Annotated in this window: 216 protein-coding genes, 1 tRNA gene, 4 pseudogenes and 2 riboswitches (1 of these 223 running past the window's edge); of the genes and pseudogenes, 112 read left to right on the top strand and 109 right to left on the bottom strand. The window is 68.1% G+C overall.

Annotation, left to right across the window (positions count from 1 at the left end; genetic code table 11):
- Positions 1-501: 501 nt before the first annotated feature.
- The 4 genes and pseudogenes from folE to folK form a co-directional block, all read left to right on the top strand.
- Positions 502-846 (top strand): annotated as a pseudogene (gene folE / locus ACLJRL_RS10295) (GTP cyclohydrolase I); the annotation flags it as partial.
- A complete protein-coding gene (gene folP / locus ACLJRL_RS10290) occupies positions 843-1685 on the top strand; it encodes a dihydropteroate synthase (RefSeq protein WP_410655855.1) in 843 nt (280 codons plus the stop codon). The pseudogene folE and the gene folP, both read left to right, overlap by 4 nt.
- Positions 1678-2037: a dihydroneopterin aldolase gene (folB, locus tag ACLJRL_RS10285; RefSeq protein ID WP_410655854.1), complete on the top strand. Its 360-nt coding sequence runs from the start codon at positions 1678-1680 to the stop codon at positions 2035-2037. Before folP ends, folB begins: the two co-directional genes overlap by 8 nt.
- Positions 2034-2525 carry a 2-amino-4-hydroxy-6-hydroxymethyldihydropteridine diphosphokinase gene (gene folK / locus ACLJRL_RS10280; RefSeq protein WP_410655853.1) on the top strand — a complete coding sequence of 164 codons (492 nt, stop codon included), beginning with the start codon at positions 2034-2036 and terminating at the stop codon, positions 2523-2525. The genes folB and folK overlap by 4 nt, the downstream gene beginning before the upstream one ends.
- A gap of 79 nt (positions 2526-2604) precedes the next feature.
- Here the strand turns inward: folK and ACLJRL_RS10275 are convergent, their stop codons facing one another.
- Positions 2605-3546, bottom strand: coding sequence for a MerR family transcriptional regulator (locus tag ACLJRL_RS10275; RefSeq protein WP_410655852.1), 942 nt, complete (start codon positions 3544-3546; stop codon positions 2605-2607).
- Positions 3547-3606: 60 nt separating this feature from the next.
- On the opposite strand from ACLJRL_RS10275, the gene ACLJRL_RS10270 reads away from it, so the two are divergent.
- The 7 genes from ACLJRL_RS10270 (at position 3607) to ACLJRL_RS10240 (ending at position 10753) form a co-directional block, all read left to right on the top strand.
- Positions 3607-4068 (top strand): DUF3180 domain-containing protein, encoded by a 462-nt coding sequence (locus tag ACLJRL_RS10270; protein WP_410655851.1) that lies wholly within the window; start codon positions 3607-3609, stop codon positions 4066-4068.
- Between the two features lie 69 nt (positions 4069-4137).
- Positions 4138-6279: a DUF6779 domain-containing protein gene (locus ACLJRL_RS10265; protein WP_410655850.1), complete on the top strand. Its 2142-nt coding sequence runs from the start codon at positions 4138-4140 to the stop codon at positions 6277-6279.
- Positions 6280-6307: 28 nt separating this feature from the next.
- Positions 6308-7477 (top strand): PrsW family intramembrane metalloprotease, encoded by a 1170-nt coding sequence (locus ACLJRL_RS10260; RefSeq protein ID WP_410655849.1) that lies wholly within the window; start codon positions 6308-6310, stop codon positions 7475-7477.
- 135 nt (positions 7478-7612) lie between these two features.
- The gene (locus ACLJRL_RS10255; protein WP_410656164.1) at positions 7613-8548 is read left to right on the top strand and encodes a Rossmann-like and DUF2520 domain-containing protein; all 936 of its coding nucleotides are present in this window, start codon (positions 7613-7615) and stop codon (positions 8546-8548) included.
- Positions 8545-9453, top strand: a complete 909-nt coding sequence (panC, locus tag ACLJRL_RS10250; protein WP_410655848.1) for a pantoate--beta-alanine ligase — start codon at positions 8545-8547, stop codon at positions 9451-9453. Before ACLJRL_RS10255 ends, panC begins: the two co-directional genes overlap by 4 nt.
- 12 nt (positions 9454-9465) lie before the next feature.
- Positions 9466-9960, top strand: a complete 495-nt coding sequence (gene panD / locus ACLJRL_RS10245; protein WP_410655847.1) for an aspartate 1-decarboxylase — start codon at positions 9466-9468, stop codon at positions 9958-9960.
- Positions 9961-9964: 4 nt separating this feature from the next.
- Entirely contained in the window at positions 9965-10753 is a 789-nt protein-coding gene (locus ACLJRL_RS10240; RefSeq protein ID WP_410655846.1) for a type III pantothenate kinase, read from the top strand.
- A gap of 20 nt (positions 10754-10773) precedes the next feature.
- Here ACLJRL_RS10240 and ACLJRL_RS10235 read toward each other — a convergent pair whose 3' ends face one another.
- Together ACLJRL_RS10235 and ACLJRL_RS10230 are read right to left on the bottom strand one after the other, a co-directional pair.
- The gene (locus ACLJRL_RS10235) at positions 10774-11538 is read right to left on the bottom strand and encodes a class I SAM-dependent methyltransferase (RefSeq protein ID WP_410655845.1); all 765 of its coding nucleotides are present in this window, start codon (positions 11536-11538) and stop codon (positions 10774-10776) included.
- The gene (locus tag ACLJRL_RS10230; RefSeq protein WP_410655844.1) at positions 11535-12308 is read right to left on the bottom strand and encodes a methyltransferase domain-containing protein; all 774 of its coding nucleotides are present in this window, start codon (positions 12306-12308) and stop codon (positions 11535-11537) included. Before ACLJRL_RS10230 ends, ACLJRL_RS10235 begins: the two co-directional genes overlap by 4 nt.
- A 96-nt stretch (positions 12309-12404) precedes the next feature.
- Here ACLJRL_RS10230 and lysS point away from each other — a divergent pair, with 96 nt between their 5' ends.
- Positions 12405-13916, top strand: coding sequence for a lysine--tRNA ligase (lysS, locus tag ACLJRL_RS10225; protein ID WP_410655843.1), 1512 nt, complete (start codon positions 12405-12407; stop codon positions 13914-13916).
- 151 nt (positions 13917-14067) lie between these two features.
- Positions 14068-14421, top strand: coding sequence for a histone-like nucleoid-structuring protein Lsr2 (locus ACLJRL_RS10220; protein ID WP_410655842.1), 354 nt, complete (start codon positions 14068-14070; stop codon positions 14419-14421).
- Between the two features lie 7 nt (positions 14422-14428).
- On the opposite strand, the pseudogene ACLJRL_RS10215 reads toward ACLJRL_RS10220, so the two are convergent.
- A pseudogene (locus tag ACLJRL_RS10215) lies at positions 14429-15273 on the bottom strand (helix-turn-helix domain-containing protein).
- A gap of 66 nt (positions 15274-15339) precedes the next feature.
- On the opposite strand from ACLJRL_RS10215, the gene ACLJRL_RS10210 reads away from it, so the two are divergent.
- Positions 15340-15921 carry a TIGR03086 family metal-binding protein gene (locus tag ACLJRL_RS10210; protein ID WP_410655841.1) on the top strand — a complete coding sequence of 194 codons (582 nt, stop codon included), beginning with the start codon at positions 15340-15342 and terminating at the stop codon, positions 15919-15921.
- On the opposite strand, the gene ACLJRL_RS10205 is transcribed toward ACLJRL_RS10210, so the two are convergent.
- Positions 15918-16754 carry a (2Fe-2S)-binding protein gene (locus tag ACLJRL_RS10205; RefSeq protein WP_410655840.1) on the bottom strand — a complete coding sequence of 279 codons (837 nt, stop codon included), beginning with the start codon at positions 16752-16754 and terminating at the stop codon, positions 15918-15920. The genes ACLJRL_RS10210 and ACLJRL_RS10205 overlap by 4 nt on opposite strands.
- Positions 16755-17110: 356 nt before the next feature.
- Here ACLJRL_RS10205 and ACLJRL_RS10200 point away from each other — a divergent pair, with 356 nt between their 5' ends.
- From ACLJRL_RS10200 to ACLJRL_RS10190, 3 genes are all read left to right on the top strand, one after another.
- Positions 17111-19669 carry an ATP-dependent Clp protease ATP-binding subunit gene (locus tag ACLJRL_RS10200; RefSeq protein WP_410655839.1) on the top strand — a complete coding sequence of 853 codons (2559 nt, stop codon included), beginning with the start codon at positions 17111-17113 and terminating at the stop codon, positions 19667-19669.
- A gap of 239 nt (positions 19670-19908) precedes the next feature.
- The gene (locus ACLJRL_RS10195) at positions 19909-21711 is read left to right on the top strand and encodes an Hsp70 family protein (RefSeq protein WP_410655838.1); all 1803 of its coding nucleotides are present in this window, start codon (positions 19909-19911) and stop codon (positions 21709-21711) included.
- A gap of 18 nt (positions 21712-21729) precedes the next feature.
- A complete protein-coding gene (locus ACLJRL_RS10190) occupies positions 21730-22737 on the top strand; it encodes a pyridoxamine 5'-phosphate oxidase family protein (protein WP_410655837.1) in 1008 nt (335 codons plus the stop codon).
- Position 22738: 1 nt separating this feature from the next.
- On the opposite strand, the gene pcp is transcribed toward ACLJRL_RS10190, so the two are convergent.
- Together pcp and ACLJRL_RS10180 are read right to left on the bottom strand one after the other, a co-directional pair.
- Positions 22739-23374, bottom strand: coding sequence for a pyroglutamyl-peptidase I (pcp, locus tag ACLJRL_RS10185; protein ID WP_410655836.1), 636 nt, complete (start codon positions 23372-23374; stop codon positions 22739-22741).
- A 27-nt stretch (positions 23375-23401) separates the two neighbouring features.
- Positions 23402-24817 (bottom strand): M1 family metallopeptidase, encoded by a 1416-nt coding sequence (locus tag ACLJRL_RS10180; RefSeq protein WP_410656163.1) that lies wholly within the window; start codon positions 24815-24817, stop codon positions 23402-23404.
- A 167-nt stretch (positions 24818-24984) separates the two neighbouring features.
- On the opposite strand from ACLJRL_RS10180, the gene ACLJRL_RS10175 reads away from it, so the two are divergent.
- Positions 24985-28170, top strand: a complete 3186-nt coding sequence (locus ACLJRL_RS10175; protein ID WP_410655835.1) for a BTAD domain-containing putative transcriptional regulator — start codon at positions 24985-24987, stop codon at positions 28168-28170.
- 64 nt (positions 28171-28234) lie between these two features.
- On the opposite strand, the gene ACLJRL_RS10170 is transcribed toward ACLJRL_RS10175, so the two are convergent.
- The gene (locus ACLJRL_RS10170) at positions 28235-29032 is read right to left on the bottom strand and encodes an ABC transporter permease (RefSeq protein ID WP_410655834.1); all 798 of its coding nucleotides are present in this window, start codon (positions 29030-29032) and stop codon (positions 28235-28237) included.
- Positions 29029-30006 (bottom strand): ATP-binding cassette domain-containing protein, encoded by a 978-nt coding sequence (locus tag ACLJRL_RS10165; protein ID WP_410655833.1) that lies wholly within the window; start codon positions 30004-30006, stop codon positions 29029-29031. The genes ACLJRL_RS10170 and ACLJRL_RS10165 overlap by 4 nt, the downstream gene beginning before the upstream one ends.
- Before the next feature lie 125 nt (positions 30007-30131).
- Here ACLJRL_RS10165 and ACLJRL_RS10160 point away from each other — a divergent pair, with 125 nt between their 5' ends.
- The gene (locus ACLJRL_RS10160) at positions 30132-31160 is read left to right on the top strand and encodes an endonuclease/exonuclease/phosphatase family protein (RefSeq protein WP_410655832.1); all 1029 of its coding nucleotides are present in this window, start codon (positions 30132-30134) and stop codon (positions 31158-31160) included.
- Here the strand turns inward: ACLJRL_RS10160 and ACLJRL_RS10155 are convergent.
- The 3 genes from ACLJRL_RS10155 to ACLJRL_RS10145 form a co-directional block, all read right to left on the bottom strand.
- Positions 31157-31969, bottom strand: a complete 813-nt coding sequence (locus ACLJRL_RS10155; protein WP_410655831.1) for an SIR2 family NAD-dependent protein deacylase — start codon at positions 31967-31969, stop codon at positions 31157-31159. The two genes, ACLJRL_RS10160 and ACLJRL_RS10155, sit on opposite strands and share 4 nt — an antisense overlap.
- Complete coding sequence (locus ACLJRL_RS10150; protein ID WP_410655830.1) at positions 31962-32270, bottom strand: antibiotic biosynthesis monooxygenase family protein; 309 nt, start codon at positions 32268-32270, stop codon at positions 31962-31964. The genes ACLJRL_RS10155 and ACLJRL_RS10150 overlap by 8 nt, the downstream gene beginning before the upstream one ends.
- 358 nt (positions 32271-32628) lie before the next feature.
- Complete coding sequence (locus tag ACLJRL_RS10145; RefSeq protein ID WP_410655829.1) at positions 32629-34071, bottom strand: M1 family metallopeptidase; 1443 nt, start codon at positions 34069-34071, stop codon at positions 32629-32631.
- Between ACLJRL_RS10145 and ACLJRL_RS10140 the strand changes: the two genes are divergently transcribed.
- Positions 34070-34852, top strand: coding sequence for an alpha/beta fold hydrolase (locus tag ACLJRL_RS10140; protein WP_410655828.1), 783 nt, complete (start codon positions 34070-34072; stop codon positions 34850-34852). The genes ACLJRL_RS10145 and ACLJRL_RS10140 overlap by 2 nt on opposite strands.
- Before the next feature lie 56 nt (positions 34853-34908).
- Here the strand turns inward: ACLJRL_RS10140 and ACLJRL_RS10135 are convergent, their stop codons facing one another.
- From ACLJRL_RS10135 to ACLJRL_RS10120, 4 genes are all read right to left on the bottom strand, one after another.
- Entirely contained in the window at positions 34909-35871 is a 963-nt protein-coding gene (locus ACLJRL_RS10135; protein WP_410655827.1) for an N-acetylmuramoyl-L-alanine amidase, read from the bottom strand.
- An 88-nt stretch (positions 35872-35959) separates the two neighbouring features.
- On the bottom strand, positions 35960-36835 hold the full coding sequence (locus tag ACLJRL_RS10130) for an A/G-specific adenine glycosylase (protein ID WP_410655826.1): 876 nt from the start codon (positions 36833-36835) through the stop codon (positions 35960-35962).
- An 18-nt stretch (positions 36836-36853) separates the two neighbouring features.
- Positions 36854-37345: a beta-class carbonic anhydrase gene (locus tag ACLJRL_RS10125; RefSeq protein WP_410655825.1), complete on the bottom strand. Its 492-nt coding sequence runs from the start codon at positions 37343-37345 to the stop codon at positions 36854-36856.
- A gap of 52 nt (positions 37346-37397) precedes the next feature.
- A complete protein-coding gene (locus tag ACLJRL_RS10120) occupies positions 37398-38498 on the bottom strand; it encodes a LacI family DNA-binding transcriptional regulator (protein WP_410655824.1) in 1101 nt (366 codons plus the stop codon).
- A 200-nt stretch (positions 38499-38698) separates the two neighbouring features.
- On the opposite strand from ACLJRL_RS10120, the gene ACLJRL_RS10115 reads away from it, so the two are divergent.
- From ACLJRL_RS10115 to ACLJRL_RS10105, 3 genes are read left to right on the top strand one after another with little or no spacing between them, the layout of a single operon-like run.
- Positions 38699-39631, top strand: a complete 933-nt coding sequence (locus ACLJRL_RS10115) for a metal ABC transporter solute-binding protein, Zn/Mn family (protein ID WP_410655823.1) — start codon at positions 38699-38701, stop codon at positions 39629-39631.
- Positions 39631-40464, top strand: coding sequence for a metal ABC transporter ATP-binding protein (locus ACLJRL_RS10110; RefSeq protein ID WP_410655822.1), 834 nt, complete (start codon positions 39631-39633; stop codon positions 40462-40464). The genes ACLJRL_RS10115 and ACLJRL_RS10110 overlap by 1 nt, the downstream gene beginning before the upstream one ends.
- A gap of 4 nt (positions 40465-40468) precedes the next feature.
- Entirely contained in the window at positions 40469-41353 is an 885-nt protein-coding gene (locus ACLJRL_RS10105; RefSeq protein ID WP_410655821.1) for a metal ABC transporter permease, read from the top strand.
- On the opposite strand, the gene ACLJRL_RS10100 is transcribed toward ACLJRL_RS10105, so the two are convergent.
- From ACLJRL_RS10100 to ACLJRL_RS10085, 4 genes are all read right to left on the bottom strand, one after another.
- The gene (locus tag ACLJRL_RS10100; RefSeq protein ID WP_410655820.1) at positions 41354-42667 is read right to left on the bottom strand and encodes an alginate O-acetyltransferase AlgX-related protein; all 1314 of its coding nucleotides are present in this window, start codon (positions 42665-42667) and stop codon (positions 41354-41356) included.
- 147 nt (positions 42668-42814) lie between these two features.
- The gene (locus tag ACLJRL_RS10095) at positions 42815-44038 is read right to left on the bottom strand and encodes a DUF445 domain-containing protein (RefSeq protein ID WP_410655819.1); all 1224 of its coding nucleotides are present in this window, start codon (positions 44036-44038) and stop codon (positions 42815-42817) included.
- 45 nt (positions 44039-44083) lie between these two features.
- Entirely contained in the window at positions 44084-45310 is a 1227-nt protein-coding gene (locus ACLJRL_RS10090) for a DUF445 domain-containing protein (protein ID WP_410655818.1), read from the bottom strand.
- Positions 45311-45358: 48 nt separating this feature from the next.
- Positions 45359-46588: a DUF445 domain-containing protein gene (locus tag ACLJRL_RS10085; protein ID WP_410655817.1), complete on the bottom strand. Its 1230-nt coding sequence runs from the start codon at positions 46586-46588 to the stop codon at positions 45359-45361.
- Positions 46589-46711: 123 nt separating this feature from the next.
- Here ACLJRL_RS10085 and ACLJRL_RS10080 point away from each other — a divergent pair, with 123 nt between their 5' ends.
- Positions 46712-47686: a hypothetical protein gene (locus ACLJRL_RS10080; protein WP_410655816.1), complete on the top strand. Its 975-nt coding sequence runs from the start codon at positions 46712-46714 to the stop codon at positions 47684-47686.
- A 17-nt stretch (positions 47687-47703) separates the two neighbouring features.
- Here the strand turns inward: ACLJRL_RS10080 and ACLJRL_RS10075 are convergent, their stop codons facing one another.
- Positions 47704-47856 (bottom strand): hypothetical protein, encoded by a 153-nt coding sequence (locus tag ACLJRL_RS10075; RefSeq protein ID WP_410655815.1) that lies wholly within the window; start codon positions 47854-47856, stop codon positions 47704-47706.
- Between the two features lie 142 nt (positions 47857-47998).
- On the opposite strand from ACLJRL_RS10075, the gene ACLJRL_RS10070 reads away from it, so the two are divergent.
- Positions 47999-48655, top strand: coding sequence for a class II aldolase/adducin family protein (locus ACLJRL_RS10070; protein WP_410656162.1), 657 nt, complete (start codon positions 47999-48001; stop codon positions 48653-48655).
- Between the two features lie 12 nt (positions 48656-48667).
- On the opposite strand, the gene ACLJRL_RS10065 is transcribed toward ACLJRL_RS10070, so the two are convergent.
- From ACLJRL_RS10065 to ACLJRL_RS10045, 5 genes are all read right to left on the bottom strand, one after another.
- Complete coding sequence (locus ACLJRL_RS10065) at positions 48668-49354, bottom strand: HD family phosphohydrolase (RefSeq protein ID WP_410655814.1); 687 nt, start codon at positions 49352-49354, stop codon at positions 48668-48670.
- Between the two features lie 67 nt (positions 49355-49421).
- The gene (locus tag ACLJRL_RS10060; RefSeq protein WP_410655813.1) at positions 49422-50060 is read right to left on the bottom strand and encodes a hypothetical protein; all 639 of its coding nucleotides are present in this window, start codon (positions 50058-50060) and stop codon (positions 49422-49424) included.
- A 40-nt stretch (positions 50061-50100) separates the two neighbouring features.
- Positions 50101-51147, bottom strand: a complete 1047-nt coding sequence (locus ACLJRL_RS10055; protein WP_410655812.1) for a hypothetical protein — start codon at positions 51145-51147, stop codon at positions 50101-50103.
- Positions 51148-51296: 149 nt separating this feature from the next.
- Positions 51297-51884: a transglutaminase-like domain-containing protein gene (locus ACLJRL_RS10050; RefSeq protein ID WP_410655811.1), complete on the bottom strand. Its 588-nt coding sequence runs from the start codon at positions 51882-51884 to the stop codon at positions 51297-51299.
- Positions 51881-52441, bottom strand: a complete 561-nt coding sequence (locus ACLJRL_RS10045) for a TetR/AcrR family transcriptional regulator (protein WP_410655810.1) — start codon at positions 52439-52441, stop codon at positions 51881-51883. Before ACLJRL_RS10045 ends, ACLJRL_RS10050 begins: the two co-directional genes overlap by 4 nt.
- 86 nt (positions 52442-52527) lie before the next feature.
- Here ACLJRL_RS10045 and ACLJRL_RS10040 point away from each other — a divergent pair, with 86 nt between their 5' ends.
- Positions 52528-53211, top strand: a complete 684-nt coding sequence (locus ACLJRL_RS10040) for an alpha/beta fold hydrolase (protein ID WP_410655809.1) — start codon at positions 52528-52530, stop codon at positions 53209-53211.
- Here the strand turns inward: ACLJRL_RS10040 and ACLJRL_RS10035 are convergent.
- The 10 genes from ACLJRL_RS10035 to ACLJRL_RS09990 form a co-directional block, all read right to left on the bottom strand.
- A complete protein-coding gene (locus ACLJRL_RS10035) occupies positions 53208-53561 on the bottom strand; it encodes a hypothetical protein (protein WP_410655808.1) in 354 nt (117 codons plus the stop codon). The genes ACLJRL_RS10040 and ACLJRL_RS10035 overlap by 4 nt on opposite strands.
- 13 nt (positions 53562-53574) lie before the next feature.
- The gene (locus tag ACLJRL_RS10030) at positions 53575-55008 is read right to left on the bottom strand and encodes an MBOAT family O-acyltransferase (protein WP_410655807.1); all 1434 of its coding nucleotides are present in this window, start codon (positions 55006-55008) and stop codon (positions 53575-53577) included.
- A 101-nt stretch (positions 55009-55109) separates the two neighbouring features.
- On the bottom strand, positions 55110-56066 hold the full coding sequence (gene rlmB, locus ACLJRL_RS10025) for a 23S rRNA (guanosine(2251)-2'-O)-methyltransferase RlmB (protein WP_410655806.1): 957 nt from the start codon (positions 56064-56066) through the stop codon (positions 55110-55112).
- A gap of 36 nt (positions 56067-56102) precedes the next feature.
- Positions 56103-57494 (bottom strand): cysteine--tRNA ligase, encoded by a 1392-nt coding sequence (gene cysS / locus ACLJRL_RS10020; protein ID WP_410655805.1) that lies wholly within the window; start codon positions 57492-57494, stop codon positions 56103-56105.
- Between the two features lie 46 nt (positions 57495-57540).
- Complete coding sequence (locus ACLJRL_RS10015) at positions 57541-58227, bottom strand: HAD family hydrolase (protein WP_410655804.1); 687 nt, start codon at positions 58225-58227, stop codon at positions 57541-57543.
- Positions 58228-58335: 108 nt separating this feature from the next.
- A complete protein-coding gene (locus ACLJRL_RS10010) occupies positions 58336-58731 on the bottom strand; it encodes a PPOX class F420-dependent oxidoreductase (protein ID WP_410655803.1) in 396 nt (131 codons plus the stop codon).
- 179 nt (positions 58732-58910) lie between these two features.
- Positions 58911-59306, bottom strand: a complete 396-nt coding sequence (locus ACLJRL_RS10005; protein ID WP_410655802.1) for a PPOX class F420-dependent oxidoreductase — start codon at positions 59304-59306, stop codon at positions 58911-58913.
- A 28-nt stretch (positions 59307-59334) separates the two neighbouring features.
- A complete protein-coding gene (ispF, locus tag ACLJRL_RS10000) occupies positions 59335-59805 on the bottom strand; it encodes a 2-C-methyl-D-erythritol 2,4-cyclodiphosphate synthase (RefSeq protein WP_020631990.1) in 471 nt (156 codons plus the stop codon).
- 169 nt (positions 59806-59974) lie between these two features.
- On the bottom strand, positions 59975-60625 hold the full coding sequence (locus ACLJRL_RS09995) for a 2-C-methyl-D-erythritol 4-phosphate cytidylyltransferase (RefSeq protein ID WP_410655801.1): 651 nt from the start codon (positions 60623-60625) through the stop codon (positions 59975-59977).
- Positions 60626-60684: 59 nt separating this feature from the next.
- On the bottom strand, positions 60685-61176 hold the full coding sequence (locus tag ACLJRL_RS09990) for a CarD family transcriptional regulator (protein ID WP_005165253.1): 492 nt from the start codon (positions 61174-61176) through the stop codon (positions 60685-60687).
- Positions 61177-61474: 298 nt separating this feature from the next.
- On the opposite strand from ACLJRL_RS09990, the gene ACLJRL_RS09985 reads away from it, so the two are divergent.
- The gene (locus ACLJRL_RS09985) at positions 61475-62182 is read left to right on the top strand and encodes a hypothetical protein (RefSeq protein ID WP_410655800.1); all 708 of its coding nucleotides are present in this window, start codon (positions 61475-61477) and stop codon (positions 62180-62182) included.
- 122 nt (positions 62183-62304) lie between these two features.
- Positions 62305-63663 (top strand): DNA repair protein RadA, encoded by a 1359-nt coding sequence (gene radA, locus ACLJRL_RS09980; protein WP_410655799.1) that lies wholly within the window; start codon positions 62305-62307, stop codon positions 63661-63663.
- On the opposite strand, the gene ACLJRL_RS09975 is transcribed toward radA, so the two are convergent.
- Both ACLJRL_RS09975 and ACLJRL_RS09970 read right to left on the bottom strand, forming a co-directional pair.
- On the bottom strand, positions 63660-64877 hold the full coding sequence (locus tag ACLJRL_RS09975) for a hypothetical protein (RefSeq protein ID WP_410655798.1): 1218 nt from the start codon (positions 64875-64877) through the stop codon (positions 63660-63662). The two genes, radA and ACLJRL_RS09975, sit on opposite strands and share 4 nt — an antisense overlap.
- The gene (locus tag ACLJRL_RS09970; protein WP_410655797.1) at positions 64864-65505 is read right to left on the bottom strand and encodes an RNA polymerase sigma factor; all 642 of its coding nucleotides are present in this window, start codon (positions 65503-65505) and stop codon (positions 64864-64866) included. The genes ACLJRL_RS09975 and ACLJRL_RS09970 overlap by 14 nt, the downstream gene beginning before the upstream one ends.
- Before the next feature lie 164 nt (positions 65506-65669).
- Between ACLJRL_RS09970 and ACLJRL_RS09965 the strand changes: the two genes are divergently transcribed.
- The 4 genes from ACLJRL_RS09965 to ACLJRL_RS09950 all read left to right on the top strand — a co-directional run bounded on the left by ACLJRL_RS09965 (position 65670) and on the right by ACLJRL_RS09950 (position 68953).
- A complete protein-coding gene (locus tag ACLJRL_RS09965) occupies positions 65670-66341 on the top strand; it encodes a C39 family peptidase (RefSeq protein ID WP_410655796.1) in 672 nt (223 codons plus the stop codon).
- Between the two features lie 168 nt (positions 66342-66509).
- The gene (locus tag ACLJRL_RS09960) at positions 66510-67466 is read left to right on the top strand and encodes a glycoside hydrolase family 6 protein (RefSeq protein ID WP_410655795.1); all 957 of its coding nucleotides are present in this window, start codon (positions 66510-66512) and stop codon (positions 67464-67466) included.
- 161 nt (positions 67467-67627) lie between these two features.
- Complete coding sequence (locus ACLJRL_RS09955) at positions 67628-68680, top strand: WD40/YVTN/BNR-like repeat-containing protein (protein WP_410655794.1); 1053 nt, start codon at positions 67628-67630, stop codon at positions 68678-68680.
- Positions 68681-68953: a MoaD/ThiS family protein gene (locus ACLJRL_RS09950; RefSeq protein WP_410655793.1), complete on the top strand. Its 273-nt coding sequence runs from the start codon at positions 68681-68683 to the stop codon at positions 68951-68953.
- A gap of 66 nt (positions 68954-69019) precedes the next feature.
- Here ACLJRL_RS09950 and otsB read toward each other — a convergent pair whose 3' ends face one another.
- From otsB to ACLJRL_RS09935, 3 genes are all read right to left on the bottom strand, one after another.
- A complete protein-coding gene (gene otsB / locus ACLJRL_RS09945) occupies positions 69020-71548 on the bottom strand; it encodes a trehalose-phosphatase (RefSeq protein ID WP_410655792.1) in 2529 nt (842 codons plus the stop codon).
- 80 nt (positions 71549-71628) lie between these two features.
- The gene (locus tag ACLJRL_RS09940) at positions 71629-73080 is read right to left on the bottom strand and encodes a trehalose-6-phosphate synthase (protein ID WP_410655791.1); all 1452 of its coding nucleotides are present in this window, start codon (positions 73078-73080) and stop codon (positions 71629-71631) included.
- Positions 73081-73160: 80 nt separating this feature from the next.
- Positions 73161-74726 carry a threonine/serine exporter ThrE family protein gene (locus ACLJRL_RS09935; protein WP_410655790.1) on the bottom strand — a complete coding sequence of 522 codons (1566 nt, stop codon included), beginning with the start codon at positions 74724-74726 and terminating at the stop codon, positions 73161-73163.
- A 138-nt stretch (positions 74727-74864) separates the two neighbouring features.
- Between ACLJRL_RS09935 and ACLJRL_RS09930 the strand changes: the two genes are divergently transcribed.
- Positions 74865-76442, top strand: coding sequence for an alkaline phosphatase D family protein (locus ACLJRL_RS09930; RefSeq protein WP_410655789.1), 1578 nt, complete (start codon positions 74865-74867; stop codon positions 76440-76442).
- 45 nt (positions 76443-76487) lie between these two features.
- Positions 76488-76560: transfer RNA gene (locus tag ACLJRL_RS09925), tRNA-Thr, on the top strand.
- Between the two features lie 131 nt (positions 76561-76691).
- Here ACLJRL_RS09925 and ACLJRL_RS09920 read toward each other — a convergent pair.
- The 3 genes from ACLJRL_RS09920 to ACLJRL_RS09910 are packed head-to-tail and all read right to left on the bottom strand — an operon-like array spanning position 76692 to position 80092.
- Complete coding sequence (locus ACLJRL_RS09920) at positions 76692-77975, bottom strand: NAD(P)/FAD-dependent oxidoreductase (protein WP_410655788.1); 1284 nt, start codon at positions 77973-77975, stop codon at positions 76692-76694.
- Positions 77976-78014: 39 nt separating this feature from the next.
- The gene (locus tag ACLJRL_RS09915) at positions 78015-78869 is read right to left on the bottom strand and encodes an alpha/beta hydrolase (protein ID WP_410655787.1); all 855 of its coding nucleotides are present in this window, start codon (positions 78867-78869) and stop codon (positions 78015-78017) included.
- The gene (locus tag ACLJRL_RS09910; protein WP_410655786.1) at positions 78866-80092 is read right to left on the bottom strand and encodes an amidohydrolase family protein; all 1227 of its coding nucleotides are present in this window, start codon (positions 80090-80092) and stop codon (positions 78866-78868) included. Before ACLJRL_RS09910 ends, ACLJRL_RS09915 begins: the two co-directional genes overlap by 4 nt.
- 94 nt (positions 80093-80186) lie before the next feature.
- Here ACLJRL_RS09910 and ACLJRL_RS09905 point away from each other — a divergent pair, with 94 nt between their 5' ends.
- Positions 80187-80768: a TetR/AcrR family transcriptional regulator gene (locus ACLJRL_RS09905; protein WP_410655785.1), complete on the top strand. Its 582-nt coding sequence runs from the start codon at positions 80187-80189 to the stop codon at positions 80766-80768.
- A 180-nt stretch (positions 80769-80948) separates the two neighbouring features.
- Here the strand turns inward: ACLJRL_RS09905 and ACLJRL_RS09900 are convergent, their stop codons facing one another.
- From ACLJRL_RS09900 to ACLJRL_RS09890, 3 genes are read right to left on the bottom strand one after another with little or no spacing between them, the layout of a single operon-like run.
- A complete protein-coding gene (locus ACLJRL_RS09900; protein WP_410655784.1) occupies positions 80949-81365 on the bottom strand; it encodes a Dabb family protein in 417 nt (138 codons plus the stop codon).
- Positions 81366-81377: 12 nt separating this feature from the next.
- Positions 81378-82244, bottom strand: a complete 867-nt coding sequence (locus ACLJRL_RS09895) for an SDR family oxidoreductase (RefSeq protein WP_410655783.1) — start codon at positions 82242-82244, stop codon at positions 81378-81380.
- A gap of 26 nt (positions 82245-82270) precedes the next feature.
- Positions 82271-83689 carry an MFS transporter gene (locus ACLJRL_RS09890; protein ID WP_410655782.1) on the bottom strand — a complete coding sequence of 473 codons (1419 nt, stop codon included), beginning with the start codon at positions 83687-83689 and terminating at the stop codon, positions 82271-82273.
- A 132-nt stretch (positions 83690-83821) separates the two neighbouring features.
- Here ACLJRL_RS09890 and ACLJRL_RS09885 point away from each other — a divergent pair, with 132 nt between their 5' ends.
- A complete protein-coding gene (locus tag ACLJRL_RS09885) occupies positions 83822-86497 on the top strand; it encodes an AAA family ATPase (protein WP_410655781.1) in 2676 nt (891 codons plus the stop codon).
- A 99-nt stretch (positions 86498-86596) separates the two neighbouring features.
- Positions 86597-87037: an SRPBCC family protein gene (locus tag ACLJRL_RS09880; protein ID WP_410655780.1), complete on the top strand. Its 441-nt coding sequence runs from the start codon at positions 86597-86599 to the stop codon at positions 87035-87037.
- Positions 87038-87126: 89 nt separating this feature from the next.
- Here the strand turns inward: ACLJRL_RS09880 and ACLJRL_RS09875 are convergent, their stop codons facing one another.
- From ACLJRL_RS09875 to ACLJRL_RS09860, 4 genes are all read right to left on the bottom strand, one after another.
- Positions 87127-87561 carry a GNAT family N-acetyltransferase gene (locus tag ACLJRL_RS09875; protein ID WP_410655779.1) on the bottom strand — a complete coding sequence of 145 codons (435 nt, stop codon included), beginning with the start codon at positions 87559-87561 and terminating at the stop codon, positions 87127-87129.
- A 607-nt stretch (positions 87562-88168) separates the two neighbouring features.
- The gene (locus ACLJRL_RS09870; protein ID WP_410655778.1) at positions 88169-89017 is read right to left on the bottom strand and encodes a hypothetical protein; all 849 of its coding nucleotides are present in this window, start codon (positions 89015-89017) and stop codon (positions 88169-88171) included.
- Positions 89018-89073: 56 nt separating this feature from the next.
- The gene (locus tag ACLJRL_RS09865; RefSeq protein WP_410655777.1) at positions 89074-89916 is read right to left on the bottom strand and encodes a hypothetical protein; all 843 of its coding nucleotides are present in this window, start codon (positions 89914-89916) and stop codon (positions 89074-89076) included.
- A gap of 734 nt (positions 89917-90650) precedes the next feature.
- Complete coding sequence (locus ACLJRL_RS09860) at positions 90651-90845, bottom strand: hypothetical protein (RefSeq protein WP_410655776.1); 195 nt, start codon at positions 90843-90845, stop codon at positions 90651-90653.
- Between the two features lie 291 nt (positions 90846-91136).
- Here ACLJRL_RS09860 and ACLJRL_RS09855 point away from each other — a divergent pair, with 291 nt between their 5' ends.
- The 8 genes from ACLJRL_RS09855 (at position 91137) to ACLJRL_RS09820 (ending at position 97776) form a co-directional block, all read left to right on the top strand.
- Positions 91137-91694, top strand: coding sequence for an STAS domain-containing protein (locus ACLJRL_RS09855; protein ID WP_410655775.1), 558 nt, complete (start codon positions 91137-91139; stop codon positions 91692-91694).
- Positions 91691-92704, top strand: coding sequence for an acyl-CoA desaturase (locus tag ACLJRL_RS09850; RefSeq protein WP_410655774.1), 1014 nt, complete (start codon positions 91691-91693; stop codon positions 92702-92704). The genes ACLJRL_RS09855 and ACLJRL_RS09850 overlap by 4 nt, the downstream gene beginning before the upstream one ends.
- Positions 92701-92973: a hypothetical protein gene (locus ACLJRL_RS09845; RefSeq protein ID WP_410655773.1), complete on the top strand. Its 273-nt coding sequence runs from the start codon at positions 92701-92703 to the stop codon at positions 92971-92973. Before ACLJRL_RS09850 ends, ACLJRL_RS09845 begins: the two co-directional genes overlap by 4 nt.
- Before the next feature lie 9 nt (positions 92974-92982).
- Positions 92983-93189 (top strand): hypothetical protein, encoded by a 207-nt coding sequence (locus ACLJRL_RS09840; protein WP_410655772.1) that lies wholly within the window; start codon positions 92983-92985, stop codon positions 93187-93189.
- A gap of 310 nt (positions 93190-93499) precedes the next feature.
- Positions 93500-93781, top strand: coding sequence for a WhiB family transcriptional regulator (locus ACLJRL_RS09835; protein WP_410655771.1), 282 nt, complete (start codon positions 93500-93502; stop codon positions 93779-93781).
- A 56-nt stretch (positions 93782-93837) separates the two neighbouring features.
- Positions 93838-94542, top strand: a complete 705-nt coding sequence (locus ACLJRL_RS09830) for a GAF and ANTAR domain-containing protein (protein ID WP_410655770.1) — start codon at positions 93838-93840, stop codon at positions 94540-94542.
- Positions 94543-94546: 4 nt separating this feature from the next.
- Complete coding sequence (locus ACLJRL_RS09825; RefSeq protein ID WP_410655769.1) at positions 94547-95329, top strand: GAF and ANTAR domain-containing protein; 783 nt, start codon at positions 94547-94549, stop codon at positions 95327-95329.
- Between the two features lie 515 nt (positions 95330-95844).
- Entirely contained in the window at positions 95845-97776 is a 1932-nt protein-coding gene (locus tag ACLJRL_RS09820; protein ID WP_410655768.1) for an NB-ARC domain-containing protein, read from the top strand.
- Here ACLJRL_RS09820 and ACLJRL_RS09815 read toward each other — a convergent pair.
- Together ACLJRL_RS09815 and ACLJRL_RS09810 are read right to left on the bottom strand one after the other, a co-directional pair.
- On the bottom strand, positions 97747-100779 hold the full coding sequence (locus tag ACLJRL_RS09815; protein WP_410655767.1) for a glycosyltransferase family 4 protein: 3033 nt from the start codon (positions 100777-100779) through the stop codon (positions 97747-97749). The genes ACLJRL_RS09820 and ACLJRL_RS09815 overlap by 30 nt on opposite strands.
- Positions 100776-101711 (bottom strand): pentapeptide repeat-containing protein, encoded by a 936-nt coding sequence (locus ACLJRL_RS09810; protein WP_410655766.1) that lies wholly within the window; start codon positions 101709-101711, stop codon positions 100776-100778. Before ACLJRL_RS09810 ends, ACLJRL_RS09815 begins: the two co-directional genes overlap by 4 nt.
- Positions 101712-102313: 602 nt before the next feature.
- Here ACLJRL_RS09810 and ACLJRL_RS09805 point away from each other — a divergent pair.
- A complete protein-coding gene (locus ACLJRL_RS09805; protein WP_410655765.1) occupies positions 102314-104317 on the top strand; it encodes a tetratricopeptide repeat protein in 2004 nt (667 codons plus the stop codon).
- Here ACLJRL_RS09805 and ACLJRL_RS09800 read toward each other — a convergent pair.
- The 4 genes and pseudogenes from ACLJRL_RS09800 to ACLJRL_RS09785 all read right to left on the bottom strand — a co-directional run bounded on the left by ACLJRL_RS09800 (position 104286) and on the right by ACLJRL_RS09785 (position 108053).
- Positions 104286-105971: a hypothetical protein gene (locus tag ACLJRL_RS09800; RefSeq protein WP_410655764.1), complete on the bottom strand. Its 1686-nt coding sequence runs from the start codon at positions 105969-105971 to the stop codon at positions 104286-104288. The two genes, ACLJRL_RS09805 and ACLJRL_RS09800, sit on opposite strands and share 32 nt — an antisense overlap.
- 6 nt (positions 105972-105977) lie before the next feature.
- Positions 105978-106366, bottom strand: a pseudogene (locus ACLJRL_RS09795) (LuxR C-terminal-related transcriptional regulator); the annotation flags it as partial.
- 169 nt (positions 106367-106535) lie between these two features.
- The gene (locus ACLJRL_RS09790; protein ID WP_410655763.1) at positions 106536-107351 is read right to left on the bottom strand and encodes an alpha/beta fold hydrolase; all 816 of its coding nucleotides are present in this window, start codon (positions 107349-107351) and stop codon (positions 106536-106538) included.
- A gap of 36 nt (positions 107352-107387) precedes the next feature.
- The gene (locus ACLJRL_RS09785) at positions 107388-108053 is read right to left on the bottom strand and encodes a DUF4097 family beta strand repeat-containing protein (RefSeq protein ID WP_410655762.1); all 666 of its coding nucleotides are present in this window, start codon (positions 108051-108053) and stop codon (positions 107388-107390) included.
- A 233-nt stretch (positions 108054-108286) separates the two neighbouring features.
- On the opposite strand from ACLJRL_RS09785, the gene ACLJRL_RS09780 reads away from it, so the two are divergent.
- On the top strand, positions 108287-109042 hold the full coding sequence (locus tag ACLJRL_RS09780; protein ID WP_410655761.1) for a MarR family transcriptional regulator: 756 nt from the start codon (positions 108287-108289) through the stop codon (positions 109040-109042).
- 63 nt (positions 109043-109105) lie between these two features.
- Here the strand turns inward: ACLJRL_RS09780 and ACLJRL_RS09775 are convergent, their stop codons facing one another.
- Positions 109106-109516: an anti-sigma factor antagonist gene (locus ACLJRL_RS09775; protein WP_410655760.1), complete on the bottom strand. Its 411-nt coding sequence runs from the start codon at positions 109514-109516 to the stop codon at positions 109106-109108.
- A gap of 80 nt (positions 109517-109596) precedes the next feature.
- Positions 109597-110013 (bottom strand): ATP-binding protein, encoded by a 417-nt coding sequence (locus ACLJRL_RS09770; protein WP_410655759.1) that lies wholly within the window; start codon positions 110011-110013, stop codon positions 109597-109599.
- 434 nt (positions 110014-110447) lie between these two features.
- Between ACLJRL_RS09770 and ACLJRL_RS09765 the strand changes: the two genes are divergently transcribed.
- The 6 genes from ACLJRL_RS09765 to ACLJRL_RS09740 are packed head-to-tail and all read left to right on the top strand — an operon-like array spanning position 110448 to position 113049.
- Positions 110448-110918, top strand: coding sequence for an Asp23/Gls24 family envelope stress response protein (locus ACLJRL_RS09765; RefSeq protein WP_410655758.1), 471 nt, complete (start codon positions 110448-110450; stop codon positions 110916-110918).
- Complete coding sequence (locus ACLJRL_RS09760) at positions 110915-111259, top strand: hypothetical protein (RefSeq protein WP_410655757.1); 345 nt, start codon at positions 110915-110917, stop codon at positions 111257-111259. The genes ACLJRL_RS09765 and ACLJRL_RS09760 overlap by 4 nt, the downstream gene beginning before the upstream one ends.
- On the top strand, positions 111256-111432 hold the full coding sequence (locus ACLJRL_RS09755; protein WP_410655756.1) for a hypothetical protein: 177 nt from the start codon (positions 111256-111258) through the stop codon (positions 111430-111432). Before ACLJRL_RS09760 ends, ACLJRL_RS09755 begins: the two co-directional genes overlap by 4 nt.
- 5 nt (positions 111433-111437) lie before the next feature.
- Positions 111438-111842 (top strand): Asp23/Gls24 family envelope stress response protein, encoded by a 405-nt coding sequence (locus tag ACLJRL_RS09750; protein WP_410655755.1) that lies wholly within the window; start codon positions 111438-111440, stop codon positions 111840-111842.
- On the top strand, positions 111839-112366 hold the full coding sequence (locus tag ACLJRL_RS09745; protein ID WP_410655754.1) for a DUF6286 domain-containing protein: 528 nt from the start codon (positions 111839-111841) through the stop codon (positions 112364-112366). The genes ACLJRL_RS09750 and ACLJRL_RS09745 overlap by 4 nt, the downstream gene beginning before the upstream one ends.
- Positions 112363-113049, top strand: a complete 687-nt coding sequence (locus ACLJRL_RS09740; protein WP_410655753.1) for an alkaline shock response membrane anchor protein AmaP — start codon at positions 112363-112365, stop codon at positions 113047-113049. Before ACLJRL_RS09745 ends, ACLJRL_RS09740 begins: the two co-directional genes overlap by 4 nt.
- Here the strand turns inward: ACLJRL_RS09740 and ACLJRL_RS09735 are convergent.
- Positions 112982-113320, bottom strand: a complete 339-nt coding sequence (locus ACLJRL_RS09735) for a MerR family transcriptional regulator (protein ID WP_410655752.1) — start codon at positions 113318-113320, stop codon at positions 112982-112984. The genes ACLJRL_RS09740 and ACLJRL_RS09735 overlap by 68 nt on opposite strands.
- A 968-nt stretch (positions 113321-114288) precedes the next feature.
- On the opposite strand from ACLJRL_RS09735, the gene ACLJRL_RS09730 reads away from it, so the two are divergent.
- Both ACLJRL_RS09730 and ACLJRL_RS09725 read left to right on the top strand, forming a co-directional pair.
- Positions 114289-114708 carry a hypothetical protein gene (locus ACLJRL_RS09730; RefSeq protein ID WP_410655751.1) on the top strand — a complete coding sequence of 140 codons (420 nt, stop codon included), beginning with the start codon at positions 114289-114291 and terminating at the stop codon, positions 114706-114708.
- Positions 114680-115330, top strand: coding sequence for a hypothetical protein (locus ACLJRL_RS09725; RefSeq protein WP_410655750.1), 651 nt, complete (start codon positions 114680-114682; stop codon positions 115328-115330). Before ACLJRL_RS09730 ends, ACLJRL_RS09725 begins: the two co-directional genes overlap by 29 nt.
- A 563-nt stretch (positions 115331-115893) precedes the next feature.
- Here ACLJRL_RS09725 and ACLJRL_RS09720 read toward each other — a convergent pair.
- From ACLJRL_RS09720 to ACLJRL_RS09700, 5 genes are all read right to left on the bottom strand, one after another.
- Positions 115894-116784 carry a helix-turn-helix transcriptional regulator gene (locus ACLJRL_RS09720; RefSeq protein ID WP_410655749.1) on the bottom strand — a complete coding sequence of 297 codons (891 nt, stop codon included), beginning with the start codon at positions 116782-116784 and terminating at the stop codon, positions 115894-115896.
- 118 nt (positions 116785-116902) lie between these two features.
- On the bottom strand, positions 116903-117706 hold the full coding sequence (locus ACLJRL_RS09715; RefSeq protein ID WP_410655748.1) for an SDR family oxidoreductase: 804 nt from the start codon (positions 117704-117706) through the stop codon (positions 116903-116905).
- Between the two features lie 285 nt (positions 117707-117991).
- A complete protein-coding gene (locus ACLJRL_RS09710; RefSeq protein WP_410655747.1) occupies positions 117992-118126 on the bottom strand; it encodes a hypothetical protein in 135 nt (44 codons plus the stop codon).
- A gap of 205 nt (positions 118127-118331) precedes the next feature.
- Positions 118332-118982: a response regulator gene (locus ACLJRL_RS09705; protein ID WP_410655746.1), complete on the bottom strand. Its 651-nt coding sequence runs from the start codon at positions 118980-118982 to the stop codon at positions 118332-118334.
- Positions 118979-120097, bottom strand: a complete 1119-nt coding sequence (locus ACLJRL_RS09700) for a sensor histidine kinase (RefSeq protein ID WP_410655745.1) — start codon at positions 120095-120097, stop codon at positions 118979-118981. Before ACLJRL_RS09700 ends, ACLJRL_RS09705 begins: the two co-directional genes overlap by 4 nt.
- 217 nt (positions 120098-120314) lie before the next feature.
- Here ACLJRL_RS09700 and ACLJRL_RS09695 point away from each other — a divergent pair, with 217 nt between their 5' ends.
- A complete protein-coding gene (locus ACLJRL_RS09695) occupies positions 120315-120689 on the top strand; it encodes a DUF6223 family protein (protein ID WP_410655744.1) in 375 nt (124 codons plus the stop codon).
- 104 nt (positions 120690-120793) lie between these two features.
- On the opposite strand, the gene ACLJRL_RS09690 is transcribed toward ACLJRL_RS09695, so the two are convergent.
- Positions 120794-121429 carry a TetR/AcrR family transcriptional regulator gene (locus ACLJRL_RS09690; protein WP_410655743.1) on the bottom strand — a complete coding sequence of 212 codons (636 nt, stop codon included), beginning with the start codon at positions 121427-121429 and terminating at the stop codon, positions 120794-120796.
- 61 nt (positions 121430-121490) lie between these two features.
- Between ACLJRL_RS09690 and ACLJRL_RS09685 the strand changes: the two genes are divergently transcribed.
- Positions 121491-121784, top strand: a complete 294-nt coding sequence (locus ACLJRL_RS09685) for a hypothetical protein (protein ID WP_410655742.1) — start codon at positions 121491-121493, stop codon at positions 121782-121784.
- Here the strand turns inward: ACLJRL_RS09685 and ACLJRL_RS09680 are convergent.
- A complete protein-coding gene (locus tag ACLJRL_RS09680) occupies positions 121781-123067 on the bottom strand; it encodes an erythromycin esterase family protein (RefSeq protein WP_410655741.1) in 1287 nt (428 codons plus the stop codon). The genes ACLJRL_RS09685 and ACLJRL_RS09680 overlap by 4 nt on opposite strands.
- A gap of 55 nt (positions 123068-123122) precedes the next feature.
- Between ACLJRL_RS09680 and ACLJRL_RS09675 the strand changes: the two genes are divergently transcribed.
- A complete protein-coding gene (locus tag ACLJRL_RS09675; protein ID WP_410655740.1) occupies positions 123123-123710 on the top strand; it encodes a helix-turn-helix domain-containing protein in 588 nt (195 codons plus the stop codon).
- On the opposite strand, the gene ACLJRL_RS09670 is transcribed toward ACLJRL_RS09675, so the two are convergent.
- The gene (locus tag ACLJRL_RS09670) at positions 123656-124345 is read right to left on the bottom strand and encodes a hypothetical protein (RefSeq protein ID WP_410655739.1); all 690 of its coding nucleotides are present in this window, start codon (positions 124343-124345) and stop codon (positions 123656-123658) included. The two genes, ACLJRL_RS09675 and ACLJRL_RS09670, sit on opposite strands and share 55 nt — an antisense overlap.
- A gap of 101 nt (positions 124346-124446) precedes the next feature.
- On the bottom strand, positions 124447-125433 hold the full coding sequence (locus ACLJRL_RS09665; RefSeq protein WP_410655738.1) for a DNA-processing protein DprA: 987 nt from the start codon (positions 125431-125433) through the stop codon (positions 124447-124449).
- A 138-nt stretch (positions 125434-125571) separates the two neighbouring features.
- Between ACLJRL_RS09665 and ACLJRL_RS09660 the strand changes: the two genes are divergently transcribed.
- The 3 genes from ACLJRL_RS09660 to ACLJRL_RS09650 all read left to right on the top strand — a co-directional run bounded on the left by ACLJRL_RS09660 (position 125572) and on the right by ACLJRL_RS09650 (position 129434).
- Positions 125572-126363, top strand: a complete 792-nt coding sequence (locus ACLJRL_RS09660) for an ArsR/SmtB family transcription factor (RefSeq protein WP_410655737.1) — start codon at positions 125572-125574, stop codon at positions 126361-126363.
- Between the two features lie 41 nt (positions 126364-126404).
- Positions 126405-127175: a DUF3800 domain-containing protein gene (locus ACLJRL_RS09655; RefSeq protein ID WP_410655736.1), complete on the top strand. Its 771-nt coding sequence runs from the start codon at positions 126405-126407 to the stop codon at positions 127173-127175.
- Positions 127176-127298: 123 nt separating this feature from the next.
- Positions 127299-129434 (top strand): terpene synthase family protein, encoded by a 2136-nt coding sequence (locus tag ACLJRL_RS09650; protein ID WP_410655735.1) that lies wholly within the window; start codon positions 127299-127301, stop codon positions 129432-129434.
- A gap of 35 nt (positions 129435-129469) precedes the next feature.
- On the opposite strand, the gene ACLJRL_RS09645 is transcribed toward ACLJRL_RS09650, so the two are convergent.
- The gene (locus ACLJRL_RS09645) at positions 129470-130669 is read right to left on the bottom strand and encodes a glycoside hydrolase family 64 protein (protein ID WP_410655734.1); all 1200 of its coding nucleotides are present in this window, start codon (positions 130667-130669) and stop codon (positions 129470-129472) included.
- 345 nt (positions 130670-131014) lie between these two features.
- On the opposite strand from ACLJRL_RS09645, the gene ACLJRL_RS09640 reads away from it, so the two are divergent.
- Both ACLJRL_RS09640 and ACLJRL_RS09635 read left to right on the top strand, forming a co-directional pair.
- Positions 131015-131641 (top strand): sigma-70 family RNA polymerase sigma factor, encoded by a 627-nt coding sequence (locus ACLJRL_RS09640; RefSeq protein WP_410655733.1) that lies wholly within the window; start codon positions 131015-131017, stop codon positions 131639-131641.
- 336 nt (positions 131642-131977) lie between these two features.
- The gene (locus tag ACLJRL_RS09635) at positions 131978-132892 is read left to right on the top strand and encodes a LysR family transcriptional regulator (protein WP_410655732.1); all 915 of its coding nucleotides are present in this window, start codon (positions 131978-131980) and stop codon (positions 132890-132892) included.
- Here the strand turns inward: ACLJRL_RS09635 and ACLJRL_RS09630 are convergent.
- Entirely contained in the window at positions 132889-133878 is a 990-nt protein-coding gene (locus ACLJRL_RS09630; RefSeq protein WP_410655731.1) for a small ribosomal subunit Rsm22 family protein, read from the bottom strand. The two genes, ACLJRL_RS09635 and ACLJRL_RS09630, sit on opposite strands and share 4 nt — an antisense overlap.
- A 155-nt stretch (positions 133879-134033) precedes the next feature.
- On the opposite strand from ACLJRL_RS09630, the gene ACLJRL_RS09625 reads away from it, so the two are divergent.
- Positions 134034-134450 (top strand): YciI family protein, encoded by a 417-nt coding sequence (locus ACLJRL_RS09625; protein ID WP_410655730.1) that lies wholly within the window; start codon positions 134034-134036, stop codon positions 134448-134450.
- Between the two features lie 30 nt (positions 134451-134480).
- On the top strand, positions 134481-135749 hold the full coding sequence (locus ACLJRL_RS09620; RefSeq protein WP_410655729.1) for an RNA polymerase sigma factor: 1269 nt from the start codon (positions 134481-134483) through the stop codon (positions 135747-135749).
- Positions 135750-135859: 110 nt separating this feature from the next.
- On the opposite strand, the gene ACLJRL_RS09615 is transcribed toward ACLJRL_RS09620, so the two are convergent.
- The 6 genes from ACLJRL_RS09615 to ACLJRL_RS09590 form a co-directional block, all read right to left on the bottom strand.
- Positions 135860-136300 (bottom strand): sigma factor-like helix-turn-helix DNA-binding protein, encoded by a 441-nt coding sequence (locus ACLJRL_RS09615; RefSeq protein WP_410655728.1) that lies wholly within the window; start codon positions 136298-136300, stop codon positions 135860-135862.
- Between the two features lie 87 nt (positions 136301-136387).
- On the bottom strand, positions 136388-137260 hold the full coding sequence (locus ACLJRL_RS09610) for a nuclease (RefSeq protein WP_410655727.1): 873 nt from the start codon (positions 137258-137260) through the stop codon (positions 136388-136390).
- Between the two features lie 137 nt (positions 137261-137397).
- A complete protein-coding gene (locus ACLJRL_RS09605; protein ID WP_410655726.1) occupies positions 137398-139086 on the bottom strand; it encodes an L-lactate permease in 1689 nt (562 codons plus the stop codon).
- 4 nt (positions 139087-139090) lie between these two features.
- A complete protein-coding gene (locus tag ACLJRL_RS09600) occupies positions 139091-139873 on the bottom strand; it encodes an IclR family transcriptional regulator (protein ID WP_410655725.1) in 783 nt (260 codons plus the stop codon).
- A gap of 282 nt (positions 139874-140155) precedes the next feature.
- The gene (locus ACLJRL_RS09595; protein ID WP_410655724.1) at positions 140156-140563 is read right to left on the bottom strand and encodes a CoA-binding protein; all 408 of its coding nucleotides are present in this window, start codon (positions 140561-140563) and stop codon (positions 140156-140158) included.
- A 34-nt stretch (positions 140564-140597) separates the two neighbouring features.
- On the bottom strand, positions 140598-141170 hold the full coding sequence (locus tag ACLJRL_RS09590; RefSeq protein ID WP_410655723.1) for a hypothetical protein: 573 nt from the start codon (positions 141168-141170) through the stop codon (positions 140598-140600).
- A gap of 157 nt (positions 141171-141327) precedes the next feature.
- Between ACLJRL_RS09590 and ACLJRL_RS09585 the strand changes: the two genes are divergently transcribed.
- Positions 141328-142125 (top strand): 2-keto-4-pentenoate hydratase, encoded by a 798-nt coding sequence (locus ACLJRL_RS09585; protein WP_410655722.1) that lies wholly within the window; start codon positions 141328-141330, stop codon positions 142123-142125.
- Positions 142122-142880 carry a 2-keto-4-pentenoate hydratase gene (locus ACLJRL_RS09580; protein WP_410655721.1) on the top strand — a complete coding sequence of 253 codons (759 nt, stop codon included), beginning with the start codon at positions 142122-142124 and terminating at the stop codon, positions 142878-142880. Before ACLJRL_RS09585 ends, ACLJRL_RS09580 begins: the two co-directional genes overlap by 4 nt.
- On the opposite strand, the gene ACLJRL_RS09575 is transcribed toward ACLJRL_RS09580, so the two are convergent.
- Complete coding sequence (locus tag ACLJRL_RS09575; RefSeq protein WP_410655720.1) at positions 142864-143748, bottom strand: alpha/beta fold hydrolase; 885 nt, start codon at positions 143746-143748, stop codon at positions 142864-142866. The two genes, ACLJRL_RS09580 and ACLJRL_RS09575, sit on opposite strands and share 17 nt — an antisense overlap.
- A 13-nt stretch (positions 143749-143761) precedes the next feature.
- Complete coding sequence (locus ACLJRL_RS09570; protein ID WP_410655719.1) at positions 143762-145663, bottom strand: ABC transporter ATP-binding protein; 1902 nt, start codon at positions 145661-145663, stop codon at positions 143762-143764.
- Between the two features lie 170 nt (positions 145664-145833).
- Between ACLJRL_RS09570 and ACLJRL_RS09565 the strand changes: the two genes are divergently transcribed.
- The 4 genes from ACLJRL_RS09565 to ACLJRL_RS09550 are packed head-to-tail and all read left to right on the top strand — an operon-like array spanning position 145834 to position 150951.
- Positions 145834-146271: a hypothetical protein gene (locus ACLJRL_RS09565; protein ID WP_410655718.1), complete on the top strand. Its 438-nt coding sequence runs from the start codon at positions 145834-145836 to the stop codon at positions 146269-146271.
- A 32-nt stretch (positions 146272-146303) separates the two neighbouring features.
- Positions 146304-147896: a 2,3-epoxybenzoyl-CoA dihydrolase gene (boxC, locus tag ACLJRL_RS09560; RefSeq protein ID WP_410655717.1), complete on the top strand. Its 1593-nt coding sequence runs from the start codon at positions 146304-146306 to the stop codon at positions 147894-147896.
- Between the two features lie 3 nt (positions 147897-147899).
- Positions 147900-149321, top strand: a complete 1422-nt coding sequence (gene boxB / locus ACLJRL_RS09555; RefSeq protein ID WP_410655716.1) for a benzoyl-CoA 2,3-epoxidase subunit BoxB — start codon at positions 147900-147902, stop codon at positions 149319-149321.
- 19 nt (positions 149322-149340) lie between these two features.
- Positions 149341-150951 (top strand): benzoate-CoA ligase family protein, encoded by a 1611-nt coding sequence (locus ACLJRL_RS09550; protein ID WP_410655715.1) that lies wholly within the window; start codon positions 149341-149343, stop codon positions 150949-150951.
- A 28-nt stretch (positions 150952-150979) separates the two neighbouring features.
- On the opposite strand, the gene ACLJRL_RS09545 is transcribed toward ACLJRL_RS09550, so the two are convergent.
- Complete coding sequence (locus ACLJRL_RS09545; protein ID WP_410655714.1) at positions 150980-151444, bottom strand: MarR family winged helix-turn-helix transcriptional regulator; 465 nt, start codon at positions 151442-151444, stop codon at positions 150980-150982.
- Positions 151445-151543: 99 nt separating this feature from the next.
- Here ACLJRL_RS09545 and ACLJRL_RS09540 point away from each other — a divergent pair, with 99 nt between their 5' ends.
- From ACLJRL_RS09540 to ACLJRL_RS09525, 4 genes are read left to right on the top strand one after another with little or no spacing between them, the layout of a single operon-like run.
- Positions 151544-152509, top strand: a complete 966-nt coding sequence (locus ACLJRL_RS09540; protein WP_410655713.1) for a ring-cleaving dioxygenase — start codon at positions 151544-151546, stop codon at positions 152507-152509.
- Positions 152506-153111 (top strand): alpha/beta hydrolase, encoded by a 606-nt coding sequence (locus tag ACLJRL_RS09535; RefSeq protein WP_410655712.1) that lies wholly within the window; start codon positions 152506-152508, stop codon positions 153109-153111. The genes ACLJRL_RS09540 and ACLJRL_RS09535 overlap by 4 nt, the downstream gene beginning before the upstream one ends.
- A gap of 37 nt (positions 153112-153148) precedes the next feature.
- Positions 153149-154297 (top strand): dipeptidase, encoded by a 1149-nt coding sequence (locus tag ACLJRL_RS09530; protein ID WP_410655711.1) that lies wholly within the window; start codon positions 153149-153151, stop codon positions 154295-154297.
- Positions 154298-154335: 38 nt separating this feature from the next.
- Complete coding sequence (locus ACLJRL_RS09525) at positions 154336-154698, top strand: lipopolysaccharide assembly LapA domain-containing protein (RefSeq protein WP_410655710.1); 363 nt, start codon at positions 154336-154338, stop codon at positions 154696-154698.
- On the opposite strand, the gene ACLJRL_RS09520 is transcribed toward ACLJRL_RS09525, so the two are convergent.
- Positions 154695-155528 carry a maleylpyruvate isomerase family mycothiol-dependent enzyme gene (locus ACLJRL_RS09520; protein WP_410655709.1) on the bottom strand — a complete coding sequence of 278 codons (834 nt, stop codon included), beginning with the start codon at positions 155526-155528 and terminating at the stop codon, positions 154695-154697. The genes ACLJRL_RS09525 and ACLJRL_RS09520 overlap by 4 nt on opposite strands.
- A gap of 88 nt (positions 155529-155616) precedes the next feature.
- On the opposite strand from ACLJRL_RS09520, the gene ACLJRL_RS09515 reads away from it, so the two are divergent.
- From ACLJRL_RS09515 to ACLJRL_RS09475, 9 genes are all read left to right on the top strand, one after another.
- Entirely contained in the window at positions 155617-156399 is a 783-nt protein-coding gene (locus ACLJRL_RS09515; protein WP_410655708.1) for an Abi-alpha family protein, read from the top strand.
- An 8-nt stretch (positions 156400-156407) separates the two neighbouring features.
- Positions 156408-157652 carry a DUF445 domain-containing protein gene (locus ACLJRL_RS09510; RefSeq protein ID WP_410655707.1) on the top strand — a complete coding sequence of 415 codons (1245 nt, stop codon included), beginning with the start codon at positions 156408-156410 and terminating at the stop codon, positions 157650-157652.
- A gap of 495 nt (positions 157653-158147) precedes the next feature.
- Positions 158148-158459, top strand: a complete 312-nt coding sequence (locus tag ACLJRL_RS09505) for a zinc-binding dehydrogenase (protein ID WP_410655706.1) — start codon at positions 158148-158150, stop codon at positions 158457-158459.
- Between the two features lie 258 nt (positions 158460-158717).
- Complete coding sequence (locus ACLJRL_RS09500) at positions 158718-161675, top strand: patatin-like protein (RefSeq protein WP_410655705.1); 2958 nt, start codon at positions 158718-158720, stop codon at positions 161673-161675.
- Between the two features lie 256 nt (positions 161676-161931).
- Positions 161932-162423 carry a diaminobutyrate acetyltransferase gene (gene ectA, locus ACLJRL_RS09495; RefSeq protein ID WP_410655704.1) on the top strand — a complete coding sequence of 164 codons (492 nt, stop codon included), beginning with the start codon at positions 161932-161934 and terminating at the stop codon, positions 162421-162423.
- A gap of 37 nt (positions 162424-162460) precedes the next feature.
- Positions 162461-163711, top strand: coding sequence for a diaminobutyrate--2-oxoglutarate transaminase (ectB, locus tag ACLJRL_RS09490; protein ID WP_410655703.1), 1251 nt, complete (start codon positions 162461-162463; stop codon positions 163709-163711).
- Positions 163712-163747: 36 nt separating this feature from the next.
- Positions 163748-164137, top strand: a complete 390-nt coding sequence (locus ACLJRL_RS09485) for an ectoine synthase (protein WP_410655702.1) — start codon at positions 163748-163750, stop codon at positions 164135-164137.
- A gap of 22 nt (positions 164138-164159) precedes the next feature.
- Positions 164160-165059, top strand: coding sequence for an ectoine hydroxylase (gene thpD / locus ACLJRL_RS09480; RefSeq protein ID WP_410655701.1), 900 nt, complete (start codon positions 164160-164162; stop codon positions 165057-165059).
- Between the two features lie 376 nt (positions 165060-165435).
- Positions 165436-168231, top strand: coding sequence for an AfsR/SARP family transcriptional regulator (locus ACLJRL_RS09475; protein WP_410655700.1), 2796 nt, complete (start codon positions 165436-165438; stop codon positions 168229-168231).
- 252 nt (positions 168232-168483) lie between these two features.
- On the opposite strand, the gene ACLJRL_RS09470 is transcribed toward ACLJRL_RS09475, so the two are convergent.
- The 6 genes from ACLJRL_RS09470 to ACLJRL_RS09445 all read right to left on the bottom strand — a co-directional run bounded on the left by ACLJRL_RS09470 (position 168484) and on the right by ACLJRL_RS09445 (position 173087).
- On the bottom strand, positions 168484-169134 hold the full coding sequence (locus tag ACLJRL_RS09470) for a DUF4190 domain-containing protein (protein ID WP_410655699.1): 651 nt from the start codon (positions 169132-169134) through the stop codon (positions 168484-168486).
- Positions 169135-169295: 161 nt separating this feature from the next.
- The gene (locus ACLJRL_RS09465) at positions 169296-170180 is read right to left on the bottom strand and encodes a hypothetical protein (protein ID WP_410655698.1); all 885 of its coding nucleotides are present in this window, start codon (positions 170178-170180) and stop codon (positions 169296-169298) included.
- Positions 170177-170653, bottom strand: a complete 477-nt coding sequence (locus tag ACLJRL_RS09460; protein ID WP_410655697.1) for a DUF6932 family protein — start codon at positions 170651-170653, stop codon at positions 170177-170179. The genes ACLJRL_RS09465 and ACLJRL_RS09460 overlap by 4 nt, the downstream gene beginning before the upstream one ends.
- 92 nt (positions 170654-170745) lie before the next feature.
- Positions 170746-171183 carry a hypothetical protein gene (locus ACLJRL_RS09455; RefSeq protein WP_410655696.1) on the bottom strand — a complete coding sequence of 146 codons (438 nt, stop codon included), beginning with the start codon at positions 171181-171183 and terminating at the stop codon, positions 170746-170748.
- A 6-nt stretch (positions 171184-171189) separates the two neighbouring features.
- Complete coding sequence (locus tag ACLJRL_RS09450; RefSeq protein ID WP_410656161.1) at positions 171190-171888, bottom strand: OmpA family protein; 699 nt, start codon at positions 171886-171888, stop codon at positions 171190-171192.
- Positions 171889-172247: 359 nt separating this feature from the next.
- Complete coding sequence (locus ACLJRL_RS09445) at positions 172248-173087, bottom strand: SGNH/GDSL hydrolase family protein (protein WP_410655695.1); 840 nt, start codon at positions 173085-173087, stop codon at positions 172248-172250.
- Between the two features lie 272 nt (positions 173088-173359).
- Between ACLJRL_RS09445 and ACLJRL_RS09440 the strand changes: the two genes are divergently transcribed.
- Positions 173360-174088: a DUF3159 domain-containing protein gene (locus ACLJRL_RS09440; protein ID WP_410655694.1), complete on the top strand. Its 729-nt coding sequence runs from the start codon at positions 173360-173362 to the stop codon at positions 174086-174088.
- A gap of 107 nt (positions 174089-174195) precedes the next feature.
- Here the strand turns inward: ACLJRL_RS09440 and ACLJRL_RS09435 are convergent, their stop codons facing one another.
- Both ACLJRL_RS09435 and ACLJRL_RS09430 read right to left on the bottom strand, forming a co-directional pair.
- Complete coding sequence (locus ACLJRL_RS09435; RefSeq protein WP_410655693.1) at positions 174196-175161, bottom strand: N-acetylglucosamine kinase; 966 nt, start codon at positions 175159-175161, stop codon at positions 174196-174198.
- Complete coding sequence (locus ACLJRL_RS09430; protein WP_410655692.1) at positions 175158-176201, bottom strand: SIS domain-containing protein; 1044 nt, start codon at positions 176199-176201, stop codon at positions 175158-175160. Before ACLJRL_RS09430 ends, ACLJRL_RS09435 begins: the two co-directional genes overlap by 4 nt.
- Before the next feature lie 138 nt (positions 176202-176339).
- Between ACLJRL_RS09430 and ACLJRL_RS09425 the strand changes: the two genes are divergently transcribed.
- Together ACLJRL_RS09425 and ACLJRL_RS09420 are read left to right on the top strand one after the other, a co-directional pair.
- Positions 176340-177095: a GntR family transcriptional regulator gene (locus ACLJRL_RS09425; RefSeq protein WP_181772244.1), complete on the top strand. Its 756-nt coding sequence runs from the start codon at positions 176340-176342 to the stop codon at positions 177093-177095.
- Positions 177096-177234: 139 nt separating this feature from the next.
- Positions 177235-178749, top strand: a complete 1515-nt coding sequence (locus ACLJRL_RS09420) for an MFS transporter (RefSeq protein ID WP_410655691.1) — start codon at positions 177235-177237, stop codon at positions 178747-178749.
- On the opposite strand, the gene ACLJRL_RS09415 is transcribed toward ACLJRL_RS09420, so the two are convergent.
- Positions 178746-179702, bottom strand: coding sequence for a threonine/serine dehydratase (locus ACLJRL_RS09415; RefSeq protein WP_410655690.1), 957 nt, complete (start codon positions 179700-179702; stop codon positions 178746-178748). The genes ACLJRL_RS09420 and ACLJRL_RS09415 overlap by 4 nt on opposite strands.
- Positions 179703-179852: 150 nt before the next feature.
- On the opposite strand from ACLJRL_RS09415, the gene ACLJRL_RS09410 reads away from it, so the two are divergent.
- Positions 179853-180560 carry a hypothetical protein gene (locus ACLJRL_RS09410; RefSeq protein ID WP_410655689.1) on the top strand — a complete coding sequence of 236 codons (708 nt, stop codon included), beginning with the start codon at positions 179853-179855 and terminating at the stop codon, positions 180558-180560.
- A gap of 83 nt (positions 180561-180643) precedes the next feature.
- On the opposite strand, the gene thiE is transcribed toward ACLJRL_RS09410, so the two are convergent.
- A complete protein-coding gene (thiE, locus tag ACLJRL_RS09405; protein ID WP_410655688.1) occupies positions 180644-181303 on the bottom strand; it encodes a thiamine phosphate synthase in 660 nt (219 codons plus the stop codon).
- Between the two features lie 30 nt (positions 181304-181333).
- A riboswitch (TPP riboswitch) is annotated at positions 181334-181441 on the top strand.
- Here thiE and thiO point away from each other — a divergent pair.
- The 4 genes from thiO (at position 181435) to ACLJRL_RS09385 (ending at position 184007) form a co-directional block, all read left to right on the top strand.
- Positions 181435-182511 (top strand): glycine oxidase ThiO, encoded by a 1077-nt coding sequence (gene thiO / locus ACLJRL_RS09400; protein ID WP_410655687.1) that lies wholly within the window; start codon positions 181435-181437, stop codon positions 182509-182511. Its footprint overlaps the riboswitch before it by 7 nt.
- On the top strand, positions 182511-182711 hold the full coding sequence (gene thiS, locus ACLJRL_RS09395) for a sulfur carrier protein ThiS (protein WP_410655686.1): 201 nt from the start codon (positions 182511-182513) through the stop codon (positions 182709-182711). Before thiO ends, thiS begins: the two co-directional genes overlap by 1 nt.
- Positions 182712-182713: 2 nt before the next feature.
- On the top strand, positions 182714-183472 hold the full coding sequence (locus ACLJRL_RS09390; protein WP_410655685.1) for a thiazole synthase: 759 nt from the start codon (positions 182714-182716) through the stop codon (positions 183470-183472).
- A gap of 109 nt (positions 183473-183581) precedes the next feature.
- A complete protein-coding gene (locus ACLJRL_RS09385) occupies positions 183582-184007 on the top strand; it encodes a MarR family winged helix-turn-helix transcriptional regulator (protein WP_410655684.1) in 426 nt (141 codons plus the stop codon).
- A gap of 3 nt (positions 184008-184010) precedes the next feature.
- Here the strand turns inward: ACLJRL_RS09385 and ACLJRL_RS09380 are convergent, their stop codons facing one another.
- The gene (locus tag ACLJRL_RS09380; protein ID WP_410655683.1) at positions 184011-184811 is read right to left on the bottom strand and encodes an ion transporter; all 801 of its coding nucleotides are present in this window, start codon (positions 184809-184811) and stop codon (positions 184011-184013) included.
- A gap of 54 nt (positions 184812-184865) precedes the next feature.
- The gene (gene thiD, locus ACLJRL_RS09375) at positions 184866-185696 is read right to left on the bottom strand and encodes a bifunctional hydroxymethylpyrimidine kinase/phosphomethylpyrimidine kinase (RefSeq protein ID WP_410655682.1); all 831 of its coding nucleotides are present in this window, start codon (positions 185694-185696) and stop codon (positions 184866-184868) included.
- Between the two features lie 117 nt (positions 185697-185813).
- Between thiD (ACLJRL_RS09375) and ACLJRL_RS09370 the strand changes: the two genes are divergently transcribed.
- A complete protein-coding gene (locus tag ACLJRL_RS09370) occupies positions 185814-186833 on the top strand; it encodes a phosphatidylinositol-specific phospholipase C domain-containing protein (protein WP_410655681.1) in 1020 nt (339 codons plus the stop codon).
- Here the strand turns inward: ACLJRL_RS09370 and ACLJRL_RS09365 are convergent.
- The gene (locus ACLJRL_RS09365; protein ID WP_410655680.1) at positions 186830-187753 is read right to left on the bottom strand and encodes an NADP-dependent oxidoreductase; all 924 of its coding nucleotides are present in this window, start codon (positions 187751-187753) and stop codon (positions 186830-186832) included. The two genes, ACLJRL_RS09370 and ACLJRL_RS09365, sit on opposite strands and share 4 nt — an antisense overlap.
- 88 nt (positions 187754-187841) lie before the next feature.
- Between ACLJRL_RS09365 and ACLJRL_RS09360 the strand changes: the two genes are divergently transcribed.
- Positions 187842-188240 carry a winged helix-turn-helix transcriptional regulator gene (locus tag ACLJRL_RS09360; RefSeq protein WP_410655679.1) on the top strand — a complete coding sequence of 133 codons (399 nt, stop codon included), beginning with the start codon at positions 187842-187844 and terminating at the stop codon, positions 188238-188240.
- Positions 188241-188335: 95 nt separating this feature from the next.
- Positions 188336-189853, top strand: a complete 1518-nt coding sequence (locus ACLJRL_RS09355) for an alkaline phosphatase family protein (RefSeq protein ID WP_410655678.1) — start codon at positions 188336-188338, stop codon at positions 189851-189853.
- A gap of 68 nt (positions 189854-189921) precedes the next feature.
- Here ACLJRL_RS09355 and thiD (ACLJRL_RS09350) read toward each other — a convergent pair whose 3' ends face one another.
- Positions 189922-190743 (bottom strand): bifunctional hydroxymethylpyrimidine kinase/phosphomethylpyrimidine kinase, encoded by an 822-nt coding sequence (gene thiD, locus ACLJRL_RS09350; protein ID WP_410655677.1) that lies wholly within the window; start codon positions 190741-190743, stop codon positions 189922-189924.
- Entirely contained in the window at positions 190740-192383 is a 1644-nt protein-coding gene (gene thiC, locus ACLJRL_RS09345) for a phosphomethylpyrimidine synthase ThiC (protein WP_410655676.1), read from the bottom strand. Before thiC ends, thiD (ACLJRL_RS09350) begins: the two co-directional genes overlap by 4 nt.
- Positions 192377-192525: riboswitch (TPP riboswitch) on the bottom strand. (Overlaps the previous gene by 7 nt.)
- 242 nt (positions 192526-192767) lie before the next feature.
- On the opposite strand from thiC, the gene ACLJRL_RS09340 reads away from it, so the two are divergent.
- Positions 192768-194942 (top strand): glycoside hydrolase family 15 protein, encoded by a 2175-nt coding sequence (locus ACLJRL_RS09340; protein WP_410655675.1) that lies wholly within the window; start codon positions 192768-192770, stop codon positions 194940-194942.
- A gap of 90 nt (positions 194943-195032) precedes the next feature.
- Here the strand turns inward: ACLJRL_RS09340 and ACLJRL_RS09335 are convergent, their stop codons facing one another.
- Positions 195033-195605, bottom strand: a complete 573-nt coding sequence (locus tag ACLJRL_RS09335) for a peptide deformylase (protein WP_410655674.1) — start codon at positions 195603-195605, stop codon at positions 195033-195035.
- A gap of 158 nt (positions 195606-195763) precedes the next feature.
- Between ACLJRL_RS09335 and ACLJRL_RS09330 the strand changes: the two genes are divergently transcribed.
- Both ACLJRL_RS09330 and ACLJRL_RS09325 read left to right on the top strand, forming a co-directional pair.
- Entirely contained in the window at positions 195764-196075 is a 312-nt protein-coding gene (locus ACLJRL_RS09330) for a DUF3263 domain-containing protein (RefSeq protein WP_410655673.1), read from the top strand.
- Entirely contained in the window at positions 196072-196713 is a 642-nt protein-coding gene (locus tag ACLJRL_RS09325; protein ID WP_410655672.1) for a LytR C-terminal domain-containing protein, read from the top strand. The genes ACLJRL_RS09330 and ACLJRL_RS09325 overlap by 4 nt, the downstream gene beginning before the upstream one ends.
- Before the next feature lie 57 nt (positions 196714-196770).
- Here ACLJRL_RS09325 and ACLJRL_RS09320 read toward each other — a convergent pair whose 3' ends face one another.
- The 4 genes from ACLJRL_RS09320 to ACLJRL_RS09305 all read right to left on the bottom strand — a co-directional run bounded on the left by ACLJRL_RS09320 (position 196771) and on the right by ACLJRL_RS09305 (position 201554).
- Positions 196771-199050, bottom strand: coding sequence for an AAA family ATPase (locus tag ACLJRL_RS09320; RefSeq protein ID WP_410655671.1), 2280 nt, complete (start codon positions 199048-199050; stop codon positions 196771-196773).
- A gap of 29 nt (positions 199051-199079) precedes the next feature.
- Positions 199080-200051 carry a CDP-diacylglycerol--serine O-phosphatidyltransferase gene (gene pssA / locus ACLJRL_RS09315; RefSeq protein ID WP_410655670.1) on the bottom strand — a complete coding sequence of 324 codons (972 nt, stop codon included), beginning with the start codon at positions 200049-200051 and terminating at the stop codon, positions 199080-199082.
- Between the two features lie 3 nt (positions 200052-200054).
- Positions 200055-200783 (bottom strand): phosphatidylserine decarboxylase, encoded by a 729-nt coding sequence (locus ACLJRL_RS09310; protein ID WP_410655669.1) that lies wholly within the window; start codon positions 200781-200783, stop codon positions 200055-200057.
- Positions 200784-201260: 477 nt separating this feature from the next.
- Positions 201261-201554 (bottom strand): GlsB/YeaQ/YmgE family stress response membrane protein, encoded by a 294-nt coding sequence (locus ACLJRL_RS09305; protein WP_410655668.1) that lies wholly within the window; start codon positions 201552-201554, stop codon positions 201261-201263.
- 80 nt (positions 201555-201634) lie between these two features.
- On the opposite strand from ACLJRL_RS09305, the gene ACLJRL_RS09300 reads away from it, so the two are divergent.
- Both ACLJRL_RS09300 and ACLJRL_RS09295 read left to right on the top strand, forming a co-directional pair.
- Positions 201635-202198, top strand: coding sequence for an ArsR/SmtB family transcription factor (locus ACLJRL_RS09300; protein WP_410655667.1), 564 nt, complete (start codon positions 201635-201637; stop codon positions 202196-202198).
- Positions 202195-203448, top strand: coding sequence for an MFS transporter (locus ACLJRL_RS09295; protein WP_410655666.1), 1254 nt, complete (start codon positions 202195-202197; stop codon positions 203446-203448). Before ACLJRL_RS09300 ends, ACLJRL_RS09295 begins: the two co-directional genes overlap by 4 nt.
- Before the next feature lie 18 nt (positions 203449-203466).
- Here ACLJRL_RS09295 and glp read toward each other — a convergent pair whose 3' ends face one another.
- Positions 203467-204669, bottom strand: a complete 1203-nt coding sequence (glp, locus tag ACLJRL_RS09290) for a gephyrin-like molybdotransferase Glp (RefSeq protein ID WP_410655665.1) — start codon at positions 204667-204669, stop codon at positions 203467-203469.
- A gap of 74 nt (positions 204670-204743) precedes the next feature.
- Here glp and ACLJRL_RS09285 point away from each other — a divergent pair, with 74 nt between their 5' ends.
- From ACLJRL_RS09285 to groL, 5 genes are all read left to right on the top strand, one after another.
- Positions 204744-205421 carry a TIGR00266 family protein gene (locus ACLJRL_RS09285; protein WP_410655664.1) on the top strand — a complete coding sequence of 226 codons (678 nt, stop codon included), beginning with the start codon at positions 204744-204746 and terminating at the stop codon, positions 205419-205421.
- A 4-nt stretch (positions 205422-205425) separates the two neighbouring features.
- Positions 205426-206046: an AIM24 family protein gene (locus tag ACLJRL_RS09280; RefSeq protein WP_410655663.1), complete on the top strand. Its 621-nt coding sequence runs from the start codon at positions 205426-205428 to the stop codon at positions 206044-206046.
- Positions 206047-206162: 116 nt separating this feature from the next.
- The gene (locus ACLJRL_RS09275) at positions 206163-206369 is read left to right on the top strand and encodes a cold-shock protein (RefSeq protein WP_247058582.1); all 207 of its coding nucleotides are present in this window, start codon (positions 206163-206165) and stop codon (positions 206367-206369) included.
- 66 nt (positions 206370-206435) lie between these two features.
- Positions 206436-207890 (top strand): serine/threonine-protein kinase, encoded by a 1455-nt coding sequence (locus ACLJRL_RS09270; RefSeq protein WP_410655662.1) that lies wholly within the window; start codon positions 206436-206438, stop codon positions 207888-207890.
- Between the two features lie 247 nt (positions 207891-208137).
- The gene (gene groL, locus ACLJRL_RS09265; RefSeq protein WP_410655661.1) at positions 208138-209766 is read left to right on the top strand and encodes a chaperonin GroEL; all 1629 of its coding nucleotides are present in this window, start codon (positions 208138-208140) and stop codon (positions 209764-209766) included.
- A 197-nt stretch (positions 209767-209963) separates the two neighbouring features.
- On the opposite strand, the gene ACLJRL_RS09260 is transcribed toward groL, so the two are convergent.
- Positions 209964-210188 carry a PspC domain-containing protein gene (locus tag ACLJRL_RS09260; RefSeq protein ID WP_410655660.1) on the bottom strand — a complete coding sequence of 75 codons (225 nt, stop codon included), beginning with the start codon at positions 210186-210188 and terminating at the stop codon, positions 209964-209966.
- 96 nt (positions 210189-210284) lie between these two features.
- Between ACLJRL_RS09260 and ACLJRL_RS09255 the strand changes: the two genes are divergently transcribed.
- The 3 genes from ACLJRL_RS09255 to ACLJRL_RS09245 all read left to right on the top strand — a co-directional run bounded on the left by ACLJRL_RS09255 (position 210285) and on the right by ACLJRL_RS09245 (position 212935).
- Positions 210285-211079: a transporter substrate-binding domain-containing protein gene (locus tag ACLJRL_RS09255; protein ID WP_410655659.1), complete on the top strand. Its 795-nt coding sequence runs from the start codon at positions 210285-210287 to the stop codon at positions 211077-211079.
- 78 nt (positions 211080-211157) lie between these two features.
- Positions 211158-211829 carry a hypothetical protein gene (locus ACLJRL_RS09250; protein WP_410655658.1) on the top strand — a complete coding sequence of 224 codons (672 nt, stop codon included), beginning with the start codon at positions 211158-211160 and terminating at the stop codon, positions 211827-211829.
- A 197-nt stretch (positions 211830-212026) separates the two neighbouring features.
- On the top strand, positions 212027-212935 hold the full coding sequence (locus ACLJRL_RS09245; protein WP_410655657.1) for a M23 family metallopeptidase: 909 nt from the start codon (positions 212027-212029) through the stop codon (positions 212933-212935).
- Between the two features lie 59 nt (positions 212936-212994).
- On the opposite strand, the gene ACLJRL_RS09240 is transcribed toward ACLJRL_RS09245, so the two are convergent.
- Positions 212995-213939, bottom strand: coding sequence for an o-succinylbenzoate synthase (locus ACLJRL_RS09240; protein WP_410655656.1), 945 nt, complete (start codon positions 213937-213939; stop codon positions 212995-212997).
- 66 nt (positions 213940-214005) lie between these two features.
- Between ACLJRL_RS09240 and ACLJRL_RS09235 the strand changes: the two genes are divergently transcribed.
- Positions 214006-216837: a BTAD domain-containing putative transcriptional regulator gene (locus ACLJRL_RS09235; protein WP_410655655.1), complete on the top strand. Its 2832-nt coding sequence runs from the start codon at positions 214006-214008 to the stop codon at positions 216835-216837.
- Between the two features lie 101 nt (positions 216838-216938).
- On the opposite strand, the pseudogene ACLJRL_RS09230 reads toward ACLJRL_RS09235, so the two are convergent.
- The 3 genes and pseudogenes from ACLJRL_RS09230 to ACLJRL_RS09220 all read right to left on the bottom strand — a co-directional run bounded on the left by ACLJRL_RS09230 (position 216939) and on the right by ACLJRL_RS09220 (position 220414).
- Positions 216939-217759: pseudogene (locus ACLJRL_RS09230) on the bottom strand (DUF72 domain-containing protein).
- Positions 217760-217812: 53 nt separating this feature from the next.
- On the bottom strand, positions 217813-218568 hold the full coding sequence (locus tag ACLJRL_RS09225) for a DUF4253 domain-containing protein (protein WP_410655654.1): 756 nt from the start codon (positions 218566-218568) through the stop codon (positions 217813-217815).
- A gap of 199 nt (positions 218569-218767) precedes the next feature.
- Positions 218768-220414: a DNA repair helicase XPB gene (locus tag ACLJRL_RS09220; protein ID WP_410655653.1), complete on the bottom strand. Its 1647-nt coding sequence runs from the start codon at positions 220412-220414 to the stop codon at positions 218768-218770.
- Positions 220415-220499: 85 nt separating this feature from the next.
- On the opposite strand from ACLJRL_RS09220, the gene ACLJRL_RS09215 reads away from it, so the two are divergent.
- A complete protein-coding gene (locus tag ACLJRL_RS09215) occupies positions 220500-221147 on the top strand; it encodes a hypothetical protein (RefSeq protein ID WP_410655652.1) in 648 nt (215 codons plus the stop codon).
- Here ACLJRL_RS09215 and ACLJRL_RS09210 read toward each other — a convergent pair.
- Positions 221144-222100 (bottom strand): ABC transporter substrate-binding protein, encoded by a 957-nt coding sequence (locus ACLJRL_RS09210; RefSeq protein WP_410655651.1) that lies wholly within the window; start codon positions 222098-222100, stop codon positions 221144-221146. The genes ACLJRL_RS09215 and ACLJRL_RS09210 overlap by 4 nt on opposite strands.
- A gap of 192 nt (positions 222101-222292) precedes the next feature.
- Between ACLJRL_RS09210 and ACLJRL_RS09205 the strand changes: the two genes are divergently transcribed.
- Positions 222293-225016, top strand: coding sequence for a nitrate- and nitrite sensing domain-containing protein (locus tag ACLJRL_RS09205; RefSeq protein WP_410655650.1), 2724 nt, complete (start codon positions 222293-222295; stop codon positions 225014-225016).
- 16 nt (positions 225017-225032) lie between these two features.
- Positions 225033-225710, top strand: coding sequence for a copper homeostasis protein CutC (locus ACLJRL_RS09200; protein WP_410655649.1), 678 nt, complete (start codon positions 225033-225035; stop codon positions 225708-225710).
- Here ACLJRL_RS09200 and ACLJRL_RS09195 read toward each other — a convergent pair.
- Positions 225700-226120, bottom strand: partial view of an ESX secretion-associated protein EspG gene (locus ACLJRL_RS09195; protein ID WP_410655648.1) — the 3' portion only. 335 nt of this gene lie beyond the right edge of the window; the window shows 421 of its 756 coding nt (coding positions 336-756); the start codon falls outside the window, past its right edge; the stop codon is at positions 225700-225702. The genes ACLJRL_RS09200 and ACLJRL_RS09195 overlap by 11 nt on opposite strands.

Here is a 226120-nt window from a genome sequence, read left to right as displayed (position 1 = left end):
TCGGGCTACCTCGGGCGTGAGGCGCCTGGTTTCCGGGTACGGGTGGTCTCGTCGTTCCTCGCGGATCTGATGCGGCAGTACGTCGGTGGCGACGCGCATCACCAGCGGCAGCGCTTCCCCATGGTCGTGCTCAACGACCGGAGCACCTTCAATGGATTTCTCGATGGCTACATCGACGGGGACGGCTGCGACGACAAACGACACCCGGGTCGCCTGATTACCAGCGCGAACATTCCCTTTCTCGAAGACCTGGCAACGATCATCGGCGCGAGATTCACGCCGCGCAAGGCGCCTGCCTCAGTCCTCTACGTCGCTGATCGCTGGTTCGAGCGGCATGGCTTCCCCCAAGACGACTATACGACGGACCTGATCGAGTCGGACTACGTCGAGGTTGAATCCGTCCGACCGGTGAAGGCCACGGGAACCAAGCCCTACACGGTGTACAGCTTCAAATGCGAGCCCCACCCGACCTTCCTGATCGCCGGGCACCTGACGCACAACTGTGAACATCATTTGCTGTCAATCCACGGCGTAGCCCACGTCGGCTACATCCCCAACGAGCACGGCAAGGTCACCGGTCTGTCCAAACTGGCCCGTCTCGTCGACCTCTACGCCAAGCGCCCGCAGGTGCAGGAGCGGCTCACCTCGCAGGTCGCGGACGCGCTCATGCGCAAACTCGAGCCCCGCGGCGCGATCGTCGTGGTCGAAGCCGAGCACCTCTGCATGGCCATGCGCGGGATCCGCAAACCCGGCGCCCGGACCACGACGTCGGCTGTGCGCGGATCGTTGAAGACTTCGGCGTCGTCGCGGGCGGAAGCGCTGGACCTGATCAAGGGCCGTCGATGACCGTCCTGCCCCGGCCCGGCCGCTGCGCGGTGATGGGCATTCTCAACGTCACGCCGGACTCCTTTTCGGACGGTGGGCGCTACCTCGGTGTCGAGCAGGCGCTGGAGCACGCGCACGCGATGTGGGCGCGCGGCGCGGACCTGATCGACGTCGGCGGGGAGTCGACGCGGCCGGGGGCGTCCCGGGTGGACGCCGAGACCGAGATTTCCCGGATCATGCCGGTGATCCGTTCGCTCGCCGCCGACGGTGTCGCGATGTCGGTGGACACCACCCGTGCCGCGGTCGCGGCCGCCGCGATCGAGGCCGGGGCGTCGGTGATCAACGACGTCTCCGGCGGGCTGGCCGATCCGGACATGGCGAGGGTCGCCGCGCAGGCTGGGGTGCCGTGGGTGCTGATGCACTGGCGCGGGCACAGCAAGGACATGAACGCGCTGGCGTCCTATGAGGACGTGGTCGCGAACGTCCGTGACGAGCTGCTGTCCCGAGTGGACGAAGCGGTCACGGCCGGGGTGGACCCGAGCGCGATCGTGCTGGACCCGGGCATCGGCTTCGCGAAGAACGCCGAGCACGACTGGGCGCTGCTTCACGGTCTGGATTCCTTGCTTTCCCTGGGTTTCCCCGTTCTCGTCGGGGCTTCGCGCAAGCGGTTCCTCGGCCGGCTTTTGTCCGGAAAGGACGGAACGCCCGCCCCGCCGGACGGCCGGGAGAACGCGACGGCGGCGGTGTCCGCGCTCGCCGCGACGGCCGGCGCGTGGGGTGTCCGGGTACACGAGGTCGGCGCGAGCATCGACGCGGTGACCGTCGCGGCCGCTTGGCGGAAGGGGAGTCCTGGTGTCTGACCGGATCACGTTGACCGGACTGAGGGTCTTCGGCAGGCACGGGGTCTTCGATCACGAGAAGCGCGACGGGCAGGAGTTCGTCGTCGACATCGTGGTGTGGCTGGACCTCGGTCCGGCCGCCGCGTCCGACGACCTGACCAAGACCCTCCACTACGGCGAACTCGCCGAACTCGCGGCCGGGATCGTGGCCGGCGAACCGTACGACCTCATCGAGAGCGTCGCCGGGAAGATCGCCGACGAGGTCCTGCGTGACGAGCGGCTGACCGCCGTCGAGGTGACGGTGCACAAGCCGTCCGCGCCGATCCCGCTGAACTTCGACGACGTCGCCGTCACGGTGTCGCGCGAACGATGAGCCGCGCACTGCTCTCACTCGGTTCGAACCTGGGGGACCGGCTCGCGTTCCTGCAGCTGGCCGTCGACGCCGTGCGGCCCGCGCTGGTCGCGGTGTCGTCGGTGTACGAGACGAAGGCATGGGGCGTCGAGGACCAGCCGGACTTCCTCAACGCCGTCTGCCTCGTCGACGACCCGGCGCGCGATCACTGGGACTGGCTGCGCACCGGGCAGGCGGCCGAAGAGGCCTCCGGGCGGGTACGCGAACTTCGCTGGGGCCCGCGCACTCTGGATGTCGACATAGTGACCGTGGCCGGGGTTCGCTCCGACGACCCCCGGTTGCTGCTTCCCCATCCCGGCACGCCGGAGCGCGCGAGCGTGCTGATCCCCTGGCTGGAGATCGAGCCCGCCGCGGTGCTCCCCGGCCACGGCCCCGTCGCCGACCTCCTCGCCGCCCGCCCCCGGGACGACCGCGACTCGGTGCGGCTCACCCGCCTCACCCTCGCCTGAGCGCCCGCAAAACCCGCAATTAGTCCTCTAGTCGCGGTAGTTCGTGCCGCCAACTATCGCAACTAGAGGACGAAACGCGTCAGGTGAGAGTGGCGCGAAGGGCGGCGATGATCCACTCGCTCTGAGCCATCTGGCTCGGGAACGCCGGCCAGCCGTTCATCTTCCCCAGTAGGACCCAGTACCGCTCCGCCCGCGGGTCGGAGCTGATCGCCATCCCGTCGGCCAGCCGCTTGCGCCAGGCCGGGTCGGCGGCGTCCTGCCCGTTCCTCGACGACTGCGTGAAGATCGTCTCGGCCAGCTCCCGGCCCTCCGCCGAGTCCGGGCCGATCCCGGCCTCCAGCGCTTCCGACGCCTTCGCGCTCCAAGCAACCCACAGCTCCTGCTGCTTCTCGCCGAAGTCCGCCCCGTCCTGCTTCCGGAGCTTCGAGTGCCACTCGCTCATCCGGCGGATGGACGCGCGGAACTCGGGGTCCTGCACGAGTTCGGCGAACTCGATCCACGCCTCCAGCTGCTCGGGCGTCGGGTCGTCGGGTAGTTCCGGTTTCGCGGAGAGCATCCGCTCCATGAACTGCGGATCCAGGTCCAGCCCCTCGACCGTCTCCGCCCAGAACGTGTCGAGCAAACGCTTGCGGTCCTCGTCCGACATCGATGCGAGCTTGTTCATCAGTTCGACCTCCTCCAGTGGTGAATCACGTTTGGCCACCGCCCGCAGTACCGCCCGGCGCAGTTCCAGCCGCCGGATCTGCTCGTCCAGGGCCGCGACGTGCTGGACCGCGAGGTCCCCGATGGTCGCTTCCCTGGTCAGCGCCCGCTCCACGTCCGCGAGACCCAGCCCCAGCTCCCGCAGCGTCCGGACCAGCTCCAGACGCGCCATCGCGGTCGCGTCGTAGAGCCGGTAGCCGGAGCCCGTGCGGTCGGTCGGAGGCAGAAGCCCCTCATCGGAGTAGAAGCGGATGGTCTTCACCGGCAGGCCGGTGCGTTTGGCCAGTTCCCCGATGGTGAAGACGGCGGTGGTGCCCATGTGCTTCATGCTCGACTCTCCAGTTGGTGGAGAGTCAAGCCTGCCAGGTAGCGTTGGACCATGCACTTCACCCGGCCACGCGAGCTGGCGGTGGCCGCCCTCATCGGCTTGGTCTTGGCCTATCTGCTCTTCCAGGCCGCCTACGGCTCGTTCCCCGCGCTCCCGCTCTTCGCCGGAGTGACGCTGTTCGTCCTCGCGCTCTGTGAAGCCGTGCTCGCCTTCATCATCCGTTCGCGGATCAAGGAGGGCCGGGTTCTGGCCGCGATCTCCGTCGCCCGATCGGTGGCTCTCGGGAAGGCGTCATCTCTCGCCGGATCCGTCATGACGGGTGTCTGGCTGGCGGCCTTCGCGTATCTTTTTCCCCGACGTGACGAACTCCTCGCGGCGGCCGGTGATCTTCGGTCGGCGACGGTCGGGATCGTCAGCTCGGCGGCGCTGGTAGCTGCGGCTTTGTGGCTCGAACACTGCTGCCGGACCCCCGAGGGAAGTGATCGGGACCGCGATCCCGAGCCGACCGGTTAACGCTCGAGAAGCACCGCTCGAAGTACCGACTAGGTCTCGTTCGGATTACTAGAAGGTACGGTGTTGGGCATGACCGGGGTGGGTGACGACTCGCGTGGCCGCCTTGCGGGTAGGCCGTGGCTTGTCGTCGGCTTGATTCTCGCCGTCGGCGCGACGCTCGCATTGGTGCTTTCCGACGACCTTCGCTACTTGCGGCTGGGTATCGTCGCGGCGCTCTGGGCCGCTTTGATCGGGGCGTTCCTCGCGGTCCGTTCTCGCAAGCACGTGTCGCAGAGTGAGGAAGCCGTCGCCGAGGCGCAGGCCGTCTATGAGCTGGAGCTGGAACGCGAAATCGCCGCCCGCCGCGAGTTCGAGCTGGAGATGGAAGCGGAGAACCGGCAGGTCGCCGAGAACCGCTCCCACGACGAACTCGAAGCGCTCAGAGCCGAGGTGACCGCTCTTCGCGAGAGCCTCCAGTCGCTCTTCGGTGGTGGCGAGGTCCTCCTCGAACGTGTCGCGCTCACCGCGCAGGCCACCCGCATGCGGTCCCTCGACAACAAGCAGCTGATGAGCGCGGGTTCGGACAACGGCAACGGCAACGGAAAACCCAAGCCCCAGCTGATGGCGGCCACCAACACCACGATCGACGTCGACGACCGCGAACGTGAGCTGGAACGCCCGACCGAGATGATCGACCGCGTCCTCGAACCGGCGGCCGCGCGGGCCGGTACCCCGGCCGCCGCCCGCCGGAAGCCGGCGAACGGTCAGGTCAACGGCGGCGGGGGCAACGGTTCACACGGCTCCAACGGCTCTAATGGTTCACACGGTCCCAGCGGTTCACGCGGACCCCATGGCTCGCACGGCCCCAACGGCCCCAACGGCTACGGCCAGAGCAGCCAGGTCCAGCGGCCGAAGCCCGCCGACGAATCCACTCGCCGCAGCATGCGCAAGGCCGACGCCCGCGCCTCGAAGGCCGCCGAGGCGCTCGCCGCCGAAGCCGCCCGCCGCGAGCGGCTCGAGATGTCCAACCCGGGGATGTCGCCCGTCGAGATCTCCCGGCCGATGCCGAGGGTCGACGCCAAACGCAAGACCCCGCCGCCGGTGACCCCGGCCGAGGTGTCCCGCCCGTCCATGCCCGGTGTCTCGCGCGCCGAGGTCTCGCAGCCGTCGATGCCCACCGTCGCCCGGCAACCCCAGCGCAAGGAACCGCCGCGCCAACAGCAGCAGCCGTCGCTGCAGCAGCGGCTCGACGCCGGAACCGTGCAGCGCCCCCCGGCGCCGCGGCCCGAAGAGCAGACTCGTCAGCAGACGCCTCCGGTGAAGCCCGCCGTGCAGGCCAAACCCGTCAAGAAGGTCGAGCCCGACCGGCCGCGGCCGAACCGTGAGCTCGGCCTGACCAGGCCGGGGATGAAACCGGTCGAGCGGCCCCGTCCGGCCGGTGCCACGCCGCCGCCCGCCAACAAGCCCGCGCCGCAGGAAAAGCCGCTGGAGAGCACCGGCGAGTGGAAGCCGTCGTGGACGCAGGAGCGCCCGGTGGGCGACCTGAGCGCGGCGTTCCCCAAACGGGACGACTTCCAGGACAGGCTCCGCCCGGCCCAGCCCCCGGCACCCCAGCCTCAGATGCCCCAGCCCCAGCCGTCGAGTTCGCTGCCGCGTCCCGAGCCTCGTCGTGACCCGGAACCGCCGACGCCGCTTTCGCTCCCCATGTCCGAGCCTCCGCGGCGTCCGGAGCCTCAGCGTCGCGCCGAGCCCGTCCGGCCGCCGGAGCCGGCCATGCCGCCCGAGCCCGTGCGCCGTGCGGCCGCCGAGGCACCGTCGCGGCACAGCCCGCCCGTCGACGAGCCCGCGGTCAACCCGACGCTGCCCGAAGAGGTCCGCTTGATGCAGAACCGGCCCGGCGGACGTCGTCGCCGGGCGGCGGAGGAGTCGTCGACCTCGCTCACCCCGGCGCCGAACGTGGCCGAACCGACCGGAGGCGGCCGTCGCCGCCGTCCGGACGGGGAACCCCCGGCCTGGCAAGGCGGGGAGCCCGAGTCCTCGGGCGGCCGTCACGGCGGCAGGCGGTCGAGGCCGGAAGACGAGGCGCCGCCGTCCCGCAACGGGTCGTCGCACAGCCGCCCGGAGACCCCCGCGGCCGGCTCCCACGCGTCCGGTCGGTCGGTGATGGACCTGCTCGCCGCCAACGGTGCGAACGAGTCCACTCCGCGGCGCAGGCGCCGCGCCGAAGATTGAGTCCATACCGACGGTAGGGTGACCCGCTGTGAGCGAGCCTTCCTCCCCGGCGCCCGGTATCGACCGGGCACGCCGGTCTCGGTCGATCACCGTGCTGCTGCCGGTGCTCGGGCTGATCGCCGTCGCGCTGTGCGGGCTGTTCGTGTTCGGCACGGTGACCGAGAAGGTCGGCCTGCCGGCGGTGACGATCGGTGTGCTCGCCGCGCTGGTCCCGGTCGCCGTGGTGGTCACGGCGTTCCTCTGGGTCGACCGCTGGGAACCGGAACCGCCCAAACTCCTGCTGCTGGCCTTCGTCTGGGGCGCCTGTATCGCGACGATCATCGCGCTGCTGCTCAACAGCGGCGCCGAGGCCGTCGGTGACCTGCTGCTCGGCAGCGGTGGCGGTGGCAAGATCAGCGGCCTGGTCTCCGCGCCACTGGTCGAGGAGGCGGCGAAGGCCGCGTTCATCCTCCTGCTGTGGTGGCGCCGCCCGATCGAGTTCGACGGCGTCGTCGACGGCATCGTCTACGCCGGGTTCACCGCGGCCGGGTTCGCCTTCACCGAGAACATCTACTACTTCGGCCGGGCCTTCGCCGAATACGGTTTCGGCGACGGCACGAGCGCCGGCGTGCTCGCCGCGTTCTTCCTGCGCGGCGTGCTCTCCCCGTTCACGCATCCGCTGTTCGCGGTGATGACCGGAATCGGCCTCGGTATCGCGGCGAGCAGCAAGATCCGCTCAGCGCGGATCCTGGCGCCGATCGGCGGCTACATCGTCGCCGTGCTGCTGCACGCGCTGTGGAACGGCGCCGCGCTGCTCGGTGGGGCCAAGACCTTCCTGAACGTGTACTTCCTGATCATGGTGCCGCTGTTCATCGGTGTGTTCTCGTTGGTCGTCATGCAGCGGCGCCGCGAGCAGCGGATCGTCGCGGCCGCGCTGCCGATGATGGTGGACGCGCGCTGGATCGCCCCGACCGAAGTCCCGCTGCTCGCCAGCCTGTCCGGACGGCGGTCGTGGCGGAAACAGGCGCGGAAGCAGTCGGGACGCGACGCTGCGAAGGCCGTCGGCCGCTACCAGGCCAGCGTCACCGAACTGGCCTTCCTGCGGAGAGGCCGGAAGCTCACCGACGACGCGAAACTGCGTCAGCGGGAGTTGCTGCAGGTGCTCAAGTCTTCGCGCGCCGAGGCCGTGCGGCTGGCGGACGGCGCTCCGCGCGGGTGACCCGTAACAGGTGAAGCTGGTCACGAGGGCCGTTTCAGACACCGGCCGGAGGGTTACCCTCGCGCGGTCGTCTGGTACCCGCGACCGCAGAGCGGGACTGGAACGAATTGAGGAGTCTTAGACCATGAGCGTCCACTGGCGCACGCCATGATGAGGCCCGCTCGCCTGGCGGTGGGTGTCGTCTCCGCAGGCCGGGTAGGCAGCGTCGTCGGCGCGGCGCTGGCGAGAGCCGGTCACGCCGTCGTCGGGGCTTCGGGCCTTTCCAACGCTTCGGTACGCCGGGCGGAGCAACTGCTCCCCGACGTGCCCCTCCTGCCGCCCGACGAGGTCGCCCGCAGCGCCGATCTCGTCCTGCTGGCCCTGCCCGACGACGCCCTGCCCGGGATGGTGCGCGGCCTGGTCGCCACCGGCTCGTTGCGGCCGGGGCAGATCGTCGTGCACACGTCGGGAGCGCACGGCATCGACGTCCTCGCGCCCGCGGTCGAGGTCGGGGCGCTGCCACTGGCCCTGCACCCCGTGATGACCTTCACCGGGCGCGCCGAGGATCTCGAGCGGCTGGCCGCCTGCAGCATCGGCGTCACGGCCACAGCGGGTGACGAAGCCGCCTGGAACGTCGGCGAAGCGCTGACCGTGGAGATGGGCGCCGAGCCCGTCCGGATCCCTGACGAAGCGCGTGCGCTCTATCACGCGGCGTTGGCACACGGGGCGAACCACCTGATGACACTGGTCGCCGACTGCGCGGAACTGTTGCGGGAAGCCGGAATCTCCCAGCCGGAACGCCTGGTGGCTCCGTTGTTGTCGGCGGCATTGGATAATGTTCTGCGGCACGGGGACCGGGCGCTGACCGGGCCGGTGGCCCGTGGTGATCTCGGTACCGTGCGTAAGCATCTCGCGGTGCTGGCCGAGCGGGCTCCCGACGTCGCTCCGAGCTATCGCGTGCTGGCCAAGCGCACGGTGGCGCGCAGCAACGCCGCAGGACTCCTGGACGCCTCGGCGGCCGCCGAACTCACCGAACTTCTCAGCGATCCCGCCGACCCCTCAGACCCCGCCGAAGGGCAGCAAATCCAGTGACCACACCCAAATTCGCCCGAGGCACGCTGCACACCTTCCAGCCGCCGGAGCAGGTGAGCCAGGTGACGCGTGCCCTGCACGGGGTCGGCCGCAAGGTCGCGCTGGTGCCCACCATGGGCGCCCTGCACGCCGGGCACCGCGAACTGATCCGCCGGGCGAAGCGGCTGCCGAACACGGTGGTCGCCACGTCCATCTTCGTGAACCCCCTGCAGTTCGGGGAAGGCGAGGACTTCGAGGCCTACCCGCGTCCGCTGGACAAGGACCTCGAGGTGCTGAAGGAGGACGGCGTCGAACTGGGCTTCCTGCCCAAGGCGTCGGACCTGTACCCGGAAGGCGCCACCGTCACGGTGCATCCCGGTGCGCTCGGCGACGAGCTCGAAGGAACGGTCCGGCCCGGGCATTTCGCCGGGGTGCTGACCGTGGTGGCGAAACTGTTCAACATCGTGCGGCCGGACTACGCCTTCTTCGGGGAGAAGGACTACCAGCAGCTGGTGCTGATCAAGAAGATGGTGCGGGACCTGAACTTCGACACCCGGGTCATCGGGGTGCCGACGGTCAGGGAACGTGACGGGCTGGCGTTGTCCTCGCGCAACGTCTACCTGACACCTGAACAGCGCGAGGACGCGATCGTGTTGTCGGCGGCGCTCACCGCGGGTGCCTTCGTCGGGCGCGACGGCGCGGACGCCGTGCTGGCGACCGCCCGGAAGACCCTCGCCGCGCGAGCGGGCGTCGAGGTCGATTATCTGGAGTTGAGGGGAACCGACCTCGGGCCCGCGCCCGTCGACGGTGAAGCGCGGTTGCTGATCGCCGCCCGGGTGGGGAGTACCCGGCTGATCGACAACGTCCCGGTGGTGCTCGGCGCGGCCGCGGACCATCCGGAATACGCGCTGGACGCAGGGGAATAGGGAGAGTCCACGATGTACCGCACGATGCTGAAATCGAAGATCCACCGGGCGACGGTCACCCAGGCCGATCTCCACTACGTCGGATCGGTGACCGTCGACGAGGACCTGATGGACGCGGCGGATCTGCTGCCGGGCGAACAGGTGTCCATTGTGGACGTCACCAACGGCGCGCGGCTCGAGACCTACGTGATCGCCGGCGAACGCGGCAGCGGGGTGCTCGGCATCAACGGCGCCGCGGCGCACCTGGTGCACCCCGGCGATCTGGTGATCCTGATTTCGTACGCGCAGATGGAGAACGCCGAGGCGGCCGCGTTCCGGCCGCGGGTCCTCTTCGTCGACGCGGACAACCGGATCGTCGAGAAGGGTGCCAACCCCGGGCACGCGCCGGAGGGATCCGGACTGATGAGCGGCACCGTGACGCTGGCCGACGACGACACGATGACCTTCCCGGTCGCCGAAACCGCCGACGCCCGCCGTCTCGACGCCCTGCTGCACGCCGAAAGCTGAGTCCTTGCTGCTCACGGTCGACGTCGGCAACACCAATATCGTGCTCGGGCTCTACTCCGGGCAACAGCTGGTGGGTGACTGGCGCATGCGCACCGACGCGCGGATCACCGCCGACGAGCTTGCGCTCACCATGCGCGGGCTCCTCGGCGCGCACGCGGACGCGGTCACCGGGATCAGCGCGCTGTCCACGGTTCCCGCCGTGCTGCGGGAGCTCCGGGTCATGCTTTCGCGGTATTACGGCAGGTTGCCGAAGATCGTCGTCGAACCCGGGGTGCGCACGGGTGTGCCGCTCCTGGTCGACAACCCCAAGGAGGTGGGCGCGGACAGGCTGGTGAACACCCTGGCCGCGCACCATCTGCACCCCACCGCCTGTGTGGTGGTGGACTTCGGGACTTCGACCAACGTGGACGCCATTTCTGCGAAGGGCGAATTCCTCGGCGGTGCGTTCGCGCCTGGTATCGAGATCTCCGTCGACGCCCTCGCCGCGCGCGCCGCGGCGCTGCGCAAGGTGGAGCTGGTGCCGCCGCGGTCGGTGATCGGGAAGAACACCGTGGAATGCCTGCAGTCGGGCATCCTCTACGGTTTCGCCGGCCAGGTCGACGGCCTGGTGAAGCGGATCAAACGCGAGCTTTCGCCCGGCGGCGCCGACCCGGTCGCGGTGATCGCGACCGGCGGGCTGGCGCCACTGGTGATCGGTGAATCGGAGACGATCACCGAACACGTGCCCGATCTGACCCTGCTGGGCCTGCGGCTGGTCTACGAACGTAACAACACCCCCGACTCCCGCAAGTAGTCCTCTAATGGCGGCGTTCTTCAGCGGCGCGAAGCGATCATCAGGACCCGCCGCGTCATCAGCTCCTGGTTCCGCAGGACCTGCTCCAGGCTCGCCCGCAGCTTCGACGGATCCTCGCCGGACTCCGCCGCCAGTTCTTCCACACGCTCCAGTGACAGCTCCATGGTCCGCTGCTGCCGCTCCCGCCAGCCGGGCGTCACCTCATAAGAGAGGACGTCGAACCCCGCGGCCTCCAGCAGCGGACGGTGGTCGTCCACCTGCGGCGGCCGGTTCGGGGGCTGGCCGTCGAAGTCCCAGGTCGTGACGAGCAGCCGCCCGCCGGGGACCAGGATCCGCGCGAACTCGGCGCAGGCGCGGGGCTTGTCCGGCGCGAAGAGCAGTGCGTCGACGCTCATCACCGCTTCGAACGCGGCGTCGTCCAGTTCGGTGTCCGTGAAGCTGCCGATCCGGAATTCGGTCGCTTCGACGTCCATGGCTTCCGCGCGACGCCGTGCCGAAGCCAGCGCGGTCTCCGCGATGTCGACACCGGTGAGCGTCGCGTACGTGCGCGCGGCGACCCACAGCCCGGGGCCGCCGCGGCCGCAGCCGATGTCGGCCAGCCGCCCGCCCGGGGCGAGCCGCGCTTCGGCGGCGACGCGGTGCAGGTCGGTCCGGGTCACGAAGCTGTAGGTGTCCAGCTCGGCCGGGTACTCGTCGCCGTACACCTCGGCCCAGATCCGCGCGGACACCGCGGACGCGGGTGCGCCGAACGTCGCGGTGAAGGTGGCCTTCCAGTCGGCGCTCATCGTTTACGCGCCCGGAAGACGGTGGTGCGAAGCGGCAGGTCGAATTCCCCGGAGGCGGTTTCCGGCGTGTTGTAGAGGAATTCCCGTGCCAGCCGCAGTTTCGCTTCTCGTTCCGCGGCCGGCGCCACCAGCATGTGCGAATGGGTGGCGAGCGTGGCCACCAGGGTTTCGGCCGTCCTGGGCTGTTTGTGGCCGAAGGTCTCCTTCTCGAACGGCTCGAAGGCGTCGTGTTCCGGCAGCGATTCGTAGTCGCTCAGCCAGCGCCTGCTCATCGAAGTCTTGATGAGCGCGTTGAAATCCACCAGCCAGCGCGCCGACTCGTCGTCGTGGTTCCACAGTGCGACAACGACTCCGCCCGGTTTCAGCACCCTGGCGATCTCCGGATAGGCCCGGTCGAGGTCGAACCAGTGGAAGGCCTGTCCGGCGACGACCGCGTCCACGGATTCGTCCGGTAGCGGGATCTCCTCGGCCGTTCCGCTCAGCGGTGTCACCGACGGCAGTGTCCTGGCGAGTTCTTCGAGCATTTTCGCGTCGGGTTCCACCGCGGTGACCGCGACGCCCAGTGCGAGCAGCCCCTCACTGGCCTTGCCGGTCCCCGCGGCCAGGTCCAGGACCTGTTCAGCCACTCTCCCGGCCCCGGCCAGCCCCCAGGCCAGCGCTTTTTCGGGATAGTCCGGCCGGTGCTCGGCATAGGCGGCGGCCTCCGCGCCGAACGAGGCGGCGCGGCGTGCGTGCAGTTCGGGTTCGATGCCGGGAGTGGATGAGTTCACGCGATCCAGGTTAATGGAGAGAAAACCACGCGCGCCGAACCCGGAAAAGGTAATCCGGTTGGCGTAGGGAAGTGGCGGGTTCGTACGCTAGGCGCCATGACTGAAATCCCCGCATCCGAGGGCGTGAGCCCCGACGAAGACCTGCCGGAACAGATGCGGGTGCGCCGGGACAAGCGCGACCGGATAATCGCGGAGGGTATCGATCCGTATCCGGTCGAGGTGCCCCGGACGCACTCGCTGGCCGAAGTGCGCGCGAAGCATTCCGACCTTCCGGTCGACACGGCCACCGGCGAGACAGTCGGTATCACCGGCCGGGTCATGTTCATGCGCAATACCGGCAAACTGTGTTTTGCAAGTCTCCGTGAGGGGGACGGCACCGAGTTGCAGGCCATGATCAGCTTGGCGAAGGTCGGTGCGGACGCACTCGCGGCGTGGAAGTCCGATGTCGATCTCGGTGATCACGTATTCGTCGAGGGCGAGGTCATCACCTCCAAGCGCGGTGAGCTTTCCGTGATGGCCGACTCCTGGCGTATCACGTCGAAAGCATTGCGCCCGTTGCCGGTCATGTACAAAGACCTGGCCGAGGAAACGCGGATCCGGCAGCGTTATGTCGACTTGATCGTGCGTCCCAAGGCTCGGGACGTGGTCCGTACTCGCGCCGGCGTGATGCGTTCGCTGCGTGAGTCGTTTCACGGGCGTGGATTCCTCGAGGTCGAGACCCCGATGCTGCAGACGCTGCACGGTGGCGCGGCGGCACGGCCATTCGCCACGCATTCGAATGCCTTCGACCTCGACCTCTACTTGAGGATCGCACCTGAGCTGTACCTCAAGCGCTGTGTGGTAGGCGGTATCGAGAAGGTCTTCGAGATCAACCGCAACTTCCGGAACGAGGGCAGCGACTCTTCGCACTCGCCGGAGTTCGCCATGCTGGAGTACTACGAAGCGTATGCGACCTATGACTCCAATGCGGTGATGACGCGGCAGCTCATCCAGGAAGCGGCGCAGAACGTTCTCGGCACTCAGGTGGTCACTCTGGCCGACGGTTCGGAGTACGACCTCTCCGGCGAGTGGACCACACTCGGAATGTACGAGTCGTTGTCCGAGGCGTTGTCGGAAGAGGTCACTCCCGAGACATCGGTGGACAAGCTCCGTTCCTATGCCGATGCGCGGGACCTTGAGTTCGACCCAAAGTTAGGCCACGGCAAACTCATCGAGGAACTGTGGGAACACCTCGTCGGAGATCATCTCCACGAACCCACTTTTGTCCGTGATTTTCCGGTCGAGACATCCCCGCTGACCAGGCAACACCGGAGCAAGCCCGGGGTGGCCGAGAAGTGGGATCTGTACGTGCGCGGATTCGAACTGGCCACCGGATACTCCGAGCTGGTCGATCCCGTGGTCGAGCGTCAGCGTCTGGTGGAACAGGCTCGGCTGGGTGCGCAGGGCGATAGTGAGGCCATGAACCTGGATGAGGATTTCCTCCGGGCACTCGAGTACGGAATGCCGCCGAGCGGTGGTGTCGGAATGGGGATCGACCGGTTGCTGATGGCGCTGACCGGCCTTGGTATCAGGGAGACCATCCTGTTCCCGCTCGTACGACCGGAATAACCCGTCCGCGTGACAGATACCTCGATCGTTCTCGTTAACAAGATTTGCGTTATGTCTCGGTAGCGGGTATTAATGTCGCTAGACAAAGTCTTCTGTCCGGGGCATGCCCCGTACCAGATCAATCGTGTAAGCCCCCAGCAGGAGGAAACAGATGGCACAGAAGGTGCTCGTCTCGCTCGTTGACGACCTCGACGGCAGCGAGGCGGAAGAGACCGTTGAGTTCGGACTCGACGGCGTGAGCTACCAGATCGACCTTTCCTCGGATAACGCGGAAGAGCTTCGCGACGCGCTGGCCCAGTTTGTGGAGCACGCCCGTCGTGCGGGTGGCCGTAAGCGCACCGCCATTCGTCCGGTCGCCGGCGTGAAGGCCGCAGCCCGCCCCGCGACCGTCGACCGCGAGCAGAACCAGGCCATTCGCGCCTGGGCCCGCAAGAACGGCTTCCAGGTTTCCGACCGTGGACGTATCCCGTCCGAGGTCGTGGAGGCCTACCACAAGAAGAACTGAAGGTCTTTCAGACCCTCGAGCCGCCGGGAACTATTCCCGGCGGCTTTCTTGTTCTTGTACACGGTTCAACCGGGCGTACTCCGTGGGCGGTCGTCCGGTCACGGAGCGGAAATCCCGGATGAAGTGTGCTTGGTCGCTATAGCCCAGCTCGGTCGCCAGTTCTGCGTAGTCCGGCTCTTCCCCGGTCGCGATCCGTGCCGCCGCTTCGTTCAACCGGTATACCTGAATCGCCCATTTGGGGGCGGCACCGACATGTTCGGCGAACAGGCGTTGCAGGCTTCGCTGAGACAAGCCCGTTCGGCTTGACAGCTCGCCGACCCTGGTAATGGCCGGATCGCCCGCGATTGTTTCCACCGCTTCGATGGCCGACCGCGCCGCGGCGGTGAGCTCGGGGTGATTCGCGAGGAGCAGTTCCTCCACCGCGCGGACCATTTCGAAGTCGTTCGTCGCATTGCGTACCGATTCCGTCACTCCCGCGGCGCCGGGGAAGAGATCGGTGAGCGGAACGGAACGGCCGGAGATCATCGTGACCGGTCCGGTGAGGAATGCCCGGAAAGCCCCGGGCCGGAATCGCACGCCGATACCTTGGTCCGCGCCTTCGACGACGTAGCGGAAAGGTCGTTTCCCCGGTCCGGAGGCCCCGGCCGCGTCCCGGAAGAACGTGACGTTCACCGCGAGGTTCGGCAGGACCACCTGTTCATGCGGCGGGCCGCCGGTCAGATCCCAGCGCAGCAGCCAATGGTGATCCACGAACGGCCGCAGTCCCGGCGCGGGCGAGTGCCGGGCGAGGCTGAACTTGGTGCTCGCCTCCCGCGCGTTGACGATCCCCGCCGGGATCCGGTGTCCGCTCACCCGCTCAACCTAACCGTGTCGCGTTTCTTCTAGACAGTGCGCCCGTGCCCGTGAATTCATGCCCTTATGTCCGAACACGCTGCCCTGATCGCACCCGCCGCCCGAGAGTTCACCGGAATCCTGCGCGGGATCGGCGAGGCCGACCTCGCCGCCCGTACCCCGTGTGCCGAGTACGACGTCCGCTCGCTGCTGAACCACCTTCTCTATTGGGGTCCCTGGCTCGAAGCCGCGGGGAGCAAGGCGCCGCCGCCCGCGGTGTCGACCGGCGAGGCGGAGGCGGGGCTCGTCGGCGAAGGCTGGCTCGGCGCCGTCGAGAAGCAGACCGCGAGGCTCGTCGAGATCTTCGGAGCGCCCGAAGCGTGGCAGGGCATGACGGCGCTCGGTACCGCGGAGATGCCCGCGTCGATCATCGGGGACATGGTGCTCGGCGAGTTCGTCTTCCACGGCTGGGATCTCGCCCGCGCGACCGGACGCTCGCTCGACGTCGCACCCGAAGCGGCCGAAGCCGTTCACGCGTCCGCCGAGGCGATGGGTGACCGGGCGCGTGCGATGAAGGTGTACGGCGAAGAGGTGGCCGTTGCGGACGGTGCAACGGCTTTCGCTCGCGCGTTGGGTGTTTCAGGACGGAACCCGGACTGGAACCCCTAACTCTTTCCGCGGATTCGCGGACAGCCGTCGCATTCCGATTCCGCGGGCAGCAGATAGGAGAAACAGCAGCTTTCGCGGTTTCTCGTCCACTCACGGTGTCCGTCGGGCCCAGGCGCCAGTCGCAGCTTCGACGCCGACGTCAGCGGCGGGAACCGTGCGTCGAGGACGAGCGCGGCGTCCGCGACCCCGGCGCCCTCGGCCTCCGGGGTCCCTCCCAGCCGCCCCGCCGACCACAGCGCGTTGTCGAGCGCGTCGGTGGCGGCCGCCCACGCCTGCCGGCGCCCGAGCCTCGTCATCGGCCCGTAAAGCCGGATGAACCTGCTCGCGTGCGCGAGGAACCGGGCGCGCAGGAGCGCCGCCAGGGCACGCTCGTCGCGGACGACGGTCGCCCCCGGATGCCCCGAACCCGGGTCGGTCGGCAGGCAGGAGAACTCCTCGCCGAGGACGGCGACCGACTCGGGATGCGGCCGGTCGTCGCCGATCCGGAACGCGAGCCCGGACGGCGTCAGCGCCGGCACGCGGCGTTCGTGGTGCAGGAGCATCGCGCCCGCGTATGCCGGGACGTGCAGGTACCAGGACAGGATCCAGCTCGCGGAGACGCGCTCGGGGATCCCGGCGGCCTCCGGGTACCGCCGGGCCAGCCAGCCGTCGAGCCGTTCACGCCATCGGGCGAGACGATCCGGTTCGTCGAGCAGGTCGCCGCAGCCGACCCAGCCGGGCTCGTCGCCCGGCACGTGGCCGCGGAGGCCGGCGTCGTCGTGGGTCCGCGTGATCCGCTGGAGTGAGGCGCGCAGGCCGTCGTCGACGTCGTGGGAGGACCGCTGAAGATGCACCCGGCTCCCATCATTAGGTTCGGCTAACCTTACATACGGTCCGTTACTACTCCGGACGGGTGTCCACCCTCTGGGCTGTCTCTTGTGAACCTGCATGTTCGCGCTCAGCGGACAAGGCACCTTCGGCGGAATCCGAGGGCGCATTCGCACGTTGGGCTTGACGTAAAGGTGCAGGGCAACCGGAAGATGAAGGAGCGCACGGCCGAAGAACGGCCAGGGCGCGAACGGGCCGCAATCAGCCGTAGTGGTACGCCAGCGCGACCGCGTGGCTACTAGAGTGGTCTCACGGTGCTGAATCCATCGCGGTGAAAGCACGATGGAAACGGGCCGCCGTCGCAGCAGTCGAGGGAGTGCACATGTTTGAGAGGTTCACCGACCGCGCGAGGCGGGTGGTCGTCCTGGCCCAAGAAGAAGCCAGGATGCTCAACCACAACTACATCGGCACCGAGCACATCCTCCTGGGTCTGATCCACGAGGGTGAAGGTGTCGCCGCCAAGGCGCTGGAATCGTTGGGCATCGCGTTGGAGGGCGTCCGCCAGCAGGTCGAGGAGATCATCGGCCAGGGGCAGCAGGCCCCGAGCGGGCACATCCCCTTCACCCCGCGGGCCAAGAAGGTGCTGGAGCTGTCACTGCGCGAAGCGCTGCAGCTCGGCCACAACTACATCGGCACCGAGCACATCCTGCTCGGGCTGATCCGCGAAGGAGAAGGCGTCGCCGCGCAGGTGCTCGTCAAGCTCGGCGCGGACCTCAACCGGGTGCGTCAGCAGGTGCTGCAGCTGCTCTCGGGCTACCAGGGTGGCAAGGAGTCGACCGAGACCGGCTCCGGACGCGGTGAAGGCACCCCGTCGTCGTCGCTGGTGCTCGACCAGTTCGGCCGCAACCTGACCGTGCAGGCCCGCGAAGGCAAGCTCGACCCGGTCATCGGCCGTGGCAAGGAAATCGAGCGGGTCATGCAGGTGCTGTCGCGGCGCACCAAGAACAACCCGGTCCTGATCGGTGAGCCCGGCGTCGGCAAGACCGCCGTCGTCGAAGGGCTCGCGCAGAACATCGTCAAGGGCGAGGTCCCGGAGACGCTGAAGGACAAGCAGCTCTACACCCTCGACCTCGGCTCCCTGGTCGCCGGCTCCCGGTACCGCGGTGACTTCGAAGAGCGCCTCAAGAAGGTGCTCAAGGAGATCAAGACCCGTGGCGACATCATCCTGTTCATCGACGAGCTGCACACGCTCGTCGGCGCGGGTGCCGCCGAGGGCGCGATCGACGCCGCGTCGATCCTGAAGCCGATGCTGGCCCGTGGTGAGCTGCAGACGATCGGCGCGACCACCCTCGAGGAGTACCGCAAGTACATCGAGAAGGACGCCGCGCTGGAACGACGCTTCCAGCCGATCCAGGTCGGCGAGCCGTCGCTCGAGCACACGATCGAGATCCTGAAGGGTCTGCGCGACCGGTACGAGGCGCACCACCGCGTCTCCATCACCGATTCGGCGCTGGTCGCCGCCGCCACCCTGGCCGACCGGTACATCAACGACCGCTTCCTGCCGGACAAGGCGATCGACCTGATCGACGAGGCCGGCGCCCGGATGCGCATCCGCCGGATGACCGCGCCGCCGGACCTGCGCGAGTTCGACGAGAAGATCGCCGACGTCCGCAGGGACAAGGAGTCCGCGATAGACGCGCAGGACTTCGAGCGCGCCGCCCGCCTCCGTGACGAGGAGAAGACCCTCCTCGGCCAGAAGGGTGAGCGGGAGAAGCAGTGGAAGGACGGCGACCTCGACGTCGTCGCCGAGGTCGACGAGGAGCAGATCGCCGAGGTCCTCGCCAACTGGACCGGTATCCCGGTGTTCAAGCTCACCGAGGAGGAGACCACGCGTCTGCTCCGCATGGAGGACGAGCTGCACAAGCGGATCATCGGCCAGGAGGACGCGGTCAAGGCCGTCTCCCAGGCGATCCGCCGTACCCGCGCCGGTCTGAAGGACCCGAAGCGCCCCTCCGGTTCGTTCATCTTCGCCGGCCCGTCCGGTGTCGGTAAGACCGAGCTGTCCAAGGCGCTGGCGGCGTTCCTCTTCGGCGAGGACGACGCGCTCATCCAGATCGACATGGGCGAGTTCCACGACCGCTACACCGCTTCGCGGCTCTTCGGTGCCCCTCCGGGCTACGTCGGCTACGAAGAGGGTGGCCAGCTGACCGAGAAGGTGCGGCGCAAGCCGTTCTCGGTGGTGCTGTTCGACGAGATCGAGAAGGCCCACCAGGAGATCTACAACACCCTCCTGCAGGTCCTCGAAGACGGTCGGCTCACCGACGGTCAGGGTCGTACGGTCGACTTCAAGAACACCGTGCTCATCTTCACCTCGAACCTCGGTACCTCGGACATCTCCAAGTCCGTCTCGCTCGGGTTCTCCCAGAGCGGCGATACCGCGAACCGGTACGAGAAGATGAAGCAAAAGGTCAACGAGGAAATGAAGAAGCATTTCCGGCCTGAGTTCCTGAACCGTATCGACGACATCATCGTCTTCCACCAGCTGACCAAGGATCAGATCATCCAGATGGTCGATCTGATGGCGGCACGGGTCGAGAAGCAGCTCAAGGCCAAGGACATGGACCTGGAGCTCACGCCTAAGGCCAAGGCACTGCTGGCCAAGCGCGGCTTCGACCCGGTGCTGGGCGCGCGGCCGCTGCGTCGCACGATCCAGCGCGAGATCGAGGACCAGCTGTCGGAGAAGATCCTGTTCGGCGAGATCCAGGCCGGCCAGATCATCCTGGTCGACGTCGAAGGCTGGAGCGACGAAGAGGGCGAGAAGGACGACAAGGCGCACTTCGTCTTCCGCGGCGAAGCACGTCCCTCGTCGGTCCCGGACGCCCCGCCGGTCAGCATCGGCGCCGGCTCCGTCGAAGAGAGCGGTGAAGCCGAGGCCGAGTAGGTCCCGGTAGTTCCGGAAGTGCCCGTCGCGGGTTTGCCGCGGCGGGCACTTTTGCGTGTTCGCCTTCCAATCACGCGAGTTACGTGTCCAGTCACGTGAGTTCGCCTTTCCCGCACAGAGAGCTCGCGTGCGTGGATGGCGAACACGTGTGATCAGACGGCGCTCTCGCGTGATCAGGCGCGTAACTCGCGTGATCGGTGGACGTGAGACGATGCCCACCGGGTCCGGGAGGGGGACAGGTGGACGTTCTGGCGATCGATTTCGGTACCTCAAGCACGGTCGGGGTGCTCTCGATCCAGGGCAGGGGGACGCAGGTCGTCGAGATCGACGGTTCGGTGACGATGTCGTCGGCGATCTACGTGGACAAGGACGACACGGTCTTCGTCGGCCGTGACGCCGAACGCCGGGCTCGGCTGGATCCGAGCCGGTTCGAGGCGAATCCCAAGCGGCGTATCGACGAGGGTGCGCTCCAGCTCGGTGACGTCACCCTCCCGATCGCCGACGCCTTCGCCGCGGTGTTGCGCCGTGTCGGCGAGGAGGCCGAGCTGCTTCTTCAACGCCCTCCCGCGCAGGTGCGCATTTCGCATCCGGCGGGCTGGGGCCCGGATCGCAAGCAGATCCTGCGCGACGCCGCCCTCAAGGCCGGTTTCGGTACCACGCTGCTGGTTCCGGAGCCTGTCGCCGCTGCCGCGCATTACGCCTCCCTCGACCACGGCCAGCGTCCGCCCGGCCCGATCGCGGTGTACGACCTCGGGGCGGGCACTTTCGATTGCGCCGTCGTCGGCGTCAGCAGCCAGGGGTTCGCGGTGCTCGCCGAGGACGGCCTGCCGGACCTCGGCAGTCTCGACATCGACCAGGCGCTGCTGGTGCACATCGGGCGTGAGGTGTCGCATTCCGATCCCGCGGTGTGGCAGCGGGTGCTGCGCCCGCAGTCGGTCGGGGACCGCCGGACGCGCCGCTCGTTGCTGCAGGATGTCCGTGACGCCAAGGAAAGCCTGTCCCGCCATCAGCAGACCGAGATCCCGATGCCGGAGCCGTTCGGCGACGTACGGGTGACGCGGACGGAACTCGAGGCGCTCGTCCGGCCGAGTTTCCTGCGCAGCGCGGAACTCCTGGCCGCCACCATTCACCGCGCCGGGCTGACCCCGGGCCATCTCGGCGGTGTCTACCTCGTCGGCGGGCCGAGCCGGATGCCGTTGCTGGCGAGCCTGCTGGCGAACCAGCTCAGGGTCACGCCGACGACGCAGGACCAGCCGGAGACGGCGGTCGCGTTCGGGCTGCATCACGTGCCGGCGGGCGGCGAGGACTCCCAGCTGACGGTGCCCGCGTTCGCCCCGGTCGCGCGGCCGGTCCAGCACCAGCCACAGCCCGTCCAACAGCAGTCCGTCCAACAGCAGCCCGCCCAGCCGCCCCGCAGGCCGCTGCCACCGCGCTGGACACCGCCCGCGTCGCCCCCGCCGGGCCGCGACTGGCGGAAACCGACGGCGTACGGCGTCATCGTGCTCGCCCTCGCCGCGATCGTCACGACGGTGGTCCTGCTGAGCGGTGGTGAGGAGGAGCCGGTCGCGGGCCCGAAGACGGCCGAGCCGGTCAAGCAGGTGTCCTGCGATCAGCCGGGGCCGAAGGACACGAACGGGTTCACGGACTGTCTCCGCCGCATCGCCGCCGTCATCCCGCAGAAGGCCGACTGCCAGGACGCGCCGAACGCGGCCGCCACGATGAGCGCTTCGTCGGCGGTCACCTGCGTGTTCAAGAACGACGAGGCGTCGAACGCGATCAACTACTACCAAGGTGTCGCGATGACCGGCCTGGAGGACGCGGCCCGGCGGCAGATGACCAAGGGCGACGTCGCGGAGGGCACTTGGGCGGCGGGAGGGCTGAACGGCCGCTATGTGGCCGGTGCGGGCAAGAAGAGCGGCATCGTGCTCTTCGGGACCGGCGACGCCCCGCTGAGCGCGATGCTCGTCTCCACGCGCCGCGACGGGACCGCGAGGACCACCGCGGAGATGGTCGACTTCTTCACCGCCCAGCTCAAGCCCTGATCGCGATAGCCTGTTTCCATGGAAGCCATCTGTGACCTGGCCGAACTGGAACGGGTCGTGGGGAGCAGACAGCTGCCGGTGATGATGAAATCCATCGACAGGCTCGACCCGCACTGTGTCGCGCTGCTCGGCCGCGCGCCGGTCGCCGTGCTCGGGTACGCCGGGGACGGGCCGAGGGCCGCGGTGATCGGCGGAGCCCCGGGCTTCGCGGTCCCGGAGACGCCGACGCGGTTGCGCCTGCCGATGCCGCCGGACGCGGTGAAGGGCACCGGCGCCGCGTTGCTGGTCCTGCTTCCGGGCTGGCGCGAGACGTTGCGGATCAACGGAACCGTGGACGACGGCGGCCTCGCCGTCGAGGAGGCGTTCCTGCACTGCGGCAAGGCGGTGATCCGGTCGAACGTCTGGGGTCCCGCCACCCCGTCCGGGAACGACGCCACCGAGACCACCGAAAAGGGGCTCGGGCCCGCCGCGGTCGCCTTCCTCGCCACCGCGCCGCTGACGGTGATCACCTCGCGCGACGCCGACGGCCAGGCCGACGCGAGCCCCAAGGGCGATCCGCCCGGGGTCATCCGGCCGATCGGGCCGTCGACCGTCGCGATCGCCGACCGGCCCGGCAACCGCCGCACCGACACCTTCCACAACGTCCTCGAACGTCCTGACGTGGCGATCGTGGCCGTCGCGCCCGGCGACGACCGCGTCCTCGAGATCACCGGCACCGCGAGCGTCAGTGCCGATCCCGCGCTGCGCGAGTCGATGGCCGAACGCGGCCGCACACCCAAGGCGGTCCTGCTGATCGAGGTGGCGCATACGCGGCTGACGGACAGCGCCGCGGTGCGCGACGCCCGTCTCTGGGACGCCGGACAGCACGTCGATCCCGAGGAACTGCCCAAGCCGGCCACGATCTGGACCGACCACGTCAAACTCAACGAGACCACGGGTGTCGCCGCGAAGCTCCTGCGGAAGATGGCGGGCGAGCGGATGATGCGCACCGCGCTCGCCGTGGACTACCGGCAGAACCTGTACTGAGTCAGTGCAGCGTGCCCGCCGACGTCGACAGATCCTCGGTGACCGAAAGCGCGGTGTCCACGATGATCCCCAGCGCCTCCGCCGCGCGATGCACCGCGAGGCTCGGCGACGTCGTCCGCGCGGCTTGCTCCGGCGTGTACGGCACATGCACGAAACCGCCGCGTACACCGGGGAAGTCGTTGTCCAGCAAGTGCATCAGGCCGTAGAAGACCTGGTTGCACACGTACGTCCCGGCCGTATGCGAGACCGACGCGGGAAGCCCGGCGTCCTTGATCCCCGCGACGCACGCTTTCACCGGCAGAGTGGTGAAGTACGCGCTCGGACCGCCGGGGATCACCGGGACGTCGACGGGCTGTGAGCCCGCGTTGTCCGGGATCCGCGCGTCGATCAGGTTGATCGCGACCCGCTCCGGGGTGACGTCGGCCCGGCCGCCCGCCTGCCCGACGCAGAGCACCAGTTCCGGCCGGTACTCGTCGATCGCGTCGCGCAAGGTGATCAGCGAGCGTGAGAACACGCACGGCAGCTCGACGGCCACCGCGTCCCGCCGCCGGCCGGTGAGCAGGGAAACCGCATGCCAAGACGGGTTCACCCGCTCACCGCCGAACGGTTCGAAACCGGTGAGGAGCACTGACGTCATGCCTCTCACCCTAACGTGTGAACCCGCTCAGGAGACCGGCTTGAGATCCCCCGGATACAGGAACTCGGGCGCCGGCTTGATGTTCCCGTAGAACCACGCGTCGAAGAAGCCCTGGAGGTTCTTGTGCGCGACGCGTTCGGCGAACTTCTGGAACTCCGGCAGGCTCGCGTTGCCGTCGCGGTGCAGCGCCGGCCACGTCCGCAGGATGCGGTCGAACGGCTCCTGGCCGATGTAGTTCTTCAGCGCGTGCAGCGCCACCGGTCCCTTCGAGTACACGTAGGTGAACTCGTTGCCGGGCCCCATGTCGTAGAGCTTTCCGGCCCAGAACCTGTCGGACGCCTTCTGCACCGCGGAGAGGTACCGCGCCTTGAGGTCCTGTCCCGACTTCGCCTCGGACCACAGCCATTCCGCGTAGGAGGCGAAGCATTCGTTGAGGCAGACGTCCTTCCACTTGTCGACGGCGACCGAGTCGCCCCACCACTGGTGGGCGTTCTCGTGCACGATCGTCGGGACGTTGCCCGCCGCGCCCGAGTAGATCGGACGGCTCAGCGTCTCCAGCGAGAAGCCGATCGGCTCGGCGAGGAAGATGCCGCCCGCGGCGTCCACCGGGTAGCGCCCGAACTTCGACGACAGGAAGTCGATGATCTCCGGCAGCCGCGCCTCGGCCTGCTTGGTCTCGGCGGGGGTGCCGGGGGCGTAGGCATTGACGACCGGGGTGCCGTCGGACAGCTTCGTCCGCTCGAACTCCCACTTGTCGATCGCGACCGTCGTCATGTACGGCACGGCGGGCGTTTCCTCGGCCCAGACGAACGTGGTGTCCTTGCCGCTCTTGAACTGCCCGCGCTCGCGGCCGTTGGAGATGACACTCCATTCGGACGGCACGGTGACCGCGAGGTGGAAGGTCGCCTTGTCCCGCGGGGTGTCGTTGACCGGGTACCAGGTCGTCGCGGATTTCGGCTCGCCCGCCACGAAGGCGCCGCCGGACTTCGCGTACTGCCAGCCGTTCTCGCCCAGCGCCGGATCCTCGATCGGCTGTGGGGAACCGTGGTAGGCGATCTCGGCGGCGAACCGCTCGCCGTTGCGCAGCGCGCGGGACGGGGTGATCACGAGTTCGTGGTCGCCGGTCCGGGCGAAGGTCGCCTTGCGGCCGTTGACCTTGACCGAGTCGACGGTCAGCCCGTGCAGGTCGAGGTTGAACGAACTCAGCGCCTGGGTCGCCCGGCCGGTGATCGTCTGCCGTCCGGTCAGCTGCTTGGTGGCCGGTTCGTAGCCGATCTTCAGGTTGTAGTCGGCGACGTCGTAACCGCCGTTGCCATCCTGCGGGTAGTAGCTGTCGCCCGCGCCGTCGGCACCGGGGCGGCCAGGTGCCGCGGTGGCGACGCCGGTGCCGAAGACACTCCCGGCCAGAACGGCGGCGATGACGACCGCACTCCGGTATTTCAAGCGCCGGTACCTCATTCACGCTCCCAGTCGATCGGCTGTTGCTTCTGGCCGAAACGTAGCCCGGGGACGCCGCCCGGCCGCCCGGAAAGCTCCTTCGTGCCCGGATAATCCCCACTTCCGTCGCCTGGTCGGGCTACTCGGTCGCGGGTTCTGGAAGGCTGGGGGGCGTGCGTGTGACGCTGCTGGGCCCGGTCGGGGTGGAAAGCGGTGACGGCACCCCGGTCGACATCGGCGGTGTCCGTCTCCGCATGCTGCTGGCCAGGCTCGCGCTCGATCCCGGCCGCCCGGTGCCGGCGGCCGCCCTGATCGACGGGCTCTGGGGCGTGGAACCGCCCGCCGACGCCTCGAACGCGCTGCAGTCGCTGGTCTCACGGCTGCGCAAGGTCCTACGCGCCGACGACGTCACGCTCGACTCCGGGCCGGGCGGTTACCGGCTGGACGTCGGCCGCGAAGACGTCGACGTGCTCCGTTTCGAGCGGCTGGCCGCGGAGGGCCGCGCCGAACTGGCGGCGGGCCGGGACTCCGGTGCGGCCGAGATCCTCGCCGAAGCGCTCGGGCTGTGGCGCGGCGACGCGCTGGCCGATGTGCTCGAAGCCCCCTTCGCGCAGGCCCCGGCGACCAGGCTGGAGGATCTGCGCCTCGAAGCCGTCGAAGACCGCTTCGAGGCGGAGATCCGGCTTGGTGGGCACGCCAGGGTCCTGCCCGACCTCAAGGAGGCGGCCGCGCGGAACCCGCTGCGGGAACGCCTCGCCGGGTTGTGGATCCGGGCGCTGTGCGCCGCGGACCGTCAGCCGGACGCCCTGGCCGTCTACGAGGACGTCCGTGCGGCGCTGGCCGATCAGCTGGGTGTCGATCCTTCGGCGGACCTGCGGGAGACCCACCTGGCCGCGTTGCGCGGCGAACTCGGCCCGCCGCCCGCGGCCGCCGATCATCTTCCGGTCCGGCTGACCAGTTTCGTCGGCCGTGACGACGAGCTGAAACTGATCGCCGAACTCCTCGCGGGAGCGCGGCTGGTGACGCTGGTCGGGCCCGGCGGCGCCGGGAAGACCCGGCTGGCCACCGAGGTCGCGACGCGGCATCCGGCGCACGCCCGCGGGCGGGTGTGGTTCGTGCCGCTCGCCGGTGTCCGCGACCCTGGAGACCTGCCGGGCGCGGTCTTCGCCGCGCTGGAGCTGTGGGACCTCGGCCTGTCGCACGGCGGTGACCCGATGCGGCGGCCGTCGGATGCGCTGGCCCGGGCCGTGGAGGCACTGGGCGCCGGTGAATCGGTGCTGGTGCTGGACAACTGCGAGCACCTGATCGACGCGGCCGCCGATCTGGCGAACACCCTGCTGCGGCGGGTACCGACCCTGCGGATGCTCGCGACCAGCCGTGAAGCGCTCGCGATCGACGGCGAGACGCTGTGCCCGCTCGGTCCGCTGTCCGTTCCGGAAGGGACACCGACCGTCTCGCAGGCGGCCGAAGCGGGCGCGATCCGGCTGTTCGTCGACAGGGCGATGGCGGTGCGCCCGGACTTCGTCCTCAACGAGTCCACTGTGGACGATGTGGCGCAGATCTGCCGACGGCTGGACGGGATGCCGCTGGCACTGGAACTGGCCGCCGCACGGCTGCGCTCGATGACCGTCGCGCAGATTTCCCAGCGCCTCGACGACCGGTTCCGCCTGCTCACCTCGGGCAGCCGGACGGCGTTGCCGAGACAGCGCACGCTGCGCGCCGTCGTCGAGTGGAGCTGGGATCTGCTCACCGACGCGGAACGCCTGCTCGCCAGGCGGCTTTCGGTGTTCGGGGCCGGAGCCGAGGTCGAAGCGGTCGAAAGCGTCTGCGCCGGAGAAGGCCTGCCGGCCGAAGACGTCCTGTACGTCCTCGGATCGCTCGTCGAGAAGTCCATTGTGGACGCCATGGCCGGAGAGGGCGGCGAGCCCCGCTACCGCATGCTGGAGACCATCCGCGCCTATGCGGCGGAACGTCTGGACGAGGCCGAAGAGCGCGAACAGCTGACGAAGGCGTATCACCGTTACTACGCCCAGCTCGCCGAGCGGCTGGAGCCGTTGCTGCGGACGGCGGATCAGCTCACCGCCATCTCGCGCTACGACGCCGAGCACGGCAATATCGTGACCGCACTCCGCCAGGCGATCGACGCCGACGACGTGGAGATGGCAGCGCACCTGTTCAGTGGCACGTTCTGGTACTGGATGATCAAGGGGGACAGCGACCGGGCCGAGTCGTTCGTCAACGAGATACTCACCTTCGGCGAACGCCTGGAGGAGGATTTCGCCGCCGCGTTCCGGGCGATCCGCGCGATGATGGCGATGGTGCCCGGCGTCGGGAGCGCCGAAGAAGGACTCGCGCTCATCGACCAGTGCGTGCGGACGAACGCCACCGAGCGGTTCGCCGGGCTGGCCCTCGGCTTGCCGATGCTCGCGTTCTTCTGCCAGGACCGGGAACTCGCCCTCCGCGAGGTGGAGCGGGTGCTGGCGAAACCGGACCCGTGGACCCGCGCCGCCGGTTCGTGGGCGCAGAGTTTCATCCTCGCCGACCAAGGGGACGTCGCGGGCGCGGAACGGGCTAGGGATCGGGCCTTCGAAGGGTTCTCGGCCGTGGGCGACCGCTGGGGTACCGCGATGGCGGTGGGTATGAAGGCCGGCGACATCTCGATGACGGGCGACCACGAGACCGCGCTTTCGCTGTACCGGCAAGGCCTCGACCTCGCGCTCGAACTGGGCTCGCAGGACGACGTGATCCAGCAGCGCTGGCGGATGGCGACGGAGTACGCGCGGGCGGGCGATCTCGAAACGGCGATGCGGGAGATGCGCGAGGCGGAGCGATACGCGCACGACACGGGCAACGACCAGCTGGCGGTGATGGTGCTGGTCGGCAAGGCCGATGTGCTGTGCCGCGCCGGTCGCGTGGACGAGGCCCGCGAGGTCGCCGCCCGGTTCCGGGAACTGATGGACAAGGTGCCGCTGCCGGGCATGTTCGGTACGGAGTTCGGCGGTCTGATCGACTCCGAGATCGCGCTGGCGGCCGGAGACCTGGAAGCGGCCGGGCGCGCCACCGCGCTCGTCGTGAGTTCCACCGCGGATCGCGGCGACATGCCCGACCTCGGGCGGGCGGTCGAGATCCTGGGGCTGATCCGGTTCCGGCAGGGGCGGCCCGGGTCCGCCGTCCGGCTGCTCGGCACGGCGAAGCTCCTCCGCGGCACGCTGGACGTCGGCGAGCCCGATATCCGGCAGCTGATCGACGACCTGCGCGAGCACTTCGGCGAGGAGCGCTACGAAGCGCTCCTCGTGGCCGATGCCGCCCTGTCCCGTGCCGAGCTGATTTCCTGGCTCAGGTTCGAAGCGAGCGCGTGAAGGCCCCCTTCCCTCGGCTCAACCGAGGGAAGGGGGCCTTCACGCGCGTTCCCCCTGACCCCCGTCAGACGCGCTTTCGGTAAGCCCAGGTGGCGAGCGGGAAGAAGACCGCGATCGCGGCCGCCATCCAGATCAGCGAGCCGGTCAGCGGCCCGGCGATCGGCCCGCCGTTCATCAGCCCACGCAGGACGTCGGACATCTGCGTCACCGGGCTGATGTCGGCCCACGCCTTCAGCCAGCCGGGCATGGTGCCGGTCGGGACGAACACGTTGCTGCCGAAGGTGAGCGGCATCAGCACCACGAACATCAGGCCCTGCACCGCGCCGGGGCTCTTCACCAGCATCCCGACGAACACCGACGCCCAGCAGAACGACAGCGCGAACGCGATGACCAGCAGGACGGCTAGCGCGAACTCCGCCGGTCCGGTCTGGATCCGGTAGCCCATGACCGTCGCGACGATCATCAGCACGGTGATGCACACCAGGTACCGCACGATATCGGCCAGCACGGCGCCGATCAGGGGTGCGGACCGCGAGATCGGCATCGCCCGGAACCGGTCGAACACGCCCTTGGTGACGTCGGTGTTGAGCGAGACGCCGACGGTCATGCTGGCCTGCAGGATGTTGAACACCATGATGCCGGGCACGATCATCTGAAGATAACCGTCGGTGCTGCCCATGATCGCGCCACCGAAGAGGTAGACGAACATGACCAGGAAGATGATCGGCGCGATGGTGACGTCGGCCAGCTGTTCCGGGTTCTTGCGGATCTTCAGGATGCCGCGCCAGGCAAGGGAAAGCCCGTGCTGGACGCCGCTGGACAGTGAAACGCGCCGTGGCGCGGGTGCTGCGATGGTGGTCATACCAGGCTCCCTTCCGGAGTCGTGTCCTTTGTGGACTCGTCGGCCCGCTTGCCGGTCAGTGCGAGGAACACCTCGTCGAGACTGGGCAGCCGCAGCGCCAGCTCGTCCGCGGTGATCCCGGCGTCGTCGAGCTTCCGGACCAAAGTGGACAGCAGGACCGGGTCGGACACGGGTGCGGTGAGCAGCCCGGTGTCGTTGTCCCGGTGCGGCCGGACGCCGGTGAGCCCGGCCAGGATGCGCTCGACGGCGTCGAGGTCGGCCGGCGCGGTCGGCCGGACCTGCAGGGTCTGCCCGCCGGTGCGCCGCTTGAGCTCGTCGGCCCGCCCGTTCGCCACGACGAGGCCGCGGTCGAACACGGTGATCGTGTCGGCGAGCTGATCGGCCTCTTCCAGGTACTGCGTGGTGAGCAGCACCGTCGTCCCGTCCCCGACCAGCCTCCGGATCACCGCCCAGACCTCGTTGCGGGCGTGCGGGTCGAGCCCGGTGGTCGGCTCGTCCAGGTAGAGCACCCGCGGGTTGCCGACCAGGCTCGCGGCCAGGTCGAGGCGCCGCCGCATACCGCCCGAGTAGGTCTTGATGGACCGCCCGGCGGCCTCGGTCAGCTCGAACCGCTCCAGCAGCTCGGCCGCCCGCTTCTTCGCGTCCACCCTGGACAGTTCCAGCAGCCTGCCGATCAGGACGAGGTTCTCCGTGCCGGAGAGGTCCTCGTCGACCGAGGCGTACTGCCCGGTCAGGCCGATCAGGCTGCGGACCGCCATCGGGTTCTTGACGACGTCGTAGCCGAACACGCTCGCGTGGCCGGAGTCCGGCCGGATCAAGGTGGCCAGGATCCGGACGGCGGTCGTCTTCCCCGCGCCGTTCGGCCCCAGCACCCCGACCACCTTGCCCGCCGGCACCTCCAGGTCGACCCCGTCGAGCGCCTTCGTCTCCCCATAGTGCTTGACCAGGCCCTCGGCCCTGATCGCGTGAGTCATGTTTCCTCCTGTGGATCTCGCCCCGGGGTCAAAGATGCGCCTGACGGCTGGCAGACCGCGCACAGCGCGCTGGCAGACGCTGATACGCGCTGGTAGGCGCGGCGTGAGGAGGTTGTGGAGGTGTTGTGGAGACCGACGGCACCCCGCCGGTGATCGGCATACTCGACGTCATGGTGATCGAAGAACGGCCGCCGGTGGCGGTCCGCCGGACACATGGGGGCGCCCGGGGGAAGCTGGTCGGCGGGCTGCTCATCGGGGCGGTCGTGCCGTTCGCGGTGCTGACGGCGCTGCGGCTGGTGGGGTACGACGGCAACACTTACACGATCGCGGCGCTGGCCCTGACGCCGTACGCCGGCATCGCGACGCTGGTGCTGGCGATGCTCGCGCTGGGCCTGCGCCGCTGGTGGACGGGGACGGTCGCGCTGGTGCTGACCTTCACGATCGCGGCTCTGGTGCTGCCCCGCGCGTTCGAAAACGAGCAGAAGGCGCTCGGCGGGAAGCACGTCCGGGTGATGGCGTCGAACATGCTCGGCGGGGGCGCCGACCCGGACAAGATCGTCGGCTACGTGAAGGAACACCAGGTCGACGTCCTGAGCCTGACCGAGATGACGCCGGAAGCGGTCACGGCGCTGGATCGCGCCGGGCTGTTCCAGCTTTTGCCGTTCCATGTCCTGCACCCGGGCGAGTGGGCGGTCGGCTCCGGACTGGTGTCGAAGTACCCGCTCACGCCGCTGAAGCTGAGCGGCGATTCGAACCGCAAGCAGCCGAGCGCGAGCGTCGACCTCGGCGGCGGCGTGCGGATCGAGGTCGTCGCGGTCCACCCCTCGGCGCCGATGTGGGACAGGCACGAGTGGGTCGCCGAGGCCAAGGACCTGCCCTACGCCGACGCCGAGCACGACATCCGGATCCTGGCGGGCGACTTCAACGCCACCTTCGACCACTCGCTCTTCCGCGAGCTGCTGACCAGGGGCTATGTCGATGCGGCCGATCAGAAGGGCAGCGCGCTTTCGGGGACCTGGACGAACGGGATCGTGCCGTCGGTGCCGATCGACCACGTCCTGGCGGACAAGCGGGCCGCCATCGCGGACTTCAAGGTGCTCGAAACGCCGGGCAGCGACCACGACGCCGTCTACGCCGAGATCGTCCTGCCCTAGCTGAGCAGGGCGTCCAGCGCCTTGAGGGTTTCGAGGCCGTTGCTCGCGAGGGAGACGCCGCGGTCGTGCCGGATCTGTGGCTCCCGCGGGTTGATCCGGATCAGCTTGCCGGTCGCGGCGCTGGCCAGTTCCGAGTAGCGCCGTACCGTCGGCACGGCCTGGCCGGCGCCGAGTTCCACCACGACGAGGTCGCGATGCGCGCGTCGCCACGCGGTGAGTTCGTCGAGCTGGGCCTGGCTGCGTCGTTCCTGCCAGTCGTAGTCGCCGAACATCAGGATGTTGGGCCGCGCGAGCCCGCCGCAGCGCGGGCACGACGGCAGCGGGGCCGTCGCGCGCATCGTGTCCTCGTCGAACGGGACGTCGACGTCGTCCGCTGCCCAGATGTCACCGCTACACCGGGCGAGGCACTGAAGATGGTGGATGGACCCGTGCGCCTCGGCCACGTGCGGGTAGCCCGCCTTCTGGAACTGTCCGTCCACATTGGACGTGAACGCGCGGACGCCGCCGGGCGTCCGCGAACCCCAGGACAGCAGGAGCCGGAACCCCTCGTGCGGGACGGTTTCGCGGTACAACGCGAGCCGGTGCCCGTAGAAACCCCAGGCCAGCCCGGGATCGTCGGCGAAATGCCGCGGGTCGGCGAGTTCGACGAAGCTGATGCCCAGCCGCTCGTACGGCGGATACGCCTTCCAGAAACCTTCGTCGCCCCGGAAATCGGGCAGGCCGGAGTCGACGCCCATACCGGCGCCGGCGCAGACGAGCAGCGCGCCGGCGCCGTCGATCAGCTCCGCGGCCCTGGCGAGATCACTCACCCGGCTTCGAAGCCTGGACGACCTCGAATTCCAGCAGGTTCGCCCCGCTGGAGACCGGCTTCGCGCGCTCGCCCGCGTGCGCCTCACGCGCCGGGCCCGACGCCCACGCCTGGTAGGCCTCTTCGGACTCCCACTTGGTGTAGACGAAGTAGCGCGTCTCCCCGGAGATCGGGCGGAGCAGCTCGAAGCCGAGGAAGCCGGGCTGGTTGTCGACGGCGTGCAGCCGCGCGGCGAACCGCTTCTCCAGCTCAGGGCCTGCGCCTTCGGGGACCTCGATCGCATTGATCTTCACGACTGCCATGCCGCCAGCCTACGGCGAAACTCTTTCGCGCCGCGATGTGATGCGCGGGACCTTGCGGCGACCCCCTAGCCGGACCGCCATTAGAGGACTACTTGCGTACTTGGAGCACACGCCATTAGAGGACTAAACGCGGCGACAGGTGGGCGGCGCCGGGTGAAGGGCGAGTTCCCTCGGCTGAGCCGCGTGAAGGGGGCCTTCACGCGGCACGGCGGTGATGGCTGAGGCCAGTGGGGTGGATGCGGCAGCGAGTCATGCCGTGAAGGACTCCTTGCCTACCCTCAAGGTAGTGAAGGGGGCCTTCACTACCTTGGACCGCACGCCATTAGAGGACTAAACGCGGCGGACCGGTGGGCGGCGCTCAGCCTCGCAGGGTGCCTGGCAGCAGTTCGGCGTCGGCCGGGATCGCCGTGCCGTGGAACCAGGCGTCGAAGAACGGCCGCAGGTCCTGTCCCGAAAGCTTGATCGTGAACGCCTCGAAGTCCGCCCACGACGCGTTGGCGTTCCGGTGCGCCGCCGGCCATTCCTTCATCAGCCGGGCGAAAGCCCCTTCGCCGATCTTCCGCCGCAATGCGTGGATCGCGAGGATCCCCTTGTCGTAGACACCGTGGAATTCCTTCCCGACGCCCATGTCGACCAGCTTCGGCGCCCAGAATTCGGCGCTGCCCCGCATGATCTCGAGCGCGGCGCGGTAGCGGTCGTCGAGGTTCTCACCGTCCCGCGATTCCTGCCACAGCCATTGCGCGTACGACGCGAGGCATTCGTTGAGGCAGATGTCGGACCACGAATTCAGCGTCACCGAATCGCCGAACCACTGGTGTGCGGTTTCGTGCACCACGGTGATCAGGTCGGCCCATTTCGCGTAGGTCGGCCGGGTCTGGGTCTCCAGCGAGAAGTGGATGTCCTCGTTCAGGTAGATACCGCCGGCCGCGTCCACCGGATACGGCCCGAATTTCGAGCTCAGGAAACTGATGATCTCCGGCAGCCGCCTGCCGCTGTCCCGCCTGTCCTCCGCGCCCGGCGCGTACGCGTTGACCAGCGGGGTGCCGTCCGGCAGCGACATCCGGTCGACGGTGAACTTGTCGATCGCCACCGTGGTCAGGTAGGCCGCCACGGGCGTCCGTTCCTGCCACGACGTCGTGGTCCAGCCGTTCGCCGAGGTCTTCTGGATCTCGCGGCCGTTCGAGATGACGGTCCAGCCGTCGGGGACGCGCGCGTTGAGGTTGAACATCGCCTTGTCGCGCGGGGTTTCGTTGACGGGATACCAGAAGGACGCCGAATGCGGCTCGCCGACGATGAACGCGCCGCCGGCCTTCGACTTCTGCCAGCCGTTCTCGCTGCCGCCCGCGCGCGGCGTCGTCGACGGGTCTCCGCCGTAGACGACCTTCGTGCGGAACGTCGTGCCGTTCCGGATCGGCTCGGCGGGCGTGATGACCAGCTCGAACTCGCCCTCGCGAGTGAACTTCGCCGGTTTTCCCTCCACTTCAACGAATTGGACCTCTAAGCCGCGTAAGTCCAAGTTGTACCGGTTGAGGTCCTGAGTGGCCTTCGCGGTGACCGTGGTGTCGCCGTCGAGGCGCCCTTTCGCCGGGTCGTAGGTGATCCCGACCTGGTATTCGACCGCGTCGTAACCGCCGTTGCCGTCCATCGGGTAGTAAGGGTCGCCCGCGCCGGAGGCGCCCGGCGCCGGGTTCATCGGCGGAGGCGGAGGGGGCGCTGCCGGAGGATCATCGGAGCTGCAACCGATAATCAGGGCGCCGACCACCCCGAGAACCAGACCGGCGGCGGGGACACGGCTGCGCATGGAGGGGAGCTTAGTGGTGATTCACCGCGACGGGTTGATCACTTTCGGCGGCGATGGACCACCGATCGTCCTCCTGCACGGGTTGATGGGCCGGGCGACGACGTGGTGGCGGGTCGCGCGGCGACTCGAACCGTACGGGCGGATCCACGGTCTCGACGCGCGCGGGCACGGCCGCGGGCCGCGCGGCGGGCCCTGGCGCACCGAGCGGTTCGCCGAGGACGTGGCCGCGGTGCTGCGCACGTTCGACGAGCCCGCGATCCTGATCGGACATTCGATGGGCGGCCTGCACGCCTGGGTCACCGCGGCGACGCATCCGGACCTGGTGCGTGCGGTGGTGTGCGAGGACTTCGCGCCCGACCAGCGCGGCCGGACCGTGGACGAGTGGCGCGGCTACTTCGACTCGTGGCCGGTCCCGTTCCGCTCCTTGGCACATGTGCGCGAGTTCTTCGGCGACACCGGCGACTACTTCGTGGAATGCGTCGAGGAGCGCGAAGACGGCTACCACCTGATCGCTTCGCTGCCGGACCTCTACGAAATCGCGGCGGAATGGGGTCGGCGGGATTTCTGGGAGTACGTCGAGCGCGTCAAGTGCCCGCTGCTCGCCATCGAAGGCGAGCGGACGGCGATGCCGCACGGGCAGCAGGCCGAACTGGCGGCCCGCGTACCCGGCGGCCTCGGCCGCCACATCGTCGTCGAGGACGCCGGGCACGTCGTGCACGAAGAAGCACCGGAGACCTACCTCGGTGCCGTCGAAGCGTTCCTCTCCGACGTCCTCGCCTAGCGCCCTGCCGCAATTCGTCCTCTAGTTGCGGTAGTACGCGCTACGAACTAGCGCAACTAGAGGACGAGTTGCGCCTTCAGGGCGTGCAGATCGGTGCCGGGCCGCACGATGAGCGGCCAGACGTCGGAGCCGAGGAACCCGGTCTCGTCGGTCGCGGCGGTCGCACCGCAGGCGTCGCGCATCAGCCCGTTCCGGGCCGCGACGGCGGCGACGGCGTCCTTTGTGGACGGACCGAACACGCCGTCGACCGGCACGGCGAAGCCGCGCTCCCGCAAGAACTCCTGCGCCATCCGCACCCGCGGTCCGGTGTCCCCGGGCTTGAGCAGTGGCCACTCCGTCAGATCCGCCCTGGACGACGCCGAGCCCAGCAGGGTCCCGACCGCGGTGCGCAGTTCCGGAAGCCGGTTGTACAGCACGGTGCCCGGGCATTCGGTCGAGTTGAAATCCCGGTGTCCCTTGATGAACTCCGGCGCGATCCCGTACTGCGACGCGATGTACGCGACCATCTTCACCAGCGAGTCCCACAACGCCGGTGTGACGTCCTCGGTGCTGTAGAGGCCCTCGTTCTCGATCCCGATGCAGGTGCTGTTGTTGTTGCCCACGTTCGCGCCCTGCACATGCCGAGTCCCGCCGCGCAGCACGTCCAGGCTGCGATGACGGCCTTCGGTGATGTGCCCGCCGCGGCTGTTCGTGAACTGCTGGCCGCTGTCCACCCAGCCGCGTGTGTCCATGTGGAAGTTCTGGATCGCCCGCGACGCCCAGAAGGCGTGTTCGAGCGTGTAGTCGGTGACGTTGCCCGGATCGACCGTGTGGTGCACGACGATGTACGTCGGCTTGTGGTTCTCCACCACGATCGATCCGTTCGGCGGCCGCGCACTCCATGCGGCCGTTCCGTGGATCTGCGGTTCTTGTACCGCGGGCGCCGCAGTCGCGGCGGAAACCATTTGTGTCCCCAGTAGCCCGACGGCGCTTACCGTCAGGCCGCCCTTGAGAGCGGTACGTCGGTCGAAGTCGGCCATGGGCGATGCTCCCGTCGTGCGCTTTGGCCGGAAAGCTAACCCGCCACCGCGCCGATGACAACCATTGACCAACTTTTGTCGTAATGCGTTAGTGTTCGCCAGGGAGGGCGAACAGGCCGTTCCCGGTCTGTTCGAGCAGGCCGTCGACCAGCAGTGAGTCGAGGCAGCGGTCGCGCTGCCCGGATTCGTGCCACACCAGATCGAGGCGCGCTTTCTCAACGGGCCCTTCGGTTCCCCGCAGAACGTCGAGCAGCAGCCCGCGCACCTGGCGGTCGGTCCCGGCGAACTTCTGCACCTGTTTCGCGGGCCCGGCGTAGGCCGGTTTGCCCGCGTGCTGCCATGCGCAATCGTTGTAGATCGGGCAGTCCGCGCACTGCGGCGAACGGGCGGTGCAGACCAGCGCGCCGAGTTCCATCAGTGCCGCCGAGAACCGGGCGGCCGGCGCGTCTTCGAGCGGCAGCAGGACCTCGACGTCGGCCATGTCGCGGGTGTTCGACGGCGGCCCGGCGTCACCCGCGCCGTGCACCGCCCTGGCCACCACTCGCCGGACGTTCGTGTCCACCACCGGCGCCCGTTTGCCGTAGGCGAAGGCCGCGATGGCGCGGGCGGTGTACGCGCCGATGCCCGGCAGCGCGAGCAGAGTGTCCACATCGGACGGTACGACGTCGCCGTGTTCGGCGGCGATGACGGCCGCCGCGGCGTGCAGCCGCAGCGCGCGGCGCGGGTAGCCGAGCTTGCCCCAAGCGCGTACGACCTCGCCCTGCGACGACGCCGCCAGCGCCGAAGGCACCGGCCAGCGCGCCATCCACTCGAGCCAGATCGGCTGGACGCGCACGACCGGCGTCTGCTGCAACATGATCTCGCTGACCAGCACACCCCAGGCGGTGCACTCCGGCTCACGCCAGGGCAGGTCGCGCCCTGCTTCGCCGAACCACTCGGTCAGTACATCCGCGTCGACGCCCACCCGGCCAGCTTAAAACCCCTACGCGACTTCGCTGAGGCGCCCCGTTTTGACGTCGTAGACGAAGCCTCGGACGTTGTCCGTGTGCGGGAGGAAGTCGCTGCGCCGCACGCGCTGTACCGAGCGGCGCACGCTGTCCTCGACCTCGCGGAACGCCTCGACAGCCCACGTCGGGCGCAGCCCGGTGGCGTCCTCGAGTTCGTCCTTGAAGTCGTCCTCGGTGACCATTGAAAGGCCGCATTCGGTGTGCTGGACGATCAGCACCTCACGCGTGCCCAGTTTCCGCTGGCTCAGCGCGAGCGAGCGGATCATGTCGTCGGTGACGACGCCGCCGGCGTTGCGCAGGACATGGGACTCGCCCTGGAGCAGCCCGAAGATCTCGAACACCCGGATCCGGGCGTCCATGCAGGTCAGGACCGCCACATGGAGTGATGGCCTCGGGGACGAGCGATCACCAGGAGCGACTTCGCCCAGCTCCTGGTTGCGCTTCAGCAGTACGTCGATGGAGGTCACAAGACCATTGGAACCGGTCGCCCTGGGTGAGAGCAACGGTTTACGGGCTACGTCACGGCCCGAACCAGCGTTCTTCGGCCGTTCGTGGCGGTGCCGACGTACGTCCGACGCGTAGTTCGGTGGTCAGGGTGATCACCTTCGGCCCGACCCGGTCACCCGCGCTGAGCAGCAGCTTTCCCGCCGCCTTGCCCTTCTCGAGCACCGGCTGGTGGACGGTGGTCAGCCCGGAACGTTCGGCCTCGGTGATGCCGTCGAACCCGGTGACCGTCAGATCCTGCGGCACCCGCAGCCCACGGCGTTCGGCTTCGGCGAGCGCACCGAGCGCGAGGATGTCCGAAGTGCAGATCACGGCGGTGACCTGCGGATACGCGTCGAGAAGCTGCCGCGCGGCCGACGCGCCGTCGTCCACGGTGTGGTCGAAGCGCTCGACCACCGGCACCGTCGCCCAGTCGACACCGGCCGCGGAGAACGCGGCGGCCAGCGCCTCCAGCCGGATCCGCTGGACGTGGAAGTGCGCGGCGCTCTGCCGCTGGATGGAGACGAAGTCGTCGTTGCGCTCGCGGGCGAGCCGCATACACAGCACGCCGATCTGCCGGTGGCCCAGCGAGATGAGGTGCTGAGCCATGGCGGTCACCGCGGCCGCGTCGTCCGGGCCGACCCGGTCGACGCCGTCCACCCGTGGCTGGTCGACGATCACCGTCGGCACCGGGCGTTCCAGCACGGCACCGAGGTGGGGATCGTCATCGGGCACCGAATAGACGACGAATCCGTCGACTCCGGCGCGATGCACGGCCGCGACGTCTTCACGGCCCGGGCTCGCCGGGACCAGGTGCAGGCCGACGCCCGCGTCCTCGCAGGCCAGCGCCAGCCCTTCGAGCACGCCGATGGCCGCGGGGTCGCGGAAGGCGTAGGAGAGGTTCTCTGTGAGCAAAAGACCGACAGCGCCGGCCTTACGTGTCCGCAGTGAACGGGCCACCGGGTCGGGACCCGGGTAGCCGAGGCGGCGCGCGGTCTCGAGGACACGACGGCGCAGTTCAGGAGACAGCTGGTCAGGTCGGTTGTAGGCGTTGGAGACGGTGGTCCTCGACACCCCGAGCTCTGCGGCCAGCGACGCCAGTGTCGCCTGCCTCCTGGTGCGGATAGGACGGCCCATCCGCAAACCGTAACGGTTCAGAACGTTTTGCAGAAGCATCACCCGGCGTGTGGCAGGTCTCGATTCAGAGTGACCCTGGGTACAGCTCGTGACAATCGATGGGGCGCCTTCAACCGTATGGGGTACAGTTGAATCTGACAACGGTTTCCATTACCCGGCCTCGCGAACCGTCGGCCCGGGCGCCCGCAGGAGTGTTGTAAATGAATTCCCGCCGTACCAGGAGTGTTTTCGCGGCCGTTTCGGCCTTGGCCGTGCTCGCCCTCGGCGCGACGGCCTGCGCCTCCAGCGACAAGGCGTCGACCGGGTCCGGGGCGCAGAACGCGTCCGCCGCGAACCCCGGAGCCGGCGAGAAGATCAAGGTCGTCGCCTCGACCGACGTCTGGGGCAGCGTCGTGACCGCCGTCGGCGGCGACAAGGTCGAGGTCACCTCGATCATCCACGACCCCTCGGCCGACCCGCACTCTTACGAGACCACCGCGAGCGACGCCATCGCCGCGAAGAACGCGAAGCTGACCCTGTCCAACGGTGGCGGGTACGACGAGTTCTTCTCGAAGCTCGCCGACCAGGCCGTCGACGCGCAGAAGTTGGTCGCTTACGACATCGCCGCGACCGGCAACGAGAACGAGCACGTCTGGTACAGCCTGCCCGGCGTCGAGAAGATCGCCGACCAGGTCGCCGCGAAACTCGGTGAGATCCAGCCCGCGTCGAAGGACGCCTTCACCGCCAACGCGACCGCGTTCAAGGGCAAGATCCAGGAACTGCTGACGAAGGTCGGCGGACTGGGCACCCCGGGCACCAAGGTCGTCGCGACCGAACCCGTCGCGCATTACCTGCTCGAGAGCGCGAAGCTCACCGACGCGACTCCGCACGCCTTCGCCGAGGCCGTCGAGGAAGAGCAGGACGTGCCCGCCGCCGCGCTCAACGAGGTCAAGCAGCTGATCTCGGGCAAGCAGGTCAAGGTCCTGATCAACAACGCGCAGACGACCACGCCGGTCACCCAGCAGGTCGTCGGCGATGCCAAGAACGCCGGGATCCCGGTCGTCGATGTCACCGAAACGCTTCCGGCGGGTGTGACCGACTACATTGCATGGATGACCAAGGATGTGGACGCCCTGGCGGGAGCGCTGAAGTAGTGACGTCCGTACCTGCCGAGGCGCGCCCCGCGGTCCGTGTCCGCGGGGCGAGTCTCGCGTTCGGAAACCGGACGCTCTGGTCCGGGCTCGATCTCGACGTCGAGCCCGGCGAGTTCCTGGCGATCCTGGGGCCGAACGGCTCCGGGAAGAGCAGCCTGCTCAAGGTGCTGCTCGGCCAGCAGAGCCTGCCCGAGGGCACGGTCGAGATCGCGGGGCGGCGCCCCGGCGGGCAGAACCGGCGGATCGGCTACATCCCGCAGCAGCGCGCCCTCGACGAGGCGCTGACGATGCGCGGGGTGGACCTGGTCGGCCTCGGGCTGGACGGGCACCGGTGGGGTACCGGTCTCCGCGGCCTCTCCGAACGACGTCGGCTGGTGGCACGGGCGATCGAGTCCGTCGGCGCCGAGGCGTATGCGAAACAGCCAGTGGGGCGGCTTTCCGGCGGCGAGCAGCAACGGCTGCGGGTCGCCCAGTCGCTGGTCGGCGACCCCGAGGTCCTGCTGTGCGACGAGCCGCTGCTCTCCCTCGACCTCGCCCACCAGCGCGCGGTCAGCGAACTGATCGACGAGCGGCGGGGTTCGGCGAACACCGCCGTCCTGTTCGTCACCCACGAGATCAACCCGATCCTGTCCTATGTGGACAGGATGCTGTATCTGGTGAACGGCCAGTTCCGGGTCGGCAAGCCGGACGAGGTGATGAACTCGGAGACGCTGTCCGAGCTGTACGGCACGCGGATCGAGGTGCTCAAGGTCGGCGGCCAGATCCACGTCGCCGGTGCACAGAGCTCGTTGTGCGAGGACGAACCCCACCACTTCGACGAACAGGCTTCGTAGCGCCGTGGACAAGATGTTCGATTTCGCCCTGACCGGCGAACTTCTCGGCCTCGACTTCGTGCAGACGGCGCTGCTCGCGGCCGCCGTACTGGGCCTGGTGGCCGGGGTACTCGGCCCGCTGGTGGTCATGCGGCGGATGTCGTTCGCCGTGCACGGCACCGCCGAACTGGCCTTCACCGGCGCGGCCGGCGCATTGCTGCTCGGCGTCGGCGTCGAACTCGGTGGCCTCGCGGGCGCGGTGATCGCCGCCCTGCTGATCGGCGTCCTCGGCGGCCGCGAGTCCGAACGCGACTCGGTGATCGGCGTGATCCTCGCCTTCGGGCTCGGCATGGGCGTGCTGCTGCTGTCCTTCTACGAGGGCCGCAGCGCCAACAAGTTCGGCATCCTCGTCGGCCAGATCATCACCATCGATTCGACGAACCTGACCCTGCTGGTCGGCGCCTCGGTCGTCGTCCTGGTGGTGCTCGCGGTGATCTACCGGCCGCTGCTGTTCGCCACCGTCGACCCCGCGGTCGCGACGGCGCGCGGCGTGCCGGTGCGGCTGCTTTCGCTGATCTTCGCGGTGCTGGTCGGGATTTCGAGCGCGCTGGGCGTGCAGATCGTCGGGGCGCTGCTCGTGGTCTCGCTGATGGTGACCCCGGCCGCGGCGGCCGCGCGGGTCACCGCCAGCCCGTGGAAGGCGACCGTGCTGTCGATCGTGTTCGCGGAGATCGCGGCGCTCGGCGGGATCATCCTCTCGCTCGCGCCGGGCAAACCGGTGAGCGCGTTCGTCACGACGATCTCGTTCGTGATCTACCTGGTGTGCCGGCTCATCGCCTGGCTGCGCGGGCGCAACTCGCGTGTCCGCGTCGAACCCACGGCCCCGCGACCCGCGCCCGCTCTGCGCTAGTCAGCGCACCGGGTGCTCGGCGAGCGCCTTCTTGACCGCGTTGAGGAAGCCGTCGTCGATGAACGCGAGCTGACCGCCGGCGACACTCCGCTCCACGGCTTCGAGGACCACGACGTTGGCGTTCACGAAAGCGTCGACGGCCTCGGTCTGTGACGTCTTCTGGGTGAAGTGCGCCAGCATCGTCAGGTTCGTGAACGCGCCCGACAGGTACCGCGAAGACGCCTTCGTGAACGAGTCCCCGTAGATCAGGACCTTCTCGTCGACGGTCCCGATCAGCGGGCTCGCGGTGCGGTACACCGGGCGGTCGATGTCGCCGTTGGTCTCGCCCGCGCGCTCGACCAGGCCGTCCGGGCGGAGGCTGTAGAGCGTGTTCGTCTTCGTGCCCTGCTTGTTGATCAGCGGCGGCAGGTCGGCGACCGCGTCGTACGGGCCCATGGGCACGCTCACCCAGCTCTGCGTGACGCCCGGTTTGAGCGCGTTCGCGATCGCCCGCGTCATCACGAGCGCGCCCTCGTCCGCCCAGTGGGTGTCGTTCGGCGGGTAGACCGGCCGCTGCACCCTGCCCTCGGACGCGCGCAGCTCCGGCCGCAGGTCGATCGCGCCGGCGTCGTTGATCATCCGGTGCCAGGTGCCCGCCTCGGCCGAACGCGAGCAGTCCTTCCCGGGATAGGTGTCGGGCAGGAACTGCGGGACCATCGTCGACTTGTCCGGCGCGACGACGAATTCGAACCGCCTGCCGGACTGCTCGACCGCGCGCCGCAGCTCGTTGATCTTGGAGATCGTTTCGGGGAGCGGCCGGGACGCGTCGCATTTCGCGTCGGCGTCGTAGCCGTAGTACAGCCAGCCGTCGCGGCCCTGCACGACACGGCGGTACCCGGAAGCGGCGTTCGGCGTCGGGCCCTGGGTGGGCGCCGTCTTGGGCGGCGTGGGCGCCGGCGGGGCCGGGATCGGGCCCGCCTGTTGCTGGGGTGGCGCCTGGTCGAGCGGCGCGTCCTCGCCGAAGAGACCGCGGCTGATCGCGTCGGCGGCGGCGATCGCGCCCGGCCGGAACGACAACTGGTCGATGGCCCAGGTCGGCATGCTGGTGAAGAAGGCCCAGCCCCGGTCGATCCCCGGGAAACCCGCGAGCTTGTGGTTCTCGATCTCGCCCGGCCGTACCCCGAACACCCACAGCAGCGCCGGGGTGGTGAAGAACAGAAGTGCGCTGATCAGCGCCGTCAGCTGCCTGCCGCCGTGGCGGGGACGGTGCAGCGCGTGCTCGCGCGGAAGCCACGCCTCGTGCACGGCTGGCAGTTGCTGGGGTTCGGGCGCCACCCCACCACCGTAATCACCCCGTGTCGCACGCACGTGAGAACGCCCCCACTTCGCGATTAGGGGGCGAAACGCAAGTGCCCACCGGATCGCGATTAGGGGGCGAAACGCAGGTGGGGCACGGATCGCGATATGGGGGCTAAACGCAGGTCAGTGGAGCATGAGGAGGACCTGGAGCTCGCCGACGAGGAAGCCGATGGCGCCACCGACGGCGATCAGCTTCCACTCGTCCTGCCGGAACGCCGGCCGCAGCAGCCCCTCGAATTCCAGCGGCGTCAGCCCGAGCATCCGCCGCTCGACGATCTTCGCGACGTCCATCGCCTCGGTCAGGTAGCCCTCGGCGTAGCGGATCGTCGGCGGCAGGCGTTCGAGCGCCTGCCGCGCGGCCGCCTGCTTGATCTCCCGCAGCCGCTGCCCGCCGACGGCCATCGCGACCATCGGTTTCGCGACCCTCGCCTGCTCGTCGACGGCGCCCGCCACGAGCCGTTCGACCAGCGCGTACAGCCGGTCCGACCGCGGCCCGCGCAGCACGGCGTCGAGCAGGTTCGGCACGGTGAGGATCTCGTTCGCGATCATCGCGCCGTACTGCCGCGCGACCTCGGCCCGCCGCCGCTGGAACTTGCCCTGCAGGATCACCCGGCCGACCCGCACCGGCTCGCGCGGCACGAAGATCAGCTTGATCGCGAGCCAGTCGGTGAACAGCCCGATGCAGCCGCCGAAGATCGGCAGCACGAGCGGCTCCTTCGTCAATGCCCAGGTGAACGCCTGCACGACACCGAGCCCGAAGCCGAAGTAGATCCCCGTGCGCGCGATGAACGCCATCTCCGGCCGCGACGTCTCACGGATCAGCCGGACGAGCAGCTTCTTGTCCCTGGTGAGCCGCTGCACGGTCATGTGCTGGAAGTCGAGCACCTCGTCGAGGTTCTCGGTCATCTCCTCCATGAACTCGCGCACCAGCCGCGGCGTGGACGCCTGGATCTGCTTGATCAGCAGTTCCTGCGCCATCGTCGGCATGACCTCCCACAGCCGGGGATGGTGCTTTTCGAGCACTTCGCGCGCGACCTCGTCGACGGCCCGCAGCAGCGGCTGCTCGATCTCGCGCGTGATGATCGCCGGGTCGATCCGGCGGAAGACCTCTTTGACGTCCAACAGGTTCGACGTCAGCAGCTCCGTCGCGACGGCGGCCATCCGCCCGCCGTGTTTGGGCACCACGCCCTGCCAGCCGAGGAACGGCTTGATCCCGACGAACTCCAGCGGTTTGAACATCATCTCGATGGCGACGCGTTTGGTGACGTAGCCGATCAGTGCGGCGATGAACGGGATCGCGGCGTAGAGCCACCAGTGCCGGGCGAGGTCGTCCAGGACGGCGTCCACTCCGACCTCCTCGCTCGTGGGATGGGAAACGGTATCCGGTGCGCGTCAGTGAAGCAGCAGAAGCACCTGAAGTTCACCGACAAGGCCGCCGATCACCGCTCCGACCGCGATCAGCTTCCACTCGTCCTGCTGGAACGCCGGCCGCAGCAACTGCTCGAACTCGAGCGGGTTGAGCCGGCGCATTCTGTCCACAATGGTGTTCCGGACGTCGAGCGCGTTGATCGCGTACCCCTCGGCGTGCCGGATCGTCTCCGGAATCCGGGTAGCCGCCTTCGCCGCCGCGGTCTGCTTCATCTCCTGGAAGCGCCTGCTCCCGACGGCCATCGCGACGAACGGCTTCACGACGCTGGCCTGCGCGTCGATGGTCCGCTGCACCTCGCGGGTGATCATCGTGAACAGCTTGTCCGACTTCGGCCCGCTCAGCACGGCTTCGAGCAGGTTCGGGATGGTGATGATCTCGCGCGCGATCATGTCGCCGTAGTCGGCGGACACCTGGTCCTTGCGCTTCTGGAACACGCCTTGCCAGGTGTAGAAGCCGAAGAACCGCTTCGGCTCGCGCGGCAGGAAGATCATCTTCAGGGCGATCCAGTCGGTGAACCAGCCGATGCCGACACCGAACAGCGGCAGCACGATCGGCGACTTCGTCAGCGCCCACACCAGCAGTTGCACGCAGCCGAGGGAGAAGCCGAACACGATCCCCGACCGCGCGATGAACCGCATCTCCGGCCGCGAGATGTCGCGGATCAGCCGGTTCAGCAAGTCCTTGTCGCGCACCAGGTTCGTCACGACCATGTGCTTGAGGTCGAGGACGTCCTCGATGTTTTCGGCGATCTCCCGCATGATCTTCTCGATCGCGCGCGGCGCCTCGGCCTGGACCCGTTTGAGCAGCAGTTGCTGGGCGGTGTTCGGCAGTATCTCCCACAACCTGGGCTGGTACTGCTCCATCACGTCGCGGGTGACGTCCTCGACGACCCGCAGCAGTGGCTGCTCGATCTCCTTCGCGACCTGGGCCGGGTCGAGCCTGGCGAAGATCTCCTTCGGGTCGACGAGGTTGTTCGTCAGCATCTCGGTGGCGGTGGCCGCCATCCGTTCGGCGTTCGCCGGCAGGACGCCCTGCCAGCCCAGGAACGGTTTGACGCCGACGAATTCCACCGGCTTGAACATCATCTCGATGGCGACGCGTTTGGTGACGTAGCCGATCAATGCCGCGATGAACGGCATGGTGACGTACACCTGCCAGTGCTCGCCGATGTCGGCGATGACGGCGTCCACGTTCAGCCCCTCCCGCGTCGCGCTTGAGGGGAACCTAGCCGCCTGTCCTTAATGGAGGAGGAGCAGGACCTGAAGTTCACCCACGAGTCCGCCGATCACCGCGCCGACCGCGATCAGCTTCCATTCGTCCTGCTGGAAGGCGGGTCGCAGGATCCCTTCGAACTCGAGCGGGGTCAGTTGCTGCATCTTCGCGACGATCGTGTTGCGGACGTCGAGCGCGTCAGTGGCGTAACTCTCCACATGTTTCACCGTTTCGGGGAGATACGCGATCGCCTTCGCCGCGGCGGCCTTCTTCATCTCCTGGTACTGCTTGCCGCCGACGGTCAGTGCCACCAACGGTTTCGCGATACTCGCCTGCGTGTCGATGGTCCGCTGCACCTCGCGGGTGATCATCCCGAACAGCTTGTCCGACTTCGGCCCGGTGAGCACGGCCTCCATCACGTTCCGCACGGTGAGGACCTCGTCCGCGATCAGCGCGCCGTAGTCGCGGGCGACCGCCTGACGGCGTTTCTGGAACATGCCCTGCCAGCTGAAGAACAGGAACCGGCGCTGCTCACGCGGGTAGAAGATCATCTTCAGGGCCAGCCAGTCCGTGACGAACCCCGTGACGAAACCGAAGATCGGCATGATCAGCGGCTGTTTCGTCAGCGCCCACGCGACGAACTGGATCAGGCCGATCACGAAGCCGAAGTAGATGCCGGACCGGGCGATGAAGCGGAGTTCCGGGGTCGCGACCTCCTTGATCAGGCGGCAGGTCAGCGATTTGTCGCGGACCATCGCGTTGATCAGCATGTCGTTGACGTCGAGGACCTCGTCGATGTTCGTCGACACCTCGCGCATCAGCCGCGCGACGACCTTCGGCGCCTGAGCCCGGACCTGGTCGACCAGCATCCGCTGCGCCCGCGTCGGCAGCAGTTCCCACAACCTGGGCTGGTACTGCTCCATGACCTCGCGGGTGACGTCCTCGACGGCCTTGAGGAGCGGCTCCTCCAGTTCCTTGACCACCTCGTCGGGGTCGAGCCGGGCGAAGATCTCCTGCGGGTCGACGAGGTTCTTGGTCAGCAGGTCGACCGCCGTGGTCGACATCCGGCGCGCGTTGGCCGGGATGACGCCCTGCCAGCCGAGGAACGGCTTGATCCCGACGAACTCCAACGGCCGGAACATCATCTCGATGGCGACGCGCTTGGTGATGTACCCGATGAGCGCGGCGATGAAGGGCATCGTGGCGTAGACGTGCCAGTGCTCGCCGATGTCGGCAAGGATCGCCGAGATGTCCAACCGGGCCCTCCCTGCTTACGACCTGTCAACAATGCAGGATGCCATGTGATCGGCCGGTCGCACGCCGAGTGCAGCCGTTTGGCGGTACTGCCTGACGGGTCCCCGCTCATTAAGGTGGCCGCCATGGTCGCTCCTGAGAAGTCGGCGCCTCAGGCGCCCTCAGCGAAATCGCCCCAGTTCGCGGGCGCTGTCCGTGGTTACGACAAGCGTCAGGTCGACGAGCGGCTCGCCGAACTGTCGACTGAACTCAAACAAGCCTCACGCAACCGCGACGAGGCCGTGGCGACCGCCGGTGATCTCACCAAGGCGCTCGGCCACGCCCAGAAGGAATTGGACGAGACCAAGGCCGCGCTCGTGCGGATGAGCTCGAGTCCGTCCGGCGCCGGCGCGATGGCCGAACGCGTCCGCATGATGATGCAGCTCGCCGAGGAGGAGATCGCCGACCTCAAGGCCGCCGCGGTGGCCGACGGCACGTCGACGCGTGCCGAGGCGGACAAGTACGCCCACGAGGCTCAGCGCGCGAGCGACAAGGCGGCCAAGGACGCGCAGGCCGAGCGCGAGAAGCTGATCGCGGACGCCAAGGCCGAGATCGAGCGGCTGAACGCCGAGGCGGCGCAGAAGCGCAAGGAACTGGACATGGAAAGTGTCCGGAACCGCGCTGCCGCGGACAAGAAGGCCGAAGAGGCTTCGGCGGCCAGGCGTTCCGAGGCCGAGAAGGCGTCTTCCGACAAGATCGCGGAAGCCGACCGGGCCTCCGCGAATAAGCGGTCCGAAGCCGAGCGGATCTCGGCAGAGAAGATCGCGAAGGCGGAGAAGTCTTCGGCGGAGGACGTCGCCGCGAAGCAGGAGCAGGTCGCGGAGGCGCTCACCGACGCGAAGACCCAGCAGGCCGAGGCTCAGCAGGCCCGGAAGCTCTCGCTGGAACTCCGGTCGAAGGTCGCCGAACGGCTCTCCGCCACGGACGTCGCCGTCCAGGAAGCCATCCGGCTGCTGGCTCCCGCCCCCGATGCCGCCGCTGCCGAGGCTCCCAAGGCCTCGGCTTCCTCCGCGCCGAAGCCGACGCCCAACAAGACCAATGGTGGCCCCCGTCCTTCTTGATCGCCGCTTTCTGGGACTCAGCGCTGGACGACGGCGAACAGTTCGTCGTCGATCCAGCCTCGGGTGTGCAGTTCGGTGCAGAACCGCTGGTAGGACTCGGTGAGCGCTTCGTGTTCGCGCTCGCCGGGTTCGACCAGCGTTCCCTCGTCTAGGTGGAGAGTTGAGGACAACCGAACCGGATTCAGGTGACCCGCGGCCCGTGAACGCCCGTCTACGACAGCCTGGACTGTCCACAAGGGACTCCAGCTTGAACCGCGGGACCCGTCGGGTAACCAGTAGCCGGCCGGGTAGCGGCCCGTGGCTGTGGAGGTTATGACGGTGATCCTGGCCGAAGAACGCGCCGCGGTCTGCGAATACGCCCGGCGGATGACCACTGACGGCCTGGTGGTCGGTACTTCCGGCAACGTCTCGGCGCGACAGGGAGACCTCGTGGCGGTCACCCCGACCGGAGTCGACTACGCCGGACTACGGCCGGAAGACGTGCCGGTGGTCGACCTCGACGGCGAGATCGTCGACGGCTCACTCAAGCCGACCAGCGAGCTCCCGATGCACCTCACCGTCTACCGGATGGCGGTGGATCCGGACGGCAAGGCGGTGGACGCGGTGGTGCACACGCATTCCGTGCACGCCACGGCCGTTTCCACTCTCGTCGACGAGGTTCCGCCGATCCACTACATGCTCGCCGCGATCGGCCCGACAGCGCGCGTCGCGTCCTACGCGACGTACGGCACCGAAGAACTCGCCAAAGCCATGCTCGAGGCTCTGGAAGGCCGACGGGGCTGCCTGCTGGCCAACCACGGCACGATCACCTTCGGCGACAACCTCGGCTCCGCCTACAGCCGGGCACAGCAACTCGAATGGGCCTGCCAGGTCTGGCTGACGGCGCGGGCGGCGGGAACGCCGAATCTGCTCCCGCCCGCCGAGATCGAGCATGTGGTGGAGAAACTCCGCGGCTACGGTCAGCGCTGATGTCCTGTGAACCTAGGAAGCCGCCGGTTCCATGTCCAGAGCGTCCACGGCGTGTACCGCGTCGAGGAGTTCGACGACGGTCGGATCGTCGACGGCTTCCTTGATGCATTGCCACAGTTGAAGGTTCGCCAACGCCCACCGTGAATAGGTCTCCGCGGCCTTCGGGTTGTAGAAGTAGTAGCCGCTGTCGTGGACATCGCGCTGCTCACCGACGATCTTGTGCGCCAGTTCGCGCAGGCTCAGGCCGTTCTCGCTCAGATACCGGTGCGCGAGTACCACCGGTGTCACCGGCAGCGCCTTGAACAGCGTGTCGGCGTCGCTCAACGCCTGGGCCTCCAGCGAGATGTGCCGGCCACGGGTGGCCATCTCGGCCTCGTCGACGATCTCGTCGATCCAGCGGGCCACGACGTCGTCGACGTCGCACTCCTGCAGGATGCCCATCCGGAGATCTCGCCCGGCGGCCGCGGGGGAGTTCCGGAGCACGATGTAGTTGACGTCGTGCACCAGGGCCGCCACCTCGACAACGGCACGATCCGCACCGTTGTGTTCGGCGAATCCCGCGGCCTTCGCCCGGACGAAACTCACGTGATGCCAGCCGTGGAACTGCAGCTTGTCGGCATAACGCCAACAAAGTTGCCGGACTCGCTGTTCGACGGCGTCGATGGTCTGGGAAGGAATCGTGCTCTTTCGCGCGCGCATACACCTCTCCGATCCCGTTTACAGACGGGTGGAGTAAAGGGTAAGCGCCACAGACGGCGGTGTGTAGTTAGATGCGCTGCGCCAGGTCCCCCAATCGGACCTCTACCGGAACGTGACGATGCCCGATTCCGGTCTTCGGGTCATAGGAAAGGCTGGACTCGCTTACGGGGCGTGATTTCACCAGAAATGTCATAGTCCCTTCGGTGGCCTCGGGAATCCGGTGGAACTCGTCCGCGTACATGACGCCTACCGACCCGGACTGACACAGCGTGCTACGTCGTAATCGAACTGATGTGATCAATCCGGAGTTCTGGTCTCGCAAGGTCGAGTAGCGCTCGTGGACGTAGTTGCCACGGAGGAGCGTGGTGCAGAAGTGATACCTGTGGTTGTGCACGGAATCGGCGTATCCCTCGCGCCAGTCCTTCGGTGACTTGTACTCGTGCAGCCAGACCGAGAACGGGTCCGTCGGGGAGTCGAGCAGGCACCAGGCGAAATGGGTGGTCGTCTCCCGGGAACGTCCGAGTACCGCGCTCGCCTCGTCCGGGCTCAGCGAATCCAGATGCCGCCGGAGGTCCGTTCGCAGATCAGGTCTCGACGTCCAGTCGCGAAAGATCTGGTCGACGATCTGCCAGTGCTGCGCGAGTGGCAGGTCGGTCGTGCGGAGCAAGGCGGACAGCTGGGTGAGGGGGGACAAGCGGGTGAGCAACTTCAGCTCCTCGGTTCTAGTGCTCTGCGGCGCCGAGAAATCAGGGGTTCAGCTCGGCGAGTTCGGTGAACTCCTTCCGGAAGGCGTGAAATTTCCCTTCCAGCTCCAGGAAGTTCTCTTCGGAAAGGGGAGAACCGGTGATCTTTTCGTACAACGCGAGGAAATCAGCTCTGGTCGTCGCGGTGGAGATGCGGAAGTGGCGTCCGCTGCGGGATTGGGACACGCGAAGGAACTCGGAACGTTCTTTGTTGTACAGGAAGGAACCTTCGCTGAACCGCAGCGTTCGTGGATACAGTGTGGTCGCGCCGCGGATGTCGCTGTACAAGGTCAGCCAAACGCTTTCGTCGAACACCTCGAGCCGGTCCAGTGGCGGGTCCGCGACCACGGTGATGTCCACCAGCGAACACCGGCTGCGGGCCAGGAACAGCCCGACCAGGCCGATACGGATCTCGTCGTCGAGCCGTTTCTGGATCATTTCGTAGTCCATGCCCGCTTCTTCGCTGCGCAGCAGGTAGCGCGCCCTACCGCTGATGGCGCCCGCGTCGCGCGGGTCGGCGATGACCACGCGAAGCTCCCTTTCAGTGCGGGACAACAGCAACCTGGACGCGGCGTGCCTGCCGGAGAAGCCGCGGAAGAAGTAGTGCCGGGTCACGTTGAGGTCTTCGGTCATGACCCGGTTGAACAACGGATCCGGGTCGGCGGTCGCTTCGAAGACGTGAGTGGGGAAGAATTCCTTGTTGAGCGAACGGTATTCGGCGCTGAGTGCTTCCAGCGCGCGGCGGCTCTCCTCGATCACCGGGGTCACCATCGCGCGCTGCGACGCGGTGGCGGTGATCAGGGTCTGGCCGAAGCCGACCACCGCGGAGATCAGGGTGCCCGTGCCCAGTGAAGTGAGCAGGGTCTTACCGGCGCCGGGATCCATCATGCTGGAGATCCACAGGCTCAGGCCCGCGATGACGACCAGTATGGTCAGCAGAAGACTTGTCCTGGTCCAGAAGATCTCTTGCAGTGGGGCACGGCGGAGCCGGTCGGCTTCCGCGGGCACGGGGTTCACCTCCTTGATAGCCACTCGAACGGACGAACGCACTGCGTATCTGTTCGAGCGCGGGGAGTTACTCTACGCGCCTCGTGACAATGCCGAAATAAGAAATTCGGGGGAAAGGTACCAACCCCGCGCGTGACGCTCGGCAATGCCGCTTTCGCGGCGGAGGTTTCGACAGGATACGAAAAAACCACTCACGGAGAGTGCGGAAGGATTCCTTCGTACCATGCCGGGCCGGGCTTCGCCGACGACAGGGATTCGATGACGGCCGGGGAGGGTGCGGTGTACACCGTGGGGAAATCGATCTCGCCCCGGGAGGGGTCCAGCGTCCAGGCGAGCCGCTCATTTTCCAGGGAAAATTGCGCGTCCGCACCATTTTTGTTGCCTCTCGGGTCGAGCCGGACCCATCGGTCCAGACCAGCGAGGTGCACCGCGGCGAGCCCGTGCAGGACGCCGATCCGTTGGTAGCAGAAGCCGGCCGGGATGTTCTGGCTGCGCAGCAAAGCGGCCAGCAGATGGGTCTTGGCGTAGCAGAGACCGACCCGTTCGCGCAGCACGTCGGACGCCATAAGGGTGACCCTGGAATCGGCGACGTCCACCACATGGTCGATGTCGTCGCGCACGTAGTGAAACATCGAACGAATCACGTCGATTTCGGTGCCGCCACGCGGTGACAGTCCGTAAGCCGTTTCGCGGATCAGCGGGTGATCGTGATCGATGACCTCGTCGGCCACTAGATAGTCTTCGAGCCGGTCCGATTCGATCTTCAACGCGATATTCATGCGGCACCGTTCAGTACTGTGTCGACGGCTTCTTCGAGGAATTTCGGATCGGCCTCGCCGCCGCGTAACAACAGGCGGAACCAGATCGCCCCGGCGAGCAGATCCATCACCAAGACCGGGTCGGCGTCCTTTCGCAGTTCGCCTCTGGCCAAGGCGCGTTCGAAGATCGGTTGTTCCTTGGTCATGCGGTCGGCGAAGAAGGTTCTCGAGACCTCGCCCAGTTCCGGCCGCCGCGGGCCGGCCGTGAGGGTCGCGGTGACGACCGGCGCGGTGTGCTCGGAAGTCAGCAGCCGGAAGACATGTGTCGCCACGGCAAGGAGATCGCCGCGGAGGCTGCCGGTGTCCGGCACGTCGAGGGCGAACAATCCTGAATCTCGTAGCGCCGCAGCCAGGAGTGCGTCCTTCGACGGCCACCACCGGTACAGCGTCGTCTTGTTGACGCCGGACCGGGCGGCGACGGCTTCGATGGCGAGTTTTTCGTAGCCGTGCTCGGCCAGGAGTTCGAGGGTGGCGGCGAAGATCGCCGCGGCCTTGCGGGGGCCGCTCTGCGTGCTCACCGGACGAGAGTACAACGCACCGTTGCGTTGTACGAGATACGCGGGTACTTTGCAACGCAACGGTGCGTTGCATTCAGGAGGTAATCATGGTCCCCGTCGTCTTCGTTCACGGCATCCGGCTCAGCGGCGCCGCTTGGGCCGAGCAGGTGGAGCGTCTGAGCCCTCACCGCGCCGCGGCGGTCGACCTGCCCGGTCACGGCACTCGCCGAGGCGAGCGGTTCACCCTGGACGCCGCGGCGGACGCCGTCGTGGAAGGCATCGAGGAGCCCGCTCTGGTCGTCGGGCACTCGCTCGGCGGCTACGTCGCGATCGCCGCCGCCGCACGGTATCCGGACCGCGTGGCCGGGCTTGCCGTCGCGAGTTCGACCTTCCTGCCCGGCCGGACGCTTGAGACGCCGTTCCGTCTCGCACACCGTCTCCTCATGCGGCTCCCGGATCGCGGCGAGAAGCTCAGCCGGCGCCAATTCCGGGCTCTGCTGCCGCCGGAACTCGCCGAAGCCGTGATCGACGGCGGCATCGCGACCGAGGTGATCCCGGACGTGGCCAAGGCCTTCGCCGAGTTCGACGTGCTCGCCGAACTCGGCACCTACCCGGGCCCGGCCTGGCTGATCAACGGCTCACGCGACCACTTCCGCCGCCACGAGCGCCGGTTCCTCGACGTCTGCGCCGACGGGCGGCTGGTCAACGTCCCGAACGCCGGGCACTACCTGCCGATGGTGCGCGGCGAGGAGTTCTCGAGGCTGGTACTCGACGCGGCCCGCAGCCTCTAGCCGACCGGGAGGAGTGAACCTTCGGCATTGGTGAACTGGGTCGCCAGCCGGACCGGTCCCGGATGCGGGCCTAAGACGATCGAAGCGAACGGGGTCGCCATCGACGAACTGCTCGAATAGTTGGTCTGCAGATGCACGCTGACGTGCACGTTCCGGTCGGCCGGAATCTCGAACGTGATGGCACCCCACGAGACCACGTATTGCCTCCCGTCGATACTCGCGAGAGGCACGAAGACCGCCGCCTGGCGGTGGCTGGATATGTCGATGGTGAGCAGCCGGCGTAGCCCGCTGTGGTTGTCCACGTAGGGGATCACGCCCGGCACTCCGGCCAGATCGGTCGGTTCGGTCATCCTTCGGGCTCCCTCAGAACTGGTAGTACAGGAACGGGCTGAACGTCCCGGTCGCGATCAGGATGGCCGCGTAGATGAGCCCCACGGTCATCACGCCGATCCGCAACGCCGTCGCCGGGCGGCTCCGTGACGACTCCAGCAGCGGCCCGGTCACCGGATGCGCGGGCAGGAAGATGATCGCCAGCGCGCACAGCAGGATGATCAGCCGCTGGTTGGTCACCGCGCCCTCGACGACGTCGCTGAGGCCGGTGAAGTCCGGCAGCAGCATGTGCCCGATCATCCCGAGCGCGTGCGGCAGGTCCTTGGCGCGGAAGAACACCCAGCCGAAGACCACGAGCACGAGCGTCAGCGCGCGGCGGCCGATGCGGGCGGCCTGGGTCTTCGGCGTGACGTCGTAGCCGAAAGCGCGTTCCACGATCAGCAGCGCGCCGTGGTAGATGCCCCAGATCAGGAACGTCCATTGGGCGCCGTGCCAGAACCCGGTCAGCACGAACACGATGCACAGGTTCCGGTACGTGTGCCCGGCGCCGGTGCGGTTGCCGCCCAGCGGGATGTAGACGTAGTCGCGGAACCAGCGCGAGAGCGACATGTGCCAGCGCCGCCAGAACTCCGTGATCGTCACCGACGAGTACGGCCGCGCGAAGTTCTCCGGGAGCCGGAAGCCGAGCATGCGGCCGAGCCCGATCGCCATGTCGGAGTACCCGGAGAAGTCGAAGAACAGCTGGAGCGTATAGCCGATCGCGCCGAGCCAGGCGATCGCGAAGGTCATCTGATCCGGTGGTGTGTTGAAGCACGCGTCCACCATCGGGCTGAGCGAGTCCGCGATGATCGTCTTCTTGCACAGCCCGAGCGCGAACCGGGGAAAGCCGGCGGCGACGTCGTCGAGGCGGTGCGATCGCTGCTGCGGCAGCTGGTCGGCGATCTCCCGGTACCGCACGATCGGCCCGGCCACCAGCTGCGGGAACATCGCGATGTACGCGGCGAACGACACCGGGTTGCGCAGCGCGCGGCGTTCCCCGCGGTAGATGTCCACCACGTAGGAGATGTGGTGGAACGTGTAGAACGAGATGCCGATCGGGATGACCAGTTCGGCCACCGGGAAGTCGCCGCCGAACCAGTGCGTCACGGCCGCGATCTGCTGCGTCGCGAAACCCGCGTACTTCCAGATCAGCAGCATGCCGACGTTGAGCCCGATGACGCCGAGCAGCAGCCGTTTGCGCCGGGTGTTGTGCACGTCCCACGCGTTCGGTTCCAGCGCGGGCCCGGCCAGGTAGTTGACGACCATGCAGCCGATCAGCACCAGCGTGTACGGCCCGGCGCCGGTGGCGTAGAAGATCAGGCTGCCGACCGCGACGATGCCGTTGCGCCAGCTGCGCGGGCACACCAGCACGGCGAGTAGGACCGCCGGCATGAAGTACCACAGGAACAGTGGCGAAATGAACGACATCGGTGCGGGGTCCCCCAGAGCGGTTACGCGTTATCCGCTGGTGACCTTAGCCTGAGGGCCCCGTCCGGTGTCGACGAACTACGGGTCGAGCGAGTGCGGGGTCAGACACGTCCTTCGAGGCGGCGGCGGCGGGCCACCTCGGCCAGCAGCACGCCGGCCGCGACCGACGCGTTGAGCGATTCGACACCGTGCGCCATCGGGATCGACACGGTCGCGTCGCAGGTCTCCTTGACCAGCCGGGAGAGCCCGCGGCCCTCCGAGCCGAGCACGATGACCAGCGGGTCCGCCGCGAGGTCCAGTTCGTCGATGTCGACCGAGCCGTCCGCGTCGAGGCCGACGACCATCATGCCGTCTTCCTTCCACGCCTTCAGCTGACGGGTGAGGTTGGTCGCGACGGCGATCGGCAGCTTGGCCGCGGTACCGGCGCTGGTGCGCCACGCGACCGCGGTCATGCCCGCGCTGCGCCGCTCCGGCAGCAGCACGCCGTGCGCGCCGAACGCGGCGGCCGAGCGGATCACGGCGCCGAGGTTGCGCGGGTCGGTGACGCCGTCGAGGGCGACGAACAGCGGCGTGTCGCCGGAGTCCTTCGCCGCCGTCATCAGGTCACCGGGGTGCGCGTACTCGAACGGCGGGACCTGCAGGCCGAGGCCCTGGTGCATGGCCCGGTTGGTCTTGCGGTCGAGTTCCTCGCGCGGGATCTCCAGGATCGAGATGCCCTTGTCGCCGGCGAGACGGACGGCGTCGTTGACGCGGTCGTCGATCTCGATGTTCACCGCGACGTACAGCGCGGTGGCCGGGACGTCGGCGCGCAGCGCCTCGACCACCGGGTTGCGCCCGGCGATCAGTTCCGGCTTGTCGGCCTTCTTCTGCCGCGCCTGTTCCTTGCGGTCACGCGCGCCTGCGACGCGGTACGCCTTGTGTCCGGGCCTGTCTTCGGCCCTGGGCGTCGGGCCCTTGCCTTCGAGGCCCTTCCGGCGCTGGCCGCCGGAACCGACGACCTGACCCTTCTTCGTGCCGGGCTTGCGAATAGCGCCCTGGCGCCGGGAGTTGCCTGCCATGAGTGAGAAGTCCTTGAGCTAGAAACCGAGTAAGTGTCAGACGTCCTTGACGGTCCACTGTGGACCGTTCGGGGTGTCCTCCACCACGATGCCCGCCTGCTGGAGGCGGTCACGCGCGGCGTCCGCGCGGGCGAAGTCCTTCTCGGCGCGGGCCTGCTGCCGTTCGGCGAGCAGCCCTTCCACGAGTTCGGTCAGCGCCTGTCGGGTGGGGGTATCCGAACCCCCCGCCTCGGACCAGCGCGCGGAGAGCGGGTCGAGGCCGAGCACATCGGTCATCGCGCGCACGGAGGCGGCGAATTCGAGTGCCTTGGAATTGTCGGCCTCGTCGAGGGCGGCGTTACCGTCGCGGACCGTGTTGTGCAGCACTGCGAACGCCTGAGGGGTGGCGAGGTCGTCGTCGAGCGCGGCGGCGAATTCCTTCGGGACTTCGCCGATGTGGACAACGCCGACGATGCCGGCGGTGCGCCGGAGGAACTGTTCGATCCTCCGGTAGCCCTGCGCGGCTTCGCCGAGTGCTCCGTCGGAGTACTCGATCGTCGACCGGTAGTGCGGTTGGACCAGGTAGTAGCGCAGTTCGGGCGCCCGGTAGTTGCGCAGCATCTCCGGGATGGACACCGTGTTGCCCAGCGACTTCGACATCTTCTCGCCGGACATGGTCACCCAGGCGTTGTGCAGCCAGTACCGCGCGAACGGGTCACCGGCCGCGTTGGACTGGGCGCGTTCGTTCTCGTGGTGCGGGAACACCAGGTCGACGCCGCCGCCGTGGATGTCGAACTCGCCACCGAGGTACGCCGTCGCCATCGCCGAGCATTCGAGGTGCCAGCCGGGACGGCCGGATCCCCAGGGCGTCGGCCATGACGGCTCGCCCGGCTTCGCGGTCTTCCACAGGGTGAAGTCGCGCGGGTCGCGTTTGCCCTCACCGAGACTCTCGCCCTGCTGGACCTCGTCGAGCTTCTGGCCGGACAGTTCGCCGTAGCCGTCGAACGCCTTGACCGAGAAGTAGACGTCGCCGCCCGAGGCGTACGCGTGCCCGCCGTCGATCAGGCGCTGCATCAGCTCGATCATCTGCGTGACATGCCCTGTCGCCCGCGGGGCGATCGAAGGCGGCAGGCAACCCAGCGATTCGTACGCCGACTCGAACGCGCGCTCATGGGTGAACGCCCACTCCCACCAGGGACGATCCGCGTCCGCGGCCTTGGTGAGGATCTTGTCGTCGATGTCTGTGACGTTGCGGACCATCAGCACGTCGAGTCCACTGTGGACGAGCCAGCGACGCAGGACGTCGTAGTTCAGCGCGCCGCGGACGTGGCCGATATGGGGGATGCCCTGCACGGTGGCGCCACACACGTACACGGATGCCGTTCCGCTACGGGCGGGGTGGAATTCCCGCACGCTTCGGGTCGCCGTGTCATAGAGGTGTAGTGCCACCCTAAAAGGGTACGGGGTCCGCGTGAGCGGCGTCGCAGTGACCGCGTTACAGCACGTTGTGCGCTCGCAGCGCCCCGAGAAGGGCGTCCGGCCGCTCGACCGTCGGCAGCGGTTCTACCAGCGCGAACGCGCAGCCGACGTCACGAGCGGCGCCGTCCGCCTCCTCGCTGTCGCCGATCATGAGCGTTTCCGCCGGGTCGATCCCGAGCCGCTCGATCGCCGCCTGGAAGATCTCCGGCTCCGGCTTCACCGCTCCGACCTCGAAGGACAGGATGAATTCGTCGACGAAGGCGTCCCAGCCACGGCTGCTGAAGGCGGGCCGGATGTCGAAGGCGATATTGCTCAGCACCCCGATCTTGACCCCCTTGCCGGCGACGCCCTTGAGGACGGCTTCGGTGTCCGGGTACGGCGTCCACTGGGTGGGATCGATCAGCCGCGTGTAGAGCGCGATGGCCTGATCGGCGTGCGGGACGCCGGAGTGCTTGAGGACCTCGAGGTACACCTTGCGGTGCAGGGCCGGGTCGCGGTCGCGGTTGTGCCAGGCGTGCAGGTGCTCCTCGTCGAGATCGACGACCTGGCCGACCGGCGCCGTCATCCGGCGCATCAGTTCGGTCTGGGCCTCGATGTCGAGCCGTTCCCCCACGTGGTCGGTGAGGTCGGCGAGCCAGGTCTCGTCCTGCTCGAGCCGGAAGACCGTGCCGGAGAAGTCGAACAACACAGCGCGAAAGGTCACGAGCCCCACAGTAGCCACGATCGTGGGGTTCGGCCCTCTTCCCCACGTGTGAGATGAACGGCCCGTTACTTGCAAAATTTGCAAGTAACGAGTCGTTCATGGCGCGTCTCAGGCGGCGTTGCCAGTGATCTTCGTGGGCGTGATCCGGACCAGCACCCGGATGACGTCCGCCGGCTCGTCGGGGTAGTCCTTGCCGAGGTATTTGTGCGAGAGCTCGTTGATCAGCTCGCGCCCGCCCTCGTCGGTCATCTCCACGGTGCCGCGGATCTCGACGTAGTCGTACGGGTTCTCCTGGTCGAAGACCGAGACGGACACCCGCGGGTCCTTGGCCATGTTCCGTTCCTTGAGACGGCCGCGCACGGTCGCGAAGATCACCGTGTCGCCGTCCCGCTTCGCCCACAGCACGGACGTCTGCGCGGAACCGTCGGCGTTGATCGTGGCGAGGACGGGGAAGTTGTTCCCGTCGAGGAGTTTCTTGGTCGCGTCGTTGAAGGTCACACCCATGGGCGCGAGCCTAGGCGCTGCCGGAGTAAGTCTGCTCGCGGTCTTCGCGCCCAGGTGGTCCCTGACGGCACGGGCGGATGCGCCCGAGTACGACCCGGTACGAGGGCGATCCGCCCGCACCGTCAGGAACCACCTGGATCACGAAGCCCATCGAGCAGACTTACTCCGACAGCGCCTAATCAACGGACGTTCCCGGCGATCCGCTCGACATGCAGCCGGACGATCACCCGCTCGGCTTCCGGGCCCTCCGGCGGCGGGTCCTCGCCGAGGTACTTGTGGCTCAGCGTCTTCGGGAGTTCCTTGCCGGGGTCCGGGGTGATCGTCACCGTGCCGCGCAGTTGCGTGTGCCGGTACGGGTTCTCCGCGTCGGTGATCGACACGCTCGCGCGCGGGTCGCGGCGGAGGTTTCGCACTTTCAGTCTGTCTTCGGTGGCGCTGAAGACCAGATCGCCGCCGTCGACGCCCACCCAGATGACCGAGGTCTGCGGGCCGCCGTCGGCGTCCAGCGTGGCCACGGTCGCGAAGTTCTTGCCGTCCACCAGTTCGCGGACCGGTTCGGGAAGTGTGACTGCCATGACAGGCCGAACCAGGGCCTGGCGCCGACTATTCCTGCGAGGGCAGGAGCAAAGCTGTCGCGAACGCCGCGATCCCCTCGCCGCGACCGGTCAGGCCGAGCCCGTCGGTGGTCGTCCCGGAGACGCTCACCGGTCCGCCGACGGCCTCGCTCAGTACCTGCTGCGCCTCTTCACGGCGCTTGCCGACCCGCGGCGCGTTACCGACGATCTGGACGGTCGCGTTCCCGACGGTCCAGCCGCCCGCCTCGACCAGCCGACGCGCTTCGGCGAGGAACTCGACACCGTGTTTGCCCGCCCAGCGCGGGTCGCCGGTGCCGAACACCGCGCCGAGATCGCCGAGCCCGGCCGCGGACAGCAGCGCGTCGCACAGCGCGTGCGCCGCGACATCGCCGTCGGAATGTCCCGCGCAGCCGTCGACCCCGGGCCACAGCAGGCCGGCGATCCAGCACTCGCGGCCGGCTTCGATGGGGTGGACGTCGACACCGTTCCCGATCCTCACAACGTTTCCTCTTTTCCCGCGAGTTTGCGCGCGACCGCGATCGCGTCGCCAGGGCGCACGTTAGCGACGCACGGGCCGTCTCCGAGGAGGCGCCCTGCCGCCGCGATAGCGGGGCCTGCCGGCCGGACGCGCGCCTTGCGGTCGACTGGGGAGACGCGGCTCAAGTCGCTCACAAGGCCCCTTCCCCTTTTCCCGCGACCGCGATCGCTTCGGCCAGTTTCAGTTCGAAAGAACTCGTGACGCGCATCGCATCGGGGTGCCCGGCGACCGTGTGCGCGCCTTCGAGAGACGGTTTGTCGACATACGAGAGAAAAGTCTCACGAGTGAAGCCGAGGGGGGTCTGTGCGGTGCGCAGATGTGCGCGGTCTTCTGTGCCTGTGATCACCTTCGCCGCGTCGGTCACCTTTACGGTGTCCGCCATCGGTAGTACGGGGACCACCGAAGGCGACCCGGCACGGACAGCGTCGATCACGGCACGCACCGTGTCCGCGGGAGTGAAAGCGCGCAAGACGTCGTGCACGAGGAAAGCGGCGTTTCCGGCGATCTCTCTTTCGACGGTGTCGAAAGCATCTTTGAGCGACGGGCCGGGTACTATCCGGCAACGCTCCGGAAAGCCGCTCACGGCGGCCGAAAACAAAAGAGCACACCGCTCGGGGGCCACCACGACCACCAGATCGAGATCCGGCACTTCGAGTAGCCCCCGCACGGTGTGCGTGAGTAGCGCTTCACCATTCACCGGCGCGAGAGCGTGCTCCGCGTCGGAGGCATGGTGATCTACGACAGTAACGAACACGACAGTGCGCATATGGACGTTGCTCATATGTGCACGATCGTAGAGGTATCCCTCGCAGCCTCACCTGGCGTGGGACACCCGCTGGTTCAGACTGCCGCGGTTTCCAGAACTTCGTCGAGGAGGACTTCAGCCTTGTCCTCGTCGGTGCCCTCCGCGAGCGCGAGCTCGCTGACCAGAATTTGCCGCGCCTTCGCCAGCATGCGCTTCTCGCCGGCTGAAAGTCCGCGGTCCTTCTCTCGTCGCCAGAGGTCGCGCACCACTTCGGCTACCTTGTTCACATCGCCGGAGGCGAGTTTCTCGAGGTTGGCCTTGTACCGGCGAGACCAGTTAGTGGGCTCTTCGGTGTGCGGAGCACGCAGAACGTCGAAAACCTTGTCCAGTCCTTCTTGCCCGACGACATCACGAACACCGACGATCTCGGCGTTGTCAGCAGGCACGCGAACCGTAAGATCCCCTTGCGCGACTTTGAGGACGAGGTACTTCTTCTCCTCGCCCTTGATCACGCGGGTTTCGATGGCTTCGATGAGTGCGGCACCGTGGTGCGGGTAGACGACGGTCTCTCCGACCTTGAAAACCATGTGTCCTCTGCCCCTTTCGCTGAATTCATCTTAGCACGTGCCGACGAGGCCCACCTAGCGCCCCACGATCGTCGTCGCAGGTCAGCGGCCTGACGGTGGTCCGCCCGGGGGTTGACAAACTCAATTCGCCCATGCTCATGCAGGTGAGAAGCGAACGGTTTGGAAATCCATTGTGGACGGTTGATCTTGGGCACGTCACCGCATTGGTGGCGTGTCAACACACACCGGGTTCTTCGGCCGCGGAGACGCCCGGCTAGTCTTCGCGGTGACTTAGGCCGTGAGATGGAAGGACTGCGACGTGAGGCTGCAGAATGGTCGCGTGTTCGGCGCAGGTGTGCTGGCGCTCGGCGCCGCGCTCGTGCTCGCCGGCTGCAGTGCTGGTCAGATCACTCAGACCGACTCGCAGCAGCCCGCGGTCAACGGGACGTACGCACAGGTGAAGGACCTGGTGCTACGAAACGCGGCACTCGAGTTCCCCACCGAGGGCCAGGCGTACCCGGAGAAGGCCGCGGCGCCGCTGACGCTGACCATCGTGAACCAGGGCAAGCAGGACGACGAGCTCGTCTCGGTCTCGTCCGACGCCGCCACCGGTGACGCCAAGATCTCCGGCTCCAAGATCGTCGTCGCGAGCCACGCGCTCGTGATCGGCCCCTCCGACTCGGTCGAGTCGACCAGCGAGGTCGCTCCGACGAGCGCGCCCTCCTCCTCGGGTGCCCCGTCCTCCTCGGGTGCTCCGTCTTCGAGTGAGTCCAAGTCGTCCGGGGCGCCGTCCTCCAGCGTCGCCGGCACGGTGACGCCGTCGGTCGGGCCGGAGCCGGTGGGCAAGGCCACGGTCGTACTCCAGGGACTGACGCGCCCGGTGTGGGCCGGCCAGACGATCAAGGTCACCTTCGTATTCAAGAACGCCGGTGCGATCACCGTGGACCTGCCGATCGCGGCGCCGTCGCACCCGGGAAGCCGGGAGCCCGCGCCCGAGAAGGCCGAAGGCAAGGGCGGCGGCCACTAGCTTTCGCAGAACTACAGGAAGGCCCCCTTCCTTGCGCTGGGCGCAAGGAAGGGGGCCTTTCATGTACTTGGGCGGGTCCGTCGCTCCCGGGGTTTGTCGGTGGTGGCGGCTAGCCTCGCGGAGTGGTCAAGAAAGGCAGCACCTACCGCTGCGGAGAATGCGGGTACGCGGCGCCGAAGTGGGTCGGCCGCTGCCCTGAATGCCAGGCCTGGGGAACGATCGAGGAGCGCGGCGACGCGCGTCCCGCCATCGCCAGGGTCGCCGCCGGAGCGCCCAGCGCCCCGGCCCGGCCGATCGGCGAGGTCGACGTCGAGACGGCCCGTGCCAAACCCACCGGCGTCTCCGAACTGGACCGGGTGCTCGGCGGCGGGTTCGTGCCGGGCGCGGTCATCCTGCTCGCCGGCGAGCCCGGCGTAGGCAAGTCGACACTGCTGCTGGAGGTCGCCTACCAGTGGGCGGCTTCGGCGGGCCGCTCGCTGTACGTGACCGGTGAGGAGTCCGCGGGGCAGGTGCGGCTGCGCGCCGAGCGCACCGGCAACGTCCATGACGAGATGTTCCTCGCGGCCGAAAGCGACCTCTCCTCGATCCTCGGCCACGTCGACGCGGTCAAGCCGGGGGTGATGATCGTCGACTCGGTCCAGACCATGGCCTCGCCGCAGGTGGAGGGTTCGCCGGGCGGGGTCACCCAGGTCCGCGCGGTCACCTCGGGGCTGGTCGCGCTGGCCAAGGAGCGCGGGCTGCCGATCGTGCTGGTCGGCCACGTGACGAAGGACGGCTCGGTCGCCGGGCCGCGGGTGCTTGAGCACCTGGTCGACGTCGTCCTGCAGTTCGAGGGCGACAAGCATTCGACGCTGCGGATGCTGCGCGGGATCAAGAACCGCTTCGGCGCCGCCGACGAGATCGGCTGCTTCGAACTGGTGGAGGAAGGCATCGTCGGCGTCCCCGACCCGTCGGGCCTGTTCCTCAGTCACACCGCCGAGCCCGTCTCAGGCACGGCGGTCACGGTGACGATGGAGGGCAAGCGGCCGTTGCTGGGCGAGGTGCAGGCGCTCGTGTCGGCGACGCAGGCACCGCAGCCCCGGCGCGCGGTGAGCGGCCTCGACTCGGCGCGGGTCGCGATGGTGCTGGCCGTGGTCGAGAAACGGGCGCGCATCAAGGTCGGGGACAAGGACGTCTACGTGGCGACGGTCGGCGGCATGAAGATCACCGAACCGGGGATCGACCTGGCCGTCGTGCTGGCGCTGATGTCGTCGGCGACGGACACCCCGCTCTCACCGAAGCTCGTCGCGGTGGGCGAGGTCGGGCTTTCCGGCGAGGTCCGGCGGGTGCCCAACGTCGGGCGGCGTCTCGCCGAGGCCGCCCGGCTGGGCTTCACCTACGCGCTGGTGCCGCCGGACGCGGGCAAGATCCCGCCGGGTATCCGGGTGCTCGAAGTGCCCGACGTCGGGAGCGCCCTCAACGCCGCCATGCACGCCCGTTAGGGGCCGTAGCTGTCGGTGATCACCATCGTCGTCGTCGTTTCCTGCAGGGGCTGACCGGACCAGCCGTCGTCGCGGGACACCTTGATGACGCGGTTCCGGACGACGTTCGCCGTCGCCAGGTCCAAGGTCATCTCCCGGGTCTGCGTGCTCGCGGTGACCGAGAACGTCACGACCCGCTGCCCGTCGGGGGTGGTGCCCGGCTGCATGGTGATGCCGGGAATCTGCGCGAGCGCCTTGCCCAGGGCCACCCGCAGCGCACCGAATCCGTAGCCTGCCCGCAGGACGTTGTAGGCCATCTCGTACATCTCCGGCGCGGCGTTCACCCTTCCCGGGAGCGGGGCTCCGGCGCGGGTCGTCGGGTCGAGACGGAGTCGTTCGAGCAGCTGCCCCGGGTCGGTGGGGAGCCCGGCGAGGAACTCCGTCGAAGGATTCAGCCAGTCCGCGACCGGCGGGTCCTTCTTCTTCGTCGACGGGGTCGACGGTGTCGTTGTCGTCGTTGTCGTCGTGGTCGCCGCAGGAGGCACGATCGCGCTGCTCGTGGTGGCCGGCCCGGTCATCTGACCGCTGGTGGGGAGGGGCGGGAAGACCGGCGGGTCGTTCGCGATGGTGCCGTAAACGACTTCGGACATCGCACCCGGGATCGTCTCGCCCAGGCTCCTGGCCAGCTGGTAGTCGCCCTTGATCCAGCGGATCTCGCCGGTCCGGGTGAACCGCCGCTTGGGCGCCTTCCCCAGCTTCGCCGGCAGCCACTTCTCGACGACCTCGTGCAGCTGGTAGACGAGCCCGGTCTTGTCGCTGATCTGGGTTCTCCAGGTCGATTCCGTGATGAACCGGTACTGCCCCTTCTGCAGGGGGATGTCTTCGCTGCGGAGGTCGTTCAGCACGTCACCGCTCGGGGCGAGGGTCGCGTGGGCGGCGGTGTCCTGGCCGTCGTTGCCGACGAAGACGTTCGTCGCCACGATGACCCCGCCGGGCACCAGCGCCGCCGCGGCCGCGGCCGCGATCCATCGCCACGAGCCCGGTCGTTTTTTTGCCGGGCGTACGGGTTGGGAGGCGGGAAGGAGTTCATCGTCGACTTCGCCGGCGGCGCGCAGTAGTGACGCTTTGGCGCGGGACAGTTCGTCCTGCTTGACTTCAGGCTCGGAATGGAGGTCGGCCAGCGCCTCGTCGAGTTCGGCGTCGGACCACACCTTCCTGATGCTACCGTCGTGCACTTTCGTCCACCTCCTCGCCACTGCTGTTGTCCTTTGTGGACTCTGGTCTGCTCTCCGGTGCGTTGGCGCGCAACCATCTTCTGACCCGATGTAGTCGGGATCTCACCGTTCCGGCGGGGATGCCGAGCGCCTCGGCGACCTCCCCGGGTTCCAGGCCCGCCCAGGACACCAACAGCAGGGTGTCACGGTCGGCGGGGCTCAGTTCGGCCAGTGCGCTCGCGAGCTGGGCCGCGCGAAGCTGCGCGTCGACCCGCTCGACGACGCGGCCGTCGTGCCCGGCCGAAACCGCGTCGTCCGCGGCCGCGAGCCGGGCCGTCGCATTGAGCGCGCGGGTCTCGGTGCGGACATGGTGGCGGAGCAAGTTGGTCGCGATGCCGTAGAGCCACGCGCGCGCCGTCCCGGCCTCCGGGCGGTACGTCTCCCGCCGCCGGAGCGCCACGAGGAACGTCTCGGCGACGAGGTCGTGGGCGGTCTCGGTGCCGACGCGGCGCGCCAGATAGCGCTGGAGCGGAGCCGCGTAGGCGTCGAAGAGCATGCCGAACACGGGTGCGGGGTCGGGACCACCCAGATCCGGCCGATCGAGACTCCGCGAGCCGGCTTGCTCGTGATCTTTTTTCATCACCTGCACGATCTCTCTTGCCCGATGTCCCGTCGAGCGTTCACGTGATCCTACTTTCGTCGTGCGCCGTTCGGGGATTGCGCAGGTGAGGACCAAGACAAAGGACGTCCGAAAGGCGACTATCTACCCGTTCGGTATTCACTAACGAGTGCCAAAACTGGGGAAGGATTACCATGCGCCGACTGAAGTTCGCCGTTGTCGCCGCGCTCACGGCATCCGCTCTGATCACCGCGCCGGCCCTCGCCGTCGCTCAAGGTAAGTACGTCGTACCCGCTCCCGACTTCGTGAAGTCGATGCCCGCGCCCGCCAAGGTCGAGGGTGCGGGCATCAAGGCGTCCGCCGTGCTCAACATCCAGTACCAGATCCAGGAGACCGGCTACTGGTGCGGCCCGGCCGCCACCCGGATCGCCATCTCCGCCAAGAACGGCGGCCCGCCCAGCCAGCAGCAGCTGGCGAACGAGCTGCCGACGAGCACCAACGGCACCGACTGGATCGGCCAGGTCACCCGCGTTCTCAACGGCCACGTCGCGGGCGGCTGGTACGAGACCAAAGAGATGCCGAACGACCCGCCGTCGCAGGCGCAGCGCGACCTGCTGTGGAACGACATCGTGCTGGACATCAACAGCGGCTACGCGATCGTCGCGAACATCGTCGCCCCGGCGAACAACCACCCCCCGGGCTACCCGAACTACACGATCTACCACTACTTCACGGTCATCGGCTACGACAGCTCCGACATGACGGTCAAGATCGCCGACCCGGCGAACTTCGGCGGTAACCAGATCTACTGGCTCACCTTCAACCAGCTCGCCACCCTGATCCCGCCGAAGGGCTACTCGGCCTGACGCCCTTCTCGCGTTTCGTCCTCTACTTGCGGTCCATGTACGCGCAACTACCGCAAGTAGAGGACGAAACGCGTCTTGTATGAGTCTTGTGCGCGCTTTGGCGCGCTTTGGCGCGCTTTGTGCGCTCTTTGTACGTGTCTTGTACGCGCGGGCTCGAAGATCGTCGGCATGCGCATCAAGACGCTCGGTCTGCTGGCGGCCTCGCTGCTGGCCCTCATCGCCGCGCCGGCTCACGCCGCCGACGGCAACCCCCTTGAGAAGACCAACGGCTTCTACGCCGACCCGAACTCCAACCCCGCGGTCTGGGTGAAGAACAACCCGGGAACCACCGCCGACAAGATCAAGGCCGCCATCTCCACCAAGGCGGGCGCTCGCTGGTTCGGCAACTGGAGTGGCGACATCAAGAAGGCCGTCGACACGTTCACCTACGCCGGCGACGTGGCGGACAAGCTGCCGATCCTGGTCGCCTACAACATCCCCGGCCGCGACTGCGGCGGTCACTCCGGTGGCGGCGCGGGCAGCCCGGCGGCGTACCGGACCTGGATCTCGAACTTCGCCGACGGCATCGGTGGCAAGCCCGCCGTCGTCATCATCGAGCCGGACGCGCTGGCGCAGGTCGACTGCCTGCCCGTCGGCGAGCGTCAGACCCGGCTCGACCTGCTCAAGTTCGCCGCCGAGCAGTTCGCCGCGAAGGCGCCCAACACCTGGGCGTACATGGACGGCGGCAACTCGACCTGGATCCCCGCCGCGACCATGGCCGACCGGCTCAACGCCGTCGGGGTGAAGTCGATCCGCGGTCTCGCGATCAACGTGTCGAACTACAAGACCACCACCGACTCGGCCAACTACGGCAAGGCCGTCAGCGCGGCGCTTTCGAGCAAGTACGGTTACACCAAGCCGTTCGTGATCGACACGAGCCGCAACGGCAACGGGCCGAAGGGTGCCGAGTGGTGCAACCCGGCCGGGCGCAAGCTCGGTGCGACCTCGCAGGTCGGCGGCGGCGCCGAAATGCTGCTCTGGATCAAGGTGCCCGGTGACTCCGACGGCAAGTGCGGGATCGCGCCGAACGTCGAAGCCGGAACGTTCAGCTCCGACCTGGCCCTGCGCCTGATCAGCGGTACCTGACCCCACGAACCCGTCGCGCCGGCTGTTCGTCTGTGACTTCGTTCTCCCGAGAAGGCGAGTGTCACGACCCCTTGGACAGCAGCCGGCGCGACGCCTCCACGCGTTTCGGTAGTACGGTGCTGGTGACGTGAGTCACATCATCGACCGAGGAGGACGGCGTCGTGGAGTTCCAGCTGGGGATCGGGACCAGAAAGGGCTTGTTCCTCGCCCGCAGCGAGGATCGAGTGAAGTGGGAACTGTCCTCACCGAAGTTCCCCATGGAGGCGGTACGGGCGGTCGCGCTGACACCGTCCCGGGTCTACGCCGCCGCGGTCAACGAACATTTCGGCCCGACGATCGCGACGTCCGACGACTTCGGCGAAACCTGGGCCGAGCCCGACCACGCGCCGGTGGCCTTCCCCGCCGACACGGACACCGCGCTGGAAGGCATCTGGCAGATCGTGCTCGCCGGGGACGTCCTCTACGCCGGTGTCGAGCCTTCAGCGCTGTTCCGGTCCGAAGACGGCGGTGCGAGTTTCGAGCTCGTGCGCGGGCTGTGGGAGCACGAGCACCGTCCACACTGGACTCCCGGCGGCGGCGGGCAGATGATCCACACGATCCTGCCGCATCCCGGCGACCCCGGACGGATCACCGTCGCCATGTCGACCGGCGGCGTCTACCGCACCGAGGACGGCGGCAAGAGCTGGACGGCCTCGAACCGCGGCATCAGTGCTGGCTTCCTGCCGGACGAGGAACCCGAATTCGGGCAGTGTGTGCACAAGGTCGCCATGCATCCGTCGCGCCCCGAGCGGTTCTTCCTTCAGAACCACGGCGGCGTCTACCGCAGCGACGACGACGCGAAGACCTGGCAGTCCATCGCCGAGGGGCTCCCGAACGACTTCGGGTTCGCCATGGTCGTGCATCCGTCCAAACCGGACACCATCTACAACTTTCCTTTGATGGCCGATGTTCTGCGTTTCCCGCCGGAGGGCCGCTGCCGCGTCTACCGCAGCGAGGACGCCGGCGAGACCTGGACAGGGCTCGGAAACGGCTTGCCGGACAAGGACTTCTACGCGGGCGTGCTCCGGGACGGGATGTGCGTCGACTCCGAGTCGGGGATCTACTTCGGCACCCGGTCCGGTGAAGTGTGGGCGAGCCCCGACGAGGGCGACACCTGGTACCAGGTCGCCGCGCACCTGCCGGACGTGCTGTGTGTGCGGGCCCAGGTGGTCTAGATGGTCATGGTCCTGCTGCCCGCGATGCTGCGGCCGCTCGCGGGAGGCGCCGCGACGTTCGACGTCGACGGCCCGACGCTCGATGCCGTGCTGGACTCGCTCGGGGCGGAGTTCCCCGCGCTGGAGCGGCGCCTGCGTAACGAGACGGGTGCGCTGCGGCGGTACGTGAACTTCTATGTGGACGGTGAGGAGTGCCGTCGTCTCGATGGCGCCAAGACCTCGCTCGACGGCGCGAAGGAAGTGCAGATCATCCCGTCCGTCGCCGGCGGTTGAGTGTCATGAAAGGGTCTTTCAGGACGAAAAATGTCCTGAAAGACCCTTTCATGACACGGGTAAGGCCTACTGAGACAGCAGGTTCGCGCAGCGGATCAGCCCGATGTGCGAGTACGCCTGCGGGTGGTTGCCCAGCGAGCGCTCCGCGATCGGGTCGAACTGCTCGGGCAGCAGCCCGGTCGGGCCCGCGGCGTCGACGATCTGCGTGAACAGTTCCTCGGCTTCGGTCCGCCGCCCGGTGAGCAGGTACGCCTCGATGAGCCAGGCCGCGCAGATGTGGAAACCGCCCTCGCCGCCGGGGAGCCCGTCGTCGCGGCGGTAGCGGTACACAGTGGACCCACTGCGCAGCTCCGCCTCGATCGCGGTCACCGTCGACTGGAACCGAGGGTCGGCCGGATCGATCAGTCCGGTCAGCCCGACGAACAGCGACGCGGCGTCGAGGTCCGTACCGTCGTAGGCGGTGGTGAAGGCCTGGACCTCTTCGTTCCAGCCCTTTTCGAGCACGTCCTCGGCGATCTCGTCGCGCAGCGACGGCCACGCGCCCGGCACCTCGCGGCCGTAGACCTCGCCCAGTTTGATCGCCCGGTCGATGGTCACCCAGCACATCACGCGCGAGTAAACCCGGTGGCGCGGCACGTGCCGCTCCTCCCAGATGCCGTGGTCCGGCTCGTTCCAGCGCCGCGTGACGGCTTCGGCCATCGCGCGCACCATCTGCCAGTCCTCGTCGCGCAGTTCGCCGCGCGCCTGCGCCAGCGTCTGCACGAGTTCGACCACCGGGCCGAAGACGTCCAGCTGCACCTGGTGGTTCGCCAGGTTGCCGACGCGGACGGGCCGCGAACCCGCGTAGCCGGGAAGCGACTCGATGACCGCTTCGGCGCCGATCACGCTGCCCGCCAAGGTGTACAGCGGGTGCAGCCGTTCCGGACCGGCCAAGGTGGCCAGAACGCCGTGCAGCCACCGGAGATAGCCTTCGGCCTCCTCGATCGAGCCGAGGTGGACCAGTTCGCGCACGGTCATGGCCGCGTCGCGGATCCAGCAGTAGCGGTAGTCCCAGTTGCGGACGCCGCCGATCTCCTCCGGCAGCGACGACGTCGCCGCCGCGAGCACACCACCGGTGTCGGTATTGACCAGCCCGCGCAGCGTCAGCGCCGAACGGCCGACGAGGTCGCTCTGCACACTGGGCAGCTTGAGCGTCTGCGCCCAGCCGCTCCAGTACTCGCCCGCGCGTGTCCGGCGTTCCACTTCGGACAGTTCGTGGGCGCCGAGGTCCGAGGTGCCGCACCGGAGTTCGAGCACCACCGGGTTGTCCGGGGTCGGGGTCACCAGCGCCGTCGCGGTGTCGTTCATGCCGTCGCTGGTGATCTCCCACTCCACGCCCGGCGAGCGGAGCGCGAACGGCTCCGAGGTGCCCTGCACCAGGATGCCGTCGCCCTCGGCGAGCAGCTTCACCGGCACACCACCGAATTCGGGTCGCGGCGCGAACGTGATCTCCGCCGCCGTCTCACCCGAGATCACCCGGACGAGATCGGTGCGGTGCGAGGGGCTCTCCGGCTCGATGTAGTCGGTGACGAGCAGCCGCGACCAGCGGGTCTCCACCGTCATCGTGTTCGGCAGGTAGCGCTGCCCGAGCGGCAGGCCGTTGCGGTGCGGTTTGATCGAGAAGTGCCCGGCGCCGAGACCGCCGAGCAGGTCCGCGAACACCGCGGGCGCGTCGGGGCCGGGGTGACACAGCCAGGTCAGCCGGGCGTCCGGGGTGACCAGCGCGACCGAGCGTTCGTTGGCCAGCATGGAAAGCCGCTCGATCGGCGGCGCCTGCTCACCGTAGAGCCAGTTGCGACGCTCTTCGAGCAGGAAGGCGAGCACCAGCGCGACGTCGACGGTGTCCGGAACCCGGTACTGCGCAAGGCTTTCACCTTCGCCCACCTTCACGCCGAGGTCCGGGCCGGAGAGCCGGGCGAAGGCCTTCTCGTCGGTGACGTCGTCGCCGAGGAAGATCGCCGCGGTCGCGCCGACCTGGTGGCGCAGGGTGTCCAGCGCGCGGCCCTTGTCCGTCTGGACGACCGCGAGCTCGACGACCTCCTTGCCGTCGGTCGTGGACACGCCCGCCCACTGGGACGGTCCATTGTGGACGTCCCGCAGCACGCGGCGGCCGGCCTCGTGCTCGGCCCGGCGGACGTGCACCGCGATGCTCGCGGGCTTGACCTCGAGCGAGACGCCCGGCACGTCGAGTACCAGGTTCTCCAGCTCGGCTTCAAGCCGTCTGTGCAGTTCGCGTGCCTTGTCGTCGAGCGCGTGGATGAAGCCGATGTCGAACTCGGACCCGTGGCTGCCGACCAGGTTCACCTCGGCCGGAAGACGGGACAGGGTGGCGAGATCGCGCAACGCGCGGCCGGAGATGACCGCGGTGGTCGTCTCGTGCAGGCCGGCCAGCGACCTGAGTGCTCCTACCGATTCGGGCAGCGGCCGGGCTTCGTCCGGGTTGGCCGTGATCGGAGCCAGCGTGCCGTCGTAGTCGCAGGCGACCAGCAGCCGCGGGGTGCGGGCGACCTGAACAATCGCTCGCCGCAGCTCGGCGGGCAGTGCCTCGGCGGTCAACGATTTCTCCTTGGAAACTATGCGGGGAAGGGCAGGGGATTCAGGGGGACATGCAGGGGGACATTCATTGAGGACACTGTTCAGTCGGCCGGTTCGGCGCCGAGCGCTTGGAGGAACGAGCGCGCCCAGCGGTCGACGTCATGCGTGAGGACCTGGCGACGCATGGCGCGCATGCGACGGCGGCCCTCTGCGGGGTCGAGCGTAATGGCAGTCTCCAGTGCGTTCTTCACCCCGTCCAGGTCATGGGGGTTGACCAGGAGAGCGCTGGTCAGCTCGGCCGCGGCGCCGGCGAACTCGGACAGCACGAGCGAGCCGCCGAGATCGTGACGGCAGGCGACGTACTCCTTGCAGACGAGGTTCATCCCGTCACGCAGAGGAGTGACCACCATGACATCGGCCGCGGAAAAGAAGGCGGCCAGCTCCGTCCGGTTCACGGACTGGTGCAGATAATGCACGACCGGGTGACCCACGCGCGCGAATTCGCCGTTGATGCGGCCGACCATCTGCTCGATGTCGCCCCGCATGCGCTGGTAGTGCTCGACACGTTCGCGGCTCGGCGTGGCCAGCTGGACGAAGGTGACGTCCTCGGGGCGGACGCGGCCCTCGTGCAGCAACTCGTGCAGCGCCTGCAACCGCAGGTCGATGCCCTTGGTGTAGTCGAGCCTGTCGACGCCGAGCAGGACCTTCTTCGGGTTGCCGAGGTCGCGCCGCAGCTGGGCGGCGCGTTCGGCGACACCCTTGGTCTTCGCGAGCTTGTCGAGGCCGATGGCGTCGATGGAGATCGGGAACGCGCCGACGCGGACCATCCGGTCGCCGACCTGCATCAGGCCGGGGCGGGTCCGGATACCGACCGCGCCGCGGCTGGACTCGAGCCCGGCCAGCTGACGGGCCAGCCAGAGGAAGTTCTGCGCACCACCCGGCCGGTGGAAACCGATGAGGTCGGCGCCGACCAGGCCGCGGACGATCTCGGTCCGCCACGGCATCTGCATGAACAACTCGACCGGGGGAAACGGGATGTGCAGGAAGAACCCGATCCGGAGATCCGGGCGCAGTTCGCGCAGCATCGCCGGGACCAGCTGCAACTGGTAGTCCTGGATCCACACGGTCGCGCCCTCGGCGGCGACCTGCGCGCTCGCCTCGGCGAAGCGCCGGTTCACCCGGACGTAGGACTCCCACCAGCTCCGGTCGAATACCGGCCGCGCCACCACATCGTGGTACAGCGGCCAGAGCGTCGCGTTCGAGAAACCCTCGTAGTAGTCGCGGACCTCGTCCGACGTCAGGGAGACCGGGTGGAGGACGAGGCCGTCGTCGTCGAACTCCTCGACCTCGACGTCGGGCACACCCGGCCAGCCGACCCAGGCGCCCTTACGTGACCGGAGGAACGGCTCGAGTGCCGACACCAGCCCGCCCGGACTCGCCGTCCAGCGCCTGCTTCCGTCCGCGGTCCGTTCGAGGTCCACCGGAAGCCGGTTCGCCACTACGACGAAGTCCGCGGAATTGGTTCTGCTCGTCTCAGATGTCACTTCGTCCACCAGCCGCTCCCTCAAAATCGTGGGTCGCTGCCCTGAGGAAACCCTATCGCGCGGCGGGTGCACGTTCAGTTGCCGCGGGATTACTCCAAGCGTCGATCGGCGGGTTCCATGGGCCCCGCCATCCGCGGCCCGGCGAACTTGCGTTCGAGCCTGCCGAGCCCGGTGCGCACCGGCTGCGCGAGGTATTCGCCGAGCACCACGCCCGCTGCCAGGGCGAGCCCGACGGCCACGGCCGTCATGAGCGTCGAGATGTTGCCGCCGGGCTCGACGCCCAACTGGTACAGACCACGGTAGGTGGAGAGGCCGGGAAGCAGCGGAGTGATGCCGGACACAGCCACCACGAGCGGCGTCACCTTGAGCCGCCGGGCGAGCACGCCACCGCAGAAACCGACCAGCGTGGCGGCGATCGCCGACGAACTGACGGCTTCGAAATCGGTCAGCATCAAGGCGCCGTACACCGCGCCGCCGATCGCGCCCGCCGCTCCCGCGACGATCATCGCGCGCAGCGTCGAGTACGAGGCGAGCGCGAAGCACGCAGAGGCGCCGATGCTGCCGATGACGATGAGCGGAAGTTGTTGCGGCGTCGAGGAGACGACCTCGGGCAGCGGCGTGAGCGACAGGCCGAGCAGCAGCGCGATCTTCAGCGCCAGCACCACACCGGCGATCAGGCCGGCACTCATCAACGCGGTTTCCATCGTGCGCCCGGCCGCCGTCACGTAGTAGCCGGTGATGGCGTCCTGCACGGCGGAAACCGTGGAAAGGCCGGACAGCAGCACGGTGACGGCCGCCGCGACGACCAGCGTGGGTTTGTCCGTGGTCAGCAGTCCGCTGCTGACTATCGCCATCGCCGACAGTGTCGCGACCAGGCCGCCGACGACCTGCTGGAAGAAGAAGGGCAGCGCGAAGCGGTTGAGGAAGCGGCCGAACCGGTCGATGGTCGCACTGATCACCAGCGCGACCAGAGCGACGTCGATGCCGCCGCCGAGGATCAGCGTGATGAACGCGGCCAGCCCGCCCCAGGCGGCCGTGGCCACCCAACGGGGGTACGGGTGCGGCGCGCTCGTGATCCGCTGGAGTTCCTGCTGCGCCTCCTCGGCGCCGATGTTCCCGCGGACGATCTTGCGGACCAGGGTCTCCGTCTGGGTGAGCCGGGTGTAGTCGAGGCTGCGCGAGCGGACCACTCGCAGCGCCGTCACCGGCGCCATGTCGGTACCGCGGTGGCAGGTCACGGTGATCGACGTGAAGATCACGTCGACCTCGCAGTGCGGGAGGCCGAGCGCGGCGGTCAGCGCGATGATCGTCGCGGTGACGTCGGAGGCTCCGGCGCCGCTCGACATCTGGACCTCGCCGATGCGCAGGGAGAGGTCCAGCACGAAGTTGACCGTCGAGTCGTCGGGCGGCTTCGGGCCCATCGCCTCTTCGACATCGACGGCGGGCTGCTCGGCCGTCGGCGCTTCGAGGATCTGCCAGGCACGGCGACGCAGCAGATTCGGGCGGTGCGAGCGAGCCTGGTGGGTCGATCGCTCACCGTCACGCTGGCGGGGCGGCTCCAGCAGCCACTCGCCACGTTCGGGCGTTTCGTCCTGGTTCAGCTCGGCACCGCGTCTGCCAGTTGGGGTCCTCTTGGTGTGCTCGTTGATCTTCATGATCGATCCACCTCCTCACTTCTCTCCTGAGGGACCATCGGGGGCGAAGCCCCGACCGTTGCAGGTAACCCGAAGTGGCGTCCACCACGTCCTCGGAAGATCATCGCGGCAAGACTCGTTTACGGCACACTGCATGCCATGGGGTCTTCTTTGACCAGGCGTTCGGTGCTTCGCGCGGCCGGTGTCACAGCGGCCGGAACGGCGACCACATTCACCCTTTCGGGTGCATCTAGCGGGGCGGATGCCCCGGTTTTCGGTCACGGGGTCGCTTCGGGTGATCCGATGCCCGATTCGGTGCTCCTCTGGACCCGGGTCACGCCCTCGGCGGATGCCCTCCCGGGATCCGGCAGGGGGCCTTCGGTGGAGGTCCGGTGGGAGGTGGCGAAGGACGCGGCGTTCTCGGATGTCGCCGCCGCCGGTCACGCCCGCACCGGGCCCGAACGCGACCACACGGTGAAGGTGACCGCCGGCGGGCTGTGCGCGTCGACGTCGTACCACTATCGGTTCTCGTCGCAGGGCAAGTTCTCCCAGACCGGACGGACGCGCACCGCCCCGGCGCACGAGGAAGACGTCGCACGGCTGCGGTTCGGGGTGGTGGCGTGTGCGAACTGGGCTATCGGACACTTCGCCCCCTATGGCTACCTGGCCGGCCGCGATGATCTCGACGCCGTCATTCACCTGGGTGACTACCTCTACGAGGGCAATCCCAACCCGGCGGGTGATCTCCGGCCCTCGCTCCCGCCCAACGAACTGGTGACCCTGTCGGACTACCGGCAGCGCCACGCGATGTACAAGACCGATGAACACCTCCGGCGGCTGCACGCACGGCATCCGACGATCGTCACCTGGGACGACCATGAGGCATCGGACAATGCTTGGTCCGGTGGAGCGCCGTCCCACGATCCGGTGACCGAGGGCAGCTGGCGCGACCGGGTGCGGGCGGCGCACCAGGCGTACTTCGAATGGATGCCGGTGCGGCATCGCGGCGACAAGCTGTACCGGCGGCTGAAGTTCGGGAAACTGGTCGACCTCACGATGCTGGACCTGCGCACCTATCGGACCCGGCAGCCCGAGCCGGGTTCCCCGGAGGATCCGGCGGGCACGATCCTCGGCGCGGATCAGCGGCAATGGTTCCTGGAGGGCCTCGCGCGCGGGACGGCGTCGTGGAACGTCGTCGGGAACTCCGTGATGGTGACGCCGATCAAGGTCCCCTCGCTGCCGTCGCGCGAAAAGCTCGCGCTGGAGGCCCTGCTCGCGGCCCAGCCGACCGCGACGAACACCGACCAATGGGACGGCTACACCGCCGACCGGCGCAGGGTGCTGGAGACCATCGCTACGCAGGGCCGCGGCAACACGGTGTTCCTGACCGGCGACGTCCACTCGTCGTGGGCGAACGACGTGCCGGGGGACGGGAAGAGCGTCGCGGTGGAGTTCGTCTGCCCGTCGGTGACTTCGGACAACATCGACGAACAGCTCGGCGTCCCGCCGCGCACCGGCTCCCTCAAGGTCGAGGCCGCGGTCCGCGCGCTGAACCCGCACGTGCGCTTCGTGGAACTCGACTCGCACGGCCCCGGCGTCCTCGAAGTGACGCCCGACGCCGTCCGGATGAACTGGTACTACGTCGCCGATCGCCGCGATCCGGCGACCGCAGTCACGTTCGCGCACGCGTTCCGGACGGTGGCCGGGGAGCCGTGGGTGCGCCCTGCGAGCGGCTGAACAGGCGCCGATATACTGGGCTTGCCCGGGGCTGCCTCGGGCGAGGCCGCTATAGCTCAGCTGGTAGAGCATCTGTCTTGTAAACAGAAGGTCAGGGGTTCGAGCCCCCTTGGCGGCTCAAGATCAAAATAGCTGCCGACCTGCCGATATAGTGCAGTATGTGAGTATTATTCACATTTAGTTCGGTCTCATTGGGCCCCGTTTCGTCTCGTCTGGCCGCCGTCCGCGTCGCCTCGTCCGAGTTTCGGCTCAGCCCATCACCGTGCCCGAGTTCGCGGTGTTCCGGCTGCGCTTACGAGAGAACGCACCCAGGTCGATCTCCAGGCCGGTGCGCGGGGCCCGGAACCGGACGGGCGACGCGTCGTGGTCGACGCCGTTCTCCACCTGGTTGATCAGCTCCGTCATCAGCTGCCCCACGACCGGCGCGTTCTTGAACTGGTTGCCGCTCGTTCCCACCGCGAGGTAGAAGCCCTCGAGTTCGGTGCGGTCGTAGATCGGAGTCCAATCGTCGGCGACGTCATAGATGCCCACCACGCCGCGCGCCCGGTTGGGCACCGCCAGGTCGGGCAACCGCCGCGCGGCCCGCGTCACCTGAGCCTCGAAGACCGCGGCCGTCGGGTGGATGTCGGCGGTGTCCGGATCGTCGGTCCACTGCATCGGATCACACGCCGGTTCCGTTCCGCCGACGAGCAGGCTCCCTCCTGCTTCACTGCGGAAATAGGTGCCCAGATCCATGTCCGCCACCACAGGCCCTCCATAGCCCTCCGGGACCGGCACGTGCGCTACTTCCTGCCTCATCGGGCGCACCCCGACCGTGAAGTCGGAACCCACGCCGGCCAACCGATTCACCGCGCCCGACCACGGACCGGCCGCGTTGACCACGACGGCACAGGGAAGCCGGGTGCCGTCCGACAGTCGCACCGACGTCACGCGCCCGCCGGCCTTCTCCACCGCTGTCACCGTGCTGCGAAAGCGGAACTCCGCCCCGCACGCCGAGGCCGCGGCGGCGAGGTTCACGGCGGCGAGGCTCGGGTCCGAGACGTAGCCGGCATCCGGGGTGTACACGCCACCGAGCGAGTGTTTCGCGTCCTCCCAGAATTCCTCGTCGTCGAGCCGCTTCGGCGGCCAATAGCGGCCGGTGTCGATACCTGGAACGCGCTCGGCCAAGGTCGCGCTGTCCCATTCCTCGTAGGGAACACCGATCTCATCGAACAACGGAAGCCACGATGTACGCGGAGCCGCCTCGACGTCCAGGATGACAAGCCCGCTCTTGCGGAACATCGCGAGGTCGCCGACATCGTGCCCGAGGTGGCCGGCCCAGTCGAGCCAGCCGAAATGCGCCTCCCACGCCATCGCCACCCCAGCGGTGGTGGAGAAATTGAACCGAACGATCGCACTCGATGCCGAGGTCGACCCCTGACCAGCTCCTGGGGCCCGTTCGAGCACGATCACCCGGTGCCCCGCCCGCGCAAGCTCAAGGGCGATCGACGAACCGATCACCCCTGCCCCGATCACGACCACATCGGCACTCATACGTCGCCCTCTCTGCTGAAGCGCACCCGGTGATCGCGTTTACCGGGCACGGCAGGTCCTGAGGTAGCTGAGGAATGAGGCCTGCAGGCCGGTCACGTGCGTTTCGCGCAGGACCGCGCTGGTGACGGCTTCGCCGCGTGAGGTGAGGTGGTGAAGGACGGTGGCCGTGTTCTTCGTGAGGCTTTGGTAAATGGCCAGGTCTCCGAGCAGCTCTCGCTCGTTGAGGGTCACGTGAAGCTTGGTGGCATGCTGCCTGTCACCCCTCTCTTGGAGCTGGGCGAAGACCTGACTGTCTTCACTGGCAACGCCGGGACTGCCCGCTCCGATGCTCTCGAAGAGCGTGCAGTCGGTGAGCCAGGTGTAGAGACTGAAAAGTCCGCCGTAGGAGTAGCCGAAAAGGCCGTGACCGCTCGTGGCTGTGCCGTAGTCGCGTTCGATCCGCGGATGCAGTTCCGCGGTAAGGAAGTTCAGGAACGCATCGGCGTGGGTGTCGCGCAGTTCGGCGAGGTAGGCGTCGGATTCCTCGCGTGTCCTCGCGCCCGCTTGAACTCCCATCTCCACGGCATCGATGAGCTCCTTGGCGATGGGCTCGCCAGGCGGCACGAGGTCTCTGTTGCGCAGCCGATCCCAGTGCTGTGCTTCCTCGCCCGCGTAGCCGACGCTGACTTGGATGTAGGGCTGGATCTTTTGCATGGGGTCCAGCTGGGTGACGATGAGCGGAGCCGTCATGCCCACGGCCCAGTTGCCGTCGAGCACATACACGACAGGCGCTTGCGTCGTGGCGGGGTCGTAGCCCGGTGGCGTGGTGACCCAGACGCCGTAGTCGTGCCCACCGCTGGAACACATCTCGAAGTAGTCGGTGCCGGCGAGGCAGCCCTGCCACATGGTGCTCATCGAAGGTCCTTCACAACTCGGCCGGCCTTGAGAACGAGGACGGCATTGGCGGGATCAGCGAACAGCTCCGGGTCTTCGACCGGGTTGCCGTTCCACAACACGAGGTCTGCCTGCGCGCCGGGAGCGATGACCCCGACTTGGCCGGACAGGCCGAGGATCTCGGCGTTGGTCTTGGTGGCCGCCACGAGAGCTTCCATCGGTGTTTCGAGCTTTGCGCGCAGCCTGAGCTCTTCGCCTCGACGGTTCTGAGCCGGACCGATGAGATCGGAACCCAGCCCGATCCGCACTCCGGCTTCTTTGGCGACAGCGAGCGCCTCGGTCATCCGCTCACGAACTCCCAGCACACGATCGCGGGTCGACTCGCCGAGGCCGGCTCCGGCGGTGTCGTGCAGCAGTTGCTCGACGACAGCGAACGTGGGCACGAGGGCGACCTCGCGAGTGGCCATCAGGGTGGCCGTGGACTCATCGAGGTCGGTGCCGTGCTCGACGCAGCGCACCCCTGCCTCGACGGCGTTCCGGATGCCGTCGTTGTTGTGGGCGTGAACCGTCACATAGGTGCCCCGCGCCGCGGCCTCCTGGACAGCGACGGCGATCTCCTCGACGGTGAACTGGGTGTCGGTCAGCCGGTCGTGAGCGCCGACCACTCCGCCGGTCACGCAGAGCTTCAGGAAGGAGGCTCCGCGACGGAACGCCTCGCGCACGTTGCCTCGCAGCTCGTCCGCGTTGCCCGACATCATGGACAGGGCGCACAGGCCCGGGATGTGATGGCTGCTCCACAGCTCGGTGGGTTCCCAGTCGGCTCCGTAGTAGCCGTGCCCACCGGTCTGGCATTGGACTGGGCCGCACGACAGGACGCGTGGTCCCCTGACCTTGCCCTTCGCGATCGTGGTGACGACGCCACCGTCGATCCCGCCGGTGTCTCGAACGGTCGTGAAGCCGGCATCGAGCGTCGCGCCGGCCGTGGCGAAGATGTCCGCCGCGATCTCAGCGGCACTGATCTGAAACGAGAACTGCGGCTGGATCAGGCTCGACAAGCCCAGGTGAACGTGAGCGTCGATCAGGCCGGGCGTCATCGTCAGTCCCCCGGCATCGAGGCGCTCGCCATGTGCCCCGGAGGCACCAAGCTGGGTGATATGCCCGTCTTCGACGGTGACGTTGACGTCGACGGGGTCGCGACCCGATCCGTCGACGACCGCCGCGCCGACTACCTGAACACGTCCCACGAGTCGTTCCCTCCGCCGTTGCGGGCCGGCTGCGACCATGTGTGACGCGACACAGCACCGCCAGCACTTCTTTTCCAATGGATAAACTGCGGGAGTGATCTTGTCAAGCGCGGAACGCAAAGGCGACGCACGCGAGCGACTCCTGGCTCGGCTCCTCGACGCCTTCGACGAGGCACTTCCCTCACCGGAGGTGTCGCTCCGTGAGATCGCCGCCCGGGCCGAGACCAGCCACGCCCTCCTGCGATACCACTTCGGGTCACTCTCGGGCGTCTTGGCCGCCATGCTCACGGCACAGCGATCCCGGGACAACGAGGCGCTTTTCGAGGCCGCCCAGCAGGGCACCTTCGACGACCTCGTCGTGGCGATCTGGCGGGCCTACACCCGCCCGGAGCAGCTGTCGCGTGTCCGCGGCTTCTTTCACGTCGTAGGACTGGCCGCGTACAGCCCAGACGACTTTCGCGAGTTCATCGAGTCGCTCAACGACCTGACCAAGATGCTGGCCTCGCTCGCGGAACGCGAAGGCCTCGACACCAAGGAAGCGCTGACCATGGCCACCGTCACCGTTGCCGCGATTCGTGGCCTGCTCCTCCAGGAGGTTCTGACTCCAGCAGTCCACTCGGAGGACGACGTCGCCTTGATCCTGCGCATGGGCAAGGGCGGCCTCAGCGCGCGGTGATCTTCGGCAGGTGTCGCCATGGTGCGATGCCCTTTCCTGGATTCGCAGCGTGTAGGCGATCCGTGGCCTGCAGCGTCAGTCAGCGCGCGTCCAGATGCTGGCGATTTCCGTCGGCATTGGAGCTGCCGAGCGTGATCCCTGTCTGGGAGCACGCCCGCCGTTCGCGGTCCGCCGTGGTCGTCAGTTTCCGTGCCTGCCGGGTGCGGCGCTGCCGGTGTACTCGCCGAGGTCGGAGACGAGTTCGGCGACGTCCGGCACGTTCTCGAACCGGCGTCGGTGAACCTCGGCGATCTTCGCGCCGATCTCCGGGTCCGGGTCGTCGGTGATGTCGTACGACATGAACTTGTCGACCAGTGGCAATCCGACCCGGTCCATCGCGAGGTGCGCCGGATGGTTCATGTACTGCTCGTAACCCTCGATGTCCTCGATCACGGTGACGGCGCCGTAGGCGAATTCCCCGCCGAAGTCGGGGCCGACGACGCGCGCCTTGATGGAGGGGATGGCGTTGATGTGCTCGCCCATTTTCGCGAGACCGGCCACCCTGTCCTCCTCCGAGACGCCGGGCTTGAGGGTGAACCGGATGCAGTGGTAGATCATCGGAGTCGCCTTTCAGTCGGCGTTCGCCGCGGGGGCGAACGCGGTGGCGTGGTCGCGGGCGAAGTCGGTGAGGTCGCGTGCCGGACGTCCGGTGAGGTCGGTGACGGAGGTGTGTACCTCGGCGGCTTCGCCTCGGGCGTAGTGGGCGTAGTCCTCGATGAGGCCGTCGAGTTGCCAGGGCGGGAGGAGGCCGGTCAGCGCGGCGGTGAACTGGTCGGCGGACGTGTCGTGGAAGGTGACGTCCCGGCCGGTCGCGGCGGCGAGTGCGTCGGCGATCTCGTGGTGGGTGACGGCGCGGGGTCCGGTCAGCGTGTACGTGTGGCCGGCGTGTCCGGTGCCGGTCAGCACGGCCGCGGCGGTGTCCGCGATGTCCCTGGTGTCGATGGCGCTGACGGCGGCGTCGCCGATGGGTGCGGCGAACCAGCCTTGCGCGATGGGTCCGGCGAAGGCGAGCAGCGCCTGGAGGTACAGGTTGGGGCGCAGCACGGTGTGGTCGAGCCCGAGTTTCTGAACGTGGGCTTCGACTTCGGCGTGCCAGCGCAGGAACCGGACCGGTGAATCGGCGCGTGCCGCGTACTGGGAGAGCAGCACGAGCCGGTTCACGCCGGCGTCGCGGGCGAGGTCGGCGAACTGGATCTGGAGCGAGGCGGCGTCGGGCGCCGAGGGGCTGTTGAGGAAGGCCGCGTCGACGCCTTTCAGTGCCGCGGCGACCGATTCCGGATCCTGCAGGTCGGCTACGACGGTCTCCGCACCGGCGACGACGTGGCCGGGGTCACGGGTCATCGCGCGGACGGTGACGCCGCGGGCCCGCAGCGCGGGAACCAGTGCGGAACCGATGGTTCCGGTCGCGGCGGTCACGAGCACGGTCGGGGTGTTCATCGTGGGTTTCCCTTCGGTGGAGGAGGTCAGAGCGCGCCGGCCGCGGCCGGGGCCTGCCGTGTGCGGAGTGCGGAGAAGAACGACACCGCGAGGGCGATGAGGACGAGTGCGGCTTCGCCGAAGAACGCGGTCGTGAACGAGATATCGCCGTGCGTTCCCGCGGCGCCGATGGCGATCCCGGCGAGCGCGGCGAGCCCGACCGCGCCGCCCAGCTGCTGTGCGGCGTTGACCAGCCCGCTGAGCAGGCCCGATTCACCGTCCGCGCTGTCGCGTACTCCCATCGCGGTGGCGTTGACGAGGCCGAGCCCGAGTCCGAGGCCGATCAGCAGGAACGCGCCCAGCAGGCTCACCGAGAATCCGGCGGTGGTCGGATCCGTTGCCAGCCAAAGGAAACCGGCGAGCAGCACGGTGAGGCCGGCGGGCAGCGCGCGGGCAAGCCCGAAGCGCTTGGCCAGCAGTGGCGCGACGACACTGCCGACGATGATCATGATCGCGATGGGAATCTGCGTCATCCCGGCCGACAGCGGGCTCATCCCGAGGACGTCCTGCTGGTACTGGGGCAGGAAGAAGAACAGGCTCGTCAGGGTGCCGCCGGTCAGTAACACCACCACGTTGGCGGTGATCACCGGCTTCCGGCGGAAGACGCCGAGCGGGACCAGAGGGTGCGTGGAGCGGCGCTCCACGAAGACGAACGCCACCAAGGAGACAAGGCCGACCGAGAGACCGACGAGTGTGCTGAGCGCACCGAATCCCGCGTCGGAAGCGGAGACCATGCCGAGCGCGAGCCCGGAGATCCCGAGGGTGATGGTGACGGCGCCGAGCGCGTCGAACCGGCCGGGCCTGCCGGGGACGGCGGGCACCGAACGCCACACGATGATCGCTCCGAGGACACCGAACGGCACCGGGGTGAGGAACACCGACTGCCACCCCAGCAGCTGGGTCAGCGTGCCACCGAGAAAGACGCCGATGAGACTGCCGGCACCGGCGACCGCGCCCCAGATTCCCATCGCACGAGTGCGTTCCGCGGGAGACGAGTAGAGGGCGAGCACGAGCGAGAGCGCGGCGGGCATCACGATCGCGGCCCCGGCACCCTGCGCGATCCGTCCGGCGATCAACATCCCGCCGCTGGTGGCCAGCGCGCAGAACGCCGTCGCCGCGAGGTAGACGGCCATTCCGGTCAGGAACACCTTCCGGGCACCGAGGACGTCGGCGAGACGGCCACCGAGCAGCAGCAGCCCGGCGAACGCCACCAGATAGCTGTCCACGACGACCGCGAGCTCGGCGGCCGTGAGCCCGAGACCTTCGCGGATCCTGGATCCGGCGAGGTTCACCATCGAGGCGTCGAGAATGACCAGGAACATGGCACTCGCCAGGCCGGTCATCGCCGTCCCCCGCGGTATCCGCGGGCCGCCCGGCGCGGTCGCGGGTGCGGTTTCGTCACTCATCGTTTCGTCCTTCCGCGGTGGTGTTCGCCGATGCCATGACGGTCTCGTGGAACGGGCCTCACTCGCGTCGGTGACAATCACCTACTTGTGCCGACGCCCTGCTGTGGCGGCGTCACCCCTAGGGTTCACACCATGCCCACGACGTCCCGATCGCTCGTCGGAAGGCACGACGAGATCACCGCCCTCCTCGCCGTCGTCCGCGCGGCGGAACAAGGCGAAGGCGGTGTGCTCGTCCTCCGTGGCGAACCGGGGATCGGCAAGAGCGCGTTGCTGGAGCACGTCGTACACGCGGTGCCGGAGCGGTTCCAGGTCATCCGTGCGTCCGGGGCGGAGTTCGAGGGCGAGCTGCCGTTCGCGGCACTACATCAGCTTTGTGTTCCGGTGCTGGAGCAGCTCGAAACGCTGTCCGCGCCCTATCGCGACTCCCTGCTGGTCGCGTTCGGGTTGGCCGAGGGGGCACCGGATCCGTTCCGCGCCGGCCTCGCCGCGCTGGAACTGCTCGCGGCCGCGGCGGTGGAACGTCCGATGCTGTGCGTCGTCGATGACGCCCATTGGCTGGACGCCGCTTCGGTGAAGGCGTTGACGTTCCTGGCGAGGCGGATCGCGGCGGAGCCGATCGCGATGGTGTTCGCGGCCCGTGACCAGGATGCCCTTCGCGGGCTGGACGACCTGCCGGGACTGACGATCAGGGGGCTGACCGACGCGAACGCGCGCGCGTTGCTGGCCGGAGAGAAGACCGTGACGCTCGACGAGCGGGTGCGTGGCCGCCTTCTCGCCGAGGCACGGGGAAACCCGCTCGCCCTGATCGAGTTGCCGAAGGCGGGCGGCTTCGCGTTGCCGACGCCGTCGCCGGTCGCGAGCAGGATCGAGCGGAGCTTTCGGACCAGGACGGCGGAACTGCCGCCGGACGCCCGGCTGTTGCTGATTCTCGCGAGTGCCGATCCCACCGGCGACCCCGGCCTGCTCTGGGCGGCCGCGCGGCGGCTGGGCATCGACGTGCCTGCCGCGAGCGCCGCCGCCGAAGCGTCCGGGCTGGTGCGGTTCGACACGCGTGCGCGCTTCTGCCATCCGCTGGCGCGTTCGGCCACCTACCGCGCGGCCGAACCGGAGTGGCGCGTCGCGGCGCATCGGGCGCTGGCCGACGCCACCGATCCGGTCGCCGCCCCGGACCGGCACGCCTGGCACCGTGCGCAGGCCACCAGCGGGCCGGACGAACAGGTCGCGGCGGAACTGGAGTCGTCGGCGTCGCGCGCCCAAGCGCGTGGGGGCGTCGCGGCGGCCGCCGCGTTCCTCGAACGCGCCGCCGCGTTGTCGCTGGACTCCGGCAAGCAGACCGAGCGGAGCCTCGCGGCCGCGAGGGCGACGCTCGCGGCCGGCGGGGCGGCCGCGGCGGCGGACCTGGTGGCCAGTATCGACACGGACACGCTGGATGACGTCCGCCACGCGTCGGTCGACCTGCTGCGCGGGCAGATCGCGTTCGTCCAGGGTGCGGACGGAGTCGTCAAGGGACCGGAACTCATCTTGCGGGCGGCGCAGCGGCTCGCCGCCGTCGATCCGGCACGCTCACGCGAGTGCTTCGTGGCGGCACTGGAGATGGGACTGGTCGTCGGCCGGGCCGCGGGGGTGATGGACCGGGTGCTCGACGCGGCCCGCTCGGCACCGCCGTCGTCGGGACCGCCGGATCTCCTCGACGCGCTGGTGCTGTTGAGGACCGGGGGACACCATGCCGGGGTGCCCGCGCTTCGGCGGGTCCTCACCGGCGACGACGCCGACTGGACCCGGGTACCCGCGTTGGCCACGGTGCTCGCGGGCGAACTGTGGGACCTCGATCTGCACACGGCGGTCGTCGAGTGGCTGGTGCGGACCGGGCAGGACACGGGATCCCCGATGGCCGTCCGGCTCGGCCTGTCGCAGGTGGCCGTGTCCGCGGTGCTCGTCGGCGACTTCGGGCGGGCGATCGACGCGGTCGCCGAGGAGGAGGCGATCGCCGACGCCCTCGGCGATCTGCCGCAGCTCTACCCGAGAGTGCACCTCGCGGCGATGCGCGGCCGCCGTCAGGAGGTGCTCGACCTGTTCGCCGAGGTGTCGGACCGGGGCAGCGGGCAGCTCACCGCGAACGCGCACTGGGCGATGGCCGTGCTCTACAACGGCCTCGCCGAGTACCCGGCCGCGCTGGAAGCGGCCACGCGAGCCGTGGCGGGCGGAGACCTCTTCCTCACCGGGATCGCGCTGTCCGAACTGGTGGAGGCCGCTGTCCGGTGTGGTGAGGACGCCACCGCACGGTCGGCGCTGGAGTCGCTGGTCGAGCGCACGGAGCCGGCGGGAACCCGTTTCGCGCTCGGTATGGCGGCAAGCGCGCGGGCACTGGTCGACGAGCGGGAGAACGACCACCTGGAGGCACTCGAACACCTGAAGGCCGGCACGCTGGCCCCGCACCTCGCGCGAGCGCACCTGCGGTACGGGGAGTGGCTACGCCGCGCGGGCCGCCGTCGCGACGCACGCGACCACCTGCGCACCGCGCACGAACAGCTGTCGGAGATCGGGATGGAGGCGTTCGCCCGGCGGGCCGCGGACGAACTGCGCGCGACCGGGGAAGTGGCCCGCAGCCGTTCCGAATACACCTACGACCGCCTGACCATGCAAGAGACGCACATCGCGCGCCAGGTCGCGGCCGGCGCGACGACGAAAGAGGTGGCCGGGCGCCTGTTCCTCAGTCCCCGCACGGTAGACGCCCACTTGCGCAACATCTTCCGCAAGCTCGAAATCACCTCGCGCAGACAGCTCAAGGACATACCGGACCTCGGGTGATGCCTAGGTGACTCCTGCCGACGCGAACGGCGTCGAAGTCGCACGACCATGTTCGCAGACACGCGGAGCCTGCCGCTCCAGCCTCGGAAAGGTCTGCGGATGATCACCGAAATCGACGTGAAAGCACCCGTGGTGGTGCGCTGTGACACCGTCGTCGACGCGCCGCTGCAGTGCGTGTGGCGACTGCTCACCGAGGTATCCTCGTGGCCGGACTGGCAACCCGACATCACCGCCGCGGCAGCTGATCGTCCTCTTAGGACGGACAGCACGATCCGGTGGAGCACGGCAGGGCTCGACATCGAGTCCACTGTGTACCAACTACGGGCCCCCCACCGGATCCTCTGGGGCGGAACCGCCAACGGAATCACCGGCATCCACCTGTGGACGTTCGACGTGATCGGGTCCTCGGTGCACGTCCACACCGAGGAGTCGTGGGATGGAGACCCCGTGCTCGCCGACATCGACGGCATGCGGGCCGCCCTCGGCGAATCCCTCGCGGCATGGCTCGGCCACCTCAGAAAGGCCGCCGAGAACTCGTGAACGTGGCCAGGCCGGACGACGAGCCGCCGATCGGGCGCAGGCCGGCTCCCGACCTTGGGCTTCCGTGGTTGACGCCTCGACGACGAGAATCAGGGCTGCAGTGGACGTACGAACACAGGCTCGCCGTAGTGGGTACGTTCTGTGCCGTGAAAGCCGCAGCGGCGCCAGAAACCTTCGGCGCCGCCCGCGACTGGTACGACGCTTGTCTCCAGAGACCGCCATCCGCCCTTGCGTAGTTCGTCCACCAGCAGTTCGACGGCACGGCTACCGACTCCGCGGCCCTGATGGTCTGCGTCGACCATGAACCGGACTAGGTGCGGGGTCTCGTTCTCGACCTCGACGAGAAGGACGCCGACCGGCGTGTCGTCGAGGTAGATGGCCCGGAGGATCGCGTCCGGTTCGTAGTTGCCTTCGGCGACGGTGTAGGCCGCGGGTGCGACCAGATGGCGTTGGTCCTCGGCCAGGCGGAGCTCGCAGACCGCGCGGACGTTCTCGCGCGACAGCGGCCGTAGCAACACGGTCATTGCTCGAACGTAGTACCCCCGGCGCCCAGGCCACCCGGGGTGGTGGGTGGTTTCAGTGCCGCGGTCGCACCAGCTGCCGGCGACGGAAACCTCGCCCGCTCACGTTCCGCGTGTTCGTTGTCGGCCCGCTGTATCCATAGGTCGATGTCGCCCGCGTCGGCCGAACCTTGTCATCGAGCTGATCGTCGCCGGACGGCACGCCCTAGCCGAATGCAGCCAACGGACTCTTCAACATCGGGGAAAGTTCGTGCCGGGGCCGGTGAGTTCGGCAAGGCGGGCGGGGTGATGTCCAGGGCGATCTCGCGCCGCAGCAGCGCCGCCACTTCGGCGGCGTCGGATGTTCTCAGCCATCCGCGACGGCATCGACACCAGCCCTGTCAGCTATCCGGCATGCGCGCCCGGCGGCCGGATCGCCACTCGCGATCCTGACTCGCATGCCGTCTCCCTCAGCCAGGCGGGGAGCCGCTCAAGGTCACGCCGGTGAACCCGGTGCTGTTGACGAAGTCGGAAGCCGTGGGGAGCGCTTCAGCACGGTTGGCGCGATCTTCGCGCGGCAAGCCCCAGCGGAGTAGTCCGCTGGGGCTTGCCGTGTGGCGGCGGGGTTCGGTCAGCCAGTGCAGTTGGGTACGGCAGGGGCGCTTCCGACGCAGTTGCCGGGGGTGTTGGCGGTGATCGGTGCATTGTTGGTGGTCATGGTGCCGTTGCTCCGGTAGACGCCCCCCGCGGTCAGCAGCGCGTGGTTCACGGTCACGGCGGTCTGGGTGATGGTCGTCGCGGTCGAGTTGACCGCGGCGATACCGCCACCTTGGGCGCCGTTGTTGCCGCTGACGAGCATCGGCGTGCCGGAGACGCCGGTGGTGGTCAGTGTGCCGCGGAGACCGTTGTAGATGCCGCCACCCTGGAGCAGCGCGGTGTTCCCGAGAACGCTGCTTCTGGTGAACGACGCGGCGGGCGCCGTGCCGGACGGGGTGTCGGCGTTGGCGAGGCCGCCGCCGGCGAGGGTGGCGTAGTTGCCGCTCAGGCTGCTGCTGGTGAGTGTCACGGCGCCGCGGTTGAGTATGGCGCCCCCGTTGCCGACCACGTTGCCGTTGGTGAAGGCGACCGAGGTGGTCAGGGTGAGGTTGCCGGTCGGGCCGACTTCCGCGATCCGGAAGGGCAGCGCCGCGGTGCGGGTGATGGTTGCCGGGCCGAGCAGTTCGATCGGCGTGGTGATGACCGGCAGCCCGTTGGCGAGTCCGCCGTGCGCGGAGGTCAGGGCGTAGGTGCAGCCGCCCGCCAGGGTCAGGGTGTCGCTGTTGACCGTGGAGTTGGCGAGGTTGATGGCGGCGACGAGGGCGTTCTCACTGCAGGCGACGGGAATGGTGGTCGCCTGCGCCATGGGGGCCGCTACGATCATGCCCCCGGTCAGGGCGGTGATTCCGACGACGGCCCGCAGGACACTGCGGTTTCTTCGCATCACATCTTCTTTCCTGTGAACAAATCAAACGGGCGTGGCCACGAAGGAACGGGAAATTATCCGATGCATCCAGGGACAGGGGAGGGGCTGCCGGTGCAGTTGGTCGCGGTGTTGGCGGTCACCGTGGAGGTGTTCAGCGTCGCCGAACCCGCCACGTAGTAGATCCCGCCGGGATTCACCGTCGCCGCGTTGGTGTTGACCACGCTGCTGGTGAGGGTGAGCATCCCGTTAACGCTGGCGATTCCGCCGCCCTGGCCGGCGGTGTTGCCGTTGACCGTGCTGTTGGTGAACGTCGCCGCCGACGGGGTTCCGGTGCTGTACAAGGCGCCACCCCTGCCGTTGGCGGTGTTGCCGGACAACGCACCGCCGGTGAGTGTCACCGCGCCGAAACTGAGAATGCCTCCGCCGTCGTCATTGCCCACGGTGGCCGCGTGCCCCTTGCTCAAGGTGACCGCTTTGAGCGTGATGCCGCCGGTGGGCGCCACCTGGCCGATGCGGAAAGCGGCCGCTGTCGGTGCACGGGTGATGGTGGTGGCATTGCCCTCGAAGGTGATGGGCGTGGTAATGACCGGCAGACCGGCCGGACCGTGGACGCCGTCGTCACCATGGGCGGAGGTGAGGGTGTACGTGCACCCTGGGGTCAAGGCCACGGTGCCGCCACCGGCCGCGTTGGCCGCGTCGACCGCGGAGACCAGCGCCGCCTCGTTGCAAGGGACGGATTCTGCGCGGGCCTGTGCCGCTGCAGGGAGGACGACAGCCGATCCGGCAGCCAGAAATATGGCGCCGGCAAGCGTGGAAATCGTGCGATTGTGTCGCATTTTTACTTTCCTGGATCCGAGACCGATGGTGGAGGAGCAAGAAGCTCGAACGTCCCACTGAAAGCGGTCACCGGCGGTCAATGAACAACCACCTCGGACCCTACCCTGAATGTTCGTAAATAGACAGGTCAGCGTTATCGAAGACGGTCCATTGTCTGGTTGTGGAACCCCAGGCGTAAGAAAGGTTTCAGAGCGAGCATGACGGGTAGGTCTGTGCGTTGCGCCACCGAAACCGCGCAATTGTATGCCGAATCCTTCGAAATGGGGCGAGCGTGCTGAATCATCCGGTTCTCACGTTGACTGAGCCGGATCGCCATAGTGCCGGTAAGTCGTTGCCGGGCCCGTGTTCCCTGTTCCAGCCGCCCTCGATGCACAGGCTCTCGACCTCATCGATAGGGCGAGTGCCTCGGTGCTCAGCCCTCGGAAAAGGATGATCGAGGACGTCAGGATGAAGGTCGAAGCTCAGCGAGATCCAGGCGACCGAGGTGATGATCTACGGGACGACCACAGGCCGAATACCGCGAACCCGCCGAACAAGAATGGCGGTATTTTCAGCAGCATTCCCACACCCGCAAGCTGGAACTCGGCGAATGCGGACGCCCTACGACACGCCGTGCAAGCACGAGCACGCCTGCGTCCGCTGTCCTGCCTGCTGGGGGGTGCGAAGCTTGAGGAAGACAAGGGCCCTGTTCCCCAGGGGGTGAGGGTATGTGGAGCCACCGCGAGAGTCTTGGCATGATCCTGGTGCTGGAGCCGATTGTCACGACGTGTGTGATGACCGGCGAGGCTGTGATCGCGCGGGAACCAGCGTCCGGCTACTTTCCTGGATGCTCCCGGCCGGGTACTGGGGACTCGTATCCACTGTGTCTGGCTCTCGCCCGGTTGTGGGTTTCCGAGAGCGCCTGGAAGACGTCGACCAGGAGGATGAACCGCGCGCGCAGATCCGCGGTTTTGAGGCGTGAGGCACGGGCCTCATCGAACAGCCGAACCGCGAGCGTTGGATCGGTCATGAGCTCAAGCGTGCCTTCTGCGCTCGGCTCTGGCCAGCCCCGGCACTGAAGTTCAGCGCGAGGCCCCTGACGGGGCCATGGAGATGAGGCTGCTCAGCCAGGCAGAAACCGAGTCGGAAACGCCGCTACGGGCCCGGTATCGCGGTAGGATCGAGGGGACAGCGCCGGAGCGCCCAGCCCTTGCCCTCGCGACGATCGACCGTCATAGGCGGCCGCATCTGTCCCTCGGCCGCGCGCTCGTCGTCACAGCGGTGAGGATCAGTAGCGGTCGGCAAGCCGAGGAGCCCGATCGTGAAACTCAGAACTCTCGATCTCCGTCGACGCCCATCGCCGGCAGCGACACCGCTCGCCATTCCCGCCGCACGCGGTCACAGCGGCGGCAGGTCACGGATCGGCGTCGACCGCGCGGTCACCGCGCCGCCGATACGCCGGAATCCGCCGCTGACGGTCGCGACAGAACATTGTGGACGGACGTTGGTCCTTATCGTGGACGGCGACGTGGATCTGCACACCGCGCCCGCGGTGCACCAAGCGCTCGAATCGGCGTTGAGCCGACGACCGCGGCGGCTGGTCGTGGACCTGTCGCGGGTCCAGTTCCTGAACTCGGCGGGGCTGGAGGTTCTGCTGGACGCACACCAGCAAGCCGCGCCACACACCGATCTGCGGCTGGTCGCCACGACCCGCGCGACCTGGCGTCCGCTGCAGATCACCAGGCTGCACGAACAGTTGGCCATCCATGCTTCGCGGGACGAGGCCGTCGCCGCACCCGCACGACGAAGCGTCGAAGGCCGTTCTCCGCCGGTGGAACCCCACCGGCCCATTCCCTCGTTCGAATCGACACCGTCATGACCACGACCGAACACGCCTCGCCACCGCGACATTTCCCGGCGGGCCCGAAACCGATGCTCTCCGGTGAGCACTCCCGCTCGGAGCTCGTCACCATCCGGATCTTCCTGGTCGCGCCGTTCCTCGCGCTGGTCTCGGTGATGGTCCTCGTGTGGGGGTGGGGCCTGAGCTGGCTCGACATCGGCCTCGCGACCGGGTTCTACATCTTGACAACCTTGGGTGTCACCGTCGGTTACCACCGCTATTTCACCCACGGCGCTTTCGCGGCCAGCCGCGGTTTGCGTATCGCTCTCGCGATCGCCGGCGGCCTCGCGGCACAGGGCCCGGTCATCACCTGGGTCGCCGACCATCGCCGGCATCACGCTTTCTCCGACCGCGAAGGCGATCCGCACTCGCCGTGGCTGTTCGGGACGTCCCCGCTGGCGCTGGCACGAGGGTTCTGGCACGCGCACCTCGGGTGGCTGTTCGGCCGTGACAAGACCAATGTCGCCAGGTTCGCCCCGGATCTGGCCGCCGACGCCGACATTCGGATGGTCGACCGCCTGTTCCCGGTCTGGGTCGCGGCGACCGTGCTGGTCCCCGCCGCGCTCGGTGGCCTGATCGGCGGGTCCTGGTGGGCCGCGCTGACCGCGTTCCTCTGGGCCGGGTTGGCGAGGGTTTCCTTACAGCATCACGTGACCTGGTCGGTGAATTCGATCTGTCACATGATCGGCGCCCGGCCGTTCACCAACCGGGACCGTTCGGCGAATTTCTGGCCGCTGGCGATCCTGTCGATGGGCGAATCCTGGCACAACTCCCACCACGCCGATCCGACCTGCGCCCGCCACGGCGTGCTGCGCGGGCAGATCGACATCTCCGCCCGGGTGATCTGGCTGCTGGAGAAACTCGGCTGGGCGACCCACGTCCGCTGGCCCACCCCGCAACGAATCGCCAAGATGACCGCCCCACGGCGCGGGACCCGGAATTCCGCGATCCCCGTACACAGAAGGCGAGACCGTCGCTGTTCACCATGACCGAACAGGCCACCGAGGCGATCAACCAGCTCACCTCGGCCCAGAACGTCCACGCCGAAGGCGGCTCGCGCCTGACCCTCGATGGCCTCCCCCGCCGACGGCGCCGAGCTGACGGTCGAGGTCGCCGCGCACCCCATGGCCGGAGACCGCGTCATCACCACCGCGAGTACTCAGGTGTTCCTCGCCCGCGAGACCCGACGTCTCGGCATGCCCAAGGGAACTCCACGCGGCTGCACGTCGTCGATCGCTACGCCACCGTCGGGACCTAGCGGGAGGTCGTGCGGCCGTCGGACGATCCGGCGATGCAGGAAGCCCGCAGGTGGCGTGGCGAGACGCGGCGGCTGATCGAAGCCGAGCCGCGGCAGGGCGCCGGCGCCGGCGCCGGCCTCCGGAAGGTCGACGTCCAGGTCGCCACCTTGCAGCTGTTCGGCTCGGTGCAAGGGATGTGGGTCTGGTTTGATCCCGACGGGGCCTGCGCGCGGTAGCATGAGGGTCCGCCGCCGGAGCGCCCAGATCCCGCTCTCAGACGATCACCGATAGTAACCGGACAGTGCCAGTCGGCCCTGCCCGGCAACGTCAGGAGTCGATCGTGACACGAGCGATGTCCCTCATTCCGGGTCCCCGCGACCACCTGGCTGCTACACCGCCTGGTTGACAGAGCATGGACGCCTCTCACGCAGTGTCAGTCATCCCTGATCACGATTCCCCGCCCGCCGCGGCACCAAATGGTGACGTGGCCGACCTGCACACGATCGGTGCACCCCTGCGCGCCCGCACCGAAGTGGGTGACACCGCATGGCAACCAGCTGGCGACTCCCCGTCCCGGTAACGGAAAACTGGGACTGGCAGCTGCGAGGCAGCTGCCGCGGCCTGGACAGCACATTCTTCTTCCACCCCGACGGCGAACGCGGCCACACCAGAGACGACAGGGTCACCAAAGCCAAACAGATCTGCGAGACCTGCCCTGTTCTCATCCAGTGCCGCAGACACGCCCTGACCGCTCAGGAGCTCTACGGTGTCTGGGGTGGGCTATCCGAAGCCGACCGCCGGACCGCGACTCACCCGAGAGACAGCTGATGCCCGGCCCCAGACTGCCTCGGCCAAGGTCAAGTTCTGAGAACGAAAGGATCACCGTGGCCGCTCAACGGCATGTCGAGCTACTGAGCATGCTCGACGCCGAGAGCGATGATCCGGCCGCGCTGCTGCGACGAGTGTGCGAACTGTGCGTCGACGTGTGCGCGGTATCCGGAGCCGCGATAGTCGTCCACACCGACGGCGCGGGCGACGGCACCGCGCAAGCCGTCGCCTGCGCGACCGATCCGGTCAGTTTGATCATCGACGACCTGCAGCGCACCGTCGGCGAAGGACCCAGGGTGGCGGCATACACCCTGGGTGGCCCGGTGCTGGTCGCCGACCTGGCGACCGCTGGTACCCGCTGGCCCGCCTTCACCTCCGCGGCGCAGGCCGCCGGTGTGGCGGCGGTGTTCTCGTTCCCGCTGCATGTCGGCGCGGTCCGGGTTGGCACGCTCGACCTCTACCGCGGCAGAGAGGGTTCCCTCAGCCGGGCAGAACTGAGGGACGCGCTGGCGCTGGCCGACATCGCCACCCACACGGTGCTCGACGACCTCAGCGGCCCGGACCCCATGGACGTCGGCTGGCTGTCCGACGTCCACGCCGTGGTGCACCAAGCCACCGGCGTCGTCACAGTCCAGCTGAACGTCTCCATGCACGACGCGTTGCTGCGCATCCGAGCACACGCCTACGCTCACCAGACCCCCCTCGACGAGGTCTCCCGGCAGATCGTCGGCCGCTACCTCTACCTCGAGACAGGAGACTGACAGCATGTCAGAACAACCCCAGATCACTCCCCCGACGCGGGCCACCGCGACGGCCGCGGGCCGTGAGCAGCGGGTGGCCGACACCTTCGTCGCGCTGGCCGACACCCTGGTCGACGACTTCGACGTCCTGGAGTTCCTGCACATGCTGTGCGACCAGTGCGTCGAACTGCTCGAGGTGTCCGCGGCCGGGGTGATCCTGCTCGACGAGCACGGCGGACTCCGCATGGCGGCGGCATCCTCCGAACGGGCGGAACTGCTGGAAGTGTTCGCCGTGCAAACCGAGGACGGCCCCTGCATCGACTGCGTCCGCACCGGAGCGCCGAGTGCCAGCGCGAACATCACCGCTGACGCCGCCCGATGGCCGCGTTTCGCGGCCGCCGCCCACGAATGCGGGTTCCACGCCGTACAAGCGGTGCCGATGCGGCTACGCCGTCAGGTCATCGGAGTGCTGACTCTGCTCAAGTCAGACAGCAAGGGCGTCCACGACGCGAGCACCCGACTGGGGCAGGCCTTGGCCGACGTCGCCACGATCGGGATGCTGCAACAGCGGGCCATCGGCAACGCCGACCTGCTCGCCGAACAACTGCAGACGGCTCTCAACAGCCGGGTCATCATCGAACAAGCCAAAGGAGTGCTCTCGGTCCACAGCAACAACCTGGACATGGACGCGGCATTCACCGCACTACGCGGCTACGCCCGCTCCCACCACCAACGCCTCTCCGACCTGGCCCGCGCGGTAGCGGACGGCACAGCGAACATCCCCGAAATCCTCGCCCACCACACCTGACTCCGGATGTCCGATCGCGGTGACCGGCGCCGCATCGGATCTGGGCTCCTGCCCGGACTTTCATGGCAGGCTCGAGGTGTGCCGGGCGCTTGAGAAGAACCTTGACGCGCCAACACATTCTACGAACTTGTCCAGAAATTCTTCCGTGTGGTCGCGCGGGTGGTCATCTGCCTGTCGAGAACGGCTTTTCCGCTTGACGTTGCCCTCAAGGTTCGGGAGAGACGGGACGGCCATGGCGCGGTCGGCCACGGAGTTTTTTAGCGCACCAGCACATCGTGGCCCGGGAGTCTGGGTCATTGTCGACGCGCGTGCGCCGGGGCGTATCTCGGGCGGCCGCTGACACTGTTGGTAGGTGTTCGGTCACGCGGGTCGTTCCGGTTCTCGGTAGGGTTGGCCGGGTCGACACGAGGGGGTTGTTGAGGGTGCTGGGTGCAAGGCTCGTACCGAAGGCCTTGGTGGGTGATCCTCGCTTTTTCGTCAATCGGGAAACCGAGCTCGAGCTGATCGAGCGGGAGATGACGGGCTCGTTGGCCTCGCAGCGCGTCGGTGTCGTAGTTCTGACGGGTTTGCCCGGAGTGGGTAAGACGACACTCGCGGCGCGTGGCGCACATCGGGTGAAGCACCTGTTCCGGGACGGCTGGTTGTGGGCCGAATTGGGCAGTTCGTCGGAGTCCGTATCCGTCGACGACGTGCTCTTCCTGTTTCTGACCCAGTTGGGTGTGGAGAAGCCGCCGGCGACCTCGCAGGGCCTTCGGGCGGTGTTTCAGACGGTCACCGCGGACCTGGCTCTGCTGGTGGTGCTCGATGATGTCGAGTCAGCGGCTCAGCTGACGAACCTGCTTCCCTCGTCGTCGCGCAGTGTGGTGCTGGCGACCAGCCGTAAGCGGTCACAGGGGTTTCGGCGGGAGCGTTTCACAGTGGTGGATGTTCCGCCGTTCTCGGTGGCGAGCGCGGTGGAGCTGCTGTCCGCCGATCTGGACGCCGCGCTCGAACCAGGTGACAGGCAAGCGATCGAGGCATTGGTGGAGCTGTGCGGGCGTCTTCCGCTGGCGCTGAGTATCGCCGCTGCCCAGCTGGCCAGCCGTCATGCCGGGCAGCCGGCCGAGTACGTCGGTCAGCTTCGGACGGCGCAATCGGTGGTCAAGAAGCTCACCGAAGACGGCCGTCCGGTGGTCGAGGCCGTTTTCGAGGTCTCCTACCAGGATCTTCCGGCCGAGGCGCAGCGCGCGTATCGCCTGCTGAGCCTCCATCCAGGCAACCGGTTCAGTGCCGGCGCGGCGCAGGCGCTGCTCGATATCACCGGCGACTCCGAGCTGGAGACGCTGGTCGTCGCGAATCTGCTGACCCAGGTCCGCCCGGGCCGGTACGAGTTTCACAGCCTGGTCCGCGATCACGCTGCCGGGCTGGCGGATCACGTCGAGCAGCCTGAGGAGTGTCAGGCGGCGGTGGAGCGGGTCGTCGAGTGGTATCTGCGGTTCGCGGTGGCACGCCAGCTCGCGATCAGCGACCGGCCGCGGTTCGGGGAGTATTTCGACGGCCGTGTCACGTCGTCTCAGGACAGTGTCAACGCGTGGGCGGACCTGGAAGCCGAGCGAGCGAACCTGCGCCGCACGGCGAGAACCGCCGCGGAAGAGGGGCTTCACGCGCTGACCTGGCAACTGAGCGAGGCTCTCGCGACCTTCTATTTCCAGCGTGATCTCTTCGACGACGCGATCGCCGTCCATGCTTTCGGGCTGGCCGCCGCGATCGCGGTATACGAGGACACGGGGGATGCCAGGCCGGTGCTGCGGATGCGGGCCGAGCTCGGCACCGCGTACTTCTCGGCGAAGGACGACGCGGCCGCGATGGAGCAGTTCGCGGCCGCGGCCGAGCTGGCCGACGGACTGCCCGAATCCGGCGAGGTGCTGTTCACCCGGGAGAAGATGTTCCAGTGGAAGTCGTTCGTCCACCAGCGCCGCGGTGAGTTCGCGGCCGCGGTCCGGGCGATCGACGACGCACGGTCCATTGTGGATGTTCCCGGATTTCCCGCAGGCGAGCGTGCGCGGGAGGGTGCTTTGCTCGACATGAACGGCGGGCCGATGCTGGCAGCGGTGGGCAGATTCGGGGACGCCGTGGCTCGCGGCCGCGCGGCGGTGGCCTATTTCGCCGACGGTAAGGAAAAGTTCAATCTGGCGAAGTCGCTCGCCAACCTCGGCTCGTCCCTGGCGGCGGCCGGAGCGGACCACCACGAGGAGGCCGAGCGCACGCTGCGTGAGGCACTGAGGTCGCTCGCGGAGCAGGAGATGCAGTTCTGGGAAGCCGAAACCAGCACTGAGCTCGCCGACCTGCTCGAGCGCGCGGGCCGCCTCGCAGAGGCAACGTCCCTGCTGAAACGCGCCGAAGAGCTGTACACGCTTCTGGACGACCGGAAGGCACAGTCACTCAGGGACCGGCTGGGCGAGCGTTGACGTGATCCGGATCGTCAGCCGATGCGGCCCGGCGATCACACTGGTCACCGCGGGGAGTTCGCTCAGGGCGCGCTGCGCGAGCAGCCATGCGTAGATCAGCGAGCCCGCGACGACCGGATCCGCGGTGTCGAGGACGACCTGGCCAGCGTCTCGAACGTGCACGACACAGGCCTTGCCTGTGACGACGGCGAGCGCCGCTCCAGGAAAGCGCTGCAGGGTGTCATCGAGGACAGCGGTGGTCCGGTCGGGATTCTCGGACGGTCCGATCAGGACGACGTCGGCACTGTCCAGCAGGGCACGCTGCGGATGATCCTCGTGCGCGACAAGGAATGTATCGTCGATTTCCGCGGCCGCTGACCGGCCAGGTGTCACCTCAGCCGGGTAGCGGACAAGGTGAGCGGTCGCGGTGCTGTCGAATGAGCAGACGACACGGTCCGCGGTGTGCTCAGGTCGCGGGGCCACGACCATGGCTTCAGCCGGGACAACTGGGACCAGAGCGGCCGAATTCGGCTCAGCAAGGTCGAGATGCCGGTAGAATAACGTGCGCAACCTGGCCGCGGACTCACCGGGGCACGAGGTCACCGCATCCCGGACAATGCGATAGGCCTCGACATCTTGGTCGAGCGCGGTGGTGATCTGATCACGCAACGACACGTGCCGGTGCAGGCGCGGCGCCGTGCGGCCCAGTAGATCGGCCGCGGACCCGGCGGCGACGTCCTCGTCAGGGAAGGACGCCAGCAAGACCGGCCGGAGAAGGCCCGCCGCGTAGCACGTGGTCGCGCCGTGGTCTCCCAGGACCAGGTCGGACGCGATCAGCATGGCCTGCCAGCCTTCCTCCGGCGGGACGACCAGCAACCCCGCGCGTACGCAGTCGGCCAGCCAGGTGTGCACCTGCCAGGGACCGTGCCCGTGCCAGACGTTCGGGTGAATCACCGCGGCGACCCGGTAGTCGTCACTCGGCAGACATGCGAGCACCTCGCGGAACAGCGAGGGCCAGGTACCCATGAGCGACCGCCGCCACCACGTGCTCGAGATCGTGACGAGCTTCTGCCCGGGGGCTACACCGAGCCTGCCGCGGTACTGGTCGCGAAGGTGACTGCTGCGCAGCATCCGGTCGAAGCAGGGATCTCCGGCCACGACAGCACTGCTGGCGGCCGCCGGAGTCGTCGACTCGAGCCTGGCCAGCTGCTCTTCATGCGACAGCACCAGCGACGTCGCGATGGGCCTGCCGTTGTAGAGCAACCATTCCGGTGAGAGCCCGAACACGGACCGGTTTCCGGTTTCCGGTTTCCGGTTTCCGGTTTCCGGTTTCCGGTTTCCGGGAGAATTCTTATTGTATCCGGCGCCGTGGGGAATGATGACGAGGGGTGCGGTTATTTCGGTGAGTCCGCCGTGATTGGCCGCGATGACGAGGTCGAACTCGGTGTCGATCGCTTGATGCCAGGGAATGATGACGGTTCCCAGGTCCTGGAGAAAACGGTGTATGCCGTGCTGAAAAGGATCCGAGCCGTTCCAGCTGAACACCACCTGTATCCGGGGATCCGAGTCGAACACCGTGATCACATCGAGCAATCTCAGCAGGGACGTGATGTGGTGGGCGACAACGAGGACGAGCCGTTCGGGTTCGATGGTGTTCCAGTGCTGCGCCTGGAGGCTGATCGGCACTTTGACCGGGGACACGATGGACACGGGGCTCCCTGCGCGAACGGGCGGTGCGGTGGTGCTCAGCCACCGTAGCTGATCATCGGTGTCGGGCAGCCGTAGCCACGAGGCGGTCTCGGTCAGGAAGTGGCGCACGGTGTCGACCTGGTCGAAGTTGCGCAGCGCGTGTTGATGGGCGCCTCGGCGCAGGTGGGAGCGGCTGGTGTGGTCCATCTCGAGTGCGCGGCGCAGGGCCTCGGCCAGGTGAGGCGGGGAACCGGGTGGACAGGAGATGCCGGTGCTCCCGTCGATGACCTGGTGGGCGAGCCCGCCGGCTGTGGTGCTGATCACGGGTGCGGCCCCGGCGGCGAAGGCTTCCATCGGGATCCTCCCGAACGGTTCGGCCCGCGAGGGCACGACGACGCCGCGCAGTCCGGGATGGCCGAGCAAGCTGGGGACGGCGGGAGTGAACCGGGTCAGGATCGTGTGGGTGAGGTCGAGCTGACGAAGGCTGGTCATCAGGTGCTGCTGGTAGCTGCTCGGGAGCGGTGATTCGCTGGTGGCGGCGAGAATGAGATGCGGGATCTCGGTTCCGGTGTCCTGCAAGATCTCGAGGGCGTCGAGGAGATCGTCGAAGCCTTTGTATGGTTCGGCGCGTCCCATGGAGAGCAGAAACTCTGCGGGAAATACGGAGCCCCGGAGTAATTCGTGCTGTCGGTCGCTGCGAGCCCATTCGGAATGGGCGAGACCGTCGGGAACCGGCAGCATGGCGGAGCGCGGTACGCGGTAGTCGGCGTGCAAGTGGCGCGCCATGAAAGGGGAGATGGCGCCGACTCTTGTTCCGTCCGCCAGGCCGGCGTGCAGTTCTTCTGTTTCCCAGCGGATGCGGCGGCGGTCGAGTGGTGTGTGGATCAGGCCCGTGGAGCGCGGAACCACTACAGTGCGGGCTCGCGCTCGGCGGGACAGCAGGGCCGGAAGCCCGAAGAACGGAACGTCGAAGGCGACGATCAGGAGTGGTCCGGCCTGGGGAAGTACCTCCAGTTCGATCCGGTCCGCCGCGTGCGCGGAGAGACGTTGGAAGTTCTCGACCGTTCCCCAACGGTCGATGCCGTCCGTGCCGTTGTCCACGGGGAGGATCGTCGTGTCCGCTGCCGAGACGAGAGCCTCGGCCCGCGCGTGCCAGTCAGGGTGATGTTGGTGGCTTGAGGGGTGCAGTAACAGCGGCAGTATGACGAGGCGAGTCCCGGGGGCGAGCAGCTGCACCAGCGTTTCGAGAAACGCGAAGTTCGCGTAGCCGGCTCCCGTGCCGCACCCGTACCAGCCGTCGTGCAGGGCGACCGCGATCGTCGGCCGCCGGGTCATGCGGGAGAAGCACCGCGATCGGCCGTGCTCGTGCCGAGGTATTCCGGTGTGCTCGTGGCAGGGTCGGTCAGCGCTTGTGCCAGCTGTTCTTCGGTGAGCCCGCGGCTTTCGGTGAGGTCGGTGCCGCGGATATCGGTTCCGTCGAAAACGGCGCCGGCGAAGTCGGCGCCGCGGAGGGTGGCGCCGCGGAGATCTGCCGAGCTCAGGTTCGCCCGCGAGAGGCGGGTGTCCGTCAGATCCGCTTTGGCGAGAACGGCGCCGGACAGGTCGGCGTTGATCAGGGTCGCCTGGCACAGGCGTGTTTCGCCGAGGTCGGCGTCGGCCAGCACCGTACCGGTGAGTTCGGCGGAGCTCAGGTCCGCGCGGTGCAGCGGCATCTCTCGGAGGACGGTTTGGGCGACCCGGATCCCGCGCAGGTCGAGCGGGTTGTCGCCGGCCTGCCGCTTTGGTGGCAGACCGCGGTTGCGCAGTGCAGCCAGCGCGGCGGAGATGTCGTCGTGGTCCGGGGAACTCGCCGCGACGGTGCGGTGTCGGAGGAACCCGGTGAGGCTCGCGAGAACACGGTTCCGGTCGGCGGGAGAGTCGTGCAAGATCCGGTCCAGTGCACGGACGCCGCCTGCGCGCACGGTTTCGTCGGCGGATCCGAGATGGTCGATCGCGGCGTTGAAGCGGTCGGTGAACTGCTTGTCCCGGTCGAGGAAGAATTTCCGTCCTGTGTAGTAGAGGCCGCCACCGACGACCGCCGCGCTCAGTACTGACCCGATGAGCGTGCGGATGCTGCTCAGCGCGGCGAGGCGCTCGTTCGGATTGAGCCGGGCGAGGTCGCTACCGCCGATCCACGTGGTGAGTGGCCCGAAGAGGAACCACAACAAGGCCACGCCCGCCACGACCGCGCCGCCGCCGGCGAGATATCGAACCCAAGAACGAGTCATACCGTCATCTCACTATGCCTCTCAGCCGGGAGTGACGGAGGGTAGGTCCCAGGTAAGGGCCGCCGCGGGAAACGGTTGCCTGATCGTCTGCGAATGCGTTCGCAGACGATCCTGGGTCATGGATAAGTAGGCAGTCGCTCACCTTGGCTAGAAAATCGAATACCTGTCGCCAGGCAGTTACGGAATCAGCATCACGCCTGCCAGGTGGGCAGTCTCAGTGCCTCACCCGGAAGGGTCCGTGCATGGCGGTTCACGGGATGAGCGCGAATGATGATCACTTGAAGGAACAGCAGGTCCTTCAAGTTCGACCAACCCCTCAAAGTGCCGCAATGAGTACGAATCGGAGGTCGGACTCGGTGGGTGTGGAAGGCAAAGCGGTCCGGCGATGTCACGGCATTCGCTGTCCTCGTAGAACGCCACTGTGTGGCTGCCTACTACCGTCGCTGCTTCCTCCAGACCCTGAGCCGTGCTATCGCAGTCGCGTCGGCCGCGACCAAGCCGACCGGTCAGTGAATCGGTATTCCTCCGCCGGGTAGTGACGCGTCCGTCGCCATGACGGAAGGGGGCCTTTGTCGGTACCCTCCACTCGGTGGAGGGGGTTGATGTTGATCGACACGTCGGTGCCGGACCAGATTCCGGGTAAGAACCACAACCATGTCAACCAGGATCTGACCCTGGAACGCGGGATGGCGGTGGTCCGGGGCGGCGACGGTAATCAGATCGTGGTCTTCAGCGGTACGCCGGGGGTGGGTAAGACCGCGACGGCGATCGAGTTGTCCCACCGTGCCCGTGCCTTTTTCCCGGAGGGCCGGTTGTTCGCCCGACTGTCCGGTGGCCTGGAGCAGCCGGGGACCGAGGCCGAGGTGCTGAAGGATTTTCTGCTCGCGTTTCGCGAGCGGCCGGAGGACATCCCGGACCGGTTGGATGCCCGCCGCGCTCGTTTCCAGACGTTGACCGCGGGCCGGCGGCTGCAGGTGTTCCTCGACGGCGCGACATCGGCGAGCCAGGTGCGGACTTTGCTCCCAGGTGTCGGGCCGTCGCTGGTGATCGTCACCGAGGGGCGGCCGCTGAGCACACTGATGGTGGACAACCCGGTCACCTTCCTCGAACTCGCCCCCTTGGAGGACGACGCGGCGGTCGAGCTGTTCTCCCGGTTGATCGGCGAGGACCGGGTGGCCGCCGAGCGCGCCGAGGTCGACGAGATCATCAAGCTGTGCGGGCATCTGCCCATCGCGCTGTGCGTGGTCGGCGCCATGATCACTCGGTCGCGCCGGGCGACAGTGGCGTCCATGGCCACCCGCCTGGGCGACGAGCGCCGCAGGGTCACCAGGCTGTCGCTTGATGATGATCTGTCCGTGACGTCGGTGTTCAATGCCGCGTACCGGTTGCTCGGTGACTCCGCCCAGGTCTGTTACCGGGCCTTGGGACTGCGACCGCGTAGCGGCGAGATCGGCATTCCGGCGCTGGCCGCGGCCTTGGAGATGCCGGACTACGAAGTCCTGGACGCCATGACCGAACTCGCCGACGCCAGACTCGTCGACGAGCTCGAGGACGATCGCTATGTGGTGCGGGAATTGGTCGCGCTGCACGCGGAACAGCTCGAAGATCGCCAGGGAAGCGAACGCTCTGCCGAGACCGCTCGGCTTCTGGACTTCTACCGCCAAGGCGCGATCGATGCGGACGCGATGATCGCCCCGTTACGCCCGTGGCGGCAGTCACTGTTCCCCGAACTCATCGCCGGCCAAGGCCATGACACACCTGATCGAGCGCGGCAGTGGCTGCGGGCCGAGCGCGCCAACCTACGGGCCGTTGTCGAGTATGCCCACGAACTCGACCGGCAGGATCTTCTCGCGCAGTGGTGTGTCCTGCTCTGGCCGTTCTACGAGAAAGAGAAGTTCCTGGACGACCTGTTCGCCACTCATCGGCTCGCGCTCCGGAAGGTCACGGCGCCGCAGACGCGCAGTTTGCTGCATACCCAGGTCGGCTACGCCCACTACTGGTTGCGCGAGCTCACGGATGCGGCCGGCGAGTTCGAGCGAGCGGTCGCGCTGGCGTGCGAGGTCGGAAGCCCGGAACTGGAAGCGACCGCATCGGAGGGGCTCGGGCTGGTCAAACTCGCCCAGGGCCGGCTCGATGAGGCGCGGACGCTCCTCGTGCGCTCACTCGAGCTGGCGAAGGACACAGGGGACGTGCGCCGGATCGCGCTCGCTGAGCTGCACCTGGCCAAAACCGAGGCGCCGAGCAGGGCCTTGGAACTGCTCGAACACGCCGAAGCCGTGTTCGTCGGGTTGGATGCGGATGAGGCGGAGAACGAGGCGAAGGTCCTGACCTGGCGGGGAAGGAAGCTGATCGAACTCGGCGACTACGGCACCGCCCGAGATCTACTGAGGCGCGCGTTGGACACGATGGCGACGCGCGGACGGCGCTTCGATGAAGCCGAGGCGCTCACCGCGCTCGGCGCCGCCGCCTCCGGAGCGGGAGAGACGCGCCAGGCCATCGAGCACTACCAGGAAGCACTGGTGATCTACGAAGGCCTGCGGTTCACCGGCCCGGCTGAAGCCGTGCGCGCAGAACTCACCGCCCTGGGAGACACAGCCTCGCCCTGACCGGACGCTCCTGTGCTCCCCAGGAAACGGACCATACTTCGGGAAAGTCATCAAGGGCGTTTCCCTGAGCCAGCCACTCATAGACCACCGAGACGAACACCCGGCAGGTCGAGCTGTCGCCCTCGACCCGCACACGGTGGCCGGTGCGGTCACCCACCAGCCAGGCCCGGTCGGTCACCGGTGCGGCCGCCAGGACACAGCCCGGCATGAGGGCGAGAGTCCCGGCGATCCAGTCGTCGGCATCCGCACCCTCCTCCCCGAGGATGACATCGGCCGTTTCCAGCCATCGCCGCAGCGGCTCGTTCACCCCCACCGCCAGATGAGCCTCACGCAACGCTGCCTGCGGGCCTGTTCTGATTCCTTCGGCAGGGAACCGCGTCACGACCGCGGAACCTGCCCGGTCCAGCACAATCCGGACCTGATGAGAATCCGGCCCGGTCAAGGGTCGGCCCGGAAGTGGCAGTGCGACGACCTCTGCCTGTTCCGGCGGCTCAGGCAGACGAAGAATCCGGTAGAACGCGCGGCGCAACAGCGCGGCGGCACGTCCTGGCTCCGACGTGGTCAACGCCGTGATCTCCGCATAGCGACCCGGATCGTGCTCGGCGATCGCAGTCCGGACCTGTGCGGCGAGATCGCCCGAAAGATCAAGCCGCGGACCCGTGGCCAGCAGGTGTGCGATCGGGGACTGCGGATCAACGGTGTGCCCGGGTGTGGTCGCCAGCAACAACGGGTTACCCAAGGCTGTGGAGTAGAACGGCACCGACCCGTGATCGCCGATGACAAGGTCGGCCGCGACAATCGCCGCCCGCCATTCGTCGACGTCCTGCGACACGTGAACCCCGTGACGGCGGCAGGAGGACAACCATTCCAATACCTGCCAACGGGAATGATGTGACCAAATGTTCGGATGCAACGCGACGATCACCCGGAACTCGTCGATCGGCAGGCTGCCCGCGATCATCCGCGGCAACTGCGGCGCGGCACTCAGGAGCGAGTCAGATCCCCAGGTCGATGAGAGCACCACGAGCTTCTGTCCGGCGGACATACCGAACGCCCGCCGGTAGGTCGGACGCAGAGCAACACTCGCCGACAGCCTGTCGTAGCACACGTCCCCGGCCACCAGGGCGTAAGGAACCGCCTCGGGACACGCGGCACGCAACCTGTCGAGCTGTTCGGAATGGGACAGCACCAGCGCCGAGGGAACTACGCGACCCTTATGGACAAGCCACTCAGGCGACAAACCGAAAACTGGTTTCCGGTTTCCGGTTTCCGGTTTCCGGTTTCCGGTTTCCAAGTATTTATTGTATCCCATTCCGTGTGGGACTACGACCAAGGGCGCGTTGATTCGATGAAGGTCGCCGCCGTAGCTTGCCGAGACGGCAAGGTCGAATTCCTGACTCGTTGCCTCGTCCCACGGGATCTCGGTCACGCCATGCTTGGCCAGAAACTCCGCGGTGCCTTCATCGAAGGCGGATGACCCGGTCTTGGTGAACACCACGCGGATCCGCGGGTCCGCCGCCAGGAGGGGGAGCGTGTCGAGAAGCCGGGTGGCCGCCGTCACATTGTGCACGACAGCCAGGACCACGCGCTGCGTCGCCACCGTGGACCAGGGGTCCGGTGGTTCCGATGAGGATTCAAGCGCTGCCGTCGACACGAGAGGTCATCGTAAACGGCGTACTTCCGGGCCGGTCATGATCGTGACGAAACTCGTGGACCACACCCGCGGGTTTGTTGTCGTAGGAGCTGGCCAGGCAAGACTGAGTCCCTTGGATGTCCTGAGTGCACAACAGCTGCCGGACCGCCGCATGGCTGGAAGCCGACGCACAGCCGCGGCCAGACGGCATCGATGGGTTCTCGCGGTGAGTGGGCTGATCACCATGCGATCGGCGATCTGGTCGTTGGACAGGCCGTGTACGACCAGGGTGATGGCCTCGCGTTCGCGGTTGGTCAGTTCTTTCAGGCGGGTGCCGGTGTTGAGCGGCTGGGAGGAAATCTTCGGGTTCGATGTCTTTTGACGAGGAATCCGGTGGTGCCGGCGCGCAGTTCGTCCGACCGCTGCGGTCCTCGACACCTTCCCGACCAGCCGAGACGATCACTAGTCGGGTCGGGAGGTCGTGGTGACCGTCAGCGGCCCGGTTCGCGAGGTGCACCTCGCGAAACTGGCGTGTCGACCCGGCAGACGCGCAGCCCGGCCGTGCGGTGGTCCGTGGGGTCTGTTTCAGCGTTGCCCGTGATCGGGCCCAGCGGCCTGGTGTATGGCTGCGGCGATGGCGGGGAAGTCCTTGCGCAAGATGTTGCCGTGGTTGCTGGGGACCTTCGCGTGGATCTTGATGTTCGGGTTGCGTTCGACTACCTGATCGAGGCTGGCGCGGATGCGTTCCTGCTCGTCACCCTTGCTTCCGAACGACGTCCCCGACGCGTTCACATACCGCGTCGGGACGGAGATGTTGTCCAGCACGGGGCCCAGTTCGCGTTCGCGGGCGAACTCGCCGGCCTCGATGTTGCTGTCGGCCATTTGTTCGGCGGTCATCCGGGATGCCAGGCCGAACGGGCGCAGGAGGAGCATCAGCCAGCTCAGCCGCCGCCACAGCTTCCGCATTCCCTCGATATCGACCTCGTCGATCCAGTCGTGCGGTTGCGCGCCGTCGACCAGGACCGCGCCGATGGTGCGGTCGGGATTGCGGCTGGCCCAGTGCGCCGCGACGAATGCCCCGTAGGACCAGCCGATCACCAACGCCCGCTCCACATTCCTGGCCGCGAGAACGGCGTCGACATCCCGGACGTTCGTCTCGAATGAATAGTCCGCCGAACGCTTCGACTTGCCGCGGGCCCGCATGTCGTAGGTGATGTGCCGCCACTCCGGCCCCAGGTCGGCGATGACCCGCCGCCAGTATCGCTGGGTGGCGACGTGGCCGTTGAGGTAGAGCACGGGGATTCCGGGGCCGCCGGTGTCGGTGACGGCCAGCTCCGTGTCATCGACCGGCACCATGCCGGTCCACGTCGAATCGGTCGGGGAAATGCTGTTCTTCGTCATGTGGTCCTCCTGGTCGTGGTGGGTTGTTCTGCTTCGTCAGAGGCTGCGGGCGGCGATGTCGCCGTGCGAGGAGGTGGCGCGGATGTCGAGTCCGGCGGTGCCGTCGTTCTTGAGGGCGTTGGTGATGCGGCCGTAGTCGGTGCCGGCGTCCAAGGTGGCCGAGACGCCGGCCGCGGCGGCGACCGAGATGTCGCCGGACTGGGTTCGGAGCACGACCGTGCCGCGCACGGCCTCGGCGATCCGGATGTCGCCCCTGGTGGTGCTGATCTCCGCGGGGCCGTTGAGCCGGCCGACCTCGACGTCACCCTCGACCGCGGTGAGGCGGACGCTCGCGGCCTCGTCGATCTTGATCCGGCGGTACGCGCCTTCGAAGGTGACGTCGCCTAGGCGTCCGACGCCGCGGAGCTCGGTGCCGCCGGCCTTGGCCTCGATGCGGGAGCCGGCGGGCAGCCGGACGGTGATCTCCAGGGACCCGGAGGGGCCGAAGAGTTGATTTCCGGGCGTCGAGGCCGTGATCCGCAGGACGCCGTCCGTGTAGGCGACGGTGGCCTGCTCGACAGCCTTGGTGTCGCGGCTCTTGGAGGGGTCGGCCGGTAGGACCTCGACGGTGGTGTCGGTGCGGTCCGCCGCGATGAACTGGATGCGTCCGGCGGTGATGTCCAGGACCGCGGAAATCGGGGCGGGGGTGTCGAACTTCTGCATGATGCTCTCCGTGCTGGCTCGTTGTTTCTGATATTAGAAACGCTACGTTGCTTTCCAAATTACGGCAACAAGCATGTTGCGTACTGTCAGTATAAGTGCAGGTCCAATGAGTTCAACTGTTGCAATGAGTGTGAAATTAACGCAACGAACACGATCTGATCATTGCAATGAATGAGAAGTGAACGCTACGGTGGCCAGATCAGGGACCGCCACAAGGGATCTAGGAGCGCGCGATGCCGGGAGGCAGACTCACTCAGACCGAACGTCGGCAGATCGCACTGGGATTGGCCGACGATCTCCCCTACGCCGAGATTGCGCGGGGCTTGGACCGTCCGACCTCGACGATCACCCGTGAGGTGATGCGCAACGGCGGCCCCACCGCCTACCGCGCCGACCTGGCGCACCGCGCCACCGAAAGCCGCGCTCACCGGCGCAGGCAGGTCACGCCCCGAGGGCTCGAAACGCCGGCGCCGGGCCACGGGCGCGACGCCGAGGCCGTGCGCGAGTACGAGGAGGCCTTCATCACCCTTCTCATGCAACAGGGCATGTCCAAGATGATGGCCCGGGTGCTGACCTGCCTTTTCATCGCCGACGCGGGCAGCCTCACCGCGTCCGAACTCGTCCAGCGCCTCCAGGTCAGTCCGGCGTCCGTCTCCAAGTCGATCTCGGTCCTCGAAAGCCAGGGCCTGGTCCGCAGGGAACCCGACGAACGCCGCCGCGAGCGCTACCACGTCGACGACGACGTCTGGTACCAGTCGACGATCGACAGCGCCCGCGGCATCGCCCAGATCGCCGAGATCGCACGGCGGGGGGTCGGCATTCTCGGCCGCGATACCCCGGCCGCCGCCCGCCTGGAGAACATGGCCCGCTTCAGCGACTTCATCAGCGAGAGCATCTTGCGCGCCGCGGTTCAAGGCCGCGAGGTCCTCCACACAAAACCCGCAACGAGTCCAGGCGGTGCTACCGAGTCGATTTCAGATCGCGAATAGACAGCCGTTTTGACAGCAGCGCGGAACGCGCGCCCGGCGCCTCACTTTCCCGCGTCAGGGCTGCTACTCCGGCGGTGTCTGGGAGCGAGCCGGTCGGTTTGTGGCGTGGAGGGCTTCATCGACGGTGTGGTAGAGCCGAAGCAGGACGTCGAGGCCGGTGACTTCGATGGGGCGGATCACGGGGCTGTTGGAGTCCACGGCGATGCGAAGAGGCTTTCGGCGTGTCTCCGCGTGCGCGTGAGCGGCCAGCAGGGCGGCGAGGCCGGCGGAGTCGAGGAAGGCCACCGCGGTCAGATCCAGAACGCAGGCTCCGCCTGGAGAATCGTCGATCGCCGTGATCAGCGCCGCTTGCAGCTCCGGCGCGGTGTCGGTGTCGATTTCGCCGGTCACCGTGACCACGATCTTGCCGGTGACGATTCGGCTGACGATGTCGAGGTCCGGGGGCGGCGGTTCGGCTCGGGACGATTCGCTCACGGTGGCGAACGCTACCGGGCCAGCGACGGCATGGAATGCCTCGCTGGTCCGGGTTCCGCCTCTTCCCGGGTAGGGCATGGTCAGTCCTGTGCCTGCCACGTGGGGGTGGCCGCCAGATGAGGGGCGTGACCGCTGCTTCCCTCGCGGTCCAACGCGAGTTCGGCCCAGACGGTCTTGTGCCCCGTGCCGTTGTCCACTCCCCAGGTGGAAGCGAGCCTGTCGATCAGCAGCAGCCCACGCCCACCGGAACCGTTCGGGGTCCGCTGCCGTGGTTGGCGCGGCGAGGCGTCTTCGACTTCGATGCGGAGGTATCGGCCCTCGTGGATGAGCCTGAGGCGGCAGGCGCGCGGTGCGTCCCCGTGCCGATGAGCGTTGCTGATCAGTTCGTCGGCCACCAAGACGGCGTCGTCCACGGTGAGCCCGCGGTAGGCGGCCAGCACCTGACGAACCGCTTGCCGGACGTCCCGGGTGGAGGTCGCGTCCAGGTCGCAGGTCACGCCGCTCGGCTCCGTGCGCTCTGAAATCCCCGGCTGTGTTGACATCCGTCCCACCCGCCTCGTTCTAGACGACCTATCTGGAAACATCGCGCATCGGATTCCCAGTACCCAAAGCCCGGCCTGGGCAAACGCCCGGGGCGACTACCTCATCATCGTGAACGCCGCGTCGGCTTGTAGCGGATGACTGTGACCACGGTGTCGTCGGCGTGCAGGACTACGTCGTGCATCTCCGTGGCGAGGATGTCGGGGATCCTCGTGGTGGGCAGCCCGGCGTTCCGGCGCGCGGCGGTTCCGGGTACTTCGGGGGGAACAGGATGGGGGTCACACGATCGGGTCGTGACGATCTTTCCGGGACGGGGTCTTAGTGGTGTGGAAGGGAAAGTGGACACCGTGAACGTCCGCTGACACCACAGGAACCGATCCGAGGAGAAGTCATGACCAACTCGACCGCTACCAAGGCTCCTGCCCACTCGACCGAGGTCGAGAAGACCGGTACGGGCGCACTCGTGTCGAGCCAGGGCTCCACCACCATCGCCGACACGGTCGTTGCGAAGGTCGCCGGCCTGGCCACCCGCGAGATTTCCGGTGTGTACGACCTCGGCGGTGGCGCCGCCCGCGCGTTCAGCGCGATCCGTGAGCGCATTCCCGGGGCTACAGCGTCGGCGAGCCAGGGTGTCTCGGTCGAGGTCGGCGAGAAGCAAGCCGCCGTGGACCTGCAGATCCTCGTCGAGTACGGCGTGTCCATCGCCGACCTGTCCCGCGCGGTGCGAAAGAACGTCATCGGCGCCGTCGAGCAGATCACGGGACTCGAGGTCGTCGAGGTCAACATCAACGTCTCCGACGTGCACATCCCCGGTGACGACGAGGACGACGACACCCAGAACGACACCGGCCGAGTCCAGTGAGTTCCGGCGTCGAGATCGACGCCGACCGCATCGCCGCCGCTGTGCAGGCCCGGCCGCATATCGCGGGTCTGCACAGCGGCCGGTTCGGCGAGATCGCCACCCTCCTTCGCGGGCGCCGGATCCCTGGGATCCGGATCCGCGACGACGAGATCACCATCGGTGTCACCGGCCGCTACCCGGCGACCGCCGTCGAGATCAGTGACGACGTCCGCACGGCGGTGGGGCCGGTCGATCGCCCGGTGCATGTGCGGATCGGCGACATCGCCTCATCCTCAGCGCGTACCGCCGGCGAAGACCCAGGCGCAGTGTCCGTCGCGTCACAGCCAAGGAGAGAATCATGAATTCCACCCACATCGGGTTGCTCACCGGTCTCGCCCTCGGACTCGCTGCCGCCTTCGGCGGGTTCGGTGCCTTCCTCGTCGTTCTTGTGCTGGGTGCGCTGGGTCTGCTCGCCGGTCGCGTCCTCGACGGCAAGCTCGACCTCTCCCAGCTCACCGGTCGCGACAAGGGGTGATCCACATGACGGCCACCTTGCCGGGCCCCGCCGCCGACGCCGGATCGGCCGACGAGGACGACCCGGGCACGCTCACCATCTCCGACAGCACGGTCGAGCGGATCGCCGCCCGGGTCGTGACAGAGGTCGACGGCGTCGGCGGCGCGGCGAGCCGCGTGCTCGGAGTCGCAGTCGGTGGTGAAGACCTCGACAACACCGCGAAAGTCACCGCGAAGGTCGACGGAGACACCGCGACTCTCGACGTCCGGCTCTCCCTCGGCTATCCGCTGTCGGTTTCCCGCACCACCGAGAACGTCCGCAAGCACCTGATGCGCCGCGTCGAGGAGTTCACCGGGCTCGCCGTGTCGCGAGTGGACATCATCGTCACCGCGCTGCACACCGCGGCGCCCGACGCCAGGAGGGTCCAGTGAAACGCCGCCCACGTCGCAGCATCCCCGCGACCCTCACCGCAGTGGTGCTGCTGCTCGCCTGCGCTCTCGTCGCCGTCGTCGCGGTCCAGATGCTCCTCGGCGAAACCCCCTGGGTCCGCTACGACACGGTCGCGGACGCCTTGCACGACACACGCTGGAGCGACCTGGCCCCTGCCATCGCCGGTGGCCTTGTCGCCGTGCTCGGGCTGGTCCTCCTGATGAGCGCGGTACTGCCTGGCAAGCCGACAGTCCTGCCGCTGCAGGGCGAGCTTGATTCCGGGGCCTCCAGACGCAGCTATCTCAGCACTCTGCGCACAGCGGCGTCCACAGTGGATGGAGTGGCCGCGGCGAAGCTGAAACTGAAGCACCGCAGGATTTCGGCGAAGGTCAAAACGGAGCGGACGAACACCGACGGCCTGACCGACGCCGTCCGCGGCGCGATCGAACGCCGGCTCGACCAGATCGATCCCGCTGTCCGCCCTACCGTCAAGATCAAGGTCCACGCCCCCAGGAGCGCATCGTGAGCCACCTCAACCGTCCTGCCGGCCTCAACCGAAGCCTGCTCGCGATCCTGAGTGTGGTCCTCCTCGCCGCCGGCGCCTTCGCCATCGCGACGCATTTCGGCACGCTCACCGTGCTCAAGCCGGATTCAGCACTGGTCCCTGGCACCGAAAACCCGCCCACCTGGGTCCTGTACGTCGCCGCGGGCGGGGCGATCGTGATCGGCCTGCTCGTCCTCCGCTGGCTGATCGCACAGCTGACCCGCAAACCCAAAACCCACGTCTGGCACTTCGAGTCCGACCAGGACACCGGCCGGACCGAGCTGGCGGCGAGCACCGCGGTCACCCCGTTCACCGCCGAGATCGCCACCTACCCCGGCGTCCACGCCGCACACGCCACTCTGGCCGGGCACCAGAACGCCCCCACGGTCGCACTGGTGATCAGCGCGGAACAGGACGCCGACCTCACGACGATCCGCGACCAGCTCACCACCGAGGGCCTCCCACGGCTGCGGCAGGCCCTCGACCTCGACACCCTCCCGGCGACCGTCGAATTCCGCTTCTCCACCAAGCCCGGCGCTCGGACGCTCCCAGCGCCCGGGGGTGTGCCGCGAGACGCTTGCGGCACACCCGGCGGTCTTATTCGGTGGTGCGGAGTTGGTGGTTTTGGCGTTGGGCGTCGTGGAGTTGGTCTTCGAGGCCGATGATGCGGCAGGCGGCGTCGAGGCCGGTGCCTTGGTCGACCAGTTCTCGTACGCGTGCGGCGAGGCGGAGTTGGTGGCGGGAGTAGCGGCGGTGTCCGCCGGCTGAGCGCTGCGGTTGCAGGAAACCGGCTTCGTCGAGGCTGCGCAGGAAGTTCTGCGTCGCGCCGAGCATGTCCGCGGCCCGGCCCATGGTGTAGGCGGGGTACTGGTCGTCGTCGAATTTGTCGGCCTCGCCCGTACCGGGGTCGGGGGTCTCGCGTTGGTCAGGGATCATTCCACCTCCACATCACAAGGGACCCCGGGCGCCACTTGCGGCGCCCGGGGTCCCAGGGTTTCAGGTATCACCATTGTCAGCCGGCGAAGAGGCCGGATTCCTGTATCCACGGTGTCCGTCCGAGAGGCGGACGACGCGGAGATCGCTTATTCGTAACCGAGAACCACCTTCCAATCTGATGGGACTGCGGTACCCGCGCGGCACTACCTTCCAGCCGCGGCGGGCGATCCAATGATGCGCCCTTTCCCTTCTTCCCTGTACTTCTTCCTTACCTTGCATCACTTCTACTGCTGCGGTCATCACCGGCTGGAACCCTTTCCCTGATCGGTCCCAGCACGCGTCACGCCGCTGGTCACTGCCCGGAGCCCTGTCCGATATCGGCTCCGGCCACCTGACCGGTCCTGCACCATCTGACTTGCCACTGACTTCGTACTGCCACTTGCTTGACTTGCGTTCTGCACTACTGCGCCGGGACCGCCTTGCCTACTTCGTCTTCATTATCCGGTCCCGGGATGCTGCCTCGGTCACCAGTCGAAACCTGTTCACTGATTGGCTTCGTCCTGCCTGACCGTCTTGTCTCACCTCGCGGGTAGTTCCGTCATCTCCCGCGCCTGCTTGACGTTGTCTCTCTCGGTATGGGCAGAACACTACACACAGCCACGCTTGAATGTCTACCCTCGCCATCATAGATTTGTTCTGGTTTCCGATGGAAAGCTCGACCGGAACAAGAACCGCAGGTCAGCGGTGTTGGGTGATTTCGATGTTCTCGCTCCGGCTGCCACCACCATTCCACTGCGGCCGCCATCAGGAGTGATGACCCAATCTCCAGTCTTCAACTGGCGGGTGGTGCGCCTACCTTCGTCGGAGAGGTCTGACTCGGTCTCCATCCCGCGCCGATCCTCGGGACCGGTCCCGGAGAACCCGCCCGATACTGCGGACATCACGCACTATGGGAAGCAGTGGCGACGATGGGCGAGTATCCGCAAGTGCGTCTGGCCTGGATCCGCAGCGAGCGACACCGCGAGTACATCGTCATCTCCACGACCACCACCCGGTACTCGTTAAGCGACATCGTGGTTTCGCGACCCGCCACCGGTGCCGTCGAAGCCGCAGTGGCCTGCGGCTCGTGTGAGAGCCCCCTACGTGTGCGTGTGTGGAAGCTGGCTTGGTTCGGGCCGTTCCTGCTCGTGGCGATGATCGCCACGGCGGCCATCATCCGCCTGAGCGCCTTGGACGCGCTCGACGACTCGACCCCGCGGCCCTACGTGCTGCTGCTCGCCAACGCACTCGGTCTCGGCTGGGTTGGTCTCGGGAACCCTGTTACCGAGGACGGCGCCCGGCTTTCTTCGTACTGGATCGATGCCGGCCGCCGTCTCCGCCGGTGGTGACGTGGACGTGGCATCGAAATACCCGCGACTCCTCGTCCTCGTGCGAGCACTGCTCCTGTGTGGTCTGCTCGCTGTCGCCGTAGCCGGATGTAGCAAGGAATCGGCGTCGACGGGGCGCTCCTCGGGCGACGCCGTCATCGATACGGTCACCGGCTTCGCGGGCGAGGATGCCGACGTATCGTGGATCAATGTCTTGTGGGAGCAGGCGAAGAGCGGTGACAGGGAGTTCCTGCGCTTGGTCATCGCCTGCAAGCCCGGAACCCGCGAGTGCCTGCTGGTAGCACCCGATGGCGCGGGATACGCGAACCTCGAAGATTTCGTCGAGGACACCAAACTGCTGAAACCAGGCGACACGATCTCCGGCGCCGGCGGTATCCCGAACAGCCCGGACACCTCCAAGACCGAGACTCAGACCAAGCACGACGACAATGACAACGCGGGATTCTGGGCCGGGACGATCGCTTGCATCCTGCTCGCGGCGGCCTTGATCGCCGTTTCCGTGTGGTGGTGGGTCAGGAAGTCACGCAACCGCAGCGACGACGTCCGGCTGCTGGAAGCCTGGGACGTACCACCTGATCCCGACGACAATCTGTTCGGCCCAGACCCGCCGCGGCCGGCTTGAGTCGCCGGCCGGGGCTCGGGGCCGATCCCCGTCCGGCTGCGATTGCTGACTCGCACAGAGCAGTCAACGGAGTGCCGGCGCGCGCGGACATAGCTGAGAATGCGCCGAATCGCGTTGCTCCCAAACGAAAAGTCGGGCGCGGCCGCGGCGAACAGCTCGGCCAGGTCCGTCCTTCCTCTTTCGCCAGGTGCGAACTCGGCATGCTCCCGCTCAGCGCGGTTGCTGCTGGACGACGCTGAACACGGCGGGCTGCCGCCGGCCTCCCTTTCGCACATACACCGCTGACCCGGCACGCCGTCGGCCGAGAGGCTCCACGCCGCCGGCCGGCTGGGCGGTGACCGTCAAGACCTGATCCCGTGGGTTCTGGGCACGATCTCCACGGTCACCTGGCTTCGAGACGTGCCGGCTTCTCGGCGGTGGCGTCGTAGGTGCCCAGGTGGAGGGTTCCCCAACTGCGGGTGCCCAAGTCAACTTACGATCGCTCGAAAAGCCTTCCCAACGTGGGTCCGACGCTCTCGCCGATCGTTCAGCGCTGACTCAGACGGGCTGAAAAGGTTGGGATATCAGCTGAGTGCTTGAATCTCGGTCGCCAGCTTCTCCTGGCTAGCCGCATACGACGCCAATAGGGCTAGACCGTCCGAGGTCGCCGTGCCGGCGGGCGCGGTGTAGACGGTCAGGAGCAGGCCGGGGTCGGCAGGCAGATCCATCGACTCGACGTCCAGGTCGAGCTGGCCCACTACCGGATGGTGCATACGCTTGCGTCCGGACCGGTGGAGCCGAACGTTCTGAGATGCCCACCGCTGCCGAAATAGTTCACTGCGTGTTGATAGTTCACCGACCAGGGCGATCAGCTCCTCGTCGTGCGGATTGCGGCCGGCTTCCATGCGTAGTTTCGCGGCCACATCGCAGGCGATTCGGTCATAGTCGACGAAGAACGTTTTTGCCGCTTCGGGATCCAGATACACGAACCGCGCGGTGTTCGCCGGCCTTCGCGTGTCGGCCAGCACCGGTGAATACAGCGCGCGGGCAAGGTGATTCATGGCCAGCACGTCATAACGGCCGTTGCAAATCCAAGCCGGCGCATCGGTGATGGCGTCGAGCACCTGCTGAAGCGCCGGACGCATCGTCGCGGCGGGTCGCCGGCGGCGTTGACCGCCGGGCGCCCTGGACTGCCGCGCAAGGTGGTAGAGGTGATCGCGCTCGGCCTCGTCAAGTTGCAAGGCAGAGGCCAACGCGTCGAGCACCCCGTCGGAGGTGCCGGCGAGGCTGCCGCGCTCCATCCGCACGTAGTAGTCGACCGATACCCCTGCTAGTAGAGCTACCTCTTCGCGACGCAGACCTTTGACCCGGCGGTTGCCGCCGTAGGCGGGCAGCCGAGCCTGCTCGGGCGTGATCCGCGCGCGACGCGAGCTCAGGAACTCCTTGATCTCAGTGCGGAGATCGATCTTGACCACCCCTTCACCATAGGCCCTGTCCGTGGGCGAAGGGAGGTACTGCTGGTACCCCCGTTGAGACCCGGCTTGGAGGTATTCACGAGGGCCGTCGGCCGCGGGCAAAGCCTCGCGCCGACGCCTAGGTACCCGATGCGGTCGTGGCGGTGCCGCCGTCGACCGGGACGATGGTGCCCGTCAGGTAAGACCCGGCCCGGCTGGCGAGGAAGACGGCGACACCTGCCATGTCGTCGTCGCGGCCGAGCCGGCGCAGGGGGGCCTTCGCCGCGATCGTGTCGCCGATGGCATCGATCGTGGCCGCCATCATCTGCGACGGGAACACTCCTGGGGCTACCGCGTTCACCGTGACGTGCTGTGGGCCCAGTTCCCTGGCAAGCACCCTGGTGAGTTGATGGAGTGCCGCTTTGCTGCTGGCGTACGAGTAGTTGGGTGCCTCGGCGACGTGGATGGCGGCGATACTGCCGATGTTGATGATCCGCGCGGGATCATCGGCGGTGCCCGCCCTGCGCAGTGCGGGCAGCAGCGCCTGCACCAGCCAGAACGGCGACTTGAGGTTGAGGTCGATCACTGCGTCCCAGGCCTCGGCCGGGAACGTCTCCAGCGGCTCGCGCCACATCGCTCCCGCGTTGTTGACGAGGATGTCCAGGCGTTCCGAGTCGGCCTTGACCAGATCAGCGAGGCGCTGACACTCGTCGTACCTGGACAGGTCGGCGGGGATTGCTTGAACGTCGCCGAATTCGGACAGTAGATGCTGTGCCTCCGCGCACGCGTCTGCCTTGCGTGAGCTGACGACGACGCGGGCGCCCGCCTGCAGAAAGCCGCGCGCGATCATCATCCCAATGCCCCTGGTGCCGCCAGTGACAAGTGCGTACTTCCCACTCAGATCGAAAAGGTCTGAGTGAGTGGTGAACTGGTTGTCCGCCATTGGTCTTCGTCCGTTCTATCGTGGATGCATGTGCTGACACGGTCACGCGTCCGGTGCAGCTGAATTGAACTGATGGGGGTAAAGCCGCCGTGCGTGTCTCCCGCGGATCCATTACTTCTCCTCCGTGTAACCGGAAGCCGACTCAAACAGGTTGACAGGGGTCCTGGACATCTGGGAGATCCTGGCGATACAGGTACTGTGAGAGCCCCCTTGCCTGGCGCGCCGGCTCACGCCGCCACAATCCCCTCCTGCACAGTCATTTTCCCTGTGAATGCCGGTCGCCCATCAGATGATCGGCCCGGGTTCGACGATGACAGGGATGCCGAGATGCACCGGACCGGTCTGCTGCCGCTCGCGGGTGCGATCCAGGATGACCAGTTTCTCGACCGCTTTCGCCAGGCTGGTGCTCAGGCCCTGCACTTCGCCCTGCCATCCGTTCAGTCGCGCTTCCTCGATGCGGTCGCTGAACTCTGGTCCAGCTCGGCATGAGCTGTTGCCTGCCAGGTGAGCCGGTGCCGTCTCCGAAGTAGAGCTTGCGGCGGAGGGGACTTGTAAACAGAAGGTCAGGGGTTCGAGCCCCCTTGGCGGCTCACTTCACTTCACCGGAAGACCCCGGTCACTTGCCTCACGGTCGGAGGCCCGACTCGTAGGCGAGGACGACGAGTTGAGCGCGGTCGCGGGCGTGCAGTTTGGTCATCGCCCGGTTGACGTGGGTTTTCGCGGTGAGTGGGCTGATCACCATGCGCTCGGCGATCTGGTCGTTGGACAGGCCCTGAGTCACGAGGGTGACGGCTTCGTGTTCGCGGTTGGTCAACCCCTTCAAGCCCGCGCCGACGTTGCCCGGGAGCGGCTGGGTGACATATCGGTCGATCAGCTTGCGGGTGATCGAGGGTGCGAGCAGCGCGTCGCCGCGGGCGGCGACGCGGATGGAGTGGAGGAAGTCTTCGGGTTCGATGTCTTTGACGAGGAAGCCGGCGGCGCCGGCGCGTAGCGCGTTGAAGACGTATTCGTCGAAGCCGTAGTTGGTCAGGATGACGACGTGTACTCCGGTCAGGGCCGGGTCCGCGGCGATGCGCCGGGTCGCCTCGATACCGTCGACGACCGGCATCTGAATGTCGATGAGCACGACGTCGGGAAGGTGTTCCCGGGTGAGCGCGACGCCTTCGTCGCCGTCGCCGGCCTCGGCCACCACGTCGATGTCGTGCTCGATATCAAGGAGCGCACGGAATCCGCTGCGGATGAGGGGCTGGTCGTCGACCAGCAGTACTCGGATCATGAGGTTCGCTCCACGGGAAGTTCGGCCTGTACGGAGAAGCCGCCTTCGATTCGCGGTTCGGCGCGCAGGTGGCCGCCGAGGGCGGTGATCCGTTCCCGCATTCCGAGCAGCCCGACTCCGGGGACCGGCGGGTTTCCCGGTGTGGCTTGGCCGTCGTCATCGATCCGGATGGTCAGGAGTTCGGGGCGGTGTTCGATCCGGACGGACGCGGTCGTGGCGGCGGCGTGCCGGGCGATGTTGGTCAGCGATTCCTGGACGATCCGGTAGGCGGTTCTGTCCACTGTGGCCGGTAGGGCCGGTTGTCGTCCTTCGATCGTCAGTTTCGCGTCCAGCCCGGTCGTCCGGGCCCGCTGAACCAGGTCCGGTAGGTGGGCGAGCCCGAGTGGCGGGTTCTTGTCGTCGTCGCGCAGGGCTTCGAGGGTCGCTCGCAGTTCTCTGGTCGCTTCACGGCCGGCCTCGCGGATGGCGAGCAGGGCCTGGGGTACTGGCTCTCCTTGCTTGGTGGCGACGTGGACGGCGGCTTCGGCCTGCACCTTGATGACGGAGATCTGATGGGTGAGCGAATCGTGCAGCTCTCGCGCGATGTGGAGCCGTTCTTCGCCGGCGCGGCGCAGCGCGGTCTCCTCACGGGTGCGCTCGGCCTCGACGGCGCGGCGCCCGGTCTGTCGCAGTGCTTCACCCGCGGCACCAGCGGCGATCAGCCACGCTATCTGAAGTGCGTCCCGGGAATGCGTGAACGCCTCGCCCACAGTCCAGCCGTCCGGGGATGCCAGTAGCGCCAAGGGAAGCCCGGCGAGCATGAGCACCGCGCCCGCCACTGTCGCGATGCGATGTCCCGCGCGCATCGTGCCGTACACCGCGACGAGAAACGCGACGGTGGGCACGTCGAAACCGATGGCCTGGTACCCCAGAGCGAACAAGGCTGTCGCCGCCAGCACGGTGATCGGAGCTTTGCGGTAGGCGGCCAGCGCCACACCACTCGCGACCAGCAACGCGTATCCCAGCGGGGCGAGACCTGTGCCAGGTTGCTTCCCGAAGAGTCCGCCGGTCACCAGGAATCCCGCGACGACGATGGCGATCGCCCAGTCGCTGATAGGGATCCGCCAGTTGCGCATACCGCAATCTAGCCCGATGTCCGCGTGGGCGACTCCTCCGTGCGGACAATCAGCGGACTACTGCGAACGCGGTAGTGGCCGGGATTTCCGCGGCGTTCGTGGCAGTCCGGTTCGACAACGGCGGCACCGCGAAGTGTCCACCGCTGGACAACGACCGGAAGGGGTGCAGGTGGCCATGATCTGGCGACGACCAGACGCGGTAGCGAAGGAGCACCTCATGTTCACCAACTTGCTTGCCATTACGGCTTTTTCCGCCCAGCCCGCGATCGGTACCTCCACTTTGACGTCCGGCCGTGTCTGGTCGCTGGTGGCCGCGGCGCTGGGATTGGCTGGTCTGGCCGTCGGCGTCTGGGCGCTGACCCGCTCCGCCGGTCGTACCGGCGCACGACGCAAGAGGGCCACCGTCGCCCTGGCCGCGGGGCTGGCCGCCATCGTCATCGGGGGAGTGGTGGTCGCCGCCGCCGACGGCGGGCCCGGCACCGGCTACGGAATCGTCGGTGGCTACATCGACATCGTGGTCGGGGCGGTGGCCGCGATCCTCGGCGGGCTGACGCTGGCACGTGCCCGCCTCGGCAGCGGGTCGCGGCGATAGCGTGGATTTCGTCGATGAGGGAAGGCCACGGTTTGCAGAGGGTTCCGCTCGCCGGGTCCCCGGAGGCGAAACCGCTGCTGCCTGGCGGCGAAACGGTTCCTCCTTCATAGACCGCTTTCGGGAACACGGGTTCGAGGGCTCGGCCCGGTGGCCGGCGGGAACACCGAGTCCAGTACGTGGGTGAGGATCGCGGCGGGGTCGCCCGCCGGTGCGACTGTTCGGCGCAGGGCGAGGCCGATGCCCAACGCGCCCAGCATGATGACCGCCTGGTGCAGCGGCATCGCGGGTTCGAGGTGCAGACGTCGGGAATGCTCGGAGAGCAGCGCGACGACTTCATCGTCGTGACGCCGTTGGATCGCGGCGATCAGGGTGGCGGTTTCGGGTTGCTGGGCCGTTGCGGCGAGCACTTCCGCGGCCGCCGCGCTCCACTTCGCCGCGTCCTTGTCCGCCGGGTCGATGGGGGCGAGGGCCGCGATCAGCTGGTCGCGGGTGGTGGCGTGGTCGAGAGCCTTCCGCAGCCCCTGGAGATGGGCTTCCGTGGTGGCTTCGATGATTGCCAGCCACAGTCCTTCCTTGCCGCCGAAATGTTTGTAGACGGCGCCGCGGGTGTAGCCGGCGTCGGCGGCGATCTCCTCGACCGTCGCCATCAGGAAGCCGCGTCGCAGGAACACCTCGCGCCCAGCGTCCAGCAGGTGTTCGTGGGTGCGTTGCTGCTGCTCGGCCCGGGTCAGCCTGGTCATCGCCCACCAATTCAGTAACAGTACGTTTCTAGAAACACGACGTTACTGTACTGTCGACGGCATGGAGATCCTGGCCCCCTTGGCCGCGTTTCTCAGCCTGCCGCTCTTCCTGGCCGGGTTCGCGTGGTACGCCGTGCGTGCTCGCCGTTGCGGCAGCAGTCAGTCCTTGTTGGCGCCGATCGAGGAGATCTGGGACCCGATCGCCCACAAGACCAACATCGAGATCCAGATCGAGGCCGAACGGAGTCCGGAGACGCCTTCACCCGGCGACCCGCCCGTGCTGCCGTGGCGGTACACCGAAACCGACGCGCCTCCGGCCCGTTCCGCGCGCCGCGAGAACGGCGCTGTGCTTTAAGACGACGCGATCCACTTCGCGAACACCTCCTGCACCTCGCGTGGCGCGTGTGTCAGCGTGTCCCGGTCCGCTTCGGCCGGGGAAACCCGTGGCACGTGGATGAGGATGTCGAAGGCCTCCAGTGCGTTCACGCCGGAGTAGAATGACCCCATCCGCTGCTCGGCGACGGTCCGGATGGTCTCGGTGTCCGTTGTGGACAGACCTCGCAGGTCGGTCGCGAACAGCCCGTCATGACTCGCGGACAGGACGCCGTCGAGACTGTCCGCTTCAGCCGGTTCGAGGTCGCTGAAGAACTGGCCCGCGTAAAACTCGGTGCCCTCACTCAGGACCTTGCCGGCGCCGGACGTGGTGCCGATGGCCAGGTAGTCGGAGCCCAGCCGGTCGGCGAGGAACAGGCCCATCGGCGCCGCCGGCGGGACGCCCGGCAGGGTGCCGCGCCAGCGCTGGATGTGGGCGTTGTGGGCGCCGAGCACGACCCGGTCCTCGGTGCGCAAGATCCCCTCGACGGTTTCGGCGATGGTGGCGTCGCGTGCCTCCAGCGCCGTGCGCATGTCGCCGGCGGTCATCGCGCGGACGACGTTGTCGAGGGTGATCACGGCCTTCAAAGCGGTGGAGGCGCGTTCGTACGCGCCGGTGCCGGTCCTGGCCGAGTAGTCCAGGCGGCGGGCCGACATGCGCGTCGCGAGTCCGGCGAGCCGCGCGGTCAGGGCATCTTTGGCCGCGTCGGGGAGTTTTCCGTATTCGCCGATCGCCGCGGGGATCGAAAAGGGCGATTCTGCCGCGAAGACGCTCGCCGTCTCCCGGATCGCCGGGTCCGGCGAGAAGTCCGGATCGACGTCCGCGAGGTAGCCGAAGACGGCGTCCAATCCCGGCAGCAGTGAGATGTTCGAGCCGCCGAGGTCGATGCCGTAACAGCTGACGGGACGGCCGCGCAGCCATTCCAGCTGGTCGCGGTTCTCCGTCCACAGCCCGGTCAGCGAGGTCATGCCGTTCGCGAGGGCGTTGCCGAGTTCGCCGTCGCCGGTGCGGACCCAGTCGTCGACCAGCCGGCTTTCGGCGAAGCCGGACTCGAACGCGAAGGCCTTGAAGCCCTGCCTCTCGACGAGGTAGCGAAGGACGCGATGGCGTAGCTGGGCGAACTCGCGGTTGTAGTGCGCGCTCTCGCCGATCGCGACCACGCGCGCGTCGCCGATCGCCTTGCCGAGCCAGTCGAGGTCGTCCAGCGGCGCGGTGGGGTCGAGCGTGTCCAGCGGGATCACCGCGTCGGCGGTCAGTCTGAGCATATCGGTCTCCGTTCCCATTTTTGGGAACGGTACCAGGTGTGGGATCGTAACGGCCGTGAACACTCTCGACCTGCTCCTGCACCCGGTCCGGCTGCGCATCGTGAACGCCATGTACGGCGGCGTCACGCGCACGACGTCCGAACTGTGCGCGCGGATGCCCGATGTCCCGAAGACCTCCGCGTACCGGCATGTCGGCCTGCTGGCCGAGGCGGGAATCCTGGAAGTCGTCGACGAGCAGCGCGTGCACGGAGCCGTCGAGCGGTACTACCGGCTGAGCGCGGACAAGGCGCGGATCGACCTCGACGACGCCAAGGCGATGTCGCTGGACGACCATCGGCAGGGCTTCGCGGCGGCGATGGCCGCCTTGCTTTCGGAGTTCAACGCCTACCTGGACCGGGACGGTTCGGATCCCGCCGCCGACTCGGTCGGCTATCGGCAGGGGGTTCTGTGGCTCACGCCGCAGGAACTGGCGGAGTTCGTCGACGAGCTGCTCGGGGTGTTCAAGGCGCGGGCGCTCAACACGCCGGCGCCGGGACGGAAGCCGCACGTGATGAGCGCGATCTTCTTTCCGGTCGGCGAAGCGGGTGTTCAGCCGGAGGCCGGACAGGCGCTGCCGGTGACAGGGCAGCACAGCGCGTCATAGGGGTCGCGGAGGTCTTCGATCAGCCGCCGGTGGTCCTCCCAGTTGTGGCGAAGCCAGCGAGCCACGCAAAGGACGGTGACCTGCTCGGCTCCGAAGGTCTTCAGCGCCAGCGAGGCGGACTGCGCCTTGTCGCCTGAGACCCACGTGTCGTCGACGATGAGCGCATGGCGTCCGCGGACAGCGGGCCGGAACTCGGGTTCGAGGGTGAACCGGTCGAGCCGCGGAGAGCGCGAGGGTTCCATGTCGAATCCGGGGCCGATACTCAGCCGGACGCGGCGCGCGGCCGGGTTCAGATCGGCGATCTGGCGGGCGAGCCCGGCGCTCGGATGTTCCGGCCCGGGTCGTTTCGCCGACGGCACGAACGTCACGACATCCCACGCGCCGACCGAGCTCGCGATGCACGCGCCGTGCAGGAGGCCGCCGACGCGCACCATGAGACGGAGGTCCCGTTCACATTTGGGTGCTGCGGGCAGGCGTTTGTATCCGTACACGTGGTGTTCCGACTGGTGGGTGGGGCTCATCCTGCTCTTGGCGTAGGCGAGCGGAACCACGAGGTCGGCGAGCCCGCCGCCGAAGGTCGCCCGTGCCGCGCGGCACTGTGGGCAAAGGGCGCCGGTTGCGGGGCCTGTGCACACTGGACATATGCCGGGCCTGCCTCTCCGGGTGTTGCAGAAGAATCCGCCGACCTCGGCTCGGAGCAACCGCGCCAGTTCTGTGGCCGTGACGGCCGGTGGAGTCATCTGTCGGCAGTGAGATTGAGCAGTGCGTCGATCTCGGCCGGGCCGGAGACGACGTGCTCGGCGGCCGCGATGACCTCCGCTGTGCTCCCGGCGACGTGGACACCGGGGCGATCGATCAGTTCTGCGGGCCATTTGTTGTTGCGTACGACGAGATCTGTGAGGATGACCGGTCGTCCGTGTGCGATGGCCTGGCGCGCTTGGATGCGAGCGCCGCTGTGTTCTCCGGCTTCGACGACGATCGTCGCGCGGCTGTACCCCGACATCACCGCGTTGCGCATGGGGAATGACTGCCTCGTCGGCGGAGAATCCGGCCAGAACTGCGAGATCACGAGTCCTTCGGTCGCGATGCGCTCCTGAAGCCGCCGATTTTCCGCCGGATAGTGACGGGTGATTCCGGTGCCGATCACAGCGACGGTCCGGCCGCCCGAGTCCAAGGCTGCCGTATGTGCTGCCGCGTCGATTCCTTTGGCGAGGCCGGAAATCACCGTGATACCCCGATCAGCCAAGCCGGTGGCCACGGCCCGGGCGATGGTCACTCCCAGCTCTGACGCCTGCCGGGACCCGACGACGGCCATCCCGACTTCCTCCGAAGGAAGTTTGCCCTGGTGGAACAGAACGGGAGGAAAGTCGTGGATCTCGCGCAGCTGCGGCGGGTAGAGCTCGTCCATGAAGGTCAAAAAGCCGAGCTCGTGCCACGACTCGATGTCGCGCTCGGCTTCGTGGAGTGCGGAGTTTTGGGTGGCTTCGTCGAACAAGCCGGGAGGATGGTGTTCTTCCCAGACATGCAGAGCGCTCTCTCGCTGCTCGATCTCGCGGGCGAGATCACGCCAGCTGAGTCCGTTCGGCCGGGTACGCAGCAGGGCGACCAACGCCGCCCGCTCCGTGTCGTCCCAGCGATCCGCCATGGGGTTCAGCGTAGGTGTTTCGCGATGCCTCGGCGCTTCAACCTCGGCTGAGCGAGGACTTGGGATGGAATAGAACACGCGTTCGATTATGACGATCTTCGGTCGATCACGCAAACATGATCAATTGTCACTTTTCGTGGTCGCCTTGACATGCACCCATGAGGCTGCCTAATGTAAAAGGCACCCGAAAGGCTGCATATCCGACCGGAAGGCGACATGGACGAGGTGTTCAAGGCACTGGCCGATGCCAGCCGCCGCCGGTTGCTCGACGACCTGAACGCCCGCAACGGGCAGACCCTGCGCGAGTTGTGCGCAGGACTGGACATGGCGCGGCAGTCGGTCAGTAAGCATCTGGCCGTGCTCGAAGCGGCCAATCTGGTGACCACGGTATGGCGTGGCCGCGAGAAGTTGCACTACGTCAACGCCGAGCCGATCAACGCGATCGCGGAGCGCTGGATCGACCGGTACCACCAGGGCCGGGTCGGCGCGCTCGCGGATCTGAAGAGAGCATTGGAGCAGGAACCCATGAGTACCAACGAATTCGTGTACACCAGCTACATCAGGACGACGCCGGAGCGGCTCTGGCAGGCGCTGACCGACCCGGTCTTCACGCGGCAGTACTGGGGGTGCGAGTTCACTTCGGAGTGGACGGCCGGGGCGTCGATGGCGTGGGAGCAGCTCGGGGTGAAGGTGGAGGATCCCGAGCAGGTGGTGCTGGAGTCCGACCCGTACCGGCGGCTCTCGTACACCTGGCACACCTTCAGCCCGGAGTTCGCCAAATCAGTCGGGCTCGACGACGACGTGGCGGCCAAGCTCGCGGCCGAGCCTCGGTCGAAGGTGACGTTCGACCTCGAACCCGCCGGCGAACTCGTCAAGCTGACCGTGGTCCATGACGGATTCGCGCCGGGCAGCACCGCGCTGGAGATGGTCAAGGGCGGGTGGCCGGGCATCCTGTCCAGCCTCAAGACGCTCCTCGAGACCGGTGCACCGCTGCCCGAACCCGCGTAACCGGTCGACGCGGCCGGTGCCGGTCGGGCAGGATCCGGAGGGTGCACCTCGAAATCGCCTGCGACGAGTCCGGGTCGGAGGGCGAGAAGCTGATCGGCGGGCAGACCGACGTGTTCGCGCACGCGGGGGTCCGGCTGAGCACCGAGGCCGCCAAGGGCTGTCTGGCGGAACTGCGCCGCAGGATCCGCTCGCCGGCGGTCGAGTACAAGGCGAACCACCTGCTCCGTACGAAACACCGCCTGGTCCTCGAATGGTTCCTCGGTCCACAAGGGCCGGTCCACGGCCGCGCCAGCGTGTACCTCGTCGACAAGAAACTGCTCCTGGCCGCCAAACTCCGTGACCTCCTCGGCCGCGAGGTCTCGCCGGACCAGGAACTGCTGGCGGCGTTCAACGACGTGCTGCGGACCAGGAACCGGCGCGATCCGGCGGCCGGGTCGTTCTTCGCCATGGTGGACGACACCGAGGAACTGCGAGCGAAGACGGCCGAGTTGCGCAGCGCGAAGGTCCTCGATCCCTTGGTCCCCGCGATCCTCCGCGCTCTCGAGTACTGGAGCGAGAACGGCGACCCGGTCTTCCTCGTCCACGACGAACAGCCGTCGCTCAAGGACGAACGGCTGGCGGAGATCGTGTCGAGTCCCCGGCTGGGCGGGTTGCGCTTCGTCGATTCGAGGACGGATCCGCGGGTTCAGGTGGCCGATTTCCTCGTCGGCGTCGCGCGGCGGATCGCGGAGGACGACCTCAACGGAAACGGCGACGCGATATTGACGGGGCTTCTCGAACCGTATATCGACACCGCTTCTCTTTGGAACTGAATCCGTCACTGGAACGGTTCACTCCATAGTGCGCCGAATCGCTCAGGTGGCCGTTGCCCGGTGTGCCCGGCGGCTGGAAATGTCGAGCTGTCATCGACCCACCCGGCCGGGAGGCAACCGCAGATGCAGGCTTTCACCTTGCCCGAGTTCTACGTGCCGCATCCGGCGCGGATAAACCCGCACCTGGAAGCGGCGCGGGCGCACAGCATGGCTTGGGCAGGAAAGATGGGCATGCTCGATTCGCCGTCCCCGTCCGGCGACGTCGTCTGGACCGAGCAGGCGCTGGCGAAGATGGATTACGCCCTGCTCTGCGCGCACACTCATCCGGACTGTGACGGGCCGTCCCTCGATCTGGTCACGGACTGGTACGTGTGGGTGTTCTTTTTCGACGACGATTTCCTCGCGCAATTCAAGTACACGCGGGATACCGCCGGTGCCAAGGCTTATCTGGACCGGCTGGAATTATTCATGACCGGCACCGGGGAAACGCCGCCGGAACCGGAGAATCCCGCCGAGGCCGGGCTCGAAGACCTTTGGGCGCGCACCATCCCGTCGATGTCGGAGGCCTGGCGGAAACGGTTCGTCACCAGCACGCACAACCTGATGGTCGAATCGCTCTGGGAACTGGACAACATCGACCGCGGCCGGATCGCGAACCCCATCGAGTACATCCAGATGCGCCGCCGGGTCGGCGGGGCGCCGTGGTCGGCCAACCTGATCGAGTACGCCGTCGGCGCCGAGGTTCCCGACAAGGTCGCCGCCACCAGGCCGATGGAGGTCCTGCGCGACACCTTCGCCGACGCCGTCCACCTGCGCAACGACCTCTTCTCCTATCAGCGTGAGGTGCGGGAAGAAGGCGAGAACTCCAACGCCGTCCTCGTTTTCGAGAAGTTCCTCGACTGCTCGACGCAGGAGGCGGCCGAACTCACGAACGACCTGCTGACCTCCCGGCTGCAGCAGTTCGAGAACACGGCGCTCGTCGAGGTGCCCGCGTTGCTGGTCGAACACGACGTCCCCCTGCTGGACCAGGTCGGGATCGGCCTGTACGTCAAAGGACTGCAGGACTGGCAGTCCGGTGGCCACGAATGGCACGCGCGGTCGAGCCGGTACATGAACGAAGGCACGGTTTCCGGTACGAACGGCGGTCTCGGCGGGCCGACGGGGCTCGGTACGAAGTCGCTCCGGCTTTCGCCGAACCGGCTGGGGCTCGGACGGCGGACGCGGCAGCAGGCACCGGCACCGTTCGCGAAGGTGGGGCACCTGCCGCTGCCCGAATTCCGCATGCCGTACCCGATCCGCACCAGCCCGCACCTCGCCGCCGCCCGCGCCTACGCGCCGGGCTGGGCGAGGGAGATGGGCATGTTCGACTCGGTGCCGGGCGTCGAGCGAGGCGGTGTCTGGGACGAGCGCCGGTTCCGCGGCTTCGACTTCCCGCACTGCGCGGCGATGATCCACGCCGACGCGGATCTTGAACAGCTCAAGGTGTCGTCGGACTGGCTCGCGTGGGGCACCTACGGCGATGACTACTTCCCGTTGCTCTTCGGGCTGAAACGGGACCCCGTGGCCGCGAAACTCTGTAGCGACCGCCTTTCCGTGTTCATGCCACTCGACGGCGAGCCGGTGCCGGAACCGGTGAACCCGGTCGAACGCGGCCTCGTCGATCTGTGGAACCGCACCGCCGGACCGCTGGAACGGCCCGCGCGGGCCGACTTCCGGCGGGCGATCGAGAGCATGACCGAGAGTTGGGTCTGGGAGGTGCTCAACCAGGCACAGAACCGGATCCCCGACCCCGTCGACTACGTGGAGATGCGGCGGCGGACGTTCGGATCGGATCTCACGAAGAGCCTCGCGCGGCTGCAACTCGGCGACGTCGTGCCGCCGGAGATCTACCAGAACCGGGTCCTGCACGAACTCGACACCGCGGCGCAGGACTACGCGGCCTTCATCAACGACCTTTTCTCGTACCAGAAAGAAATCGAGTACGAAGGCGAAGTGCACAACCTCGTCTACGTCGTCGAGCGGTTCCTCGATGTGGACCGGAACCTCGCCAGGGACATCGCGGCGCGGCTGATGAACGCGCGGATGGAACAGTTCGAACAGCTCGCGAACGAGGACCTGCCGCAGATGTGCGCCGACCTCGGGCTCGGCGACGGCGTCCGTGCCGTGCTGGTGCGGTATGCGGACAATATGAAGGAGTGGATGTCCGGGATTTTGGAATGGCACCGGAAATGTGTGCGGTACAGGGCTCGTGAGTGGTAGTGACGGTTAGAACCGTCACTACCACTCACGAGGCTCTAGAAGGCTGTCAGAATGATCCGCGCGCTCTGCGGGTTCCCGTCATGCACCAGCGACTCGAAATGCCCGACGTCGTCGAAGGCGAATCCGTACGCCTTACCGTCGACCATCTGGTCGTGCACGATCTTCGAATAGTGGTCGGTCACCGCACCCTTGTAGAACTCGCCTGCTTCGTAGGTCGGCTGCGTGTGCAGGACACCGAGGGTCGACCGGTGCAGCGCCGCGCACAGCGTCCGCGCGATCGGCCCGACGATCTGGTCGTTCGGGGCCTGGAGCTTCCCATCGCAGTTGAAGACGTCGCGTGTGCTCGGCTTGCCGAACGTCGCCACCTCGGCGCCCGAGGTGTCGGTGAACTTCAGGACGTCCCCGTCGGTCTTCCCGGTGAACTTGTTGCCGGGATCGGCTTCGAACGGGACCACGGTCAGGGGTGTCGACTTGTAGGTGTTCCACGCGTCCGTGATGTAGCCGTCGAGGTAGTTCGCGGTGAACCCGCCGGTGTCGAGGCCCTTGCCGGGCGCGAGGACCCGCAGGGCCGTTCCGTCACCGCGTTTGTAGATCAGACTGGAGAAATCCGGCTGCCCTTGGATGGCGTTGAAGATGTTCTCCCGGCCGTTGTCCTTGAGCCGCCCGGCTTCCTTGTTCTCGCCGGCGGCGTTCGTCAGCCCGACGGCGTGGGGGACGCTGAACATGTCGACCTGCGAGCTGTTGATGAACAGGCCCGCGTTGTCGTAGGTGAATTCGCTCCAGTCGAACAGGACGTCGCGGTTCGGGTCGCCGGCGGCCCACGGCGCGGGTTGCACCAGGCCGTCCGGGGTGAGAAGGAACCGCAGTTTCTCACCGAATGACATGTAGACCCGGCCCGAGATCATCTTCGGGATCTTCAACGTCGTCGAGCCGCCGTTGCCGGGACCAGCGATCGAGACGTCCGGCGCGGGGCTGGGCGGGTTCGCGCCTGGTGGCCAGGCGGAGAAGGCCCCGTCGGCATTGACGTAGCCCAGCTTCCCGGTGTTGAGGTTCGTCCCGAGAACGTAGAGGTGGACCGCGTCCGACCGGTTCGAATTGTTCGTGACGGTCAACGGGAGGGGGTCGGGGCCCGCCGCGGTCGCGGTGGACGCGGAAAGCGCCGAAACACCGGTGACCAGGGGGAGAACGACGGTCAGCGCGGTCAGGACGCGCCGGATCTTCTGGCGGATGCGCACAATTCACTCCTCGGCTGTATCCCGTGGCGAACGTGAACGTGCGCCACGGGGTGCGTGCGGATATCGGCCGGGGGCGCGTTCCCGGCCTGCTTCTGCGGCCTTGGCGAGGGGCCACGGCACGGGAAGTTACGTCCCGTTGATCGACTTGTCCAGACCAATGGTGAGAATCTGTCCGGTTTTCCTGAGAGCCGGACAATTTGTCGCGAACCCTCGTTGATTGAGCCGGCCGGATTCCTCGACTACCGTTGTCCGCGTTCGGCGCGACGGGGCGAAAGCCCCGGTCAGGCCGAACGTCCGTCCCAGACCCCGGCGGCCGGGTTGCATCATCACGCGGGGAGCGCGGGTATGGGTGACGGTGACGATTTTCTGGCGCGGACAACCGGTGACGGCGGAGCGTGGATCTCGCCGGCCGGATGGGACGGGCTCGCCAAGGCGGCCGCGTTCGGTGAACCGCGCGCCATGGAGGAACTCATGGTCGCCCTCATGCCGTGGGCGGGGCGCTACGCCGAAGCCCGGCTGGGCGGCCGGGACCTGACCTATCTCGAACCCGCCGACGTCGCCCAGGAGATCTGTCTCGCGCTCTTCGTCGCGGTCCCCCGCTACGGCCTACGCGGCGGTTCGTTCCTGTTCCTCATGCGGGCCATCGCGGCGAACAAGGTCGCCGACGTCTTCCGCAAGGCGGCGCGGAGCCGGCTGATCCTGACCGACGACGTCCCGGAGTGTCCGGCCGAAGCCGCGGAGGACCCGGAACAGCGCGCCCTGCGGGCGGAACTCGGGGTCCGGCTCGGGAGGCTGATGCGGATGCTGCCGGTCGCCCACCGGGATGTGCTGGGGCTTCGCGTGATCGGGGAACTCACCTCGAACGAGACCGCGGCCGCGCTGGGCACGACGTCGTCACGGGTGCGGGTGACCAAACATCGGGCGATCAGCCGGCTTCGCGCGTGCGCTCAGCGCCAGGAGGCCTTCAGCTGAATGCGGACCAGGAGCCGGAGGATCGGATTCCCCCGCTTGGCCCGGGTTTCGAGAATGCGTACGCACATCAGCCCTCCAGGGGATCGCCGTCGAACGGCCACCGCCGAGGGCTGGGACGAAGGCACGGATCGCGCAGGATTCCACCCTATGCGCAGAGCGGGGCATCGGAACCGGCTGAACGGACGATTGGTCTCCGCCTGCGTCCGTTCCGACGAGGATCGCTCGCCTCTTCGGCTCATTACATTGATACCGAAGAAGTTTCTCGCATGGTGACAAAGGCCGGACTGATACCGATTCGGCGCTTGTTCGCCACTGTTCGATACCTAGACTGGATAGGTGTTCTCCCTCGAACAGCTGGTGAGTTTCGTCGCGGTGGCCGAGGAACTGCACTACGGCCGTGCGGCTGAACGACTTTCGATGACCCAGCCGCCGTTGAGCAGGCGGATCCAGTTGCTGGAGCGGGAACTGGGGGTCGAACTTTTCGACCGTACGCACCGCACGGTCCGGCTGACACCCGCCGGACGGGTTTTTCTCGCCGAGGCAAGGAAAATACTGCGTTCGTCGCATGAGGCGACGCTGTACGTGCGGCGGGCGAAACAGGGGGAAGTCGGTGTCGTCACACTCGGTTTCACCGCCACCGTGGCGTATTCGTACCTCGAACGCGTCCTCTCCGCGGCGAACGCCGAATTGCCCGGCCTCGATCTGGTGCTGCGGGAGATGGTGACGTCGGTGCAGGTGGAGGAGTTATTGGCGGACGGGATCGACGTCGGCCTGATCCGGCCGCCGGTCACCGGCGGCGACATCGTGACCCTGCCGCTGTGGCGCGAGCCGCTGCTCGCGGCTTTGCCGGTGACGCATCCGTTGGCACGGCGCAAGAAGAATCCCGACGTCCGCGACTTCGACGGCGAGCCGTTCATCCTGTTCTCGCCGTCGGAGGGCCGGTACTTCCACGACGTGGTCGTGGCGGTGTTCCGCGCGGCGCGGGTGCTGCCGGCGTACACGCAGTACCCGAGTCAGGTGCACACGATCCTTGCGCTGGTGAAGGCGGATCTCGGGGTGGCACTGGTACCCGCCGCGGCCGCCGCGCTCCGGTTCGAAGGTGTCGTGCTCCGTCCGGTGGACGGGATCGAGGGCCGTCCGGTGGAACTGGAGCTGATGTGGCGGCGCGGCAACGACAACCCGGCGCTCGGCGCGCTGCTCAACGTCATCGGCAACCTCGCCCGGCGAGGCCGTCAGTCCACAGTGGACTAAATGCGTGGGGACTGACCCGGCCAGGCGTCGCCCCATTCGACGTCGCGTGCCGCGCGGTAGGCCGTGCCGTGCCGTTTGGTGACGATCGATTCGGTGAGCCCGGATTCCGCGCACAGGGTCAGGCTGACCATGCCCTTGCGTTTGACGGGATGCCGCAGGATCCGGCCGGCCGCTCGCTCCGGCGCCGTCCTGGACGCGACGACGTAGGAGAACTTCTCGTCTTCGAAGTCGAGCGTCGCGGACTTGAGCCGGCGGTGCAGGCCGTTGCGCGGCAGGCGGGCGGAGAAATGGCACCAGTCCTTGCCGCGCGGGATCGGGCAATCGCCCTCGTGGGGGCACGGCGCGACCAGCGAGAGGCCGAGGCCGACCAGCTGATCCCGTGCTTCGACGATCCGTTCGTACCCGCCAGGGGTGCCGGGTTCGATCAGCACCAGCATCCCGGCCTTCGCCGACAGCCAGCGGACGACGTCGGCCCGGCGAGCCTCGGGCAGCTCGCCCAGGACGTAGGAGAGGGTCACCAGGTCGGCGTCCGGCGCGGGGGCGGCCGTGTCGATCAGGCCCCGCTGCCAATTCGAGCCGCGAACGGCCTTGCCTCCGGCGTTCCCGGCGAGCCGCCGCCCGAGCGCGATCGCGCCGGGGACCTGCTCCACCACGGTGCTCTCCTCCAGCGACGGCCAGACGTCGGCCGCCGCCCAGATCGCCGCGCCGGTACCGCCGCCGACGTCGATCTGCGTCCGCGGAGCGAACCCAGGTGCGCGAAGGGCGGCTTCGGCGAGAACTGCGTGTACGGCCGCGTAGGTCGCCGGCATCCGGTAACCCGCGTACGCGGCGATGTCGACCTCGGAAGAGAGGATCGGAGCCGTCGCCGGGCTGTTGTCGCGGTAGCGCGAGCTGAGCCGCTCGACGGACTGCGTCAGCCTGGTCTGCGGGTACTTGCCGAGCTCCGCGTCGAGGGCGGAGCGGAGGTCAGGGGGGAGGACGGCCACGGTCGAAGATTGTTTCATGTGCGGTTGACCTGCGGTTTCCCGGCTGGTCGAATACTCGCGGAAAAAAGTTCGGGGGCCGTGTCGAATCCTGGGGTGCCCGATCGACGCGTTGATGAGGCAGGGGACGAGCCCCCGCCGGGAACGGAGACAACGAGATGCGCTTCATGGTGATCGTCAAGAGCGACGGCGAGACCGACACGGCCGGCACCCAGCCGAGCACCGAAGAGCTGGAGGAGATGGGGAAGTTCAACGAGGAGCTGGTGAAGGCCGGCGTCATGCTCGCGGGTGAAGGTCTGCACCCCAGCTCCGAAGGTATGCGCATCCAGTACTCCGGCGACTCCGAGGCCAGGGTCGTCGACGGGCCCTTCGCCGAGAGCAAGGAACTCATCGCGGGTTTCTGGATCCTGCAGGTCAAGGACAAGGCCGAGGTCATCGAATGGATGAAGCGGGCACCGTTCCGCGAGGGCGAGATCGAGCTCCGCCGCGTGTTCGAGCTCGAAGACTTCTCCAACGCCACCCCCGAGATCGTCGAGCACGAGCGGAACCTGCGGGAGCAGGCCGAGGGCAAGTAATGGTTGCGGTCGTCGCGCCGACGATGTTGATTGGTCGGCGTGACGGCAACAGCAGACCCCCGTTCGGCGATCGACGCGGTGTGGCGGATCGAGTCCCCACGCCTCATCGCCGGCCTCGCGCGCATGACCCGCGACGTCGGCCTTGCCGAGGAACTGGCGCAGGACGCGCTGGTCGCCGCGCTCGAACAATGGCCTGAGGCAGGCGTCCCGAGGAATCCGGGCGCCTGGCTCATGACCACGGCCAAACGCCGCGCCGTCGACGTCTTCCGCCGCAACGAGCGGTACGAACGGAAGCTCGGCGAGATCGGCCGCGAGCAGGAGTTCGAGGAAGAACCCGACTTCACCGCCGGCCTCGACGACCACATCGAGGACGACCTGCTGCGGCTGGTGTTCACCGCCTGTCACCCGGTGCTCTCGACCGAGGCCAGGGTGGCGCTCACGCTGAAGATGATCGGCGGGCTCCAGACGCACGAGATCGCGCGGGCGTTCTTGGCCAAGGAAACGGCCATCGCGCAGCGGATCGTCCGGGCGAAGAAGACGCTCGGCGACGCCAAAGTGCCGTTCGAGGTGCCCGAGGGCGCCGATCGGGTCGCACGGCTGTCTTCGGTGCTCGAAGTGATCTACCTGATCTTCAACGAGGGATATTCGGCGACGGCGGGCGAGGACTGGATGCGCCCGGGGTTGTGCGAGGAGGCCCTGCGGCTCGGCCGGATCCTGGCCGGGCTCATGCCGAAGGAACCCGAGGTGCACGGCCTCGTTTCGCTGATGGAGATCCAGGCTTCGCGGTCCGCCGCGCGGGTCGGCCCCAACGGCGAGCCCGTGCTGCTGCTGGAACAGGACCGAACGCGCTGGAACAGGATCCTGATCGGCCGCGGTCTCGCCGCACTGGAGTTCGCCGAGTTGCTGGCCGACGGCGCTTTCGGCGTCTACGCGGCCCAGGCGGCCATCGCGGCCTGCCACGCACGGGCGCGCACGGGCGACGAGACCGACTGGGAGCGCATCGCGGTCCTCTACGAAGGGCTCGGGAAGCTGAACCCGTCACCGGTCATCGAACTCAACCGCGCGGTGGCGCTGTCGATGGCCTTCGGGCCGCAGGCGGGACTCGACGTCGTCGACAAGCTGACGTCCGAGCCCGCTCTCAAGTCGTATCACCTGCTGCCGAGCGTGCGCGGCGACTTCCTGGCCAAACTCGGCCGCCTCGACGAAGCCCGGGCCGAGTTCGAGCGGGCGGCGGAGATGACCGGGAACGACCGGGAACGCACCCTGCTGCTGAACCGTGCGGCGGACTGCCGCAAGTAGTCCTCTGGTTGCGCTGGCAACTGCCGCAATTAGTCGTCTAGTTGCGCCCCGAGGCCGTATTCAGGGTCTCGGAGGGCGTGAAGGGGGGCGCAACTAGAGGACTAATTGCGTCAGGCGGGGGTGGGGCGCAGGGTGGTGAGGGCCCGGTGCTGGCCCAGCCGGACGGCCTGCACGGAACAGCCGAGCGCCAGCGCGGTGTCGTCGGCGGAGAGCCCGACGAGCGAACGCAGCACCATGATCTCCCGCTGCGTGCCCGGCAGCCCGGAAAGCGGGTTCGGCAGTTCGCCGCGGGCGAGGTTGAAGTAGTCGACCTGACCACGCGTGACGTCGTAGGCGAACGCGAGAAGGACGGGTGCCTCGGCGGCCCCGGTGAGGATCGCGAGACAGCTGTCCTTCGCGACCGCGTCGGCGGCTTCATAGGTACCCGAACGCCGCCCGATCCGCGCCCGGCAATAGCGCACGACGAGGACACGGACGACGTCGATGAGTTTCGCGGCTGACTCCATCCGGCCGTCGACCTCCTCCGACCGGTGCGAACTGTCTGCTTGCATCGGCTCCCTCTCCCACCTTTCAGATGAGCACGTCGGAGGGGGGAGGAGGTACGGTCTTTTTCCCTACAGCAGGAGTGGCAGGGGTGGTCATGCTTCGAGGAAGACGATCCGCTCCGGCTCCACGGTCAGCTCTACTGCCTGCCGTTTCACGCTCACCAAGGTCTCGAACTCCGTCGCGTGGCCGTCCGGGAGGGTGAACAGCCGGTCGTTGCGGGAATCGAGGAAGGCGGAGAACCCGGTCAGCGAGACGCCGCCGGTTTCGTCGAGCGCGAGATAGTCGACGAGACGGCGGAACAGTTTCGGCAGGAGCACCAGTTCGTCGGACAGCTGGCGCCGGGCCGAAAGCTTGAATCCGGAGTTCGTGACGTCCTGCGGCCACAACCCGAGCCCGTCTTGGCGCGCTTTGACCGCGGCTTCGGCCAAGGCGTCACGAAGATCGGGGTAAAGCAGTGAATAGAACGTCGGGTAGACGAGCCCCTCGGCGACCTGCCGGTAGTTCGCCGAGTTCTTCAAAGTTTTGACGTCGAGATGGACTTTTGAAAGATCCGCCGACCTTCCCGGCCGTTGTCCGGGAAAGGCGAAGGCCACCGCTCGTCCGTATTTGTCCGCGAATCGCGTCAGTATGTGACCAGGTACCTTGATCGGAGTCGCCGAAGTGACCCGGCCGCGTTCGTCGCGTTCGACCTTCTTGAAGCCGAGGCCTTTCAGGAGGTTCGCGGCGGCCGCGTCGGCGAATTCCGCGGGCTGGTGCCACATTCCTCCGGTTCCCCTGGCCTGGTAATGCGTTTCGAGCGCGTCGATGGCGTCGAGCCGCAACTGCATCCCGCCCCGGGAATTGAGGCGGACCTTGAGGCCTGCCTTCTTCGTCGCCAGGGGGTCGTCGGGATAGAACCGCACCGAATCGCCGTCCGGTGAGGCTCCGACAAGCTGGAACGTACCTTTGATCAGCGTCATGGGCATGAGGCAACGGTAGTTCGCATTTCGTCCGGTGCGTTAGCCGTTCATCCATCCAGACCAGCGGGCGGTTAAGATCGGATGACCACTGTGGACATTCTTCGTCCGCCTCTATTCATTAGCGTCGGTTGATGGAATCCCTCTCACGACGGGATCATGAAGCTGAGCACGGTCGCCTGCAGCAGCGAGATCACCCCGACCACGGCGGTCAGCAGGACCGACCACAGGAACGTCTGCCGCAGCAGCGCGCCTTCCTTTCCGCTCTGCCCGATCGCGGTGGCGCCGATGGACAGGTTCTGGGGCGAGATCATCTTGCCCATCACGCCGCCCGAGGTGTTCGTCGCGCCGGCGAGGATCGGGTCGACGCCCAGTTGCTGAGCCGAAATCACCTGCATCGGCCCGAAAAGACTGTTCGTCGACGCGTCGGAGCCGGTGAGGAAGACGCCCAGCCAGCCGATGTAGGCGGAGAACAACGGGAACAGCACGCCGGTCGTCGCCAAGGCGAGCCCGAGTGTCTGTGTCGCACCCGAATAGTTCATCACGAACGCGATCGCGAGGATCATGAAGATCGTCGCCAGCGCCCACCGCATCTGGTGCAGCGTCCGCCGGTAGGTGGCCAGCAGCAGCCCGGGTTTCGCGCCCATCGCGAAACCGGCCGCGATCGCCGCGATCAGGGCCACGGTTCCCGGCGAATAAAGGAAGTCGACGGTCAGTGTCGCCGCGTACGGAGTGTCCTTCGGCGTGATCGGCGCGTGCTGGACGACCTCCTTGTGCAGCCCGGGCCAGGCGAACACCCAGTCGGCCTTGTGCAGCAACCTGGTCAGATCCAGCCATTCCGGCAGGTTCTTGAAGATCGTGCCGATCCGGGAAAGGAAGATCGCCACGATCAAGACGATGTACGGCGCCCACGCGTACAGCGCGCCACGATCGGCTTTCGCCGCCCCGAGACTCGCGCCGGCCTTGACCGGTTCTTCGCCGTCGAAACGCCACACCGTCGACGGCTGCCAGAACCGGGTCAGGACCCACAGCGAGCCCATCGCGGCGAGCGCGGCGACGACGTCGACGAGGCTCGGGCTGACGAAGTTCGAGATGACGAACTGCATGATCGCGAACGACAGACCGGCCGTCAGCACCGCGGGCCAGACCTCGATCATCCGTTTCCAGCCGGCCAGGACCACGATCAGGAAGCCCGGAACGATCAACGCCAGCAACGGAAGCTGACGTCCGACCATCGACGAGAACAGGTCGGTCGCCTGTTCCTGTTTCATCCCGAGGATCGGCGCGGTCAGCCTGCCGAGCACGATGAGCGGGTTGCCGAGACCGCCGAACGCGACCGGCGCGGTGTTCGCCAGCAGCGCGAGCACGACGGCCTTCACCGGCGGGAAACCGAGCGCCGCCATCATCGCCGCGGTGATCGCGATGGGTGAACCACCGCCCGCGATCCCTTCCAGCAAGGCGCCGAAGCCGAACGCGATCAGCAGCGCCTGCAGACGGCGGTCCTCACTGAATCCGGCGAGGACGGCCTTGATGTTGTCGAACCGTCCGGTCGCGACGGTGACATTGTGGAAATACACGGCGTGGAACGCGATCCAGGCGACCGACCAGACCCCGAACACCAGGCCCATGGCCGCGGAGTCGAAGGCCAGCCCGGCGGGCATCCGGTACAGCAGCAGCGCCACCGCCAGCGCGGTGACCAGCGCCAGCGCCGCCGAAAGGTGCGCCGAACGCCGCAGGACACCCAACGCCACCAGCAGCACGATGATCGGCAGCGCGGCGAGCGCCGCCGACCACCACAGCCCGCCCGCCGGCTGGTAGTCCTGGATCCAGCCCACCGCGTCAGCCCCTCTGAGCCCGCACGTAACCCAGCCGGAGTGACAGCGCGGCGGCCGTCCCGGCGACGGTCGCGCCCAGTTCGTCGATCCGGCGGAGCACGCGGCCGGCGGGGCCCGCGATGCTGATCGCCGCGATCGGCCGTCCGGAGTGATCGCGCACCGCCGCGGCCACGCAGCCGACGTCGGGTTCGTTCTCGATCTCGTCGATGGCCCAGCCGCGACGGCTCGTCCTGGCGAGGTCGTCGAGAAGCCGGGCGGGATCGATGATCGTCTTGAGGGTGAGGCTGTCGAGTTTCATCCGGCGGATGCGCTCGACGCGGTCCTGTTCGGGCAGTGCGGCCAGCCAGGCCTTGCCCAGCGACGTCGCGTGCTGGGGGCGGCGCGTGCCGAGACGACAGGCGAGGGTGACGGCGTTGGCGCTGCGTTCGGTGGCGACGTAGACCATGGTGTCGTTGTCCGGGACGGCGAGATAGGTCGTCTCGCCGCTCCGCTCGGCCAGCGACGCGAGATACCGCGGCGCGCAGCGGTGGAGATCGGTCGCCGCCATCGCGCGGGCGCCGAGTTCGACCAGCCGGGTGCCGAGCCGCACGCGGCCGGTGGCGCGATCGGCTTCGAGATATTCGAGATTCTTGAGGGTGCCGACGATGCGGTAGGCGGCGCTCCTGGAGAGACCCAGTTGCCTGGCGATCGCGTTGGTGGAAATCTCCTGGTTCTGGCCAACATGCTCGAGGACGGCGAGTCCGCGCTCGAGAGTGCCACTGGAATCCAGGCCGCGTGGTGTGCCCACTTCGCCCTCCGTTGGACCGGGGTACCGATGATCGGCACCTGTTTCCGCTAAGCGGATTCGGACGTTAACAGCTCCGGTCACTGTTGGGAAGGTTTCTTAACGAAGTCCCGACCAAGGCAGGTTTGCGCAGCTCCGAGCGGGTCTGGCGAAGATCACCGGTTTGGCCCAACTGGCGGGCTCATCGAATTCGAAATATGACTTCAGAGGATTTTCTTCTGTTCACGGATATGAAAGAACCCCCGCCGCTAAAAGTGCGGCAGGGGTTCGGCGTGAAGTTCGTTTCTAACGCACCGAGAGGCTCGCGACCGCTCGGACGACCGCCGTGCACCGATCCTCGACGTAGTCCAAACCGCCTTCTTCGGCGATCCGGCGCGACTCGGCGGAGACGATTCCTTGCTGAAGCCAGAGCGCCTTCGCACCGATCGCGACGGCCTGCTCGGCGATCGGCGGGGTGTCCGCCGAGGGCCGGAAGACGTCGACGAGGTCGACAGGCTCCGGGATGTCGGCGAGCGAGCGGTAGACCTTCTCGCCCAGCAACTCGTCGGCCGTGGGATGGACGGGGATGATCCGGAAGCCATGTGCCTGCAGCACCGCGGCGACGCCATGGGAGGCCTTGGCCGGATCGCGGCTGAGGCCCACGACGGCGATCGTCTTCGAACCGGCGAGGATTTCGGTGGCGCGATCGGTCATACCGTCCTCAACGACGCCGGCCGCCCGGGAATTCCTAGAGCTTCCACAGCCGGAGGCCGCGCACCCGGTACACCGGCCAGACGACGTGCCAGGCCCGGCGCCGCAGGAAGACCGCGGAACAGGTCAGGACGTTGCGCGCGGACGTCGTCGCGACGTCGTGGCGGTCCGCCCAGCTCTCCCCGTGCCTGCCCGCCGCGATCCGGAAGACGTTGACCAGCCCGCGGCCCTGCATGTCGTATTTCGCGCCGGTGTCGCCGGAATCCGGGGCCAGTGAAGCGATTTCCGGGCCGAACGCGGCCGCGGGAGCGGGGCCCGCGTCGGCCGGGAGATCCCCGACGGTCGACGAGACCGCCTTGCCGTACAGGCGGCGCGTGTAGCGCTTGAGCAGCAGCCGTTCCCACAGCGGCAGGACCCGGCGGTGCCTGAGCAGGGCCGAACACTCCGCGTGCCCGATGGCGAAGATGTCGGTCAGCTCGTCGTAAGCGTTGTGCGCGGCGGGTTCGTTGAGGTGCACGCGGACCTCGTAGCGGATGCGCGCGGTGAGCTCGTCGAGCTCCTCGCGGCGGTCGATCCTGGTCTTCGCCCGTGAGAGGGACCAATCGGACATGGGACTCCCTGTCATCGGGGCACTGTCGGGCACAGGCTAGGTGATGATCGGGCCCGCACAAGCCACTTTCGGCCTAATCTGTCCGTACCGTCCAGCGGAACGGGCATCTTGTGCGGGCCCTGGTGAAGGGGCAGAGTTCGGCTGTCGGAAGGAGCCCATGGACGCCAGCACGCTGCAGGAGGCCGCGGCCGCGCTGCTCAGCGCGTACGAGACCGGCAAGCCGATCCCGCCCCTGATCGAGACGTATCCCGGCACGACGCTGGAGGACGCGTACCGCATCCAGCAGCGGCTCGTGCGCCGTTGGGCCGAACGCGGCGACGGCGTGCGCGGGCACAAGGTCGGCCTCGCGTCGGCCGCCATGCAGCGGCAGATGGGTGTCGACCAGCCCGACTACGGCCACCTGACCGGCTCGATGTTCCACCTCGAGCACCAGCCGATCCCGATCGGCGGCTTCCTGCAGCCGAAGATCGAACCGGAGATCGCGTTCGTGCTCGGCTCGCGGCTGCGCGGCCCCGGTGTCACGGTGGCGGACGCGCTGCGGGCGGTGGACTTCGTCGTGCCGGCGCTGGAGATCGTCGATTCCCGCATCCAGGACTGGAAGATCAGCATCGTCGACACCATCGCGGACAACGCGTCCTCGGGCGGTGTGGTGCTCGGCAGCAGGCCGACCGCGATCGGCGACGTCGACCTGCGGCTGGCGGGCTGCGTCCTGCATTCGAACGGCGAGATCGCGGCCACCGGTGCCGGCGGCGCGGTGCTCGGATCGCCGGTGAACGCGCTGGTGTGGCTCGCGAACACGGTCGGCCCGCTCGGTGTCGCGCTCGAACCGGGACATGTCGTGCTGCCGGGTTCGATGACGCGGGCGATCCCGGTGAACCCGGGTGACACCGTCGTCTCGACGATCGCCGGGCTCGGCAGTGTCACGGCGAAGTTCTCCGGGGAGGAGCGGGCGTGAGCCTGGGTGTGCGGGAGGCGGCGGAAGCGCTGCTGTCCGGAGAAGAACGCGAGCCGCTGACAGATGCGTGGCCCGCCTTGGACGTCCATACGGCGTATGCGATCCAGGACGAGGCGCTGCGGCTTCGGCAGGCGCGCGGCGAGACCGTGATCGGCGTCAAGCTGGGCCTGACGTCGAGGGCGAAGCAGCGGAGGATGGGCATCGACTCGCCGTTGCTCGCGTGGCTGACCGACGCGATGGTGCTGCCCGCCGGGGTCCCGGTGCCGCGGCTGATCCATCCGCGTGCCGAGCCGGAACTGGTTTTCCTCATGGGGCAACGACTTTCCGGTCCGGGCGTGACCTCGGCGACCGCGCTGGCGGCGGTGGACAAGGTGTACGGCGGGGTCGAGATCATCGACAGCCGCTACCGCGACTACCGCTTCAAGCTGCCGGACGCGGTGGCGGACAACGGTTCTTCGGCCTACTTCACGCTGGGCCCGGTCGGCGCCGACGCGTCCGCGCTGGATCTTTCGCTGGAAGCGGCGTTGCTGGAGGTGGACGGGAACATCGTCGACACCGCCACCGGCGCCGCCGTGCAAGGACATCCGGCGGAGGCGCTGGCCCTGGCGGCCAACGCCTTGGGAGCCCGCGGGCTCGCGCTGGAACCAGGGTGGATCGTGCTCACCGGCGGGATGACCGACGCCGTGGACCTCCGCCCGGGTTCACGGGTCGCGGCGCATTTCTCGCATCTGGGTTCGATCACGCTCGCCGGGTGACGACGTCGGCGCGGTCGGCCGTCCGGACCAGGCCGCGCACCAGCCGCGGCCAGATCGCGCGCGGAATGTCGTGTCCCATCCCGGCGACGACGTCCAGCTCGGACTCGCGCAGCGCGCGGGCGGTCGCCCGGCCGCCGGAGACGTGCACGAGCGGGTCCTTCGAACCGTGCACGACGAGGGCGGGCACGCGTACTTTCCGCAGTGCCCGGAAGCGATCCCGGCCGGACATGATCGCCGCGAGCTGGCGCGCGGTGCCGCCGGGATTGACGCCGCGGTCGTAGGAACGTTCCGCGCGCTCCCGCATCCTGGCTTCGTCGAAGGGATATCCCGGCGAACCGATGACCCGGAACGTGCGCAGCAGGTAGTCCACGAACTGCGCACGATTGCGAGGAGGAGCCGAAAGCAGCATGGAGACTGCGCGGGCGCTCGGCCTGCCGACGAACCGGTTTCCGGTGGTCGACATGATCGACGTCAGCGAGCGCACCCGGGACGGATGCTCGATGGCCAAGGTCTGCGCGACCATCCCGCCCATTGACGCGCCCACGACGTGCGCGCTCTCGATACCGAGTTCGTCGAGCAGGCCGGCCGCGTCGTCCGCCAGATCTTTCAGCGAGTACGGCGCCACGCGCAGGGTGTAGGCCAGCGGCAGGCTCACCCGCCCGGCCATCCGGCTGGACCGGCCGGCGTCCCGGTTGTCGTAGCGGATGACGTAGAAGCCCTCGGCCACGAGTTTTTCGCAGAGTTCGTCGTCCCACCAGATCATCTGCGAGGCCAGCCCCATGATCATCAGCAAGGGCCTGCCGTCCGGCGAACCGAACGTCTCGTGGCACAGCTCGATGCCGTTCACCTCGGCGATTTTCTCCGGCATCAGGACAGTGTGACTACTCGCCGCGATATGCGCGAGCCTGGATTTCGTAAAGCTCGTGGTAGAGACCTCCTTCGCCGATGAGTTCGCCGTGCGTGCCCTGCTCGATCAGCCGCCCCTTGTCCAGCACCAGGATCCGGTCCGCGGAACGGATGTTGGCCAGCCGGTGGGTCACCAGGATCGTCGTGCGCCTGCCCGTTCCGGACGTGCTCGCGTGCCGGAGCCCGGCGAAGACGCGGGCCTCGGCCTTCGCGTCGAGTGCCGCCGTCGGCTCGTCGGCGACGAGGACGGCGGCGTCACGGTAGATCCCGCGGGCGATCCCCATCCGCTGCCACTGCCCGCCCGAGAGATCCTGCCCGTCGTTGAACTTCTTGGACAGCACCGTTTTCTCCTTGGCAGACAAGGATTCGATCACCTCGTCGGCGCCGGAGGAGGTGATCGCGTCGTGCCACGCCGCCCGCGCCGGATCGTCCCGGGTGAGCCTGCCGACGGTCACGTTGTGCTCGGCGGTCATCGGCCATTCGGCGGGATCCTGGGCGATCACGGCGATATTCGCGTGCACCGACTCGTGATCGGCGTCCGCGAGATCGACGTCGTCCCAGGACACCTTCCCCTCCGACGGCGGGTACAGCCCGGTGAGCAGTTTGCCCAAGGTGGTCTTTCCGGAGCCGTTCTCGCCGACGAGCGCGATGACCTCGCCGCGGCGGATGGTCAGCGAAACATCCCGCACCGCGGGCGTTTCCTGGCCGGGGTAGGTGAAGGAGACGTTCTCCAGCCGGATCTCGCCCGGATCCGGCGGCGCGATGAGCCCGCCCTTCGCCGGGCTCCTGGCCTGGGACTCCACGAGCAGCCGGTGGAAGAAGGCGACGTAGAACGAGTCTTCGTAGAGCGAGTTCACCGCGTGCATCGTGATGGACAGCGAATTCGACGCCGTCCGCATGGCGAGCACGGCCGTCCCGGCGAGGGCGAGTTCCATCTGCCCGTTGTAGAGCAGGAACCCCAGCACGAAGTAGGCGATCGCGGTGCCGACCCCGGCCGCGGCGCGGCCGGTCAGCCGGACCAGGTTGCTGCGATGCGCGAGCCGGACCTCTTCGCGCATCAGGCTTTCGGTGATCCGCGAGTACTCGGTCAGCAGCGGTTCCTGCAGGGTGAGCGCGTGCCGTTCGAGCGCGAACGAACGCCAGGTGGCGACCTCTTCGACGATCGACTTCCGGATGTTCCGGCCGACGGTGTCGAGGAAATGCCGGTAGTTGAGCCGGGCGACCTTGGCCGCCGCCCAGCCGTCGGCCGCGGCGGCGAGCAGCAGCACCGGCGCGAGCCACGGGTTGAGCAGGCCCGCCGCGACGAGAGCGGCGAGCAGCGAGATCAGCGCCGACGTCAGATCCGCGATCCAGCGCAGGCTCATCTCGATGGCGCGGACGCCGTAGCGCGCGCCCTGCCTGGCCAGTTCCCGGAAATCGGCGTCCTCGAAAGCCAGCAACCGGACCCGGACCATGGCGGCGGTGACCTCGTCGCCCGCCGCGGTGACGATCCGCGGCCGGAGCGTCCCCTCGACCGCCGCGACGGCCGTGTCGAGCAGGGCGCGCAAGGCGTAGGTGCCGGTGACGACGGCCAGCGCGGGCAGCGAATCCAGCACCCTGTCCGGGGTCGGGCCGTTCTCCAGCAGGGCGGTGAACACGTTGGCCGTAGCGAGCAGCCCGAAGGCCGTGACACAGCCGGAGAGCACGTGGACGACCCCGGCCAGCAGGGTCAGCCGCGCCGACGTCCGCCAGGCGAGCCGCAGCACGATGGCGACGGCGGAGGGCAACGCGCGGATGGCCTTGACCATCCCGGCATCGGCCACGGTCTCGTCGACCACGGCCCACTCGGGCATCTTCAGGTTCTCGACCCCGATCAGGGGCACCGGCGCTTCGGGCACTCCTCTTTCTCTACGCGCCCCCACCGACAGTTTCCGGCCGATGCCCTCCCCGACCTCGCAAGTAGTCCTCTAGTTGCGGTAGTCGGGGGCACGAACTATCGCAACTAGAGGACTACTTGCGCTACGCTTCCTCTCGCTAGAGCGATCTATCTAATCGCAAGGGGGCGAACATGGAAGCTCTGCGAGACAGGGGGCTCACCGCGCTGCGGCTGGTCCTGGCTTTCACGCTGTTGTCGACCACGCTGCACTACGCGCACAACGTGATCAGGGCGGCGGACTATCCGCAGGTCGAGGGGATCCCGGTCGGCGTCGCCGCCGCCTTGGTCGTCGTCGCCTACGTCCTGTTCACCACGTTCGGCCTGCTCGGCTACCGCGACTACCTGCGCGGACGCTACTGGCGGGCGCTTGCGTTCCTGATGGTCTTCTCGTTGTCCGGGCTCGCGAGTCTCGGCCATTTCCTGGTCGCCGTCCCGCAGATCCCGGCGTTCTGGTTCGCCACGATCTACACCGACACGGCGGCCGCGCTGCTGCTGTGGGTCTTCGTGACGTGGGCGGCGACGAAGCTCAACCGGGTGAACGTGCCTGACCAACTTTCTACACAACATTGACGGTAGTCATCAAGATGTAGACAATCGGTGGGGTGACGCGGACCACACCGGTGACGTTCGAACGTCATCCCAGCGGCTACCGGCACTGGAAACTGGCCATCGACGGCGACGTCGCATGGCTGGAACTCGACGTCGACGCCGACGGGGGTCTCGTTCCGGGTTACGAGCTCAAACTCAACTCGTACGACCTCGGCGTCGACATCGAGCTGTACGACGCCACGCAACGCCTGCGGTTCGAGCATCCCGAGGTCCGCGTGGTCATCGTGACCAGCGCGAAGGACAACGTCTTCTGCGCCGGCGCGAACATCCGGATGCTGGCCTCGTCCTCGCACGGGTGGAAGGTGAACTTCTGCAAATTCACCAATGAGACCCGCAACGCGATGGAGGACGCCACCGCGAACTCCGGCCAGATCTACGTCGCGGCGGTCAACGGCACCTGCGCGGGCGGCGGCTACGAGATCGCGCTCGCCTGCGAAAAGATCCTGCTGGTCGACGACAACTCCTCGACCGTCGCGCTGCCGGAGGTCCCGCTCCTCGGTGTCCTCCCCGGCACCGGCGGGCTCACCCGGCTGGTCGACAAACGCGGGGTGCGGCGGGATCTCGCCGACGTCTTCGCCACCCGATCGGACGGCGTGAAGGGGCGGACCGCCGTCGACTGGCGCCTCGTCGACGAACTCGTGCCCCGGCAGGGATTCCGCGAAGCCGTGCTGGCCAGGGCCAGGGAGCTCGCCCGGACGAGCGAGCGGCTCGACGGCGAAGGCGTCGAACTGGCCCCGTTGACGCATCGCTATGTCGACATCGCGCTGGGCGCCACCGAAGCGACCATCACCATCAAGGGGCCGGAGGACGACGACGGCTGGCTGCTGGACTTCACCCGCGAACTGGACGACGCGATCCTTCGCTTACGCACCAACGAACCCGAACTCGGGACGTGGGTGATCCGCACCGAGGGCGATCCCGCGAAGGTTCTCGAACACGAACGCGCCGTCCTCGACGCGAAAGACTGCCTGAGCAACGAAATCGTCCATTACTACAAGCGGACGCTCAAACGGCTCGACGTCACCAGCCGCAGTCTCATCGCGCTCATCGAGCCCGGCAGTTGCTTCGCCGGACTCCTCCTGGAACTCGCCCTCGCCGCGGACCGTCAGTACATCTTGGACGGCCCCCCGATCAGCGACGAAGACAGCGAAGAACGAGCTTCGATCACGTTGTCCGAGGCCAACTTCGGCCGTTTCCCGATGGGCAACGGCCTGTCCCGCCTCGAATCCCGCTTCTACGGCGACCCGGACCACGTCCCGAGGCTCGCGGAAGTACGCGGCAAACCGCTGAGCCCGGGAGAGGTGAACGAACTCGGCCTGGTCACCGACGCCCCGGACGACCTCGACTGGGAGGACGAGATCCGGATCGCGCTGGAAGGGCGGGCCTCGCTCAGCCCCGACGCGCTGACCGCGATGGAGGCGAATCACCGGTTCGTCGGCCCGGAAACGGTGGAAAGCAAGATCTTCGGCCGGTTGGCCGCTTGGCAGAACTGGATCTTCACCCGTCCGAACGCATCCGGCCCCGACGGCGCCTTGCGTCGATACGGTACTGGCCAGAAGGCCGTCTTCGACAGGAAGCGGGTCTGAACCATGCCCACCAAGATCGACTACGACGCCAAGATCCCCAACAACGTCGACCTCTCCGGGAATCGGCGGCTCCAGCGGGCGCTGGAGGGATGGCAACCGAAGTTCCTGAACTGGTGGGGCGAAATGGGCCCCACACTGCAGACCCACGGGGTGTACCTGCGCACCGCGACCAGCGTCGGCCGGGACGGCTGGGCGCATTTCGACCACGTCAACGTGCCCGACTACCGGTGGGGGATCTTCCTCGCGGAGCGGGACCCGGACCGCGTCATCTCCTTCGGTGAGCACAAGGGTGAGCAGGTATGGCAGCAGGTCCCCGGCGAATACCGCGCCGATCTGCAGCGGCTGATCGTCATCCAGGGTGACACCGAACCCGCGTCGGTCGAACAGCAGAAACTGCTCGGGCTGACCGCGCCGAGCCTGTACGACCTCCGGAACCTCTTCCAGGTCAACGTCGAGGAAGGCCGTCATCTCTGGGCGATGGTCTACCTGCTGCACGCCTACTTCGGCCGGGAAGGCCGGGACGAGGCGGAAGGATTGCTGCTCCGGAATTCCGGAAGTCCGGATGCCCCGCGCATCCTCGGCGCGTTCAACGAGGAGACCGCGGATTGGCTCGCGTTCTACATGTTCACCTATTTCACCGATCGTGATGGCAAATATCAGCTCGGCACGCTCAAGGAAAGCGGCTTCGACCCGCTTTCCCGCACTTGTGAATTCATGCTCAAGGAAGAGGCGCACCACATGTTCGTCGGCACCACGGGGGTCGACCGCGTGGTCACCCGCAGTGCCGAACTGGTCCGCGAGCACGACACCTTCGACATCGCCGGGCACGGCGGGATCCCGCTGGAACTCATCCAGCGCTACCTCAACTTCCACTACACGGTCTCACTCGACCTGTTCGGCAGCGAGACCTCCACCAACGCGGCGAACTACTACACCGCCGGGCTCAAAGGCCGCTGGCAGGAGACCCGCCGCAAGGACGACCACAAGCTCACCGACGCCGCCGCGTCGCTGGTCCGGCCGCGGCCGGATGGTACCTGGGAGACCGAGGAACTGCAGGCCATCCTGCTGCTCAATCTCGACCTCCGGGAGGAGTACCGGGCCGACTGCCAGACCGGGGTCAACCGCTGGAACAAGATTCTGGACGAGGCCGGTATCGACTTCCGATTCGTCCTCCCGCACCCTGGTTTCAATCGCGAAGTCGGCATAAACTCCGGCCACCATGTGACGCCCGACGGCACGGTTGTCGACGAGCGGACCTGGCTGGCCGGCAAACGCAAGTGGCTGCCCACTCCCGAAGACCTGACTTTCGTCCGATCGCTGATGCACCCGGTGTACGAGCGAGGAAAGATCGCGAGCTGGGTGGCCCCGCCGCGCCAGGGCATCAATGGAAAGCCGTTCGACTACGAATACGTTTACCTGAGCTGAGCCGATAGAAGGTGCGCCCGTGACCGCTACGACAGCTGCCGGGTTCAATGCGGCGAGTTACCTGCTCGACAGGCATTTGGCGGAAGGGCGCGGAGCGAAGGAAGCGGTCGTTTCTCCCCGGCGCAGCCTCACCTACGCCGGTCTTTCCGCCGAGACCCGACGGGTCGCGGCCGGGCTGAGGGCGATCGGTGTTCGCCCGGAGGAACGGGTCCTGTTCTGCATGGTCGACGACGTCGAGCTGCTCACCGGGATCCTGGGCGCGATGCTGGCCGGCGCCGTCGCGGTCCCGGTGTCCACGATGGTCACCGGGATGGACCTGGGCAAGGTGCTGGCCGATTCGCGGGCCAGGGTGCTGTGCGTTTCCGGCGAGTTCGCCGCGCAGGCGACGATCGCGCTGGGACTGGCGCCGGAGGTCACCGACGTCGTGCTCGACCGGGCGACGGCGGTGGAACTGCCGGCCGGGGTCCGGGTGCACGACTGGAACGATCTGTCCACAGTGGACGACCGAGGTTTCGAGGCGGCGCCGACCTGGGAGGACTCACCCGCGCTCTGGCTCTACACCTCGGGGACGACGGGAAAGCCGAAAGGCGCGATGCACCGGCACGGCGGCATCCGCGCGGTCTGCGAGACGTATGCGCGCGGCGTGCTGGACACCGGGCCGAGCGACCGGTTCCTTTCCATCCCGAAGCTGTTCTTCGCTTACGGCTTGGGGAATTCGGCGTTCTTCCCGCTCGCGGCGGGCGGGACGGCGCTGCTCGAACCGGCCCGGCCGACCCCGGGGCTGATCGCCGCCAGGGCCAAGGCCGAACGGCCCACCCTCTTCTTCGCCGTCCCGACGTTCTACGCGGCGCTGCTCGCCAGCGACATCCCGGACGACACGTTCGCCTCGGTGCGCCAAGCCGTTTCTGCCGGGGAACCGCTGCCCGCCGTGCTGTACGAACGGTTCCGCGAGCGTTTCGGCGTCGAGATCCTCGACGGCATCGGGTCGACCGAGGCGCTGCACATCTTCCTGTCCAACCGCCCGCGTCAGGTCCGTCCGGGCACCACCGGGGTGCCGGTGCCCGGGTACGGCGTCGATCTGCGCGACGAGCACGGCGCTCCCGTGCCGGACGGGCAGCCCGGCGAGCTGTACGTGTCCGGGCCCTCGATCGCGAACGGCTACTGGGCGCGCTACGAGACGACGAAGCTGGTCTTCCAGGGCGAATGGCTGCGTACGGGCGACAGTTTCGTGCGCAATCCCGACGGCAGCTACACCTGTCTCGGCCGGTTCAACGACATGCTGAAACCCGGTGGGATCTGGGTGTCCCCGGCCGAGGTCGAAGAGCGGCTGCTGCAGCACCCGGCGGTCGCCGAGGTGGCCGTCGTGGCCGCCTTCGACGCCGACGGCATCGAGAAACCGGTCGCCTGCGTGGTCGGCATGCCCGACCACCGGCTCGACGCGGACGAGCTCATCGAATTCTGCCGGGCCGGGCTGGCGTCGTTCAAGCGGCCGCGCGGGATCGTCGAGCTGGGCGAACTGCCCAAGACGGCGACCGGGAAGATCCGGCGCAACGTCATCCGCGAACTGGTGCGGGACATGTACCAGGTGGAGGCCTACCACCCCGACCCCGCCCTGACACCCCGCTCGTGAGTGATTTGGGTCGTTCTAACGACCCGAATCACTCACGACCCGAGGAGTCGCCGTTGGCCGTGCGCAGGGTCCGCATGGCCTCCGCCAGCGCGGGCGCGTCGTCACCCAGCGGAGCCAGCACGATCCGGCGCAGGATCTCCGCACACGCCTCCCGTGCCTGCTGGGCGACGTCGAGGCCGTGCTCGGTGAGGGCGGCGAACGTGACGCGGCGGTCGTCCGGGCTGGGGACGCGGCAGATCAGGTCGGCGGCCACCAGCCTGTCCGCGACCTTGGTGAAACCGCCGCTGGACAGTGCCGCCTCGACGGCCAGGCGTGTCATCGGCATCCGGTGCTCCGGCGAGCGGACGAGCCGCAGGAGGATGTCGAACGACGCCGGCGCCAGGCCGAACCGGTCGGCGATCTCGCCCATCAGCTTGTTCTGCGTGGCCAGGTAGCCCTCGATCACCAGGCCCCACCACGTGACCACTTCGTCGTCCTTCGGTTCGGCTGTCACGCGGGCGAGCCTACACCGAAAACTCTTCCAGGAATATATCTTGCGCGCGAGAGGTTATCGGGTTAGCTTGCTTTTACCGGCTTCCAGAGGAGGGGCACCATGTCGATCAAGACCTCCGGCCTGCACCACGTCACCGCCATCGGTGGCGATCCCCAGCGCAACGCGGACTTCTACACCCGGGCCCTCGGCCTGCGGCTGGTGAAGACCACCGTGAACTTCGACGACCCCGGCACGTATCACCTCTACTACGGCGACCAGTCCGGCAAGCCCGGCTCGCTGATGACGTTCTTCCCGTGGAAGGACGCGCCCGCCGGCCGCCACGGCACCGGGCAGGCGACCACCACGTCGTTCTCCGTGCCCGAAACCTCGCTCGGCTGGTGGAAACAGCACCTCGCCGAGAGCGGCGTCGAGACCGGCCGGGTCCGGAACTCCGACGGCGAAGAGACGCTCACCTTCAACGACCCGGACGGCCTGAAGATCGCGCTCGTCGCGCATCCGCAGGGCGACCCGCGTGACCCGTGGGACACGGAACTCGTCCCCGCCGAGAACGCGATCCGCGGCCTGCACTCCGTCACGCTGTCAGTGTCCAAAGAGGACGCGACGGCCGGGATGCTGACCGATGGGCTCGGCCTGAGCTTCGTGCACCAGGAAGGCAACCGTCTGCGGTTCTCCGCCGGTGAAGGTGGTCCGGGCGCGCTGGTCGACGTCCTGGTGACGCCGGACGCGCCGCGCGGGCTGGTGGCTTCGGGCACCGTCCACCACGTCGCCTGGCGCGCGCCGGATGAGCCGACGCAGGCCGCTTGGCGCGACGAGCTGATCGACGACGGTGTCAACGTGACGTCCATTTTGGACCGTCAGTACTTCCGGTCGATCTACTTCCGTGAGCCGGGCGGCACTCTGCTCGAGGTCGCGACCGACGAACCCGGATTCGCGATCGACGAACCGCTGCTGGAACTCGGCCGCGCGCTGAAACTCCCGCCGTGGCTGGAACCGAAGCGCGAGGACATCGAGGCGATGCTGCCGAAGCTGGACCTCCCGAGCGAGAACAACCCGGGATCACGATGAACTCCTTTGACCACAAGTATGTCGAAGGTTCACCGGAAGCGCCGGTGCTGCTGCTCCTGCACGGCACCGGCGGTGGGCCGGACGATCTGGTCCCGCTCGCGCGTGAGCTGAGCCCGGCCTCGGCGCTGCTCGCGCCGGCCGGGCCGGTGTCCGAACACGGTGCGGCACGGTGGTTCCGGCGTCTCGCCGAGGGCGTTTTCGATCACGAGGACGTCGTCTTCCGTGCCGAGGAACTTGCCGATTTCGTGGTGGCGGCCCGGAAAGACTACGGAATCGAGGACAGACGTCTCGTCGCTGTAGGATTTTCCAACGGTGCCAACATCGCCGCCGCGGTGACGTTGCTCCGCCCGGACGCCGTCCGAGAAGCCGTGCTGTTCGCGGCGATGTCGCCCGTTCCTTCGCCGCCACAGCATGATTTGTCCGGTACGCGAGTGTTTCTGTCGAATGGTGAACACGATCCGATGGCGCCGCTCGCGTCGGCGGAAACCCTTGTCCGGGCGTTGCGTGAGCGTTCCGCCGACGTCGTCGCACATCGCCATCCGGGCGGACATACCGTGACAGGCAACGGTTTGGTCGCGGCCACGCAGTGGCTTACCCAGTAGTCAGGGAGAGCAAAGTAGACGAACGTACCATCGTCCGATGACCAACGGGGAATTAGCTCGCGCCCAGGCACTGCTCGAATCCGTGATCCTCGCGGACGGACACAACGACCTGCCCTGGGAACTGCGGGTCACGACCGGACCGGATCCGGTCGAGGCCGTGGCGGGCACCGATCTCACCGTCCGCCAGGCACATCTGCACACCGATTTCCCGAAGCTCGCCGAGGGCAGGCTCGGGATGCAGTTCTGGTCCGTTTACGTGCCTTGTCAGTTCGAGGGGCACAGCGCGGTCACGGCGGTCCTCGAACAGATCGAGATCGTGCACCAGATGGCCGAGCGCTACCCCGATCGCCTGGCCCTCGTGGACACCGCCGACGAAGCCGAAGCCGCGTTCCGCGACGGCAAGATCGCCTCGCTGCTGGGTGCCGAAGGCGGGCACAGCATCGCCGAATCCCTGGGCGTGCTGAGGATTCTGCGCCGTCTCGGCGTCCGCTACATGACGCTGACGCACAACTACAACACCACCTGGGCCGACTCCGGCACCGACGAGGCCACGCACGGCGGGCTCACCGGCTTCGGCCGCGACGTCGTCCGCGAGATGAACAAGATCGGCATGCTGGTCGACCTCTCGCATGTCGCGCCGAGCACGATGCGCGACGCGCTGGAAGTCAGTTCCGCGCCGGTGATCTTCAGCCACTCCTCGTGCGTCGCGGTCAACGACCACCCCCGCAACATCCCCGACGACGTCCTGGAAACCCTGGCGGCCAGGGGCGGCGTCGCGATGGTGACCTTCGTACCGGGCTTCATCTCGCCGCGCGTCGCGGAGTGGGACGACCAGCTGCGCCAGGACATGGACGCGGCGGGTGAGGACTACCGGAACCTCGACCTGCGCACGAAGTTCACCGCGTCGCGGGGCGGCCCCGAGAAGCCGAAGGCGAGCATCGACGACGTCGTCGCGCACATCGAGCACGCGCGCGAAGTGGCCGGTGTCGACCACCTCGGACTCGGCGGCGACTACGACGGCGTCGCGACGCTGCCAGTCGGTCTGGAAGACGTTTCGAAGTACCCGGTCCTGTTCGCCGCGCTGCTGGAGCGTGGCTGGAGCGAGGCGGATTGCGCGAAGCTCGCCGGCCAGAACACCTTGCGCGTGCTCCGCGCGGCGGACGAGGTCACCCGTTCGGACGCTTGAGGGCGCGATCAAGCCGACTTCGGCGGACACTGTCCAGCATGACTCAGCCGCAGGAGGGTGCCGCCGAGGTTCCGGTCGAGCCCGTCAAGCCGCCCGAAACCGCTGGCGGCGCGCGCCACAGCGGTAAGTTCGACGCCGTCCCGAAGCTCAAACGCACGCGGGTGAGCGGGACCTGGATCGCCGTCATCGTGGCGTTGGTCGTGCTGGTCTTCCTGCTCGTCTTCATCCTGCAGAACCAGGACACGGCCACCGTGCACTTCCTGGGCATGTCCGGCAGCATGCCGCTCGCCGTCGCGATGCTGTTCTCCGTGATCGCCGGCGGCGCGGTGGTCGCGCTCGTCGGCGGTGCCCGGATCCTGCAGCTGCGCAAACAGGCCAAGTCGCGTCATCTGCTGCGCTAGCTCACGATGATCGACGTCATCCCGAGCAGGGTGGCGCAAACGTTTTCGTCCCCCTTGGCGGTGACCCGGTCCCGGTCCACCGGGTTCCGGGTGCACAGCCGCCAGAAGGTGTCCGCGTCCGTCGTCACCGAAGCCAACGGTGAGCGGGACGTCGGCGCGGAGCGGTCGATCACCCAGCCGTCCGCGGTGCGCTGAGCCGTCCATTTCCCGCCGCCCGGCCCGGTCACCGTGTAGGCCACCTGCCTGCCCGTCCGCGTTCCGACGTCGCGCAAGGTGTGCGGCAGCGCCCGCAGGAAGATGTCGACCACCGGCCCGCGGAACTCCGGCTCGTCGAGCGGCCGCGCCCCCACGGCCTCGCGGATCTGCTGCTGGTGCACCCAGAACTCGGTGTACTCGCGGGCGACGTCGAGCCACACCGGCGCCGGTTCGTCCCCCGCCCAGCTCACCGGATCGCCGAGGGCGTCGAGGTCGGCGCGGCCCCACATCTCGGCGAGCTGCGCGGTGGAGTCGACCAGCATCGCGAACAGCACTTCGGGGGACAGCCGCCGGCACGCCACCACCCATTCGTCGTTGATCCGGTCGAGGAACTTCGCGAACGGCTCACCCTCACGCGGCGACGTCGTGCGGTAGCCGTCGCGGTCGCGGGACAGCCTGCCGAGCTTGTCGCCCAGGATGTGGGCGGCGAGATCGTGCACCGTCCAGCCCGTGCACACCGTCGGCGCGGCCCACTGGCTCGCGTCGAGACCGGTGAGCACGTCCAGCAAGGCCTGCTCCTCCCGCGCGAACAGCGGGAGGACGTCGATCGGCGGACCCCAGCGCGTGAAGCTCATGGCTCCATCCAAACACCCACGTCGATCACAATTTCGGCCATTCGGCCTACTCGCAGGTAGCATCAGCGCGAACGCGAGGGGAGTGCCCGTGAGCAACGATCGACCCGCCGGTGACGACCTGGCCGCTTTCGCCAAACGCGCGGGGCAGCTGGCGGGCTGGGCCGCCCGCACGGGCTTCGAATTCACGCGCAAGCTGCCCGGCGTCGACATCGCCGAGCAGGTTCTCAAGCAGGGCGAGCGGCAGTTGCTGACGGAACTGCGCCGCCGTCTCGACGAGGTCGACGACCCGTATCACGCCGCGCTGACCGCCGCGTCCGCGATGAACCGGCCCGACGCCAACGGCTCGCGCCCGATCGAAGCGACCGTCACCCTCGTGCACACACGCAGCCAGCTAGAGCCGCTGCGCGCCGCGATGGCCGAGCTGCTCAACCACTCCATCGGCTTCGGCCGCGAGCGCGCCCGCGAGTACCTCTACGCGATCATCCTGCGGCAGCTGACGCCGGACGAGGCCCGCATCCTTTCCGCGCTTTCGGACGGCTCGCCGTTCCCCGCGGTCGACGTCGCCGAGCGGACCAACCTCGGCGGGGCCGGACGGTTCGTGCTGCGCAACGCTTCCACCGTCGGCAAGGCGGCCGGGGTGTCGCTGCCGGACCAGGTGCCCGGGTACCTCACGCGGCTGATCGGGCTCGGCCTGGTCGAGCTGGACGAAGAGGTGCCCGCGCTGGAGACGCAGTACGAAATCCTGCTGACCGACGAGGTCGTCCGTGAGGCGGAGAAGTCGGTCAAACGGGCCAAGTTCGTCAAACGCACCGTCCACATTTCCCGGCTCGGCGCCCAGTTCTGGCAGGCCTGCGACCCGAGCATCGGCTGAACCCGGGCATGGGTGCCTTCCTCGACGGGATCCTCGCCGATTTCGCCCGGCACTGGCCGCTCTACGTCTCCATCCCGATCGTCGCCGCGCTGATCGGGTACACCACCAAGCTCGTCGCGATCCGGATGATGTTCCAGCCGGTCGAGTTCGTCGGCATCAAACCGTTCCTCGGCTGGCAGGGCATCGTGCCCAAACGGGCCGCGCGGATGGCGAGCATCGCCTGCGACACGATGACCGAGCAGCTGATCAAACCGGCCGAGGTCGTCGCCCGGCTCGATCCGCAGAGAATCGCCAAGGAGATCGAAAAGCCGCTCCAGGCCGCCGTCGAGGAGATCGTCCGCGACGTCGCCGGGCACTACCAGCCGGGACTGTGGGAATCGCTGCCGGTGCGGGTGCAGCGGCTGGTGATCCAGCGCGTCCAGGCCGAGACGCCGAAGATGGTCGCGGCCGTGCTGGAGCTGATCAAGTCCGATGTGGACAGTGTGTTCGACCTCAAGGGCATGGTGGTCACCGCCCTGGTCAAGGACAAGCGGCTGCTGAACCGGATCTTCCAGGAGGCGGGCGACAAGGAGTTCAAGTTCATCGCCCGGTCCGGCATCTTCTTCGGCGGGCTGATCGGCGTCATCCAGATGATCGCGTGGGTGCTGTTCAAGTTCCCGCTGATGATGCCGCTGTTCGGGCTCTTCACCGGCTGGTTCACCGACTGGCTCGCACTGCGGATGATCTTCTACCCGCTCGAAGAGCGCCGGTACTTCGGTGTGCGCTGGCAAGGGCTGTTCCTGAAGCGGCGCAGCGAGGTCGCGGAGGCGTACGGCGGATTGATCGCCCAGGAGATCATCACCCCGCACAACGTGATCGAGGCGGTACTGCACGGGCCGCTGTCCGACCGGGTCCTCGGGCTGATCCAGCGCCAGCTCGACGAGCAGCTCGGGCGCCGCGTCGGCGTCGGGAAACCGCTGGTGGTGTTCGCCGTCGGCAGCAGACGGTATCAGGACATGAAGCTGAACATCGCCGAGAAGATCATGGACAAGCTGCCGGAGACCATGCGGTACATCGAGGACTACGCCAACGACGCGATGGACATCCGGAACGTGCTGGTGACCAAGATGAAGGAGCTGTCGCCGCGCGAGTTCGAAGGTCTGCTGCGGCCGGCGTTCCAGCAGGACGAATGGATCCTGATCGCGACCGGCGCCGGCTTGGGCTTCGCCGTCGGTGAGGCTCAAGTCCTGCTGCTCGAACACTTCGCCGCCTGACCCGGCCCGCGTTTAGTCCTCTGAATGCGGTAGTTCGCGTTACCAACGACCGCATCCAGAGGACGAAACGCGGGAGGCACGACTCGCTTCCGCGTGTAAGGCCTTGTGAGCGGTCCTGTGTTGAGGGGGTGTGTGGAAATAGGGACGTTGAGTGTCCCTATTTCCACACACCCCCTCCGGATCCGGTCGTGACAGGGACGATCTCGCCTGACTGTGTGGGTTTTGGGTCATCTGACGTCCCGAAATCCACACAGTCGCCGACGCGCCCACTCGCGACCGGCGGGAGGTCAGGACGCTTTGGTTGCGTCGTAAGAGCGGCGCGCCTCGCCTACGATCGCCCGGTGCTTCACCGCCCAGGCGGAAAGCGCGTGGAGTGGCGCGTCGAGTTCGGCGGCGTGCGTTTCAGCGGCGAGGGCGGGCCCGAGGTACTGAAGGTCGTGGACGTCGAAATCGGCGAGCCGGGGCCGGGCGAAGCTCGGCTACACCTCCGCGGGGGTGATCGACGCGGTCACGGCGCTGGCGGCGGTCGAGGTCGCCGGCCACCTCGGCGCCACCACGATCGCGACGACGCGTACGCCCGCGAAGAAGGAGCGGCTCCTCAAAGCCGGTGCGGCACACGTGATCGTCACGAGCGAAGAGGACGTCGTCGAGCGCACGAAGGCGTTCACCGGTGGGCGCGGCGCCGACCTGGTCTTCGACGCGATCGCCGGTGAGGGCGTGCGCAAGCTGTCCGACGCCACCGCGGCCGGCGGCGCGATCGTGATCTATGGCGCGCTGGACACCAAAGAGACGCCGTTCCCGCTGTAGTACGCCCGACGATGCGGATGTTCAACGCTTTCGGCATCACGATGAACCCCGAACGGCTTCGCCGCGCCGACGCCTTCATCCGCGCGGGTGTCCGGGCGGGATCGTTCCAATCAGCAGTTCGGGAAGATCGTCCTCACCGTGAAGTGAAATTGCCCTTAAGGGCGAACGAATTTCGGCACTAACGGTGGTACAGCGGTTCGGCCGTCCGGTCTAAAGTGCACGTGCTCGATCGTGAGCACAGCCTTGGGGAGGGCGCACATGGCCGACGCGGGAAGTCCGTGGCCGCAGGAGATCCGGCTGGCGATGACCATGGTGGGCGGGGCGAGCCTCGCGGTCTGGATGGGCGGGGTCGCCACCGAGACCTCGCATCTGCTGCAGGCGTCGAGAACGCCGGAATCCGAGAGCCCGTACCGGGCCTTGCTCGATCTGCTCAATGCCACGGTCTCGCTCGACGTGCTCACCGGCACGAGCGCGGGCGGGATCAACGCGGCCTGCCTGGGGCTGGCCGAGGCGTTCCGGTCGAGCCCGCAGGTGTTGCGTGACACCTGGATCAGCACGGGATCGCTCGACAATCTCATTCGCGATCCCGGCGAGAAGCAACCGCGCTCGCTGCTCGACGGCGACAAGGTGCTGCTGGCGGATCTGAAGGACGCGCTGCACCGGATCACCGACAAGGCGACGGTGAAACCCGACTGCCCGGACATCACCGTGCTGCTCACCGGCACGATGATCGACGGCGAGACGACCCGGTTCGACGACGCGCTGGGAAACCTGGTGCGGGACACCGAACATCGCCTGCTGTTCCGGTTCGATGGTCCTTTGTGGACGAACGACGTGGTGGGGCCGCTCGCGCTCGCGGCACGCTCCACCGCGTCGTTCCCCGGAGCGTTCGAACTGTCCCGGATGCCGATCGGTGACAAGACCGACGCGCTGCATCCGGATATGACGCCCTACACCGATGTCACCCGCTCCCATTGGCTGACCGACGGCGGTGTGCTGCTGAACAAACCGTTGCGCCCGGCGATGCGGGAGATCTTCGAGCGGCCGTCCCATTCGGACGTCCGGCGGCTGCTGCTCTACGTGGTGCCGACGGCGGAACGTGAAGCGGAGCGGGTCGAGGTCGACCCGGAACGGCCGCCGTTGCTGGGCAGCGCGATGAGCAAGGTCGTCGGCACCGTGCTGAGCCAGACCATCAGCGCCGAACTCGAAGACCTGACCCGGCACAATGACGCCGTCGTCCGGACCAGAGGGACCCGTGTTTCCCTTGCCGCGATGGGAGTCCGTGCCGGCCCGGGCACCCTGGTCGACCAGCGGCTGATGAACGACTACCGCGACCGCCGCGTGCAGGAGGACGCCACCGCGCTGGTCCGCGAGGCGACCCGCCGGCTGTCACTGTCCGATGTGGACGACCCTGGCCGTCAGTGGGCCTCGGGTACGGCGGCGCAGTTGCGCGCGGCCGCGGCGGAGGGACTGCGTGACGGCCTGCCCACCGAGCCGCCGAAGGATTCCTGCGCACTCGAAGACCTGATCGCCTTCCGCACCACCGCGTTGGACGATTCGGTGGGCACCGGTCTGCAACTGGTCAACGCGGGTTTCCGGCTCGATCCCGCGCCGGAGCAGGCGGTCCAGCTCAACCGCTGCCGGGTGCTGCTGCACGAGGCGCGGCACCGGGCCGCCCGCGGCAGCAGGCTCGCGAGCTGGGTCGCCCAACAGGAACCACCGCCCGCCGGTGACACCCTCTCCGGCTGGATCGAAGGCCTGGCAAGGGAATGGGCCGCGCTCGGCCGACCGGACACGCTGAAAGAGGCCTGGCCGCTCGTGGCCGCCGCGCTCCGGCAGGCGACGCCGATCCTTTTGCCGCTGGCGCGGGCGAAACCGGACGCCGAGGCCGCCGACACGGTCAGCACGCTGCTCGCGTGGACCGGGCTCACTTCCGATGAGAAGAGCGCCGGAGATCCCGTCGTCACCTCGCGGCTGGTGCTGCTGCACATCGCGACGCGCGGGCTCCTCGCGCAACCGCCATCGGTCGATCAGCGGGTCGACCTCGTCCAGGTGAGCGCGGATTCACGGACGCTGCTCGACATGAAGCGGCGCCGGTCTTGGGACAAGCTCACCGGGATGCAGGCCGACTACTTCGGCGCGTTCTACAAGGCGTCCTGGCGGGCGAACGACTGGATGTGGGGCCGCGTCGACGGCGCGGGCTGGCTGATCCAGTGCCTGCTCGACCCGAAACGCCTGCGGCTGCTGCGCGACGTCGTCGGGAGGGAGTCCTTTCGCACGCAGGTGCGGGAGACGTTCAAGAAGATCGGCTGGCGGCAGCCGGGTACCGAAGACGGGCTGTCCCAGGCGGAAGCGGACGCCTTGCGCGCGCAACTGGCCGGTGAACTCGCTTTCCTGGGTCTCGACGGCGAACTCGGTGACGTGGAAGGAGAAGCCGGGCTTCCGATCAGTATGCCGGTGACGGCGATGGCGCTCGCCCGGATGCGGCAGCTCCAGGTCGCGCGCGAGGAACTGCCCTGCGTCGGCCTCCACGCCGGACACGACGTGAAAACGGCCAAGGGGAACGGAAAGCCGTCCGAACGATTCCGTCGGTTGATCGAAACCGAACCGTTCAACGAAGAATCGGCGGACGACGACCGGACCCAGCGCGCGTTCCAGGCGTGCCAGGTCTCCGGCGAGCGGTTCGAACACGAACGCGGTTCGATGCTGCTGACGAAGACGTTGGTCAAGGCGGGGGCCGCCGGGATCAACGCGACCGTCGGCGCGACGCGCGTGCCGAAGTCGGTCCAGCCCGCCGCGACCTTCGCGCAGGCCGCCGGGCGCAGCGCGTGGTGGGTCACGCGCGGCGCGGCCACCCTGCCGTCCCCGTGGAACGTGCTGGCCGCGCTGATCACCGTGCTGGCCGGGTTCGTCCTCGGTGGACAGGGCGGGCCGGTGCTGCAGTGGGTCGGCGTCCCGGTGGCCGCCGGCGCCATCGTGTTCCTGATGGTCAGCCTGATGACGTTGCGCAGGACGTGGCGAATGGTGCTGACGGTGCTGGGCGTTCTCCTGGGAACAGGGCTGCTGTTCGCCGGGTTCCTGCCACCGGTGCGGGATCCGCTGTTCGGCTGGCTCGGCGAGGTCGTCGCGGGCTGGCGGCGCGGCGAGGCCCCGGTCTGGTGGCTCGCGGTATGCCTGCTGGTCCTGCTGCCCGCCGTCCGGCCTCGTCGTAAGTAGTCCTCTGGTGGCGGTAGTTGAGAGCGCAAGTACCGCAACTAGAGGACGAATTGCGCCCTGGTCCTGCGACGGAGTGGTAACGGTTGGTATCGTCACATGCAGTGAGACCGCAACGAAGCGGCCTTACCCACAAGTGCTGCGCATCAAACGTTACCGTTACCTTTATCACGTGTGTTTCAGGGTTGTTGCAGGTAGCCGCGTTGCCGCCGATGCGCTGATCTGACCGCGCCCGAAACCTCCGGTACGTTTCTTGAACATGTCCGGAAAGCACTTGATCGAATCGCCGACCAAGTCCGACGGTGCCGCGCTCTGGCGAATCGCTCGCGATTCCCAGAAGCTCGATCTGAACTCGTCGTACGCCTATTTGCTCCTGAGCCACGATTTCGCCGACACCTCCGTCGTAGCGAAAGTCGACGGCACCGCGGTCGGCTTCGTGCTCGGGTATCGCAAGCACGACGTCGGCTTCGTCTGGCAGGTCGCAGTCGACGCCTCTCAGCGCGGAAAAGGGCTGGCAGGCGCGTTGCTCGACGAGCTGTTTCAGCGACTGGTCGCGCAAGGTGTGCGGTACCTCGAGACCACGATCACGCCGGACAACGAGGCTTCGATCCGGTTGTTCGCCTCGTTCGCCAAGCGGTGGGACGCCACCCTGGAACGCAGAGATCTGTTCTCCGCGGCGGATTTTCCGGCCGAGGACGGAACGCATGAGCAAGAGGATCTGTATCGAATCGGTCCGCTCAGCAGCCACTAGAACGTAAAGCCGGGGATCCAGGGAGAAAGAAAACGTGATGAGTATTTTCGAGGAACTCGAATCCGAAGTACGCAGTTACAGCCGTGGCTGGCCCGTGGTGTTCGACCGGGCGCAGGGAAGCTATCTGTACGACGAAGACGGCAAGGGCTACCTCGACTTCTTCGCCGGCGCGGGCGCGCTCAACTACGGGCACAACAACCCGGCGCTCAAGCGGGCCCTGATCGACTACATCGCGCGCGATGGCGTCACGCACGCGCTCGACATGTACACCGTGGCGAAGCGCGACTTCCTTGAGACCTTCAAGGAAAAGATCCTCGCGCCGCGCGATCTCGACTACAAGGTCGTCTTCCCCGGCCCCGGTGGCGCCAACGCCGTCGAGGCCGCGCTGAAGCTCGCCCGCAAGGTGACCGGCAAGGAATCGGTCATCAACTTCACCAACGCCTTCCACGGGATGACCCTGGGCGCCCTCTCGGTGACCGGGAACTCGATGAAGCGCGGCGGCGCGGGTGTCCCGCTGGTGCACGCCACCCCGATGCCGTACGACAACTACTTCGACGGCTCCATCCCCGACTTCCTGTACTTCGAGAAGCTGCTCGAAGACTCCGGCAGTGGCCTCAACGAGCCCGCCGCCGTGATCGTCGAAGGCGTGCAGGGCGAGGGCGGCATCAACGCCGCGCGCATCGAGTGGCTCAAGGCCCTCGACGACCTGTGCAAGAAGCACGGCATCCTGCTGATCCTCGACGACGTCCAGATGGGCTGCGGCCGCACCGGCCCGTTCTTCAGCTTCGAAGAGGCGGGTATCCAGCCCGACATCGTCTGCCTGTCGAAGTCCATCGGCGGCTACGGCATCCCCATGGCGCTGACGCTGATCCGCCCGGACCTCGACGTCTGGGAGCCGGGTGAGCACAACGGCACCTTCCGCGGCATCAGCCCGGCGTTCGTCACCGCCACCGAGGCGCTGCGCGTCTACTGGAGCGACGACGAACTGGAGAAGTCGACGAAGGCCAAGGGCGAGCGCATCGCCGCCGCCTTCTCCGGCATCGTCGAGGCCTACCCGGACGCGAACCTGGTCGCCAAGGGCCGCGGTCTCGCCCGTGGCCTCGAGTTCCAGAACGGCGACCTGGCGGGCAAGGTCTGTGCCGCCGCGTTCGAACGCGGGCTCCTGATGGAGACCTCCGGCCCGGACGGCGAGGTCATGAAGCTGCTGCCCCCGCTGACCCTGACCGACGACGAACTCACGAAGGGCCTGTCGATCATCGACGAGTCCATCGCCACCGTCCTGAACTGAGGCGTCCGTACCAGAGAAGAAGTAGGGAGACATCCTTTGCTTGTCAGAACACTCGACGAGGTCACCGACACCGAGTCCGACATCAAGACCCCGAACTGGCGCAGCAAGCGCATCGTGCTGGCCAAGGAGGGTGTCGGCTTCTCGGTGCACGAGACCACGCTTTACGCCGGGACGGTCAACGACTTCTGGTACGCGAACCACATCGAGGCGGTCTTCATCACCTCCGGTGAGGGCGAGCTCGAGAACACCGCCACCGGCGAGGTCTTCCAGCTGAAGCCGGGAACGTTGTACCTGCTCAACGACCACGACAAGCACCAGGTCCGGCCCAAGACCGAGATCAAGTGCGTCTGCGTGTTCAACCCGCCCATCACCGGACGTGAGGTCCACGACGAAAACGGCGTGTACCCGCTCGTAACCGAATCCTGAATCGCTCGAGGAGGCGACTGCATTGACGCTGACCGACACCCGAGTCGACGACAGCTACCCGACCCGCATCACGGGTAAGCCCCAGCACCTGCCCCGGACGCACCCCACCGTCTGGGGCACGGAGGCCGACGGTCCCATTGACGCGGCCGCGCTGGCCAACCACGAGACCCGTGGTTACACCGTCGTCGACCAGCTGTTGTCGCCAGGTGAAGTCCAGACGTACTGGCAGGAGCTCGTCCGGATGTCCTCGGGCGATCACCGCGATGATGAACGCGTCATCACCGAGGCGCGGACCGGTGAGGTCCGTTCCATCTTCGACGTCCACGAGACCAGTGAGCTGATCGCGGAGCTCGTCCGCGATCCTCGCGTGCTCGACCGGGCCCGGCAGATCCTCGGCTCCGAGGTCTACATCCACCAGAGCCGGGTCAACTACATGCCCGGCTTCAAGGGCACCGGGTTCTACTGGCACTCGGACTTCGAAACCTGGCACGCCGAGGACGGCATGCCGTCGCCGCGTGCGGTCAGCTGCTCGATCGCACTCACCGACAACTACCCGTTCAACGGCGGGTTGATGGTGATGCCGGGATCGCAACGGACCTTCGTCCAATGCGCCGGGGAAACTCCCGAAGAGAACTACAAGAGTTCACTGAAAGAGCAGCGGGCCGGTGTCCCCAACGAGGACGACATCACCAAACTCGCCGCCGAATACGGTATCGATCAATTCACCGGGCAGGCCGGTTCGGCGCTCTGGTTCGATTCGAACGTGATGCACGGTTCGTCGAACAACATCACGCCGTACCCGCGGTCGAACATCTTCGTCGTGTTCAACAGCGTCGAGAACGCGCTGAGGGAACCGTTCGCCGCGATCGAACCTCGTCCGGCGTTCATCGCCGGCCGGAACAGCAGCCCGCTGACCCGCTGATACGCACAGCGTGACAGGGCGCCTGTAGCCAAGGATGTGCGCCCTGTTACGTTGTCGCGACGTGAACGGGCCAGTGGGTTCGCTCACGTAGCTGTTCGTCGACGACCGCACGGGTTCTTCGCTCGGGGTGAGCCCACCCGCACGGACGTGGACGCCGATGTCCGATGTGGGTCGCGCCCCCAGGCGGCCCAAATCGGACATCCCCCCGGCTCCGTGCCATCAGATCGGGACTGATGGCACGGAGCCGTTTTATTGCCCGGGTGCCGCGAAGACGTTCCGCAAAGCTCACGACAACCTTTGTTTTCTGGTTGGCGGCGTCTTCGCGAGGTAGGTTGGCTACTCCGGTAAGGGGAGAGATCGGGGGGAGGGGGCTGTCATGGGCGAAAACGCTTCCCCCGCCAGCTTCCAGCTCCTCGGTCCCGTGCGGTTGCTGCACGGCGAGAAGCCGGTTCCCGTCGGCGGCCCCGGAGTCCGCGGCCTGCTCGCGCTGCTCGCCCTGAAGGTCAACAAGGTCGTCGGGCTCGACGAGATCATCGACGCGCTGTGGGGTCACGATCCGCCGGCCACCGCCCGCACGATCGTCCACGGCAACGTCTCCCATCTGCGGCGGGTGCTGCGCGACATCCAGGGTGATCATCCTCAGGGCGCCCAGATCCTGACCGCGCCGCCCGGTTATCAGCTCACCGTCGACCCCGGCCGGATCGACGTCCACCGCGCCCGGAGCGTGCTGGAACAGGCCTCCACCGCTGAGCCCGGTAAGGCATCCATACTGCTCGCCGGGGCACTCGCGCTCTGGCAGGGACCGGCGCTCGCCGGGGTGCCGGGTTCGGTGCGCGCGCCCGAACTGGAAGACCTGCGGCTGGCCGTCCACGGCGCCCGGGTCGACGCGGACCTCGAACTCGGCAGGCACGCCGAACTGATCGTCGAACTCAGCCCGATGGTCCGGGCCGATCCCCTCTCCGAGCGCACCGCGGGCCAGCTGATGCGCGCGCTCTACCATGCCGGGCGCCGGGGTGACGCGCTCGAGCTGTACCGCACCGTTTCGCGGGCGACGCTGCGCACGCTCGGCGTCGAACCCGGCGCGGATCTGCGCTGGCTGCACGAACGCGTGCTCAACGACGACCTGCCGGTCAAGATCGTCACCGATACCCGGCCGAAGTCCGAACAGGTCACGACGCCGGTGCAGCAGTTGCCGCCCGCGGTGCCGAACCTCGCCGGCCGCGAAGCCGATCTCGCCTGGCTCGACGAGCTTTCCGAGCGCGCCGAAGCGGGCGAGACGGCTGTCGGCGTCGTCAGCGGGACGGCGGGGATCGGCAAGAGCAGCCTCGTGGTCTGGTGGGCGCACCGCTCGGCCCGGCGCTTCCCGGACGGAATCCTCTTCGCCTCGCTGCGCGGATTCGACCCGCACCACCCGCCGCTGGAGCCCGCCGAACTGCTCACCCAGTTCCTGCTCGGCCTCGGCGTTCCGGTGGAAGGGATTCCCGAGCAGGTCCACGAGCGCATCGCGTTGTACCGCTCGATGATCGCCGGACGGCGGATGCTGGTGATCCTCGACAACGTCCGCTCGGCCGAGCAGGTGCGCCCGCTGCTGCCGCCGGGCTCGCGCTCGATGACCCTGGTGACGAGCCGGTCCCGGCTCGACGGGCTGGCCGTGTCCAACGCCGCCAAGCTGCGCGTGCTCGGCACGCTCGCGCCCGGCGACGCCGTCCGGCTGATCGAGGAACTCGCCGGGCCCGCCGGATTCGACCTCAACCACGCGCTCGCCCGGCTCTGCGGCTATCTCCCGCTCGCGCTGCGGATCGCGGGCGCGCGGCTCGCGGCCAGCGCGCAGTGGAGCGCGCAGGACCTGGTCGACGAACTCGGCAACGAACGCACGAGGCTGGCCGCGCTCGACGTCGACGGCCCGGACGACGGCGTCCGCGCGGCGTTCGACGTCTCGTTCCGCGGGCTGCCGCCCGACGTCGCGGACACCTTCCTGCGGCTCGGCGTCGTCCAGTGCGTCTCGGCCGGTTCCTATCTGACGGCCGCGATCAGCGGGATCACCGTGCCCGAAGCACGGCGGCATCTGCGGGTGCTCGCCGCGCACAACCTGCTCACCGAGACCGGCCGCGACGCCTTCGGCCCGCACGATCTGGTCCGGCTGTTCCTGCGCGAACTGGCCGAGAACGAACTCGACGCCATCGACCGGAAAGCCGTCCTGTCCCGGTCGGTGCGGTACTACCAGGCCGTCGCGGACCGGGCACGGCGGCTGATGCTGCGGATCGTCGATCCGCTCGATTTCACCGGTGTGCTCACCGACGCCCAGACCCCGCCGATGCGCGGGTTTTCCGAGGCACAGGACTGGTTCGCCGCGGAATGGGAAAACCTCATGGAGGTGCTCGACGCCGCCCGTGCCGCCGGACGCCACGACGACGTCTGGCGCCTCGCCAGGGTCGCGCACACCTATCGCGCGGTGTATCCGCTGCTGGACGAGTGGACGCGGCTGGTCGAGATCGGCCTCGAGGCCGCGGAGCGGTCCGGCGACGTGCTCGGCCGGTGCTGGATGCTGATCTCGCGGTGCGCCATCGCGCTGACCTTCGAACTGCCGCAGGGCTGTCTCGCCGACGCCGAACGTGCGCTGGAGCTGGCGAGCGCGGTCGGCGACAAGCGGCTGATGGTCTCGGCGAACATCCACCTCGGCTCCGCGCTGACCCTGCTGGGCCGCCATGACGAGGCCATCGCGACGCTGCGGCAGGCGGTCGAGGAGACCGACCGGACCGGCGATCTCGAACTGCGCGGGCAGGCCCTCAACAATTGCGCCGAGGCCGAAAAGCGGGCGGGCCGGTTCATCGAGGCGATCGGGCATCAGGTCGTTTCGCTGGAGATCGACCGGACCCTCGGCGACGACAGTTACGTCGTCGTTTCGCTGAACAATCTGGCCGAACTGAGCATGAAGATCGGCGAACTCGCGGCCGCGGAGCGGTACGTCTGGGAAGCCATCGACCTGACCATCAGCCGTCGGTTCCTCCTCCAGGAGGGCGTGCTGCGGCTGACCCTGGGCCGGGTGCTGCGGGCCAAGTCCGAGATGGACGGTGCCCGGGAGCAGTTCGGGCTGGCGCTGAAGATCTACGAGGACGCCAATCCCCGGCTCTCCGGGCTCGTCCAGGCGGAGATCACCGACCTCGGCCAGTGATCCTTAGCGGATTCTTAGTGGGCCCGTCCCTTGCGCGCGTAGGGTCCGCTTCAGTGTCGGTCGAGCCCTAGGGGAGGGGCATGCGGTAGGGACCGGCGCTCGGGCGGACCCGGTTCGGAGTCCGTCTGAAGAGTCGCCAGGAGCGGCTCGTGGCGGTCCGGCCGGTGGCGGATGGGGGCGATACCGGCCGGCCGCCAGGCGACCGCCATCGCACCCGCCGTTGTCGCATTCAGAGGACTACTTGCGTGGGTGTCAGCCCGTGTTCGCGGTGCAGAGGGCGATCGTCGCGCCCTTGTTCTCGGCCACCTTCTTGCCGTTGACCAGGATCGAGCAGGCGATCTGGTTGCTGACCGACGCGTTCCTGGTGTCCGCGGTGACAGTGAGCATGTAGTCGCCCGAATTGAACGACGCCGTGCCATTCCAATCGTCGGTACTACCCGGGGTGGTCACGGTCCGCTGATCGCTGAGAGTGCCGAAGCGGACGGTCGCGCCGCCCGAGGCGCTGACGACGAACTCGACCTTGTTCTTGTCTCCGCTGACCGCCGGTATGTGAAGTCCGGACTCGCCGGTGGTGAAGAAAGTGGTGTAGACCAGTAACCCGCTCGCGGCCAGCAAGCCGCCGATCGAAAGCGCCAGTCCGGCTACGCCCATTCCCTTCTTGTCCGCTTCACCCTTCTTGATTTTGATCAAGCCGATTACGGAAAGAGTCATTCCGATTACGGCGAGCGGCCACGCGGCGATCCCTGCGACCGGGACGAAGGCGACTCCGAGCGCCGCCAGGCCGACCAGGAATCCGATGATGACCAGGCCGTTCTTGGGCTTCTTGTGCCGTGTCCCGTGGGTGGCGAACCCCGGCCCGTAGCGGGTGGCCGGAGGATGCGGGAGTGGTGGATCGGTCGGCATACATGCCCTTTCGGCGGGTTCCGTCCGAAGACGTTAACCCATCGTTCGGGGGAATGGCCGAAATTGTTACCTGTCAGAATAAGTCATCATTAAACGATGATCAAGCAGGTATCGATAATGTCTGACGAGAATTGTGGTATCGCCGATTGTCGGATACCCGATCACTGATCGAACAGACTGACCTCGGGAGTGATCTCCAGCAGCTCGTGCACCGGGCGGCCGCGGCGGCCGTCGATCGTCGTCGTCCGCACCACACGCAGCCGCGCGGTCACCGGCCGGTCGAGGTTCTCCTTGATCTCGTCGAGCAGATCCGGCGCGACCGCGCCCTGGATCGTGCCGCCCGATTCACGCTCGAGATAGAAGATCCGCCGACGGGTGCGGACGCCGTCCAGCCTGCCGCTCACCGTCTCGTAGCCGACGGCCTCCCGCGATTCGCGCAGGCTCGAAGACAGGACCCGCGCCTGTTCGGTGGTCATGCTGCGGGTGAGTTCGTCGCCCGACGTCGGGGTCAGCGCCATGCCGATCCCGGCGTGCTTGCTGACCGCGTTCACGATGTCGCTGACCGCGTTTCGGACGGTGTCGCGCTGCAGCAGTACCGCGTCCAGCGCGCCGTCGTCGGAGCCGTTGGCGGGCAGGAAATCGCACAATTCCTTGACCGCGCGCTCGGAAAGCGATTCGAGGCCGTCGTGGATCAGCGCGTCGTCGAGAGCCGGTTCGGGGAATCCGAAGAAGATCGCGTTGCCCGCCTGGCCACGCTGGATCAGCGGCGCCTTTTCCCGGTCCGCGGGCTGGACGAAGGTCACCTCGCCCGACGGGTTGCGGATGATGTGCCCGATCTTCGCGGTCGCGTCCTGCAGCGCCCGGCTGATGTCGGAGAACGTGTACGCGTCGAGATGCGACTCGCCGATGACGGAAACGCGAAGCAGCGGCGAACGGGACGTCCGCTCGAACTTCGCGTACGCGGCCATCGCCGACGCGCGAGCGAGGTCGTCGAGCCAGGTACCGCCGGGGATCTCGTCGGCGATACGCCGGAATTCGTTCCTCACCAGATCACTTCCGGAATTCCCCTGCCACCCGCTGACCACACTTCCTCCCAGATGTCCTCGTCGCCGGGGCGACAGAGGAAGCCGTCGAGCATTCCGCCGACCGGCTGGACCTGGTCGAGGTACATGGCCGGCTGCCCGACGATGACCCCCCGCAGGGTCAGCAGGCCGTAAAGGGCCGAGCGGCCCTCGTCGTCGAGCCGTTTGAGGGCGCCCCATTCGTCCGGGATCAGCACCACGTCCAGCCCGCGCGGCACGTGCGACGTGCGGGCGGTCAGCGCGCCGCCGATCCAGGCGCGGCCGGTCGGCATGATCCGCCGGGCGACCCCGAGGTAGCTGTTCAGCGCGCTGAACAGGATTTCCCGGTCGTTCTGATGGGGCGCGTCGAAGACCAGCCGTTCGTAGACGTCGGCCAGGTCGGCGGGATGGCGGCCCGGAGGCAGCAGGTTGTGCGGCGTCCAATAGGGGAGCGCCAAATCGGAGCCTCCTTCGTGTGCCGGGGCTCCCGATCGAAGAAAAGTACCCGGCTTCACGCTCACAGTGCGTAGCCGAATTTACCAGGTGGGTGTCAGCTGCCGTGCCCCGGCCGGTGCTCGGTGCCGCGTCCGGCGGGCGGCCAGTCCTCGTCGCTCGGCCAGACCGGTTCGGGCTCGTGCGCGCGCTCGCCGTTCTGCCCGCCCGGCTCCGGATCGCCGGAGTGGTAGACCTGCGCCGGGCGCACCGCTTCCGGGGTCAGCTGACCGGCTCGGTGCCCCTCCGCTTCCTGGTCGTACGGCCCGTCGTCGTCCTGGATCCGCGCGGGCGGGATGAACTGCGTCTGCTCGGCCGACAGCGGTTCGGGCTCGGCGTAGGTGAGTGCCGCCGGCCGTTCCCGTTCCTGGACCGGCGCTGGTTCGGAGGCCGGCTCCTCACGCCGCTCGCCGCGCGTCATCAGCCACGTGACGCCGCAGCCGAGGGCGAACGAGATGAGCAGCCAGAGCCAGATCTGCCCGAAGAGCCAGAACATCAGCCATCACCTCTGTTCGACCGTGATGTCGACGCGGCGGCCTTCGCCGCCGGTCCCATCACTGTTCTTGCGTTCGGTGGAGAACACCTGGGCCCGTGGGGCCCCGTTGCGCTCCAAGAACCTTTCGACGGCCTTCGCCCGGTTCAGCGCGAGCTTCTTGTCGGAACCCGTCGCCACCTGCCCGGTGATCCGGAACCGCAGGTTCTCCGGCGCGCCCGTGAGCAGTTTCGCGATCTCCGTCGCGCCGCGTTCGCCGTCCGGGGTCAGCTCGATGCCGTCGGGTTCGAACGTGATCGGGGTGGCGGCCAGCAGACGGTCGATCTCGGCCTGGAAACCGGCCTTGTCCGTCGGCCTGGCCGGCGTCGGGCTGGGTGGCGGGCTCGACGGGGCGGTCTGCGGTGGCGGGCTGGAGGGTTCGCCGCTGGTCGTGACCGGACCGGCGGGCGGGGTGGTGTCCCCGGAGATCTCGACCGTGCGGACGCCGTCGAGCCGCTGGATCGCGTCCATCGCCTGAGCGGCCTTGTCCGGCGGGAAGCCGCTGAGGCTCGCGTCGCGTCCGGAGAAGCTCACCTGGCCGCCGGTGACGCCGACGTCGGCGAGCGCGTTTTTCGCGCGCGCCATCAGGTCGGCCTCGATCCCTCCCGAGGTCGACCACACGGAAATCGCCGTCAAGGCGGCCGTGACCAGCAGCGCTGTAGGCAGCAAGCGGCTCCAGCGTGTACCGGGCATGAAGGGACTGTAAGCCGCGATTCGCCGCTTTGCGAACCGGCTCTTACGCCGTCCGGCCTACAGTGCGGCGGCCGCCGAAGGTGTCGTCAACGGTGTTGAGCTTGGACGGGCCGGTGCGGGGAGCCTGGATCCGCGCCGGTGGTGGATCACCGGGCGGGTCGGGCACGTAACCCTCTTGAGTGACATCGTTCGGCCGTTCGGAGCATCCGATCCGCGAGGGTGTCCTGGCGACAGGAGTGCGGGAAGCCGTGAAGGACTCCTTGAGGGACTCTGAGTCCCTCAAGGAGTCCTTCACGGCTTCCGAGACGTCACTGCACCAGTGCTCACGACCACCTTCAGCTCGCGTGGTGGTGGATCGTTCGGACCGGCAGCATCGGCTCGGCCGGGAGCGGGACCCCGGTCGTGTCCAGCGGCAGCAGCGGCGCGAGCTCGGGGCGCTTCGGCGACAGGCCGTCGCCCATCGACTGGCCCTTGAGCTGACGCCGGATCCACGGCAGCAGGTGCGCCTTCGTCCACTCGAGGTCGGAGCGGCGCGAAGTGATCCACGTGTGCGGCTCGTCGGACTCCGGCCACGGCTCACGCCAGTCGTCGGCCGCCGGGACGCCGAGGACCTCGGCCGCGCGCAGCGCGATCCGGCGGTGAGCCTCGGGGGTGAAGTGCAGCCTGTCGTCGCTCCAGGCGCGGCGGTCGTGCAGCGGCGCCATCGCCCACATGTCGACCAGTTTCGCGCCGTGGCGGTCGGCGATCGCCCACAGATGGGCGTTGTAGATGCCGACCTTGCCGCGCAGCACGTGCATGACCGACAGGTACTTGGTGTCCGGGCCGTTGAAGATGAGCACCGGGATCCCGGCCTGGCGCAGCTTGGCGACCCCCTCCTCCAGCCGCGCGGCCACGGCGTCCACGTCCGCGCCCGGCACGATGATGTCGTTCCCGCCCGCGCACAGCGTGACCAGGTCCGGCTTGACCTCGAGAGCGATCGGCAGCTGCTCGTCCAGGATCTCGTCGAGCATCTTGCCGCGGAGGGCGAGGTTCGCGTACTGGAAGTCGTGCCTGCCTTCGGCGAGGATCTCGGCGAGCCTGTCCGCCCAGCCCCGGAAGGAGCCGTCGGGCAGTCCGTCGTTGAGCCCTTCGGTGAAGCTGTCACCGATCGCCACGTAGCTGTCGAATCCGTACACGTTGGGTCCCCTTCCGTCCGTGTTCCCCCGGTTGATACTTGTACATCACAACTAACAGCTCAGAGGGCCCCTGCAATCCCGTCTGACCGAACTCGTGGTTCAACCCCTCGACACAGTCTCGTAGTTTGTCGGACGTCCATGCATCTCCATTACTGGGATGTACACTCCGTTGCTGCGAAGATTCCCCTCAAGTGGGCGTAAACCGGACACAGGATGTGGCGAACATCTCCCCGGCCGGGTGCTCACGCTCTTCGATCCGGCAGGCTGTAAGGGTGACCTACCATCCCCCGCGCGAGTCGCTCGCCCAGATCCTCGGCGGTCGGCGTGGCGCCATCGACGCGAGTATCCCGCCGGCGGCCTTCGTCGTCGGTTGGCTCGCCGCGGACCAGTCGATCGCCTGGGGTGCCGGGGTGGCCATCGGGGTGGCGGTGCTGCTCGGTGCCTACCGGATCGCGCGCGGTGACAAGGCACGCGCGGTCGTGGTGAGCCTCGCCGCGGTGATCGCCGCCGCGCTGATCGCCCTGCACACCGGGCGCGCCGAAGACTTCTTCCTCATCCAGCTGCTGTCCAATGTGGCCAGCGCGCTGCTGTGGGCGGCCAGCATCGTGATCCGGTGGCCGCTGCTCGGCGTCATCGTCGGCCTGCTGCTCGGCCAGAAGACCCGCTGGCGGCGCGATCCCGAACTGGTGCGCGCGTATTCGCGGGCGAGCTGGGTGTGGGTCTTCGGCCAATACGCCCTGCGAGTGCTCGTGTACGGCTCGTTGTGGTGGAGCGGGCAGGTGGTCGCGCTCGGCATCGCGCGGACGGTGCTGTCCTGGCCGCTGGTCGCCGTGACGGTCGCCACGAGCGGCTGGGTGCTCTACCGGACGCTGCCGGCCGAACATCCCGGTCTGCGGGTGGTGGAAGACGCCGACGCCACGGACAAGGCCACCGAAGAAGTCATCGAGGACGACGCGGACGTGGCAGGCAAGAACCCCTCGGACGGGCTACCCAGGACATAAGGCGGCCCCCGGCGAGGGGGGAGGGTCCGGGGGCCGGGTCCTACGGTACCCGGAGTTCGGGCCCGGAGTCGATGTTTTGGTCTTTTAGCCGGATCTTTTGGTGTTTTTCATGCGGGCACGGGCCGGGGCGCCCCTTCCCCGTAGGCGTCGACGGCGGCCAGCCAGGCCGCACCCAGGACGCCGTCGGTGCTGGTCAGGACTTCGATACCGGCCAGCTCGGCCCGGACCTTCGCGCCCACCGGGCCTGCGGGCGAGAGCACACTGCCGACCAGCACGACTGGAGTCGACTCGCCGGGTTCACGCGCGCTCATGACGTTGGTCACCAGAAGCGCGGCCGCCCGGGTGGTGATCCGGTCCGCCGCCGGGTCCCCGGCGGCGGAGGCCTCGCTGACCAACGGGGCGAACCTGGCGAGCCGGATCGGCGTCTCGGCGTTGGCGCTCGTGATGAGCGCGCGCCACGTCGCCGTCCGGGTTTCGGTGTCCCGGCCGCTCGCCGCGTCCACTGCGGACTGTCCGAGCGCCTCGGCGAGTACGGCGTTGGCGAGCACGCCCAGTTCGGTTCCCTGGCCGAGAACATCCAAAGTGGAGCGAACGGCTTCGCGGCCGAGCCAGTACGCCGAACCTTCGTCACCGAGCAACCAGCCGTAGCCGCCGAAGGTCGAGACCAGCCGCCTGCCGCGGACCCGGCCGGCGATCGACCCCGTACCGGCCACCAGTACCGAACCATCCGGCGCCGAAGTGGCCGACGCGTAGGCGACTTCGGAGTCGGGGACCGTCCGCACAGGACTGATCCCCAAGTTCTTCCAGGCGGTCTCGAAGATCGCCGCGATCGACGGGTCGCTCAGCTTGCTGACCCCGGCCATGCCGACGACGCACGCGGCCGTCGCGGCCGGGTCCAGGGTGCCGAGCGCGTCGGTGATCGCGCTCGCGATCCGCGCCGCGGCTTCCTGTGGTGGATGGGAGTTGGGGTTCGCGCCGCCCGCGCGCCCGGTGCCCAGGACGGCGCCGGAGGCGTCGACGGCGATCGCTCGCGTCGACGTGCCTCCGGCGTCCACACCGACGACGTGGGTCACCTGGTCTTGGTCACCTTGAGCAGCCCGCGCGGGTTGTCCGGGTCACCGCCGCGTGCCAGCGAAAGGCCCAGTGCGATCCGCTGAATGGGCAGGATCTCCAGGATCGGCGCGACTTCTTCGGCCGAAGGGGCGACGCCGATCCGCAGCGCGGCGGGGACATCGCCCGCGGCGGAACCGACCGCGAGCACGTCCGCGCCGCGTTTGCCGACGGCCTCGACGACCTCCTGCATCGCGCCGACTCCGTGCCCCGCACTCGTCACCGCGAGCACCGCGGTCTCGCCGTCGACGGCGGCGACCGGGCCGTGCAACAGGTCCGCGCCGCTGTACGCGCGGGCCGCGAGGTAGCTGGTTTCCGCCAGTTTCAGGGAACCTTCGAGCGCCGAGGCGTAGGAGTAGCCGCGGCCCGTGGTGAGCACCCGGTCGACGAAGCGGTAGCGATCCACCGCGCGCTGCACGCCTTCGTCGGAGCCGTCGAGGGTCTGCTGCGCGAGTTCGCCCAGCTTCTCCGCGTCCTCGCCCTTGCCGCCGCGGACCGCGTCGATCAGAAGGTAAAGCGAGAGCAAGGTGGCGGAGTACGTCTTCGTCGCGGCGACGGCTTTTTCCAGTCCCGCTCCGATGTCCACGCCGAGTTCGGCGGCGGCGCGCAGCGGCGACTCCGGGGTGTTGGTGACCGAGACGGTCAGCGCTCCCTGGCGACGCGCGGTTTCGGTGACCTCGATGAGATCGGGGGATCCGCCGCTTTGGCTTACTGTGATGAAGAGAACGTCCCGCAGATCGGGACGGGCACCGTACAAAGTCGCCGTGGAGGGCGAGACGAGACCGGCGGGAAGACCGAGGAGTACTTCGATCAGGTACTTCGCATACAGGGCGGCGTGGTCACTGGAGCCCCGGGCGGCGAGCAGTGCGAACCTGGGCGGGCGCTTGGAGATGGCTTCGGCCACCTCGGCGATTTCGGCCTGTCGCTCCACGATTCCTGCCAGAATGGCGGGTTGCTGGGAGATCTCTGCGGCCATGTGCTCGCCGGGGCGCTGTTCGGTCATCTCGTTCCCTTCCACCGGGACGTACCTCGTCCCCTGTAGGTCTAGACCAATACTAGCCCGAATGGACGTTTGTGGTGAAGGGTACGTTTCTTAGCGGGGCAGGTGCGCGTTTGAGTGGGAAGGCTTAGGGAGTCGGTCATGTTGGAGACAACCACCGCGGGTGAGGCGGGCGCTACAGCAGGGATGCGCGGACAGCGCGAACCCAAGTACTGGGCGCTGAAACAGCATCTCCTCGATTTGCTCGACGCGTTGCCGCCGGGCTCGCCGATTCCGACGGAACGGGCACTGGCGGGGGAATTCACCGTCTCGCGCACCACGGTCCGGCAGGCGCTCGCCGACCTGACCGCCGAGGGCAGGCTCCACCGCGTACAGGGCAAGGGCACTTTCGCCGCCGAGCCGAAACTCGCGCAGCGGCTGCAGTTGTCGTCCTACACCGAGGACATGCGCAAACAGGGCCTCAAGCCGTCGTCGAAGCTGCTGGAGATCGACGAACTGCCGGTCGAGGCCGATCTGGCGAAACTGCTCGGAATCCGGGTCGGTGCGAAAATCCTTCGCCTTCGGCGGCTCCGGCTCGCCGATTCGCAGCCGATGGCGCTGGAGACCACGCATCTCCCGCTGGGCCGGTTCCGCGGTTTGCGCAAACACGTCTCCGCGGGCGGTTCGCTCTACGCAGTGCTGCGGGAGCACTACGGCGTGGAGCTGGAAAGGGCCGAGGAAACGATCGAGACGGCACTCGCCGGACCGCACGAGGCCGAGATGCTGGGCGCCGACGTCGGGATGCCGATGTTGCTCCTTTCGCGGCATTCTTTCGCCACCGACGGAAAGCCGGTCGAGTTCGCCCGCGCCATCTACCGAGGTGATCGTTACAAGTTCGTCACGACGCTCTTGCCTTGAGCGCGCAGCGCTGTGCGGACTCCCCGTCCGCGCTGGCGCGCTTCCGGGGAGTCGGTCCGCCGGTCACCGCGCTCTGGTCACCCAGGCGCGGTCCCTAACCGCCCTGGCTTGGGGAGGGGTGTCGTGATTCAGTCGGGTCATGACTGACACGGCGGCGGGTATCCGGTGGGGGACGCCGGTGGCGCGCGGGGTGCTCGCGACGACCATCGTCGGCTCGGGCATGGCGATGCTCGACGGGACGATCATCAACGTCGCACTCCCGAGGATCGGCGAGGAGCTCGGCGCCTCCGTCGCGGGACTGCAGTGGATCCTCGACGGCTATCTGCTCGCCCTCGCCGCGCTGATCCTCGTCGCCGGTTCGCTCGGCGACCGCTACGGCCGCCGCCGGATGTTCCTCATCGGCGTCGTCTGGTTCGGCGTCGCCTCCGGGCTGTGCGCCGCCGCGACGTCGACCGAGATGCTCGTCGCGACCCGGATCCTGCAGGGCATCGGGGGAGCTTTGCTGACGCCCGGCTCGCTCGCGATCCTGCAGGCGTCCTTCGCCCACGACGACCGGGCCCGCGCGATCGGCGCGTGGTCCGGGCTCGGCGGTATCGCCGCCGCGATCGGCCCGCTGCTCGGCGGCGTGCTGGTGCAGGTGTGGTCATGGCGGCTGGCGTTCCTGATCAATCTGCCGCTGGCCGCGGTCTGCGTCCTGCTCGCCCGGCGCTACGTGCCCGAGTCGCGGGACGAGCAGGCCACCGGGCATCCGGACTTCCTCGCGGCCGCCGTCGGCGCCGTCGGTCTCGCCGGGCTGACCGGCGCGCTCGTCGAGGCGCCCGGGCGAGGCATCGGTGACCCGATCGTCCTGATCGCCGGTGTGCTCGGCGTCGCGGGACTGGGCGCGTTCCTGGTGATCCAGCACCGCTCGGCCGACCCGCTGGTGCCGCCGAAGCTGTTCCGCGACCGCACGTTCAGCCTCGCGAACGCCCTGACCTTCGTCGTCTACGCCGCACTCGGCGGCGTGATGATGCTGATGGTGATGCAACTTCAGGTGTCACTGGACTATTCGCCGACTGCGGCGGGCCTCGCCGGACTGCCGATCACCGTGATCATGCTGCTGTTCTCCGGCCGCTCGGGCGCGCTGGCGCAGCGGATCGGGCCGAGGGCGCAACTGGTGATCGGCCCGATCCTGGTCGGCGTCGGCATGCTGCTGCTGATGCGCGTTGAACCGGGGTCGACGTACCTCGGTTCGGTGCTGCCCGCCGTCGTCGTGTTCGGGCTCGGGCTGGCCACCGTCGTCGCGCCGGTGACCGCGACCGTGCTCGCCGCCGCGCCGGACCGCTACGCCGGGGTGGCGTCCGGGGTCAACAACGCCATCGCCCGCTCCGGCGGGCTGCTCGCCATCGCTGTACTCCCCGCCGTCGCCGGGCTGTCCGGAGCCGCGTACGCCGATCCGGTGGCGCTGACGTCGGGCTGGCGGACGGCGTTGCTGGTCTGCGCGGCGCTGGCCATCGGGGGCGGGCTGATCGCGCTCGGCATCCACAACGGCGTTCTGGATGCCCCTTCCGACGAGCCTGCCGTCGCCGACGAGTCGCCGCACCCCGGCGAGTGCCTCCACTGCGGTGTCGATTCGCCGCCGACGCACGTGCGGCCCGCCGGCCACCCCGGTTAGCGGGTGAGTCGGGACGGAACCAGGATCTCCGCCAGCGTCGCCGGGTCGAGGTTGCCGCCGGAGACGACGGAAACGGTCTTGCCCTCCGGGAACTCGTCGCGGTGGAACAGGAACGCCGCCGTCGCGGTGGCGCCGCTCGGTTCGGTGATCAGCCGGGAGCGGTGCGCCAGCGTCCGGACGGCCGCGCGGATCTCGTCCTCGGTGACGGTGATGATGCCGTCCAGCACCGACTGGAGGTGCGCGAAGGTCAGGTCCGACGGCTCCGCGCGCAGGCCGTCGGCGATGGTCCGCGCCCGCAGTTCCACCGGCCACTCGATCCGCTTGCCCGCGCGCAGGCTCTCGGCCGCGTCGGCGGCCAGTTCCGGCTCGACTCCGAAGACCTTCGCCTCCGGTCGCAGCGCCTTGATCGCCGTGCCGACGCCGGAGGCCAGCCCACCGCCGCTGACCGGGACGAGCACGACGTCGGCGTCCGGCAGGTCCTCGGCGATCTCCAGGCCGACGGTGCCCTGCCCGGCGATGACGTCGCGGTGGTCGTACGGCGGGATGAAGGCGAGCTTCCGCTCCTCGGCGACGGCGAGCGCGGCGGACTGCTGGTCGCCGATGGGGACCTCGATGACTTCGGCGCCGAGCGCCTGGGTGGCTTCGACCTTGGCGCGCGGTGCGACGTCCGGAACGATGATCACCGCGGGAACGCCGAATCGCTTCGCCGCGTAGGCGACCGCTTGCGCGTGGTTGCCGCTGGAAAACGCGACGACGCCGCGAGCGCGTTGATCTTCAGGCAAGGCGGCGATCGCATTGTACGCGCCGCGAACCTTGAAAGCGCCGATCTCCTGCAGGCTTTCCGGCTTCAGCCACAACGACGCCCAGGATTGTTTCAGCAACGGCGTCCGCACCGCGGCACCCTTGATCCGGCTCGCCGCATCGCGAATCTCTTCGATTGAAACCAGTTCCATATGCCTGAGTATGTCAAGGAATTGCGCATATTCGCGAGTCCTTTTTGGACAGACGGCGTGGCGCTCCTCACGTACGGACAACGAAGGGAGCATCTCATGCGCCTTAACCGTTAGGACCGGGTGAGGATCGACTATCGGCAGAACGGGATCATGAGCAAGGAGACTTCCGAAAAAGACATCGAAAAGACCGAGAAGCAGGGGCGGATCGTCCAGGTGCTGGCGGCCGCGCTGGCCGCGGTCACCGCCGCGTTGCTCGGTTCCACGATCGGCGTCGCGGGCACGGTGCTCGGCGCCGGCCTGGCGAGCGTGATCACGACGCTCGGCGGCGAGCTGTACCTGCGCTCGCTGCAGCGGACGCGTGACGCCGCGGTGAAGGCACGGGAGGTGCTGACCGTCCCTGGACGGCGACGGGTGCTCGACCCGGCCGAGCAGGAGACCGTCCGGCTCACCCCGCCCGACGGCGAAGAAGAGGGTGAGAAGCCCGAGCGGAAGTTCAAACCGCGCTGGGCGGTGATCGCCGGCGTCAGCGTGGCCGCTTTCGCGGTGGCGATCCTCGCCATCACCGGCTTCGAAGGCGCGACCGGGAAGACCTTCGGTGGTGGGAACGGGACGACCATAGGGAAGATCGTCGGCGGCGGGCAGGCCCAGGAGCAGCAGAACAAGCAGGACGCTCCGCCGGTGACTCCTTCGGAGACCCCCGACGACCAGCCCGAGACGACGCCGTCGACCACGCCGTCCACCCCGGCGACACCCACGACGCCGACCACGACACCGTCGGCTCCCACCACGACGCCGTCGACCTCCCAGGCGCCCCCGACGACCCAGTCCGCCCCTTCCTCGGCCCCCACGACCCCCTGACGACCCCGACGACCTCGCAATTCGTCCTCTAGTTGCGGTAGTTCGTATCGCCAACTACCGCAACTAGAGGACGAAACGCGGGGTCAGGGGAGGGCGGAGCGCAGGGTGCGGGCGGCGGCTTCGGGGTCTTCGGCATCGGTGATCGCTCGGACGACGACGATGCGCGAAGCACCCGCGTCCAGGACCTCCGGCAGACGCTCGGCGTCGATCCCGCCGATCGCGAACCACGGCCGGGACGTGCCGAAAGCCGCCGTCGCGCGCACCAGGTCGAGCCCGGGCGCCGAGCGGCCGGGCTTCGTCGGCGTCGGCCAGCACGGGCCGGTGCAGAAGTAGTCGACGCCGGGTTCCTCGGCCGCGGCCTTGGCCTGCTCGACCGAATGGGTGGATCGGCCGATCACCACGTCGTCGCCGAGGATCCGCCGGGCGAGTGACACCGGGATGTCGTCCTGGCCGAGGTGCAGCACGTGCGCGCCGACGGCGAGCGCGACGTCCGCGCGGTCGTTCACCGCCAGCAGCTTGCCGTGCTTCTCACACGCCTCCGCCAGCACTTCCAGCGCCGCGATCTCGTGTGCCGCCTCCAGCGGTGAGCCGCCGGTCTTGTCCCGCAACTGGATGATGTCGACCCCGCCGGCCAGCGCCGCGTCGGCGAATTCGGCGAGGTCGCCGCGGCCGGACCGGGCGTCGGTGCAGAGATAGAGCCGGGCATCCGCGAGCCGGGCGCGGACCTGCGTGTGGGTGGGCATGGCGGGGACGGTACCTGCGCGCTACGGTGAGGTGGTCCGCACGGGAGCCCGAGGACGGGCTGAGAGGGAGCCGAAACCGCTCCGACCGTGGAACCTGATCCGGGTCATGCCGGCGCAGGGAGCGTGCGTTCATGAGAGAAATTTCCGTAGTCGGCGGCGGCGTCATCGGCCTGTCGATCGCTTGGCGTGCCGCTGTGCGCGGCCACCGCGTCACCGTCCACGACCCCGATCCAGGCCGCGGCGCGTCCTGGCTCGCGGGCGGCATGCTCGCGCCGGTCACCGAGGCCTGGCCCGGCGAAGAGGACGTCCTCACTCTTGGCGAGGCGTCGTTGCGGCGCTGGCCGGACTTCGCCCGTGACCTGGCCGAAGAGGGCGTCGATCCGGGCCTGTCGCCGCACGGAACCCTTGTCGTCGCGCTGGACAGCGCCGACGCCGGGAACCTCGAAATGCTCGCCGCGTACCTCACCGAACTCGGCCGCGAGGTCGAGCAGCTCACCGGTCGTGACGTCCGCCGCACCGAACCCGGACTCGCCGCCACTGTCCGAAGTGGACTCTTGGTGCCCGGGGATCTGGCCGTGGACAACAGAAGGCTGCTGCAAGCGCTCAAACACGCCTGCGACAAGCACGAAGTCGAGTTCCGCCTCAAGACGGTCTCGGACCTCGAAGACCTCGAAGGCGACGTCGTCCTCGCCGCGGGCGCCTGGACCGGGCGCCTGCATCCCGCCCTCGCCGACGCCGTCCGCCCGCTGAAGGGCGAGATCCTCCGCCTGCGACCTCGCCGCGGCTGCCTGCCGCCGCCGCGCCGGACGGTCCGCGCGATGGTCGAGGGACGCCCGATCTACCTCGTCCCGCGCGACGACGGCGAACTCGTGCTCGGCGCGACCCAGTACGAGGCCGGGTTCGACGAGACCGTCACCGTGCGCGGAGTCCGTGAGCTGCTCGAAGGCGCGGAGCGTGTCTTCCCGGGCATCACCGAATACGAACTGGTCGAGACCGCTGCCGGGCTGCGCGCGGCGAGCGTCGACACGATGCCTTTCATCGGTGAGCTGGGCGAAGGCGTCTTCGCCGCTACGGGCCACCATCGCAACGGCCTCCTGATGGCCCCGGTCACCGCGGACGCCGCGGTGGCCTGGCTGGACGGCGTGCCGTTGCCGGACGAGACCGCCGCGGCCACCCCGGCGCGGCTGCGCAGCGAGGAGCGCGTGTGATGGAGATCAAGGTCAACGGCCAGTGGCGCGAGTTCCCCGACGGGACGACCGTCGCGGCCGTGCTCGAAGCGCTGGGCACGGCGACACAGGGCGTCGCGGTCGCGGTGGACGGCGTCGTCGTCCGGCGCGGCGAATGGCCGGAATCCGTGGTGTGCAAGGGCGCCAGCGTCGACATCCTGACCGCGGTCCAAGGAGGCTGAAAATGGACGGTGACCACCTCGTCATCGGCGAGCACAAGCTCTCGTCACGGCTCGTCATCGGAACCGGCGGTACGGCGAACCTCGCCGTGCTGGAACGCGCGCTGGTGGCGTCCGGCACGGAATTGACCACCGTCGCGATGCGCCGCGCGGACGCCGAGGGCGGCTCCGGCGTGCTGGAACTGCTGCGGCGCCTCGGTATCCGCCTGCTGCCCAACACCGCCGGCTGCCGCACGGCCGCCGAAGCCGTGCTCACCGCGCGGCTGGCGCGGGAGGCGCTCGACACCGACCTCGTCAAGCTGGAGGTCCACGCGGACGACCGGACGTTGCTGCCGGATCCGTTCGAGACCCTCGAAGCGGCCGAACAGCTCACCGCCGACGGCTTCACCGTGCTCGCCTACACCAACGACGACCCGGTGCTGGCGCTGCGGCTGGAGGAGGCGGGCTGCGCGGCCGTGATGCCGCTCGGCGCGCCGATCGGCACCGGTCTCGGCATCCGGAACCCGCACAACATCGAGCTGATCGTGGCGCGCGCGGGTGTCCCGGTGATCCTCGACGCCGGGATCGGCACGGCGTCGGACGCGACGCTGGCGATGGAACTCGGCTGCGACGCCGTCCTGCTCTCCACCGCCGTGACCAGGGCGGCGGACCCGGAACGGATGGCGTCGGCGATGCGCGCCGCGGTCGTGGCCGGGCGGCTGGCCGCCGGTGCGGGCCGGATTCCGCAGCGGTTCTGGGCCCACGCCTCGAGCCCGCCTCGATGAACCTTTTGTACGGTTCACGGCCTTAACGGCGAGTGCGCTGCCGAAGCCCGTATCGTTGACGGCACTCTCCGGCGGCGCACCCGCCGCCGTGAACCCAGAGGAGCCAGTGGTGACCACGTCAGCGGTCCAGGACGTTTCGGGCAGATTGTTCCTGGCGGTGGGCCGGTTGTCCCGGTCCCTGCGCCAGGCGGGAGTGCCCGGACCCGGCCACGGCGCGATCTCGGCGCTCGCCACGCTCGTGAACTACGGGCAGCTTCGTCTGGGTGACCTCGCGGCGAAGGAAGGCGTCGCCGCGGCCACCATGTCGAGGATCGTCGCTTCGCTCGTCGAGGCCGGCTACGTCAGCCGCGAATCGGACCCGGTCGACAGGCGCGCCTGGCTCGCGCAGGCCACCGAAGAGGGCGAGCGGATGGTGTCCGGCGTCCGGTCGACGCGCGTGAACGAACTGGGACGTCGTCTCGAAAAGCTGACTCCGGAGCACCAGGCCGCGCTGGCAGCGGCTCTGCCTGCGCTCGAAGCGCTGGTCGCGGACTGAGACTCAGGCGTTCTGTTTCAACTCGGCGACTTCGGCGCGAAGAGCCCGAAGCTCGTCGAGGATCTCCTTGTTCGCCGCAGCCTGGGTTTCGGCCTGCTTCGCCTCCTCCTCGCGGAAGTCCTGGCGAAGCTCGTCCTCCATCCCGCTGACCACGACGGCGATGAAGAGGTTCAGCACCGCGAAGCTGGATACGAGGATGTACACGACGAAGAACACCCAGGCCATGGGTGCTTCCCGCATGACTTCCTTGGCGATGTCCGGCCACGCCTCGCCGGTCATCACCTGGAACAGGGTGAACAGCGAAGTGCCGAGGTCGCCGAAGTTGTCCGGCGAGATGGCGCCGAACAGTTTCGTCGCCATCACGCCCGCGACGAAGATGATCAACCCGAGCAGCGCGGCGATCGACGCCATCCCGGGGATCGCGGTGAGCAGGCCGGAGACGACCTTCCGCATCGACGGCACGACCGAGATCAGCCGCAGGATCCGCAACACGCGCAACGCCCGCAGCACCGCGAACGGTCCGGTCGCCGGGATCACCGCGATGCCGACGACGGCCAGGTCGAAGATGTTCCACGGATCGCGGAAGAACTTCGCGCGGTAGGCGTAGAACTTCGCGCCCAGTTCGAGCACGAAGATCCCGAGCGCGAGGTAGTCGAGCGTGTGCAGCAGGCGCCCGTACTCACCGACGATCCGCGTGGAGGTCTCCAAGCCGAGCGTGACGGCGTTGAAGATGATCACCGCGATGATGAAGTTCTGGAAGCGGCGGGCCTCGACGACCTCGGCCACCCTCTCGCGTCCGGTCAACGCCCCGCCCCTGTTCGCTGGTTCCTTCGGCGCAGATCGTAACCGGACGAGTTCTCAGTGCTCCGGCGCAAGCCTCCAGAAAGCCGAAACCGGACCGACCTTCGCGCCCATGGAGTAGGCGTTTTCGACGGCGTGTGAAACGAACCACTTGCCGTACCGCGCGGCCTCCACCACGGACATCCCCTTCGCGAGACCGGCCGTCAGCGCCGACGCCATGGTGTCCCCGGCGCCGTGCGTGTGCTGCGTCGCGAACCGCTCACCGGGCAGTTCCACGAACGTCGAGCCGTCGAAGAGCACGTCGACGCATTCCGGGTCGGACACCAGATGGCCGCTCTTCACCAGGACGTACCTCGGGCCGAGCCGGTGCAGGACGACGGCCGCCTGGTGCATCTGCTCGCGGGTGGTCACGGTCATCCCGGTCAGCAGCCGGACCTCGTCGAGGTTGGGCGTGAGGACGGTCGCGCGCGGCAGGAGTTCGTCCCGCAGCGCCACGAGACCGGCGTCGTCGAACAGCGGATGCCCGTGCATCGAGGCCGCGACCGGGTCGACCACGAACGGCACCTTGCGGTGGCGCCCGATGTCGGCCTTGTCGCACGCGGCGGCGACGGCGTGGATGATCTCGGCCGAGGCGAGCATGCCGGTCTTGGCCGCGTTGACGCCCATGTCGGCCGCGACGGCCTCGATCTGTCCCGCGACGATATGCGCCGGGATGTCGGTGCGGTCGTGCACGCCGAGGGTGTTCTGGACGGTCACCGCGGTGACCGCGACCAGGCCGTGCACGCCGCAGGTGAGGAACGTGCGCAGGTCCGCCTGCAGGCCGGCGGCGCCGCCGGAGTCGGAGCCGGCGATGGTCAGCGCGGTCGGCGGGCTCGGGTTTTCGCTCATGGGTTCATTTTCCCGACTTTTGATGGCATCCGTTCGGTTCAACACGGCTTCGGCCGCAGTCCATCACGGTGGCACAGTGTGTGAGCCAAAGCACTACCGGTGCGTGAAAGGGCCAGGATGAAACTCTCCCCTGCGATCTTCCTGATCAGTGCGGTCGTGGCCGCGTCGCTTTCCGGCACGGCCGCGAACGCGGACTCCGCGAAGGTTTCCCATGTGACCACGATCGGCGTCCACAACACCTATGAGACCGGTGCCTACGACTATCTCGCGCGGGCGCTGGACGCCGGCACCTCGTTGATCGAACTCGACGTCTGGCCCAACATCATCACCCGCGAGTGGAAGGTCAGTCACTCGAACCCGTTGGGGAACAACAACAACTGCGTCGCGGCGAGTTCGCCGTCACAGTTGTACACCGGTGGGCGGAACAAGAACCTCGAACACTGCCTCGACGACATCCGCGTCTGGCTGTCGGCGCATCCGGACAGCAAACCGCTCACGCTCAAGCTGGAGATGAAGACCGGGTTCGCGGACAACCGGGGCCTCGGCCCGGACGAACTCGACGCGTCCATCCGGGGGCATCTCGGCGGCGCGGTGTTCCGGCCGGCGGACCTGCTCGGCGGCCACGCGACCCTCGACGACGCGGCCAAAGCGGACAACTGGCCATCGCTGGAAGCGTTGCGGGGCAAGGTGATCATCGAAGTCATCCCCGGCACGGTCGAGGAGGGCAATCCGACGGACACGCTCAAGACCGATGTGGAGTACGCGCGGTATCTGCGGTCGCTCAAGGACGCGGGCCGGGTCGGCGAGGCGCAGATCTTCCCGACGGTGCACGGCGCGGCCCCGGGTGATCCGCGGAGCAAGTACGCCGATGCCGGGCTGCGGCCGTGGTTCGTGGTGTTCGACGGCGACGCGAACGCGTGGCTCACCCAGACCGGGCCGGGCTGGTACGACGACAACCATTACTACGTCGTGATGACCGACGCGCACAACGTCGCGCCGGCCATCGACTCCCGGAACCCGACTCCTCAGCAGGCGAGCGACCGGGCCGTGCTGCTGGCGAAGAACCACGCGTCGGTGCTCACCTCGGACTGGACGGGCCTGACCACCGTCCTGCCCCAGGTGCTCCCGCGCGGTTAGACGGTCAAGACCAGCTTTCCGGTGACACGGCCGCCTTCGCCGACTTCGTGGGCCTTGGCGACGTCCTCCAGCGGGAAGGTCTGGTCGACGTGGACGCGCAGTTCGCCCTTCTCGATCAGGTCGGTCAGTGCCAGGAGGCCGATCTGATCGGGTTCGGCGAGCATCCCCGACGTCCGCACGTCCAGCTTCCCGGCCTTCGCGGCAACGGCTTCACTCACGCCGCCCGGAACCGCGATCAGCAGGCCGCCCGGCTTCACCGAGCCGAGCCAGCGCAGGTCGCTGTCTTCGCCGACCAGCCCGAACACGACGTCCACATCGGACGCCGTCGCGCTCGCGTCGTGGTAGTCGATCGCCTCGTCGACGCCCAGTTCCCTGAGGAACTCGTGCTTTCCGGCGCTCGCCGTGCCCAGCACGTACGCCCCGCGGGCTTTCGCCACCTGGACGGCGAGGTGGCCGACCCCGCCGGCCGCCGCGTCGATCAGCACGCGCTGACCGGGCCGGACGTCGGCGATGTCCACGAGGCCCTGCCACGCGGTGAGCCCGGCGAGCGGCAGCCCGGCGGCCTCTTCGTGGGAGAGGTTCGCGGGTTTGCGCACGAACTGACGGGCGGGCGCCGTCACGTATTCGCCGTAGCCACCGGCATGCCGGGGAAACCAGGGGAAGCCGAGGACCTCGTCGCCGACGGCGAACAGCGTCGTCCCGGCGCCGAGCTCCTCCACCACACCGGAAACGTCCCAGCCGAGGACGAACGGCGGCTCGCCCATGAAGACGCCGTAGGCCCGGGTCTTCCAGTCCACCGGGTTGATCCCCGCGGCGCGCACGCGCACGAGTACCTCGGTCGGGCCGGGCGACGGGCGCTCGGCCTCGGTCACCGTCAGCACCTCCGGGCCGCCAAGCCGCTGCTGGGTCACCACGCGCATCGAAAGCTCCTCTGTTGTTGGTGCCCTCCATGGTCGGCCGCCCGGTCACTTTTCGCTAGAAGGCACTTTTGGGTAAACTAGGTACCTGATGGAAACCACCTGTGAAGTGCCGGAATCGCCGTGGGACATCTACCTGCGGAACTGCCCGTGCCGAGACGTTCTCGATCTGCTCGCCAACAAGTGGACCGCGCTGGTGCTCGGGGCGCTGTCGCGGCAGCCGCACCGGTTCGGTGAACTGCGCCGCGCGGTCGGCGGCATCAGCCAGAAGATGCTGACCCAGAACCTGCGCGCCCTCGAACGCGACGGCCTCGTCACGCGCACGGTCTACCCGACCACGCCACCGACGGTCGAGTACGCGTTGACCGAGCGGGGCACCGGCGCGAGCACGCTGCTCATGGCGGTCAGCGCGTGGTCGATCGACAACTTCGACGGGATCCTCGAATCCCGCAAGAGTTACGACTCGCGGGTGATGGAGCCCGTCGGCTGAAGTCCGTCCGGCGGGCACGCGGACTTCATCGGGAAGACAGTTCGGCGCACTAACTTGACGAGCAATTGGTTCGAACAAGTTACCCGGAGGCTTTTGTGCGCAGAACGCTATCCCTCCTGTCGGCCCTGGTGGCCGTCGCCGGGCTCACTTCAGGCGTCGCCGCTGCCGCGGCCAAGACGCCAAAGGTGCTGGTCATCGGCCTGGACGGCGCTCGGTTCGACAAGCTGCTGGCCGCGGACACTCCCAACGTCCACGCGCTGGTGAATCGCGGTTACGCGTCCCGCAGTTCGTTGTACGGCAGCGGAATGGCCCCGACGGTCAGCGGTCCCGGCTGGTCCACGATCCTCACCGGCGTCTGGCCGGACAAACACAAGGTGAAGGACAATTCCTTCACCGGCAACGATCTCGCCGCGCATCCGAGCTGGCTGGCCCGCGCCGAGACCGCGAACCCGGCGCTCGACACCTATGCCGCCGTCGACTGGACGCCGATCAGCGACCGGATCCTGCGCACGGGCCAGGACCGCAAGTTCGTGCTGAACGGCGACAGCGCCGGCTACGAGAAGACCGACGAGCAGGTCGCCGTCGACGCGGAGAAGCATCTCAAGCAGGACAAGGCCGACGCGTCATTCGTCTACTTCGGACAGACGGACATCGCGGGCCACGATCACGGTGCGGATTCGTCGCAGTACGAGGCCAGCCTGCGGACCGACGACGCGCTGATCGGCCGGTTGCTGGCGTCGATCGACGCGCGGGCGAACCGGGCGGACGAGGACTGGCTGGTCATGATCTCCGCCGATCACGGTCACACGCCCTCGGGCGGGCACGGCGGGGACACTCCCGAGGAGCGGATGACGTTCGTGATCGCCGCGGGAGGCGCGGTCCCGGCCGGAACCCCCGCTGTGGCGCCGAAAATCGTCGACATCGCGCCCACCGTGCTGCGGCACCTCGGCATCACCGCCCCGACGGTCTACGACGGCTACGCACTCGGCGCCGCGCCCGCGGACGTCTTCGACACTGCTTCCCTGAAGCCCCGGCAAGACGAGACCGGTGTCCCGGCGGGTGTCCTCGGCTGGACCCACGACGCGCCGGGCGGCTGGACCGTGCGGAACGCGTCCGGGATGCCCGCCGGGGTTACGGAATGGCAGGGCTGGGCCTTCACCACCGACGACTTCTGGACCCGCACCGCACCCGGGCAGCAGCGCGAGGCGAACGCCCGGGCACGTGGCGTCTTCGCGGTCGCCGACCCGGACGAGTGGGACGACAAGGGATCGCCGTCTTCGCGCGGCACGTTCGACTCTTCCCTGGTTTCACCTGGGCTTGACGTTGCCGGAAAGTCCACTGTGGACGTATCGTTCGTCTCGCACTACCGGCAGGACGGTACGCAGCGAGGTGCGCTGACGGCGTCGTTCGATGGTGGGCCCGAGCAGAGCGTGCTGGCCTACGGGCCGGAGTCCGGCACGGCGAACAAGGGCGGCGACGTGCTTTCGGTGCCGACGTCGGCGTCGATCAAGGTGCCCGCCGGCGCGCGTTCGGTGAAGCTGACCTGGCGCCTCTATGCGGCGGGGAACAACTGGTACTGGGCCGTGGACGCTCCTCGGCTTAAGACTAGCTAAGGGTCTCGTGAATGGTAATGACGGTTAGAACCGTCATTACCACTCACGACTTCTTGCCCACGCGCGGCTCAGGCGTCGCCCAGCCGCCAGAACGGTGACACCGGGCCGACTCCCGCACCCAGCGGGTACGACTCCGCGACGCACCGCTCGATGAACCGTTTCCCGTCGGCGACCGCGGTGGGGACGTCGGCTCCCTTGGCCAAGGAAGACGTGATGGCCGAAGCCATGGTGTCCCCGCCGCCGTGCGTGTTCCGCGTGTCGTAGCGCGGTCCGCTCAGCTCGATCCACGACGCGCCGTCGGACAGCAGATCGACGCAGTCCTGAGCCGCGTCGAGGTGCCCGCCCTTGACCAGTACCCACTCGGAACCGAACTCCAGCAACGCCTTCGCCGCATCTCGCTGAGTCGAGGGTCCGGTCACTTCGACGCCGGTGAGGAGCCGGACCTCGTCGAGGTTCGGCGTGATCAGCGTGGCGCGCGGGAACAGTTCGGTGCGGATCGCCTCCAGCGCTTCCTCGCGCAACAAGGCGTGCCCGGTCATCGAAGCGGCGACGGGGTCCACGACGAACGGCGTCGAGGTGTTCCGTCCGATGTGGACTTCGTCGAGCGTTTTGGCCACGGCGTTGATGATCTCGGCCGTGGCCAGCATCCCGGTCTTGGCGGCGTCGACGCCCATGTCGGTGGCGACGGCCTTGATCTGGCCGGTGACGACGTCGACCGGGATCTCGCTGAAACCCTGCACGCCCAGCGAATTCTGCACGGTGACCGCGGTGAGCGCGACCATCCCGTGCACACCGTTGGCGAAGAACGTGCGCAGATCGGCCTGGATGCCCGCACCACCGCCGCTGTCGGAGCCGGCGATGGTGAGGGCGGTCTTGGGCGTTTCCGTCACTTAGTGACCACCGGCAGATAGACCTTGTTGCCCTGCTCGGCGAACTCCTCCGACTTCTCCGTCATGCCCGCCTCGATGGCTTCCACAGTGGACAGTCCGTGTTCCTCGGCGTACTTGCGGACGTCCTGCGTGATCCGCATCGAGCAGAACTTCGGCCCGCACATGGAGCAGAAGTGCGCCGTCTTCGCTGGTTCCGCGGGCAGCGTCTCGTCGTGGAACGAGCGGGCGGTGTCCGGGTCCAGCGACAGGTTGAACTGGTCGTTCCAGCGGAATTCGAAGCGGGCCTTGGAAAGCTCGTCGTCCCACTCCTGCGCGTACTGGTGGCCCTTGGCGAGGTCGGCGGCGTGCGCGGCGATCTTGTAGGTGATCACGCCGGTCTTGACGTCGTCGCGGTTCGGGAGGCCGAGGTGCTCCTTCGGCGTGACGTAACACAGCATCGCCGTGCCGTACCAGCCGATCTGCGCCGCGCCGATGGCCGAGGTGATGTGGTCGTAGGCGGGCGCGATGTCGGTCGTGAGCGGGCCGAGGGTGTAGAACGGCGCCTCGCCGGTCAGCTTCTCCTCGATCTCGACGTTCTCCTTGATCTTGTGCATCGGCACATGGCCGGGGCCTTCGATCATCACCTGGACGTTGTGGTCCCGGGCGATATGCGTGAGCTCGCCCAGCGTTTCCAGTTCGGCGAACTGCGCTCGGTCGTTCGCGTCGGCGATCGACCCGGGACGCAGCCCGTCGCCGAGGGAGAAGCAGACGTCGTACTCGCGAAGGATCTCGCAAAGTTCGGCGAAATTGGTGTACAGGAACGACTCCTTGTGGTGCGCGAGGCACCAGGCGGCCATGATCGCGCCGCCGCGCGAGACGATGCCGGTGACCCGCCGCGCGGTCAGCGGGATGTAGCGCAGCAGCACGCCGGCGTGCACGGTGACGTAGTCGACGCCCTGCTCGCACTGCTCGATGATGGTGTCGCGGTAGATCTCCCACGTGAGCTTTTCCGGCTCACCGTTGACCTTTTCCAGCGCCTGGTAGATCGGCACGGTGCCGACCGGGACCGGCGAGTTCCGGATGATCCACTCGCGGGTCTCGTGGATCCGTTTGCCGGTGGAGAGGTCCATGATGGTGTCGGCGCCCCAGCGGGTGGCCCACACCATCTTGTCGACCTCTTCCTCCACGGAGGACCAGACGGCCGAGTTACCCATGTTGGCGTTGATCTTCACCAGGAACTTCTTGCCGATGATCATCGGCTCGCTCTCCGGGTGCTTGCGGTTGACCGGGATCACCGCGCGGCCGCGCGCGACCTCGTCCCGCACGAATTCCGGCGTGCAGCGCTCCCGTGCCGCGATGTACTCCATTTCGCGGGTGATGATGCCCTGTTTCGCCCAGCCGAGCTGGGTGTTGTGCTCGCGGCCGTCGGCCCAGCCCGCGCGCAGCCGATGGAGTCCACTGTGGACGTCGATCTCGGCGTCCGTGTCGGTGTACGGACCCGAAGTGTCGTAAACGTCGAAATGCTCGCCGTTCGAAAGATCGATCCGCCTCGCGGGGACCCGGAGGCCGGATTCCGTCTGGTTGTAGACCTTTCGCGAACCGGTGATCGGCCCGGTGGTCACTGTGGGCGTGATGGCGGGATTGTTCTCAAGCGTCGTCAACGACGTTCACTCCCTACGCCGGCATTACCCGGTCAGGTTCATGCGGTCGGCGGCGCCCATGCCTTTCGAAGATCACAGTCTCCTAGAAAGACACCAGCCGCCCTCTCAGCCCGCCATGGCGCGAGCTCCCGCGTTGTTTGGTTGTGGCCCCGACCATGCCACGGCGAGGCTCCCGCAATCAACCCTCCAGGGCGATGGTCACTCCGAAGCCGCAACTAGTCCTCTAGTTGCGCTACATGCGCGTGCAACTACCGCAACTAGAGGACTACTTGCGTGAGGAGACATGTCGACAGCGTTACCGGTTCACCGGTTTGGAGCATGTGCCCGCACGGGATTCACGACACAATTCTGGGCTCTGCACCGTTACAGAAGTCTGGGGTCGATATGCGAAAACTCATGCTCCCGGCACTGGCAGGCGTCCTGATCGCCGGTCTGGTCCCGGCGGTGGCGACGGCCGAGGGCGGTGAGGCGCCCGGAGCGCCCGGCGCCCATCCGAGCTGGCTTCCGGCGAACAAGACCGGCTTCGGTACCGCCCGCGACCGGGCGAGCAAGGTCTGGTTCACCCTGCAGGGTGGCCGCCTCTCGGAGGTCTACTACCCGGACCTGTCCACACCGAGCGTCCGCGCGCTCGACCTCGTCGTCACCGACGGGAAGAGCTTCGCCACCGTCGATTCCTCGGCCAAGGCCCAGCAGGTGCGCCGCACCGACGCCGACGGTCTCACCTACGAGCAGACGATCACCGACGACCAGCGCCGCTGGAAGGTCCGCAAGACCTACGTCACCGACCCGGCACGGGCGAGCGTGCTGATCGATGTCGACTTCGTTTCGCTGACCGGCCGTCCCTACCAGGTGTTCGCGGTCGCGGACCCGGATCTCACCAACGAGGGATCCGACGACTCCGCGCGGGCGAACGGCGCGAACGCGGTCGCGTCCGATGCGAAGACGGCGGCAGCGTTGACCGCGGAACCGGCGTTCTCCCGCACCAGCGTGGGATACGCGGGTTCCTCCGACGGTATTACCCAGCTGACGAAGTCCTTCACTCTCAAGGAGTACGCGAGCGCGCCCAAGGGCAACGTCCTGCTCACCGGGCAGACGTCCGCCGACGGTGTCCGCTCACGGCACCTCACGCTTTCGCTCGGCATGGGCGCGAAGGGTGACGAGGCGCTCGCCAATGCGAAAGCCTCGCAACGGCGCGGATTCGACGACGCGGCCCGTTCGTATGACCGTGGCTGGAAGCAGTACCTCCGTCAGGTGAAGGACGTGCCGTCGTCCATCAAGACGAAGAAGGAACGCGACCTCTACAAGGCCTCCGTCCTCATGCTCGCCGCGAGCGAGGACAAGACCCACCGGGGCGCGTTCATCGCCGCGCCGAGCATGCCGTGGCGATTCGGCAATAACGACCCGGAATGGTCGCCGTCGGGTACGTATCACCTGGTCTGGCCGCGCGACCTCTATCAGATCGCGACCGGCCTGCTCGCCGCCGGCGACCGTGACGCGGCGAACCGGTCCGTCGACTACATGTTCGGCACGCAGCAGTTGCCGGACGGGCATATGCCGCAGAACAGCCACGTCGACGGCACGCCGTACTGGACGTCGATCCAGCTCGACGAGACGGCTCTGCCGATCGTGCTCGCCCAGCAACTCGGCCGCACCGACGCGAAAACCTGGCAAGGCGTGCGCAAGGCGGCGGAATTCCTGGTGTCCTATAAGGCCGACAACGGCCACGCCTCGCCGTACAGCCAGCAGGAACGGTGGGAGGAACAGGACGGCTACTCGCCCTCGACGATCGCCGCGGTGATCGCCGGGCTGGTCTGCGCGGCCGACATCGCCAAGGCGAACGGCGCCTCCGCCGACGCGAAGCGCTACCTCGACACCGCCGACGCTTTCAAAGCAAAGCTCGTCCAGTGGACGGTGACCACGAACGGTCCGCTGTCGAAGGACCCGTACTTCGTCCGGCTGACCAAGGACGGCAACGCGAACAACGGCACGAAGTACAACCTGGGCAACTCCAGTGTGACCATGGACCAGCGTGCGGTGACCGACGCCGGGTTCCTCGAACTGGTGAGGCTGGGCATCTACCGCGCCGACGATCCGGTGATCCGCAACAGCATCAAGGTCACCGACGCCGACATCGCGTTCACCACTCCGACGGGTCAGTTCTGGCACCGGTACACGAAGGACGGCTACGGCGAGAAGGCCGACGGCTCACCGTGGGACTACACCTTCCCGGCGGAAAGCCGGACCACTTTCGGGCGACTCTGGCCGCTGCTCGCGGGTGAACGCGGCGAATACGACCTCGCCGCAGGTGATCGGGGTATGGCCGCGAAGCGCCTTCGCGATCTTGGTCGCGTCAGCAGTTCCGGTGACACCATGCCGGAGCAGGTCTGGGACGAGAACGCGCCTTCGGGTCAGCTGGGCTTCCCCGCGGGCACACCGACGGCGTCCGCGACGCCGCTGGCGTGGACGCACGCCCAGTACCTCCGGCTCGCCTGGTCGGTGCAGACCGGGAAGGTGATCGAGCAGCCGCGGGTGGTGCGCTGCCACTTCCTGGGCTGCTGAGGCTCGGTCCCGTAATGCTATGAACGACTCGTTACTTGCGAATTTTGCAAGTAACGAGTCGTTCATAGCGCGCGAGGTGACGCGAGAAGGTCAGTCTTCGGCGGGTTCGGGCTCGGCTTCGGGTACCCAGGAGTTGCCCGGAACGCCCCATTTGTTCGACTTGAGCATCTTCTTCGCCGCGCGGGCGTGGCGGCCCACCAGCCGGTCGAGGTAGATGAAGCCGTCCAGGTGGTCGGTTTCGTGCTGGAGGCAGCGCGCGAAGTAGCCGGTGCCTTCGACCTCGATCGGATTACCGTCGACGTCGGAGCCGGTGACCTTCGCCCACGAAGCCCGCCCTGTCGGGTACGACTCGCCGGGGGCCGAGAGGCAGCCTTCCCAGTCGTCGTCCGGGTCCGGCATGGTCTCCGGGATCTCCGACGTCTCGAGTTTCGGGTTCACCACGGCGCCCTTGTGGCGCGTACCCTCGTCGTCGGGGCAGTCGTAGACGAACACTCGCAGGTCGAGGCCGATCTGGTTGGCCGCGAGGCCCACCCCTTCGGCGGCGTACATGGTCTCGAACATGTCGTCGATGAGCGTGCGCAGCTTGTCGTCGAACTCGGTGATCTCCCGAGTCGGGTTGTGCAGCACTGGCTCGCCGGCGATCACGATGGGATGGACGGTCACGCGCGCAGTTTAGTCGGACCCTTCTGGTACACCCTTACCCATGACGCGCCGACGCCGATGCCGAGGCCGGGCACCGGATCCGTGGTCTAATGGCGCCGCGGAATGACAAGCCTGTGGTTTCACGCCCGCCGAGCACTGACCTGATTGCGAGGAGTCAGATGGACGCCGCGGAGTCGATGGCTGAGCCCGACCAGCCGTCCCCGTCGGAGACCGTGAGCGGCCTCAGTGAGCGCGAGCTCGACATGCTCGCCTTCGAGCGGCAGTGGTGGAAATACGCCGGTGCGAAAGAACAGGCCATCCGCGAACGCTTCTCGATGTCGACGACGCGGTATTACCAGCTGCTGAACCGGCTCCTCGAGAAGACCGAAGCCATGCAGGCCGATCCGATGCTGGTGAAGCGACTGCAAAAGACGCGAGCGGCCCGGCAGCGCAACCGCGCGGCCCGGCGACTGGGGATCGATCTCTCATGAGTCTGTTTTCGGGTCTGTCCCGGCCGATGAAGGCCGCCGGACTGGCCTTGGTCGGTATCGCCGTGATCGCCGCCGTGATCGGCGGGATCACCTTGGCCACCAACGGCGGTGATTCCGACACCGCCACTCCGCCCGGGTCCACGCCCACGACCTCGGACGGCGCGACCCCGCCGTCGTCCCCGGCGCCGGGGACACCACCGGCCAGCTCACCGCCCGCTTCGTCGGCGCCGCCGTCGAGCCCGCCCGCGAGTTCGGCGCCTCCGGGGAGCCAGCCGGGGCAGCCCGGCCAGACCGGGCAACCGGGGCAGCCGGGTGGCGACCAGCAGGCATCCAACAAGTGGGTGACCGTGCGGGTCTACAACAACAGCACCGTCCACGGTCTCGCCACGCGTGCCGCCGACGACTTCCGCGCCTCCGGCTGGAAGGTCGAAGAGGTCAGCAACTACTCGTCCGGCATCATCCCGGCGACCACGGCCTACTTCCGGCCGGGCACCGACGAGGAGGCCGCCGCGAAGGCGATCGCCCTCGAGTTCGGCTTCCGCGCCGAGCCGCGGTTCGACGGCATCCAGAAGTCGGCCCCGGGCGTGATCGTCATCGTCACGAACAACTACAAGACCAACGGCAAGACCGGCTCCTAGTAGTACGTGAAGGCCCCCTTCCCTGCGTCTAGCGCAGGGAAGGGGGCCTTCACGTACTTACGCCTGGTTCTGCGCGTAGGCCTCCAGCGCCGCCAGCTGGGCCGGGTCGAGCGAAGGTCGCACGGTCTCCGAGGCCTTCGCCAGATGTGCGGCGGTGACCTCGCTGGCCTCCAGTGACTCCCGCATCGCGGTCAGCGCGGCCTCCCTGATCAGCGCCGCGCAGTCCGCCGCCGAGTAACCGTCCAAAGTGGCCGCGACGGCGGCGAGGTCCACATCGGACGCCAGCGGCGTGTTCTTCGCGTTGGCGGCCAGGATCGCCTCCCGCGCGTGCGCGTCCGGCGGCGGGACGTAGACGCGGCGCTCCAGCCGTCCGGGCCGCAGCAGCGCCGGGTCGACCAGTTCCGGCCGGTTCGTCGCGCCGAGGACGACGACCTCGCGCATCGGCTCGACACCGTCCAATTCGGTCAGCAGGGCCGCGACGACCCGGTCCGACACGCCGGAGTCCGAGGACTGGCCGCGGCGCGGGGCGAGCGCGTCGATCTCGTCGAGGAAGATCAGCGACGGCGCGGCCTCGGAGGCGCGGCGGAAGAGTTCCCGCACCGCGCGCTCGGACTCGCCGACCCACTTGTCCATCAGCTCGGCGCCCTTGACCGCGAACACGTTCAGCGCGCCGGTGCCGGCCAGCGCACGCACCAGGAACGTCTTGCCGCCACCGGGCGGGCCGTACAGCAGCACCCCGCGCGGCGGGTCGACGCCCAGGCGCGCGAACGAGTCCGGGTAGCGCAGCGGCCACAGCACCGCCTCGGTGAGCGACTGCTTGACGTCGGTCATGTTGCCGACGTCGTCGAGGGTGAGCCCGCCGGTGGCCAGATTGTCCGAAGTGGACATCGAGATCGGGCGGACGGTGGTCAGCGCGTCGAGCAGATCCTGCTGGGAGATCCGGGGTTCTTCGGAGTCACGCTGCCGCAACGCGGCGCGGAGGGCGGCGTCACGGCGGAGCGCGATGAGGTCCGCGGCCACGAAACCGGGGGTGCGCTCGGCGATCGGGCCGACGTCGACGCCGGTCTCCAGCGGGGCGTCGCGCAGCAGGACGCGCAGCAGGTCCGTCCGGGTCTTGGCGTCCGGCAGCGGCAGGCCGAGTTCGCGGTCCAGCAGGTCGGCCGCGCGCAGCCGCGGGTCGGTGGACTCGGCGCGGCCGGTGGTGGCGATGACCGCGAAACCCTTGTTGCGCAACGCCTTGCGCAGGTCGTCGAGGACGACCGTCGCGAGCGGCGGCGGCTGCGACGCGGGCAGCAGCGCGTCGATGTCGGTGATCAGCAGGACGGCGGGCTCGTCGTCGCGGGTGGCCTGCGCGATCGCCTCGCGCAGGCGCGCGGCCGCCACGTTCGGATCGAGGACGGCGATGTTCGGCGCCGCGAGCGAGATCACGCGGACCTTCTCGGCCTGCGCCACGGCGCGGACCAAGGTCGCCTTGCCGACGCCTTCCGGGCCGGACAGCAGGACGCCGAGATGCGCCGACGTCCCCAGTTTGGCCAGCAGTTCGGGCCGGTGGAAGGCCAGGTCGAACCATTCGGCGAGCTTGCGCGCCGCCGATTCGGAACCGGCGAGATCGGACAGCGGCGGCACGTTTTCCTCGGCCACCTCGTCGATCTGCTCCTCCTCGACGATCTCGGCGTCGATGAAGTCGTCGTTCGAGGCGACCGGCGTGCTGCGCACCAGCGTCGTCCCGGCGCGGGCCGGAGCGGCGGCGGGCGTGGCTTCACCGGTGCGGGCGCCGTCCCGCCAGCTGACCACAGTGGACGGTCCGACGGCGACCGGGCCCGACGGCTCGGTGGCGGTGACGGTGAGCAGTTCGTTCGTCCACGTCATCCCGATGGCGCGCGAAAGCTGGCCGCGCACGGCGGAGACGTCGGAGCCCGGAGCGGGCGCGAGATCCTGGGGGAGCAGGGAAACCGCGTCGCCGACGGTCAGCACCTTGCCGATCAGGGCGAGCCGCAGGGTGTGCGGGGAGAGCGAAACGCTCGCCATCCGCGAGCCCGACACGGTGACCGTTTTCGCGGCCGAGACCTCCGCCGGCGCGACGACCACTTCGGAGCCCTCGGTCACGCCGAGGTTCGACATCGTGACGTCGTCGACGAGGATCACGCCCGGCAGCCCTTCCGCCTCGGCCGGGGCGGCCAGCGCGGAACTGACGCGGGCGCCGGTGAGGCGGACCGCGTCCCAGGCCATCAGGCCGAGCGCGTCGAGGACTTCGGGGTGCAGCCGGACGACGCCGCGGCGGGAATCGAGGGCGGACGGGGTGTGCCGGACGGTCAGCGTGATCTGGGGTGCGCTCACCCCGTCACCCTATCCAGCCGACGGCGAGGTCAGCGTTTCCGCAGCCCGATCCGGCGCCAAGAACGACGTCGCGGGCCACGGCCGTTGTCCCGGTCCTTCTCGGGGGAGATCGTGCGCGGAGCACGCGCGACGTGCTGCTCGCCTCGCTGCAGCCGGACCCGCTGGGCGGCACCGGCGACGACGCGGCGCAGCGGCGGGCGCAGGCCCAGACGGCGGCGGCTCGACGAACGCCGGATCGCGCGCCGCTCCCGCGGCGGAGCCATCCAGGCCTCCGGATGCCCGGCGAGCCAGCGCTGGCGGTACATCGAGTACGGGATGTGCGCCAGGTACAGCACCATCGCGATCGCCAGCGCCACCAGCGGGAACTGGATGATCGCGGCGGCCAGCAGGCCCACGCCGACCAGCAGCGGCGCGATCGCCTTCGGCGGCGCCTTCACGGTCTTCAGCGAAAGCGTCGGGATCCGGCTGATCAGCAGTGCGGCGACCGCGATCGTCCACACCCAGACCGTGTACTGGTGCGACCACCAGCCCTGCCCGAACTGCAGTTCCAGGATCAGCGGCAGCATCGCCAGCAGGCCACCCATGGGAGCGGGCACGCCGACGAAGAACTCACCCGCGTAGGGCGGCTGCTCGGTGTCCTCGATCAGGGTGTTGAACCGCGCGAGCCGCAGGATCATGCAGACCGCGAAGATCAGCGACACCACCCAGCCGATGCGTTCGCCCTCGGCGTGCCAGACGTACAGCACCAGCGCGGGCGCGACACCGAACGAGATGCCGTCGGACAGCGAGTCGAGCTCCTGGCCCATCTTCGACGTGGCGTCGAGCAGGCGCGCGATCCGGCCGTCGAGGCTGTCGAGCACCGCGGCGATCCCGATCGACGCGATCGCCATCGGGTAGTTGCCGATCAGCGCGAACTGCACGGACGACAGACCGGCGCACAGGGCGAGCACGGTGATGGCGTTCGGCAGCAGCCGGACGCCGGGAGTGGTCACGCGGACCATGGATCAGCCTTCCGGGTGCGGCGCCGCGGGCAGCTCGGCGATCGGGGTTTCCCCGCCGATCGTGCGCTGGCCCTTCGAGACGAGGACCTTGCTGCCGGGGGGCAGGTACAGATCGACTCGCGAGCCGAAGCGGATGATGCCGTACGTCGATCCGACGCCGACTTTGTCACCCTCGCGGATTTCGCAGAGGATGCGCCGGGCGACCAGCCCGGCGATCTGCACCACGACGAGCTCGTGGCCGTCTTCGGTGCGCATGAGCACGGAGTTGCGCTCGTTGTCATCGCTCGCCTTGTCCAGGTCCGCGGAGAGGAACTTGCCGGGCCGGTAAGCGACTTGCTCGATCACGCCCGACGCCGGGATCCGCTGGACGTGCACGTCGAACACCGACAGGAACACGCTCACCCGCATCCGCGGTTCGGCGGACAGCCCCAGCTCGGGCGGCGGGACGGCTTCCTCGATCAGCGAGACCAGGCCGTCCGCCGACGCGACCGCGAGGCCGGACTGGGTGGGCGGGACGCGCTGGGGCTCACGGAAGAACGCGGCCGTGGCGGCCGTCGCGAGCGCTCCGACGACACCGAGGCGCTTGGAGAACTTCCGCAGCACCAGGGTCGCGGCGAGACCGCCGAACACGAACGGCCTGCCGGCCGGGTGCATCGGCGGAACGGTCTCGCGGGCCAGCTTCACGGCGTGTGCGAGAGGGTTGCCAGTGGATTCCGGCCGGTTGCCGCTCATTGGTCGGGGTCACCGCAGTTCGTGTCGGGGAGTGGGGTCTTGAGAAGCCACCACGCTACCGCCCTGTCTCACCCGCGGGCGTGGCCTCCCCCGGAAGGGTTTCCCCGCCACGGGTGGGAGGGACCACATCCGGGTAACGGTAGGTGGAACTCGTCGATAACTCTAGGTAATGGGAGCTGATCGCCGACCTTGAGGACCTGAGAATGCCCGCCTGCCCGGACCCTGTCGGCGAGCGTCTCGCCGAGCTGTTCCGAGCCTGGAAGAGGGACATTTCGGCGGCGCCGATGCCCGCACTCGTCGACCCCGTACGCGCGGCCGCCGTCATCGCGCGGGCGCGGGCGAACGGGTGCATATGCCCCCCGACGGCACATGCACCCGGACGCGGGCACCGGAACTGAGCGAACCTCCCACATTACTCGGCCGGAAGCCGTTGATCACCGCTCGCGAGAAAACCGTTACCAACGGTCACTCCGCTGGTCAGCGGCGATAGGGCGGCTGCGCATCACGACGGCGGCCGGAGCCGCGTACCAGGCGCAGCAGGGCGAGCAGCACGATCGAGCCGAGGATGGCGACGCCGAAGCTGGGGAAGTCGAAGTCGAAGGACTGCTCGCTGCCCGTCGCGACGCGGTAGATGAAACCGCCCAGCGCCGCGCCGAGGACGCCGATCAGGATGCTGAACAGGCAGCCGCCACGCCGGTCGGGGCCGCCCACCACGATATTGGCCAGCCAGCCCGCGATGGCGCCGAAGACGATCCACGAGAAGAAACCCATGCGACCAGGCTACCGGCGCGGATGGAGTAGCGCACAAGAGGACTTGTACAAGATCTCTTGTGCAACTACTGTTGTGCGTTATGACCGACGACGAAGTGCGGGAAGTCCACGATTCGAAGGTGCTCGCCGCGATGTCCCACCCGCTGCGGCGCCGGCTGCTCGACGTCCTCCGCGTCGACGGCCCGTGCACGGCGTCGGTGCTCGCCGAGCGGACCGGGCAGGCCGTCGGGAACGTCAGCCACCACCTGAAGGTGCTCGCCGCCAGCGAGCTCGTCGAGGAGGCGCCCGAACTCGCCCGCGACCGCCGTGAGCGCTGGTGGCGCAGGGTCGGCTACGCGGTTTCCTGGTCGCCGTCGGACTTCCCGGACGACCCGGTCGCGGCCGCCGCCGAATCCCTCGCCCTGGAACGGCAGGTTTCGATGGCACGGCAATGGTTCGCCGAACGCGAGAACTATCCGGAGGAATGGCATCGGGCCGCCTTCGTCACCGACAGCTGGATGAAGCTGTCGGTCGCGGAAATGGCCGAGATCGAGGGCCGGATCCAGGCGCTGGTCCGCGAGTACAGCGACCGTGACCAGCCGGACGACGGCCAGGAACGCAAACCGGTGTTCTTCTCCACCCGAGCCGTCCCGGCCCGGCCGTGATCACCCGCGAACGCGGCGGATTGCTGCGCTCACGCGATTTCCGGCTGCTGTGGTCCGGCGAGACGACCAGCGTGCTCGGCAGTTCCATCGCGGTCGTCGCGCTGCCGCTGGTCGCCGTGGTCACCCTGCAGGCGAGCACGTTCGCGGTCGGGCTGCTGACCGCGGCCGCCTGGCTGCCGTGGCTGCTGATCGGCCTGCCCGCCGGCGCGTGGGTCGATCGCTGGCCGAAGCGGCCGATCATGCTGGTGTGCAACACCGTTTCGATGGTGGTGTTCCTGAGCGTCCCGGTCGCCGCGTGGTTCGGCCTGCTCACGATGACCCAGTTGCTCGTCGTCGCCTTGGCCGGCGGCGTGGCGAAGGTGTTCTTCAACGTCGCCTACCGCGCCTATCTGCCTTCACTGGTCTCGAAGGAGGAACTCCAGGAGGCCAACGAGAAACTGCAAGGCAGCGAGTCCGCCGCACAGATCGGCGGCCCCGGGCTCGCCGGGCTGTTGGCCCAGGGCTTCGGCGCCGTCGCCGGGGTGTTCGCCGACGCCGTCAGTTTCGGGATCTCCTTGCTGTGTCTGCGATCCATCCGCTACCGCGAGCCACGGCGCGTGGTCACCACGCGGTCGCGACTGCGGGACGAGATCCGCGAGGGCCTCGATTTCGTTCTCCACGACCGGTTCCTGCGCGTGTTCGCGGTCTTCGGCGCGGTCTCGAACGTCGCGCTCATGGGGTATCAGTCGATCGAGGTCGTCTTCCTCGCCCGCGATCTCGGGGTGGGGCCGGGTGTCGTCGGTCTGGTGCTCGCGCTCGTCGGCGCGGGCGGTGTCTTCGGCGCCGCGTTGTCGGGCAAACTCGCCGCACGCATCGGCACCGCGCGAGCCTTCGTGCTCTGTGAGGGCTTCGGGGCGCTGATGATGTTGCTGGGGCCGCTCGCGCAGGGAGGCTGGGGGCTCGCGTTCTTCGTCGCCGCGGGGTTTTCGCTCAGCGCCGGGGTGGTGGGCTCGAACGTCCTCAACGCCACGTTCAAGCAGCGCTACGTCCCGGCGGCGATGTTCGGCCGGGTCACCGCGAGCATGTCCGTGCTGAGCTTCGGCGCGATCGCGCTCGGCGGCCTGCTCGGCGGGATCCTCGGCGAGACCGCCGGCGTGCGGCAGACGTTGTGGCTGATGGCCGGGCTCGAAGTCGTCGCCGTCGCCGCGCTGCTGTTCACGCCGATCGGCCGGTGCCGGGACTTCCCGACCACGTCGCGTTTAGCGGGCTAAACGCGACGCGGGGGGCGGTCAGAGCAGGAGGACGTCCACCTCGGCGCCCTGCTCGACCGAGTCGACGTCCTCAGGTAGCACGATCAGGCAGTTCGCCTGCGTGAACGACGCCAGCAGGTGCGAACCGGGGCCGCCGCGCGGTCCGACGATCCCGGTGACCTCGCCTTCGGAATGTGTATAGAAGCCCCGCCGGAACTGACGCCGTCCGGCGGGGGACGTCATCGACTCGGTCAGCCGGGCCCGCACCTTCTGGCGGTCCACTCCGGAATGTCCCATCGCGGCGAGCAAGGCCGGCCGCAGGAACGCTTCGAACGACACGAGCACGCTCACCGGGTTGCCCGGCAGCGTCACCACCGGCACACCGTTCCACCGGCCGCAGCCCTGCGGCCCGCCCGGCTGCATCGCGACCTTCCGGAATTCCACGCCCTGCCCGGTCAGCGCGTCCTTCACGACCTCGTACGCGCCCGCGCTCACCCCGCCCGAGGTCACCAGCAGATCCACCTCCGCCAGCCGCGGCTCGATCACCGCGCGGAACTCGTCCACGTCGTCGACGACACTGCGCACGACGTCGACCTGACAGCCGAGCGCGCGGATCCCGGCGGCGAGCATGATGCTGTTCGACTCGTAGATCTGCCCGAACCGCAAGGGATTCGGCGCGTCGACGAGTTCGGTCCCGGTGGAGGCGACGAGCACCCTCAACGGCCTCCGCACGGGAACCTCGGCGAGGCCGACGGCCGCGGCGAGGCCCAGTTGCGCCGGGCCCAGCACCGTCCCGGCCGAAAGCGCCAGCGTGCCTTCGACTACATCTTCACCGAGACGCCGGATGTGCGCGCCCGGGACAGCCGTCCTGAGAATCCGGACGTCGGTCACGCCCCCGTCCGTGTGCTCGACCATCACGACCGCGTCCGCGCCGGGCGGCAGCGGGGCGCCCGTCATGATCCGGTGCGCGGTCCCGGGTTCCAGGTTCCCGATGTCGATCCGGCCGGCGGGGATGTCGTCGGCGACCGGCAACGTCACCGGCACTGTGTCGGCGGTGGCGATATCGGCCGCGCGGACCGCGTAACCGTCCATCGCGGAGTTGTCGAACGGTGGCAGCGAGACCCCCGCGAACACGTCCTCGCCCAGGACCAGCCCGGCGGCGGAGGCGAGCGGAAGGGGGATGACGGGGGCGTTTCCCAGAAGGCCGGTGACGGTCTCACGGTGGGTGTCGACGGAGATCACGCCGACCATCCTCCCCGGTCGGGCGCCGCATGCAAGACTCTGCGCGTCACAACGACCACCGGGGAGACGAAGACATGCAGGTTCAGATCCGTCACCAGCCATCGTTCGCGGTGGCCAGGCTTCAGCTCGCACCGGGTGAACCGGCGCAGGTCGAGTCCGGCGCGATGATGGCGACGAGCTACGGCGTGCAGGTCCAGTCCCAGGCGCAGGGCGGCATCATGAAGGGTCTCGGCCGCGCCTTCCTCTCCGGTGAGTCCTTCTTCATCTCCACCTACACCGCCCCGCAGAACGGCGGCTGGGTCGACGTCGCCGCGAACCTGCCCGGCGACATGCAGGTCATCAACCTCGACGGCCGCACCGGCTGGTGCGTCACCCGCGGCTCGTGGCTCGCGTCGTCGCACGGCGTGCAGACCGAGACCAAATGGGGCGGGCTCAAGAACCTCGCCGGCGGCGAAGGCGGCTTCCTCACCCACGCGACCGGACAGGGCCCGCTGGTCGTGGCCTGTTACGGCGCGCTGGAGACGGTCACCCTCCAGCAGGGCGAGGTGATCACCATCGACACCGGGCACGTCGTCGCGTTCGCCGACACCGTCCAGTACCAGATCCGCAAGGTCGCCACCGGCATGATCCAGTCGATGAAGAGCGGTGAAGGCCTCGTCTTCGACTTCGCCGGTCCGGGACAGCTGCTCACGCAGACCCGCAATCCGTCGGCGCTGTCCGCCTGGGTGATCGCCCAGGTCCCCGCCCGCTGAGCGCATGCGGATCCAGACCAGGCACACCCCCAACTTCGGGGTCGCCCGCATCCTGCTGTCCCCCGGCGAGGCCGTCCAGGCCGCCGGGAACACCATGCTGGCCAGCAGCTTCGGCATCACCGAAACCGTGCCGGCCCGCGGTGGTTCGCGGGCGAGCAAATCCGCGCCGTCGGTGTTCAACGCCCCCGAAGGCGGCGGCTGGATCGACTTCGCGCCGCTGACCGCGGGCGACGTCCATCCGCTGGAGTTCACCGGCGGATCGGGCTGGTGCGTGAGCCGCGACGCGATCCTCGCCCGCCCGGCGACCATCCGGCAGGACCCGGGCTGGGCGCCGCTGCAGAAACTCTTCGGGGGCGATTCCGGTTTCCTGGAGCACTACAGCGGCACCGGTCCGCTCGTGCTGGCCGCGCAGGGCCCTGTCGACGCCTTCGAGCTGACAGCGGGCGAGCTCGTCACCGTCCGCCCCGATTTCCTGCTGGCCTATCCGGACACCGTCCAGTGCCGTCTGCGGGCGATCGATCCGTCCGGCCCGCAGTCGGTCCGCACCGGTGAAGGGCTCGCTCTGGACTTCGCGGGCCCAGGACGCGTCCTTGTGCAAGCGCGCAATAGGCGGCTTTCTCAGTGACGACCTTAGGGCGAATCGACCATTGCCGAGGCCGGTAATTCGGGTAGCGTGAACTGCACTCGAAACCGCCGTCCGGGGCAGAGAAGGCGGCGGATCCCGTGCTGAGGGAGGGCGCCGTGACTGTCGGCACCGTCAAGTGGTTCAACTCGGAAAAGGGCTACGGATTCATCGAATCCACGGAAGGGCCCGACGTCTTCGTCCACTACTCGGCCATTCAGGCCGACGGGTTCCGGACGCTCGACGAAGGTGATCGTGTGGAATTCGAAGTCCAGTCCGGGCGTGACGGGCGTAGTCAAGCGGCGGACGTGCGCAAGGTCTCCTGAACCCGGAGGCCCCGGTTCGGGCCAACCCCCGGCAGCAGCCGGAACTGGCGCGTTAGGCTGCGCTGCGTGACAGGCGATGAGTCGGGGGACCTGACCGGTCGCCGGCTGGGCAACTACCGCATCGACGGTGTGCTCGGCAAGGGCGGCATGAGCGTGACCTATAAGGCCACGGACGTGCGGCTCGGACGCAAGGTGGCACTGAAGATCATCGGTGATCACCTCGGGGCCGACGCCGAGTTCCGCGAGCGCTTCGTCGACGAGGCGCGGAACACGTCCGCGATCGACCATGCCAACGTCGTGCCCCTGTACGACTTCGGCGAGCTCGAAGGCATGCTCTACATCGCCATGCGCATGGTCGACGGCGGGGACCTCGCCGGCCTCATCTCCGGTGGCCCGATCGCGCCCATCCGCGCACTCACCATGCTCGACCAGGTCGCCGACGCACTCGACACCCTGCACAACCGCGGTCTCGTGCACCTCGACGTCAAACCGGCGAACGTGCTGGTCACCAGCAAGGAGACCTCGCGCGAGCACGTCTACGTCGCCGACTTCGGGCTGACCCGCCGCGGCGCCACCGGGCACCGGACCCGCGGTGGCGACTTCCTCGGCTCGCCCACCTACGCCGCGCCCGAGCATCTGCGCGGCGAACCGCTGGACGGCCGCACCGACCAGTACGCGCTCACCTGTGTCCTCTATGCCTGCCTGACCGGCAGCCCGCCCTTCAAAGGCGACGTGCAGACGGTCATCAAGGGCCACCTGAACGGCGAACCCCCCGCGATCTCGCGGATCGTCGGCCTGCCGGCCGGGATCGACGAGGTCATCCGGAAGGGAATGGCGAAGAATCCCGCCGATCGGTTCCCGAACTGTGTTGAGATGATCGCGGCCGCCAGGCTCGCGCTGGGTTCGCTCGCGACGTCGAACGAGCCCCCGGGCCCGCCCGGGACCGCGACGCCCGCGCCGGTCCAGCAGACGGCTCAGCAGCAGGCGCCACGGCAGAACACGCCGCCACAGGGAGAGGGGGGCCCCGTGCATCCGTACGGAGGTCAGCAGCAGCCGGGCTATGGCCAGCAGGGACCGGGCCAGCAGGGTCCGCCGCCGCAGGGCCCGCCCCCGGGATACGGCCCGCCGCCGCAACAGGGTGGCTTCCAGCAGGGCGGCTACCAGCAGCAGGGTCCGCCGCCCGGCTACGGCCCGCCGCAGCAGCAAGGCGGCTACCCCCAGCAGGGCGGCTTCCAGCAGGGCCCGCCCCCGGGTTACGGGCCCCCGCCGCAGCAGCAGGGCGGTTTCCAGCAGCAGCCCAAGAAGGGCGGCGGCGCCAAGTGGATCTGGATCATCGTCGGCGTCCTCGTGGTCGCCGGCGCGATCGTCGCCGCGATCTTCATCTTCAGTGACTCGGGCGGCAACGGCCCGCAGACCACCGCGCCGAACATCCCGGTCGGCCCCGGCGGCTCGCAGTCGCAGGCGCCGGAGTCGTCCCTGAAGGCCCCGCCGACGTCGATCAGCATCAAGCCGAGCAGCTGACACTTCGACCCGCTCACCTGCGGTTCTTGCACTCGACCCTGGAGAGTGCTAAACACGGTATTAGCACTCGACGCCGTCGAGTGCCAGGCAGGCGATCACCGATCGCTCGCCTGAGGTCGGGAAGGTGAGGCCGCACCCTTAACCGGGTGGGTCGTCCGTCGCGGGCACCGAGCCTGGCCGAGGAAAGAGTCCTGCCGCCGCGCTGAGTAGCGCGCGGCGGCGCCCAATACCGGAGGACCACACCGAAATGGCCAAACTGATCGCGTTCGACGAGGACGCCCGCCGCGGTCTCGAGCGTGGCTTGAACATCCTCGCCGATGCCGTCAAGGTGACCCTCGGCCCGCGGGGCCGCAACGTCGTGCTCGAAAAGAAGTGGGGCGCGCCGACGATCACCAACGACGGTGTCTCCATCGCCAAGGAGATCGAGCTCGAAGACCCGTGGGAGAAGATCGGGGCCGAGCTCGTCAAGGAAGTTGCCAAGAAGACCGACGACGTCGCGGGTGACGGCACCACCACCGCCACCGTGCTCGCCCAGGCTCTCGTCCGCGAGGGTCTGCGCAACGTCGCCGCCGGGGCCGACCCCATCAGCCTGAAGCGCGGCATCGAGGCGGCCGTCGAGGCCATCACCGAGCAGCTGCACAAGATGGCCGTCCAGATCGAGACCAAGGAGCAGATCGCTGCTACCGCCTCGATCTCGGCCGCTGACCGCACCATCGGCGATCTCATCGCCGAGGCGCTGGACAAGGTCGGCAAGGAAGGCGTCGTCACTGTCGAGGAGAGCAACACCTTCGGGCTCGAGCTCGAGCTCACCGAGGGCATGCGCTTCGACAAGGGCTACATCTCCGGTTACTTCGTGACCGACCCGGAGCGTCAGGAAGCCGAGCTCGAGGACCCCTACATCCTCCTCTTCGGTTCCAAGATCTCCACCGTCAAGGACGTTCTGCCGCTGCTGGAGAAGGTCATCCAGTCCGGCAAGCCGCTGCTGATCATCGCCGAGGACGTCGAGGGCGAGGCTCTGGCCACCCTGATCGTCAACAAGATGCGCGGCACCTTCAAGTCCGTCGCCGTCAAGGCCCCGGGCTTCGGTGACCGCCGCAAGGCGATCCTGCAGGACATCGCGATCCTGACCGGTGGCCAGGTCATCGCCGAAGAGGTCGGCCTCAAGCTGGACAACGCGGACCTTTCCCTGCTGGGCAAGGCTCGCAAGGCCGTCATCACCAAGGACGAGACCACCATCGTCGAGGGTGCGGGCGACGCCGACCAGATCCAGGGTCGCGTCAACCAGATCCGCGCCGAGATCGAGAACTCGGACTCGGACTACGACCGCGAGAAGCTCCAGGAGCGTCTGGCGAAGCTGGCCGGCGGCGTGGCCGTCATCAAGGCCGGTGCCGCCACCGAGGTCGAGCTGAAGGAGCGCAAGCACCGCATCGAAGATGCAGTGCGCAACGCCAAGGCCGCCGTCGAAGAGGGCATCGTCGCCGGTGGTGGCGTCGCTCTCATCCAGGCTGCCGAGGCTGCCTTCGCCGGTCTGAAGCTCGAGGGCGACGAGGCCACTGGTGCCAACATCGTCAAGGTCGCCGTCGAGGCGCCGCTCAAGCAGATCGCCATCAACGCCGGCCTCGAAGGCGGCGTCGTGGCGGAGAAGGTCAAGGGCCTCCCCACGGGTCACGGCCTGAACGCCGCCACCGGTGTCTACGAGGACCTGCTCGCCGCCGGCGTGCCGGACCCCACGAAGGTCACCCGTTCCGCGCTGCAGAACGCCGCTTCCATCGCGGCGCTGTTCCTGACCACCGAAGCCGTCGTGGCGGACAAGCCGGAGAAGGCCTCGGCCGCTCCCGCCGACCCGTCCGGTGGCATGGGCGGCATGGACTTCTAAGTCGCTGAAGCACCACCCCGAAAGGCCCGGATGCGCTCTGCGCGTCCGGGCCTTTCTTCGTCTCCAGTGACGATGTCGCGCAGCGCGTGAGGGCCACCCTCAGGGACTCAGAGTCCCTGAGGGTGGCCCTCACGCGCTTCCCCTACCCCCGGCGGTCAGCGGACGCCGCGGCCCCTGCACGCGGCGTCCGCGCCTGTTCAGGAGTCGCCGGCCTGCTCCGGAGTCAGGAGCCAAGCGGCGACGTAGACCGGGATCGCGAACCCGGCGGTGACGAAGACACTGGCCACGAGGGCGATGCGGAGTATCGCGGCGTCGACTCCGAGGTAGGCGGCCCAGCCGCCGGCGACGCCCGCGACCATCTTGTCGGTGCGGCTGCGGTAGAGCTTCTTGGTGGCCTGGGGGGTGTACACGCTGTTCGTCATGGCTCAATGTTCGCCCGGGAACGACCCCGGGCACATCGGGGAACGGCCCGGATCCGACCCTGGAATCGGACCCCTGAGGGTGGGCACAATGCCCTGATGACGATCAAGGCGAAAGCGCTCACGTTCGGGGTCGCGGTGCTGACCGTGCTGGGGATCGGCACGGCCAGTGCCGCACCCGAGGGCCATGGCGCACAGACCAGGCTCGATGTCGTCCAGACCCGCGGGGAGATCCGCGTGTGCTCGACGGGGGACTATCGCCCGTTCACCTACCGGGACGCCGCCGGTGCGTGGAGCGGGATCGACATCGAGCTCGCGGGCGATCTCGCGCAGCGGCTCGGCGTCCGCCTGAAGCTGGTTCAGACCACTTGGAAGGCGATCGCCGACGACGTCGGGCGCAAATGCGATCTGGCGATGGGCGGCGTTTCGGTGACCCTGGATCGCGCGAAGAAGGGGTTCTACACCGTTCCCTACCTGAGGGACGGCAAGACGCCGATCACCTTGTGCGAGAACGAAAACCGGTTCCGGACCCTGGAGCAGATCGACCGTCCCGGCGTCCGGGCGATCGTGAATCCCGGTGGTACCAACGAACAGTTCGCCGACGCGAACCTCAAGCAGGCGAACATCGTCCGGCATCCGGATAACAACACGATCTTCGCCGAGATCCTCGCCGGGCGCGCCGATCTGATGATCACCGACGCCACCGAAACCCGTTGGCAGGCAAAGCAGAATCCGCGGCTGTGCGCGGTGCACCCCGATGAGCCGTTCACCTTCTCCGAGAAGGCGTACCTGCTCCCGCGCGACGTCGTGTTCAAGGAATGGACGGACCAGTGGCTGCACCTCGCGCTGAACGACGGGACGTACGCGCGGATCACGAAACCCTGGCTCGGCTGAAATCGGTTTGAACCACTTTCGTTATCTGACCGTATCTCCAGATGTGGGTGAGGGAGGAATCAGACCGGAGGAACACGGATGAGGAACAGCGCCGGGAAACACCGCAAACGCGCGACGATCGGCATCGCGTCTGTGCTCGGAGTGGCCGCGATCGCCGCGGCCATGTTCGCGGTCAGCACTCCGGATGGACAGGCCTCGGAAAGCTGCCAGGGGCTGGACACGGCACTCCAGAACAACCTGAACTTCATCGCCGGCCAGAAGGCGGCCCCGGACGCCCTGTCCGAGGCACGGATCGTGAACCGGCAGGCCGTCGTCGACCTCATCCAGCAGCGCCGCGAGACCGCGGGCTGCACCGGGAACGTGCAGGCCGACGGCGGTGGGCAGCAGCAGGATCAGGCCGCGGACAAGGCGGAGGCCGACGCCGAGGAAGCCGTCGGGATGGACGACGCGATGGCGGCCGAGGACGAGGCCGCTGGGCAGGACGATGCGGCCGCAGGGGGCGGCGACGTCGTCTGTGAGGGCTCCACCGTGACGCTTTCCGGCGAGGGCGGCGCGCCCGCCGCGTCGAGCAGCGAATTCCCTGCGGGCACGCAGCTGAAGGTGACGAACCTGGACAACGACAAGTCCACGACCGTCGAGGTCACCGGGGTTTCCGGCAGCTGCGCGCTGCTCAACAACGCCGCCTTCGAACAGGTTCGCGAACCTGGGAAATTCTTGATCCGCCGGGCCATCATCGAGCGGGTCGGCTAGACACCCCCGCGCGGACCGGGGGTGAACGGGCCGCACTGAGGAAGAGCACCGGATCGCCGCTGACGCGGACGGGTCCGGTGCGGCGGCGACACGAGCCCTCCTGGCGACCCCTCGGCCAGGAGGGCTCGTGGTCGTTTGTATCTCGCTTGTATGCCCTTTCGGGACGCTTCTCGCGAAACGCCGAGAAAGGACATCCGATGAGAATCAGACGAGTGATCACCGCGGCCGCCACCGCGTTGCTGGGCATGGCCGGGCTGGCGATCACCGCGACCGCGGCCGAGGCCGCCGTCGGGCCGCGTCCGAACTTCCAGCTTCCGTTCCCCTGCAACCAGACGTGGAACGGCGACAACGACAACAGCAGCGCGCACCGGGCGTACGAGATCGACTTCAACCGCGGCGGTTCCGCCGGTGCCGACCTGGGTGACACCGTCGTCGCGGCGGCCGCGGGCAAGATCGTCACCTCGGCGCACCAGGGTTCGCAGAACGGCTTCGGCAACCTGGTGAAGATCGACCACGGTGGGGGATGGTCGACCTACTACGCGCACCTGAAGGTCCGCTCGGTCTCGGCCGGCGCCCAGGTCGCGCAGGGGCAGAAGATCGGCGAGGTCGGCAACACCTCCAAACCGGGCAACAACATCAGCCCCCACTTGCACTACGAGGTCCGTACCAACGACTCGACCTGGCCGAGCAACATCAAGCCCGCGTACTTCAACGGCGCGAAGTTCGGCTACCCCAACGCGAACGTGACTTCGAAGAACACCTGCGGCGGCACCGGGAACCCCAATCCCTATGACGCCGTCGAGGTGTGCGGCGACGGCTACAAGGTGATCGACTCGCAGGCGCTCGGCAGCGCCGCGACCACGTACCTGCTTTACAACGGCACCAACAAGAACAACTGCGTCGCCACGATCAAGGCGACGTCGGTCGGCACGGGCAGCGCGGTCTCGGCGTTCCTCGAAGTGGAAGGCACACAAAGGAAGACCGACTCCGGCAGCTTCGAGTACTACGCCGGTCCGGTGGCCGCGGCCGCGGGCGCGAAGTGCGTCAAGTGGGGCGGCTCCGCGGGCGCTGTGAGCTACGAATCCCCGCTGGAACACTGCAGCTGAGGTCCAGTCAAGTGCTATGAACGAGTCTTTCCTTGCAAAATTTGCAAGGAAAGACTCGTTCATAGCATCCGGAGGTGGGCGCGGACCCGGGTGAAGCGGTCCTCCCAAGCGGCACGGACCTCGGGGGAAGCGGCATGCGCGCCGAAGAGATCCGGCTCGGGAGCCTGTCGCGGGACGGGCAGGCGACCGTCCACAGGAGACAGTGAGTCGCCGCAGACGTCTCCGGTCAGCAAGGACATCGTGCCCAGCCCGCAGGCGAAGTCCAAAGTGGGCAGTGCGCCCGCGAGCGCCAGTCCGGCGGCGAGGCCGACGCTCGTCTCGACAGCCGAGGAGATCACGCACGGCAGGCCGCAGGCCTCGGCCACCTCCAGCGCACGCCGGACCCCGCCCAGCGGCGCGACCTTCAATACGGCCACGTCGGCCGCGCCCGCGACGGCCACCTTGAGCGGGTCTTCCGCCCGGCGGATCGACTCGTCGGCGGCGATCCGCACCTCGACCCGGCGGCGGACGGCGGCCAGGTCCTCAAGGGACGGACACGGCTGCTCGGCGTACTCCAGCCCGCCCGCCGCCCGGTCCAGCTCGGCGATCGCCTTGACCGCCGTGTCGACGTCCCAGGCCATGTTCGCGTCGACGCGAATCGCTCCCGACGGGCCCAGCGCGGCCCGGACCGCTTCCACCCGGGCGCAGTCATCGGCGAGGCTGACCCGCGGATCGGCGACCTTCACCTTCGCCGTCCGGCAGCCCGACGCGGACACCAGTTCGTACGCCTTCTCCGGCGATACCACCGGGACGGTCGCGTTCACCTCGACGCTGTCCCGCACCGGCAGCGGCCAACCGCGATCGCTCGCCTCCAGCGCGGAAGCGAGCCACGGCGCGCTCTCGGCGTCGGAGTAGTCCGAGAACGGGCAGAACTCGCCCCAGCCGGCGTCACCGCGGATCAACAGTCCTTCACGGACGGTGATGTTGCGGAACCGGGTGCGCAGGGGAATCGCGTAGACGTCCATCGACGCCGATCATGCCACCGTCAGTAAGACCGGAATCACGTGCCGATTCCGTCGATTCCGGACAGAATGAGCGGCGTGGCGCTCGACTTTCGCGTGCTGGGGCCCGCCGAGGTCACGGCAGACGGGCTGCCGGTGCCCCTGGGCGGCAGCAGACCGCTCATCGTGCTGGCCGGATTGTTGCTGCGCGCGAACACCGTGGTGCCGGTCGAGGAACTGGGCCGCTGGCTGTGGCCGGACGACCGGCGGCGGTCCAAAGGCGCCCTGCAGACCTACATCCTGCGGGTCCGCCGCGCGCTCGGCGACGAGGTCACCATCCGCACCGAACGGGGCGGCTACCTGCTCGAACTCGACGAGCGGCTGCTCGATCTCACCCGATTCCGCTCCTTGGCCGCGGAAGGCGCGGACGCCGTCCGGGCCGGCGATCCGCGCTCGGCCGCGGACCGGTTCGCCGCCGCGTTGTCCGAATGGCGCGGCCCGGCTCTGCAGAACGTCCACTCCGAAGCGCTGCTTCGGGACGAAGCCGATCAGCTGGGCGAGGAGCGGTTGCGGGTCCGCGAGCAGTGGGCCGACGCGCTCATCTCGCTCGGCGACCACGCCACCGTCGTCCCCGAGCTGACCAGGCTGTGCCGGGAGAACCCGCTGCGGGAGCGGCTGCACGAGCAACTGATGCTCGCGCTGTACCGCTCCGGCAGGCAGGCCGAGGCACTGAACGTCTACCGCCGGATCGGCGCGGTGCTCGCGGAGGAACTCGGGCTCGACCCCGGCGCGTCGCTGCGGCGCGCGCACCAGGCGATCCTGACCGGCGAAGAGTCCGGCGAGACCACATTGGACTCCGGGCTGACGCGGTACCGGCTCGGCGCGGAACCGCTGATCCCGCGCCAGCTCCCGGCGGATCTCCGGGTGTTCTCCGGCCGTCAGCGCGACCTCAAGGCCTTGCGCGAACTGGTCCCGGAGGCGCTGGACACCGAGACGTCGACACCGATCGCGTCGATCGAGGGAATGGGCGGCATCGGCAAAACCACCCTCGCCATCCATTTCGCGCACGAGGTCGGAGACCGTTTTCCCGGCGGGCAGGTCTACCTCAACCTGCGCGGTTACGGCCCCGGGGAGCCGCTCGAGGTCGCCACCGCGCTCGAAACCATGCTGACCTCCGTCGGTGTCCCGGCCGATCAGATCCCCGCCGACGTCGACGGCCGCGCGGCCACCTGGCGCACCTACAGTGCCGGCCGCCGGATGCTGATCCTGGTCGACAACGCCGCCAGCACCGAACAGGTCCGGCCGCTGCTGCCCGGGCCCGGCTGCTTGGTGCTGGTGACCAGCCGCTGGCAGTTGCAGGCGCTCGTGGCGACCCACGGCGCGCGGCGCGTCGCGCTGGAGGAACTGCCCGACGGGGACGCGATCGCCCTCGTCGCTTCGACGATCGGGCTGGACCGGGTCGCCGAGGATCCCGAGGCCACCGAACGGTTCGTCCGCTACTGCGGCGGGCTGCCGCTGGCCATCCGGATCCTCGCGGTGCGGGCAGCGCAGTTCCCGGATCTTCCGCTGCGGGAGTTCGTCCGACTGCTGGAGTCCGAACAGGACAGGCTGGGCTCGTTCGACCTCGCGGACGGCGACGAGACGAACATCCGGGCCGTCTTCTCGTACTCGTACCGGGCACTCGACGAGCGTGCCGCGCGGATGCTGCGCCTGCTCGGCCTCCCGACCGGTGGCGACTTCAGCGTGCCCATGGCGGCGGCGGTGGCCGGCGTCGACATCGCGGAAGCGCACGCGGACCTGGCGAAGCTGACCGCCGCGCACCTGATCGCCCGGTCCCGGCCCGGCCGGTACCAGTTCCACGACCTGATCCGCGCCTACGCGGCCGAGCTGTCGGCGAAGGTGGACGGGCCCGCCGTGCGGGCGGACGTGCTGGACAGGCTGCTTCACGCCTCCCTGGCGTCGGCGCTGAACGCGTCGAGGTTGCTGCGCTCCGACCGGCACTACCGGCTCGTCGAGCCGGAGCGGTTCGACGGCGCCGGGCTGAAGTTCGGGAACTACGAGCAGGCGCTCGACTGGTTCGACGAGGAAGCCGGCAACCTCATCGCCGGGGTGAACGTCGCGTACCGGGAGCGACGGCACCGCGAGTGCTGGCAGCTCGCGTGGCTGCTGCAGTCGTACTTCATCGTGCGGGCCCGGCTGGAGGACTGGCGTTCGGTGTTCGGCTTGGCGCTGCGTGCCGCCCGCGAAATCGGGGATCGTTCCGGCGAGGCCGCGATCCTCAGCGGGCTCGGCGTGGCCTGCGGGGTGTCCCGGCAGTACGAGGAGAGCACTGGCTACCTCAAGCAGGTGCTCGAACTGCAGCAGCAGGTCGGCGACCGGCAGGGCGAGGCGCGGGCCCTCTACAACCTCACCCTGGCCAGCGGGAGCCGCGGCGACACCGAGACGGCGTGGGAGTACGGGACGCGGGCGTTGCGGTTCATCCGGGAGTACAACGTCGGCGCCGGGATGGAGGCCAGCGCCCTGCAGGCGCTCGGCGACATCTGCACCGACGCGGGCCGCTACCAGCAGGCGCTGGACCTCGCCGACCAGGCCATGGCGCTGGCGTCGCACCTGCTGTCCGACGAGAACCGCTTCACCCTCCACACCAAGGGCATCGCGCTCGTCGGGCTCGGCCGGAACGACGAAGGTATCGCCTGCATGCGGCAGGCCGTCGAGATGTTCTTCGCGCACGGCGAGCTCTACGAGGCGGCCGACGTGCTGGCCCAGCTCGGCGGAATCCATCTGCGGCTCGGTGATCCCTCGTCGGCGCGCGACTGCTGGCTGCGCTCGGTGCGGGTGCTGACCGAGCTCGCCCATCCCGACGCCGAAGACGTCCGGACGAAGCTCGCCGCGCTCGTCGGCGGCGAGGTGGTGAAGAGCTGAGTGAGGCACGGGCGCCCGGCGTGCCGACCCCCAGTCGCAGCACGCGAGCACGCCCGTGTCCTCGGGAATCACCTAACAGGACGCCGCTCACTGTGCGCTGACTATGCAGCGTGAGCGAGGTTCGCGAGCGTGATCGCGTTCTTCGGGGCCTCGCCCTTCACGTCGTTGTCGAAGTAGACGTACGTGTCGCGATGCCAGCTCTCGATCTTGCGTGCCCACCGCTTGAGCACCTTGTCGCTGTATCCGCTGACGTACAACTCCTCGTCCCCATGCAGGCGGACGTAGGCGAAGTCGTCGCTCGTCATCTCCTCGACGAGTGGCCATTTTCCCGCCGTGTCCGCGACGACGAGCGCGATGCCGTGCTTCCGGAACAGCTCGATGCTCTCCGGCTCGGCGAAGCTCGGGTGCCGCACTTCCACCGCGTGCCGGAGCTTCCGGCGCGGCTTCGCGTCGGTGTACGGCTCGGACTTCAGCTTGTCGTCGTGCTTGCCCGCCAGCTCGGCCGCCGCGTGGCCGGTGCGGGGTAGCAGACCGAAGAACGTCTCCATGCGCTCGGCGTCGAACGCCAGCCGCGGTGGCAGCTGCCAGAGGAACGGCCCCAGCTTCCGCCCGAGCGCGAGGACGCCGGACGCGAAGAAGTTCGCCAGCGGCGTCTCGAAGTCACGAAGTTGCTTCATATGCGTGATGAAGCGGCCGCCCTTGACGGCGAAGACGAAGTCGTCCGGTGTCTGCTCGGCCCATTCGCGATAACGCTCGGGACGCTGCAGGGAGTAGAACGAACCGTTGATCTCGGCCGAGTTCATCCTGTGGGAGAGATACTCCATTCGCGGCGCTGCACCAGGCCACGGGGGTAGAAGTCCCCGCGCCAGGGCGGGTAGCGCCAGCCTGAGGTGCCGATCCTGATCTCGGCGACGTCGATCACCGCCTTTCCGCTCTGCTCTGAATTTCCCCTCTCCACTCGGCGCAAACGCTTGCTCAGGCCCAGGAGAACTGCCAGCGGCGAGTCTGGACCAGGTCGGCGGCGAACTCGCGCAGGTTGCCCGGCTGGCCGGCGAACGAGGGCAGGCAGAACGAGCGGTGCTCGGCGGCGACCGTGAGCGCGCGGCCCTGGGTGCGCGGCGGTGCGGCCACCGACAACTCCAGCGAGTCGAAGCCCAGCACTGTCAGCGTCGCGCCGAAGCGGTCCTCCCAGCTGCGCAGGACCGCCGACAGCTCGTGGACCTGGTCGGTCGCCTTGATCATGCCGGTCCAGCCCAGGATCGCCGGGATGTCCGCGGGCCGCTCCGTCTGCACCAGCGCGAGCCGGTGCGGGGCACGGGTGGCCAGGATCGACCCGGTGTTGCCCGCCTCGGCCAGCGGATCCGCGCGGCGCGAGGGGCGCCGGGCGAGGCCGGGGAACTTCGCGCCGAACGGGCGCAGGCACGCGCCGTCGCAGCATGAGGTGTCCCACCAGCGGGCCAGGACATCGGCCGGGTCCGCCGAGGCGATCCGGTGATCGGCCGGGGCGAGCCTGCCACGGTCGTCGATCCAGTCCTCGCCGTTGACCGCGAACCGCTGGTCGTGCGGGATGAGCACCGGCCACAGCCCGGACCGGTCGAACTCGGCGACGCAGGCCGTGTAGCGCGACGGCGTGGCCAAGGGCAGGTCCGACACCCAGACGCGGCCGTGCCACCGGCCGGGCGGCAGGGTCTGGACGGGCGGCGTGCCTGGGCGGAACGGTGCGATCGTCATCGGCTTCCCCTCGAACTGGTGTTCGGACAACTCTACCGAACACTAGTTCGAACCACCGACAATTTTCGATACCCCGTTTGCGGGATCCTGCGGACGATCTCGCGTTTCGTCCTCTGGTTGCGGTACTTGCATGCGCAAGTACCGCAACCAGAGGACGACTTGCGGCGGGTCAGGCCGGCGGGTCAGGCGGGGGTGGGGGTCAGATCGGCCGCATCAGGTCGTCGGCGTCCACGATCCGGTACGCGTAGCCCTGCTCGGCCAGGAAGCGCTGCCGGTGCGCCGCGTACTCGGTGTCGACGGTGTCCCGTGAGACGACCGAGTAGAAGTGCGCCTGCCGTCCGTCGCCCTTCGGCCGCAGCAGCCGTCCCAGCCGCTGCGCCTCCTCCTGCCGCGAACCGAACGTCCCGGAGATCTGGATCGCCACCGACGCTTCCGGCAGGTCGATCGAGAAGTTGGCGACCTTCGACACCACGAGCGTCCTGATCTCCCCGCGCCGGAACGCGTCGAAGAGTTCCTCGCGTTCCTTGTTCCGCGTCGCGCCCTGGATCACCGGTGCGTCGAGTTCGTCGCCGATCATCTCCAGCTGGTCGAGATAGGCGCCGATGACCAGCGTCGGCTCGCCGGGGTGCCGGTCCACCAGGGACTTGATCACTTTGGTCTTGGTGTCCGCGGTGGCCGCCAGCTTGTACCGCTCCTCGGCCTCGGCCGTCGCGTACGCGAGCCTCTCGGCGTCCGTCAGGGTCACCCGGACCTCGGTGCATTCCGCCGGCGCGATCCAGCCCTGCGCCTCGATGTCGCGCCACGGGACGTCGTACCGCTTGGGCCCGATGAGGGAGAACACGTCGCCCTCGCGGCCGTCCTCGCGCACGAGGGTCGCGGTCAGGCCCAGCCGCCGCCGTGACTGCAGGTCCGCGGTCATCCGGAAGACCGGCGCGGGCAGCAGGTGGACCTCGTCGTAGACCACCAGGCCCCAGTCACGCGAGTCGAACAGGTCCAGGTGCCGGTACTCGCCCTTGGTCTTGCGCGTGACCACCTGATACGTCGCGATGGTGACCGGCCGGACTTCCTTCTTCTCGCCGGAGTATTCGCCGATCTCCTCTTCGGTCAGCGACGTCCGCGCGATCAGTTCGCGCTTCCACTGCCGCCCGGCCACGGTGTTCGTGACGAGGATCAGCGTCGTCGCCTTCGCGTGCGCCATCGCCGCCGCGCCGACGAGCGTCTTGCCCGCTCCGCAAGGCAGGACCACGACGCCGGACCCGCCCGCCCAGAACGCCTCCGCGGCCTTGCGCTGGTAGTCGCGCAGCTCCCAGTCGCTCTCGTCCAGTTCGATCGGATGCGCTTCGCCGTCGACGTAACCGGCGAGGTCCTCCGCGGGCCAGCCGACCTTCAGCAGCACCTGCTTGAGCCGCCCGCGCTCGGACGGATGCACGATGACGGTGTCTTCGTCGATGCGCGCGCCCAGCATCGGGCTGATCTTCTTGTGCCGGAGGATCTCCTCCAGCACCGCGCGGTCGGTGGTCGCCATGACCAGGCCGTGCGCCGGGTGGTTGGCGATCTGCAGCCGGCCGAACCGGCCCATCGTGTCGACGATGTCGATCAGCAGAGGCTGGGGCACGGGGAACCGTGAGTACGTCGTCAGCGCGTCGACGACCTGCTCGGCGTCGTGGCCCGCGGCGCGCGCGTTCCACAACGCCAGCGGCGTGATCCGGTAGGTGTGGACGTGCTCGGGCGCGCGTTCCAGTTCGGCGAACGGCGCGATGGCGATCCGCGCGTCGTCGGCCTGGCTGTTGTCGACCTCGAGGAGCACGGTCTTGTCGGACTGGACGATCAGCGGGCCATCGGTCACATCCTCCTTTATACGTTCCGGCCACACCGGCGCCCGCCGCGGCACCGCTGGTGGAAGGATGTGCGGGAGGTGACTGGAGGGGATCTTGACGACTACACCGACCGGCGGGGCGCCCGAGTACGACCCGTTCAACGTGCCCGGGCCACCGCCAGGGATGCCGCCCGGGATGCCGGAAGTGGGACCGCCGACGCCGTTCCCGAGGCCGACACCGCTGAGCGTGCTGGCGAAGGTGTCCATCGTGCTGGGGGTCGTCGCCGCACTGGGACTGGGAAGCCTGGCGGCCTGGGGGATTTCGCGGTCGAGCGGGCTCACCACGCTCGAAGCGGGCAAGTGCCTCTATCTGACCGACGAGGCCGGCGGCGGCCAGAGCTACAACACCGTCAGCTGCACGTCGAACCGCGCGACCTTCCGGGTCGACCAGGTGCGCACCGGCGCCTCCGAGTGCCGCGGTGCCGATTATGTCCAGTTCGAGTTGTTCGGCAGCTCGTCGGACCGCAAGGCCAAGTCGACGCTCTGCCTGGCGCTGAACGTCGAGACCGGCGACTGCCTGCGTGACGTCGTGCACGAGACGCGGATCGCGAAGGTCCGCTGCTCGGATATCAGCGCGGAGTCACGGGTGGTGGTGATGCAGGGCTCGTCGGAGACGGCCTGCGCGTCGGACGACACCGCCCTGCACTACGCGGGGCCGCCCGAACGCACCGTCTGCCTGCGGCCCACCGGGGAAAATATTTAGCGCGGCACGAGTGCCTGGACGTCGAGCCGGGCGCCGATCATGCCGGAGTTGTGCATCAGGTCGGCGACGCGCTGCAGCCGGATGCCGTTGAGGGAGACCGGGTACGTCCCGAGCGAGATCAGCGAGGCCGTCGTCCGGTCGATGTCGGAGAACGTCGGCAGCGCGTCGCGGACGACGGCCGGGTCCGCGGCGCGCACCTGCGCGTCGCTCAGCACCTTCCGGAACGCCGCCAGTGTGCGCACGTTGCCCTGGCCGAACGCGCCGGCCGAAACGTAGGCCGACATCGGGAAGTCCAGCGTCGCGCCGCGGCCGCCGTCGGCGAGGATGCTCGCACCGAGTTCCTTCTCGGCCCTGGTGATGTACGGCTCGACCATCCACGCGGCGTCGGCCTCGCCCGCTTGCAACGCCTGCGGCATCCGGTCGAACGGGTGCTGCTTGAACTGGATCTTCGTCACATCGACGCCCGCGGTCGCGAGCACCGAACGGGCCGCCAGCACGCCGACGTCGTCGAGCATGTTCACCGCGACCTTCGGTGACCGCTTCACCGTCGGCTCGGTGTAGTCGGAGCCGGGAAGTGTGACGAGCGCCATGGTGTTGCGGCCGGCGGTGTAGGCCTCGCCCTGCAACTGCAGCGCCGTCCCGGCCGCGGCGGCGCGGAAGATCGACACATCGCTGGCGAAAACGATGTCGATCTCTCCCGCGGAGAGCTTGTTGATCGCCTGGTCGGCGGCGACATCGACGAGGGTGACCGAAAGTCCGGCGGCACTGAACTTCCCGTCCGCCACGGCGATCCTCAGGGGGGCGGTGTCGATGGGGTTGCTGACGCCGATCCGTAGTTCAGTTCGTTCGAGGGGTGCCTCCGAGGTCGAGTCACCACCGGAAAACACTCCGCAACCAGTCGTCGTCAGCAGAGCCGCTACCAGCGAAATCCCCAGCCTGCGCATGATCGTCACCGCTCACCTACCGAGAGAATGTGCTCCTCCTTCTGGATCGTATGGTCTGAGCCCCATACGATCGCCTGCGGGAGACGCCGCACAAGCGCGGCTTTCGATCGTTCTCGAACCTTGTTACTCTACAGTAGGTTCGGGCGCTCGTCCCCGATGTCAGCCACGGGAAAGGGTCCCGTGGTGGGAAAAGGAAACCAGGTGACCCGTCGCGACAAGCGTCCCCGTGGGGGCGACGCGGCGGAACGACATCCGCGCGTCGGCGGTAGATGGCGTCTCCGTAACTGGCATCTGCGCACAAAGCTCTTCGTGGTGCTGCTGATTCCCGCGCTCGCGGTGGTCGCCCTCGTCGGTCTCCGGGTCAACTCGGATCTGCGGGATGCCCAGCAGCTGGCCGAATTCGCCACCCGCGGCCGGGTCGACAGCACGGTCGCCGAGGCGGTGCACCAGCTTCAGCGCGAACGCGACCTCACCACCCGGTTCGTCGCGGGCGATCGCAAGGGCGACGTCTCCGAACTGACCGAGCAGCGCAAACGCTCCGACGAGGCCATCGGCGCCTTCGACCGCACGCTCGGCGAAAGCAAGAGCCGGCTCGGCGACAAGGCCGCGACCAGCCTGCAGCTGACCAGCGATCGCCTGCGCGTGCTCTCCGGTCTGCGGTTTTCCGCGGAGCACTCCGCTTTTCCCGCCGACGCGGTGCTGCGCTCCTACAGCGAACTGATCTCCGGCCTGCTCGACATCAGCGATTCCACCGCCGCCGACGTCTCCGACCCGGATCTGGCGAAACTCCGGCTCGCCGGGAACGCGCTCGCCCGGATCAAGGACCAGATGTCGGTCAAACGGGGAATCCTGGCGGCCGCGCTCGCCCAAGGAAGCCTCAACCGGGACCGGACGCGCGCGCTGCTCGGCGCCGAAGCCGAACTCGCCGCCGCCCGCAACGACTTCCGCACCTTCGCCACGCCCGAACAGCAGCGGATGTACGACGACACGGTGATCGGCCTGATCGTCGACATCGGCAACGACATCGTCGAATCCGCCCTCATCCGGGCGGAGAACGACCAGGGGCTCGGCGGGCTGGACGCGGACAAGTGGGACACCTCCGCCACCTATACGGTCAATCTGGCCCACCAGGTGCAGCAGGCGCTGCTCGTCCAGTTGCAGGAACGCACGGACACCCTTGCGGCGCAAGCGAGAACGTCCGCGATCTGGGACGGCGGCATCGTGCTCGCGGTGCTGATGGTGGCCGGCGTGCTCTCGGTGATCATCGCGCGTTCCCTGTTGCGGCCGTTGAGGATCCTGCGGCGCAGCGCGCTGGACGTCGCCGAACGCCAGCTGCCCGCCGCCGTGGAAGGCCTGCTCAGCGATCCCGAGCCACAACCGGAGAACCTGCGCCGACGGCTGGCCGTCGCGCCGGTGCCGGTGTTCAGCCGCGAGGAACTCGGCCAGGTGGCGCGGGCGTTCGACGCGGTGCACGGCGAGGCCGTCCGGCTGGCCGGGGAACAGGCGATGCTGCGGGAGAACATCAACGCGATGTTCGTCAACCTGTCGCAGCGCAGCCAGGATCTTGTCGAACGGCAGCTTTCCGTGCTGGACCGGATGGAGGCCGACGAACAGGACCCCGACACGCTCGCCGGGCTGTTCGAACTCGACCACCTCGCGACGCGGATGCGGCGCAACAGCGAGAACCTGCTGGTGCTTTCGGGGACCGACGTCGTCCGCGAGGACGGCGGCGTCGTCGTGGCCGACGAGATCATCGGAGCCGCGCTCTCGGAGGTCGAGCACTACCAGCGCATCGAACTCGGTGCGGAGCCGCGGGTCGCGGTGCGCGGCGAGGCCGTGAACGACCTCGTGCACGTGGTGTCCGAGTTGCTGGAGAACGCCACGCGCTATTCGGACCAGAGCACCATGGTGCAGGTCGAAGGCCGGGTGACCGACCGCGGCGAGTGGCTGATCGAGATCACCGACCACGGCGCCGGGATGCCGCAGGCGGAGATCGACCGGACCAACACACGGCTGGCGAATCCGCCCGACGTCGACGTCGAGGTCTCGCGGCGGATGGGGCTGTTCGTGGTCGCGACGCTGGCCGTGCGGCACCGCATCGACGTCCGGCTGAAGTCCGCCGCCGGCGGCGGGATCACCGCGACGGTCCTCGTGCCCACGGCGCTCATGGCCGACGCGCCGCAGCCCGCGCCGATGCCGGAACCCGCGCCTGTGCAGCCCACGCCCGAGCCGGAACCGGAACCGCCGCTGGAAGTCCCTCCGCTTCCCGAGCCTGAGGAGAGCGTGGAGGAGTCGAGGTTCGCGCCCGTACTGGAACCGGGCCCGCTACGGCGTGCGCCCGTCGTCGAGCGCGAGACGGCACCGGAATGGCCCTCGACGGACGACGACGCGGGCAACCACCTGGAGATGGACTCGCCGACCGAGCGGATGCCGAAGTACCACGACGTGCTTTCGCAGTGGTTCGATCACGGCGGTCCGCGCGAGGGTCCTTCGCCCGCTGAGCCGGGTCCGCCGTCCATGCCGTCGTTCGAGCCGGTGAAGGCGGCCGAACAGGCCGGGGCGGAAGCCTGGCCGGAGGAACCGTCGCAGGATCCCGACGAGCCGACCGAGCCGGCGCTGAAGCCGGTGGCCGCGAAGGAAACGGCTCCCGAGCCTTCCCCCGAGCCGGAACCTGAGCCTGAAGCCGAGCACGCCTGGCCGACGCCCGATGAGCTCGAACAGGAGGACGGGGCGGAGGACACCTGGCCGGTGTTGCCCGCCGCCGTCCCGGAGGCGCGGTCGCAGGACGACAGGCCGGATAAGCCGCGAGGGGAGAGGCCGATACTCTCACTTTCCCCCGAAGCGGTCCGCGAACGGATGACCAGCCTGCAAGGCGGTTTCCGGCGCGGTCGCCACGCCCGGGGTGACGACAACCCCTCGGCATAAGCGAATTGGAAGGTCCATGAGTTCGAAAACCGGCCTGCTGGAAGTGATCGCGCTCAACGCGGTGGACGCGGAGCGCGCGCAGGAGGGTGGGGCCGACCGCCTCGAACTGGTCAGCGACATGGCCAGCGACGGCCTCACGCCGTCACTCGAGACAGTGCGCGACGTGCTCGGCGCCACCGACCTCCCGGTCCGGGTCATGGTGCGGGACAACATGTCCTTCGCCCCCGGCGACCTCGACGGGCTGCGCGCGGAAACCGCGCGGCTGATCGACGCGGGGGCGCGCGAGTTCGTCTTCGGTTTCCTGGACGCGGAAAGCGAAATCGACGTCGACTCCTGCGAGACGCTGGTCAAGGACCTCGACGGCCTGCCGTGGACCTTCCACCGCGCGATCGACCGCGCGCGGGACCCGTTGAGCGCCTACGACCAGCTGGCCGCGCTCGGCTGCGACACGGTGCTCGCCGCCGGGCATCCGCACGGGGTGGCGCACGGTCTTTCGGTGCTGCAGCAGCTCGCCCGCCGTACGGACGGGCCGCAGCTGCTGGTGGGCGGTGGCCTGCGGGCGCAGCAGGTGCATCTGCTGCGGGCGGGCGGGGTGCGCGCCTTCCACATCGGCAGTGCGGTCCGTCCTGGTGGCTGGGATGCCGCTGTCGACGCCGCCGGTGTCCGCGAGTGGGCGGCCCTGGTCAAGAGCTGAGCGCGTCGCGGACGCGTTCGAGGGCGGTGGCGACGTCCCGCGCGCTCGCGGGCGTGAGCGTCAAGCGCTCGTCGTCGTAGTGCTTGACGGCGGTGACGATCCAGCGGCCCTCGTCGGTGTCGTAGACCCGCAGGGGATCGCTGACCACGCGGTGCCCGTCGGACTTCCTGGTCTCCATGTACAGCTCCGCGATCACCCAAGGCTGAAGCGACGCGAAACGTTGCGCGCGCCGGACGTCGGCGCTGGGAGTCACCGCTCCGACGACCTCGCGGCTCAGTGCCTGCATTTCCGAGCGCAGCACGGTGATCGAGGGGACCGGCGACTTGCCGACGTCCGCGGGGAGGACGTCCGCGAGCACGCCGGTGAGCCGATCCTTGTGGAACGTGCGCACGTAGACGTCGTCGCCGTCC

Source organism: Amycolatopsis sp. lyj-112 (assembly GCF_046549055.1).
Taxonomy (GTDB): domain Bacteria; phylum Actinomycetota; class Actinomycetes; order Mycobacteriales; family Pseudonocardiaceae; genus Amycolatopsis.
Note: the sequence above shows the minus strand (reverse complement) of the source record. Positions and strands in the feature narration are given on the sequence as shown.

Coding starts and splice junctions, on each gene's coding strand:
- ACLJRL_RS10220 (WP_410655842.1), top strand. CDS start 14,068: ATGGCACAGAAGGTGCTCGTCTCGCTCGTTGACGACCTCGACGGCAGC.
- pssA (WP_410655670.1), bottom strand. CDS start 200,051: ATGGTCCGCGTGACCACTCCCGGCGTCCGGCTGCTGCCGAACGCCATC.
- ACLJRL_RS09370 (WP_410655681.1), top strand. CDS start 185,814: ATGAAACTCTCCCCTGCGATCTTCCTGATCAGTGCGGTCGTGGCCGCG.
- ACLJRL_RS10275 (WP_410655852.1), bottom strand. CDS start 3,546: ATGGGCACCACCGCCGTCTTCACCATCGGGGAACTGGCCAAACGCACC.
- ACLJRL_RS09305 (WP_410655668.1), bottom strand. CDS start 201,554: ATGGGTTTCTTCTCGTGGATCGTCTTCGGCGCCATCGCGGGCTGGCTG.
- ACLJRL_RS09890 (WP_410655782.1), bottom strand. CDS start 83,689: ATGAGTGACGAAACCGCACCCGCGACCGCGCCGGGCGGCCCGCGGATA.
- ACLJRL_RS10190 (WP_410655837.1), top strand. CDS start 21,730: ATGGAAGCCATCTGTGACCTGGCCGAACTGGAACGGGTCGTGGGGAGC.
- ACLJRL_RS09255 (WP_410655659.1), top strand. CDS start 210,285: ATGACGATCAAGGCGAAAGCGCTCACGTTCGGGGTCGCGGTGCTGACC.
- ACLJRL_RS09930 (WP_410655789.1), top strand. CDS start 74,865: ATGGGGTCTTCTTTGACCAGGCGTTCGGTGCTTCGCGCGGCCGGTGTC.
- ACLJRL_RS09325 (WP_410655672.1), top strand. CDS start 196,072: ATGAGTCTGTTTTCGGGTCTGTCCCGGCCGATGAAGGCCGCCGGACTG.
- ACLJRL_RS09765 (WP_410655758.1), top strand. CDS start 110,448: ATGACCAACTCGACCGCTACCAAGGCTCCTGCCCACTCGACCGAGGTC.
- ACLJRL_RS09850 (WP_410655774.1), top strand. CDS start 91,691: ATGACCACGACCGAACACGCCTCGCCACCGCGACATTTCCCGGCGGGC.
- ACLJRL_RS10115 (WP_410655823.1), top strand. CDS start 38,699: ATGAATTCCCGCCGTACCAGGAGTGTTTTCGCGGCCGTTTCGGCCTTG.
- ectB (WP_410655703.1), top strand. CDS start 162,461: ATGAGTATTTTCGAGGAACTCGAATCCGAAGTACGCAGTTACAGCCGT.
- ACLJRL_RS09340 (WP_410655675.1), top strand. CDS start 192,768: ATGCGAAAACTCATGCTCCCGGCACTGGCAGGCGTCCTGATCGCCGGT.
- folK (WP_410655853.1), top strand. CDS start 2,034: ATGAGCCGCGCACTGCTCTCACTCGGTTCGAACCTGGGGGACCGGCTC.
- ACLJRL_RS09810 (WP_410655766.1), bottom strand. CDS start 101,711: ATGACTCGTTCTTGGGTTCGATATCTCGCCGGCGGCGGCGCGGTCGTG.
- ACLJRL_RS09280 (WP_410655663.1), top strand. CDS start 205,426: ATGCGGATCCAGACCAGGCACACCCCCAACTTCGGGGTCGCCCGCATC.
- groL (WP_410655661.1), top strand. CDS start 208,138: ATGGCCAAACTGATCGCGTTCGACGAGGACGCCCGCCGCGGTCTCGAG.
- ACLJRL_RS09780 (WP_410655761.1), top strand. CDS start 108,287: ATGCCGGGAGGCAGACTCACTCAGACCGAACGTCGGCAGATCGCACTG.
- ACLJRL_RS09805 (WP_410655765.1), top strand. CDS start 102,314: ATGTTGATCGACACGTCGGTGCCGGACCAGATTCCGGGTAAGAACCAC.
- ACLJRL_RS09815 (WP_410655767.1), bottom strand. CDS start 100,779: ATGACCCGGCGGCCGACGATCGCGGTCGCCCTGCACGACGGCTGGTAC.
- ACLJRL_RS10235 (WP_410655845.1), bottom strand. CDS start 11,538: ATGAGCGCCGACTGGAAGGCCACCTTCACCGCGACGTTCGGCGCACCC.
- ACLJRL_RS09725 (WP_410655750.1), top strand. CDS start 114,680: ATGCCGGCCGCCGTCTCCGCCGGTGGTGACGTGGACGTGGCATCGAAA.
- ACLJRL_RS10170 (WP_410655834.1), bottom strand. CDS start 29,032: ATGACCACCATCGCAGCACCCGCGCCACGGCGCGTTTCACTGTCCAGC.
- ACLJRL_RS09860 (WP_410655776.1), bottom strand. CDS start 90,845: ATGACCGATCCAACGCTCGCGGTTCGGCTGTTCGATGAGGCCCGTGCC.
- ACLJRL_RS10030 (WP_410655807.1), bottom strand. CDS start 55,008: ATGTCGTTCATTTCGCCACTGTTCCTGTGGTACTTCATGCCGGCGGTC.
- ACLJRL_RS09835 (WP_410655771.1), top strand. CDS start 93,500: ATGGCAACCAGCTGGCGACTCCCCGTCCCGGTAACGGAAAACTGGGAC.
- ACLJRL_RS09875 (WP_410655779.1), bottom strand. CDS start 87,561: ATGACCGTGTTGCTACGGCCGCTGTCGCGCGAGAACGTCCGCGCGGTC.
- ACLJRL_RS10200 (WP_410655839.1), top strand. CDS start 17,111: ATGTTTGAGAGGTTCACCGACCGCGCGAGGCGGGTGGTCGTCCTGGCC.
- ACLJRL_RS09915 (WP_410655787.1), bottom strand. CDS start 78,869: ATGAGCACCATGTGGCAGGGCTGCCTCGCCGGCACCGACTACTTCGAG.
- panD (WP_410655847.1), top strand. CDS start 9,466: ATGTACCGCACGATGCTGAAATCGAAGATCCACCGGGCGACGGTCACC.
- thiD (WP_410655682.1), bottom strand. CDS start 185,696: ATGAGCGAAAACCCGAGCCCGCCGACCGCGCTGACCATCGCCGGCTCC.
- ACLJRL_RS09660 (WP_410655737.1), top strand. CDS start 125,572: ATGGACGAGGTGTTCAAGGCACTGGCCGATGCCAGCCGCCGCCGGTTG.
- ACLJRL_RS09750 (WP_410655755.1), top strand. CDS start 111,438: ATGACGGCCACCTTGCCGGGCCCCGCCGCCGACGCCGGATCGGCCGAC.
- ACLJRL_RS09455 (WP_410655696.1), bottom strand. CDS start 171,183: ATGTTCTGGCTCTTCGGGCAGATCTGGCTCTGGCTGCTCATCTCGTTC.
- ACLJRL_RS09590 (WP_410655723.1), bottom strand. CDS start 141,170: ATGTCCGATTGGTCCCTCTCACGGGCGAAGACCAGGATCGACCGCCGC.
- ACLJRL_RS09785 (WP_410655762.1), bottom strand. CDS start 108,053: ATGCAGAAGTTCGACACCCCCGCCCCGATTTCCGCGGTCCTGGACATC.
- ACLJRL_RS10005 (WP_410655802.1), bottom strand. CDS start 59,306: ATGGCAGTCACACTTCCCGAACCGGTCCGCGAACTGGTGGACGGCAAG.
- ACLJRL_RS09885 (WP_410655781.1), top strand. CDS start 83,822: ATGCCCACGACGTCCCGATCGCTCGTCGGAAGGCACGACGAGATCACC.
- ACLJRL_RS09330 (WP_410655673.1), top strand. CDS start 195,764: ATGGACGCCGCGGAGTCGATGGCTGAGCCCGACCAGCCGTCCCCGTCG.
- ACLJRL_RS09235 (WP_410655655.1), top strand. CDS start 214,006: ATGAGCGGCGTGGCGCTCGACTTTCGCGTGCTGGGGCCCGCCGAGGTC.
- pcp (WP_410655836.1), bottom strand. CDS start 23,374: ATGACGTCAGTGCTCCTCACCGGTTTCGAACCGTTCGGCGGTGAGCGG.
- ACLJRL_RS09990 (WP_005165253.1), bottom strand. CDS start 61,176: ATGGTTTTCAAGGTCGGAGAGACCGTCGTCTACCCGCACCACGGTGCC.
- ACLJRL_RS09700 (WP_410655745.1), bottom strand. CDS start 120,097: ATGCGCAACTGGCGGATCCCTATCAGCGACTGGGCGATCGCCATCGTC.
- ACLJRL_RS10065 (WP_410655814.1), bottom strand. CDS start 49,354: ATGCGCGCGCGAAAGAGCACGATTCCTTCCCAGACCATCGACGCCGTC.
- ACLJRL_RS09735 (WP_410655752.1), bottom strand. CDS start 113,320: ATGATCCCTGACCAACGCGAGACCCCCGACCCCGGTACGGGCGAGGCC.
- ACLJRL_RS09715 (WP_410655748.1), bottom strand. CDS start 117,706: ATGGCGGACAACCAGTTCACCACTCACTCAGACCTTTTCGATCTGAGT.
- ACLJRL_RS09585 (WP_410655722.1), top strand. CDS start 141,328: ATGGACGCCAGCACGCTGCAGGAGGCCGCGGCCGCGCTGCTCAGCGCG.
- ACLJRL_RS09390 (WP_410655685.1), top strand. CDS start 182,714: ATGGACGGTGACCACCTCGTCATCGGCGAGCACAAGCTCTCGTCACGG.
- ACLJRL_RS09895 (WP_410655783.1), bottom strand. CDS start 82,244: ATGAACACCCCGACCGTGCTCGTGACCGCCGCGACCGGAACCATCGGT.
- ACLJRL_RS09625 (WP_410655730.1), top strand. CDS start 134,034: ATGCGCTTCATGGTGATCGTCAAGAGCGACGGCGAGACCGACACGGCC.
- ACLJRL_RS10210 (WP_410655841.1), top strand. CDS start 15,340: ATGTCCGAACACGCTGCCCTGATCGCACCCGCCGCCCGAGAGTTCACC.
- ACLJRL_RS10050 (WP_410655811.1), bottom strand. CDS start 51,884: ATGAATATCGCGTTGAAGATCGAATCGGACCGGCTCGAAGACTATCTA.
- ACLJRL_RS09535 (WP_410655712.1), top strand. CDS start 152,506: ATGAACTCCTTTGACCACAAGTATGTCGAAGGTTCACCGGAAGCGCCG.
- ACLJRL_RS09410 (WP_410655689.1), top strand. CDS start 179,853: ATGAGCAAGGAGACTTCCGAAAAAGACATCGAAAAGACCGAGAAGCAG.
- ACLJRL_RS09565 (WP_410655718.1), top strand. CDS start 145,834: ATGGAAGCTCTGCGAGACAGGGGGCTCACCGCGCTGCGGCTGGTCCTG.
- ACLJRL_RS09510 (WP_410655707.1), top strand. CDS start 156,408: ATGGGTGCCTTCCTCGACGGGATCCTCGCCGATTTCGCCCGGCACTGG.
- ACLJRL_RS09755 (WP_410655756.1), top strand. CDS start 111,256: ATGAATTCCACCCACATCGGGTTGCTCACCGGTCTCGCCCTCGGACTC.
- ACLJRL_RS10135 (WP_410655827.1), bottom strand. CDS start 35,871: ATGGCCGACTTCGACCGACGTACCGCTCTCAAGGGCGGCCTGACGGTA.
- ACLJRL_RS09880 (WP_410655780.1), top strand. CDS start 86,597: ATGATCACCGAAATCGACGTGAAAGCACCCGTGGTGGTGCGCTGTGAC.
- ACLJRL_RS09225 (WP_410655654.1), bottom strand. CDS start 218,568: ATGACGATCGCACCGTTCCGCCCAGGCACGCCGCCCGTCCAGACCCTG.
- ACLJRL_RS09690 (WP_410655743.1), bottom strand. CDS start 121,429: ATGACCAGGCTGACCCGGGCCGAGCAGCAGCAACGCACCCACGAACAC.
- thiS (WP_410655686.1), top strand. CDS start 182,511: ATGGAGATCAAGGTCAACGGCCAGTGGCGCGAGTTCCCCGACGGGACG.
- ACLJRL_RS09640 (WP_410655733.1), top strand. CDS start 131,015: ATGGGTGACGGTGACGATTTTCTGGCGCGGACAACCGGTGACGGCGGA.
- ACLJRL_RS10165 (WP_410655833.1), bottom strand. CDS start 30,006: ATGACTCACGCGATCAGGGCCGAGGGCCTGGTCAAGCACTATGGGGAG.
- ACLJRL_RS09500 (WP_410655705.1), top strand. CDS start 158,718: ATGGCCGACGCGGGAAGTCCGTGGCCGCAGGAGATCCGGCTGGCGATG.
- ACLJRL_RS09530 (WP_410655711.1), top strand. CDS start 153,149: ATGACCAACGGGGAATTAGCTCGCGCCCAGGCACTGCTCGAATCCGTG.
- ACLJRL_RS10120 (WP_410655824.1), bottom strand. CDS start 38,498: ATGGGCCGTCCTATCCGCACCAGGAGGCAGGCGACACTGGCGTCGCTG.
- ACLJRL_RS09695 (WP_410655744.1), top strand. CDS start 120,315: ATGTTCACCAACTTGCTTGCCATTACGGCTTTTTCCGCCCAGCCCGCG.
- ACLJRL_RS09310 (WP_410655669.1), bottom strand. CDS start 200,783: ATGAGCGGCAACCGGCCGGAATCCACTGGCAACCCTCTCGCACACGCC.
- ACLJRL_RS10010 (WP_410655803.1), bottom strand. CDS start 58,731: ATGGGTGTGACCTTCAACGACGCGACCAAGAAACTCCTCGACGGGAAC.
- ACLJRL_RS10140 (WP_410655828.1), top strand. CDS start 34,070: ATGGAGGGGAGCTTAGTGGTGATTCACCGCGACGGGTTGATCACTTTC.
- ACLJRL_RS09825 (WP_410655769.1), top strand. CDS start 94,547: ATGTCAGAACAACCCCAGATCACTCCCCCGACGCGGGCCACCGCGACG.
- rlmB (WP_410655806.1), bottom strand. CDS start 56,066: ATGGCAGGCAACTCCCGGCGCCAGGGCGCTATTCGCAAGCCCGGCACG.
- ACLJRL_RS09420 (WP_410655691.1), top strand. CDS start 177,235: ATGACTGACACGGCGGCGGGTATCCGGTGGGGGACGCCGGTGGCGCGC.
- ACLJRL_RS09615 (WP_410655728.1), bottom strand. CDS start 136,300: ATGCAAGCAGACAGTTCGCACCGGTCGGAGGAGGTCGACGGCCGGATG.
- thiE (WP_410655688.1), bottom strand. CDS start 181,303: ATGCCCACCCACACGCAGGTCCGCGCCCGGCTCGCGGATGCCCGGCTC.
- ACLJRL_RS09920 (WP_410655788.1), bottom strand. CDS start 77,975: ATGAGTGCCGATGTGGTCGTGATCGGGGCAGGGGTGATCGGTTCGTCG.
- ACLJRL_RS09245 (WP_410655657.1), top strand. CDS start 212,027: ATGAGAATCAGACGAGTGATCACCGCGGCCGCCACCGCGTTGCTGGGC.
- ACLJRL_RS09650 (WP_410655735.1), top strand. CDS start 127,299: ATGCAGGCTTTCACCTTGCCCGAGTTCTACGTGCCGCATCCGGCGCGG.
- ACLJRL_RS10035 (WP_410655808.1), bottom strand. CDS start 53,561: ATGACCGAACCGACCGATCTGGCCGGAGTGCCGGGCGTGATCCCCTAC.
- ACLJRL_RS09960 (WP_410655795.1), top strand. CDS start 66,510: ATGCGCATCAAGACGCTCGGTCTGCTGGCGGCCTCGCTGCTGGCCCTC.
- ACLJRL_RS09935 (WP_410655790.1), bottom strand. CDS start 74,726: ATGAAGATCAACGAGCACACCAAGAGGACCCCAACTGGCAGACGCGGT.
- ACLJRL_RS09360 (WP_410655679.1), top strand. CDS start 187,842: ATGGAAACCACCTGTGAAGTGCCGGAATCGCCGTGGGACATCTACCTG.
- ACLJRL_RS10145 (WP_410655829.1), bottom strand. CDS start 34,071: ATGCGCAGCCGTGTCCCCGCCGCCGGTCTGGTTCTCGGGGTGGTCGGC.
- ACLJRL_RS09950 (WP_410655793.1), top strand. CDS start 68,681: ATGGTCATGGTCCTGCTGCCCGCGATGCTGCGGCCGCTCGCGGGAGGC.
- boxB (WP_410655716.1), top strand. CDS start 147,900: ATGCCCACCAAGATCGACTACGACGCCAAGATCCCCAACAACGTCGAC.
- ACLJRL_RS09575 (WP_410655720.1), bottom strand. CDS start 143,748: ATGCCGGAGAAAATCGCCGAGGTGAACGGCATCGAGCTGTGCCACGAG.
- ACLJRL_RS09285 (WP_410655664.1), top strand. CDS start 204,744: ATGCAGGTTCAGATCCGTCACCAGCCATCGTTCGCGGTGGCCAGGCTT.
- ACLJRL_RS09475 (WP_410655700.1), top strand. CDS start 165,436: ATGGGCGAAAACGCTTCCCCCGCCAGCTTCCAGCTCCTCGGTCCCGTG.
- ACLJRL_RS09525 (WP_410655710.1), top strand. CDS start 154,336: ATGACTCAGCCGCAGGAGGGTGCCGCCGAGGTTCCGGTCGAGCCCGTC.
- lysS (WP_410655843.1), top strand. CDS start 12,405: ATGACTGAAATCCCCGCATCCGAGGGCGTGAGCCCCGACGAAGACCTG.
- ACLJRL_RS09820 (WP_410655768.1), top strand. CDS start 95,845: ATGACGGGCTCGTTGGCCTCGCAGCGCGTCGGTGTCGTAGTTCTGACG.
- ACLJRL_RS09425 (WP_181772244.1), top strand. CDS start 176,340: ATGTTGGAGACAACCACCGCGGGTGAGGCGGGCGCTACAGCAGGGATG.
- ACLJRL_RS09415 (WP_410655690.1), bottom strand. CDS start 179,702: ATGGAACTGGTTTCAATCGAAGAGATTCGCGATGCGGCGAGCCGGATC.
- ACLJRL_RS10265 (WP_410655850.1), top strand. CDS start 4,138: ATGACCGGGGTGGGTGACGACTCGCGTGGCCGCCTTGCGGGTAGGCCG.
- ACLJRL_RS09430 (WP_410655692.1), bottom strand. CDS start 176,201: ATGACCGAACAGCGCCCCGGCGAGCACATGGCCGCAGAGATCTCCCAG.
- ACLJRL_RS09790 (WP_410655763.1), bottom strand. CDS start 107,351: ATGACGAAGAACAGCATTTCCCCGACCGATTCGACGTGGACCGGCATG.
- ACLJRL_RS09995 (WP_410655801.1), bottom strand. CDS start 60,625: ATGAGCAACGTCCATATGCGCACTGTCGTGTTCGTTACTGTCGTAGAT.
- ACLJRL_RS09595 (WP_410655724.1), bottom strand. CDS start 140,563: ATGACCGATCGCGCCACCGAAATCCTCGCCGGTTCGAAGACGATCGCC.
- ACLJRL_RS09200 (WP_410655649.1), top strand. CDS start 225,033: ATGAGTTCGAAAACCGGCCTGCTGGAAGTGATCGCGCTCAACGCGGTG.
- ACLJRL_RS09260 (WP_410655660.1), bottom strand. CDS start 210,188: ATGACGAACAGCGTGTACACCCCCCAGGCCACCAAGAAGCTCTACCGC.
- thiO (WP_410655687.1), top strand. CDS start 181,435: ATGAGAGAAATTTCCGTAGTCGGCGGCGGCGTCATCGGCCTGTCGATC.
- ACLJRL_RS09540 (WP_410655713.1), top strand. CDS start 151,544: ATGTCGATCAAGACCTCCGGCCTGCACCACGTCACCGCCATCGGTGGC.
- ACLJRL_RS09705 (WP_410655746.1), bottom strand. CDS start 118,982: ATGATCCGAGTACTGCTGGTCGACGACCAGCCCCTCATCCGCAGCGGA.
- ACLJRL_RS09965 (WP_410655796.1), top strand. CDS start 65,670: ATGCGCCGACTGAAGTTCGCCGTTGTCGCCGCGCTCACGGCATCCGCT.
- ACLJRL_RS09685 (WP_410655742.1), top strand. CDS start 121,491: ATGGAGATCCTGGCCCCCTTGGCCGCGTTTCTCAGCCTGCCGCTCTTC.
- ACLJRL_RS10270 (WP_410655851.1), top strand. CDS start 3,607: ATGCACTTCACCCGGCCACGCGAGCTGGCGGTGGCCGCCCTCATCGGC.
- ACLJRL_RS09900 (WP_410655784.1), bottom strand. CDS start 81,365: ATGATCTACCACTGCATCCGGTTCACCCTCAAGCCCGGCGTCTCGGAG.
- ACLJRL_RS09520 (WP_410655709.1), bottom strand. CDS start 155,528: ATGAGCTTCACGCGCTGGGGTCCGCCGATCGACGTCCTCCCGCTGTTC.
- ACLJRL_RS09365 (WP_410655680.1), bottom strand. CDS start 187,753: ATGCGCGTGGTGACCCAGCAGCGGCTTGGCGGCCCGGAGGTGCTGACG.
- ACLJRL_RS09730 (WP_410655751.1), top strand. CDS start 114,289: ATGGGCGAGTATCCGCAAGTGCGTCTGGCCTGGATCCGCAGCGAGCGA.
- ACLJRL_RS09680 (WP_410655741.1), bottom strand. CDS start 123,067: ATGCTCAGACTGACCGCCGACGCGGTGATCCCGCTGGACACGCTCGAC.
- ACLJRL_RS10080 (WP_410655816.1), top strand. CDS start 46,712: ATGGTCGCTCCTGAGAAGTCGGCGCCTCAGGCGCCCTCAGCGAAATCG.
- ACLJRL_RS09250 (WP_410655658.1), top strand. CDS start 211,158: ATGAGGAACAGCGCCGGGAAACACCGCAAACGCGCGACGATCGGCATC.
- ACLJRL_RS09610 (WP_410655727.1), bottom strand. CDS start 137,260: ATGCCCATGACGCTGATCAAAGGTACGTTCCAGCTTGTCGGAGCCTCA.
- ectA (WP_410655704.1), top strand. CDS start 161,932: ATGTCCGGAAAGCACTTGATCGAATCGCCGACCAAGTCCGACGGTGCC.
- ACLJRL_RS09870 (WP_410655778.1), bottom strand. CDS start 89,017: ATGCGAAGAAACCGCAGTGTCCTGCGGGCCGTCGTCGGAATCACCGCC.
- ACLJRL_RS09470 (WP_410655699.1), bottom strand. CDS start 169,134: ATGCCGACCGATCCACCACTCCCGCATCCTCCGGCCACCCGCTACGGG.
- ACLJRL_RS09240 (WP_410655656.1), bottom strand. CDS start 213,939: ATGGACGTCTACGCGATTCCCCTGCGCACCCGGTTCCGCAACATCACC.
- ACLJRL_RS09300 (WP_410655667.1), top strand. CDS start 201,635: ATGACCGACGACGAAGTGCGGGAAGTCCACGATTCGAAGGTGCTCGCC.
- ACLJRL_RS10070 (WP_410656162.1), top strand. CDS start 47,999: ATGACGGTGATCCTGGCCGAAGAACGCGCCGCGGTCTGCGAATACGCC.
- ACLJRL_RS09845 (WP_410655773.1), top strand. CDS start 92,701: ATGACCGAACAGGCCACCGAGGCGATCAACCAGCTCACCTCGGCCCAG.
- ACLJRL_RS10150 (WP_410655830.1), bottom strand. CDS start 32,270: ATGGCAGTCGTGAAGATCAATGCGATCGAGGTCCCCGAAGGCGCAGGC.
- folP (WP_410655855.1), top strand. CDS start 843: ATGACCGTCCTGCCCCGGCCCGGCCGCTGCGCGGTGATGGGCATTCTC.
- ACLJRL_RS10040 (WP_410655809.1), top strand. CDS start 52,528: ATGGTCCCCGTCGTCTTCGTTCACGGCATCCGGCTCAGCGGCGCCGCT.